Source organism: Actinomadura madurae (genome assembly GCF_047130825.1).
Taxonomy (GTDB): Bacteria; Actinomycetota; Actinomycetes; order Streptosporangiales; family Streptosporangiaceae; genus Spirillospora; species Spirillospora madurae.
Genome location: NZ_CP083237.1, coordinates 4823604 through 5052095, shown reverse-complemented (window position 1 = coordinate 5052095; position 228492 = coordinate 4823604). Strand labels below are relative to the sequence as shown.

The window sequence follows — 228492 nt, the reverse complement described above, 5'->3', positions numbered from 1 at the left end:
GGCCTTGGCGGACGCGGTACGGCAAGGCCTGACCGCAGTGAACGTGGCGAAGCTGACCAAGCTTCAAACAGGCAAGCGGCCCAAGGCACTGGTGTGGACCAGCGAACGCGTCACCGCATGGCAGACCGCCTACGAGCGGGAACTGGCGGCAGAGCGGGCCAGTGGCCGTACGGTCAATGCGTTCAAGGTCTGGATGTCGCTGCCGCGCCCTTCGCGGGTGATGGTGTGGACGCCCGAACAGACCGGGACATTCCTCGACCACGCCGCAGACCACTCGCTGTACCCGCTGTTGCATCTGATGGCTTTCCGGGGCCTGCGACGCGGGGAGGCCTGCGGACTGGCGTGGCCGGACCTCGACTTGGCCGGGGCGTCGCTGGCCGTCCGGGAGAACCGTGTGAAGATCACCTACCGGGAGATCGAGGACGGGTACCCCAAGTCCGACGCCGGAGAAGACACGATCCCGCTCGACTCCGGCACCGTCACCGTGCTCGAAGCCCACCACCGTCGGCAGGACGAGGCCAGGGCCGAGTGGGGCCAGGCGTGGCAGGAGTCGGGAAAGGTCTTCACCCGGGAGGACGGCTCGGCACTGCATCCCGACCACGTGACCGATACCTTCGCCCGGCTGGCCTACGGCGCCGGGCTACCGCCCATCCGCCTGCACGATCTTCGCCATGGCGCCGCGACGCTGATGCTCGCCGGTGGCGCAGACATGAAGCTGGTTCAGGCGCTGCTGCGGCACTCCTCACTCGCCATCACCGCCGACACCTACACCAGCGTCCTCCCCGAGGTCGCCCGCGAAGCCGCCGAAGCCGCCGCAGCACTGGTGCCAAGGAAGATCCCGACTCAGGAAGCCCGGCCTCCCGTCCTCCCCGCGTCCTCCCAAGACGAGGAAGAGTAGCCACTCACCCCGCGCACGCGACACGTCTGCGCAAGCCACACAGGCGAATGCGTGAGTGGGTCGCCTGGGACTCGAACCCAGAACCTACGGATTAAAAGTCCGGAGCTCTGCCAATTGAGCTAGCGACCCGTCCCGCAAGGGTACCGAGATCGGCGGGGGGTTTGCGACGGGGTTAGGGGGCGGGGGTCAGGTGGACGGGGAGGTGCTTCAGGCCGTTCTGGAAGTTGGAGGCCAGGCGGACGGGGGTGCCGGTGAGGGTGACGGTGTGGGGGAGGAGTTCGCGGAAGATGGCGCGCATCTGGGTGCGGGCCAGGTGGGCGCCCAGGCAGAAGTGGGGGCCGAAGCCGAAGCTGACGTGGTCGTTGGGGGTGCGGGTGATGTCGAAGCGGTCGGGGGTGGGGAAGACGGTCTCGTCGCGGTTGGCGGAGGCGTGGTAGACGACGACCTTGTCGCCGGGGGCGATCTCCTGGCCGGAGAGGGCGACGGCCTTCGTGGCGGTGCGGCGGAAGTCCATGACGGGGGGCCAGTAGCGCAGCATCTCCTCGACGGCGGACGGGAGGAGGGACGGGTCGGCGCGGAGGCGGGAGAGTTCGGCGGGGTGGTCGAGGAGGGTGAGGAGGCCGCCCGGGATGCCGTTGCGGAGGGTCTCGTTGCCCGCGACGGCGAAGAGGAAGAACATGTTCTCGAACTCGTGGGTGGTGAGGCCGCCCTCCAGCATGCGGGACATGATGTCGCCGGACGGGCGCAGCCGCTTCTCGGCGGCGAGCGCGTGGGCGTAGGCGAACATGTCGGCGAGGGCCGTGTAGGAGCGCGGGTTGACGGGGCGGCCGTCCGGGTGCACCCACGTGGTGGGCCGGTACTTCATGGCCTCCTGGGCCATGGGGGTCATGGCGGCGGCGTCGGCGGTGGAGAGGCCGGCGTACTCGTCGTCCTGGTAGCCGATGACGCGGGACGCCCAGTCGTAGAGGAGGCGCCGGTCGGAGTCGGGGACGCCCATGATGTGGGCGAGCGTCCAGACGGGGAGGTCCGCGGCGAGGTCCACGAAGTCGGTCTCCTCGCCCAGGGCGGAGGCGATGAGGCCGCGGGCGCGGTCGTTGATCGTTTCTTCCAGGGCGCGGACGGCGCGGGGGGTGAAGGCGGCGGCGACGATACGGCGCAGGCGGGAGTGGTCCGGCGGGTCCTGGTTGAGCATCATCGCGCGAACGAAGGCGAGATCCTCGGGCGTGTCGGGGTCGCGGATCTGGGTGGCGCCGAGGTTGGAGGAGAAGAGGTCCGGGGAGCGCAGGACGTGCTTCACGTCGGCGTGCCGGAAGACCGCCCAGTAGCCGGGGCCGGCGGGCCAGAGGCCGACGGCGGGTTCGGGGACCCAGGTGACGGGCGTTTCGGCGCGGAGCTTCCGGAACGTGCCGTAGGGGACCCCGGTGGCGTAGGTGGCGGGCAGGAAGATCTCCTCGTGCATGTCCTCAGCGTGCATCATGTCGGGGTGACGTTGAAGCCTGAGGAGATCCTCCGTGACAACTTCGCGCCCTGGGTGCTGGACCTGGGCCTGGTGCCGGAGGAGGTGGGGGACGGGTCCGCGGTGCTGCGGCTGCCCTGGTCGGACCGGCTGGCACGGGAGGGCGGCGCGCTGTCGGGGCAGGCGCTGATGGCGGCGGCGGACACGGCGGTCGTGCTGGCGGTGTCGGGGGCGAAGGGGGAGTTCGTGCCGATGACGACCGTCCAGCTGAGCACGTCGTTCCAGCGGCCGGTGGTGGGACGGGACGTGTTCGTCCAGGTGGAGCTGACGAAGCTGGGCCGGACGCTGGCGTTCGCGGAGATCGACATGACGGCGGACGGGAAGACCGTGGCGCACGCGAGCGCGGTTTACGCCATCATCGGCTGACATGAGTCGTATCGAGAAAGTCGTAGTTCCGGACGGCGAGTTCGACCTGCGGGTGTGGGCGCCCGAGAGCGGCGGGCCGGGTGTCCTGCTCGTGCAGGAGATCTTCGGTGTGGGCGACTACATGGAGGCGGTCGCGCAGGACCTGGTGGCGCTCGGATATGTCGTGGGGGCGCCCGACATGTTCTGGCGGATCGAGCCGAACTGGACCACCGAGCACAACGAGGAGGCCCTTCCCAAGGGGATGTCGATGGTCTCCCAGTTCGACTGGGAGAAGGGCGTGGAGGACGCGGCGGCGGCGCTGGGGATGCTGAAGGGGCTGCCGGAGGTGGGCAAGGTCGGTGTCCTCGGGTTCTGCTTCGGCGGGACGCTCGCGTACCTGCTGGCCGCTCGGGCCGAGGTCGACTCCCTGGTGTCGTTCTACGGGTCCGGTGTGCCGGGGATGCTGGAGCATCTGGACGCCGTGCAGGCGCCGACGCAGTTCCACTTCGGCGGCGACGACCCCTACATCCCCAGGGAGGACGTCGCCAAGGTGGAGCGGGCCGTGGACGGACGGGACGGCATGGAGATCCACGTCCAGGAGGACGGCGGGCACGCGTTCCACAACCGGAAGGCGCCGATGTTCTACCAGCCGGAGCCGGCGGCGCGCGCTTGGAGGCTCACGGAGGAGTTCCTCCAGCGGACGCTTTCATAGCGCCCAGGACGGCAGCGGCTCGCAGTGCTCCAGCCAGTCGGCGGGGGATGAGCCGAGGATGCCGCCGACGATGGCGCACGTGGTGTCGACGTCCCCGCCGGCCGCCGCGGTCGTCCAGAAGGCGGCCTTGTAGTCGCCGAGGTGGCGTGCGGCGGCCCAGAGGCTGAACGGCACGGTGTCGTGGGCGGCGACGTGCCGGCCGTTGCCGAGGACGGCGGACGCGGTGGACGGGTCGCCGATGGTCAGCAGCCGGCGGGCGTCGACGATGCCCTTGCGGACCGTCCCGGGCGGGACGAGCCGGAGGATCTCGTCGATGAACTTGCCGGGCGGCGGCCGGGAGGGTGCGATGGCGGCGGCGACGGCCACGGCGATCGCACCCGCCACCGCCTCGGGGTGCGGGTGCGTGACCTCGGCCGAGAGGGTGGCCTGGCGGGCCGCCTCGGCGGGGTCGTCCGCGAACCACGCGCCGAGGGGCGCGACCCGCATCGCGGCGCCGTTCCCCCATGAGCCCGCGCCGTCGAACGGTTCCCGGGCGAGGGTCCGCCAGTCGCCGCCTTCCCGGACGAGCCGCAGGAGCCGTCCGGTGGACGGTCCGTAGCCGCGGTCGAAGTCGTGCCGTTCGGCGAAGCTCGCGGCCAGGGCGTCCTGGTCGATGGCCCCGTGGCGGGTCAGGACGAGGTAGACGGACGCGGCCATCTCCGTGTCGTCCGTCCACTGCCAGGGGCCTGGGGGGAGGGTTCGCGCTTCGAACGCGGCACGGTTGGCCGGGACGAAGAACTGGGAGCCCAGGGCGTCCCCGACGGCGAGGGCCTGAAGCGAGGCGTACGCGCGGTCTTTCACACGGGCTCCAGGGTGAGGCGGGAGAGTTCCCTGCGCGACGAGATGCCGAGCTTCGGGTACGCCTTGTACAGGTGGTACTCGACGGTCCGCGGGCTCAGGAACAGCTGCGCGGCTATCTCGCGGCTGCTCGTCCCCGAAGCCGCCAGCCGGACGACCTGAAGCTCTTGCGGGGTGAGACGGTCGAGGAGGTCCGGCGCGGTGGGGACGGACGTCCCCGACTCGCCGGTCGCGCGGAGTTCGGCGCGTGCCCGGTCCAGCCAGGGGGCCGCGCGGAGGCGTTCGAAGATCGACACAGCGGACCGGAGCGGGCCGCGGGCGTCCGCGCGGCGGCGGGACCGGCGCAGGAACTCGCCGTAGAGGAGTTCCGTGCGGGCCCTCTCGAACGGCCGGCCTGACTGTTCATGCAACCGCACGGCCTGCACGAACGGTTCTTCACTGTCAGAGAGCAAAGCTTCGCAGTGCAATGACACGGCGAGCGCCCACGGTTGCTTCACCGCCTCGGCCCAGGCGCTGAAGCGTGAGTGGGCCTCGCGGGCGACGTCCATGGCCCCCGTGCGCACGGCGGCCTCGACCTGGTCGGCGGCGGAGAGAAGGCTCCCGTGCCGGTGATGCCCGCGGGAGATCTCTTCGAGGCGGCGCAGCGCGTCGTCATGCCGGCCGAGACCGAGGTCGAGCAGGGCGAGCGCGCTGTCGGCGATGCCGCCCGCCGAGGACGGGGCGTGCGCGATCAGCTCGCGCAGCCGGACCTCGTCGCCCTCGATCGCGGCGACCCGGGCCAGGACGGCGCGCAGCCGGCCCTCGCGGTGCGGGCGGCCGGTGTCGCGGGCGAGCGCGATGGCCTCGGCGACGGTGGCCTCGGCGTCCGCGTGCAGCCCGGCCGCGATCTGCGTCTGCGCCTGGACCTGCAGGACGTTCGGCAGCTCGCCGATCCGGCCGTGCCGGCGGCCGTCGGCGACCTCGGCGGCGGCCAGCTCCAGCGCGGCGGCGTCGTCCCCGACGATCAGCGCGAGCTGCGCGCCGCGGACGCGGTCGCCGGTGCCGTCCAGCGCCTCGGCGACCGGCCCGGCGAGCAGCGGCGCGCCGCCCGCGTGGTCGCCGCGGGCCAGCAGCGCCAGGCCGCACACGGCCGGGTCGTCCGGCAGCAGCTCGGCCGCCCGGAGCACGGCGGGAAGCTCGCCGGACGTCCACCCGTACATGGCGCCGGTCCGCAGCATCGCGGCGCGGTCGTCCCCGGCGGCGCGGTCGACCATCCGGCGGGCCGCGGCGCGGGGGTCGCCGCGCTCGTACTCGACGGCGGCGTGGACGCGGCCGAGCCGGGCGCGGTCGGCGGACGCGGGGCCGAGCCCTTCCGCCTGGACGGCGAGCTCCTCGGCCTCGTCGAGCCGTCCCGCCAGCAGGACGAGGTCGGCGGCGGCGCCGAGCCGCGCGGCCCGCGCCGGCGGGTCCGGGGTGAGGTCGGCGGCCTGCCGGTACAGGGCGGCCGCCGTCCCGTATCCGGTGCGGCAGCGGGCCCGGACGGCCGCGTCCTCCAACTCGGCGGCGACGTCCTCGTCCGGCCCGAGGGCGGCGGACGCGCGGTGCCGGGCGCGGCAGTCCATGTCGTCGGCGGACTCCGCGAGCGCCCGGTGGACGGCGAGGCGCCGCGCCGCGACGGCCCCCTGGTACGCGGCCGCCCTGATCAGCGGGTGCCGGAAGGCGATGGTGCGGCCGGAGACCTCCACCAGGCGGGCGCGTTCGGCCTCCTCCAGGTCGGCGAGGCCGACCCCGAAGGTGCTCGCCGCGCCCAGCAGGCTCGGCATGTGGCCGCGCCCCTCGGCCGCCGCGATCAGCAGCATCAGCCGGGTGCCCTCCGGCAGCCGGCCGATCTGCGCCTGGAACGCGCCGAGGACGCGGTCGGTGACGGGCAGCGGCCGCGCGTCGTCCCGCCGGCGCGCGTCGGCGGCGGCGAACTCGTGCAGCGCGAGGGGGTTCCCGGCCGCCTCCCGGACGATCCGGTCGCGGACGATCGGCGCCAGGTCGCGCGCGGCGAGGAGCCGTTCGGCGTCGGCGCGCGGCAGCCTGCCGAGGCGCAGTTCCGGCAGCCCGGTCGTGGCGAACGCGTCGTCCCGCGCGGCGAACAGCATCACCACGCCCTCGGCCGCGAGCCGCCGCGCCGCGAACAGCAGCGCCTCCGCGGTCGCGGTGTCCAGCCACTGCGCGTCGTCGACCACGGCCACGACGGGGCCGTCCGCGTCGGCGAGGTCGGCGAGCAGCGTGAGGACGGCGAGGCCGGTCGTGAAGCGGTCGTGGCCGGGGGAGGTCTCGCCGAGCGCGGACCGCAGCGCGGCGGCCTGCGGGGCCGGCAGGGCGTCCAGCCGGTCGCGGACGGGCCACAGCAGCTGGTTGAGTCCCGCGAACGCGATCCCGGACTCCGCCTCGATCCCGGTGACCCGCAGCGCGCGCGGCACCCGGTCCGCGGCCTGCGCGAGCAGCGCCGACTTGCCGATCCCCGCCTCTCCGCGCAGCACGAGGACGCCGCTGCGCCGGTGGTCGCGCGCCTTGTCGATCAGCGAGGAGATCCGCGCCTGTTCGTCGTTCCGCCCGTAGAGCACGCCTCCAAAACTACGGGGCCGAATACCGAAACCCTACGGATTCGCCCCCTAAGTGGTCGCTCGTAGCTTCATGGCCAGCGATGACGCCACTAGGAGGACATCATGCAGGAGCTGTTCGAGCCGCTGTCGGCCGGCAAGCTGGAGCTGTCCAACCGTCTGGTGATGGCGCCGATGACCCGGAGCCGAGCCACCGCGGACGGCGCGGTGACCGGGTTGACCGTCGAGTACTACCGGCAGCGCGCCGTCGCCGGGCTGATCATCACCGAGGGAACCCAGCCGAGCGTCCGGGGCCAGGGCTACATCCTCACGCCGGGACTGCACGACGACGGGCACGTGACGGCGTGGCGGGCGGTGACCGACGCCGTCCACGCCGAGGGCGGACGGATCTTCGCCCAGCTGATGCACGCGGGCCGCGTCGGGCACCCCGTCCTGTACCCGGACGGGGGCGCGCCGCTCGGGCCGTCGCCCCTCGCGTCCGGCGAGCGGCTGTTCACCCCCGACGGAATGCTCGACCACCCCGTCCCGCGCGAGATGACGGTGGACGACATCGCGCAGGCGGTCGAGGAGTTCGCCGCGTCCGCGCGCAACGCGATCGACGCCGGGTTCGACGGGGTCGAGCTGCACGGCGCGAACGGCTACCTGATCCAGCAGTTCCTCGCCGACGGCAGCAACACGCGGACCGACGCCTACGGCGGGACGATCGCGAACCGCATCCGCTTCGGCGTCGAGGTCGCGCGGGCGGTGTCGGAGGCGATCGGGCCCGACCGCGTCGGCTTCCGCGTGTCGCCCGGCGGCACCGCGAACGGCGTCAGCGAGAGCGACACGGCGGAGCTGTACGCGGCGCTGCTCGCCGCGCTCGCCCCGCTGGGGCTCGCGTACCTGCACATCATGGAGCTCGGCGACCGGGACATGACCCGGCGGCTGCGCGCCGCGTGGCCGGGGACGCTGATCCTCAACCCGCATCCGACGCCGGAGTCGTTCCCCGCGAGGCCCGAGTACGGCGCCGAGGCGCTGCGGGACGGGGTGGCCGACGCGGTCGCGTTCGCCGAGATGTGGCTCGCCAACCCGGACCTGCCCGCCCGCATCAGGGCCGGCGGCCCCTACAACGAGGCGGACCGGGCGACGTTCTACGGCGGCGACCACCGCGGCTACACCGACTACCCGGTCCTCGCGTGACCGGTGCCCCGGCCGGGACAGGGGGAGGCCCCGGCATCGGCCAAGGGGAGCCGGTGCCGGGGCCTCGCGGCGCCGCCGGGTCAGAGACCCGGGCGGACACCGCCGCTGAAGTTGCGCTTGTAGTACTTGGTCAGCTTGATCTTCTTGACGCGCTGGCCGGAACTCGGCGCGTGGATCATGTACCCGTGCCCGGCGTAGATGCCCATGTGCGTCCTGCCGCCGTAGAAGAACAGCAGGTCGCCCTTGACGGCGCCCTTCCAGGAGACCTTCTTCTTGACGGCGCGGTAGATCTGCTGCGTGGTCCGGGGCAGCTTCACCCCGGCCTTGCGCCAGGAGCCGCCGGCCAGTCCCGAGCAGTCCCACGAGCCGGGGCCCGTGCCGCCGTAGCGGTACGGGTCGCCGATCTGCTTCGCCGCGTACTTGACGGCGTAGGCGGCGCGCTTCCTCTGCTTCGCGGCCCGGGACTGCTTCGCCGTGGCCTTCGCCGTGGCGGCCTGCGCGGCCGGTGCCGCGGCGAGCGTCGCCCGCTGCGGGACCGCCGCCTGCGCCGGGCCCGCCGCGAGGACGGACGCGCCGAGCGCGGCGGTCGTGGTGAGGACGAGGCCGCCCACGGTGAATCCGGTCTTCAGGGTCGTTCGGGGGGTATGCAGAATGACTCCAGAGTTCGCGGTCGATGCCTACCGGGCAGCCGTCACCCACCGGTACTGATCATGGGATCGGGATGCCGCGGCCGTTTCCGAAAATGGCGGCCGCTTCCGGTTCCGTGCCTCATGGCTGCACGGATTCGGCTTCCGGCGGGCGGCTCTCGGGCGGGGTCCCTGGATGGGACGACCTGGGGGTCCGCGCCGGCCCTGGTTGGTGGCCGGGCGCGCCGCCGCCGTGCGCCGGGTTGCGTGTTCTGTTGTCCGGGCGGCCGATGTGCCGCATGAACCGGGCAGGAAGCTAGCCAGCGTCCGTGACGGCTGGCAAATCACGAAGCCATTTCTTCATCGGACGGCCGTCCGATTGAGACTGCGGTCTGCCGCCCGGCCAGCATGGATGATCGAGGGAATTAGCGAATTGTGAAGTGAGTCACATGCGGCCGTTAAGAGTGTGGTTCATTTATTGATCTGTGATGTGCGGCACAGCCGGGGCGCGGGGTGAGGTTGCCGGATCCGGCCATGTCCGGCCATTGACGGCGGCGGCGAGCCCCCCTGTAGTGCGAAGGAGATTCATGTCCTGTGACCGGAGGGAGCCCCGTGTTCGGCAGGCCCGGCAGAGCACGCCCCGTCCATCTCCTCCCAGCCTTCGCCCTCTCGGTCGCGCTGGCGCTGACCGCCACGTCCCCCGCCACCGCCGTGACTCCCACCGGCCAGCCGGCGGAGGCCAAGCCCACGACCGCCAAGTTCCCGCCCGGCTTCCTCTGGGGCGTCGCCACCAGCGGTTTCCAGAGCGAAGGGTCGTTCCCCGACAGCAACTGGACGAGATACGCCGAGAACGAGGCCCCCGGGGTCGAGGACCCCTACGGGAACTCCGTCGACTTCCGGAACCGCTACCCCAGCGACCTGAAGCTCGCCAAGGGGCTCGGCGTGAGCGTCTTCCGGACGTCCGTCGAGTGGTCCCGCGTCGAACCGCGCCGCGGCCACCGTGACCCCGGGGCGCTCGCGTACTACGACGACCTCGTCCGCCGGATCAAGGCGAACGGGATGCGTCCCATGCTCACGCTCGACCACTGGGTGTACCCCGGATGGGTCGCCGACCAGGGCGCCTGGGACAACCCGAAGACCCAGGAGGACTGGCTGCGCAACGCGCGCTACATCGTCGACAGGTACAAGGGCCAGGGCGTCATCTGGATCACCTTCAACGAGGCCAGCACCTACATCTACAAAGAGCTGACCACACGCCCGATGGACCTCGGGCAGATGATGAAGATGCGCGACGCCCTGATCAAGACGCACCGCGCGGCCTACGACATGATCCACCAGGTCGACCCGGGCGCCCCCGTGTCGAGTAACGTCGCCTACGGGTCGGCCCTCAACGGCATCTTCGACGCGGCGCTGTTCAACGACGTCACGGACAAGCTCGACTTCATCGGCCTCGACTACTACTACGGCGCCAACCTGGAGAACCTGACCGCGGTCCACTCGCTGACCGGGGAGTTCTGGAGGATCGACCCCGAACCCGAGGGCTTGTACTACGTCCTGAAGAACTACCAGCGCCGCGTGCCGAACCTGCCCGTCTACATCGTCGAGAACGGCATGCCGACCGACGACGGCAAGCCGCGCCCGGACGGCTACACACGCTCGAACCACCTGCGGGACCACATCTACTGGATCCAGCGGGCCATGGCCGAAGGCGTGAAGATGATGGGCTACAACTACTGGAGCCTCACCGACAACTACGAGTGGGGCAGCTACCGGCCGCGGTTCGGCCTGTACACGGTGGACGCGCTGACCGACCCGTCCCTGGAGCGCCGTCCGACCGACGCCGTTCCCACCTACCGGTCGCTCATCGCGAACCGGGGCGTTCCGTCCGGGTACGTGCCGGTGCGCAAGCCGGGATGGTGCTCGATCGAGGATCCCATCGCCACCTGCCTCGGCACCACCCCCACCCCGCCCGCCGCCTACCGCTCGGTCGGCTGACGAACGGGGCATGACCCGCGCGTCCCCGGGTAGTCCCACGGCACCGCCAAAGACCAGGGGTACACGTTGGGGGACGTGCGGACACACCCGCGGGCCGTCGCGCCGCGCGGGTCCGGCACCGCGGGACCGGGGCCGCCGGGCCTCGGCGGCGCGGCGGACGGCCTGATGCTCGCGCTGAAGCGCGCCGCCGCCGCGCTCCGGGACGCCGGGATCGGCTACGCGCTCGCGGGCGGGTTCGCCGCGTACGCGCACGGGGCCGCCGTGTCGACGCACGACGTCGACTTCGTGGTGCGGGAGCGAGACGTCCAGGCCGCCCTGGACGCCCTCGCCGCCGCCGGCATGACGCACCAGCGGAGCCCGGAGAACTGGCTGGAGAAGGCCTACGACGGCGATCAGCCGATCGACCTGATCCACACGCCGTCCGGCCGGCCGGTGGACGACGAGCTGCTCGGCCGGGCCGAGGAGATGGCGGTCGGCGCGGTGTTCATGCCCGTCCTCCCGGCCACCGACCTGATGATCATGCGGCTGCTGGCGTTCACCGAGACGGCCTGCGACTTCGGCGGGTTCCTGCACGTGGGCCGGGCGCTGCGGGAGCAGGTGGACTGGCGGCGGGTGGCCGCCGAGACCGCCGCGTCCCCCTACGCCTACGCGTTCCTGACCCTGCTGGCCCGGCTGGACGTCATCGGGGAGGACGTGCCGTGACCGAAGGGGGGACGACATGACCGACCAGGCGCAATACCTGTCCGCGCACATCCAGGAGAGGCTCGCGGCGGAGGCCTACGAGCTCGGCATCCGCGTGGACGTCCGCGGCGACGTCGTGCACCTGCACGGCGAGGTGGTGAGCGAGGAGCGGCGCCGCGACGTGGAGGACGCCGCCCGGGTCGCCGCCGAGGGCCGCGAGATCTGCAACGAGCTGCACGTCGTCGCGGTCCCCGCGCCCGAGGGGGAGGAGCGGATCTCATGATCCACGTGGCGGCGGCGGGCGACCTCCACATGGGGCCCGAGGCGGCCGGGGAGTACCGCGGGCACCTGTCGGCGCTGGCCGGCCGCGCCGACGTCCTCCTCGTCGCCGGGGACCTGACCCGGCACGGGACGGTCGAGGAGGGCCGCGTCGCGGCGGCCGAGCTGCGCGACCTCGGCGTCCCGGTGATCGCGGTCCTCGGCAACCACGACTACCACAGCGACGCCGAGGAGGAGATCGTCGGCATTCTGCGGGACGCGGGCGTGACCGTCCTCGAAGGGGAGGGGACCGTCCTGGACTGCGACGGGACGCGGCTCGGCGTGGCCGGCGGCAAGGGGTTCGGCGGCGGGTTCGAGGGCAGGTGCGCCGGCGACTTCGGCGAGCCGGAGATGAAGGCGTTCGTCCGCCACACCAAGGACTTCGCCGGGCGGCTCGGGGCGTCCCTGCTGGAACTGGACGCCGACGTCACGATCAGCCTGACGCACTACTCGCCCGCCGCGGACACCCTCGAAGGCGAGCCGCCGGAGATCTACCCCTTCCTCGGCAGCTACCTGCTGGGCGAGGCGATCGACGAGGCCGGCGCCGACCTGGCGATCCACGGCCACGCCCACAAGGGCACCGAGCGCGGCCTCACCTCCGGCGGCGTCCGAGTGCGCAACGTGGCCCTCCCAGTGATCCAGCACGCCTACGCGCTGTATCGCCTGGACCCCGCGGCACCCCCCGCCCACCGCCACACCGAGAACCACGTCTCCGCCTGGTAACCGCCCGCCGAACAGCCCTTGGCCGGGCGGGCGATCCTTTGGCGGGCTGGTTGTCGCCGGGTCGGGGCTGCCGAGCCGGCTCTCCGCCGGGCAGCCCCCGTGCCGGGTCAGGGGGCGGAGCGGAGGAGGTCCAGGACGGCCTCTTCTACCGGGCCCTGGGTCGCCAGTTCGCCTTCGGCGGCGTCCACGCCGAGGCGGTCAAGGGCGGGGGCGATCGTCTTGTCCTGCTCGTACAGCTCGATGATGCGGGGGTCGATGTAGGACGCCCGTGCGACGGCCGGAGTGTTCCCCAGGTAGGACGCGACCTCCTTGACCACGCGGACGATGGCGCGCCTGCGGGCGGCGTCGCCGTCGGGGGCGCGCACCGACACCGCGAGCCCGACCGCCGCGAGGACGGTCGCGTGCCAGGTCCGGAAGTCCTTGGCGGTGAAGTCGCCCTCGGTGACCTCCCGGACGAAGTCGTTGATGTCGGACGTGGTGACGTCGTGCCAGCCGTTCCGCGTGCGGTAGGCGAGCAGCTCGGGGCCGCCGTCGCCGCGCCGCTTGAGCCCGCTCACGACCTTGCACACGTTCTCTTCCGCGACGGCCTGGTAGCGCTCCTTGGAGCCCTTGGCCGGGTACTCGAACGTCACGTGGCCGCGCCGGCAGGTGACGTGCTCGCGCAGGACGGTCGCCAGCCCGTACGTCTGGTTCTCCGCCGCGTACGCCTCGCCGCCGATCCGGAAGAAGCCGAGGTCGATGAGCCGGACGGCCGCGGCGAGCACCCGCTCTCGCGAATATCCTCGTCCGGCGAGGAAATTGCTGAGCGTGTCGCGGACCTTCGGCAGCCGCTCGGCGAGTTCCAGGACGTGCTCGTGCTTCTCCCGGTCGCGCTGCTCGCGCCACGTCTCGTGGTAGAGGTACTGGCGCCGTCCGGCCGCGTCCGTCCCGATGGCCTGGATGTGCCCGTCGTCGTCAGGGCAGATCCACACGTCCTTCCAGGCGGGCGGGATGACCAGGGACCGGATCCGCTCCTTCTCGGCCGGATCGCCCAGGGGGCGCCCGTCGAGGCCGAGATACACCCATCCCCTGCCGTGCTTCCGCCGTCCGTACCCGGGCTCGTTCGGGTCGCTCTGCCGCATCAGCCCGGATGGATCTCTCCGCCGGCGGGCACCAGCGTCTGGCCGGTGTAGTAGGACGACAGGCGGTTCGCGGCGAAGAACACGTAGGACGGCGCGATCTCGTCGGGATCGGCCGCGCGTCCCATCGGCGCCTGCTGCCCGAAGCTCTCGACGCGTTCCTCGTCGAAGGTGGCCGGGATCAGGGGAGTCCAGACCGGGCCGGGGGCGACGCAGTTCACGCGGATGTCGCGGTCCATGAGGTTCTGGGCGAGGCAGGTGGTCAGCGCCATCGCGGCCGCCTTGCTGGCGGAGTAGTCGATGAGCGTCTTGTTGCCGCGGAGCCCGTTGATGGATCCGGTGATGATGATGTTCGATCCCGGCCCCAGGTGGTCGAGGGCCTCCTGGACGATCCAGAACAGCGCGAACACGTTCACGTCGAACGTCCGGCGCAGCTGCGCGTTGTCGATCTCCCGGACGTCCTTCACCGGCGTCTGCGTCCCGTGGTGGAGGACGAGCAGGTCGAGCCCGCCCAACCGGCGGACGGTGTGCTCGACGACTTCGCGGCAGTGCCGCTCCTCGGCGAGGTCGCCGCCGAACGTGACGCACCGCCGTCCGGCCGCCTCGACGAGGCTCGCGGTGTGCCGGGCGTCGTCCTCCTCCTCCAGGTAGGTGATCGCGACGTCGGCGCCCTCCTTGGCGAACGCGACGGCGGTGGCGCGGCCGATCCCGGAGTCGCCGCCGGTGATCAGCGCGCGCCGCCCGCGCAGCAGGTCGCGGCCGGTGTAGTCGAGCATCTCGTCGCGGGGTTCGGGTGCCATGTCCCCGGTCCGGCCGGGGTAGGACTGGCTCTGTGCCGGACGCTCACTCATGTGCTGCCGCATGCCCTGAGTCACGAGGAGCAAACGCCCGCCTATCGTACCGACGGGTAATATCGCGGCTCGGTGGTCCACGGGGGTGCGGGCGGGGCGTGCGAACGACGTCCGGCTACCATCATCCCGAACCACATTCGGTCCCTCACGTAAGGTGTCGCTGTATGGACCTGAACGGAGTTTCCGCCGTCGTATCCGGTGGCGCGAGCGGCCTCGGTGAGGCCACCGTCCGCGCGCTGGCCGCCGAAGGCGCCAAGGTGGTCGTCGCCGACCTGAACGAGGACAAGGGCAAGGCGCTCGCCGACGAGGTCGGCGGCGTCTTCGTCAAGACGGACGTGTCGAACGAGGAGCAGGTGCGGGCCGCCGTCCAGGCCGCCGTCGACACCGGCGCTCCGCTGCGCGTCATCGTCAACAGCGCCGGCATCGGCTGGGCCTCGCGCACCGTGAACCGGGACGGCAGCCCCCACGACCTCGCCTCCTACGAGACCGTGATCCGGGTCAACCTGATCGGCACCTTCAACCTGATGCGGATCGGCGCCGCCGCGATCTCCAAGACCGAGCCCGCCGACGAGGACGGCGCCCGCGGCGTGGTGATCAACACCGCGTCCATCGCCGGCATCGAAGGGCAGACCGGGCAGATCGCCTACTCGGCGTCCAAGGGCGGGATCATCGGCATGACGCTGCCGGCGGCGCGCGACCTCGCCGCGATCGGCGTCCGGGTCAACACCATCTGCCCCGGCATCATCGACACCCCGATCTACGGCCAGGGCGAGGCCGCGGAGGCGTTCAAGGCCAAGCTCGCCGCGCCCGTCCCGTTCCCGAAGCGGATGGGCAAGGCGTCGGAGTTCGCCCACCTCGTCAAGTCCCTGATCGAGAACGACTACATGAACGGCGAGACGATCCGTTTCGACGGCGGCATCCGCTTCCAGCCGAAGTGAGGCACCCATGACCGACGCTGTATCGCCCGAGGGGGGACGACCCCCCACGCCCCCCGGCAACGACGCGGTGCTAACCGAAGAAGACGGCGCAGTCCTCGTCATCACCATCAATCGCCCCGAGGCCCGCAACGCGGTCAACGGCGAGGTGGCGAAGGGGATCGCGGCGGCCGTCGACGAGCTCGACTCCCGCAAGGACCTGTCCATCGGCATCCTCACCGGCGCGGGCGGGACGTTCTGCGCCGGGATGGACCTCAAGGGCTTCCTGACCGGCGACAACCCCACCGTCGAGGGCCGCGGGTTCGCCGGCGTCACCGAGCGCCCGGCGGCCAAGCCGCTGATCGCCGCCGTCGAGGGCTACGCGCTCGCCGGCGGCTGCGAGGTGGCGCTGGCCTGCGACATGATCGTCGCGGCGCGGGACGCCCAGTTCGGGCTGCCGGAGCCCAAGCGCGGGCTGGTCGCCGCCGGCGGCGGGCTGCTGCGCCTGCCGCAGCGCATCCCGTTCCACATCGCCATGGAGATCGCCCTCACCGGCGACAAGTACCCGGCGGAGCGGATGGCCGAGCTCGGGTTCGTCAACCGGCTGGCCGAGTCCGGCGGCGCGCTCGCCGCGGCCAAGGAGCTGGCCCTCAAGGTCGCCGAGAACGCCCCGCTCGCGCTCGCGGCGACGAAGAAGGTCATCGTCGAGTCCGCCGACTGGACGTCCGCCGAGGCGTGGAAGAAGCAGCAGGACATCACGCTGCCCGTGTTCATGTCCAAGGACGCCCAGGAGGGCCCGGCGGCCTTCGCCGAGAAGCGCAAGCCGAACTGGAAGGGCGAGTAGAGCGGCACAGCCTCGCCCGGCTCCCGCAAGACGCCCGGAACCTCCCTGTTCCGGGCGTCTTGGCGTATAAGGCGTGGATCATCGGCTACAACCTCGGCGGAACCCTCGGCCTCTACTGGAACGGCACGGCGTGGAGCCAGGTCGCCTATCCGCTGGTCGGCTTCCCGACCGCCGTGTCCGCCGCCCCCCGACGGCACCGCCTACTCCATCGCCGGCATCGCCGCCGCGGACAGGAAGACGCCCTTCATCGAGTACTTCAGTTGACCCCCGCCGGCGCCCGTCCCGTTCCCTCCGCGGGACGGGCGCCGCGCGTGGGGACAGGGTGACGCCGGGTGAGATGACCTTGCCGCGGGTAGAGATCGACCGCGGGACGATCATCGGAGTCACAGGGAGAATCCATGGGCGTCACACGGGTCGTGGCATGCTGCGCGGTCGCGCTCGCCGCGCCGTTCGTCTTCGTTCCCCAGGTGTCCGCCAAGGAGAGTGCCGGACACGATCCATGCCAGGCGCTCAACCGGGGCGAGTCGCGCTACGACCCGGGCGCCGCCAGGCACGTGGTCTTCGCGGTGGCGGCCGCATACGGGACGACCGAGGTGACCGTCACCGAATGCGTCCGCAAAGGACGCTCGTGGAAAACGGTTCTGAGCACTCCAGGACATGTGGGCCGGAACGGCTACGCCGAGCCCGGCGCCAAACGCGAGGGCGACGGCACGTCACCGACCGGCTCCTACAGCCTGACCGAGGCGTTCGGAGAAGGCGACCCTGGCACCGCGCTCCTGTACCGGACCCTGCGCGACACCGGCGACTGCTGGGGCTCGACCATCGGGGACGAGCGCTACAACCGCTACTACCGCGGCACGTGCCTGCCCGCCGACGAGAACCTCTCGCAGATCATGAAGGACGGCCCCTACCGGCAGGCCGTGGTGGTCAACTACAACCGGCCGCCGGACTCCCCGATCGTCCAGGGGAACGGCTCGGCCATCTTCATGCACATCGGGACGGGTCCGACGGCCGGCTGCGTCGCCATGGCCCGTCCCGAGCTGGAGACCATCATGAGGACGCTGCGTCCCCACGACCGGATCATCATGGGGACGCGGCAGGCCCTCTTCCGCTGACCGCCCCTTCTCAAGCGGTCGTCGCCAGGTAGTGCTCCGCGATGTCGTCGCTGGTGGTCAGCCAGGCGTCGGGCTGGGAGGCGAGGAACTCCAGCGCCTGATCCAGGTACTTGTGCCGGTACGGCTGGCCGATCACGAACGGGTGCAGGGCCAGCGCCATCACCCGCCCGCTCGTTTCGGAGTCGGCGCGCAGCTGCTCGTACTGGTCCTTGACGGCCTGAAGGAACTCCGGCCCGGTGAACCCCCGGCCGAACAGCAGCAGGTCGTTGAGCTCCACCGTGTACGGGACGCTGATCATGCCGGGGACCTTCAGCCGGTACGGCTGGTCGTCGCTGGTCCAGTCCAGCACGTAGGAGAGGCCGAGTTCGGCGAGCAGCTCGGGGGTGTGGAAGGTCTCGGTGAGCCCCGGGCCCAACCACCCGCGCGGGCGCCGTCCGGTGGCGTCGGCGATGGTGCCGACGACCTCGTCGAGGAAGCGCCGCTCCTCGTCGCGGTCCATGCCGGTATGGAGGATCGAGTTCGTCCGGCCGTGCGCGAGCCAGGCCCAGTCCCGGTCGAGCCCGGCCTGGATGATCTGCGGGTAGTGCTCGGCGACCGCGGAGTTCAGCAGCACGCTCGGCCGGACGCCGTGCCGGTCCATGCTCTCGATCGTCCGCCAGATGCCGACGCGGGTCCCGTAGTCGCGCCAGCCGTGGTTGAGCGGGTCGGGGACGAGGTCCGCGGTGCCCGGCCAGATGCTGGTGGACGGCCGGTCGATCAGGAAGTGCTCGATGTTGAGCCCGACGTACACGGCGACCTTGGCGTCGGCGGGCCAGTGGAGGGGAGGGCGTTCGGTGATGGGACTGTAGTCGTAGAGCCGGTTCTCCGCTGTGTTCGTCATACCGACACGGTAAAAGCTAACATCGGTGTCAGATTCAACCCGCGGGAGGGCCACATGCGGATAGGGGAGCTCGCGAAGCGCACGGGAGTCAGCGAGCGGTCGCTGCGCTACTACGAGCAGCAGGGGCTGCTGGCGCCCGACCGCACCCCGGGCGGCCACCGCGACTACCCCGAGCGGGCGGTCGACCGGGTGATCCGCATCCAGGAACTGTTCGCCGCCGGCCTGTCCAGCAAGAAGATCGCGCGCCTGCTCCCGTGCATGCGGGACGCGGACGGCGGCCCGTCCGAGATCGCCACCCCCAAGCTGGTCACCGACCTCACCGCCGAGCGCGACCGCATCGACCGCATGATCACCGAGCTGGCGAACTCCCGCGACGTCCTCGACGAGGTGATCGACGCCGCCGCGGGCCACCCCGCCCAGTCATCCGCCTCATAAGGCGGAAGGTGCCGTCGTCAGTCCCAGCGGGTGGTGCGCTGGCGTTTGACGGCCGAGCGGCGCTTCTTGTTCTCCAGGCGGCGTTCGTTGATGCCCCGGGGGACCTTCTTCGGGATGCGCTTCTTCGGGGGCGGGGCCGTGGCCTCGGCGAGGAGGGTGGCGAGGCGGGTGCGGGCGGCGTCCCGGTTGCGCTGCTGGGAGCGGTACTCCTCGGCGCGGATGGTGAGGACGCCGCGGACGAGGCGGCCGGAGAGGCGGTCGAGGGCGCGGGCCCGCAGGTGCTCGGGCAGGGACGGGGAGTTCGCCACGTCGAAGGAGAGCTCGGCCGCGGTGGCGCTGGTGTTGACGTGTTGCCCGCCCGGGCCCGAGGAGCGGGAGAAACGCCAGCCGAGCTCGGACTCCGGGATGGAGACCGAGCCGCGGACATGGATCGGGGCGGACATGACCCCATTGTCGCAGGCCCCGGTGATCTTGTCGCTCGATTAACCCCCCGGCTGCGCGGGACGCAAGTGGTTACTTACACTGATCGCCATGACCGACGGACTGTTCCAGGACGACGACCTCATCCGCGTCATCACGAGGGAGGGGGCGCTGATCGCGGCGGGCGGGACCGCGTCGCTGCTCCAGACGGCGCATCCCAAGGTGGCGCAGGGCGTGTACGACCACAGCTACACCGCGGACGACCCGCTGCGCCGCCTGCGGAACACCATGGGATGGCTCTACGCGGTGCAGTTCGGGACGCGGGAGGAGGCCGAGACCTTCAGCGCCCTCGTCACCAGGGGGCACGACAAGGTCACCGGGCCCGACTATGAGGCGAACGACCCGGAGTTGCAGGTGTGGGTCGCGGCCACGCTGTTCGCGGTGGCCGCGCAGTTCTACCAGCTGCTCTTCCGGAGAACGCTCAGCGACGCGGAGCTGGAGGAGTTCTACGGCCAGACCAAGATCTACGCCACGATCCTCGGGTGCCCGGAGGAGCGGCTCCCGCGGACGTACCCGGAGTTCCGCCGGTACTACGCGGACATGCTCCAGAGCCTGGAGGTCAGCGACGTGTCGCGGGCGGTCGCGCACCAGGTGCTGAACCCGAGGCTGCCGGGCGGGCCGCTGAGCGCGCCCGGGATGGCGGCGATGCGGCTGCTCACCGCGGGGCTGATGCCGGCGCCGATCCGCGAGCAGTACGGGTGGAAGTGGGACGCCGGACGGGAGCGCCGCTTCCGGCTGCTGGTCGGCGCGCTGGCAGTGGTGTACCCGCGGCTTCCGCTGCGGATCCGCACCCTGCCGAGGGAGTACTCCATGGTCACCACGCGGCGGATGCTGGCGAAGGTGAAGCGGCGGCCCGCGGTGACGGTGCGGAGCTGAACGGCCGCGCGACCCCCAGAGTGGTCGCGCGGCCGTTCTCCCTTGCACGGTCCTCCCGAGCCCGGCCCGGCCGGAAGGACCCCCTGCCCCGGGACTCCGCCCGTCCGCCCGCTCCCCCCAGAGCCCGGAACGGACGGCGATCCCGGGTCAGCCCTTGGCGCCGGCGATGATCTGGCCGGCGGTCTCCTTCGCGGAGTTGATCGGGATGGCGAAGCCGACCCCGATGTTCCCCTCGCTGTTCCCGGCGGTGAGGATGGCGGTGTTGACGCCGATCACCTGACCGGAGGCGTTCACCAGCGCGCCACCCGAGTTGCCGGGGTTGATGGCGGCGTCGGTCTGGATGGCGTTCCTGATCACGGTCTGCTGCTGCTGGGACAGTTGCCCGCGCAGGCCCGGCGGCAGCTGCGGGTCGGAGTCGCCCTCCTGGATCTCGCGGCCGAGGGCGCTGACGATCCCGGACGTGACCGAGCCGTCCAGCCCGAGCGGGCTGCCCACGGCGAGGACCTGGTCGCCGACGGCCAGCGCGGAGCTGTCGCCGAGCGTCGCGGGCTTGAGGCCCGACACGCCCTCCGCCTTGATCACCGCGATGTCGTCGCGGGTCTCGGCGCCGAGGACGCGGGCGGACGCCGTCCTGCCGTCGCTGAACTTCACCGCGACCTGCCGGGCGCCCGACACCACGTGCGCGTTCGTCATGATGACGCCGTCCGAGCGCAGGATCACGCCCGACCCCCCGGAGGTGCCGCCCGGCACCTGCGCCTGGATCGACACCACGCTCGGCTGGACCGCCGCCGCGACCTGCGCGGTCGTCCCGCCCTTGGCGGAGGTGCCCGACACGGCCGTCGGGCTCGCGTAGACGGTGCTCTGGTGCGTCAGCGCCAGCGTCATCGCGGCGCCGGCGCCGCCCGCCCCGAGGGTCAGCGCCAGGGCGGCCCCCACCGCCGCGAGCTTGCGCCGCGCCGTGCCGAACGGGCCCGGGCGGGGCTCCGCCGGCGGCGGGACGCTCCCCGTCCACGGAGCGTGGGCGAAGCCCGGCTGGACGGGCTCCCAGGGCGGCTGCTGCGGCCGGTCGGCGTTCATGTGGATCCCCCTGTCGTTCTCTCACCATCGAGACTGCGGCAGGGGGCTGCAGGACGCCTGGAGCCAACCTGAAAGTGTGCTGAACGCCGATATGTCATGAAAAACCGCGGCCGAAGGGACGGGCGGCGCGCCGTCCCCCCGGCCGCGGTGCCTGCCCCCGGGCCTTCACGCTGGCCAGGGCGCGTACTCCCGGTCCCCGTCGAGACCGGGGCGCGCCCTGTGCGAGTTACCTAACAGCACCCGCCTGAACGTTCGCTGAACGCGCGCCGCGAGTTCCCACTAGTCGTCGGACAGCGGCAGGAGGACCCGGAACGTCGCGCCCTCGCCCGGCGCGGAGTCGGCCTCCACGGTGCCCTCGTGCGCGGCGACGAGCGCGGCGACGATGGCGAGGCCGAGGCCCGCGCCGCCGTGGTCGCGCGAGCGGGCGTCGTCGGCGCGGTAGAACCGCTCGAAGACGCGTTCCGCCTGCTCGGGGGAGAGGCCCGGCCCCTGGTCCGCGACGGCGACGACCGCGGCCGGCGACCCGCGCAGCGTCCCGGGGGAGAGCCGCACCTCGACCGGCGTGCCCTCCGGGGTGTGCGCGATCGCGTTGCCGAGCAGGTTCCCCAGCACCTGGCGCAGCCGCGGCTCGTCCCCGAGCACCTGGTACGCCAACCCTCCCTCGACGGACAGGTCGATGGTGCGCTCGGGTGCGAGGACTCTGGCCTCCTGGACGGAGTCGGCGGCGACGGCGAGCAGGTCCACCGGGCGCCGCTCGATCGGCCGCTGCCGGTCCAGGCGGGCGAGCAGCAGCAGGTCCTCCACGAGCAGGCCCATCCGGGACGCGGTCTCCTCGATCCGGCCGATCAGCCGGTCCAGCTCCGCCGGGCTGCGGGCCGCGCCCTGCCGGTAGAACTCGGCGAAGCCGCGGATCGCGGTCAGCGGCGTGCGCAGCTCGTGGCTCGCGTCCGCGACGAACCGCCGCATCCGCTCCTCCGACCGCAGCGCCGTCTCCTCCGAGCGCCGCGCCGCCGCCTCCGACTCCGCGCGGGCGCCGAACGCCGCCTCGATCTGCCCGAGCATGGTGTTCAGCGACCGGCCGAGCCGGCCCATCTCGGTCCGCGGATCGGCCTGCGGGACGCGCCGGGACAGGTCGCCCGCCGCGATCGCGCCCGCCGTCTCCTCCACCGCCGACAGCGGGCGCAGGCTCGCCCGGACGACCCACACGCCGAGCACGACCAGGACGGCCAGCACCAGCAGCCCCACGATCGCGTCGATCGCCACCAGCCGCCGGACCGTCCGGTCGATCTCGTCCAGGCTGAACGCGAGGACGATCAGGGCGCCGCCGGGGATCGGCTCGGCGAGGATCCGCCACGTGGAGCCGCCGGTCCCCGACACCGTGAACGGCCGGTCGATGCGCCCGTTCAGGTCCGCCGGGAGCCGCGGATGGCCGGACTCGCTCCACGCCTCGTTCTGCCCGAGCGGGCGCCCGTCGGTGGTGCGGACCTGCCCGTACATCTCGCTCGGGATCCGCACCGTGATCTGCGTCTGCCCCCTCCGCAGCTGCGGGACGACCTGGTCGATCGCCCGCCCGACCGAGCCGCGCAGCTGGTCGTCGGCGCGCCCGACGAGGTACTGCCGCAGCACCGACGCGCCCGCCGCGCTCATCACCGTCATCCCGAGCGTGACGAGGACGAGCATCCCGGCGATCAGCTTGACGCGCAGCGACGTCCGGCCCCACAGCCGCTCGATGCCCCGGAACGGGTGCCGCTCCCCGGCGAGGACGCCCGCCGGCGCCGGACCTGCCGCCGGTGCCGGGACCCGCGTGGCCATCAGCCCGTTCTCGACGGCTCGCGCAACACGTAGCCGACACCGCGGAGGGTGTGGATGAGGCGCGGCTCGGTGTTGTCCACCTTGCGGCGCAGCGCGGACACGTACGACTCGACGATGCCCGCGTCGCCGCGGAAGTCGTAGTTCCACACGTGGTCGAGGATCTGCGCCTTGGACACGACGCGGCCCGCGTTGGCCATGAAGTAGCGCAGCAGCTTGAACTCCGTCGGAGACAGCTGGATGGCCTTGCCGCCGCGCCACACCTCGTGGCTGTCCTCGTCCAGTTCGACGTCCGCGAACACCATCCGCGGCGGCGGCTCGGTCACGCCGCCGCGGAACCGCCGCAGGACGGCCCGGATGCGGGCGATGACCTCCTCCAGGCTGAACGGCTTGGTGACGTAGTCGTCGCCGCCGATCGTCAGCCCCTTGATGCGGTCCTGGACGGCGTCCCGCGCGGTGAGGAAGAGCACGGGGGTGTGGTCGCCGCCGGACCGCAGCCGCCGCGCGACGTCGAACCCGTCGATGTCGGGCAGCATCACGTCCAGGACGATGAGGTCGGGGCGGTGCCGCCGCGCCGCCTGCACCGCGTCCGCGCCGTTGGTGGCCGTGACCACGTCGAATCCGGTGAAGCGCAGGCTGCCGGCGAGGAGTTCCAGGATGTTGGGCTCGTCCTCGACGACGAGCAGCGTCGCTTCCGCCGCCTTGGTGCCGTTCACCGTACGTTCAACCACTGTGCACAGTCCCCCTCCACATCTTCGCAGAGGTTCCCATCTCAACCTGAATGTCCCCTGAATGCGGGCAGAGGATCGGTTGAGCGTCCGCGAGGGGGCGTCCTGGAAGGGGGCGTCCTACTCGCGGAGTGCGCGGATGGCCCGCATGGCCTCCTTGCGGGCCTCCCCGGACAGGACGTCGATGTAGACCTTCCCCTCCAGGTGGCCGCACTCGTGCTGGAGGCAGCGGGCGAAGTAGCCGGTGCCCTCGACGCGGACGGGCTTGCCCTTCATGTCCACGCCTTCGACGACGGCGTGCGAGTGGCGGGGGGTCTCGAAGCGCATTCCGGGGACCGACAGGCAGCCTTCCGACTCGACGAGGACGTCCCCGTCGGCGGCGACGAGCGTCGGGTTGACGACGTGGCCGATGTGCCGGCGTCCCTTGTCGTCCTCGCAGTCGTAGACGAAGATCCGCAGGCCCACGCCGATCTGGTTGCCGGCGAGCCCGGCGCCGTCCTCCTCGTACATGGTGACGAACATGTCGTCGATGAGGCGTTCCAGGGACTGGTCGAACGTCCGGACCGGATCGCACTCGGTGCGCAGGACCGGATCCCCGAGCAGCCTGACCGGACGTGCGGTTCCGCGGCGCGTGTGGGTCCTCTTGCTCACCCGGAAGATCCTATAGAACGCGTCAGGCGGTGCGTCCGGGCCGCTCGGGACCGGACGCACCGCCTGACGGCGCGCGAACGCCTTACAGCTCGATGGGGCCGCGGGGCTGCTGCGGGGGGATGGGGGCCGTGGCGGGACCGCCGGAGTCGTCGGCGGGACGCGCGGGCTTGGGCTGCTGCTGCGGCGGCGCGGGCTGCGCCGGGGCGTCGGCGGCGGGGGACGGCTCCGGCTTCTTGACCGGGGGCGCGGTCTGCGGCGGGCTCGCCGGGGCGGCGGGCGCGGCCGGGGCCGGGGTCGCCGGTGCGGGCTTGGCCGCGGCCGGCATCGGCTTCGGGCCGGTCGACGTCGAGGACGGAGCCGCGGACGGCGCCGCGGGCTTCGCCGCCGGGGCGGGCTGCGCGGGCGGCGCCTGCTTGGCCTGCGCGCGGGCCGGCGGGCTCTGCCGGACGGCGTCCTCGACCATCTTCTCCAGCGGGCCCGCCTCGTTCTCGGCGGTGAGCAGCCGGTGCAGGGTGTCGCTGATCTCGGTGAGCCGCTGCAGGGCCTGGGTGTGGTTCTTGGTGAGCGCCGTGAGCCGCTGCGTCGCGCCCTCGTTGATCACGCTGGCCCGGCGCTCGGACGCGGTGAGGGTGCGCTCGGCCTCCAGCCGCGCGCTGGTCACCGTCTGCTCGGCCTCCTGCTTGGCGGACGACAGGACGCTCTCCGACTCCTTCTTGGCCGCGGCCAGCATGGTGTCGGCCTTCTCCTGCGCCTGGCCGAGGTTCTTCTCGGCGTGCGACCGGGCGTCGTCGATGATGCGCTTGGACTCCTGCTCGGCGTCCTCGCGGATCTCGGTGCCCTTGGCCTCGGCCTCGGCGATCTTGTCCTGGGCCTCGTCCTCGGCGAGGTTGATGATCTGGCGGAGCCGGTCGCTCAGGTCGTCGCCGGTGGGCTTGCGGGCCTCCCGGACCTCGGCCATCTCGCGGCGGATCCGCTCGACCTCGTCCTGCGCGCGGGCGAGCCGCGCCTCGAGTTCGCGGTGCTTCTGCTGGGCGCGGGCGATGTAGTCGTCGACCTGGCGGCGGTTGTAGCCGCGCATGACGATCTCGAAGGACTCTTCTTGGAGGAGGTTCGGCAGGATTTCGGCTTCGTTGCTCATGATGCCTTGGGGGGTCGTTGGCGGGGATCACCCCGTCAGGGTCGGCCAGAATGCGATCCTCGCCCGCCGGTGAGCTGCCCACGGTGGGGAGACGTCGGAACCGACTCTTGTCCGGTCCACCCCATTCGCGCAACCGGAACACGCTTCTCGCTGCCGTTTCTTCATCTGGACGGTGGTGACAAAGCACCCGAACTCCGGCGAAAAGGTGCCAAGGGGCGGCGGCTACCATCGGCGCCATGAGCTACCTGGGAACGCTGGGCGAGGACACTCCGACGATCGATGCGACCGCGTGGGTCGCGCCCGGGGCGGTCGTCGTCGGGCGGGTGAGGCTGGGACGCGCGTCCAGCGTCTGGTACGGCTCGGTGCTGCGCGGCGACGACGAGGAGATCGTCGTCGGCGACGAGTGCAACATCCAGGACCTCAGCTGCCTGCACTCCGACCCCGGGCTGCCCGCCGTCCTGGAGGACCGCGTCAGCCTCGGCCACAAGGCGATGGTGCACGGCGCCCACATCGAGACGGGCTCGCTCATCGGGATCGGCGCCATCGTGCTGAACGGCGCCCGCGTCGGCTCCGGGACGCTCATCGCGGCGGGCGCCCTCGTCCCGCCCGGCAAGAAGATCCCCTCCGGGGTGCTGGTCGCCGGGACGCCCGGCAAGATCGTCCGGGAGCTGACCGACGACGACCGGGCGGTGCTGGAGTACACCCCCGATACGTACGTGAAGAAGGCCGAGCGGCACCGCACCGCGCGGTGGCGCTGACCCAGGGGCCGATTTGAGGCCCATCTGACCTGCGAGGACGCGGCTCCTCGGCCGGTGGGGGCCGCTCCGCCCGGTTTCTGCTGACTACGATGACCATCGTGGTGTGGGGACCGGGCTATGGCAGTGCTCCGCCGCCCAGCCCCCAAACGGGGCAGGATCCGTTCGCGGAGGCGGAGCGCGACACGAGGGCGATGGTGGCCGCCGCATGGTGGCCGTCGGCGCCTCCGCAGCAGCGCCATCACGCCATCGCCGGCCGCATGCTCGTCCTCCCGGACGGGACGTGGTGGCTGTTCGGGGCGTGGGCCCGCTGGTACCGGCTGCACCCGTCCGACGGACAGTGGTACCTCTGCCCGCCGCCCCGCATCCCCGCCGTCCGGATGGCCGCGCGGCCCGCGCAGCAGGGGCAGGCGCAGGTGCCCGCGCTGCCGCCGCACGTCATCCCCGCCGGGCCCGACTTCTCCTACGACCCGCCGTCCGGGCTGCCCTTCGTCGCGCACGGGTTCGCGACCGAGCTGACCTCCCGCGTCCGGTCGACCGTCGAGTCCGCCGCCACCCTGCCCGCCCCCGACTACCCGCACTGGTGGCGGGAGTTCACGAGCGAGACGCCGTCCACGGTCGCCGTCGCGTGGGGCGTGATGCTGTGGTGCTCGGCCGCGCCCGCCTTCGACTCGCGGCTGGACGCGCAGATGCTCGACCTCTGGAAGCCCTACCGCGCCCGGCCCCTCCCCGACGTCGACGGCCCGCGCTGGCTCACCCCGCCCGCCCTGGAGACCCTCGTCGCGCTGTACTCCGAGCGCCTGCGGGCCAGCCGGGTGGACGCGGCGGTCGTCGTCCTGCGGACGATGTGGGCCGTCGCCAGCGCGCTGCGCGACGACATCCGCTTCCAGGCCAGGGCCGACGCGCTGCTCGCCATCCTCGGCGCCACGCTCGCCAACCCGACCGTCGACTACGGGGCGCTGCCCTACGGCGACCAGGCGATCGTCCAGCAGTGGCTGACGCGGTGCCCGCCCAACCTGGTCCCCGCGCTGCGGAACGAGAGCTCGCCGGGCGACAACTTCCGGCACGCCTTCTACACGCTCAGCGAGCTGATCGCCGAGCTCTCGGGCGACCCCGCCGAACCGGCCTACATCGAGCCCCGGCTGGTCGCCGCCGCGTTGCTCGCCGCCGACCTGGACGTCGTCCGCAAGGACATGGTGGGCACCATCGTCCCCTGGCTCGACCCCCGAGATCCGCTACACCGTGCAGGCGGTGTCGGAGCAGAAGGGGCACCCGCTGCGCCGCCTGTGGCCGCAGGACATGCGCCTCCCGGAACCGCTGCGGTCCGCGGCCGGGTCCGGGCCGGGCGCCGAGTCGCTGCTCGCCGCGACGTACGAGGTCGACCTGGCGTGGTGCCGGCTCGGCGGCATGCCCGCCCGCCCGCGCGGCTTCCCCGTCCCGACCGCGGTCGTCGCCGGGATCATCGGCCGCAACCGGGCCCGCGCCACGGCCGCGGCCCCGACGTCCACGCCGCCGCCCAACCCCGCACCGCAGCCGTCCCCCGTTCAACATGCAGAGCCAGCCGGGCCTCGCGCCCGGCGCGGCACCCCAGGCGCAGGCGCCCGCCGGGCCGGACCGCCCGTTCGTCCAGCCGCCCGCCCAGCCCGGCCTGGAGAACGCGCCCGGACCGGCCGGGCAGCCCCCGGCGCCGCAGGCGGCGTTCGACTCCCCCGGGTTCGCGCCGCCGGACCCGATGATGGGCGGGGCCTCGCCCGCCGAGGAGGAGAAGGACGAGGGGAGCGCCGCGCCGCCCTACACCGAACTGGGCTTCCAGCGCGCCGCGCCGATGCAGAATCCGGCGCCCGCGCCGATGCAGAGCCCGGCGCCCGCGCCGATGCAGAGCCCGGCGCCCGCGCCGATGCAGGCCCCGCCGCCGGCGCCGCCCCAGCCCGCCGCGCCCGAGCCGGTGCAGGCGAGCCCCGCGCCCGCCGCCCAGCAGCAGGCCGGCGGCTTCTCCCCGCCCGAGGAGGAGAAGCAGGACGAGAACTTCGTGCCGCCGTACACGCAGCTGGGCTACCAGCCGGCGGGCTCCGCGCCCCCGTCCCCGCCGAACGTCCAGCCGCCGAGCCCCGTCCCGCCCCCGCCGGAGCCGCAGCAGCCGCAACCGCAGCAGCCGCAGCCGCAGGCGTTCGACCCGTACGCGACCCGGGTGGAGGACCAGGCGGGATCGCCGCAGGCCGGCGCGCCCGTCCCGCCCGTGCCGCCGCAACCCGGCCGGCCGCCCGGCACGCGCGTCCTCGGCCCCGGCGACCTCGAGGACGACCAGGCGCCCCCGCCGCAACCCGTCCCGGGAGCCGGTCCCGGGACGAAGGTCATGTCCAAGACGATGGTCGGCGACTTCGACTTCCTGGACGACACGCCGTCGCCCGAGCAGCCCGTCCACGAGATCCCGCCGCCGCGCGACCGCAGCACCCGCCGCGTCCTGGAGCGGTTCGGGTTCGGCTTCCTGTACGGCGAGCACGACGCCGCCGAGTTCCTCGGCGAGCTGCGCGCGCAGGCCGAGGAGTGGAACGCACCGGCGGGCGAGGAGATCGAGCGGACCCGGGTGGACGGCGCGCCCAGCTCGATCAAGTCCGGGGTCCCCGGGGTGCTGCTGGTCGGCGCCCCCCACTCCGGGCAGCGCCGGCTGTCCCGGATGATCGCGCTGACGCTGGCCAACGCCGGCCTCGGCGACGGGGCGATCCGCGCGCACGACGCCGAGGACGTCCGCAACGCGCCGCCGGAGCGGATCGGCCGGCTCCTCGGGCAGCCCGGCCCGGTGATCCTCTTCGAGCGGCTGGACGTGGCCATCTCCGGCGCGGCGGACCCGGCCGCGGTCGTCGGGGCGGTGCGCCGCGCCCGCCGCGACCCGGTGAACACGACGCCGGTGATCGCGACGTGCGAGCCGCGCGCCTACAAGCGCCTGCTCCAGGAGCACCCGAAGCTCGTGCAGGCGTTCCGCGTCCACCGGCTGCCCGACTTCGCCGACCTCGACAACCGGATGACGCTTTTGCACCTGCTGGCGGACGAGCGGCGCGTCACGATCGGGGCGGCGGCGCTGGAGGTCGCGCGCGCCGACCTGGAGCGGCTCCGCGGCCCGGGCGACCTGGTCAACGCCCGCCTGGTCGAGGCGTACCTGGACCAGGCCGCCCAGCGGAACATGGAGCGCGCGGGGGCGTCCCACGACCGGCTCGTGCTGACGCCGGACGACCTCGCGGGCGTGGCCGAGGGGATCGAGCCGGCGCTGCGCCCGCCCGGCGACATCGACGGCTACCTGCGGCAGCTCGACCAGCTCACCGGGCTGGACGAGGTCAAGGCGGCCGTGCTGGAACTGGCCGACGAGGCCGGCCTCGCGGCCGACCGGGCGCGGTACGGGGTGTCCGGCGGCGACGCGCGGCACCTGGTCTTCGTCGGGCCGCCGGGGACGGGCAAGACGACCGTGGCGGGCCTGGTCGGCGGCATCTACGCGGCGCTGGGGCTGCTGGAGTCGGGGCACGTGGTGGCGTGCCGTCCCGTCCATCTGGCGGGACGCGACCGCGTCGACACCGAGAACCGGGTCGCGGGCATGGTCGACCAGGCCCTCGGCGGCGTGCTGCTCATCCAGGAGGCGTACCGGCTCGACCGGTCCCCGGCCGTGGTGGCCGAGCTGCTGCGCCGCATGAACCAGGGGGCGTCCCGGTTCATCGTGGTCTGCACCAGCCCGGCGGCGGAGATGGAGGGCTTCCTCGCGGGCAACCCCGCCTTCCGCGCCGAGTTCGGCCGGGTCCTGGAGTTCACCCCGATGGGGGACCGCGAATTGGTCCAGCTGTTCCAGAGCTACGCCGAGCGCGACCTCTACATGCTGGACGAGGAACTGCGCGTCGAGTTGCTGAGCCGGTTCTCGCGGATGCGCGAGGACCAGCGGTTCGCCTACGCGCGCACGGTCAGGGCGCTGTTCGAGCAGACGGTCGCGCGGCAGGCGGCCCGGCTGGCCGGCGCCGACGTCAACGCGGCGACCGTGGCCCGCCTGACGGCCCGTGACCTGCCCGAATCGACGCTGGAGCAGATGCTCGGCGACTTCCGCCCGGGTGGCTGACCGGGCCCGTCCGGCCCGTCCGTCCCGGAATGAATAGGACATCTGCATCAGATGGGCATGACCCGGGAAGGCTACACAATCCGGGGTGCGTCCTTCCGGGGCCGCCGGGGAGCGGCGGCCGGGACGCCGGGGCGTCCCCCGGACGGACAGGGTCGGAGTGGCCCGCGAATGGCCCTCTTGGGTCATGTGCGCGCCGGGGTCGGACGCGTAGCCTCGACTCGGGTGTGGGGAACGAACGGAGGTGGACGCGGTGCGCCAGAATCTCGATCTGCGCGTCCACGACCGTGTTGCGCTGGACGAGATCGAACTCTATGCCGAGATGCTCAGTGCGGTGGCGGCGGCGGAACGGCCGCTGACCGTCGCGGAGATCGACATGGTGCTCGGAGTGCGGTCCGACGAAGCCGGTCGTCGTGAGCTGACGCCACAGGATTGATCACCGCCTGCCGGGGACGCCGATTGAGGGCGTCCCCGGTTCGTCTTTTCAGACACACCGAAGCCCCGGCTGGGGTTGTGCCGTAACCGGATGCTCTATGTAGCGGTAATGTAACGAATCTCACGCCTGATCAACATCGCCGCGCAGGTAGACCGCCCACCGGCCCCGCGCCCGAGGGCGTTCCGCCAGATAGGGGGGAGTCCGCGGGGTATGTACCTGGTGATCCAGGGCAATCATGTAGGTGAGAGGATGGCGGACACCAGCAGAAGCTGGGGCAAAGGTTCTTTTTACGGCTGGTAGCGCCTACGATCCTCTGCGGACTGTTCCGGCACATCAGGAGAACGACGTGCGCTTGCGTCTCACGCCGCGTGAGGACAGCTTCTACGACATGTTCGCCGACTCGGCGAACAACCTGGTCACCGGCGCCAGGCTGCTCGTGGAACTCATCAGCGACGGCTCCGACCGGGCCGCGATCGCCGAGAAGATGCGCGCCTGCGAGCATGCGGGCGACGAGTGCACTCACGCGATCATGCGGCGGCTCAACGAAACGTTCATCACCCCCTTCGACCGCGAGGACATCTACCGGCTGGCGTCCGACATCGACGACGTGATGGACGAGATGGAGGAGGCCGCCGACCTCGTCGCGCTCTACAAGATCGACGAGTTCCCCAAAGGCATCGTCAACATGGTGGAGGTGCTGGAGCGGGCCGCCGAGCTCACCGCGGAGGCCATGCCGAAGCTGCGCTCGATGAAGGAGCTCAACGAGTACTGGATCGAGATCAACCGGCTTGAGAACCAGGGCGACCAGGTCTACCGCAAGCTGCTGGCACAGCTGTTCAGCGGCGAGTACGACACCTTGACCGTGCTGAAGCTGAAGCAGGTCATCGACCGGCTGGAGGACGCCGCCGACGCGTTCGAGCACGTCGCCAACACGGTCGAGACCATCGCGGTCAAGGAATCATGAGCAAGGCCGAGGATTCCGGCGCGACCCTCACCCGCGAACCCTCGGCCGGCGCCGAGGAGACGCTGGGGGAGCAGGCCACCCGCCGGGTGACGGGGCGTGCGTGGATCCTGCTGCTGGCCGGCGTGCTGGTGGTCATGGTCGCGGGCGCGCTCGGCCTCCGCACCGACGCGCAGATGGCGGTGCTCGTCCTCGTCGTCGTCGTGGCCCTGGTGTTCGACTACACCAACGGGTTCCACGATGCGGCGAACGCGATCGCCACGGCGGTGTCCACCCGGGCGCTGACCCCGCGGGTCGCGCTCGGCATGGCCGCCGCCATGAACATGATCGGCGCCCTGCTCGGCGTCGGGGTGGCCAAGACCGTCAGCGAGGTCATCACCCCGCCGAGCGGCCTGCACGGCCTCACCGTGGTCGCCGCCGGCGTGCTCGGCGCGATCACCTGGAACCTGATCACCTGGTACTTCGGGCTGCCGTCGTCCTCCTCGCACGCCCTGATCGGCGGCGTCGTCGGCGCCGGGCTGGCCTCGCTGTCGTCGGTCAACTGGCAGAGCGTGATCGACAAGGTCGCCATCCCGATGGTGGTCTCGCCCGTGGTCGGGTTCTGCCTCGCCTACCTGACGATGGTGGCGATCCTGTGGATCTTCCGGCGCTCCAATCCGAGCCGGGTCGGCCGCCGCTTCCGGATCGCGCAGACGATGTCGGCGGCGTCCCTCGCGCTCGGCCACGGCCTCCAGGACGCCCAGAAGACGATGGGCATCATCGTCCTCGCGCTCGTCACGACCGGGCACGCGGACGGCAGCACGGTCCCCTGGTGGGTCGTCATCGTGTGCGCCGGGGCGCTGTCCGCGGGCACCTACGCGGGCGGCTGGCGCATCATGCGCACGCTGGGCCGCAAGGTCATCGAGGTCGATCCGCCGAAGGGCTTCGCCGCTGAAGCGACGGCCTCCGTGGTCCTCTACGCGACCGCGTTCATCTGGCACGCTCCAATCTCCACCACCCACACGATCACCTCGGCGATCATGGGGTCGGGCGCCACCAAGCGGCTCTCCGCGGTCCGCTGGGGCGTCGCCGGCAACATCCTCGTCGCCTGGGTGCTCACCATGCCGATGGCCGCGGCCGTGGCCGCCGTCGTCTACTGGCTCGTCCACCTCTTCGGGGCCTGAGCCTCTTCCGGGCCTGAGCGTGCCGACGGCCCGCCGCGTGGGGAGGGCGGCGGGCCGTCGCGGTGTCCTCCCGCCTACTGGCCGGAGATGCGGTCGAGGGGTGGGGGTGCGATGGTGCCCTGGGCCGCGAAGTAGGCGACGAAGGCGTCCAGGTCTATCTGGCCCAGGACCTGGTCCGTGCCTTCGGTGAAGACCGTGAAGCCGTCCCCGCCGCCGAGGAGGAAGTTGTTCGCCGCGACCTTGTAGGCGGCGGCCGGGTCGACGGGGGCGCCGCCGATGGTGATCGCGGAGACGCGGTCGCCGACCGGCTTCGAGCGGTCGATGGTGAAGTGCAGGTTCGCCGACGGCTGGAGGATCTTCTCGCCCGCGGACGTCCACTGCTGTTCGAGGAGGGCGTCGAGCTGGGCGCCGGTCAGCGACGTCACGCCCATCACGTTGCTGAAGGGCTGGACGGCGAACGCCTCGCCGTAGGTGACGACGCCGTCGCCCTCGGAGCCGCTCGCGGCGTAGGTGAGGTCGGTGCGGACGCCGCCGGGGTTCATCAGCGCGACCTGGGCGCCGAGGTCCTGGGTGCCGGCGAGCTGGGCGTCGGCGATGACGTCGCCGAGCGCGGTCTCGCCCGCCGCGGAGGGGGTGCGGGTCAGATCGGCGGTGATCTTGCCGATGGGCTTGTCGGCGATGACGGAGACCCGCTCCTTCCAGGTCTGGACGAACTTCTCCGTCGCCGGGTCCGGCGGGACGTCCCGCGTCACGACGTGGTTGTCGGCCTTCACCGAGGAGCGGACGATGTCGCCGGTCCGCCGGTTCACCTTGAGGTTCACCTCGGTGATCACGCGGCCGAAGGACGAGCCGGAGGAGAAGAGGCGGGGAGCGCCCTTGGGGTCCCTGACCGAGCAGACGTACTGCTGGTGCGTGTGGCCCGAGAGCACCATGTCGATCTCGGGGTCGGCCTCCTGGGCGATGCGGGAGCCGGCGCCCGGGACGATGCCGCACTCGTCCGGCCGCGCGTCCGGCTTGACCTGGTCTCCCTCGTGGACGAGCAGCACCATGGCGCGGACGTGGCGCTTCTTCAGCTCGCGGGCGGCCCGGTTCGCGGCCTGGACCTCGTCCTGGAACGTCAGGTCCTTGATGCCCTCGGCCGTGACGATGCTCGGGGTGGTCCTGGTGACGACGCCGATGAAGCCGACCCGGACGCCGTTGACGCGGCGGATCGTCCACGGCCTGATGGCGGGCCGGTCGTTCTTCTTGAGCAGGACGTTCGCGCCGAGGTAGTCGAACTTCGCGCCGCGCCACTTCCCGGCGGGCGAGCACCCGTCGGCGGGGTGGCAGCCGCCGTTCTGGATGCGCAGCAGCTCCCGGTAGCCCTCGTCGAACTCGTGGTTGCCGACCGCGGACGCGGTGACGCCGACGTCGCCGAGGAACTGGACGGACGGCTCGTCGTGGTAGGCGGCGGAGATCAGCGGTGAGGCGCCGATCAGGTCGCCCTGCGCGACCGTGAGGGTGTCGCGGTTCCGCAGCTGCTTGAGGTGGGTCGCGATGTAGGCGGCGCCACCGGCGAGGACGGTCTCCCCGTTCTCGTCGATGGCCCGGCCGGAGCTTCCGGACGGCGGTTCGAGGTTGCCGTGGAAGTCGTTGAGCGCGAGCAGGCGTACGGACGCGGTCGGTGCGGGATGCGCGGCGGCGGGTTGCGCGGCCACGCCCACGACCGTCAGCCCCGCCGCGGCGCAGGCCAGGAAGGTGCGTCGTCGAGTCATTCTGTGGACGGTAGATCCGTCCGGCATACGGTTCCCGGCGGCTCGATGACGTTTTTGTGACAACTTGATCAGGGGATATGTCGATCATCCTGTTCGTCCGGCCGCATAGGGTGGGCCCGTGGGTGAACTGCGGGCGCTGAGGGACGGTGAGGTCGCGCCGGCGCTGGCGCTGGCCGAGGCGGCGGAGAAGGCGGACGGCGTGGGGCCGCTGTCGGAGCACGCGCTGCTGGCGCTGCGCGGCGGGCGGTCGGGTCTGGCGATAGCCGAGGGCGGCGCGGTCGTGGCGTACGCGCATCTCGACCCGGCGACGGAGGAGGAGCCCGCGGCGGCCGAACTGGTCGTGCACCCTGATCATCGGCGCCGGGGCCACGGGCGGGCGCTCCTGCGCGCCCTGCTGGACGAGGCCGGCGGCCCGCTGCGGGTGTGGGCGCACGGCGACCTGCCGGCCGCCGCGGCGCTGGCGGAGTCGGAGGGGATGACGCGGGTCCGCGCGCTCTTCCAGATGCGGCGCCCGGCGTCCGATCCCCTGCCGGACGTGCGCGTCGCCGAGGGCGTCTCGATCCGCGCGTTCGAGCCGGGCCGGGACGAGCGGGCCTGGCTGGAGGTGAACGCCCGCGCGTTCGCCGACCATCCCGAGCAGGGCGCCTGGACGATGGACGACCTCCGCGAGCGGGAGGGCGAGGGCTGGTTCGACCCGGCGGGCTTCTTCCTCGCCGAGCGGGGCGGCCGGCTCGCCGGGTTCCACTGGACGAAGGTGCACCCGGGCGGGATCGGCGAGGTCTACGTCGTGGGCGTCGACCCGGACGCGCAGGGCCTCGGCCTCGGCCGCGCGCTGACCCTCGCGGGCCTGCACCATCTGCGCGACGCGGGGCTGGATCAGATCATGCTCTACGTGGACGAGTCGAACGTCGCGGCCGTCCGGCTGTACGAGTCGCTCGGGTTCACCCGCTACGCCGTCGACGTCATGTACGGGACCGGCCCCGCCTGATCGGCGGCACTTCCCTTACCTCTGGGGAGCCAAACCGTGATGGGTGTTCCTCGACCTGGATTTTGGACGTCTGAGCTGCGCTGTTAACCCGGCGTCCATGGCAAATCGGGACATTCTTCCCAACCGTGCACGATGGCGTTCATCCGCCGTTCACCTGGATCGGGGCGGCTGGTCACCTCGCCTGCCTAGCGTCGCTGTCGACGGCGAACCCGCCGTCCGGCCCACGGCCGGGGCGGCTCGGGGGACCCGCCCGACCAGACTCAGAGGAGACCCTCCGGTGAAGAACGGTTCCCGACTCGCCGCCCTCGGCGGCGTGGTCGTCGCGGGGGCGCTGGCCCTCTCCGCCTGTGGGAGCGACAACAACACGACGGCGAGTTCGAGCGGCGCGCCGGCCGGTGACATCGACTGCGCCAAGGCCAGCGTCAACGCGGCCGGGTCGAGCGCGCAGAAGAACGCGATCGAGGAGTGGACGAAGCTCTACGCGTCCAAGTGCGCGGGCGCCAACCTGAACTACAACCCGAGCGGCTCGGGCGCCGGCATCCAGGCGTTCACGAGCGGGCAGGTGGCGTTCGCCGGCTCGGACTCGGCGCTCAAGCCCGAGGAGGCGACCGCCGCGCAGAAGCGCTGCCAGGGGAGCAGCGCGCTGAACCTGCCGATGGTCGTCGGCCCCGTGGCCGTCGTCTACAACCTGCAGGGCGTGGACGGCCTGAAGCTGTCGCCCGAGACGATCGCGAGCATCTTCTCCGGCAAGATCAAGAACTGGAACGATCCGGCGATCGCCAAGGAGAACCAGGGCGCCGAACTGCCGGGCGACCCGATCAAGCCGGTCTACCGCTCGGACGAATCCGGCACCACCGACAACTTCACGGACTACCTGAACACCACCGCGCCGAAGATCTGGACGTGGGAGAAGGCCAAGAAGTGGCCGAACTCCACCGGCCAGGGCGCGCCCAAGTCCGACGGCGTCACCAGCCAGGTGAAGAGCACCGCGGGGGCCATCTCCTACGTGGAGATGTCGTACGCGACGAACAACAAGCTGCAGACCGCCCAGGTGAAGAACGGCGCCGGCGAGTTCACCGCGCTGTCCCCGGACAGCGCGTCCAAGGCCGTCGCCGGGGCGAAGGTCGTCGGCACCGGCAACGACGTCGCCCTGGAGATCGACTACGCGACCAAGGAACCGGGCGCCTACCCGATCGTCCTGGTCACCTACGAGATCGCGTGCGAGAAGGGGCTGCCGGCCGAGCAGGCCGGGTTCGTCAAGTCCTTCCTCACCTACACCTCCAGCGCGGACGGCCAGAAGGTGCTGACCGACCACGGCTACGCGCCGCTGCCGCAGAGCGTGCTGACCAAGGTCCAGGCATCCGTGAAGGCCCTGTCCTGACAGCGGACGACGGGACCAGCAGCCCCGCCGCCGAGCACCTCGGCGGCGGGGCCGCTCCGGGTTCCGCCGACATGATCGAAGGGGGACGTCCCGTGACGAGCGAGACCGGCGTCGAGACGGCCGCCGGCGTCGAACAGCGCGCCGGCGGGGTGCGGATGGGCACCGGCCGGGCCGGTGACCGGATCTTCGCCGCGGCGGCCCGCGGCTCCGGCATCACCGTGCTGCTGATCATGGCCGCGATCGCGGTCTTCCTCGTCTGGAAGGCCATCCCGGCGCTCCAGGACAACGAGGCGAACTTCCTGACCGCCGAGGAGTGGAACCCGAACGCGACGCCGCCGGAGTTCGGCATCGCGCAGCTCGCCTTCGGCACGATCGTGTCGTCGCTGCTGGCGATGCTCATCGCGACGCCGGTGGCGGTCGGCATCGCGCTGTTCATCTCCTTCTACTCGCCCCGGCGGCTCGCCTCCGGGCTCGGCTACATCGTCGACCTCCTCGCGGCGGTGCCCAGCATCGTCTACGGGCTCTGGGGGCTCGCCTTCCTGTCCCAGCACATGGAGGGCATCAGCGGGTTCCTCAACGGCGCGCTCGGCTGGATCCCGCTGTTCGGCGGCGACTCGCCCGGCAAGAACTCCATCTTCACCGCCTCCGTGGTGCTCGCCATCATGATCCTGCCGATCATCTCGTCGATCTCCCGCGAGGTGTTCCTGCAGGTCCCGCGGGCCAACGTGGAGGCCGCGCTCGCGATCGGCGCCACCCGCTGGGAGATGATCCGGATGGCCGTGCTGCCCTACGGCCGCTCCGGCATGATCGGCGGCGCGATGCTCGGCCTCGGCCGCGCGATGGGCGAGACGATCGCGGTCGCGATGGTGCTGACCTACGTGCCCGGCATCAACATCCACCTGCTGGAGGACGGCGGCGCCACGTTCGCCTCCAACATCGCCAACAGCTTCGCCGAGGCGTCCACCACCGGGCGCGGCGCGCTGATCGCCTCCGGCCTCGTGCTGTTCGTCATCACCCTGCTCGTCAACATGGCCGCCCGCGCGGTCGTCGCGCGCCGGAAGGAGTTCGTGTGACCACCGTCTCCACGCGCCCGTCCGCGCCGGACACCTCGCTCACCTCGGTGTCGGCCGGGCGCAGGTTCAAGGACCGGGCCGTCCAGGGGCTCGTCTACCTGGCGTTCGCGCTGGCGCTCGTACCGCTGGTGTCGGTGCTGTGGACGGTCGTCGTGAACGGCGCCAAGCGGCTCGACCTGACGTTCTTCCAGTTCTCGATGAACGCCGTCAGCGGCAGCGACCCGGGCGGCGGCGCCTACCACGCGATCATCGGCACCCTGGAGCAGGTCGCGATCACCAGCCTGATCGCCGTCCCGATCGCCGTGCTCACCGCGATCTACCTGGTGGAGTACGCCGGAAACGGCCGGCTCGGCAGGATCATCAGCTTCACCGTGGACGTCATGACCGGCATCCCGTCCATCGTCGCCGGCCTGTTCGTGCTGGCGCTGTGGCTGCTGACGTTCGGGTTCGACTTCTCCGGGCTCGCCGGGTCGCTCGCGCTGACCATCCTGATGATCCCGACCGTGGTGCGGGCCACGGAGGAGATGCTGAAGCTCGTCCCGAACGACCTGCGCGAGGCGTCCTACGCGCTGGGCGTGCCGCGCTGGCGGACGGTCTGCTTCGTCGTCCTGCCGACCGCGATGACCGGGATCGTCACCGGCGTGATGCTGGCCGTCGCGCGCGTGATGGGGGAGACCGCGCCGCTGCTGCTGACGATCTTCTTCACCAAGGCGATCAACAACGACCCGCTCAACGGCCCGCAGGCGTCGCTGCCGACCTTCATCTGGGAGCAGGCCGCCGACCCCAACCAGAACTCGATCGACCGGGCCTGGACGGGGGCGCTCGTGCTGATCGGGATCATCATGCTGCTCAACCTCGTCGCCCGGTTCGTCGCACGCCGCAAGGCCCCCGCGGGCCGCTGACACAGAGGAGAGGAAATGGCCAAGCGGATCGAGGTCTCCGGGCTTCACGCCTACTACGGCGGCGTCCACGCCATCGAGGACATCTCGATGTCGATCGAGCCGCGCTCGGTGACGGCGTTCATCGGGCCGTCGGGATGCGGCAAGTCCACCTTCCTGCGCACCCTCAACCGGATGCACGAGGTCATCCCGGGCGCCCGCGTCGAGGGCAAGGTCATGCTGGACGACGACGACCTGTACGACTCGTCCGTCGACCCGGTGGCGGTGCGCCGCGTCGTCGGCATGGTCTTCCAGCGGCCCAACCCGTTCCCCACCATGTCGATCTACGACAACGTGGCGGCGGGCCTGAAGCTGAACGGGGTGCGCCGCAAGGGCCGGCTGGACGAGGTCGTCGAGGAGTCGCTGCGCGGCGCCAACCTCTGGACCGAGGTCAAGGACCGGCTCGGCAAGCCCGGCGCGGGCCTGTCCGGCGGCCAGCAGCAGCGGCTCTGCATCGCCCGCGCGATCGCCGTCCGGCCGCAGGTCCTGCTGATGGACGAGCCCTGCTCGGCGCTCGACCCCATCTCCACGCTCGCGATCGAGGACCTGATCGAGAAGCTGAAGACGCAGTACACGATCGTCATCGTCACGCACAACATGCAGCAGGCCGCGCGGGTCAGCGACCGCACCGCGTTCTTCAACATCGCCGGGACGGGCAAGCCGGGCAAGCTCATCGAGATCGACGAGACCAGCAAGATCTTCGCGAACCCGGAGCAGAAGGCGACCGAGGACTACATCACGGGCCGCTTCGGCTGAGGCGGGCGTCAGGCGCGTGCGGGGGTCCTGTCCTCGGCTTCGCCGGGACGGTGGTCGGGCACGAACCGGTAGCCCACGTTGCGCACGGTGCCGATCAGCGACTCGTACTCGGCGCCGAGCTTGGCGCGCAGCCGCCGGACGTGCACGTCGACGGTCCGCGTGCCGCCGAAGTAGTCGTAGCCCCAGACCTCCTGGAGGAGCTGGGCGCGGGTGAAGACCCGGCCCGGATGCTGGGCCAGGTACTTCAGCAGCTCGAACTCCTTGAAGGTCAGGTCGAGGACCCGGCCCCGGAGCCGGGCGGTGTAGGTCGCCTCGTCGATGGTGAGGTCGCCGCTGCGGATCTCGCCGGGCACCTCGTCGGCGTCGGTGACGGCCGCGGCGCGCCCGACGGCGAGCCGGAGCCGCGCCTCGACCTCGGCGGGGCCGGCGCCCTGCAGCAGCACGTCGTCCAGGCCCCACTCCGGGCTCAGCGCGGCGAGCCCGCCCTCGGTGACGATGCCGAGCAGCGGGCAGTCGAGCCCGGTGGTGCGCAGCAGCCGGCACAGGCTCTTGGCCTGCACCAGGTCGCGGCGCGCGTCGACCAGCACGATGTCGGCGGGCGGCGCGTCGATGAGCGCGGACGCCTCGGCGGGCGCGACGCGCACGGAGTGCAGCAGGAGCCCGAGCGCGGGCAGGACCTCGTCCGAGGGCTCCAGCGCGTTGGTCAGCAAGAGCAAGCTGCTCAAGTGCCCGCCTCCCGTCCGAAAAAGACGTAGGACCCAGGCGGCTCACCCTCCAGCCCCGGCAACGGCCGGCGACTCGAGAACGAGGCGACCATGAAGGGCATTTAGATGAACTCCATGGCCTCGTCGCCCGGATCCCTCCCCAAGAGCATAACCGAGCCGCCCCGAACGGCAATGAGCGCCCGCCCACACACACCCCGGAGGTCGCTCCCTGGGAGACTGAAGCCATGGCTAAGGGCACGTTGCGGTTTTGGGCGGCCGCTAAGGCGGCCGCGGGGACGCATGAGGAGCCGTACGACGCGGTGACGCTGGCGGAGGCGGTGGCCGCGGCCGGGGACGGGCGCGGCGGGGAGTTCGCGCGGGTCGTCGGGCGGAGCTCGTTCCTCATCGACGGGCAGCCGGTGGGGACCCGTCCGCACGAGTCGGTGATGCTGCCGGAAGGCGGTGTGGTGGAGGTGCTGCCGCCGTTCGCGGGCGGCTGATCCCACCGGCAGGGTGATTTCTCCCGGTCGCACGGTCATTCCCCGGTGCGACGCCTTCCGGGTCGTTCGCCCATTATCGTGTGGCGATCGCATGCCGGAGCCCGAAGGAGAGACATGCGGAAGGTACTGCTGGTACTGCTGATCCTCGTGGCTGTGGCGCTGGTCGCCGCGGACCGGATCGGGGTCCGGGTCGCGCAGGACAAGATCGGTGAGCAGGTGGCCGCGCAGAACAACCTGCGGCAGCAGCCGGAGGTCACGATCCACGGCATCCCGTTCCTGACCCAGGCGGTCGGGGGCGAGTACGAGCGCATCGAGGTGGCCGTCGGCGACCTGACGGAGCAGGGCGTGACCGTCACCGGCGTCAAGGTCGACCTGCGGGGCGTGGAGGCGCCGCTGTCGGAGGTCACCAAGGGCAGCGCGGCGAACGTGACCGCGCGCACCGCGACCGCCTCCGCCGTCATCCCCTACGACATGATCCAGAAGGAGGCGCCGAAGGAGGTCAAGCGGATCGGGCCGAAGGGCGACGACCTGTCGGTCGACATGACCGGCGCCGTGCTCGGCGTCCCCGTGAACGGCACCGCGGTGGTGGAGGTCAAGCCGACCGCGAAGGGCATCGCGATCACGCCCGTGTCGGTGGGGTCGAACGGCGCCGCGCAGATCCCGCTGGCCCTCGTGAAGCGGCAGCTCACCTGGACCGTGCCGGTCGCCGACCTGCCCGTCGGGTCGCGGATCAGCGAGATCCAGCCGACCGAGGAGGGGCTGCGCGTCTCCGCGACCGCCCAGAACGTCCGGCTGAACGATCTGCGGGCGGAACAGAAATGACCCGTGTCCGGTGAACCGGGCCGCGAGGACGTACGTGTCAGTGGTGTGGGACCGACGGCGGATGAGGGGTTGCTTCGCGCCCTGTACAGCGAGCACGGGGGTCCCCTCCTCGGCTACGTCCTGCGGCTGACCGGCGGGGACCGGACCCAGGCCGAGGACGTCGTCCAGGAGACGCTGCTGCGCGCCTGGCGGCATCCGGAGGCGCTGGCGGGGCGCCCCGCGCGGCCGTGGCTGTTCACGGTCGCGCGGAACCTCGTCGTGGACGCCCATCGCGCCCGGCGCGCCCGGCCGCCGGAGACGGGCATCGACGAGCAGCTCATGATGACCGCGGCGGGCTCGGACGACATCGACCGGGCGCTGGAGTCCTGGACGGTCGCCGAGGCGCTCGCGGGGCTGAGCCCGTCGCACCGGGCGGTGCTGGTGGAGACCTACTACAAGGGCCGGTCGGTGGCGGAGGCGTCCAAGGCGCTCGGGATCCCGCCCGGCACGGTCAAGTCCCGCACCTATTACGCATTGCGGGCGCTCAAACTCGCATTGGAGGAGCGGGGGTTGGCGCCATGAACGACTGCGCGGACGTGCGCACCGCGCTCGGTGTGTACATGCTCGGCGCGCTCGACCCCGGGGAGCGGAGCCAGGTGGAGGCCCATCTGGAGGGCTGCCCCGCCTGCCGGGACGAGCTCGCCGGGATGGCCGGCCTGCCCGCGCTGCTCGGGCGGGTCGACGAGGCGCAGCTGGAGCAGATCGCCGGGCCGCCGCCCGAGCTGCTGGACGGGCTGCTGGCCAGGGCCGCCGAACGGCGGAGGGGATGGCTCGGCCCGCTGGGGCGCATGGCCGGCGGGCGCGCGCGGTGGGTCCCGCTCGCCGCGGCCGCGTGCCTGGTACTGGTCGTCGGGGTGCTGGCCGGCGCGCTGCTGTTCCCGTCCCGGGACGGCGGCACCGTCGCCGCGCCGCCGTCCGCCACGCCGACCGGGTCGGCGGTGCAGGGCGAGCGCATCAACGCGGCGGACCCGAAGACCAACATCAAGGGGTACGTGCTGCTGCACCGCAAGGCGTGGGGGACGGAGGTGGAGCTGCACCTCGCCGGGGTCCCCAAGGGCTCGCACTGCCGGCTGCTGGTGATCGCGCGGGACGGCCGCCGGGACGCGCTCGGCAGCTGGTACGTCCCGTACGACGAGGGCTACGGTGAGTACCGCGGGTCCACGATGTTCCCGCGCGGCCAGCTGTTCTCGTTCGAGGTCGTCGGCCTGGACGGGCAGCCGCTGCTCACGATCCCCACCTGAGGGGACGGCCCGGGGAAGAAGTCCCCGCTTCCGGGAGTTGTCCATGCCGATGACCGGACTATGGATCGCGGTGGCGGTCCTCATCGCGGCCACGGTGTTCGGCCTCGTGCGGCGGCACCGTGACGGGGTGCTGCGCGCCCGCGGGGAGAAGGGCGGCGAGGTGACCGAGACCATCGGGCCGGACGACGTGGGCGCCGAGCTCGGCGAGAAGGCGACCCTGCTGCAGTTCTCCAGCGCGTTCTGCGCGCCGTGCCGCGCCACCCGCCGCGTCCTCGGCGAGGTGAGCGGGATGGTCGACGGCGTGGCGCACGTCGAGCTCGACGCGGAGGCGCATCTCGATCTCGTCCGGAGGCTGAACGTCGTCCGGACGCCGACCGTCCTCGTCCTGGACGCCGCCGGGCGTGTCGTCCGCCGCGCCACGGGAGCGCCCCGCAAACCCGACGTCATCGCGGCATTGGGCGAGGTCATTCCGTGAGCCGTATCGGGATGACCTGGGATAAGACGAATATCACTGTCTCGCAAGGCGAGACGGAAGTGACAGCGCGTGGATTGCCGCTTAACATCGAGTCCGTGCGTTACTGGACAGAGCAGATGCTCACGAAGCGCCGCGCGGTCGACTTCTGCCGCGTGGCCGCCTCGCTCTGTCGCATGGTCTGAGGCATCGAGCCCGTCCGCCCCCGAGCACCTTTCCGCTTCTCAGCTCGTACGCACGCTTCCACTCCGCCAGGAGCACCCCGATGCAGGTTGATCCGCGTGGGCCGCGCTTCGGCGCATACGTCACCACCGTCGTCCTCATCGCGGTGCTGGTGAGCGGAAGCTGGGCACTGCTCGCCGCCCAGGCCGTCGTGTTCGCGCTCGCGACCTTCCTCGGCCTCCGGTACGCCCCGTACGGACTGGTGTTCACAGTGCTGATCCGTCCCCGGCTCGCTCCGCCCAGGGAACTGGAGGACGCGGCCCCGCCCCGCTTCGCGCAGGGTGTCGGCCTCGCCTTCGCCCTGGTGGGAACGGCCGGGTACGCGACGGGGATCACCTGGCTCGGCATCGGTGCCACCGCCCTCGCGCTGGCGGCGGCGTTCCTGAACGCGGTGTTCGGGTTCTGCCTCGGCTGCGAGATGTATCTGCTCCTCCGACGTACAACCGCGAAATTCCGCTCCGAGAGGGAGGTTCCCGCATGAGCCGCTCAGACGTCCTGGTGGACACCGACTGGGTCGAGGCACACCTGGACGACCCCGGTCTGGTGCTCGTCGAGGTCGACGAGGACGTGTCCGCCTACGACAAGGGCCACATCCGCGGCGCCGTGAAGATCGACTGGAAGACCGAGCTGCAGGACCCGGTCCGCCGCGACTTCGTCGACAAGACCGGGTTCGAGCAGCTGCTGTCCTCCAAGGGCATCGCCAACGACGACCTGGTGATCCTCTACGGCGGCAACAACAACTGGTTCGCCGCGTACGCGTACTGGTACTTCAAGCTGTACGGCCACGGCAAGGTGAAGCTGCTGGACGGCGGCCGCAAGAAGTGGGAGCTGGACTCCCGCGAGCTGGTCACCGACGTCCCGTCCCGTCCCGCGACCGACTACAAGGCCAAGGAGCAGGACCTGTCGATCCGCGCCTTCCGCGACGAGGTCGTGGACGCGATCGGCAAGCAGAACCTGATCGACGTCCGGTCGCCGGACGAGTTCAGCGGCAAGCTGCTCGCCCCGGCGCACCTGCCGCAGGAGCAGTCGCAGCGGGCCGGCCACGTGCCGACCGCGGCCAACATCCCGTGGTCGAAGGCGGCCAACGACGACGGCACGTTCAAGTCCGACGAGGAGCTCCGGGAGCTGTACACCGAGGCCGGCGTCGACCTGAACAAGGACACCATCGCCTACTGCCGCATCGGCGAGCGCTCCTCGCACACGTGGTTCGCCCTGCGCGAGCTGCTGGGCCTGGAGAACGTGAAGAACTACGACGGTTCCTGGACCGAGTACGGCTCGCTCGTCGGCGTGCCGATCGAGCTCGGCGCCGCCAAGTAAGCGACGAGTTCCCGTCACGATCCGTCACACGGAGATGGAGGAGCAATGACCCAGGGCTGCGCAGCGCCCGAGCAGACGGCGCACCTGCCTGCGACCGTCGACCTCACCAACGAGGCCGTCATCCAGGGGACCGTCACGCGTGACGGCACCCCCGTGTCCAGCGCCTACGCCCGCCTGCTCGACTCGTCCGGCGAGTTCACCGCCGAGGTGGTCACGGGCGAGGAGGGCGTGTTCCGGTTCTTCGCCGTCGACGGCGACTGGACCGTGCGCGTCCTGGCGGCGGGCGGCGTGAGCGTCGACAACACCGTCACCGCGAAGACCGGCGAGGTCGCCGGTCTCCAGGTCGCGATCTGACCGACGCCTCCGCGTCGCGAACCCCGCCGTCCCGCCCCACCTGGGACGGCGGGGTTCGTTACGATCGGCGCGATGTCCGGATTGCCCGCTCGCTCGCCGTTGATCCTGCCGTGGGCCACGCTGAAGCTCGCGGGACGCTTCGTCCTGCCGCTCGCCCTGTGGTTCACCGTGGGGGAGCTGCTGCGCTACGGGGCGATGTACGCGGGCTACCGGCTCGGCACGATGAAGGGCGTCGCGGCGACCCTCGCGCCGATCGTCACCGTCGGCCTGCTCGTGGTGATCACCCTGGCGGTGACGGTGCTGATGGTGCACTGCGTCCGCGAGGGCCTGGACGTGGTGCACGCCCGGGACGCCGGCGGCGGCCTGACGCCGTGGGCGGTCGGGAACGAGGAGTCGGTGATCGGCGCGATCGGCCGCGCCGCGCTCCCGTTCGTGATCTTCTACCTGGCGTGGGGGAGGCACGGCGAGGACGCCCGCGAGTTCGCCGGCCAGGCCGCGAGCCGCGGGTTCGCCGAGGGCGGCATCGAAGGGCAGATCCAGGGTGCCGGGCTGCTGCTGTCGATGGAGAAGCACCTCGGCCTGGCGATCGGCCTCACCGCGGGCCTGTTCGTGCTGAAGGTGCTCGCCGAGTGGCGGCTGGAGCCGCGGCTGCCCCGCGCGGTCGGCGCGCTCGTCGCCTTCCTTGAGATCAACTTCGCGCTGTTCGGCATCTTCACGATCGACCACCTGCGCGGGAAGGGCGTCGACTGGTTCACCGGGCGGCAGGTGTGGGCGTGGGTGAACGACGCCGCCGGGCCGGCGCTCGGGCTGTGGCCGCCGTTCAAGGACGCGGTGCTCGGCGCACTGATCCTGCTGGTGATCGCCGGGGTGGTCCTCGGGCTGGACGCGGGCGACGAGCGGGTCGTGCTGGGCGGGAGCCGGGCGGCGCGGCGGCTGGCCGCCGCCGGCGGGGTCGACCGGGCGGGCAGCCCGCGGGAGCTGCTCACCCGCGGGTTCCGCGAGATGTGGCTGCCGGCCTGGTACGGGCTGCGGCTCGTCCGCCGGTCCGGGCTGATGCCGTTCGCCGTGTTCTGCCTGCTGTTCACCGGCCTGCACGTGGCGGAGGGCGCGTCGCGCCGGCAGGTGTACGAGCTCATCGGCCCGCACGAGGTGACGTGGTGGATCCAGGCGCTCCCGTTCGTCGGGTACGGGACGGGCCTGGTGTTCGAGGTCCTGCGGATCTGCCTGCTCGCGGCGGCGTTCAACCTGGTGATGGCGCGGGTCAGCGCGAGAACCGCAGCGAAACCTGCGGCTCCCCCGGCTTCCGGGACGTCTTCGGTGCCCGGATCTCCAGTTCGAGCGAGTCCGCCATGGAGCGGGGCACGGTCCCCTTGACGGTGACGCCCATGGCGACGCCCGCTCTGGGTTCGCCCGTCCGCTGCCCGAGCGCGGACCATTCGCGGCCTCGGCCGTCCAGGAGCCGGTAGACGAGCCCGTAGGAACCGACCGCCTTCGCGCTGGCGGCGTCCCCCGGGCGGACGGCGAGCTGGACCCGCAGTTCGGTCACGTCGCCGGTCTTCTGGAGGGGTTCGGCCTTCTGCCGTCCGTAGATCCTCCACTTCGCGCCCGCCAGTTCACCGATCTGGCCTTCCGGGACGGTGGTGACCTTCTCGGGCGGCTTCAGGTTCTTCCGGACGCTGTTGGCCTCGTCCGCCCACTGCACGGCGAGCAGCGTCGCCACGGCGCACACGAGCGCGATCGCCTCGGCCACGCGCCTGTCCTTGGGACGGATCCGGGAGCGTTCGGGGGCGTCGGGGAGGGGGATCCCGTCGGGACGGGTCTCGGAGGCCGTCACGGGTCCTTCTCGATCTCGTACCGCTCGGCGGCGCCGCGGATCAGTTCGGCCGCCCGGCTTCCGGAGAGGCCCAGGTCGATGTCGGCGGCGGCCGACAGTTGCGGGAGCAGCCCGCCGGTGCCGACGACGAGGTGCGCCCCTTCGAGCCGTTCCTTGGGCAGCTCGAACAGGAACGCGGTGGGCGTCCAGATCAGCGGCTGGAAGGTCGGCTGCGCGTCGGCGGAGGCCGTCCCGGTGCGCGGGTCCTCCTTGAAGGTGTAGCCGCCGGGCGTCTCCAGCGTCGCGGCCCTGAGCTGGATCGGCTCCTCCCGGCTCATCGCCCGGAGCCGCACGACGAGGTAGACGCCGTCGGTGCCGACGGGCGGCGGGTCGCCCAGGCTGAGGCTCGGCGCCAGCGACCGCGCGACGTCCACCCGGTCGACCCGGAGGCTGAAGGACCGGGTGGTGATCTCCTCGCCGACCGTGCCGCCGGTCCGGATGGGGTCCAGCTCTGCCGCCTCGACCTTGGGGCGGAGGGTGTGCAGCCACATCGCGCCGGCGAGCAGCAGCGTCCCGCCGATGCCGGCGCCGGCCCGCAGCAGGATCTCGCGCGCGTTCACCGCGGGCTCACCGGGAGCGTGAGGCGGCCGGCGAGGTCGTCGCCCTCGGTCATGATCAGCCACTTGTAGCTGACGTCGGTGAACCCGTGCTCGTACTCCCACTTCTTCAGGCCGACGGTCAGCTTCGTCGGCGCGTCCGCCGGGCCCATCTTCCACATGGCGGACGCCTCCACGGGCAGTCCCGGCTGCGTCGTGTCGGTCTTGGCGCCGGCGGCGACGCCCTCCACCTGTTCCGGCTTGACCCACTTCCCGGCCCTGGTCAGCGCGACCACGCCGTTGCCCAGGCCGCCGATGCCCAGCGAGGCCGTCTCCTTGCCGTTGTTGAGCACCCGCATCCGGACGATGAGGAACCGCTCCCTGGCGCTGCCGAACCCCGCGTCCACGACGCCGATCCGGGCGTCGTGGACGGTGACGGTGAACAGCCCGAGGTCGAGCGGCTCGCCCGGCCGCTTCGCCGGCTGCTTCGGCGTCTCCTTGAAACCCCCCACCAGCCAGAGCGCCGGCACCAGGACGGCGAGCACGCCGAGGACCGCCACGGGCACGAGCCACCGCCGCGACCGCGGAGGCTGCCGATGTTCTGCCGGTGGAGGGGGAACCGGCGCGTGGGGGTGCACCTGCCAGATGGTAATACGCCGGGTATGTCCGGGCTGGACGTGATACCCGCTCCCGAGATCCCTTAGAGTCGTGGGGTTCGCACACGTCAGGAGAGACGAGGTATGCGCGGAGGGCGAATCGCGGCGGGCACCGCAAGCCTGGCCCTGACGTCCGGTCTGGCCTTCGCCCCGGCGGCGGCCGCGGCCCCGGCGGCCCCGGCGGACCGTCCACGGGCGGCGCCCACGCCGACCAAGAAGCCGGCGAAACCGAAGAAGACCCAGCAGCGGGCCCCGGCGCCCAAGTGCAACAAGCAGATCGGGCAGCCCGCGTCGGCGATCACCGTCGAGCCGTGGGCGCAGCGGCGGCTGGACTTCGAGCAGGCGTGGCCGATCACCCGCGGCGGGGGCGTGACCGTCGCCGTCGTCGACAGCGGCATCAACGCGGCCCACCCGCAGCTCAAGGGCAAGGTCGCCGCGAGCTTCGACGCGTCCGGGACGACGACCGACGACTGCCTCGGGCACGGCACCGAGGTCGCCGGCATCATCGCCGCCACCGACATGCGCAACCGCGACGTCCCGTTCGTGGGCGTCGCCCCGCAGGTCAAGCTGCTGAACGCCAAGTTCGCCAGCGGGGAGAGCACCCAGGACAACACGCTCCTGCCGAAGGCCATCACCTGGGCCGCCGAGCACGGCGCGAAGGTGATCAACGTGTCGTCGGCCGCCCCGGACACGCCCGCGCTGCGCGCCGCCGTCCAGGCCGCGCAGCGGCGCGACGTGCTGATCGTCGCCGCCGCCGGCAACGTCGCGCAGGACCAGCGCGGCAAGGAGAGCGCCGCCTACCCGGCCAGCTACAAGGGCGTCCTGTCCGTCGCCGCGGTGGACGAGGCGGGCACCATCACCGGGTTCTCCAACATCAAGACCCGCATCGACGTGTCGGCGCCGGGCCAGAACGTCATCTCCACGCTCGGCAACGGCTACGCCGGCGGCCTGCAGGGCACCAGTTTCGGCGCCCCCTACGCCACCGGGGTCGCGGCGCTCGTCCGCGCCAAGCACCCCGACCTGAACTACCAGCAGGTCATCAACCGGATCCTCATCACCGCGGAGGGCGGCAACGGGCAGGGCAGCGGGCACGGCATGATCAGCCCGCTGCAGGCGGTGTCCGGCCTCGTCGACCCGAACGCCCGGCCGGGCGCGGCCGACGCCCGCCCGCTGAGCGGCGCCGTCCCGATCGCCAAGCCCGAGCCCGTCGACCACCGCGCCCGCACCATCGGCCTCGTCGTGGCGGGCGGCGCCCTCGCCGCCGCCCTGCTCGTCGCGCTCGGCGGGGCGGTCATCCCGCTCGGCCGCAGACGCGGCTGGAGGCCGGGCCGCGCCGTCCTGCCCGCCGAGGAACGCGACTGAGAAACGCGGAAGCCCCGGGCCGCGACCGGCCCGGGGCTTCCGCGTGCGCCGCCTACAGTTGCTGGCCGTAGAAGGCCGTCTGGATGAGGCGCTTGCCGGTGCGGCGGTCCGACTGGGTGCCGCGCCCCTGCGGCAGCGGGCCGGGCCGGACGTCGAACAGGTTGCCCTCGTCCTTGTTGCCGGACATGATCAGCGCCGGGGTGGCCATGTCCTTCAGCCGCTGCAGGACCGGGTCGAACATGGCCCGCCCCGCGCCGCCCATGGTGCGGGCGATGATCATGTGCATGCCGATGTCGCGGGCCTGCGGCAGCAGCTCGGCGAGCTGCGCGAGCGGGTTCCCGGACGGGGTGGCGACCAGGTCGTAGTCGTCCACCACCAGGAACAGCTCCGACCCGCTCCACCACGACCGGTTGCGCAGCTGCTCCGGCGTCAGGTCGGACGGGGGCAGCCGGTTCACCAGGGCGCCGTGGACGTCCTTCATCAGCCCGCCCGCGGCCGTCGACGACGCCGCGAACCCTATGACGTGCTCGCTCTCCGCCGAGTCCAGCAGGGCCCGCCGGTAGTCGAGCATGATGATCCGGGCCTCGTCCGTCGTGTAGCGGGCCTTGACCGACTCGACGATCAGCCGCAGCAGGTTGGACTTGCCGCACTCGTTGTCGCCGAGGACGACGAAGTGCGGATCGTTGTCGAAGTCCAGCAGGACGGGCGACAGCGTGTCCTCGTCGATGCCGATCGGGATCCGCTTGCCCGTCTCGGTGACCGCGGGCAGGGAGGTGTGCGGCAGCACGTCCGGCAGCATCCGGACCGGCGGCGCGGGCGGCCGGCCCTGCCAGCCCGCCTGGACCGTCTGCACCAGCTGCCGGAGGCCGTCGGTGAGGTCGCCCGCCGAGGGGCGGGCGTCGATGCGGGGCAGCGCGTTGAGGAAGTGCAGGCCCTCGCGGGTGAGGCCGCGCCCCGGACGTCCCTCGGGGACGTTCGCGGCGAGCTTGCGGTCCATCTCCGACTCGTAGGGGTCGCCGAGCTTCAGCTCCAGCTTCGTGGTGAGCAGGTCGCGGATCGTGAGCCGGAACTCCGACCACTTGTTCGTCGCGGCGACGACGTGGATGCCGTAGCCGAGACCGCGCGCGGCGAGATCGGTGACGGTCGCCTCGACGGCCTCGAACTCCTGCCGGACGGTCAGCCAGTTGTCGACGACGAGGAACACGTCGCCGAAGCCGTCCCCGGCGATCTGCCCCTCGGCGCGCATCCGCCGGTACGCGGCGATCGAGTCGATGCCCCGCTCGGTGAAGAACCGCTCCCGCGACTCCAGCAGCCCGGACACCTCCGCGACCGTCCGCCGGACCCGGTCGGGGTCGAGGCGGCTGGCGACGCCGCCGACGTGCGGCAGGTCGGCCAGCGCCGCGAGCGCGCCGCCGCCGAAGTCGAGGCAGTAGAACTGCACCTCCTGCGGCGTGTGCATGAGCGCCAGCGACGTGATGAGGGTCCGCAGCACCGTCGACTTGCCGGACTGCGGGTTGCCCGCCACGCCGATGTGCCCGGCGGCGCCGGACAGGTCCAGCCACATCGGGTCGCGGCGCTGGTCGAACGGCTTGTCGACGATGCCCGCGAACGCGTGCAGCCGCCCCCGTCCGTCCCACCCGGCGGTGGTGAAGCCGAACTCCGGCGTCTGCTGCAGGTTCGGCAGGACCTGGTCCAGAGTGGCCGGCTCCTCCAGCGGCGGCAGCCAGATCTGGTGCGGCGGCGGGCCGTGCCCGGCGAGCTGCTTGACGACCAGGTCGAACAGGCTGATCTGCGGGCCCTTGTCCTCGTTCTGGCGCTGCTGCTCTTGCTGCGGCTGCTCCTGCATCTGGGGCTGCACGTACGCGGGGGTGAACGGGACGACCTGCGCGAGCTGCCGCGGTCCCTGCTGCGACGACTCCTGCGCCTGGTCCTCCTCCGGCTTGTACGCGCCCGACACGTACGCGGCCCGGAACCGCGTCATCGTCTCGGTGCCGATCTTCAGGTAGCCGTTGCCGGGCGCCTGCGGCAGCTCGTAGGCGTCGGGCACGCCGAGGACGACCCGCGACTCGGCCGAGGAGAACGTCCGCAGGCCGATCCGGTAGGACAGGTGCGTGTCCAGGCCCCGCAGCTTGCCCTCCTCCAGGCGCTGCGAGGCGAGCAGCAGGTGGACGCCCAGCGAGCGCCCCAGCCGCCCGATCATCACGAACAGCTCGGCGAAGTCGGGCTTGGCCGACAGCAGCTCGGAGAACTCGTCCAGCACCACGAACAGCGTCGGCATCGGCTTGAGCGCCGCGCCCTGCTCGCGGGCCTTCTCGTAGTCGCGCAGCGAGGCGTAGTTGCCGGCGGCGCGCAGCCACTCCTGCCGCCGCACCATCTCGCCGTGCAGCGCGTCGTACATGCGGTCGACGAGCGGCAGCTCGTCCTCAAGGTTCGTGATGATGGCCGAGACGTGCTGGAGGCCGTCCATGCCGAGGAACGTCGCGCCGCCCTTGAAGTCGACGAGGACGAAGTTCAGCACCTCCGACGAGTGCGTCATCGCCAGGCCGAGCACCAGCGTGCGCAGCAGCTCCGACTTGCCGGAGCCGGTGGCGCCGATGCACAGGCCGTGCGGGCCGTACCCGCCCTGCGCGGCCTCCTTGATGTCCAGCTCGATCGGGCGGCCGTCGGCGTCCAGGCCGATCGGCACCCGCAGCCGGTTGCGCGGCGCCCGCGGCTGCCACGCCTGCCGCGCGTCGATCCGCGCCGGGTCGGGGACGCCGAGCAGCGTCGTCAGCGTCGTCGCCGCGGACAGCGCGTCCATCTCCGGGCCGGTGGCGGCGCTCGCCCGCAGCGGGGCGAGCTGCCGGGCCAGGCCGTCCGCCTGGACGTAGCTGAACGCGTCGGGCCTGCCGAGCAGGCTCGGCACGTCCTTGCCGGTGCGGTCGCGGCGCAGCATCGCCATCTTGTCGGGCGCGACCCGCAGCCGCAGCATCGTGTTGTCGGCGGTCGGCGCGACATGGCCGGTCAGGTCGATGACGCAGACGCCCTCGATGCCGTCCGAGCCGATCTGCGAGTCGGGGGTGACGGCGCCGCCGTCCACGATGACCACGTGGTAGGGCAGGTCGCTCTGCTGGAGGCCGGGGGTGAACCGCGCCCGGTCCTTCACCTCGGTGCCGAACATCCGCTCCAGCTCGGCGAGGCTGCCCGCCATCAGCCGGACCGGGCCCGCCGCGTCGGTCACCTTCGGGTGCATCGAGTGCGGGAGCCACTTCACCCAGTCCCAGTGCGGCATCGCGTCCGGCGACGCGCACACGCTGACCCGCATGTCGTCGGGGGAGTGGAACGCGGTGAGCTGCGCGACCATCGCCCGCACCATGCCGCGCACCGCCTCCGGGTCGCCCATCGGCAGGATCCGCGCGAACGACGGCAGCGACACCGCCACCGGAAGGTTCGGCACCGTCGAGTGCGCCCGGACGAACCGGCGCAGCGCGCCCGCCGTCATCGGCTCCAGGTCCTCCACCGGGCGCGTCTCCGGCGGGATCAGCTGGACGGCGAGCTTCTGCGGGCCCGCGCCGATCCGCACGTTGCCGAAGTCGGGGTCGGTGGGGCGGCGCTCCCAGATCCGGGCGCTCATCACCAGCGACCACAGCGAGTCGGGGGACGGGCTGTTCCACTCCAGCGACTCGCGCTGCTGCTCGGCGGCACGGCGCACCTTCCGCCGCACCTGCGACAGGTAGCGGAAGTAGTCGCGGCGCGCCCCGTTCAGCTTGAACTTGCGCTCGCCGGAGCCGCGGCCGAGCTGGCCGAGCATCATGCCGCCCATCGCCAGCGCCATGCCGCCGCTGCTGACCATCATCAGCGGGCTGCGGGTGCCGCCGCCGAGGAACATCAGGCCCATCATCAGCGGCATCACGGCCATCGGCAGGTACATGAGCACGTTCTGCAGGCCGCCGCTCTGCAGCTCCGGGATCTCCGGCGGCGACTCCAGCAGCAGCTCGCCCTTGGGGGCCGGCGGCGGTTTGCGGCGCTCCTTGCGCCTGACGAGGGTGGTGCTCACCTCGGCGTTCCTCCGTGGGCTCGCACCCCGGGCGGCCGAGTTGTTCGGGGGAGCACGGCCGGCCCGGGGACTACGTGTGATGCTTGAGGTTGATTTAGCGTAGGCGGACGTCACATCCTAAGCTGCGCGTCGATCGGATCCGCCCCCTGATCTGACCTGGAGGACGGGAGCTCCCGTGAATTCGCCCGCCACAACCGAACTCTGCAGGGTCACCATCGTCGCGCCGAAGCGGCGCATCGACGTGTCCCTGCCCGCCGACGTGCCGCTCGCGCACATGCTTCCGACACTGCTGCGCGCGGCGGGCGAGGACATGGCGGACGCCGGGCTCGCCCACTCCGGCTGGGTCCTTCAGCGGCTCGACTCCGATCCGTTCGACGCCTCGCAGACGACCACCGCCCTCGGCGTCCGCGACGGCGAGATCCTCTACTTCCGGCCGCGCATGGCGCAGCTGCCGGAGATGTCGTTCGACGACGTCGCCGACGTGATCGCGTCCGGGATCCGGGAGCGCACCGACCGGTGGCGGCCCACCACGACGCGCTCCTTCGGGCTCGGCGCGGGCGGGATCGCGCTGGTCGTCGGCGCGATCGTCATCGCGCTGTCCGGCCCGCCGTGGATCGTGCCTGCCGCCGCTGCGGGGGTCATCACGCTGCTCACCCTGATCATGGCGACGGTCCTGTCGCGGGCGGTCGCCGACTCCGGCGCGGGCGTGATCCTCGGCTACGCGGCGCTCCCGTACGCGTTCCTCGCCGGGCTGGCCGCGCCCGCCCGCAAGGACCTGGAGCTGTTCGACCTCGGCGCGCCGCACCTGCTGGCCGCGTTCGGGGTGACGGCGCTCGCCGCGATCATCGCCGCGTTCGCCATCGCCGACGGCCTGCCCGTCTTCCTCGGCGTCGCGTTCGCCGCGTTCGTCGGCGCGATCGGCGCCGGGGTCGGCTTCGCGTTCGACGGCCTGCCCGCCGCGGGCATCGCCGCCGTCGCCGCGGTGGTGGTGATGATGTTCATCGCGGCGGTGCCGTCGCTGTCGTTCAAGCTGGCGCGGATGCCGCTGCCGCCCGTCCCGAGCAGCGCCGAGGACCTGCGCCGCGACACCGAGACGGTGGACGGCCGGCAGGTGCTCGCCCGCACCGCCGCCGCCGACCGGTTCTCCACCGGCCTGATCGCCTCGATCGCGCTCGTCGCGGCCGGGGCGATGCTGTTCCTGTTCGCCGAGGACGGCTGGGCCGGGCCCGCGACGTCCGCGACGATGTCGGTGTCGCTGCTGCTGCGCGCCCGGATCTTCCGCGGCGTGGCGCAGCGCTCCTGGATGCTCGTCATCGGGTTGTTCGGGCTGGTGCTGACGACGATCGGGATGGCGCTGCACGGCAGCCAGGTCGTGGCGCTCGCCGCGGCGCTCGTCCCGCTGCTGGTGCTCACCGGGATCGTCGTCGCGGTCACGCTGTGGCTGCCGGGCCACCGCCCGACCCCGGTCTGGGGCCGCTGGGGCGACATCCTCGACATGCTCGTGATGATCTCGCTGATTCCGCTCGCGCTCGCGGTGCTGGACGTCTACACCCGCGTCCGCGGGCTGGCCGGGTGACGCGCTGATGCAGAGCCGGCGCGATCTCTACCAGGCGCACCGCCTGATGACGCAGCGGGTCGGGCTCGCCCTGCTCCAGGGTGAACCGGACGTCGCCGAGTCCCCGATGCGGCGGCTGTCGGTCGGCGCGTTCGCCGGTGTGATGGTGGGGCTGCTGATCATCGCGGTGTTCGGCATCTGGGGGCTGCTGTCCCCGGGCGGGGCCAAGGGCCTGGACGAGCCCGGCAAGCTGATCATCGAGAAGGAGACCGGGACCAAGTACATCTACGACGCGGGCACCAAGAAGATGTTCCCGGTCGCGAACTACGCGTCCGCGCTGCTCGCGCTCGACTCCGACAGCGAGCCGGAGCGGCGCACCGTGTCGCGCAAGTCGCTGTCCGGCTTCGAGCGCGGCGCGATGATCGGCATCCCGGGCGCGCCCGACTCGCTGCCCGGCAAGGACCAGCTCATCCGCGGCCCCTGGTCGGTGTGCACCCGGCAGGCGTCCGGCCCGACGGGCGTGCCGCGGCAGATCAGCGCCCTCGCCGCCGGGCGCAAGGTGGGCGGGCGCCGGCTGAGCGACACCGAGGCCGTCGTCGTGCAGACCGGCGGCGCCCCGTGGGTGGTCTGGAAGGACCACCGGATGCAGATGACGATCCCGGCGAACCAGGTGACGTCGCTGACCGGCGGGCCCGGTGCCGTCGAGGTGCCGGCGACGTGGCTGAACGCGATCCCGGCCGCGGGCAACTTCGGCTCGCCGAACGTCCCGGACCGGGGCAAGTCGGTGCCGGGCCCGCGCGGCGGGACGTCCCGCGTCGGGCAGGTGTTCAAGGCCGAGACCGGCGCCGGCGGGCAGGCGCTCTGGTACGTGATGCTCCCCGACGGGCTCTCGCAGATCAACGAGACGCAGGCGCAGCTGCTGCTGCGCGACGTCAAGACCGCCGCGGCCTACCCCGGCGAGCAGGCGCGCCCGCTGCCGACGGACGTCCCGTCGGCGCAGCAGCTCGCCTCGAAGACGCGGCTGCTGGACAACAACCTTCCGCCGACGCTACCGAAGTTCGTCTCCTGGGATACCGCCACGCCGCTGTGCTCGGTGTTCCCCGTCGGTTCCGCGACGGCCCAGCTGACCATGGGCGGATCGCTCCCGGCTCCGTCCGCGGGGGTGCTCGGCTCGGGCACCGCGGGCTCGTCCGGGACGATCGACCAGATGGTCCTGCCGCCCGGCGGCGCGGCGCTGATGAGCCTGGTCCCCGCGGGCGGCGGCAACGCGCAGGGCGGCGGCTCGGGGTCGCTCTCGCTGGTCAACGACCAGGGCATCCGGTTCGCGCTCCCGTCGGCGGAGGTCGCCAAGAAGCTCGGCTACGACGCCAAGAAGGCGGCGCCCGTCCCGTCCAGCGTCATCCACCTCATCCCGCAGGGCCCGGCGCTCGATCCCACGCAGGCGCGCAAGCCGATGTCCACCTCAAAGGCCTGAACTATGACGTAGGTCACATGAACCGCTAGATCATCAGGCGCGTCGACATAGATGGCGCGTAACACCTATGATCGCTCACATTTCGTGTCGTCAGGAGTGCTCCCTTAGCAGGCCGGGCCCCGGTCACCGCTCCCTTTTCTCTTCTGAGGCACGTGAGAAAAATTCGCAAACGGAGGTGACACTGTGGGAAACACGTCCGCAGCCGACAGAGCAGCGATGCAGCAGGCCGCGACCCGGATCGAGGATTCCGCGGGCATCGTCAAGGGCCTGCAGAGCCAGCTCGAAGGGCACAAGTCGCAGCTGATGTCCGGTTGGTCCGGTAACGCCGCGGTGTCGTTCAACCGGGTCTTCACCGAGTTCCAGACCGAGATGGACAAGGTCCGGACGGCCCTGGAGGGCATGCACCAGAAGCTCGTGCACACGAAGATCACGTACGAGAGCACGGAGCAGGAGCAGCAGGACGCGGTCAACAAGATCAACCAGCTGCTCAACGGCGGCACCTGATCGGTCCCCCTCCCCGTCATCCCTCCGACCGCAAAGGACTCCTACGGTGAGTGACAGCTACACACGGGCGAATTTCGGCGCGATGCAGCAGGCCCAGGCCGACTTCACGCTGGCCTACCGCGCCCTGGTCGACGAGCTCGACGACCTGGAGAAGAACCTCGAACAGCACCTCAGCCAGTGGGAGGGCGGTGCGCAGACCGCCTACTGGGACGCCAAGCGCCAGTGGGACACCGCCGCCGCCCACATCGGCCAGGTCCTGAACCAGCTCGGTGTCGTCATCGGCGACGCGCACAGCAACTACAGCGGTGCCGAGCGCGCGAACCAGAACATCTGGTCCGGCTGACCACGGCGCATGGCTTGGTCTACGTCGTGCAGGACCGCTGCCGGGCCTGCACGGCGTAGGCATGCCGGGGGACGAAGTGTGATTCGCCGGGAGGGCGAGCGATGACCGATTACAACCTGACTCCTGAGCAACTCGCGAAGGTCGAGTACACCTACACCGTCGGGGCCAACCAGTACAGTCCCGGCCAGACGGTGGAGGTCCACGGGCTGACCCAGCAGGAGTGGGACGATCTCCCCGAGTGGCGCCAGCGCGACCTGTACTACGAGTACAGCGCGGGTGCCGACGCGGGGAAGTGGGACGACCCGAAGAACGCCCTCCCGCGGGGGGAGACGCCCGACCGCAGCGAGTGGAACCTGAAGGCCGAGAAGGGCTACGAGGTCGATCCGGGGGAGCTCCGCCAGCTCGCCAAGGACATGAAGTACAAGCTCGACATCTGGAAGCGCAAGCTGAACAAGGTCGGCGCGACCTCGATCACCACGGCCGACTTCGGCGGCATCAAGGGCTCCGACAAGTTCGTCGAGCTGACGACCGCCAGCAAGAACGGCTTTCAGGAGTACATCACGGCCATCGAGACCGCCTACAACGGTGTGATCGGCAAGCTCAACGCGACGGCGGACCAGTACGAGAACGCCCACGGCAACACCGAGAACCGGGTGAACGGCGTCGATCCGACCGGCAGCGGCAACCCGAACCTCTCGTGATCAGCGTCCTGGAAGGAGGGACAGATGGGTAAGCGGAATCCCGAGTCGTACCCGATCCGGGACGGGATGGAGTTCGGGGCCTACACGTTCGGCGACCAGGACTTCGGCCAGATCAAGGAGCAGCTCAAGAAGCTCCGGCCCGAAGCCGTCGGTGACGCGTCGACCGCCTACAAGGACGCCTCGGACGTCCTCGCGGAGATGACCGGCGAACTGCGCAACAACTTCGCCAAGCGGATCGTCCAGCACTGGCAGGGCGACGTGGCGCAGGAGGCGCTCGACCAGCTCGGGCAGGTCTACGAGACCTCCGGCAAGCTGTCCGACGACAGCCACAACAACGCGCAGCTCTACAACTGGTACAAGACCAACATCCTCGACTGGTACAAGACGACCGGCGAGTCGATGGAGGACGGCTACGTCCACACCGGCGGCGACGACGACCGCGCCCGCGAGCTGATCGAGAAGTTCAGCCGGCGGATGAAGGAGGCCTTCGACGGCCACCCGCTCAAGATCACCAAGGACCTGCCGACCACCCTCGGTGACGGGCACGACAAGCCCCCGGGCGGTCCCGGTCCCGGCGGCGGGCCCGGTGGCCTTCCCGGCGGCGGCCCCGGTGGCTTCTCCGGCTCCGGTTCCGGGCTGCCGACCTCCGACCCCGCGGGCGCGTTCAAGCCGGGCGGCGGCCCCAGTCCTTTCGCGCCCGGTGCCGACAGCCCGTTCAACCCGGGCGGCGACGGCGGTCCGCACCTGCCCGGCGGCGGCCCCGGAGCCGGCGGCGCCGGCTTCGGCAGCCCGGGCACCGACCTGTCGAGCTTCCCGGGCGGCGGTCCGCCCGGCGGTGGCCCCGGCCTCGGCGGAGGTGGCGGCGGCTTCGGCGCCGACCCCGGCGGCTTCGGCGGCGCGGGCTCGGGCGGCGGTGCCGCGGGCGGCCCCGGCGGCGCCTTCGGCGGCGGCGGTGCCGGGATGGGCGCGGCCGGACGCGGCGCCGCGGCGGGCATGCGCGGCATGGGCGGCATGCCGATGGCGCCCGGCGCGGGCCAGGGCGGCAAGGACGAGGAGCGCGAGCGCAACACCTGGCTGACCGAGGACGAGGACGTGTGGGGAGCCGACGACGACACCGCTCCCCCGGTGATCGGCTGAACCCGCGAAGCGGCGCGGGCGGGCGGCGGAGGCTCCGGCCTCCGCCGCCCGGACGTGCGACGGACTAGGGAGTGTGCGACAGATGCGGTGGCTGCTTCGGACGGCGGCGGCGACGGCGGCGATCGGGCTGGCGGCCGCGCCGGTCGTTCCCGCACAGGCCGCCCCGGGCCCCAGGCCGGACCAGTGGTGGTTCGATTCCTGGAGCATCCAGAAGGAGGTCTGGCCCGTCACCAAGGGCAAGGGGGTGACGGTCGCCGTCATCGACACCGGCGTCAACGCGCAGCTCCCCGACCTGAAGCCCGTCGTGCTCCCCGGCACCGACCTGACCGGCAAGGGCGGCGACGGCCGGCAGGACACCGACGCCTACAAGCACGGCCACGGCACCGGCATGGCCAGCCTCATCGCCTCGCAGGGCACCAAGACCGGGTTCGTGGGCGTCGCCCCCGAGGCCAAGATCCTCCCGATCGCCGCCTCGGTCAGCGGCACGACCACGGGCAAGGCCGTGCGTTACGCCGTGGACCACGGGGCCAAGGTCATCAACATCTCGGAGGGCAGCGAGTCCGCCGCCATCTACCCGAACCAGTGCCCGCCGCAGCTGCTCGAAGCCGTCCAGTACGCGGCGGCGAAGGACGTCGTGATCGTGGCCTCCGCCGGCAACACGGGCGACAACGGCAACAAGCCCTCCTACCCGGCGTCGTGTCCGGGCGTGCTCGCCGTCGGCGCGCTGGGGCACGACGGCAAGCCGTGGAAGTCGACGCAGCGGCAGCCCTACGTGACGGTGGCCGCCCCGGGCACCGACGTCGGGTGGATCAACAAGGAGGGCCACGCCTACAACGCCGGTGAGGGCACCAGCCAGGCGTCCGCGCTGGCCGCCGGTGCCGCCGCTCTCCTCCGCAGCCGCAACCCGCGGATGCCGGCGCGGCAGGTCGTCCAGCGCCTCACCGCGACCGCGAAGGACTTCGGCCCGCCCGGCCGGGACAACCTCGTCGGGTACGGCGTCATCAGCATCCCGCGCGCTCTCAAGCAGAACGTGCCGTCCAACGCGCCGAACCCGGTGTACGAGCGGCTCGACAAGGTCGCGGGCGCGAAGAAGGCCGGTGCCACGAAGCCGGCCGCGGCCGAAGAGGACTCCGGCGGCTTCCCGATCCTGATCGTGGGCGGCGTCGTGGTCGTGCTGCTCGTCCTCGGCGGCGGCGCGTTCCTGTTCCTGCGCGGCCGCAAGAAGCCCGCCGCCCCGTCCGGTCCGATGGGGACGGGGCCGATGGCGCCGCCGCAGCCGTTCGGGGCACCGCAGAACGGTGCCCAGCCGTCGCCGTACCAGCCGGGCCCGCAGCAGCCGCGGCCGCCGGCGGGCGGTCCGCAGAACCCGCCTCCCGGCCGCTGAGCCGATGCGCAGGCTGACCGCACCGACGTTCATCCTCTCGTCGGTGCGGACGGGTTCGACGCTGCTGCGCGCCGTCCTGGGCGGGCACCCGGAGCTGCACGCCCCGCACGAGACACACCTGGGCGACATCACGGTGGGTTTCGAGTCCCGCCAGGTCGCCGCCTCGATGGAGCGGCTGGGGCACACGGAGCGCGAGCTGCGCTTCCTCCTCTGGGACGCGGTGCTCGCCGAGGAGCTCGCCCGCAGCGGCAAGCGCCACCTGGTCAACAAGTCGCCCAACGACGTGTTCATCCGCGACGAGATCGTGGACTGCTGGCCGGACGCCCGGTTCATCTTCCTGCTGCGCCACCCGTCGGCGATACTGCGTTCCTGGCACACGGCGCGGCCGTACTACTCCGAGGCCGACCGCATCGCCGACATCGTCCGGTACTGCGAGGCGGTCGAGGCCGCCCGCCAGGAGCTGCCGGGCCCGGCCGTGCGGTACGAGGACCTGATCGGCGACCCCGCGGGCACCGTCCGGGGGCTCTGCGGGTTCCTGGGCGTCGAGTATCAGGAGGACATGCTCGACTACGGGAAGGCGGGCACGGACTCGTTCGTCCCCGGCCTCGGCGACTGGATGGGGAAGATCCACTCGGGCCGCATCCAGCCGGACCTGCTCGTCCCGAAGGCCCCGCCGCCCGAGCTGAAGGACGTCTGCGTCGCGTGGGGCTACCCGCCCGGCTAGCGGCTCACGCAGTCCTTGCACGCCGCGAGCGTGCCCGCGATGCCCCGCGCGACCGCCTCCGCGCCGGCCCGCGCCTCCGCCTCGTCCAGCGGCGCCGTCTTGCCGGCCTTGGGTGCGCCGTCCACGCCGGCCGGCGACGTCGTCCCGCGGTACCGCACGCTGATCACCGCGTTGCGGAGCCGGACGGTCGCCGCGACGCTCCCTGACCGCCCGAGGGAGCCGGACAGCGTCAGGTGCTGGGCGAACGCCTGGTCGCCGATGCCCATGGTGACGGGGGCCTCGGCGTGCAGGGCCCCGGCCGCACCGTCGGCCGTCCCGGCCATGGACCGGGCCCCGCCCCACGCCGCGTCGTACTCGGACTTCGCGGGTTCCGTCCCGTCCAGATGCAGCCGCACCGCGACGTTGAGCCGATGCGACGTGAGCGTCTCGGCGCTTCCCGCCGCCCCCATCGGCTCAGCCCACTCGCACGCCTCGTACCGGGCGTCCGCCGAGTTCCGGGCCTCGCTCGGGACGGGCGGCTCGGAGTTCGGCACGTACCGTTCGAGGGTCTCCCCGGGCACCAGCGAACACGGCTCCGGCATCGACGTGAACCGCCCCGCCTCCGACTCCCCGGACGGCCCGCCCAGGGCCCAGAAGGCCCCGCCGCCCGCGACCAGGGCCAGCGCGACGGCGCCGAGGATCCACCGCCTGTGCGTGAGCCGGGACCATCGGCGCGCATCCCGGGGAGGCGGCGCGGGCGCCTCGGCGGCCTGCTCCTCGACCGGCCGCTCCGACCCGTCCAACTGCTGCTCCGGAGCGACGAACTCCGGGCGCGACCCCTCAGACAAGCTGCAAGCCCCAACCACCACTGCCGGACATTCCGCCGCGAGGCTAACACCTCCCGTGACGCTCCCGGTTCGGTGTCAGCGCTTGGGAGGGCGGCTAGGTGCCGTTTCCGGTGCGGCGGAGGGTCTCGTCCATCACTATCACGAATGCGAGGAAAAGGCGGGCGTCCGTATCGGGGATTCCCGGACGCAGGTCGATTCGCCAGGCCATATCGGGGCGTTGCGCGCCGAGGGCGATCGAGTGGCGGTGCAGGTCGGTCATGACATGGGTGTTCCGGTCGAAACGGATGTCGCCGATCGGCACCGATAAGGAGTCCTCGACCGTGAAGTCGCGGCCGCGTTTCCGGATGGTGCCGATGAGGGTTCCGGACGCGTCCTCGACCGGGACGTCCCGGACCGGCGTCTCGCGGGGCAAGACCGTGGTCAGGATCGGTGCGCCGTCCGGGCGCGCGAGCCGGACGCGGTCGCCGGCACCGAGGAAGAGGGCGCGCCACGACCCCCGGGGCTGCCGGATCTCGGCCAGGACCTCGCCGTTCCAGCCTCGGCACATGCCTTGGGAATAGAGGAACTCGCCGGTGCCGAACAGCATGTCACCGACCGCACGCTTCGCCGATTTCGGTCATCACATTCCTCGGTATGGGCGGGGACAATACGAGAGGTATGCGTGATCAACGGCTATACGTTAGCGGATGCCGGACCAGTTCCGGAATTCCGCCCTTTACACGGGCGGCGGCACGAGGATTCGGTGAAGGCGCAGCGTGCGTTTGGCCCGTTCATGTGCGGCCGCGTCCAGGAGCGGGAGCTGGGCGTTGTGGGCCCGGACGTGCTGGAGGAGGTCGGGCTCCGGGGCGACGCCGTGGTGCTCCAGATGGTGGGGGACGCCGCCGAACCAGATCCAGGTGCCGTCGGTCTGGTAGGTGTCGGGGACGCTTGAGGGCCGTGCCGGGTCGAAGCCGTCCGTGAGGTGCCGGCCGCTGTCGTAGACGACCGGGGCCTCGCGGAGGTAGCGCAGCACCGCCTCGCGTTCGGCGGCGTCCAGCGCGGGACGCTTGAGGACGTCCGGGTCGCCCGGAACCGGGTTGCCGGCCAGGCGCAGCGACTGCTCGTGGACGTCCGCGCGGTCGCGGAGGGCCTGGAGGTTCGGGGCCTCCCGCACGGCCGCGTCCGCGGGCACGGCGCCGGCGACCGGGTCGGCGGGCATGGCGCGTGCGCGGTCGAGGACGTCCGCGACCGGGACGTTCTCCGCGTACAGGTCGCGGAGGCGCTGCACCCAGGCGCCCATGGCGTCGCCACCGGGGGCGGCCGCGTCGGCGCGGGGGAGGAACAGGGCCGCGGCGCCGCCGGCCCAGAGGTAGCCGAGGACGAGGTCGCCCTCGACGACCGGCAGGTACCGGACGGGGCCGTCGGTGGTGAGGTCGTAGCCGGGCGGCAGCTCGAAGTGGAGCGGGCCCCAGCCCTCCGACCGGTCCATCGGCGTGCCGTCCGGGAACTCGCCGTGCCGGAAGGAGTCCCAGGAGTGGCGCTCGCCGCCGGGGTTGGCGAGCTCGGACAGGGCCCGCGTCCCGTCCGCGGTCTCTTCGGGCGCGCCGGCGGGGACGCCGCCGCCGCGGGGGTCCTCGGGGCGGCCGGCCCACTGCCGGATCGCCTCGCGGGAGGGCAGCCCCTGGGCGTGGGCGTCGCGGAGCCGCCGCGACCACACGGCCGGCGCCTCGAACGCCTGCTCCAGGAACTCGTTGCGGCGCACGAAGCCGGCGGACCTGTCGTCCATCCCGGCCCAGAGGTAGCCGATGTGCAGGCCGTTCAGCATCACCGGGAGGTGGACGACGGGTGTGCGGGTCGTGTGCGCGTACGACTGCGGGCGCGACGCCGCGAACCCGGGCGCCGGGGGGGCGCCCGGCGCGGGCGGCCCCTGCGGCCCCTGGGGGCCGCTCGGCGGAGGAACGTTGCTCATGTCGACTCCAGCGATCAGGACGAGCCGGTGATGGTCGCGACCGCGGCGGAGCGGACGTCGTCGGCGACGTCGGGCACCTCGAAGCCGCCCCGCCGGATGTGCTCGGCGAACTCGGGCTCCGGCGGGACGCCGTGGGCGCGCAGGTAGTAGCCGACGGCGCCGGGCCAGATCCAGGTGCCGTCGGTGTGGTAGGTCAGCGGGACGTTCCGTGCCTGCTCAGGGTCGAGGACGTCGCTGTCGTAGCTGCGGGCGGCCAGCACGATCGGGGCCCGCTCCAGGTAGCGCACCATCGCCTCCCGCTCGCCGCCGGGGACGTCCGGCCGCCGGACCTCGGGACGCCCGTCGGGCGCGGTGCCGTCGAAGGGCCGGGCGACGCGCATCTCCTGCCCGGAGCCGGCGTCCAGCCAGGCGGGGGTGTGCTCGGCGTCGCGCGGGAACCTGCGCTGCTCCTCCGCGGCCGCGTCCGGCGGCGGCGGGCTCTGCCATCGCGGCTCGCCGTCGCGGTCGTAGCGGACGTCGTAGGAGAACGGGAACGTCAGCGTGAAGGTGGCGGTGAACCAGGTGCCGAGGCCGGGGGTGTGCATTCCGGCGCGCAGCCGCTCGAACAGCTCGCCGAGCGCGGCGGGCACGTCGAACGGGGCGGGCAGGCCGGGGCCGGTGACCATGCTGACCTGCCCCAGGGTCTCGCTGTGCGAGCCGAGCGAGCGGTGCACCACCGTGCATTCGCCCCACCCGGGGGGCAGGCTGTGCGTCAGTGCCAGGGTGATCTGCTGGAGCAGGTCGTTCTGCTCGACGGGGTTCAGCGACCCGTTCTCGCTCACGACGTACCTCTTTCCGTGCGTCCGGGGGGCTGGCCGGGCGTCATCGGCCGCCGGCGCCCGCGGTCTGGCCGAGCCGCTCGCGCAGCCAGCCGGGGATGTGCTCGTCCGCGCGCGGGAACACCGCGAGGTCCCCGGCCCAGGTCTCGGGCGGGACGGGCGGGTCCCACCCCGGGTCGAAGTCACCGTTGAAGCTGATCCAGTACGCGCTCGGCGGGTCCATCATGAACCGCAGCCCGAACCAGGTGCCCTCGTCCGGCCGGTACATCATCGACCGCAGTTCGGCGGCGACGGGCATGCACTCGCGGGGCGGGTCGACGGCGGGGGAGCTCCCGTCCGGCATGATCACGGTCAGCCGGAGGTCGCCGACCCCGGCCAGCAGGAGGACCGTCAGGTCGATCCGCCGCCAGCCCGCGGGCGCGACCTCCAGCAGGGCCCGGCCGAGCCGCTGCGTCAGCTCCTCGTACCGCTGCCGGTCGTACGGCCGCGGCCCCTGCTGCGGAACCGGGGCCTCGGCGGGGGGCTGGTTCATCGCGTCGGTGCTCCTCTCCTCGTCGCGCAAGTCTATGGCTCCTGCCGGCGCCGGATTCACGGCTCTTCCTCGGTGTCCCAGTAGTCCCTGGGCGGGACGGGGGCGCCGCCGGGACCGCTGATCTCGACCAGATCACCGGACTCCAGATGGTCGATGATCGGGCCGGGAAGGGAGAAGGCCTGCCCCTGCTCGTCGGGCAGCCGTTTCGGGCCGCTTTCCCCGGGCCGGTGGAAGGTCTTCGCGCCCAGGTCGACGGGGGTGGCGGTGATGGGCCGCTGCACCCGGTAGACGCGATAGGAGTAATGGTCCGGGTCGCCCGGCAGCCGCCGTCTCTCGAATGGCGTGCCGAGGGTGAACAGGAGGCCCGAGCTGACCGGTTCGGCGGTGTCCAATTCCATGCCGGCGTCCAGGACCACGTCCTCGGCGGGGGCCGGTGCCGGCGTTCTGGCTTCGGGAAGACCGCTCCGGACGTGCCATTCGAAGATCTGATGGGTGCTGACGAAGTCGCCCTGGGCGGGCACCGGGCCGGGATGGACGACGAAGTATCCGCCGTGCCTGTTGTCCAAGGGCGACAATGCGAGGTAGCGGCGGCCTCGGGTCGCGGCACCCTCGGGCCGTTCCGCGGCCATCGAACGCCGCACCTGACGGCTCCCGTTCTTGTCGTGCGCGGGAAGGGTCCAGGCGTCGACGCCCTTTTTCCGGTCGGTGACCCTGGAAAGGGCTCCGGCGCCCCTGAGAACCGAGGAGTTCACCTCCGCGCCGGCCTCGGCGAGCACCGCGCCCGCCGCGAACGCGACGGCGGCGACGGGGCCGGCGTAGGCGTGCTTCTCGACGCTTTCGCCGTTCTCCATCCGCACGGCCGCCCAGGCCGGGGGCGCGTGGACGATCGACCAGCATCCGTCGGCCAGGCGGCCCACCAGGAACCGGTCCGCGTCCTCGCGGGGCACGACGGCCAGCAGTCGCTCTCGCGCCGCCGTGAACAGCCCGTCGAGACCGTCGGGCAATGCCGATTCCAGGTCGTCCTGGGGAGAGAAGTCGTGGGGGTCGAAGCGGTCCACCGCGTCCTGGACGGAGGCCAGGGCCCCCATCCAGCGGGGGACGCGCCGCGCTTCCTGGGGGAACATCCGCAGCTCTTCGGAGGCGGCGAGCGGCGTGATCTCGTCCGCGAACGTGATCTCGTCGACGCTCCTGTAGCGGACCTCCCACGCGGGCGCGTCGTCGTCCGCGAGCGACGCCGCCTCTGGACGCGAGCGGACCGTGAGGTCCATCTCCAGCCACGTGCCGTCGCCGTCCTCGTACATGCGGGCGCGAAGGTGGCGCAGGAGGGGATAGATGCCCGACTGCGGGAGTCGCGCCTCGGCGGCGGTCATTCCGTCCGGGATGAAGGCCTGCTCGAACGACGAGCCCACGGCGCGGTAGGCGAATTTCAACGCCTTCGAGCCGTCGGGTGCGAGGCGGGCGAGAAGCGAGGCGATCTCGTTGAGCCGTTCGTCGTCCTGAGTCATGTGCGCCCCCGATAGATGCGCAGAGCCTCAGCCTTGGTGACCTGGATGATGTCCCCGGCGGCGACCAAGTCGGCGAGAGGACGCGGTAGAAGGTATCCCTGGCCCTTCGACGACGGCTCCTTTACACGCTGGAGCCCTTGCGGGGGAATGGTGGTCTCCTTGACGGGGAAACCCGGATACACAGTGATGGGGCGCTTGACGACGTAGAACCTGCGCTCGTTGTTGCGGCCCGTCCCGGAAAGCCCCCGGCGTTCGAAGGGCGTCTCCAGAGTGAACAGGTAGGGCTCGTCGGCCGGAGCGTAGCTGTCGAGGAGCGTGTTCTCCGGAAGCTCTTCACCGGTGCTCGCTCCGAAGTCACCCGGAAGGCGTGAATGGACGTGCGCCATGAAGAACTCGTGCCGGCCGATGAACAGCCCGCCATCTGGACGAGGCACCGGCCGAATCACCTGGTAGCCCTTGCGGTGCTCAAGCACCTGGTCGAGCACGATGCCGGAATCCCCGTAGCGGGCGCGCCCCTCGTCGAGCGACTTCTCTACGAGCCGCCGTCCGTCGTCTGTGAGCTGCCATTCAAGGCGCTTGCGGGCGTCGTCCCAGATGTCGCCGACAATGCCCTGCTCGCGTAGGAGATCCTCGTGCGTCGCGATGTTCTCGTCGACGGCCAGGCCCGCCGCCGCGTACGCGACCGCGTCCTGAGCCGACGCGAACGACGCCGTGTGGGACGCCGTTCCGTTCGCTCCGCGGGCGGCCACCCATTCCGCTTCCCCGCGCAACACCGACCAGCTTCCGGGTTCGAGCCGTCCGACCAGGAAACGCGACACCCGCCCGCCGACCAGGTCGCGCACGACCCGCCGGGCCCAGACGAACATCCAGGCGCTTTCCGGATAGAGCCGTCCGGTGAGTTCCCACTCGTCCTGCGGAAGCTCGGGAAGCGCTTCAGGGGCCATTACGATTCCCCGGGCGTTCCCTGGCGTCCCTGGGCGCGGAGTTCCGCCTCGAACAACTCGTGGGCGCGGAGGCGCAGCGTGTGGACGAGCGCCTTCTCGTCCGGCGTGAGGTCGCGCGCCTCCGCGCGGGACGCGTCCACCAGGCCGTTGATCGTCTCGTACAGCGCGTAGACCGGGCCGTCGCCGCGCAGCCTCCGGGCGCGGTACTCCTCGACCCGCTGGACGAACTCCGGCCGGTCGACCGTCTCGATGTCGGCGGTGGTGCCGAACCAGATCTTGTCCACGTACGACCGGTCGAGCTCGAACTCGCCGGTCCGCGGCGACAGCGCCCAGACGAACAACCCGCCGTCGGGCGCCTCGGCGAACGCGACAGGCTTTCCCTCGTACACGTAGTACTGCGGATACTTCTCAGCCACTTCGCTCCCTCACTGACGCGCGAGCTCGCGCAGCGCGTCGAGGCCCGGCAGCTCCTGCTCGGGCGCGTCCTGGCCGATGACCCCGGACAGCCTGTCCTCGGGCGCGAGCGCGCACCGGCGCAGCGCCTCCAGCGACGAGACGCCCTCCCGGTGGGCGTCGCTCAGCCGCATCTTCCACAGCCCGGCCGCGACCTCGCCCGCCGTTCCGGCCGGTTCCCTGCTCACGTATCCGGCGGCCTGGCCGTCCGCCGACGCCCACACGTAGCCGACGACCGTCCCCGCGAGGGTGACGGGCAGGGAGCGGACGGGCCCGGCGGCCTCCTCCGGGTAGGTCGGCGGCGGGGCGCTGAACAGCGGCCCGAACCCCTGCGACCGGTCGGCGGGCGTCCCGTCCTCGAACAGGCCGTCCTGGACGGACGGCCCCTCCGGCGCCGGGTACCCGGGCGCGACCACCTCGTGGAGGGCCTGCAGGCTCGGGGCCCGCCGCTCCTCCTCGTCCGCCGGGATGGCGCCGCCCACCTGGTCTTCGGCGGCGCCCTTCCACCGCCGGACGGCCTCGGCGGCCTGCATGTCCCGCGCGTACGCCTCGGCGAGCCGGTCCTCCCAGACGTCGGCGGCGTACATCTCCGCCTCGGAGACGTCGGGGACGAGGAGGAAACCGGCCGCCTGATGCCGGGGCGACCCCCACAGGCAGCCGATCCGGCGGCCGCGCAGCAGCACCCAGAAGTAGATCAGCGGCTCCCGCGTCCAGTGCGCGTACGACGGGGTCGACGGCGGCAGCTCGACGGCGTCCGGGAAGGCCGGAGGCGCCCCCGGCCTGCTCGGAGGAGCGCCCGGGTCCCACGGGGGAGGCAGGTCACTCATCTCGCGCGTCCCTTTCGCGTCGACGTCCGTCCCGTCATGGCGCTGACCTGGGCGGTCCTGGGGGAACGACCACCGCTTCTATATCGTAGGTCGGCCGCCGCCGCACGGTTCCGTCGCCGAGCGTGACCGTCTCGTAGCCGGTGTGGACGACGTTGGTGATCTGGTACCGGGTCCCGCGCGGCAGGATCAGCTCGCGCTGGTCGGGGAACGCGCTGCTCGACCCCATCCACAGGCCGCGGCTCCCCGGCGGCAGCACCAGGCGGACGCGGTTGCCGAACGACTGCCCGTCGACCTCGGCCGGGTCGCGTCCGAGCGACGTCGACATCGGCGCGCCCTCGGTCTGCACGGTGCCGAGCAGGTTGGCGACGGGGTCGCGGTCGCCCAGCGGCCGCCCGTCCCGTCCGAGCATGAAGTCCAGGCCGGACAGCCCGCGCACCGCCTGGACGGGCTCCGGCAGCGGCTGGTTCATCGCCTGGTCGATCTCGGCGATGCGCCGCCAGAACGCCTGCTCCGTCGGCTCCTCGCCGAGGTACTGGCGCAGCCACTGCCGCTCCTGGTGGTCGGCCCGGAGCTGTTCGAGCCGCGCCGTCACCGACGTCAGCGGCGGCGCGAGCAGCCGGTCGACGAGCTGCCGCTGGTGCGGGTCGAGGTCCGTCCGGCTCCGCAGCCGGACGATCTCCTCGATGCGCGTCGGCATCCGCCCGCCGTTCAGGTGGTGCAGCTGGTGGGCGGACCACTCCGACCACGCGAGCCGGTTGAGGTGGGCGCCGACGTCCGGGCCGCCCGGACGCAGGAACCGGTTGGGCATGGACTGCCGCGTGTACCACCACGCCGCCCGCCGCAGGTTCTCCGGCAGGTCGCGGAAGGCGTGCCCGAGCCGGCTCTCGCCGTACCGCTCGCCCTGCCGGTCGGTGTCGAACCGGTGGACGCCGTCGCGGTCCACCCGTCCCTCCGGCCGCAGCCAGTCCCGCAGCCCGCGGGCCTCGGCGTCCGGCGGCTCGGTGCCCGGGTCGCGCCGCCCGGCCCGTCCGGGCGCGTGGCCGTCGTCGCCGGCGAGGACGGTGCCGTCGGGACGGTGCACGTCCCAGCCGCCGTCCGGTGGCCAGGTGGGGCGCCGCCCGCCGTCCGGTCCGGGCCGCGCGGACGAGGCGAAGACGGTGCCGTCGGAGTCCGACCAGGCCAGGCCGCGCGGAGCCACCACCGGGACGCCGAGCCGCTGCGCGAGCCGGGCGGCGAAGTCGCCCTCGCCCGTCCGGCAGGACAGCAGCGTCACCTGGCGGCCGTTCCAGTCCGGGTCGTTGCGGATCAGCGCGGCCATGTCGTCCACGCTCAGCCGCCGCCCGTTCACCAGGACCCCGTCGCGGTCGCCGTGGCCGTCCACCGTGAACGTGTCCGGATCGGGCGTGACGCGCCGGGCGAGGTCGCGCATGGCGTGCTCGTCCGGCCCGAAGAACGACCGCCCGGCCGGGGTGCTCTCGCTGTCGCGGTAGATGTCGTGCAGGTGCGGCGGCAGGTCGGCGGGCACCGGGTCGGCGCCGTCGGCGTCGCTCCCGTCGTCGTGCACGGGGTCGGCCGCGTGCGGCTCCCGCACGTCGTGCGCGCCGCTCTCGGGCGTCGTCCCGTGCGGGGGCGCGTCGCCGGGCGAAGGCTCGGAGTACCAGCCGTACTTCGCCGCGACCTCCGGACGCGGAGCCGGCTCGGGACGGGGCGCGGGACCCTCCGCGGGCGCCTCCGCCGGGCTCGGCTCGGCGGTGCGGGCGCGCGGCGGCCCGCCGGCGAGCGCCTCGTCCAGGCCCTGCTGGAACCGGCCGACCACCTGCTGCTTGATCGACTCGTCGAGCGCGCGCTCCTCCGGGGTGAGGGCCCGGTTCTGGTCCTCCACCACGTTCGGCAGGTCCCGGCGCACCTCGTACAGGGAGTGCTCGTAGGCGGCCACGTCGTCGATCGACCGCAGGTGCAACCGCAGCTCGCCGATGTGCCCGTTCGGCATGCGGACCGTCATCTGGACGTCGCGGTAGCCGCTCGGCACCGGGTTCTGCATCCGGTCCTTGACGGACACGATTTCCACGCCGTGGTTCCGGGCGATCCGCTCGATGTCGCCGAGCGCCCGGTACAGGCCGTCCACGGAACGGAACTGGATGCGGGCGCCGAGCAGGTCGCTGAGCCGGCTCGGGTCCCCGTCGTAGTCGCCCATGATCTTGTCGAGGGCGCGGGTGCGGTCCTTGTCGCCGGGCCGCAGCTTGGGATCGGCGCCCATCTCCGCGAGCTCCGGATCGTGGACGAGGGCCCGCAGCGCCGCCTCGCTCTCGTGCTTGGCGTCGTAGAGGCCGTCCAGGTACTCGTTGAGGTACGGGTCGTCGCGGCCCAGCGCGGGATCGGCCCTGGACGGGTCGAAGCCGGGCTGATCCGGCGCCACCCGCGGGTCGCGGCTCTCGCCCTCGCGCCGGTTCTCCACCACCGAGCCGGCCAGCCGCTCGCTGGTCCGCTCCTGCTCCGGCGTGAGCGGGGTCGGCCGCGCCACCGGGCCGTCCTCGCCCAGGATCGCGTCCGCGCCGCGCTCGTTGACGTCGCGGACGGCCCCTTCGAGGATCCCGACCGCCTCGGGGTGGTTCAGCACGCTGTTCAGCGTCTTCGGGCGCGCGAGGAGCGAGTCGCGCAGGGACGACTCCACGTCGTTGAGGCCGTGCCCGGCGACGATCCGCGCCAGCTCGGGGTGGTGGGGCAGCGTGTCGCGCAGCTGCGTGCGCAGCTGGTCGCCGAGCGGCTCCCCGGCCCGGTCGAGCATGTCCCGGACCCGCGGGTCGTCGTGGACCTGCCGCATCACCTCGTCGGACGCCCGCCGCTCTGGCCCCGCGTCGTCCTGGCGGGGGCCGTCCTCCGGTCCGGGCCGGGACGCGGCGCCGTCCTCCGGCCCGGCCGAACGGGCCGCCGGAGCCGGGTCGTCCTGCGACCGCGCCGCCGGGTCCTGCCAGCCGAACGGGCGCACCGGGGTGCCGTCCGGCCTCGGGGGCGTCGCCGCCGGGGTGCCGAGCTGGTGCGGCGGCAGGTTGTAGAACGTCCGGTAGTGGACGGTCGTGGTCGGCGGGTCGGTGCCGAAGTCGGTCTGCGCCCACCGCGCGTGGATCACCTGCGGGGTGTACGCGATATCGCCGTCGGTGTTCCGGTTCGGCTCCGCGAAGAACTCGAACCGGTCGACCCGGATGTCGTTCGACGGATCCTGGTCGAGGAGCGCCAGGTGCTCCTCAAGCCCGTACCAGCTCTCCGGCCGCGTGACCTGGTGCTGGTTCTGGCCCTGGTTCTCCACCTCCCACTGCGGGAAGTAGTTGATGCGCTCCCGCGGGCCCTGCCCCTGGTGGCCGAAGATGTGCCCGCCGTTGAACGGCGTCCCGGGGTACTCCTTCCCCCCGATCTTCCCGACGTGCCCCTGCGCCCCGTAGCGGGCCCCGCCGCCCGTGTCGTAGTCGGGACGCCCGGTGGCCAGGTCCGTCTGGCCGTTGTCGTCGGTGTGGAAGAGGAACGTCCCGGGCGGGACCTCGTGATCCGGGCCCGGGGCGCGCTGCGGCGCGGTCGGGTCGGGGAGGCCGTCCCCGTCCTCGGGCGCCCGCTGGGCGCCGAGGTCGCCGCGGCGGACCGCGTCGACCGGGTCGAAGTCGGCCGGGTCAAGGCCGGCGAAACGGTCGCGGGGCTCGACCATGTAGCTGACGTTGGGCAGTGGGACCCCGTCGTTCTTGTGCTTGAGGACGCCGAGCTCGCTGTTGTAGTGGGCGGCGCCGTCCTCGTCGCCGAACCACGTCCGGACGTGCGTGATGTTGCCGTCGGCGTCCGTCCAGAAGATGCCGTGCAGGCGGGGCGGCGAGTGGTTGTCGTAGACCGCGATCCGCGCGTCGGGCTGCAGCGGCTGGTTCGCGCTGTAGGGCCCCTGCGCGGGGTCGTAGCCGTCCTGCGTCACGTGCTGCAGCGGCTCGCCGCCGGCGGTGTGGGTCGGCGGGTCGAACGGCGCCGCCGCCGGCGACCTGCCGTCGTCCCCGCCGACGAACACGTGCGGGTCGCCGTGACCGAAGTCGATCTGGTGGACGACGCCCGGCTCCGGCCGCGTCAGGTCGATGTTCTCGTTCGGGTTGCGCAGCGCGGCGGGCTCGCCCTCCGCCTGCGGGTTCGTGACGTGGGTGACCTGGCCGTCCGCGTTCGTGTAGACGACGGAACGGACGATCTGCCGCCCCTGCTCGTCCAGGACGGGATTGCCGTCGTCGTCCAGCGCCAGGATGCGGTGCCTGCCCTCGCGCGGCGGATAGCCCACCGTCGACGCGTGCTCGCCCGGCCTGAGCGCATGGTCCCGGGTGTCCGCGGGATCGACGCGCGGTGGATCCCACGGATGCTGCGTGGGGGAGCCGCGGGTCTCGTCACCGTCGCCCGCACGCGGCGCGTCCGACACCGGGTGCCCGGGTGCGTAGCCGTCGCGCCCCGCTGGGGCGACGTCGCCGTTCGGACGGTGGGTCTGCCACCCGCCGTTCGGCGGCAGGTCGGGCCGCGTCCGCCCGTCCTCGCCGGGACGGCCGGACGACGCGTACACGTTGCCGTCCGAGTCCGACCACGCCAGCCCGTTCGGCGCCGTGACCGGCACACCGAGCCGCTGCGCGAGCTGCGTGGCGAACTGCCCGTCGCCCGTCTCGCACGACAGCAGCATGACCTCGCGGCCGTTCCAGTTCGGGTCGTTGCGGATCAGGTCGGCGACGTCATCGACACTGAGCCGCCGCCCCCCGACCCGCATCCCGTCCGCGTCCCCGTGCCCATCGACGACGAACCGCTGCGGATCGGCCGGCACCCGCCCGGCAAGATCCCGCATGCCACCCTCGTCGGACCCATAGAAGGCGCGCCCTGCAGGAGTCTCCTGACTCCCCCGATAGACATCGTGCAGATGGTCGGGCAGCCCCGCGGGCGGCGCCTCCCCGGCGCCCTCCCCCTCGTGCGGCGCCGCCGGGTCATGAGGACCGCGCGCAGCAGGCTCATTCCCACCCCGAGCCGGGGTCTGACCGCTGGACACCGCGGCCTCGCCACCTCGCGCCGCAGGTTCGCCGCCGCTCCGCCCAGCACCCTCGTTGCCACCACGCGCCGCCGACTCGCCGCCCCCAAGGGCCGCGGTCTCGGTACGAGGTGCGACACCTCCGTCAGTACCGCGCGCAGCAGGGGCCGTCACCCCCGCGTGCACCGGACTCGCCGGGACCGGACGCCCCGTCGTCCGTACCGCGCATTGCAGGTTCACCACCACCACGCACACCAGACGCGGCCGGTTCGCTGGTGGTGCGCGCCGGGGTCGCACTGCCGTCACGCGCGCCAGGGTCGTTGCCAGGCGTTGGGTCAGTGCCGCCGTGCGCGGCGGGTTCGGTGCCGGGCGTGGCAGGTTCGTTGGTGGTGCGTGCCGCGGGTTGATCGTTGCCGGGGGCCGGGGTTTCGGTGCCGCCGCGTGCGGCCGGGTTGCCGCCGGGCGTGGCGGATTCGTCACCACGTGCGGCGGGGTCGGTGCCAGGTGTGGCGGGCTCGTTGCCGCCACGTGCGGCGGGGTCGTTTCCGTCGCGCGGCGGGGGCGACGGGTTGGTGCCCGTGCCTGGGTCCGGTGGTGGTGTGGATCGGAAGCGGGCCGGTGGGCCTGGGTGTGACGAGCCCGGGGTCGGGCGGGCCGGAGTGCGGTGGTGATGCCGGGGGAGTGCCGGATCCGGGTGCGGGGCCCGGGTTGGGCGGCGATCCGGCGTATCCGGTGTTGCCGGCGGGCGGGGTGGCGGACGTGCCGCTCGTGTTGAGCGGGCCGGGGTCCGGGGCGCCCGGCGGGATCACCGTGGCGCGGATCTCGACGATCGGGTTGCCGTCGGCGTCCCGGGCGCTGGTGTCCACACTCGTGATCTGGTACCTGGTGCCGCGCGGCAGGACCAGCTCTCGCTGATCCGGGTAGGCGCTGTTGCCGCCCATCCAGACGCCGTTGGAGCCCTCCGGCAGGTCCATGTGGATCCGGTAGCTGAACGGCTGGCCGTCGACGACGGCCGGATTCTGCCCGAGCGATGTCGACATGTACGCCGGCTCGGTCTGGATGGAGCCGATGAGCAGTTGAGCGTCGCGCGGACCGAGCGCCGTCCCGTCCGGGAGGCGCATGAAGCTCACGTCGTGCAGGCCGCGCTCGGTCTGCACCGGCTCCGGCAGGCGCTGGTTCAACGCCTGGTCGAGTTCGCCGATGCGGGCGTTGAACGCGTCCACCGTGGGCGTCCCGCCGAAGTAATCGTGCAGGAACGACCAGTAGCCCGCGTTCTGCCTGATCTGGTCGAGGCGGCCGTCCGGATCGCTGTCGTTCAGGACGTTGTTGATCAGGTCGCGCTGTTCCGGGCTGAGGTTCGGGTGGGACGACCAGCGCTGGAGGTCGTCCAGCGTCGGGAGGTTGGTCCCGTCGTTCATCCGGGCCAGCGCCCAGGCCCTGTTGAAATCGTTCTGGAAGTGGTTCAGGGCGCCGGGCAGGTCGGCGCCGGGCCGCAGGAACGCGTTCGGCATCGACTGGACCGTGTACTGGTACAGCGCGTTCTGCAGGTGCGGCGGCAGGTTGCGGAACGCCTCACCGAGCCGGTTGTCGCCGTACCACTGCCCTTCGGCGTCGCTGGTGAAGCGGCGCACCGGGTCGGGGTCCGCGGTGGTCCCGTCCGGGTTGGAGACCGTCCAGCCGGACGACTCGGGGTTGCCGCGCGCGTCGACGTCGACCGCACCCGTCGGCGCCGTGACGCGGACACCGAGGTTCTGCGCGAGGTCGGACGCGAACCGGCCGTCCCCGGTGTTGTTGGACAGCAGGAGCAGGTCGCGCCCGTTCCAGTTCGGGTCGCTGCGGATCAGCGCCGCGAGGTCCGTCGCGCTCATCGGCCGGTCACCGACGATCGGACCGTCGCTGTTGCCGTGCGCGTCTAGGACGAACCTGCCCGCGGGATCGGGCGGCACCATTCCCGCCGTGTTCCGCATGTGCGGCTCATCGGGACCGTAGAGGGCCCGCCCGGCCGGCGTGTCGGCACTGTTCCGCCAGGCGTCGTGCAGATGCCCCGGCAGTCCCGGCGGCGGCTCGTCACCACGCGTCGGCTGCCCGTCGGAGGACCGTCCGTCATCGCCTTCGCGAGGCTGCCCATCCCGCGCCCGAGGCTGCCCTTCGCCATCGCGCGACTGCCCGTCGTCCGTACGCGGCTGCTCTTCGTGGGGCCGCGGCCGGGTCTCGTCGGTGCGCGGACGACCGTCGTCTGCCCGTGGCTGGCCGTCGTCCGTGCGCGGGCGCTCTTCGCCGGGACGCGGCTGTCCCTCCTCCGTCCGCGACTGACCATTGTCCGTGCGCGGCTGGTCATCGCCGGGACGGGGTTGGCCGTCGTCCGTGCGAGGTTGGTCGTCGCCGGGGCGGGGCTGAGCTTCGTCCGTACGGGGTTGGCCCTCGTCTGTGCGGGGTTGGCCGTCGTCTGTGCGGGGTTGGGCGTTGTCCGTGCGGGGCTGTTCTTCGCCCGTGCGCGGTTGGCCGTCGTCTGTGCGGGGTTGGCCGTCGTCTGTGCGGGGCTGGTCTTCGCCGGGGCGGAGTTGGCCGTTGTCGGAGCGCGGCTGGTCGTCGCCTGGGCGTGGTTGGCTCTCGACCGAGGGTGGTGGGGTCTCGCCCGAGCTGGGCTGGTTCTCGTTGGGGGTCGGCTGGGAGGTGCCCTCGGGGGTGTTCCCACCGTCCGGGGTCTGGGACGGAGTGTTTCCGTCGCCGCTGGACGAGCCGTCCGGGGCGGGCGTGCTGGTACCGTTCGCGCCGAGGTGGCGGTCCATGACCTGGCCGATGGCCTGGGCCAGGGCGCGAGGGTTCTCGGCGAGGCGGTACTCGGTGAACGCCTCCGCCATCATCTCGTGCGAGTCGTTGGAGCCGTAGGTGGAGAGGGCGTTCTCGACGCGCTGCTGCGTTGCGGCGTCGTGCGGCTGGGTCGCGTCGTACGGGACGCCGATGGCGTTGGACACGGCGCGGTTCAGGTCCGCGAGCATCTGCGGGTTGTCGAGGAGCTGCTGGGCCAGGTGGTGCCCGAACTCGTGGGTGAAGACGCCTTCGGCGGAGCCGCCGCCGGGCACGGTGAACCCGGTCGCCTCCTCGTCCGCGCCGTCCTCGGCCCGCGCCGCGTTGTCGGAGAAGGCCTCCTCGCTGATGTAGATGCCCGGGCTGCTGTCCTGGGGGGTCGCGTAGGCGAGGACGTCGCCGTTGTTCGGTCCGAGCGACTGGTTGAAGTCCTGCGAGCCGATGTGGGAGAGCCCCTGCATCGTGCTCGGGTAGTCCGCGCCGAGCCGCTGGACGGCGTTGTTGATCTCCCCCACCGTGGCCGGGTCGATCGGGTTGGAGCTGAAGTCCACGGTGGGCGCGTCGTCGCCGAACGGGGCGAGGGCGTCCCGCGTCTGCTGCTCGGCGTCCGCGAGGTCCTGCGACTTGTCCGCCGAGCCGTCCTCGGGCGTGCCGTCGCCGGGCGTGCTGCCGTCGTCCGGCGTGCCGTCGTCGGCCGCCTCCTTCTTGTGCGGTCCGTCCTGGTCCTGCTGGGACGGGCCGTCCTGCGCCGGAGGCTGCTCGTTGCGGACGACGCCCTGGTCGTCCACGTTCTCGATCGGCGGCGGCTTCGGCTGCGCGCCGGGGTCCGCGGGCTTGTACGGCCGGGACTCCTGCCTGTGCTGGGACGTCTCCGGCCGGGGCCCGCTCCCGGAGGCCGGGGTCTCGGCCGGGCGGGACGGGGACGACGAAGACGTGGGCGTCCTGCCCGAGCCGCCGCCGGGGGACGTGCCACCGCCGGACGGCGGGCGGACTCCGCCCGCCGACGCCGTCCCCGCCGGGCCGCCCATCGTGCCCATCGGCATCATCGGAATGCCCGCGACGAAGCCCGTCGAGCCGCCCGAGTCGCTCTCGGGACTCGGCATGGCGTCCTGGGCCTCGGTGGAGCCGTCGGTACTGCGCGGGTTCGGGTCCGCGGCGGTGTTCGTCCCCTCGTCGCCCGGGGTGGGGCGGGAGGGGGTGCTGCCGGACGCCGGGTCGCCGCCTTCGGGTGTGCGCGAGCCGCCGCCGGACGCTGAGTCGCCGCCGTCAGGCGTGCGCGGGCCGCCGCCGGGCGTGGAGGAACCGCTGCCGCCTGGGGTGGCGGTGTTCCCGCCACCGGGCGGGGGTGCCGCAGCCCCGGTGGGCGTGGCCGTGCCGCCATCGGCGGTGTTGGAACCGCCATCGGGGGCCGTCCCGGAAGGTGGCGGCGCGGAGCTCGGGGTCTCGCTTCCCGGCGTCGACGTGCCGGGGGGAGGTGTCGACGAACCATCGCCTGGCGTGGGCGTGCTGCCGCCGGGTGTGGAGGTGCCGTCGCCTGGTGTGGACGTGCCGGGGTGAGGCGTTGAGGCGCCGTCGGACGAGCCCGAGTGCGGGGGCGTGCTGTGGGAGGCCGGGGATGAGCCTCCGCCTTGCTGGGAGCCGCCGTCGCCGGGTGTGCCCGAGCCGCCGCGCGTTCCGGAGCCGCCGCCGCTCGAACCGCCGCTGCCCGAAGACGAGGACGAGGAAGACGAGCCGCTTCCCGAGGACGATGAAGACGACGACGAGCCGCTTCCGCTACTCGAAGACGACGAGGACGATCCTCCGCTTGATGACGAGCCGCCGCCCGAGGACGAGCCTCCTCCGCCGGAAGGCGCGCCGCCGCCTGCTGGGGCACCGCCTCCCATCGGGGCGGCTCCACCCATGGGGGCCGCGCCGCCGGGGGCCATGGCGCCGCCCGAAGGCCCTCCGGTGGGGCCGGCGCCGGACGGGGAAGAACCGCCGAAACCGGACGGGTTGCCGCCGAGGCCGCCGCCCGAACCGCCCGGGGCCCCGCCTCCACCGCCGTCGCCGCCGGTGGAGGCCAGCGACGAACCGCCGCCGCCACCGCCCGTGTCGCCGAGCAGTGTGGCGATGCGGTTACCGCCGCCACCGCCGCCGTCTCCTCCGCCGCCGGAGTGGGAGCCGCCTCCGCCGCCTCCGCCCCCGCCACCGCCGGGGTTCGAGCCGCCTCCGCCGCCGCCTCCGCCGCCGCCGTCGTTCCCGCCGGGCGGCGTAGGAGACGGGGACGGGGACGGGGAGTTGCTCGGGCTCGGCGAGGGCGTCGGGTCGGTGGGACTGGGGGTCGGCGGGTCGCCGCCGGGGAGGGAGGAGCGGTAGTCGTTGAGCCCGTCCTTGCCGCCGCCGACGGCACCGCCGAACGCGCCCGACGTGGCGCCCTTGGCGATGGCGTCCCAGGTCAGCGGGTCGCCGTGGACGGCGGCGGTGGCGACGGTGCCGGCCACGCCGCTGACGGCCTCGGCCGCGCCGTCGCGCACCATGCCCCGGACCATGCCGCTCATCGCGCTGTCGGCCGGGCCGTTCAGGCCGGGGATCTTGCCGAAGCCGTGCCCGATGCCGCCGGAGATGGCGCCGCCGATCGCGCCGTCCAGGAGGGCCGAGCCGGTCTTCTTCCAGTCGACGCCGTCGCGGTTGCCCTGCGCGATCTGCACGCCCTGGACGAGCAGGTCGAGCCCGCCGCCCTCCAGGGCGCCGAACGCCGCGCCGCGCAGGATGGCGCCGAGGAGCCGCTGGCTGAGCCACTCCAGCAGCCGCTGGAAGATCGTTCTGGACGCGACCTGGGCCCCGGCCTCCACGGCGGGGATGGCGGCGGTGGAGGCGCCGAACGTCGCGAACGCGGCCGCGATCAGGTACGCGATCTCGATCGCCGTGACGATCAGCAGCGCGATGAACATGTACTTCGCGTACTCGATGTCCAGCGCGCCGCCGTCCAGCATCTCGGCGAGCTGCCCGCACGACTCGGCGAGCTTCGTCAGGATCTGCGGGTCGGTGGAGACCCACTGATCCCACTTCTGGCTGAACGCGTCCGCGGCGCCGCTGTCGAGCGCGGTGCGCACGTCGGACGCCGTCTGGTTGAGATCCTCGATCAGCTCGTTGATCTCGGTGCCGGCGGTGGTCCACGCCTCGGCGCAGCGGCGCATCGCCGTCTCGTCGCCCTCAGGCCAGTCGGACCCGATGATCCAGGACAGCCATTGGACCGGTTCTGGGATTTCAAGACCCACGGATCAGCTCACTTCAGCCTGGAGGCGTCCTCGGCCTGCTTGTAGGTCTTGGCCATCTGGTCGACGCCCTTCTTGATGCCCTCCAGGCCGTCCTTGAGCTTGGGGAACGACTCCAGGACGTTCTTGGCCGGGTCCGCGTAGCCCTCGGCGAACGTCTTGCCGGTCTCGTCCGAGCCCCAGCACTGTCCCTCGGCGGACAGCGCCGAGTTGAGCCGGTCGTAGATGGCCTTGAGCTGGGTGGCGCCGTCGTGGAACCCCTTGCCGGACCGCTTGAGCTCCTCTGTGTCGACCTCGAGGTATTCGTAGGTCATCGCGGCAGGATCCCGAGGCGCTCGCGGATGGCGTCGATGTCGTCCGGACGCTCGGGCAGCAGCTTGGCGATGTCGAAGCCGCTCTCCGCCGCCCCCTCCGGGGCCAGGCCCTGCATGGCGGCGCGCATCTGGTCGGTGACCTGCGTCTGCGCGTCCCGGGTCGCCTCCATGATCGCCTCGGCGAGCTGCTCGGAGCCGAGTTTGCGCTGGACGCGCGGGTCGAGTTCCAACGAGGTGAGCCGGCCCTGCCGGTCGACCTTCACCCGGACCATGCCGTCGGCGGCCTCCGCCTCGGCCTCGATCGCCTCCAGCTTGGACTGCATCTCCTGGATCTGCCGGCGCTTCTCCTGGTAGGTCTGCAGGAGCTCGTCGATATGCGCCTGCCATTCAGCGCGCACAGGGACCCCTCTGTTCGTCGGGAGCTTGAAAGAGCCCGCGACCGCGCACGATCACAGACACACACAGGGATTGATCATTTATAGGGGTTTCAAGGCCGTTGTCGCAACCTGTTCCGGACTGTCCGTGACGGCGGTCCACGTCACCGACGTGGTGCGACGCCCGCACCGGACGGCGCCGGCGTTGTGGAACACTGCGGGGATCGCGCGGTGCGCCGCGCGACCCGACAGGACGATCTGCGAAAGGTGTGGCGAACGATGCGCAGGAGACCGAACATCTGTGACGCCTGCGTGCGCCTGCAGAAGAGGTCCAACCCTGACGCGCAGACGTCGCTCGACCGCTGGATCCCCTACTGCGACGCCTTCCCAGAGGGAGTGCCGAACGAGATCTACCGGAACGGGTTCGACCACCGGAACCCGTTCGAGGGCGATCGGGGCATCCGGTTCGAGCTGCGTCCCGGCGGGGAGCGGGCGCTGGCGGCGTACGAGTCCGCCGCCGCGCGGAAGCAGAACGCGGCGTCCGGGCAGGGCACGGCCCCCGGACAGGGCCGGGGGACGGGGCAGGGCGGCTGACCGGCCGCCCCGCGCGCCATCAGTTGCTCCACAGCAGCGTGTTGGTGACCTCGACGCCCAGCTCGCCGGCGGTCGCGAAGACGCTGCCGGTGCGGCCGCCGGTCGGCCCGCCGGTCACCCAGTACGACTGGGCGTAGATCACGGTCGACCCCTGCGTCCAGGTCCGCGTCCAGTACGCCGGGTCGGCCTTCGGCTGCCGCAGCCCGCTGGCGTCCGACGGGGTCAGCAGCTTCGGCCAGCCCTCCTGGTTCGTGTACCCCTTGATGACGGACGCGTCCGACGAGGTGGCGAACTTCAGGATCGAGACCGACGTGATGATCTGCTTGGACGGGTTGGCGTAGACGGCCGAGTACATGTTGCCGACGCACGGGTGCCGGCGCAGCGCGGGCTGCAGCACCGAGTTGGCGCGGGTGGTGCACGACTCGACGCGCGTCCCCGCCTGCGTGAAGGTGTTGCCCTTCGCCGTCTCGATCGTCCGGGTCAGCACGCCGGACGGGTCGATGGCGCCCCCGCCGCCGGACCGGGTGGTCGGGCTCGGCGGCGGTGTCGCCTCGTAGGACGGGACGCGCGTCACCGACGGCAGCGAGGACGTCCGGTCCGGCGCGTCGTCGTCATCGCCGAGCAGGAGGAAGGCGCCCGAGCCGGCGATGGCCAGGACGAGGATGACGCCGATGATGAGGAAGAGGGCGAGGCCGCCTCCACCGCGCCGCGGTGGAGGCGGAGGCGGGAAACCGGGGCCGCCGATGCCGCCGGGGCCGCCGGGCAGCGGCGGCGGGCCGGCCGGCGCCGGGGGCGGTGCGGCAGGCACGGCCGGCGGCGGGAATCCCGGGCCGGGCTGCTGGCCGGGCCAAGGTGGGGGGTTCATGATCGCTCCGGGCGGTGTCACAGCGGGGTGCCGATGGGATCGGGCCAGACTAGCGGGCCGATCGTGGTGATTTAAGTGCAGGTGAGCCGTCTGTGCGGTCCGGATCCTAGGCTGGGGGGCGTGGGTCAGGCGCTCCGTCGCGGTGCGTGGGGGGACGAGTGTCTCGTAGGCTGGCCGGTGAGAGGGGAGGCAGGTGTCCGACTCCAGCTGGCAGCAGGCGGTCCTCCGCGAGATCGGCGTATCGCGGAGGGGACTCCAGAGGCTCGACGCGACGCCGAACGGCCCGGCGCAGGGCTCCTGGGGCGCGGAGGCGCCTCCCCTGCCCGCGCCTGAACAGCAGCCGTCCGCGACGCCCGTCCCGGCGCCCGTCCCGCAGCCCGCCGAGGCCGCGGCGTCTCCGGCGTCGCAGGCCGCGCCCGAGGTGCCGCCGTTCGCGGCGCCCGCCGAGCAGGCGCAGGCGGCGCCCGACGGCCCCGCGCCGCTGCTCCCGGAACCGCAGCCCCTGCTCCCGCCGCAGCCGGATCCGTCCCCGCAGCCGCCGTTCCCCGCGCCCGAGCCGCAGGTCGCCGCCCAGCAGGCGGCCGAGCAGGCCGCGGCGCAGCAGGCCGCCGCACAACAGCAGGCCGCCGCCCAGCAGGCCGCGGCCCAACAGCAGGCCGCCCAACAGCAGGTCGCGGCGCAGCAGGGAGCCGTGCAACAGCAGGCGGCCGCCCAGCAGGCCGCTGCCCAGCAGCAACCCCCGGCCCAGCAGCAGGCGCCGGACGGTCAGGGCGGGCCCGGCCACGTCGAGCCGCTCATCAGCTCCGACTTCGACTGGGAGGCGGCGGTCAACCCCGTCCTCGGCGCCGTGCCGACCGCCGGGAGCGGCACCGAGCAGAGCACGGAGGCGAGCGCCCCCGCGCCCGCGTCCCCCGCCCACCCCGTCCCGCCGGAGCAGGTCGGCTCCGGCCACCAGATCCCGGCCGGCGACCTCGTCCGCAAGAACCAGCACGGCGACCCGCTCGCCCGCCGCATGGGCCGCGGCGTCCGCAACGCGATGGGCGGCGGCGCCCGGGAGGCCAGGGAGCAGGCCGCGTTCGCCGAGCTGATGCAGCGGCCGGTGCCGAGCTCCCGGCAGATCGCGGTCGCGAGCGTGCGCGGCGGCGCGGGCAAGACGACGATGGCCGCGCTCGTCGCGACGGAGCTGGCCCGGCACCGCGCCGACCGGGTGCTGGCCGCCGACGCCGACGCCGAGCTGGGCTCGCTGCCGCTGCGGCTCGGCGTCTACGCGCAGCTGTCCCTGTTCGACCTGGCCGCGCAGAACCCGCACACGTTCGAGGAGGCGGAGCGCTTCCTGACCCGCACCCCCGACGGCCTCTACGTGCTCTCCTCCACGCGCGGCGGGCGCATCGCGGGGGAGTTCACGCTGGAGACGTTCCAGACCGCCCTCAGCGCGGTCAGCCGGTACGTCGCCGCGACCGTGGTCGACTGCGGCGCCGGCATCCTGACCGAGGTGAACCGCGGCGTCATCGCCGGCTCGCACGGCCTCGTCCTGGTCACCCCGGGCACGGTCGACGGCGCGCTGAGCGCGCGCGGGGCGCTGGAGTGGTTCTCGGCCAACAACCAGCAGGCGCTCCTGCCGCGCACCGTCATCGCGATGGTCTCGCACGCGCCGCAGGTGGGCGCCGACCTCCAGCGGGCGCACCAGATGCTCACCGCGTGGGGCCTGCCCGTCGTGTCCGTCCCGTACGACCGGCAGCTCGCGACCGGCAGCTCCCTCGACCTGTCCCGGGTCTCCGCCGCCGCCCGGACCGCCGTGACCCGCGTCGTCCACGAGGTGTTCTCGCGCTCGCTGACCGCGGGGGTGACGCGATGAGCACCGACCTGGTCGCGCTGGTGCGCCGCCGTCCCGACGTGCACGCCATCGCCGACGGCATGATCGCGATGGGCGAGCCGCTGGAGCTGCGCGGCGGCGAGCCCGACTCGACGCGGCTGCACGACGGCGAGGGCCGGCTGCTGGTGTCGATCGAGGACGCGGTGCAGGTGTCGGTGCAGGGCGAGATCGGCCGGCTGCTCGGCGCCGAGTTCGCCGCCCGGGTCATGACGCCGGTCTGGTGGGTGGACGTCCGCGCGGTCGCCGACGTGCCCGAGGCGCAGCGGGTCGCGCGCAAGTTCGCCGACTCGCTCGTCCACTGGCTCGGCGGCATGGTGTACCCGGAGGGCGCCGCCGACGCCCCGGCCCGCAGCTGGAGGGCGTCCGGCCAGGGCGGTCCCGGTGCGGAAGGCGGCACGGCGGGCGGCGCGCCGGGCGGTTTCCCCGGTCCGGCGGGCGACCCGGGCGGCGCCGCGTACCAGGGCGGCGTGATAGGCGGCTAGACCGGCCGCGTCAGCGCCGGCCAGGTGAGGGCCGGGTCAGGGCCAGTCGCGGGTGAGGTCCAGGTCCCACGGGACGAGGTTCCACGGGCTGCGCGGGTCGGTGGCGAGCTCCTCGATGAGCCGTTCGTACTCGGCCTGCGCCTTCCCGCCGCCGCCCGACCACAGCAGCCGTCCTTGCAGGTAGCAGGTGGCCATGTCCCGCCAGGACGTGTACCGCCGCTGGATGTCGAGCGCGAGCGGCAGCATCCGCTCCCAGCAGTACTCCTCGGTCAGCCACCCCACCATGTGGCCCCACCGGTAGAGCATCAGGGCGCGCCCGTAGTCCCAGATGAGGAACCGTCCCACGTTGGCGCGCAGCGCCGGGTCGGTGAGCGCCTTCAGCCGGTGCAGCTCCTCGGCCGCGTGGTTGCGGTCGTTGAAGAGCTGGTGGAGGAACTGGGCCAGCTCGGCGCCCTCCTCGCTGGCGTCCGCGCCGGGCTCGTCCCGCAGCAGCGGCGGGACGAGCCGCGCGTACGCGCCGCCCTCGTCGCCGTAGCGGACGCGGACCAGCTCGATCAGCCGCTCGACGAACGGCGGTTCGAGCCGGTCGCGGGCGATGAGGCCGTCGACCTCGCGCAGCAGCGTCCCGTACTCCTCCTGCGCGGCGGGGGACCGGGCGGCGAGCCGGGCGTCCTGCGTGAAGTCGGCGCGGTGCCCGTCCTGGACGAGCCAGTTGACGGCGCCGAGGAGCTGTTCGAGGTCGTAGGCGCCCCACGGCTGCTGGAGCAGCTCGTGCGCGGCGCGGCGATCGGCCGCGGCGGCGGCGCCGGGCGCGGTGCCGAGCCGGTCCACCCGGAAGCCGTTGACGGCGCCGTAGGGGGCGCCGGCCGCGATGATCCAGCGCTGCACGGGGGTGAGACCGGAGCCCGGGGCGAGGGCGCCGGGCGCGCGGATCAGCTCCCAGAGCCGCCGCTGGAACTCCGCGGCCTGCCGTTCCTCGCTGCCGAAGAACCCGGCGAGCTGCTTGCGGAGCGCCGGGTGCCGGACGTAGAGGCGCCGGAAGAACCGGCCGTTCTTCCACACCAGGTGTTCCGGGCGCAGCTCGCCGAACGGTATCCGCGTCCGCCGGTGGACCATCTGCCGCTCGGCGAACCGCAGCTCCAGGTCCGACCACAGCCCGGCGATCGGGGTGAAGCGCAGCAGCAGGACGAACGCGCAGACCAGGGTGACCAGGAGGGCACCGGGCGCGAGCGCCCACCGGGCCTCGTCCGGCATGCCGGTCAGGGAGAGCACGGCCCCGGCGAGCAGTAACGCCACCCCGCCCGCGCCGAACCCGAGGAACCAGCCGGTGGTGACGGCGAGCGACCCTTCGACGCGGAGCACGGCCTCGTCGCCGTCGAACTCCAGCGACGCCTCGGCGAGTGTCCCCTCGACGGCCCGCTCAAGCGCGTCGAGCCGACCGGCCTCTCCCATGGGCAGGACCGTACATCATCCCTTACGGGTAGATCATCACCCCTGTGTGCGATATGCGGTGGTTAGACCCTCGTCAGGCGGACTGGAGGTGCTGCATCAGCATGCTGTGCCGCTGCCAGCCGTCCTGCGAGCGGCCGTCGCCCAGCGGGAAGAACGTCAGCGGCGCGCGCGGCGGGCCGACCGGCTGGCCCGGCAGCCCGTTCGGGCCGGTCACCGCCCCCGCGACCGCCAGCGCGACCGGGGCGGGCGCGCCCGTCCAGCGGGGCTCGGTGGTGAGGTCGGCGCGGCCCGGGGTGAGCTGGACGAACAGCGACGCCACCGGCTGGTCGGCCGCGAGCGCCCCGACCAGGGTCGGCAGGTGCTGCAGCGGCGGCGGGTCCTCGGGCGCGTAGCCGACCGTGACGGTGCTGACCTCCGCGACGCCGCCGCCCTCGCTGGCGGTGTAGTCGCAGATCGCCTGGGCCGGGCGGGGCCCGTCGCCGCCGACGATGAGCCGCGCGGTGGACCGCCCGCGCGCGTACTCGGTGAGCCGGTCGCGGCGCCACGGGTGCTCCAGCGGCTCGGCGGGGCCGACGCCCGCCGGGTACTTGCCGGTGAGCAGCTGCAGGAGGCGCTCGACCGGCCCGCCGAGGTCGCCCTCGGCGCCGTGCCTGATCCGGTAGACGAGGGTGAGCTGCGAGCCGACCGGGGCCGTCGGGCGGGTGGTGAACCCGGGGGCGTAGTCGCGGGCCTCCGGGACGGGCACGAACGTCGTGCCGCTCCACTTCAGCGGCCGTCCGGTGAGGCCCTCGTAGTAGCCGTCGCCGTTGCGGACCACCCACTGCACGTCGTTCCCGGACGCGGCGGTGCGCAGGGGCAGCGACAGCCGCGAGTCCAGGGGCGTGACGACCTGCAGAGTGCGGCCGCTGCCGGTGCAGTCGCCGAGTGCCTTGTTCAGCCAGGCGCTCAGCGCTACCACGGGCCGGTCCTGGAGGACGACCATGGCCTGCTCGGTCAGCGCGTCTACGGTGCTCATCTCGACCGGGAGTCTAGTCACCGGCCGCCCGTCCCCGGGCCCGCCCCGCCTTCCGGCCGCGCCCGCCGGACGATCGCCATCCGACCGGCGTCTTCACCGTGACTCGCGTGGCGCATGTCCAATCTGTGCTGAAATGTTACGGATGCAGCGAGCCGCCGCGCCCTCCCCCGTGTACTACGCGGACGACGCCCCGACGCCACCGGAGCCGCCGGTGCGGGGGCGTCTCTGGCGCGCGCTCGGCTGGGTCTCGGTCGTGCTGTCGGTCGTGCTCGTCGCCGGCAGCCTCACCGCGTACGGGTTCTGGCGCCGGCTGGACGGCCAGATCGACCGCGAGGACGTCGACGGCAGGCTCGGCGATGACCGCCCCGAAAAGCTCAACAACTCGCTGAACATCCTGCTGATGGGCTCCGACAGCCGCGCGGGGGAGAACGCCCGCTACGGCGCCGAGGCCGGGCAGCGCTCCGACACCACGATCCTGCTGCACATCTCGCCCGGCGGCGAGAGCGCCATCGGGATCAGCTTCCCCCGCGACTCGATGGTGCAGATGCCGCCCTGCAAGAAGAAGAACGGCGCGTCCGTCCCGACCCGGTTCGGGATGATCAACACGGCGTTCTCCAACGGCGGCCCCGCCTGCACCTGGCGGACGATCGAGTCGCTCACCAGAATCCACATCGACCACTACATCGAGGTCGACTTCGCCGGGTTCAAGCGGGTCGTGGACGCGCTCGGCGGCGTGGAGATCTGCGTGCCGCGCCGCATCGACGACCCCAAGGCCGAACTGCACCTCCGGGCGGGCAGGCAGGTCGTCCGGGGCGACCAGGCGCTCGGCTACGTCCGCACCCGGTACGTCCTCGGCGACGGCTCCGACCTCGACCGGATCAAGCGGCAGCAGGCGTTCATGGCCTCGGTCGTCAAGAAGGCCACCGACAAGGGCATGCTCACCGACCCGGGACGCACCTACGGCTTCCTCTCCGCCGCCGCCAAGTCCATCAAGGCCGACGACGGGCTCACGCTGTCGGTGATGCAGAAGCTCGCCGGGTCGCTGCGGGGGATGAGCGCCGGGAAGGTGCGGTTCGTCACCGTGCCCGTCCAGGCGTACCCGCAGGACAAGAACCGCGTGCAGTTCGACCAGGCATTGGCCGAACCGCTGTTCAAGGCCGTCCGGGAGGACAACGAGCTCCCCGAGCAGACCCCGGCGCCGGTGGCCGGGCAGAACGGGGTCCAGCCCGTACCGCCCGCACAGGTCAGGATCGGCGTGTTCAACGCGTCCGGCACCGCGGGGCTCGCCCAGCGGACCGCCGACCAGCTCGGCGAGCGCGGCTTCCAGGTCGTCAAGGTCGGCACCAGCAGGAAGCAGTACCCCCGCACCCAGATCCTCTACGGCGCGGGCGCCGAGCGGCAGGCCGCCCGGACGGCGATCGCGGTCCCCGGGCCCCGGCCGCGCGCCTGGGCGTCCGCCCGGCCCGGCCACGTCTACCTGGTGATCGGCAGGGAGGGCGCCAAGCTGCGCGGGCTCTCCCCGACCGTGCCGAAACTCGCCGGCGAGATCAGGGCGGACCGCGATATCTGCGCCAAGACCTGATGCGGCCATGTCCCCCCGGTATGTTGGCCCGCGCCAACCATCGACCAGACCAAAGCGTCCCTTGTAGGACGCCCCACAACCGATCCCCCCGACCTCCTGGCCCGGAGTCACCCCCCGCACAGGGCTCCACGGCCGCCACGCTCCCCCCGGACGGACGCATGCAGCCCGAGCCCTTCACCCTCTTGATGACCGTCTACGGCGGTGATCGGGCGGAGCACGTCCGGGACGCGTTCCGCAGCGCCGTCCACGACCAGACGCTCCGCCCCGACCAGGTCGTCCTCGTCCAGGACGGCCCCGTGTCCGCCGACCTGGCCCGGTGCCTGCACGAACTCGCCGCCACCGGCGAGGTCGAGGTGTCGTTCGTCCGGCTGGAGCACAACCGCGGTCTCGGCCCCGCGCTGGACGCCGGCCTGCACGCCGCCCGCCACGACATCGTCGCCCGCATGGACGCCGACGACGTCGCGATGCCGCACCGCTTCCAGCTCCAGGTGCCGCTGGTCCGCGCGGGCGCCGACCTCGTCGGCGCGGGCCTGCTGGAGTTCGGCACCGACATCACCGACATCGTCGGCCGCCGCACCCCGCCGAGCGACCCCGCCGACATCGCCCGCTACTCCCGCCTGCACGACCCCTTCAACCACCCGACGGTCGTGTACCGGCGCAGCGCCGTCATCGCCGCCGGCGGCTACGGCGACCTCCCGCTGATGGAGGACTACTGGCTGTTCGTCCGCATGATCGCGGCCGGCGCCCGGATGGTGAACCTCGCCGAGCCCCTCGTCTACTACCGCGTCGGCGACGGCGCCTACGAGCGCCGCGGCGGCCGCGACCTGCTCCGCTCCGAGCTGCGCCTGCAGCGCGAGATGCTCCGCGAGGGCTTCATCTCCCAGCCCCAGTACTGGCGCAACGTGATGGTCCGCGGCGGCTACCGCCTCGTCCCCACCGTGATCCGCAAGCCTTTCTACCGCGCCGTCGTCGCCCCCTACGGCGCCCGCCGCAACCGCTCGCGCGACCGCGACGACGCCCGCGTCACGCCCCAACCCCCGGCCTACACGCCCCGGCACGCGCGGCCCGCGGCCGAGGGGCTGCCCGGCGTCGAGGCCGCCCCGCCGCACCTCGACCAGTGACGCGGCCCGCCGGGGCGGGACGCCGTCACGGCACCGGGCGGCTCCACAGGACGGGCTGACCGCCGCGGGAGTCGGCGCTGCGGCCCACCCCGAGCAGCGAGTCCCCGAAGACCGACAGCCCGGTGATCTGCTGGTCGCCGACGCCTCCGAGGCCGGTGCCGCCGGGCGCGGCCGCCTGCCAGGAGGCGCCGTCGGCGGACGTCCAGGACACGACGTCGGTCGCGCCGGCGCGCCCGGTGGTGCCGGTGGCGGCGAAGCCCTTCGGGGTCGCGGTCAGCGCGGTGATGGTCGCCTGGGTCTCGCCGCTCGGAGACTCCAGCGGACGCCACGTCTTGCCCGCGTCCGTGGAGACGTAGCCGAGCCAGTCGAGGCCTCTTTGCGTGGCCGCGATGCCCGCCGCCACGAGCGTGTCGCCCTTGGCCGCGACATGGGTCAGATGCCCCTCGGTCACGCCGGACGCCGGCAGCTCCAGAACCTGCAGCGTCCACTGCTTGCCGTCGGGCGACGCCCACACCGAGGGGTGGTTGCCCTTGCCGTCCCGGCTTCCGCCGACGGCGACGTACCCGGACGGACCGGCCGCGACGTCCAGCATCCAGCGCGTCGCGTTCTTGCTGCCCGTCATCGCCTTCGCGTCGGCGCCGGCGCCCTTGGACCAGCTCTTCAGGTCCGTGGAGGACCACGCTGCGGCCGAGTAGCCCTCCGTGCCGACGACGACGTATCCGGCGGAGCCGGCCGCGGCGGCGTAGGTCACGGGCGCGCCGCCCCGGCCCGCGCCGAACGCGGGCGCGGTGTCGGCGGCCTGCCACGTCGCGCCGTCCTTCGAGGTGACCACGAGGGGGCGGCGCGCCGGGGCCTGGTCGTAGCCGACCGCCAGCCAGCCCGCGCCGCCGGCGACGACGTCGTTCAGCTGCTGCGGCCCCGGCCGGGTGAACGCGGCGCCGAGGCCCTGCGCGGGCTTCCAGGAGGCGCCGTCGGCCGACGACCAGGCGGCGGCGTCGCCGCTCGCGCTGCCCACCGCGACGGCGAGGCTCCCGGTGGCGCCGACCGCCCGGACCGCGTGGTCCGGCCGGATGGCGCCGGGGATCTTCGTCAGGTCGACGGGGACGGCGGTGCCGGACGCGTCCCAGACGCCGAGCATCGGGTCGGTGTCGCCGCCGCCGGGCTCGCGGCCGACGAGGACCGTCTGGCCGCCCGCCGCCGCCGCGCCGAGCACCTCGCGTCCGGCCTTCGACTCGGCGGTCCCGGCGTCCTTCCAGGCGGTGCCGTTCGCGGAGCGCGACAGCAGCACGTCGCCGCCGCGGACGACGACGGCCGTGAAGCCCTGGCCGTCGGAGGCGATGCCGCTGGTCCGCCCGTAGCCGGACGGCGCCAGCTTCCCGGCCTTGGTCCACGACCGGCCGTCCTTGGACGCGTAGGCCTGGCCGAAGAGCTTGCCGGACGCCTTCATCTCGCGCATCGCCAGGAACCCGGCCTCGCCGCCGCCGATCATCAGGCCGCGGCTTCCCTTGGGCACCGGCACCTCGGACGTCGCCCACGTCCGGCCGCCGTCCTCGGAGCGCCAGACCTTCCGGTACGGGCCGGGCTTGCGGGAATCGGGCGTGATGAGCCCCTCCAGCAGGATCACGTCGCCCGCGGCGGCGGCCTCGACCAGCGCCAGGTCGCCCTTCTGCACCTGCAGGCCGATCTGATCGTCGACCCGTTCCTCCCAGCGGCGCCCGTCCGCCGACAGCCACGCGGCGGGCCGCGCGTCGCTGAAGTCGCCCTTCGGGGAGTTCTGCCCGATGGCCAGGAAGCCGCCGCCGGTGCCGACGATCCGGGTGACCCGGTCGTTCGCGCCGAAGACGTCGCCGACGGCGTCGGGCTGCCGGCGCCACTCCTTGCCGTCCTCGCTGGTCCACACCGCGCCGGCGCCTCCCGCGCGGTGGCCGATGGCGACCCATCCGCGGGACGAGGCGCCGACCGCCGCGGGCACGCCGCCGGGCGGTGCGACGCCGCCGTCGGTGCCCTGCTGGGCGACGGACTCGAAGGTGCGCCCGCCGTCGGTGGAGACGAGGAACAGGCCGCGGGAGTCCTGCGGGTCGGTCTCGCCGCCGACCGCGACCACCGTCGAACCGAGCGCCGCGACGCCGGTGACCTGCTGGTCGCGGCCGTCGGTGCGGGCCGCGCCGTCCACCGGGAACAGCGACCCGGCCAGCTTGGCGCCCGCCTCGCCGTCGCCGTCGTCACCCCCGAGCAGGCCGGGCACCACGAGGACGCCCGCGGCGGCCAGCGCCACCACGGCCAGCCCGGCCGCGCCGATGAGCAGCGGCTTCTTGACGCTTCTGCGGCGGCCCCCGCTCGGCCCTCCGGTCCGCCACGGCTCCTCGATCACCGGCGGCGGCGCGACCGGGTGGGCGGCCTCCTGCCCGGGGTGCGGCGTGCCCGGCATCTGCTGCGCCCACGGGAACTGCTCGGCGGGCGGAGGGGCGCTCTGCGCGCCCGGGATCTGCTGCGCGTACGGGAAGGGCTCCGCCGGCGGGCGCGGCGGCGTGCCGGGGATCTCCTGCGCGTACGGGAACGGCTCGTGGGCCGGCGGGCTCTGCGAGGGCGGGACGTTCTGCGGCGGCTGCGGCGGCTGCGGCGGTGCGGGGGGTGCCGGAGGCGGCGGGGCCAGGTGCTCGGCGCGGGTCACGTCGGGCATGTCCTGCCCGTACGGGAACGGCGGCGGTGCGATCGGCTCGACCCTCGTCACGTCGGGCATCTCCTGCCCGTACGGGAACGGCGGCGGCGCCGGGATGTCGGTGGACGTCGCCGGAGCCTCGGCCGCCGGAGCCGGAACGGCGGGCGAGGCCGCGTTCTCCGCGTCGGTCTCCGAGGCGGTCTCGGTTTCGGCGGCGGCCTTGCGGCCCTTCGGCAGGATCACCGTCTGCAGGGTCTCGTTGAGCTTGAAATCCACGACGGTGCGGTCGGCCGGCAGGGCGTCCGCGCCGTCCTCGGAGTCGTCGGAGGGGTCCTCGGGGGGAGCCTCCGGGGAGCGCGCCTGGACGTCCTCGGGGGCGTCGTCCGCGGGCTCCTCCGGGAGGTCGTCCTCTTCGGGGTCGTCCTCCGGGTCGTCCACGAGGTCGTCCTCGACGTCGTCCTCGACGTCGTCCTCCTGGTCGTCCTCGGGGAGCAGCGGTTCGGACGGGGCCCCCTGGTCGTCCAGCCAGCGCGGCGGGGGCGGGGTCTGAGCCGGCTGCCCGGGCTCGGGACGCTCACCCACGTGCTCGTCGTCCGGCTTTCCGGTTGCAGTCACACCCGCTCTCCCAGCATCCGTTCACTCTGCTCGACTCACCCTGGAAACCCGCGGCGGCACCTCGCGCTGCGATCCGGGGGTCGTCAGCGATGATAGCGGCGCATAAGGGACCGAACTTCCTCAGCGGCTGCGGCCCGCGGCGGTGCAGCCGCCGCCGGAGCAGTGCGTCAGCGCGTAGAGGAGGTCCGACAGGTGCCGCCGCCGCTGCTCGGTCAGCGTGCCGGCGATGTTGTTCAGCTCGTAGGGGTCGCGGGCTCTGTCGTAGTACTCGCGCTCGCCGTCCTCGTACTCCACGTACAGCATGTCGTCGTTGCGGATCGCGTTGTAGGTGGTCGGAGCGCCGGGCGCGGAGTCCTGCCGGTCGGGGTCCAGCGGGGACGGCGGCGGCTTCACGTGCTCGACCAGCGCCGACTCGCGCCAGTCCGGGGGAGCGGCGCCGCGCAGGAACGGGGCGAGCGACCGGCCGTCGGTCGCCGCGGGCGGGCGCACGCCGGCGAGGTCCTGGAAGGTGGGGGCCAGGTCGGTGTTCTGCGCGATCTCCCGGGCGCTCCGACCAGCGGGGACGGCCGGTCCGGTGACGACGAACGGCACCCGGACGTCGGTGTCGAACGCGGTCATCTTCCCGCCCGCCAGCCGGTGCTCGCCCATGTGGAAGCCGTTGTCGGACCCGAAGACGACGTAGGTGTCGCGGTCGAGGCCGAGGTCCTTCAAAGTCGTCCGGATCCGGCCGATCATCTCGTCCACCGACTGCACCATGCGGACGCGGTCCCGGTATCCCGCGTCGATGCGGGCGAGGCCCGGTCTCCGCAGCGCCGGATGCGACCGCAGCCAGGACGGCTTGTCGCGGATGTCGGCCTCGTTGAACGCGGGCGACCGGGGCGCCTTCAACCCGCCGAACTTCGCGGTGTGCCGGGGCGCGGGGACGAACGGCCCGTGCGGCGCGAACGTCGCGATCTGCATGAAGAACGGCTGCTCGGACCCGCCCGACCGCTTGAGGAACTCGACGCCCTTGTTCGCGAGCACGTCGGTCAGATAGTCCTCCGGCTTCGCGCCGTAGTGGACGAGGCGGCCGTTCTCGTTCAGGTTGTAGTTGTACTCGGGGTAGCCGTTGCCGCTGACGTACCACTCGCTCCAGCCCGGCGGCACGTAGGGTTTCGTCCCGCCCTGGGTGTCGTTGGGCTGGTAGCCGTTCATGTACTTGCCGAGCAGGGCCGTCCTGTACCCGGCCTTCTGCAGGGACGGGGCGAAGGACGCCTGCTCGCCGCCCTTGTCCTTGAACACCTCGTAGCCGCCCTGGGGCGGGAAGTTCGTGCGGACCCCGGTGTTGTGGGGGTACCGGCCGGTGAAGATCGTCGCGCGGGACGTGCAGCACAGCGAGTCCGCCATGATGAAGTTGCTGAACGTGAGCCCGTCCCGCTGCATCTGGAGCACCTGCGGCATGTGCGCGATGAGGTTCCAGGAGAGGTCGTCGGTGAGGACGAAGACGATGTTCGGCTTCTTCGGGGCCTTGCCGCCCTTGGAGCCGCCGGACCGTTCCTCACCCTGGAAGAGGCAACCGCTCAGGACGAGGGCGGTGGCCAGGCAGACCGCGGCCGCCAGCCGCCGATGTCGGATCAACGTCCGTGTCCCTTCCGTGATGCGATCGCCGGGCAAGCGTAACGATCCGGGCGGTGGCCGGTGTACCCGGCGGGGTTGGCCGTCGCGTGCGGGTTGTTGGCATGATGCGGGGTGCCATGAGAAGGACCGTCCGGGACCCGCAGGTGATCGCGCCGCTGATACCGCTGGTCGCGGGCGCCGCGATCAGCGCCCTGGTCGCGCTGGTCGTCGGGCTCGCCGTCTCCTGCGGGCCGTCGCGCGGCGGCCCGGACGCGGGGCCCTCCGGCCGGAACGGCACGGCCTCCGGGCCGCCGCCGAGCCCGGCGGGTTCGGCGGCGGCGATCGACCCGCCCGGCTACTCGCCCGCCGAGCCGGTGATCGACGGCTCGTTCGCGGACCCGACCGTGATCAAGGTGGCGGGCACGTACTTCGCGTACGGCACCAACAACGCCGACGCGACGATGCCCGTCGCGACGGCCCCGTCGCCGACCGGGCCCTGGAGGGTGTCGCCGGGTGACGGTCTCGCCCGCCTCCCCGCCTGGGCCGCCGCGGGGTGGACGTGGGCGCCCGAGGTCGTCCCGCCGCGCGGCGGGTCCCGGTCGTACCTGCTGTACTTCTCCGCGCGCCGCAAGGACGGCGACGAGCAGTGCGTCGGCGTCGCGACCGCCTCGTCGCCCGCCGGTCCGTTCGTCCCGCAGGAGGGCGGGCCGCTGGTGTGCCCGCTGGACCTCGGCGGGGCGATCGACCCGGCGTCCTACATCGAGGAGGACGGCACCCGCTACCTGCTGTACAAGACCGACGAGCGGAAGACGGCCGCGATCTACCTGGTCAGGCTCACCCCGGACGGACTCGGCCTGGCCGGGCCGCCGAAGCAGATCATGGGCCGCGCCGCCGACGAACCCGTCCTCGTCGAGGCGCCGGACCTCGTCCGAAGGGGCGGGCAGTACGTGCTGCTGTACTCGGCGGGCTGGTACTTCCAGTCGAACTACCAGACCCGTTACGCGGTGGCCTCGTCCATCGAGGGGCCCTACCAGAAGGGCGGCGCGGTCCAGTCCACCGGCCTGTACGGCGGGAAGGTCGAAGGCCCGGGGAGCGCGGACGTCCTCGGCGACGAGACCGGCGACTACCTGGTCTTCCACGGCATCCTCGACCACCACGGCGGCTCGAAGGTGACCCGCGGCATGTACGTCGCCCGGCTCGGCTGGGACGGCGCCCGGCCGGTCGTCCGGGGCGTGCCCGTCCGGTACGAGGCGGAGCGGGCACGGCTGAACGGCTGCGTGTCGGCGCTGGGCCGGCCCAACGCGTCCGGCGGCGGCGCCATCGGGCCGTTCACCCGCGACGACTGCCGGGTGGACGTGCCCGTGTTCGCTCCCGTCGCCGGCCGGTACTCGGTCCGGACGCAGTACGCCAACCGGTCGGGGAGCGCCTCGGACCTGGAGGTGTCGGTGAACGGCTACGCCGCGACGTCCGTGCGGCTGGACGCCACGAAGGGCGCCGACTGGACGTCCGTCACGGCGACGGTCGACCTCGCCGCCGGCTGGAGCACCCTCGGCCTCCGCCGCCTGAACGGCCAGGGGCAGATCGACTACCTGGAGCTGCGGTAGGGGGCCGTCCGCTCGAACAGGACGAGCCACCCGCCCCGGTACGCCCAGTTTCCGGCCGGGCGCCAAGGGCCGGCCGCCTGCACGGCCTGCTCCCGCCGATCGATGATCGGGTCGTGCGGGTCGAGGGACCGGTGGTTCATCACCCACACCCGGTTCACCCGGGCGAGCTTGCGGGGCAGGTCGCGCGGGTAGGTGTCACGGCCCTTGAGGTTCGCCGCCGTCACCGGGTCCGTCCGCACGCCGACGTCGCGGAGCCGTCCGAACACGCCGGGGTAGGTGGCGGCGCTCCAGCGCACGCTTCCCGCGAGGTAGACGACGGCGTCCCCCGGGCGGGCGTGGGAGCGGACGATGTCCGCGGCCTCGCGCATGTTCTCCGGGCGGCTGTCCTGCCGCCGCAGGTACTCGTGGTCCTGGACGGCCGGGGCGGTGAGCGCCGCGGCCGCCGCCACCGCCACGGCGGCCTGGACGGCGGGACGGCGCGCCGCCGTCAGCAGCCCCGCGATCCCTCCGCCGGCCAGCAGCGCCATCGCGGGCAGGCAGAAGACCGTGTACCTGAAGTAGAACATCGGGTCGCCGAGGGCGGAGACGGCGAGCAGGAGAACGGTCGGCAGGACGGCCCACGGCAGCGCGACGGCCGTGAGGGAGGCGGTCCCCGAGGGGCGGGCGTCATCGGAGCGGCGGGCGCGCCGCACGGCGTCCACCACGACGCAGGCCAGGACGAGCGCGACGACCGGCGCGACGAGGTCATGGCCCCCGGTGAGGAACTGCACCTGCGTCCAGGCGACCTTCCATGACGGGTCGGGAAGCCATGTCACCTGGCGTTTCTGGTCCTGCGCCGCGATCGCCAGGGCCGCGAGCGGCAGCGCGGCCACCACCGCGGAGACGAGCCAGCGCACCCATGTCCCGGCCCTGGGACGGGTGAGCAGCAATGTCACCCCGTGCGCCGCCAGCAGCAGTGCGCCGTGCAGATGCAGCAGACCCAGGACCGCGACGGCGGGCGCGTAGCCCGCGAACCATCGCCACGGCCGCCGCTCGTCCCGGTCCAGGGCGCGGACGAGCAGGTACGTCGCGAGCACCGCGACCGCGGCCGTCAGGGCGTAGGACCGCGCCTCCTGCGCCCACCTGCTGGTCTGCGGGCCGGCGGCCCACACCAGACCGGCGGCGAGCCCGGCCGCCGGTCCGGCGCAGCGCCGGCCGACGACCGCGACGCCCGCCGCGGCCGCCGCCATGGCGAGCGCGCTCGGCAGCCGCATCGCGGTCTCGCCGGTCCCGAACACCGCCACCCACGGCTTCATGACCAGGTAGTAGAGGGCGTGGACGAGGTCGAGATGCGGGAAGACGCGCAGCATGTCGCCGTAGGACCGGGTCGTCATGCTGATCGTGGCGGCCTCGTCCAGCCACAGCGACGGGGTGCCGATGCCGGCGAGCGCGACGGCGAGCGTCACCGCCGCCGGGACCAGCGGCATCCCCGGCCCGGCGAGCCGGCGCGCCCGCCGGCCGGCGCCGGTCCGCGGCCGGCTAGCCGTCTCGACCATGGGCGCGGCCATCGACGCGGCCGTCGTCGGGCGGCGGTTCGACCCCGGCCTCGCGCAGTACCGCGGCGGTCGGCCTCGGCCGGGTGAACAGGCCCTCCCGGACCCCGCGGACCGCGGCGCGCCGCAGCACCGCCCGGTCGCCGGAGGCCGCGAAGGTGCGGGCCCACCGCCGCAGCGTCGACCCGGCGTACAGGGCGCGCTCCGGCGGCGCGAGCCCGCGGCTGCCGGTGAACAGCCAGATCTTGTTGCGCACCTCGTAGAAGAAGCGGTCGCCCGGGTCGGCGTCCGTCCCGCCGAACGCCCTGGTCTTGTGCACCGCGACGCTGCCGGGGCACAGCAGGCCGCGGCGCCCGCGCAGGAGCCGCGTCGTGAACTCGAAGTCGTCGTTCCACAGGAAGTAGTCGGCGACCGGCAGCCCGCGCTCCCGCACCACGGCGGCGTCGACGAGCACGGACACGAACGACGCGGACCGGATCGGCACGCAGCCCGCCGCGCGGGCGATCCGCGTCTCGGCGGCCGTCGCGCGGGGCTTGGGGCGGGGCGTGTTCATCGGGTGGTCGCGGCCGTCGGTCCACACGACCCGGCTGGCCACGAGCGCGGGCGGGCCGTCCTCGCCGGTCGCGGCCCTCTCCCGGGCGGCGAGCAGCATCGCGAGGGCGTCGGGTTCCGGCACCGTGTCGTCGTCCAGCAGCCAGAGGAGCGCGGCGCCGCCGTCCAGGGCGCGTGCGATGCCCGCGCCGAACCCGCCCGCCCCGCCGATGTTGCGGGCCAGGACGAGGAGGTCCACGTCCGGGAACCGGTCGGCGACCAGTTCGGCGGTACCGTCGGCGGACGCGTTGTCGACCACGACGATCCGGTCCGGGGCGCGGGTCTGGGCGCCGAGCGCGGTCAGCGCCTCCTCCAGCAGGTCCCGCCGGTCGTGGGTGACGACGACCGCGGCGACGGGCGGCCCGCCCCGGGCTCCCGGCCCGGCGGTCACGGGGCGCGCCTGCCGGCGGCGCGCCGGGCGGCGCGCTGCAGGGCCGGTGACGGGGACGCGGCGGCCTCGGTGAGCCGCTCCAAATTCTCCCGGACGCCGGCCATCTCGCTCTGCAGATGGGCGAGCCCGACGCGCTCGCGCGCCAGGGTCAGCTCCTCCAGCAGGTGGGCCACCACCCCGACGGACGCGACCGCGATCAGCTCGTCCGGGACGTCGCCGGGAAGCATGCCGGCCTCCGGGGCCCGCGAGGTCGTCAGCTCCTCCAGGTCCCCGGCGACGTCGTAGCCGGACGCGCGGAGCGAGTCGGCGAGCTCGCGGGTCCGGCGCGCGGCCCACTCGGCGTGCCGCGCGGGCAGGCCCATCCGGTCCGAGCCGTCCCCGGCGAGGCCGTGCCCGACGAGATGCTCGTGGACCATCCGCTCGTAGTCGCCGCCGAGCGCCGGGCCGATCTTCTCGTTCAGCCGGCGGAGCAGCTCCGCCTCGGTCGCCGGCAGCGGCTCGTCGGCGGCGATGCCGCCGAGGTCGCACACCCCGTCGCCGATGCCGGTCAGCGCGCGGAACCGGTCCCACAGCGGCCCCGGGCCCCCGCCGGGCGCGGGCAGCGTGAGGACGTGGACGCGCTCCTTCGGGACGGCCGGCTCCCACGCCCGCAGGACCCGCACCGCGTCGTGCAGCCCCCAGAACATCTCCCCGTACGGCTCGGGCGCGTCGAAGCCGCGGGCGACGAGGTCGTCGACGAAGCGCTCGAAGGTGATGGTGTGCGCGTGCCGGATCTGCTCCTGCCAGTCGAGGATCAGCTGCCAGCCGAGGTCGCGGGTCGCGAAGACGACGTGCACCTCGGCCGGTTCCAGCGCCTCGACGGCCCGCCGGGCCTGCTGCTCGGTCGCCCCGCCGAGCAGGGCCTGGGAGAAGACGACCGTCGGGCCGTCCCAGTCGCGGGCGCGCCGGGCCATCCGGTCCCACGCGCCGTCCCAGCTCGGGTCGCGGTGGCCGCCCCAGCTCATCTCGCGCAGGTCCATGACCGCCGCGAAGTGCTCCTGCGGCCCCGCGACCGGGTAGCAGACGCCCGCGTCGCCGAGGCGCCGCCGGTTCGCCCACAGCACCCGGTGCAGGAAGGCCGCGCCCGCGGTCGGCGCCCCGACGTGCAGGTAGACGGACTTCCCGGCTGGCTGGTCCCCCATGCGCGCGCTCACTCCGCTCTCGTCCGGGCGCCGGCCCGTCCCGCCCTGCTCTGGATCCTGCGGTAGGCGCCGCGCAGGCGTCCGGCCGCCGGATAGCGTTCCGCCGCGGTCCGCACCGCCCGCTCGACCAGCGGCGCTGCGTCGTCGGCCAGCCGCCCCGTCCGTTCCAGCAGCTCGGCGGACTCGGCCCGCAGCATGTCGATCCGGTCGCGGACGGCGATCCCGGCGCCGGGCACCGCGTCGGCGCGTTCCCGCCTCTCCTGGACGCGCCGCAGCAGCGCGGCGATGGCATCGACGCCCACATCGGCCATCTCCCCCCAGCGCGGCTCGTCGGGAGGCGGGGCGACCGCGCGGCCGAGGGCCGGGCCGGACGCCGGGCCCGGCATCAGCTCGTACAGGTCGCCGACCACGTCGTACCCGGCCGCGCGCAGCTCCTCGACCGTCTCCACGGCCCGCTCCGTCGCCCACGGGACGTGCTCGCCCGGCAGCTCGATCCTGGCCGGATGCGGCCGCCCGGCGAGGACCTGCTGCGCGAGGAACAGCTTCACGTCCTCGTTGTAGGCGTGCCAGCCGACGCGCTCGGCGACCCGGCCGCCGAGCACCTCGTTGAGGCGCAGCAGGAACTGCGTCTCGGCCAGGCCGAGGGACGGGTTGGCGAACGTCCGGGACAGGTCGTAGTCGTCCGGGACGAGGCCGGTGGCCGCGCAGAAGCGCCGCCACAGCAGGTCGCGGGGCGCGCCGGGCGGCGGCAGCGTGACGACGTGGACCCGTTCCGGCGGCAGGTGCGCGCCCCAGCGCCGCAGGACCGCGACCGGGTCCTGGAGCCCCCAGAACAGCCGGGCGCTCTCGTACGCCCGCCAGTCCTGCCGCCGCAGGGCCGTCACGAACTCGGTGAACGAGGTCGTGAACCGGTTCTTGACGTCCTCCTGCCAGTGCGCGGGGATCTGCCGGCCGAGGTCGCGCACGGTGAAGACCACGTGAACGTCGGCGAAATCGAGGTCGTCCAAGGCCTGCCGGACCCATTTCGGCCGGGCGGGCGCGAACAGCTCCTGCGAGACGATGACCGTCCCGCCCCAGGCCGCGGCCTCGTCCACGAGCTCCCGCCACGCGCCCCGGGTCGCCGGATCGGACGCCTCGCGGAAGAACGTCCGGCGCAGGTCGAACGCGGCGCGCACGTGGGCGGCCGGGTCGCCGCCGGGGTAGAGGACGCCGCGCTCGCGCAGCCGCTCCCTGTTGTGCCACAGCACGTTCTGGAGGAACGTCGTGCCGCTCTTGGCGGCCCCGACGTGCAGGAAGATCGCAGGGCGGGCACTCCGTGCCGCGCTGCCAGGAGGGGGTGAGGCCACCGCGATCCTTGGGAGTCTTGCGCCGGTACCGATCGAACCCCGGGTATCTTAGCCGCAATCCCGACATGCGGACCGGTCGGCGGCACCCCGTGCGGCCAGGTCCTTCGCTCCCCGCACGAGACGGATGGGCACCGTCCAGTGAACGTTGATCTCGTGGTGGCCGGCTCCGGATTCTTCGGTCTCACGGTCGCCGAACGATGCGCGGCCGACCTCGGCCTGCGCGTCCTCGTGCTCGACCGGCGCGGCCACATCGGCGGGAACGCCTACAGCGAGGCCGAGCCGGAGACGGGCATCGAGGTGCACCGCTACGGCGCGCACCTCTTCCACACGTCCAACCGCAGGGTGTGGGACTACGCGAACCGGTTCACCTCCTTCACCGGCTACCGGCACCGCGTGTACTCCACGTACAAGGGCCGGGTCTACTCGATGCCGATCAACCTCGGCACGATCTGCGAGTACTTCGGCCGGGTGTTCACCCCGGACGAGGCGCGGGCGCTGATCGCCGCGCAGGCCGCCGAGGTGCGCGACCCGGCCAACCTGGAGGAGCAGGCGATCTCGCTGATCGGGCGGCCGTTGTACGAGGCGTTCATCCGCGGCTACACGGCCAAGCAGTGGCAGACCGACCCGCGCGACCTGCCCGCGGAGATCATCACCCGGCTGCCGGTGCGGTACACCTTCGACAACCGGTACTTCGCCGACACCTACGAGGGCCTCCCCGTCGACGGCTACACGGCCTGGCTGGAGCGGATGGCCGACCACCCGCGCATCGAGGTCCGGCTGAACACCGACTTCTTCGACCTGCGGGACGACGCCGTGGGCAACGTGCCGGTCGTCTACACCGGCCCGCTGGACCGCTACTTCGACCACGCCGAGGGCGAGCTCGGCTGGCGGACGCTGGACTTCGAGATGGAGGTCCTGCCGACCGGCGACTTCCAGGGCACCCCCGTCATGAACTACGCCGACGAGGACGTCCCGTACACGCGGATCCACGAGTTCCGGCACTTCCACCCCGAGCGCGAGCACTACCCCGCCGACAGGACGGTGATCATGCGGGAGTTCTCCCGCGCCGCGGCGCGCGGCGACGAGCCGTACTACCCCGTCAACACCCCCGCCGACCGGGCCCGGCTGCTCGCCTACCGCGAGCTGGCCGGGCGCGAGGGCGGCGTCCTGTTCGGCGGGCGGCTCGGCACCTACAAGTACCTCGACATGCACATGGCCATCGCGAGCGCGCTCAGCATGGTCGACAACAAACTGCGTCCCCATTTCGCCGGGGCTTCGCGTCTAAGTAACAGACCCGGCGGGTCTGGCGGGCCGTCCCCCCGGCCCCGACCGCGTGGAGGTGCGGACGAGTGACCGAACATGCCGAACCGTCCGGCGAGGTGAGGGCCGAAACCGAGGCCGAAACCGAGGCGGAGGCGTCCGCGCGGTTGCGGGTCCTGCAGCGCGTCGTGATGCCGGTGGACCGCGACCTGGACGTCCTCAAGCTCTACGTCGAGGGGGAGATCGGCCGGGGCGCCGAGGCGTTCGCCGCCGAGGCCGCCGCCGAGACCGGGACCGGTGCCGGGCCGGCCGAAGACGTGGGCCGCCGCAGCGTGGTCGTGCCCGTCGGGCGGCGGGTCTCGTTCGCCACCTACTTCAACGCCTTCCCGGCCTCCTACTGGCGGCGCTGGACGTCGGTCGACGAGGTCGTCCTGCGCGTCCGGATGCGCGGGCAGGCCACGGTGATCGTTTACCGGTCCAGCGCGAAGGGGCACGTCCAGCGCGTCGACTCCGTCCGGGTCGACTCGGGCACCGCCCGCGAGGTGGCGTTCCGGCTGACCCTCGCCCCGTTCATCGACGGCGGCTGGTACTGGATGGACGTCCTCGCCGGCGAGGAGGACGCCGTCCTCGAACGGGCCGACTGGTGCGCCGAGGTGGGCGCGTCCGCCCCCGTCCGGCAGGGGCGGGTCAGCCTCGGCATCACCACGTTCGACCGTCCGGGCTTCTGCGTCGACCAGCTCGTCGCGCTCGGCCGCGCACCCGAGGTGCTGGACGTGGTGGACGCCGTCTACGTCGTCGACCAGGGCACCCGGCGCGTCCGTGACGACGCGGACTTCGAGCGCGCCGCGGCGGCGCTCGGCCCCAAACTGCGCGTCATCGAGCAGGGCAACCTCGGCGGCTCCGGCGGCTTCTCCCGCGCGATGGACGAGACCGTCAAGGCCGGGACCAGCGACTACGTTCTGCTCCTCGACGACGACGTGGTCACCGAGACCGAGGGCGTCCTGCGCGCCGTCGCGTTCGGCGACTTCGCCCGCACGCCGACGATCGTGGGCGGGCACATGTTCAACCTGTTCGCCCGCTCCCAGCTGCACGCCTACGGCGAGACCATCGGACGGTACCGCTGGTGGTGGGAGGAGGCCCCGCACACCAAGCGCGAGCACGACTTCGCCCAGCCCCCCGACCCGAACCCGCGCGCCAAGACGAGCTCGGGCAGCCTGCGCAAGACCAAGTGGCTGCACCGCCGCGTCGACGTCGACTACAACGGCTGGTGGATGTGCCTCATCCCCACCGACGTCGTGCGCAAGGTCGGCCTGTCCATGCCGATGTTCATCAAGTGGGACGACGCGGAGTACTGCGTCCGGGCGGGCGAGGCCGGCTTCCCGACCGTGTCCCTGCCCGGGATGGCCGCCTGGCACGTCCCCTGGCAGGACAAGGACGACGGCATCGACTGGCAGGCGTACTTCCACGAGCGCAACCGCCTGGTCACCGCGCTGATGCACTCGCCGTACGAGCGGGGCGGCAACCTCGTCAAGGAGAGCTTCATCATCTCGGTGAAGCACGCGCTCGCCATGCAGTACTCCACCGCGGAGCTGATGCTCTCCGCGGTGGAGGACGTGCTGAGCGGCCCCGAGCACATGCACGCGGGCATCGCCACCAGGCTCCCCGAGATCCTGTCCTTCCGCGCCGCCTTCCCGGACGCGCGGAACCGCACCAGCCACGAGGAGTTCCCGCAGGTCCGCCGGGCCAAGCCGCCGAAGCGGGGGCGCGGGTTCAAGCCCCCGCGCGGCAAGGTGAACGTGCTCGCGAGCGCGATGCTCGGCACCGTCAGGCAGCTCCGCCCGGTCGACGCGGGCTCGCGCGGCAACCCGCAGGTCGTCGTCCCGCACATCGACCGGCACTGGAGCCTGCTGTCGCAGGTCGACAGCGCGCTCGTCTCGTCGGCCGACGGCACCCGGGTGGCGTGGTACCAGCGCGACCCGGAGCGCTTCCGCGCGCTGCTCAAACGGACGTCGGTCCTGCACGCCAGGCTCAGCCGCGAGTGGCCGGAGCTCAGCCGCCGCTACCGCGCGGCCATGGCCGAGATCGCCTCCGCCGAGGCGTGGCGCGCCACCTTCGACGCCGCGGACCCCGGCCGCGCCGGAGGCGAGCCGGAATGACGGCCGCGCCGGTCCGCGCGGACGGCGGGCTGCGGGCGCCGGGCGGCGACGGCGGCCTGCGGCAGACCCTGCGCGACAAGTACCTGCTGCGGCTGCTGGTGCGGCGGGAGCTCAGGGCCCGCTACAAGGGCTCGCTGCTCGGCCTCGGCTGGTCCTACGTGCGTCCGGCGGTGCACTTCGGCGTCTACTTCTACGTCATCGGCGTGTTCCTCGGCATGGACGACCGGATCGAGAGCTTCCCGATCTACCTGTTCGCGGGCATGGTGCTGATCAACCTGTTCACCGAGACGCTGCATTCGACGACCCGGTCGGTGACGGGCAACGCCGCGCTCGTCCGCAAGGTGTTCCTGCCGCGCGAACTGTTCCCGGCGGCGTCCGTCCTCGTGTCCCTCGTGCACTTCCTGCCCGGGTTCGCGATCCTGCTCGGCGGGGCCGTCGCCACCGGATGGCGTCCGGCGCCGCAGGAGCTGGGCGCGGCGCTGCTCGGCTTCACCATCATCGTCGTGCTCGGCTTCGGGCTCGGGCTGCTGTGCGCGGCCGTGAACGTGTTCTTCCGCGACCTGGAGCAGGTCGTGGACATCTCGATGATCGTCATCACCTGGTCGGTGCCGATGATCTATCCGTGGACCCACGTCCGGGAGCACGCGCCGGGCTGGGTGCTGGACGTCTACCTCGCCAACCCGCTCGTCAGCGCGGTGTCGCTGTTCCAGCGGGCCTTCTGGTTCCCCGGGACCGGCGGCGACTTCGCGTTCCCGCCCCACCTGTACCTCAGCGCCGGCGCCGCGCTGGCGGTGAGCGTGCTCGTGTCCATCGCCGGGCATGCGGCGTTCTCCCGCATGCAGGCGCGTTTCGCGCAGGAGCTGTAGCCGTGCCTCCCACCCCGTCGATCGTGATCGACCGCGTCACGAAGAACTTCACGCTGCGGCACGCGCGGTCGATCAAGGAGATGAGCGTCCGCGCGTTCCGCGGGCAGCGGCTGTCGGACCGGTTCCGGGCCCTGGACGAGGTGAGCCTCACCATCAACCAGGGCGAGACCGTCGCGCTGATGGGGCTGAACGGGTCCGGCAAGAGCACCCTGCTCAAGCTCATCTCCGGGGTGATGCGCCCGGACTCCGGGTCGGTGCTCGTCCGCGGCCGGATCGCCGGGCTGATCGACGTGGGCGCCGGCCTGCACCCCGAGCTGACCGGCCGGGAGAACGTCTACCTCAACGGCGCGATCCTCGGCATGACGCAGGCCGAGATCGCCCGCAAGTTCGACGCGATCGTCGAGTTCTCCGGGGTCGGGCGGTTCCTGGACGACCAGGTGAAGTTCTACTCGTCCGGCATGTTCATGCGGCTGGCGTTCTCGATCGCCGCGCACACCGAGCCGGACGTGTTCCTGATCGACGAGGTGCTGGCCGTCGGCGACCCGCCGTTCCGGGAGAAGTGCCTGGCCCGCATCCGCGAGCTGCGCGGCGAGGGCCGCACCATGGTCATCGTCGCGCACGACATCCGGATGCTCGTCGGCCTCTGCGACCGCGGCATCACCATGCGGCAGGGCCGGGTGATCTTCGACGGGCCGACGCGGGAGGCCGGCCGGCTTGTGCGCGAGGACCGCGCCGCCCGCCGCGCCGGCGGCATCCGGCTGGGCGCCGCACCGGGTGATCTCGGTGGATAAGGTGTCCCGGACCACGGCCGGGGGGCCGCCCCTCCGCCGGCGGCCGGTGCAGGACCAGGGGAAGGTGCGGCGTTGACCAAGCAGGTATCCGGCGGCCCGTTGCTCGACAACGTCCACCGCGTCATCGCCGACAAGGCGTGCGCCGTCCTGTCCCTGGACATCTTCGACACCGTCCTGTGGCGCCGCGTGCCGCGCCCGACCGACGTGTTCGGGCTGCTCGCGTCCCGGATGCGGGACGCCGGGCTCTGCCCGCCGTGGGTGACCGACGCGACCCTCCGCCGGATGCGCATCGCCGCCGAGGACGCCGCCCGCCGCGGCCGCGACGCCCTCGGCACGGAGGTCTCGCTGTTCGACATCTGGCGGGCCATGCCGGACGGCGTCTTCGGTGCCGCGCCCCTGGAGCAGCTCGTCGAGGCCGAGCTCCTCCTGGAGCGCGAGCTGACCGTCGTCGACCTGGACGTCGCCGAGGTCGTGATGGCCGCGCGCAAGCAGGACATCCAGGTCGTCCTGGTCTCCGACACCTACTTCACCGACGACCAGCTCGCCCGGCTCCTCGACCGGCCGGAGCTCGGCCCGATGGAGGGCGTGCGGATCTTCCGGTCGAACCAGCACGGCACCGCCAAGGCGTCCGGCCTCTGGGAGATCGTGCTGCGCGACCTCGGCCGCAGCCCGGAGCAGATCGTGCACATCGGCGACCACGAGGTCGCCGACCACGAGGTCCCGGGCGGCCTCGGCATCCGTACCGTGCACTACCGCAGGCTCGACGACGACTACCTCGACGTCCTGGAGCGGGAGAAGGAGCCCGTCCGGCCGTTCGGCGAGCACGCCCCCGACCTGGACGACCGGCACGGCGACTTCGGCCTCACCAGCCTGCGCGCCAAGGCCGTCCACTCGGGCGTGCCCTTCACCACCTCGGCGCTGGACGTCGCGTGGCGGTACGGGGCGGGCGTCCTCGGCCCGGTGCTGACCGGCTTCGCGGAGTGGGCGGCGTGGAAGGCGCACGAGTCCGGGACGCGCCGGCTCTGGTGCTCGATGCGCGAGGGCGAGCTGCTGTCCCGGCTGATCAACGAGGCCGCCGCCGCCCGCGGCTGGGACGTCCGCGCGGCGCCCGTGTGGCTGTCCCGCTTCGTCACCTCGCTCGCCGGGCTCGACCCGCACGACACGGCCGCGGTGCACGCCTTCGTCCGCACCGGGTACCGGCTGACCGTCCGGCAGGCCCTGTCCGTCCTGGAGCTCCAGCCCGGCGACGTGCCCGGCCTCGCGACGGAGCTGGACACCGTCATCGACAACGGCGACATCGCCGACCGGGTCGCGAGCGCCCTGACCGAGACGCCGCACCTGTGCAACCGGCTCGCGGTGACCGTCACCGCCGCCCGCGAACGCATGATCCGGTCGCTGCGGGACGCGGGCGCCCTCGACGGCGGCGAGCTGACCCTCGTCGACCTCGGCTGGGGCGGGACGATCCAGCGGCAGCTCGCCCGCGCCCTGGAGATCGCCCGCATCGACGTCCGGCCGGCCGGGCTGTACCTCGCCACCGACACCAGGTCCGAGCGCGTCTCCATGGCCGGGCTGCGCGCCGAGGGCTACCTGGCACAAGCAGGTCATCCGGCGCACGTCGCGGCGACCATCACCCGCAGCCCCGAGATCGTGGAGCAGTGCGTCAACGCGCTCTGCGGCTCCCTCATCGGCTACACCGAGGAGGGCGCGCCGGTCCTCGGCCAGACCGCCGACTCCCCGACCCAGAACGCCGAGCGCCGGACCGTCCAGGACGGCATCCTCGCGTTCCAGCACATGTGGAACAGGTACGTCACCGCCTCCGGCGGGGCATGGCCGGACCTCGCCCGCCCGCCTGCGGCCCGGGACCGGCTCGCCCGGATCCTGGTCGCCGCGCTGGAGTCGCCCACCCCCGAGGAGGCGGCGGTCTTCGGCAACTGGACCCACGAGGACAACTTCGGCTCCTCCCTCGTCACGACCCTGCTGCCGGCCGACCTCAAGCCCGCGATCCCCTACCTGTCGCCGGGCGACCTCGGCGACCTGGACATGCGCGACTCGTTCTGGCCCGCGCTGATCGCCGCGTCCGACACCGGGCTCGGCGCCATGGCGCGGGCCATCGCGGACGGCGCCATCGCCCCGGAGGCGTTCGACCCGGCGGGGGAGAGGTTCGAGACGCGGCTGCGCTACCGGACGGCCGACGACCGCTGGCACGAGCCCATCCGCCGGCGCGTCCGGATCAACCACAACGGGCTGTCGTTCTCCCGGCTGTCGTTCGAGCACCACGACACGATCGACATCTCGCTCGCCATCCCCGGCCGCCCCGCGATCGTGCGGGTCGACTGGATCGAGGCCAGGGTCATCGCCGGAGGGCGCCGCCGCGAGCAGGTGCTGCGCTGGGACAGGCCGGAGGACTTCGTCGGCCTCCACTACGCCGACTGCCGCTACCTCGGCGGCAACCTGATGGAGTTCGACACCTCCTACGCCGCGGTGTGGCTCCCGCTCGCCCGCCGCGCCGGCGTCCCGGCGGTGTCGTCGGGCCAGATCACCATCGCGTTCGCGATGCTCCCGCAGTCGATGACCGGCATGGCGCCGCGGATGCCCGTCGACCGGAGGGCCGAGCGGTCCGCGCGGGCCGCGCGGCTCACCGAACGAGTCCGCGAGGAGTACCGGACCGCGGGCGTCAAGGGCATCGCCGCCGGCGCCGGACGAGTGGCGAGGAGGAAGCTCGGTGACACGACGTGACTTCGGGGCGGCCGTCACCGGTACCCCCGCCGACCCGCACGCGCAGGCCCGCGCCGCCCGCGAGCAGCCGCTGCTCCTGCACTCCATGTCGGTGTTCCGGGAGCTCTTCCAGACGATCTTCGGCTGCCGCGAGATCGCCACGGTGGTCGAGGTCGGCGTGGAGTCGGGCCAGGTCAGCTCGGTGTACGCCGACCTCGGCGCCACCGTCCACTGCGTCGAGCCCGCCCCCGGCGACGACCTGCGCGCCTTCCTCGCCGAGGACCCGCGCCTGAACCTCGTGGAAGGCCTGTCCCCGGCGGTCCTGCCGGACCTGCCGGCGGCCGACCTCTACGTCCTGGACGGCGACCACAACCACGCCGTCGTCCGCGCCGAACTCGCCTGGATCATGGCGAACGCGCCGGACGCCGTCGTCGTCCTGCACGACGTCCTCTGGCCCTGCGGGCGCCGCGACTTCTACTACCAGCCGTCCCCGCTGGAGGAAACGCACCCGTCCACCACCGACGGCCCGACGGCATGGCACGACGACCTCACTCCCGCGGGCTTCGTCGGCGATGGCGCCTACACGGTGGCCGCGCACGCGGGCGGCCCGCGCAACGGCGTCCTCACGGCCGTCGAGGACGCCCTGGACGACGCCCCCGGCTGGCGCTTCGCGATCGTCCCGGCCGTCTTCGGCTTCGGCGTCCTGATCAGGACGGGCGCCCCCGGCGCGGACGCCGTCTTCGACGCGCTGCGCCCCTACACGTCCTCCACCTGCTCGCGGCGATGGAGAACAACCGCATCGCCCTCTACACCCGCATCCTGCAGCTCCAGTACGAGGCGGAGGCCCGCACCGCCGACACGAACCGCCTCACCGAGACCGTCGCCGCCCAGCAGCAGGAGATCACCCGCCTCCGCTCCGCCCTCGACCGCGCCAAAGCCGAAACCACCACCAAACACCACGAACTCCAACGCCTGCGTGACGAGCCCGCGAAACCGGCGGCACGGCCCGAGCCGGAATTAGGCGAGGCGGTGTCGGAGTTGGGGCGGGCACTGTCCGCACGCATCCGCAAGAATCCCGGACGACCGCGATGAGACCGGCGGTCCCGGCCCGCAGGCTGCGCCTGATCACACTGCTGGCCTTCCTCGGCTTCTTCGCGGCCGGGGCCGGGTGGGCGATCGCCATGCCATGGGACGGCGGGCCCGACGAGCAGTCCCACATCACCCGCGCGGCCGGTGTGGTGGACGGGCAGCTCACCCCCTCGCCCATCGACCTGCCCGTTCCGGATCTGCCGCGTCCCCTCGCCGGATCGAACCAGACCATCCCGGGCGGCGTGGCCAGGCCGTCCCCGCCCTGCTTCGCGTTCAAGGCGGAGCAGCCGGCGAACTGCGTCCACGAGGACTCGCGGCCACCGCACGAACCGGTGAAACAGTTCACCGCGGGTGCCGGACGCTACCAGCCCACGTACTACGCTCTCGTCGGCTGGCCGCTCAGGTGGTGGCCGGGCGAGGGCGGGCTGCTGGCCGCCCGGCTGCTGAGCGCGGCGCTCTCGGCGGCCTTCCTCGCCGCCGCGGTGTACAGCGTCCTCGCCTGGTCACGGCGCCCCTTCCTGCTCGTCGGGCTGCTCGTCGCCGCGACGCCCATGGCGCTGCACCTCGCCGGCGTGATCAACGCGAACGGCCTGCAGATCAGCGCGGCGATCGCGATGTGGACGGCGCTGATCCCCCTCGTGCTCGGCGGGGCCCCACTCGACCGGCGGCTGTTGATCCTCGCCGGAGTCTCGGCCGTGACGCTCGCCTGGACCCGGCCGGACGGCCCGATGACCGTCGCATTGGCGTTCACGATCCTCACCGCCACCGCGGGCCGGGCCCGCCTGGCGGTTCTGGCACGTTCACGGGGCGCGTGGATTCTGGGGTCGGCCGCGATCGTCGCGTGCGTCCTCTCAGGCATCTGGACGCTCGCCATGAAGGCCACCGAGCTCGTTCCCGTCCCCGGCGGGGCCGGTCTCGGCCCCCGCGACGCGCTCCAGTTGGTAGTCGTCGATCGGACGTCCTTCTACCTCAAGTCGATGATCGGGCATTTCGGCTGGGTGGACGTCGAGATGCCCGACGCCTACTACGCGATCTGGTTCGCCGCGACCGGGTTCCTCGTCGTGGCAGCCCTGGCCGCGGGGCGGCGCGGCGACCGGTGGCGGCTGGCGCTCGTGATCGCCGGAGCCTTCGCGCTGCCGCTGTGGATGGACGTCATGGGCGCCGAGGAGAACGGGATGATGGCGCAGGGCCGCTACATCCTGCCCACCGCGGCCGGCGCCGCGATCCTCGCCGCGTACGTCGTCGACGACCGCGGGCCCTTCCCCGTGCGGTTCGCGCGTTCGGTGGCCCGCTGGCTGACCGCGTCCCTGCTGCTCGCGCATCTCATCGGCCTGGCGTACACGATGATCCGCTACCAGCACGGTCTCCACGGCCGCGTCCCGGCCGTGAACCCGCTTTCCGGCGAGTGGTCGCCGCCCCTGGGCTCGGCCACCGCGCTGAGCGTCGCGGCGGCGGGACTCGTATCACTGGGCGCGATGGTCTGGCTGGCCACCACCGGGAAGAGCACGGCGACCGAGGACGCCCCGACACCGAGAGAAGGATCAGGCAATGCCGGACTACGTCTCGACAGTGGCGATGCACCAGGACACGTGGGGAACGTTCCTCGAACCTGACCCGGGACTGGCGGACGTCGAGCATCCGCACGAGGCGCTCGACATCTCGATCCAGGGCGGCCATCACGCCGATCTGAAGCACTTCGCCGGCAGGAGCACGGTCTTCGACCGCACGGCGGCTCGCATCGACAGCGTGGGCCTCGCCTATGAGGACCAATGCAGCGCCTACCACTACTTCGACCTGTTCGGCTGCGTCGAACGCTGCCACGGAGAACTGACCAGGCTCGTCGATGTCGGCGTGTTCATGGGAGGTTCCTCGGCCATCCTCGCCGGCTGCGTCGAGCCGATGGGACTCGAACTCGACCTCGTCGACGCCAACACCGCCTACCTGCAATTCACCCATGAGCGGTTGCGGCGCATCTTCCCGCGCGCAATGACACGCGTCCGCATGTTCCATGGCGACCTGCCGACCTACGTGGCGAACGTGCTCAGTGCCGAGCATGGGACGCGCGCCCTGGTTCACCATGACGGCGCACACGGCTTCGACCAGGTCGTCAAGGATCTGAGTTCGCTGTTCTTCGTCCGCGACCGTGTCCACGGCCTGGCGATACAGGCCACCCATCTGCGGGGCGACATCCGGTATCTCAACTTCGTGGACGCCGCCGTCTACGCGATGTTCGGCGTCGGCGTGAAGTACGAGCCGCTCGGGGCGAACTTCCCCGCAGGCGCGCCGGTGACCGAACCGAACGCATGGAACGGCAACTACTTCCTCGCCGGGCAGCCCGAGGGGATGTACGTGCCGTTCGACGGGGTGGAGTGGAAGTACCCGCACTCTTCGATGGAGTTGGAGGCGTTCATGCCCGTGAAGGCGGCGCCCGCCGGTTGAGTGTGGCCGGGTGTGGCCAGGGGTGCGGGAGGGGTGTCCGTTCTTCGGCGCAGGTGGGCGTGGTGACCGAAATGGGGTCCGATGCGAGGTTGGTTCGGGGCTCTTCTCAGGAACGTGGCGCGAACGCGCTGGAAGGTCTTTACCCTGGGCTGTGTAGGAAACCGACCGTAAGCTAAGCGAAACCGGCAACCCCCAGGCGTTTCACACCTTCCCGCGACTCCCAGGGGTCTCTCGACGTGACGGACATGGCGAGCGAGTCCGCGAAGGCGCGGCTCACACAGGCCGACCGCGTCCACGTGGGCTGGCGTTACGCGCAGGTGCACCCCGATCCCGGACCGCCCCCCGGACGGCCCGAGGAGCCCGAGCGGGCCCCGCTGCCGCCGCCCGCGCGGCGGCTCGGCGAGGACATGGCCGGCCGCCCGCTGCGGATCGCGTTCATCGGCACGCTCGCGTTCGTCGCTCTGTTCCTCTTGTGCGGCATCGCCGGGGTCATCCCGTGGGCGTTCGTCGCGGTGGCACTGCTGGCCTGCGCGGTCGTCCTCGCCATCACCGGCGGCGGGCTCTGGCGGGACGAGCGGGGCGTCCGCGAAAGGCTCGCGCAGGAACGGCGCGAAGAGGAGCGCCGCCGCGCCGCCCGGGAGCGGGAACGGGAGACGGCCGAGAAGGACTACGCGAAGGCCAGGGCCGAGTGGGAGCGCCGCCACTCGGCGTACGAGAGCCAGCGCGAGTGGTACCCGGTCGCCGTCCCGCCCGGGGTCGACCGGGTGGACGTCGTGGGCGGCACGCTCGCCGGATGGTCCGCGGCCGTCACGACGATGGGCGCGGCCAGGCTCGCCGTGGGCGCCCGCCTCACCGTCATCGACCTGTCCGAAGGCGCGGTCGCGCACGACCTGCTGCGCCTCGCCGCCGACCGCGGCGACGACCCGCTCGTCTGGGTGCTCCCGGCCGACCTGCCCCGCCTGGACGTCACCCGCGGCCTCAACCCCGAGGCGCTCGCCGACGTCCTCTCCCTGGTCGTGAGCGCGGGCGAGGAGGAAGGCGGCACGCGCGACCTCTCGTTCGACAACTCGATCCTGGAACGCCTCATCGAGGTCCTCGGGCCCGACACCACGATCCCGCGGATCACCGCCGCCCTGCGCGTTCTCGCCCAGGTCGGCGACCCCCGCGACGACCTCCGCAAGGGCCTGCTCACCGAGGAGCAGCACGAGCGCATCGCCACGCTCTTCGGACGGGACGCCACCGACCGCATCGTCGTCCGCCGCGCCTGGGCCCTGGAGGCGCAGCTCCGCAAACTGGAGAAGCTCGCCACCGAGCCGGTGCGGCTGCCGCCGTCCCGGCTCCACGTCGTGTCGATGGACCGGCGCGCCGGCGTCCTCACGAACAAGATCCTCGGCACCTACGTGACGACCGCGCTCACGCACCGCATCCGCGAGGCGCCGCCCGGCGGCCGATGGGACCACACCCTGTTCCTGTGCGGCGCCGAGAAGCTGCGCGGGGACGTCCTCGACCGCCTCATCGACGCCTGCGAGGCGACCGGCACCGGCCTCGTCCTGATGTACCGGTCGATCCCGGGCCACGTCCGCGAGCGCCTCGGCCGCCGCGGCCACGCCGCCGTCGGCTTCATGCGGCTCGGCAACCCCGAGGACGCCCGGGTCGCCGCCGAGCACATCGGCGCCGGCCAGCCCCTCCTCGTCGCCGAGATCACCGACGCCGCCGGCGAGACCCTGTTCGACGTCGCGGGGGAGAGCTACGCCAGCACGGTCGCCTTCGCCCGCCCGCGCGGCGACGGCCTCACCGACCCCGTCTGGTCGCCGCTGCCCGCCCCGGCCGCCGACGACTCCGTCCTGGTCGAGGGCATCAGCTCCGCGACCGCCTGGGGCCGCACGGTCGCCGACCGCCGCGCCGACAAGCAGCGCTTCCGCGAACTGCTGGTCGAGCCCCCGCAGCTCCAGGAGCTGCCGCCGACCGCGATGGTCTTCACCCACTCCGGCGCGACGGGCCGCCGCACCCTCCTCGTGGACGCCAACCCCGGCATCATCACCCTGCCGACCGCGCACTCCATGGAGTTCGAGGAGTACCTCCGCGAACAGCAGCAAGCAACCCTCGTCGAACCCCCCGACGAAGAGCCCCCGGCGCCGTCCGAGCCTCCAGCGGAACCCGCCACTCCACGCGTCCCGCGAGCCCGCCACGCCCTCCCCCGAGGCGCCGCCCCCCGCCCGGCCCGCATCGTCCCCACCCTGAAACCCAACGGCCGCCACAAAGCCGACCCCCCAACCTGACCCCCGACCCATTCGGGGTCGCCCACCGGCGCAAATGGGCCGCAATCCACCATCCGAAAAGCCTTATCAAGCGAACCTTTTCCGGCGCCTTATGCCAGTTCTCGTGCCGAGTCAAGACAGTCACACCTGTCGTCGGCGATCGGGCGGTATGGCCGCCTATTGTCGCGCGAGCGTCCATGTTTCCCCGGCTTTGCCGGCGGTAAACGTCGAGAATTGCGAACGCCAAGTCACTCAGAGTCATGCAGATGCTGATGGCGAAAGAAAGAAGACGTTCGACGCGGGTTGGCGGGTTACTGAAATGAGTGTGACCTGCATCACAAAATGAAGATCAACCAGAGGTCTTCCCATCGGTTGATCGCCGGGTTAACTTAAGGCGGCTTTAACAACCCTTTACTCCTTGGGGTTCATATGGGTCGTCATGCGGCATGTCGTTGTGCGTCCGTTCTTCGCTTCATGTTGTGGCGGCGTTCGGCTGCGGCGGCCGCATTTGTGGCCCTGGTAATGGTCACCGGCCTGCTCCAGGTTCCCTTGGTATCGGTGCTGCCGCAGACGGCGGCTCACGCCGATGAGCCGAAGACGGCGGCGACCGAGCAGCAGGCGGTCGCGCAGGCGAAGCGGTCCGGAGCGCCGGTGGAGATCACGTCAAGGCGTGGAGAGACCCACACGGTGCGTGCGCTGCCGAACGGCCGGATCGAGATCGAGCAGCATATGCAGCCCATCCGCACTCGCCAAGGCGCCAAGTGGGTGGACATCGACACCGCGCTCCGCCGTTCCGGCGACGGGATCGTCCCCACCGCGACGACGGTCGGACTTCGGTTCTCGTCCGGTGGCGACGGTCCGCTGGTGCAGATGACCCGGTCGGGCCGCAAGCTGTCGCTGTCGTGGCCGCAGCGGCTGCCGGAGCCGGTTCTGGATGGTGACACGGCGGTGTACAAGGGCGTCGCGGGCCCTGAGGTGGATCTGCGTTTGCAGGCGCGGCCGGGCGGGTTCGCGCATGTCCTGGTGGTCAAGACCCCGCAGGCGGCCAAGGATCCGCGGGTGGCGAAGGTGGCGATGGCGCTGTCGACCAGTCGCCTGTCGGTGCGCCAGGGCCAGGGCGGAGTCCTGACGGCGGCCGATACCGGCTCGGGCGCGGGAGTGTTCGAGGCGCCCACCCCGCGGATGTGGGACTCCTCGCAAGCCGAGCCGGCGACGGCGCAGGCTCGCGCACGTGCGGCGGATACCGATCCGGCGGCCGGCCCCCCGCAGGGCGCCAAGACCGCACGGATCGGGGTCGCGGTGGGGGACGGACGCATCACACTGACGCCGGACCAGGGCCTGCTTTCGGCGTCCGACACGGTGTTCCCCGTGTACATCGACCCGGTATGGGAGACGAAGAAGGCGACCAGTTGGGGGATGGTCTCATCGGGCTGGCCGGATGAGTCCTACTACAAGTTCGCCGGCAATTCGACCGAGGGGGTCGGCCGCTGTGAGGTCGCCAAGGATCCCAACTGTGTGAAGAACCAGACCAAGCGCCTGTTCTTCCGGATGCCACTCCCCGCGGTGAAGGGCCGCTACATCCAGAACGTCGAGTTCGCGGCGTATGAGACCAGCGCCTACAACTGCGATAATCCCACGTCGGTCCAGCTGTGGCGGACCGCCACCCTCCAGTCCTACGCCACCTGGAACAACACGAACAACTCGTCCGTGTGGATGGAGCAACTGGCCGCGAGGGATGTGGCGTACTGCTCCAGAGCTCCGGTGGAGTTCGGCGGCGCGAAGCTGCGGTCGCACGTCCAGGACGCGGTGAACAAGGGCTACGGGACGATCACGCTCGGACTGAAGGCCTACAGCGAGTCATCGATGGACTGGTGGAAGCGGTTCGCCGACGACGCGTATCTAAAGGTGCAGTACAACAATCCACCCAGGCAGCCTGACACCGACACGATGTTCGCCGACCCGGGAACCAAGTGCGTCGACAGCGGCCAGGCCAAACCGGTCAACGACATTTCCACGGTGTACGCCTACCTGAAGGATCCCGATACCGAGGACAAGAACAAGGTGCAGGGACAGTTCACACTGCACTGGGCCAACAACGCCGATGGGTCGGACTGGGGGCCGAAATGGACATCGTCGCTCACACCGGCGAAGACGTCCGGCAGCCGGTTCTCGGTAAAACTGCCGTCCACGATCCCGCAGAAGACGAAGATCGGCTGGGGTGTACGCGCCTGGGACGGTGAGCAGTGGGGACCCTGGAGCTACGTCGGTGCCCAAACCGGCTGCTACTTCTACTACGACCCGGCGGTGCCGGCCAAACCCACCGTCACCTCGACCGACTACCCCGCCGATGACGCTTGGCACGGCGGCGCCGGACAGCCTGGTACCTTCACCATCGCCGACTCCGAAGGCGTCGCCGACCGGTACGTCATCACACTCAACGACGAACCCGCGCGAACGGTGACCACGGCCGCCGGCGCACCGCGACAAGTGCAGATCGCGCCTACCCGTTCCGGCCCCAACATCCTCACCGTGCAGGCTTTCGCCCCCTCCAACCAGAACGGACCGGCGGTCTCCTACGAATTCCGGGCGAACACCGGATCCGATCCGGTGGCTCGATTCAGCATGGACGAAGGCGCCGGAGCGACTGCGGTGGCGTCCACAGGTCCGGGACGACCGGCACACGTGCTGGGCTCGGCAACGCTCGGAGCCGAAGGCAAGATCGGAACGGCGCTGAGCCTGGACGGCGTCAGCGGTTCTGCGGAGAGCAGCCTGCCGATAGTCGACACCACCGAGAGCTATACGGTCTCGGCCTGGGCGAAGCCCACTCAGCACAAGCAGGGCGAGCTCCTTGCGCAGTCTGGGACATACCAAAGCGGCTTCGTCTTGGGCATGCACGCCGACGGTGCGGCCATATTCGAGTGGCCGACCGTCGACAACAACACGGACGGCACACCCTGGCAGTGGGCCGTGGACGATGCGCCGCTCCCGCTCGGAGAGTGGAGCCACCTGATCGGCGTGTACGACAAGAGCGCCGCACAGATGCGGCTTTACGTGAACGGCGAGCTCCAGGCGACCACGAACGGGGTGACGCCGCTGAAGACCAATGGCCCGATCCAGATTGGTCGGAGTCTCTACAACGGCTTCTTCGTCAACAACTGGCCGGGCTTGATCGATGACGTAAAGGTGTTCGGCCGCCCCCTGTCGGACGCACAGGCACAGCAACTCGCCACGGGAACCACGCCCACAGGAACCGATCTGGTCGCGCACTGGAACTTGGACGAGGCGCAGGGCGCACCCCGCGTGTACAGCCCTATAGCTCCGTGGAGGGCGACCCTTTACAACGGAGCCACCCTCGGTAGGCCAGGTCAAGTGAAGACTGCGCTGGACCTCGACAATACCGCCCATCAGTACGCTGCCACTGATCGTCCTGTGGTCAACACTCTGCGCAGTTTCGCAGTATCAGCTTGGGTGAAGGTCGACGGAGCGGCTCCCTCACCCACGAGCAATTTCACTGCGGTCTCGGCCCGTGGCAACTACCACAGCGGCTTCTATCTCAAGTACGTCGAGGCCACCCACCGATGGGTGTTCGCACGAACAGGCGAGGATGGCGACGATCCTGACTGGTATCAGGCCACGTCGAAGGATCCCGCCCAGACCGACGAGTGGACCCACCTGGTCGGGGTCTATGACGACACATCCAAGCGGCTGCAGATCTACGTCAACGGTCAGCGGGGCATCGACAGCCCTGAGGTGACCTCGCGCTGGCTCGCCACCGGCGGCCTGGAGATTGGGCGCGCCCAATGGGCCGCCACCCCGGTCGACGACTGGGCCGGCCTGATCGACGACGTTCGCGTCTACGACCGGGTGGTGGGCCGGCAAGAAGCCGAAGAGATGGTCACCCAGCAGCCAGTGCTCAGAGCCCGATGGATCCTCAACACGGACGGATCGGGTGAGCCCGCGGGTGCACCATCGCTGGTGATGCACAACGGTGCGGCCATCGACCCCACGGCGGGCTTCGGCGGATGGGTGTCACCGGCGGGCTTGAGGCTCAACCCGGCGCAGAAGGCATTCGCGGAAACACCCGAACCCGTCGTGGACACCGACAAGAGCTTCACGATCACCGGCTGGGTCCGCAACGATGGCCGGCCCCAGCAGCCGACGACGGTCTTCTCCCAGCCGGGAGCCAATATCAATTCCTTCGCGCTTCGGTACGTCCCCGGCGAGGATCCGGCCGAGCAGGGCGGCTGGCAGGTCGTGATGCGTAACTCCGATGACGGAGCCGCCCCGGCGTTGACGGCGTCGCACTCGGGTTTCGTCCCGCAGGACTGGTCGCATGTGGCAGTGGTGTACGACGCGCTACGCGACCGCGTCAGCCTGTACGTCGACGGACAGTTGGAGGAAACCGCCGACGGGGTCTCCCAAGAAGACCAGATCACCGGATTCAAAGCCGCGGGCAACGGTGGCCTTCAGGTGGGCCGCACCAAATTCGGCGCCGCCGACGGAACCGAGTACTGGACCGATGCCGTGGATGACGTGTGGGCCTACCAGGGTGCTTTGACGACGGAGCAAATCCAGTCCTTGGCCGGCGATATCGAGCTCCCCACCGAGGACGGCCCCTAGCCCCATCCGGGCCCGCCGTTCCCGTCATGGTCGGCAGCGGCGGGCAAGCCGAGTCCCACCCCTTCTCTTCGTGATCTCTGAAGCGCCCCATGCCCTGGGGTGGTAGCGATGGAGGATGTCGTGAACGCAGGCCGGAGAATGTCTGGTCGCACCCGGCGCACAAGGCTAGTGCTGGGATCACGTCGGGCTGTGGCTGCTGTTGCGGCGGTGCTCGCCGTCGCCATGCCCGCCGGGTTGCTGTCGGTCCCGCCGGCGTTGGCCGATTCGCCGAACTCCCACCGCCCCAAGGTTGGGAACCATGAGACGCCGGTGCCGGGACACGACCTGAAGGTCCGCCCACGCAAGACCGATCCGGTCGAAGCCGGGCCCGCCGCGAAGGCGGCATGGCCGCAGGTAGGTTCGGCCGAGGTCGCAGTCCCGCCCAGCACGAAGACCGCCGGTGTGCGCGCGGGCGAACTGCCGGTGCGAGTGTTGCCGCCCGCTGAACAGCCACGTTCGGCGAGGGCCGTCCCCACGGCGGGTCGTGTGCGGGTGCAGGTCCTTGACCAGCACACCAGCCGAGGGCTCGGTGTGGACGGTCTTGCTCTCACAGTGGCGCGCACAGACGCGGGGACGCCCGGCCGGGTAAGGGTACGACTGGACTACTCGACGTTCGCGCAGGCGTTCGGCGGCGCCTACGGTGCGCGTTTGCGACTCCTCCAGTTGCCGCAATGCGCCCTGAGCACGCCGGACAAGCAGGAATGCCGAACGCCCAAGCCGGTGACGGCACGCAACGACACGGCCGCCAAGACACTGACCGCCGATGTCGAGGCCGTCCCGTCCGCCGTCTCGGGCTCACCGGCGGTGGCGTCGGGACAGAACGCGACCCTGCTGGTCGCGGCCGCCGATTCCGGCAGCTCACAAGGCGACTACAAGGCGACATCCCTAGAGGCATCGGCGACGTGGGGCGCCGGCGGCAACTCCGGGGACTTCGGCTGGTCATATCCGATGCGCGTCCCGCCCGTTCCCGGCGGGCTGACACCGAAGGTACAGCTGACCTATTCCTCCGGCAGCGTGGACGGCAAGACCGCCAACACCAACGGGCAGCCCTCATGGGCCGGTGAGGGATTCGACCTGTGGCCCGGCTTCATCGAACGGCGCTACAAGTCGTGCGAGGACGACGATGCTCCCAAGGACGAATTCGGGAACTCTCCCGGTGACCAATGCTGGGGGTATGACAACGCGACGGTCACCTGGAACGGCAAGGGCGGGGAGCTGATCAAAGCCGCCGACGGCAGCTGGCGGATGAAGAACGACGACGGCACCAAATTCGAGAAGCTCACCGGCTCTGCCACCGAAAATGGTGACGACAACGGCGAGTATTGGAAGGTCACGACCACTGACGGCACCCAGTACTTCTTCGGGTTGAACAGGCTGCCGAACTGGACGAGCGGCAAGCCGGAAACCAACTCGACCTGGACGGCGCCCGTCTTCGGCGACGACTCCGGTGAGCCCTGTCATGACTCCACCTTCGCGAGCTCGTGGTGCCAGCAGGCTTACCGCTGGAATCTGGACTATGTCGTCGACCCGTCCGGTAACGCGATCACCTACACCTACGGCCAGGAGACCAATCACTACGGCCGCAATATCGAACCCGAGGACGAGACCCCGTACGTCCGCGGTGGCTACCTGAAGACGATCTCCTATGGCCTGCGCAAGGACGCCCTGTTCGCCAAGGCTCCCGCCCAGGTCTCGTTCGCCACCTCCGAACGCTGCATCCCGGACGAGGACTTCGACTGTGACCCGGCGAAGATCGGCGACAAGCCGGACCACTGGTGGGACGTCCCGTGGGACCTGAACTGCAACTCCGGACAGCAATGCAAGGACACCCACGGCTCTCTGTCGCCGACGTTCTGGTCTCGTAAGCGGCTGACCAAGGTCACCACCCAGATCCTCAAGCCGGACGGGTCGGACTACCGACCGGTGGATTCATGGTCGATGGATCATCAGTGGGGACTGGCGGACGTCGAGCGCGACCTGCTGCTCAAGGAGATCACGCACACCGGGCACGCCGCGACCGACGGCGGCGGTGCGGTCTCGCTCCCGAAGGTGACCTTCAACCACGTCCAATTGCCGAACCGGCTGGACAGGACCGGCGACGACATCCTGCCCTACATCCGCTACCGGCTCGGCGCCATCTATGACGAGTCGGGCGGCCAGATCGACATCGCCTACTCCGAGCCGGACTGTTCGCTGTCGGATCTGCCGACCCCGGAGACGAACACGACACGTTGCATGCCGGTGATCTGGACACCGCCCGGACGGGAAGACCCGATCACCGACTGGTTCCACAAATATGTGGTGACCTCGGTCATCCAGACCGACCGCACCGGCCTGGCCCCGGACATGGGCACCAAGTACGAATACGTGGGCGATGCCGCCTGGCATTACGACAACGATGACGGCCTGACCAAGGAGAAGGAGAAGACCTGGTCACAATGGCGCGGCTACGGCCAGGTCCGCACCTTCACCGGCGACCCGGCCGCTCCCGCCACGCGGTCGGACACGCTGTACCTGCGCGGGATGGACGGGGACCGCAAGAACAAGGACGGCGGCACCAAATCCGTCACAGTTGCGGACGGTGAGGGCGGCACCCACACCGACCACGACGCGCTCGCCGGGTTCTCGCTGAAGACCGCCCAATACACCAAACCCGACGGCAGCGTTCACGCGAAGACGGTCAACGCTCCGTGGCGGGTCCAGACCGCGTCCCGCACCCGGCCCTGGGGCACCACCACCGCGAATGTGGTGGCGGTCGGCAGCACCCGCACATGGACGGCCAAGGACGGCGGCGGCTGGACCGAGACCAGGACCGACAACACCTACACCGGTTCCGGCCCGGGCATCGGCCGGATCACCGCGGTCAACGACCTCGGCGACACGGGCACGTCGAGCGACGACAAATGCACGCGCACCGACTACGCCGACAACACCGATGCCTGGATGGTGTCTTTTCCCTCCAAGGTGGAAACCGTCTCGGTCTCCTGTGCCACCACTCCGAACCGGCCCGCCCAGGTCGTTTCCGACACGCGGACCTACTACGACAACGGCGGGTTCGGCGCCGCCCCGTCCAAGGGCGACATCACCAAGGCCGAGAAGCTCGCCGACTACGAGGGAACGACTCCCAAATACGTGACCCAGGCCACCAATGTCTACGACTCGTTCGGCCGCGTCACAGAGGTCAAGGACGCGCTCGGTGCCGCCACGACCACCGTCTACACCGACACCCAGGGGCTGACCACCGCCAAACGGATCACAACCCCACCGGCCGAGCCGGGCGAAGCCGGTACGGCGTTGACCACCACGGAGGAACTGGACCCGGCGTTCGGGCAGCCGGTACGCACCACCGACGCCAACGGGCTGAACACGGACCTGGTGTACGACGGGCTGGGCCGCTTGCGGAAGGTGTGGCTGCCCGACCGCTCCAAGGCCAACAACCAGAACCCCAACCGCGAGTTCGAGTACCGGGTCGCCGAGGGGCAGATCGTCGCGATCACCGACAAGGCCCTTACGGCGACCGGCGGGCAGCGTGTCGAGAAGGTCGAGCTGCTGGACGGGTGGCTGCGCTCCCGGCAGATCCAGGTGCCCGGCCCGACCGGACGTCTGGTCTCCGACACCTTCTACGACGACCGAGGCCAGGTCATCAAGGCGTATGCCGCCTATCCGGCCTCCGGCGCCCCTGAACCCGCCCTGTTCGGCGTCGGCACCCCCGGCGACGTGGAGACCCAGACCCGCACCGAGTACGACGGCCTGGGCCGTAAGACCGTCGAGAAGCTCACCACGGGCAACGGTTCCCAACCGGATCAGGAACTATGGCGTACCACCTACTCCTACGGCGGCGGCAACCGCGTCTCCGTGACCCCGCCCGCCGGCGGCACACCCACCGCAGAGATCACCAACGCCCGCGGCCAGGTGACCGAGCGTCGCCAGTACAAGGCCGCGACACCGTCCGGTGAGTTCGACGCCACTAACTACACCTACACCCCTGCCGGGGAGATCGCATCGATCACCGACCCCTCCGGCAACACCTTCACCACCACCTACGACCTACGTGGACGCAAGACCCAGACGACCGACCCCGACAAAGGCACCAGCACTTTCACCTACGACGACCTGGATCGGCTGACCTCTACCACCGACGCCCGCGGCAAAAAGGTCTTCACCGAATACGACGGCCTGGGACGTAAGACAGCCACCCACGACGGCGCCGCCGACGGGCCGCTTCTGACCTCGTTCACCTATGACACCGTCACCCGCGGCAAGGGCGCCCTCGCCACTGCCAGCCGTCACGCGGACGACGCTGAATACACCAGCCAGATTCGCCAGTACGACACCCTCGGCAGGCCAGAGGCCATCACCATCACGATTCCGTCCCAGCAGGGGGCACTTGCCGGCGCCTACACGTTCTCCAGCAAGTACAACCTGGACGGCACCGTTCAAAGCAACTCTCTGCCCGCTAAAGGCGGCCTGCCTGTCGAGACTTTGGTCAACAGCTATGACACCTGGCTGCGGCCGACCCGTATGGCGACCACCGGCACGACTTACGTCGCTGACACCGTCTACACACCGACCGGTAAACCGTCCATCGTCGAACTGGGCACAACTCCCAAGCGCGCCTGGCAGACCTTCACCTACCAGCACGGGACGCAACGCCTCGATACCGCGAAGACGCTGCGCGAGGGCATCGACGGCAACGACCGGAATGCCACCTACCAGTACACCGACGCCGGCAGCGTCACGTCGATAACTGACAACTCCCGCGACGGCATCGACAACCAGTGCTTCGCCTACGACCACCTGCAACGCCTGACCGAAGCCTGGACCCAGGGAACCGCCGACGCCTGCGCCAGCGAGCCGACCAGCTCAGTGATAGGCGGCCCAGCCCCGTACTGGCAGAGCTTCGGGTACGACAAGGCCGGTAACCGCACCAACGAGACCCGCCACGGTATCGGCGGTGCGGCCGACACCGTCCGCACCTACACCTACGCCCCCACCGGACAAGGCAACCGCCTCACCCAGGTCACCCAGACCGGACCCGCCGGAAACCGCACCGACATCTACGGCTACGACGCCACCGGCAACACCATTACCCGTGCCGTCGACTCCGGCACCCCGGGCACCGGGCAGACCCTGGAATGGGACACCGAGGGTGAACTGGCGAAGGTCACCGAGAACGGCAATGACGAGACCTTCATCTCCGACGCCACCGGCAACCGCCTCATCCGCAAGGACCCGACCGGCGCCACCCTCTACCTCCCCGGCGGCACCGAACTGCGCGCGTTGAACGGCGCCACCACCCCAACCGGCACTCGCTATTACGACTTCGCCGGCCAGACCGTCGCGATGCGCACATCCGATGGCACCTTGACTTACCTCACCGGCGACCACCAGGGCACCGACCAGATCGCCATCAACGCCGCCACCCAATCCAGCACCATTCGTCGCTTCACCCCGTTCGGCGGGATCCGTGGAATGGACGACGACGCGACCTGGCCGGGCGACAAGGGCTTCCTCGGTGGCACGCAAGACCCCACCGGCTTCACCCACCTCGGCGCCCGCGAATACGACCCGGACACCGGCCGCTTCATCTCCGTCGACCCTGTGATGGACCAGGCCGACCCCCAGCAGATGAACGGCTACACCTACGCCAACAACAACCCGGTGACGCACGCCGACCCCGACGGCCAATGCCCACCGGACATCTGCGGCGCCGGCGTCATCAACGTAGGCCACAGCAAACCAGCCAAAACCGGCGGCTGCGGCCACGATATGTGCGGCCCCCCAGAATACACGCCGCAAATAGTTCAAGGCTATCGGATGCCGCGACGGACGACCATTGGTGCCACCATTGTCAACGCGCCTTCGGCAGCTGCCTACCGCGCTGCATTCTTGAGCGCAATGCTCCTGAGGAGCAAGAGCGACAACTGGTACGACAGGCACTACTCACTTCCTGCCTGCACACCAGGCGCCGTGGGCGCGGTCAACGGTGCCTGTTCGGTCGGCGAGATCGATATTCTCACAAGGTTCGGCGACCTGCTCTGCAAGGTCGGCGGATTCAAGTGCAGCCATCTGTCGCCTCTCCAATACTTCAACCTGGGCCTTAAGGGCTTCGAGCCCGGCCAGGAAGGCGGCGTAGGCCACCCGGGCGGGCTTGGCGGCGGTGGACGCTCGAAGCCGGGAAAGTCAAAGAATCTCCGTTCCTGTAGCAGCTTCGTACCGGGAACGACGGTCCTCATGGCCGATGGCAGCCGCAAACCCATCGAAGATGTCAAGGTCGGCGACAAGGTGCTCGCCACGGACCCCGAAAGCGGTGAAACCCGAGCCCAGCCCGTCCTGGGCACGATCACCAGCAAGGGCGAAAAGAACCTCGTCCAGATCACAGTGGACGGCGACGCTCCCAGCTTCACCGGATCAACGAGCAACACAGCCAAACCCCGGAACTCAAAGGGCGGCGTGGTCATCGCCACCGACAACCACCCCTTCTGGGTTGCTGGCGACATCAGCCAGTGGGTCGAGGCCGCCGACCTCCAGCCCGGCATGTGGCTCCGCACCAGCGCCGGCACCTACGTCCAGATCACCGCCACGCAGCACTGGACCACCCACCACCAAAGCGTCCACAACCTCACCGTCGCCAACACCCACACGTACTATGTGCAGGCGGGAGCCACGCCGGTCCTGGCGCACAATACAAATACGCCGATCGATTGCGGAGTGAATGGTGAGCCGATCTATGACATCCCCGCTGGATCAAGTGGAGGACCTGGAGCGGGCCAAAGGATTCCCGCCAGTATGCTTCGTGAATACAATATCGGAGTTAACGCGGATCCAAATCTTCCCACGCCATTGTGTTCATACTGCAGGATGAATCCCGCGCAAGCGGTGGATCATGTTGAGCCGCGCGTTCGTGATGGTGATCTGACCGACGCTAATACGACGCCTGTATGTCGGCACTGCAATAGCTCAAAGAGGGATCACGGAGCCCCCCTGAATCCACCGGTCGGTTATACTGGCCCCTGGCCGCCTTCTCATTGGCCACCTCACATCAGGAGATAGTCGCGGTCCTGAGCGTTGATCTACCCCGGCGCAGATTGTGTGCCGGGATAGATCTATCTTCACCCGAGAGGGGTATTTTATGAGTTCAAAAGTCAGCTTCATTGTTCATGAAGAGCCTGTCATCAGGCCCGATCAGGCGCATATCGCCGTGGTCGATCTAGAACCCTTCGGGTTTCCTCGGCAGATGGAGCAAATTTGGCTGCGCCCTCTGAGTGATCGAAATTATGAGGTTTGCTGCTTGCCTTTCCGGGTTTACGGGTTGGCGATGGGTGACGTTGTCTCGCTCGACGAGGAAGCTAGAAGTGTTAATAAGATCATTCGACATTCCGGAAATCGAGTATTTCGAATTTTCTTCCCCTCTTCCCCTTCTTTGAAGGACTTTTTGTCGGCTAAAGATAGTGTTATTTCCGCCATTCGTGATGCCGATTTGCAGGCAGAGTGGAGCGGAGATCGTCATGTGGCAATCAATATTCCGCTGGGTGGATCGGTAGCTCCCGTATGGGAGGTGGTTCGACAACTTGAAGGTATCGCTGTTTGGGAGTGGTCCGATGTGGAGGAATTTCGCACCAGTTGAGTGCGAAGCGTTCTCATCCCGCGCAAGACGGACAGGTTGATCCGTGCACCGCGAAAATGAGGAAAACCCTCTTCGAGTTGCCGTAGCGCCAGTGTCGAAGATCGTGGAAGCGGATGCGCTGGCGGTCGGCCCTCTCGAGGAAGCTGCTGAAGCGGCGGGTGAGGTTGGCCGGGTTGAGAGGTCGTCCAGTCGGCGTGGCGAAGATGAGGACGCTGTTTTGCCAGGCTAACCCCGCGGTTCGCGCTCCTTCAGTGACTCTGTGAGGAATCTTCGGGCTCGTCGGCGCGTCCCACGGGGACGGTCGATGAGTGACCGAGAAACTGCCGTGGGTTCATGATGACTCTCATTTCCCCCGAGGTGGCTACGTGTGGTTCGTCCCCGGTCTGATGCCGAGATCCCAGAGCTGACCGCGCGGGTGACCCGCGCCAGCGATCCGAAGGGGACCCCGCGATTGTCGGCGGGGGAGACTATGAAACCCAACGGCCGCCACAAAGCCGACCCCACCAACCTGACCCCGCCCTTTCGGGATTGCCTAACGCGAAATGGCCTGCCGCCGCGGACACGCCGTACCTGCGCGAATGCCAGCCAACCACCGGGGCTTGAAGCGCGACGGGAGCGGTTTTTTCTCAGGGAGCGGTTGGTGTAGCCGGGATGGTTTGTGCGTTACCTTCATGAGATCGCTAGCCTCGTGGCATGGCGGTGGCCGACCAGCTTGCGATCGTGGATGACTTGCTCACTGCGCCTTTCCGTGACCAGGACGAGTGGACACATGGCGGCTTCAGCGGCCCTGGCCACCACGTGGTAGTCCTGCAGGCCAGCCAAGACTTCTGGGAATCTCGCGACAGCGATGTCGTCGAGGCTGCCGAGGCACAGATCGAAACTGCGCTCCAGGCGCTGGTGGAGGTGCTCACCGCGCGCTGGGGCACGCCGGACCGGGTCGATCTGGGACCGTATCTGTGGAGTGAGGATCCGGCACCTGAGCCGATGGGGCAGCTCAGCCAGCTCGGCCCGGACATGCTGGTCTGGCGGCCGCCCGAAACCGGGCGATGGGTCGGGCTCTCGGTAGGGCAGGCCGATCCAGAGTTCCCCATCGAGCTGCGGGCGGTCGTCGCAGACGCATCACTTCTCGCCTAACGGTTGCCGACCACCCTTTCTTGTCGCAGAGGCCCTGTTCGTCGCGCTCGTCGTGACTGGCGGGACGTTAGAGCTGTGAAGCCTGGTCGAGGAAGTAGGGCTTCATGGCGGGGTAGTAGTCGGCGAAGTCTGGTTTGGGGGAGCCTTCACGGGCGGCTACGAGCATGTCCAGGTAGTACTCCCAACCGGGGCCGACCTCGCCGATCTCCTTGGTGGAGTCCAGGTGCTGCACGAACCGCAACTGTGTCGTGCCGTCCGCTTCCTCTAGATGCAGTTCGAGGAGCCAGTCGCCGTAGTCGTCGGACGCCGACAGTGCCAGCCGCTTCGGCGGCTCGCATGCGTCGATGTGCATGTCCATCCATGGCTCTTCTTCTTCGAAGGCCATCTGGACCTGGATGGTCTTGCCGGGGGCGGCGTCGCCTTTCCAGGGGCCGAACCAGCGGGCCGTGCGGTCGGGGTCGGTGACGCTGGCCCACACGTCCGTGATGGGCGCGCGGAACGTCCGGGTGAGGACGAGGTCGCTTCCGGTGCCGGTACGCAGAAGTTGAGCGGTCGGTTTCATGCCGTGTCCTCCTTTGGCTGGGCGGGAGCCCGGCCGGACCGGTTCTCGCGCCTGGTTCGGTAGACCTCTGTCTCCAGTGCGTCGAAGCGGTGCTCCCAGCCGGACGGCTCGGCGAACTGGGCGAGCCACGTGGACAGCTCGGAGAACCGTCCGGCGTCGAGCTCGTAGAGCCGATTTCTGCCGACCGCCTCGCCGCGCACCAGACCGCTCTGCCGCAACACGCGCAGGTGGCGGCTCACGGCCGGCCGGCTGATCTGGAAATGCGCGGCGATCTGACCCGCGGAGAGCCTGCCCCGGCGCAGCATGACCAGGATCTCCCGGCGTACCGGGTCCGCGATCGCCCCGACGACGTCGTCCACGGAGAAAGCGTAACGTATAGGTTACGCATCTGGCCATACCGGGATTGAAGGCGGGGACGGGCGTAGTGCCAGGAAGGTTCGGGTCTAGCCCGGGCCGGAGGTGTTGCGGATCATTCGGCCCAGGACCTTGAGTGCGGCGACGTAGTCGGCGTCGTCGATGCCCTCGTGGATCCGTGCGGTGATCTCCGGCGCCAGTTGCTTGATGGCTCGTCGGCCCTCCTCGCCTTCGGGGGTGATCCACAGGCGGCCGTCGTCGTCGCGCCGGAGCCAGCCGCGGGCGAGGAGTGCCTCGGCCTCGGCTTCCAGATCGTCCTCGGGGCGGAGGTAGGTGCGCATCGCGTGGGCCAGTTCGGGGATCGTCATGCCCTGGCCGTCGGGCGAGATGTCGTGGGGGGAGAGGTTGCGCAGCAGCCAGAACTGCGGCTGGGTGGAGCCGTGCCGTGCCTGCTCCGCGCGGATGAAGCCGATCACCGACTCGTAGGCGACGCCGGTCCAGTAGGCGGCGGGCTGGCGGGCAAGCTCCTCATCGCTCATCTGGTCGATGCTCGGGATCTCGGTCGTGGTCATCAGGCGTGTCTCCTCACCAGTGGGACCACATCACGCTAGAACCTCGACTTTTGTTGAGGTCAAGTGCTCCTTTCCGGGGCATGGTCGGCTTCTTAGGTCTTCCTGGGTGGGCATTGGCTTGGGGGGCTGTGGGCGTCAGGATGCTGGGGTGGGGTTGTCTTCTGGGTCGTTGCCGCCGTTTCCTCGGGTGCCGGGTGCTCTGGGTGGGGGGTCGGTGGTGTTGCCGGGGCCCTGGTATCGGATTCAGGCTGTGCCGGCGCCTCAGCGAGGGGCCTCGGCCGAGTGGGACTTCGTGAGTGTGCTGCCTGCGGCCTTGTCGGCGGCTCGGCTGGGGCGGCCGTTCGTGGTGGGGTGGTTGTCGGCGGGGAGTGGGGCGCCGCTTCAGCTGATCACTAGCGCGGGGCCCATCGGGACGCCGGAGGCCGGGGCCGAGACGCATGGGTTGCTGTTCCCGAGTGGGGCGCGTGGGGTGCCCATCGGGGACGGATGGTTGCGGCAGGCCGAGCGGATGACGTGGACGCGGTGTCCCGGGCGGCTGGCACCGCCGGGGGGTGGCGTCGAGGGCGGGCCCGGGCTGTTCGAGGCGACGCTCGTCACGTTGATGGAGCGGCCGTTCGGGTGGTTCGTGGTGGCCGATCCGTGTGACGAGCGGTTGATCGATACCGAGATGCGCGAGTTGCACCACGAGCTGCGGATGCTGCGGCGGGGTGAGGACGAGCACGCGCGGCTGGCGGTGGCCAGGGCTGATCAGCGGCTGGCGGAGTTGGACGCGTTCCGCGAGGCCGGGCTCTGGCAGGTGCGCGTCCTCGCGGGGGCCGCGTCGCAGGACGAGCTGGGGCAGATCGCGCCCGTGCTGGTCGGGTCGATGGAGCTCGGGCATCATCCGTACCGGCTCAGGTCGGGGCAGGGGAGCGGGACGTTCGCGGAGATGCTGAGCCCCGGGGCGGCGCCCGCGCCGGTTCGTCCCGCGGCGGAGGAGCAGCGGTTCCCGTTCGTCGCGACGGCGGGGGCGCTGGCGGCGCTGGCCGGGCTGCCGCGGCGGGAGGTCCCCGGGCTGCGGGTGCTGGACGCCGGGTACTTCGACGTCACGTCCGAGACCACCCCGCAGGGCGGCGAGCCGCAGATCGAGCTGGGCGCCATCCTGGACGGGCAGGACCGGGAGGTCGGACGGTTCACCGTGCCCCGGTCGACCATCAACCGGCACGTGTTCGTGACGGGCGCGACGGGCGCGGGCAAGTCGCAGACCGTCCGGCATCTGCTGGAGCAGCTGACCAGGGCGGGCGTCCCGTGGCTGGCGATCGAGCCGGCGAAGTCGGAGTACGCGGCGATGGCGGGCCGGATCCGGGACCTCGGCGGGCCGGTGACCGTGGTCAACCCGTCCGACCCGGGTGCCGTGCCGCTGTCGGTGAACCCGCTGGCGCCCGAGCCCGGCTATCCCGTCCAGGCGCACATCGACATGGTGCGGGCGCTGTTCCAGGCCGCGTTCGACGCCGAGGAGCCGTTCCCGCAGATCATGGCGCAGGCGCTCCAGCGCGTCTACGAGAACAACGGGTGGGACGTGGTGACGGGCGCGGGCGTGCCCGGGTCGCTGATCGAGCCGGCGGTCCCAACGCTGGAGCAGCTGCAGAACGCGGCGCTCCAGGTCATCCAGGACGTCGGGTACGGGCGCGAGCTGATGGCCGACGTGCAGGGGTTCGTCGACGTGCGGTTGAGGTCGCTGCGCATCGGGTCGGCGGGACGGTTCTTCGAGGGCGGTCACCCGGCCGACATCGGCGGCATGCTGCGCGACAACATCGTCCTCGCCATCGAGGACGTCGCGAACGACGAGGACAAGGCGTTCCTCATGGGGACGCTCATCATCCGCATCGTCGAGCACCTGCGGATGCGCGAGCGCAGGCGCGACCGCGCGGCCGGGCCGGCGCTGCGGCATGTGATCGTCATCGAGGAGGCGCACCGGCTGCTGCGCAACCGCGGCCCGGAGCGCGGCAGCTCGCACGCGGTGGAGCTGTTCGCCGGGATGCTCGCGGAGATCCGCGCGTACGGCGAGGGCATCATCGTGGCGGAGCAGATCCCGACCAAGCTCGTCCCGGACGTGATCAAGAACACGGCGCTGAAGGTCGTGCACCGGCTGCCCGCCTACGACGACCGGCACCAGGTCGGCGCGGCGATGAACCTGGACGGCGACCAGTCCCGCGAGGTGGTGTCGCTACGGCCTGGCGTCGCCGCGGTGTTCGCGGACGGCATGGACCGACCCCTGCGCGTGCGCGTCCCGCTGGGCGAGGGACGCGAGGCCGAACTGCCGGGCCCGCCCCCGCCGGTCGACGGGCGACGCTCGGCGGCCTGCGGCTGCGAGTGCCGGTCGGGCCGCGCCTGCACCCTGTGGGAGCTCCGCGAGGCCGACCTGATCGCGGGCCACGCGGACTGGGCGTGGCTGCGGCTGTGGGCCGACACGCTCGTCCTCGCGCATGTCGTGAACCGTCCGATGCCGGCCGTTCCGCCCGAACTCGGGCGCGCCTGGTCGCGCCTCGCGCCGAGGCTCCGCGAGTGCGCGCTCGCGACCGTCCTGGAACGGGCGGTGACGCGCCGGTCCCGGTCGCTGCGGACCGCCTACCCGCCGTCCGACCTGACGGCCGCCGCCGCCGAGGTCGCGCAACGCCTGCTGGGCGGCGGCGCATCCGGTGCCGCCCCCGGCCCGCAATGGCTGATCCCGCAGGTCAAATGGCTGCACGAGCTGGACCGCCTCTTCCCCTACGGTGGCGCCGTCCCCGACAAGCACGCTCTCGCGCCGCCCCTCGACTACCCGCTGCCCGGCCTCAAGCAGCCGCCGGACGCGAAACTGGGCCACCGCCTGCGCGCCCTGCGCCGCCATCCGCTGTCGATGGAGCTGGAACGCAACCGTCCGATCGCCCTGACGGCCCTCTACGGCGACGACGACCAGTCGGGCTTCTTCCAGGACCTCGCCGTCGTCGCGATCGGGTTCGACGAGGACGACCAGATCGACCACGTGGCCGAGACGATGCGCGTCACCGGATGGCTGGAGCCGGTGCTGAGCTGGTTCGACCGTTTCGTCACGCCCTTCGAGGACCCCTCGAAGGGGCTGCCGTTCCTCGACCCGCCCCGCGAGGACGGCTGACTCAGATGTCGGACTCGGTGCGGGCGGGAAGGCCGGCCTTCTCCGCGACCGGCGCCCAGTAGCCGATGAACTCGGTCTTGGCGTCGCTGGCGCGCCGGTTGATGTCCGACACCTCGCCCTCGGACGGGCAGCCGGGCGCGACGTCCAGGTAGCGCTGGTTCGACTCGGTCGACGCCTCCAGCGCCCGGACGAGCGCGTCCTTCAGCTGCTCGCCGCTGTCGAGCGCGTTCACCTGCAGATTGCGCGCCTCGTCCAGCTGCCCCTGGCGCGCGTTGAGGATGCGCTGCAGACCGCCCCTCGAGCAGCCGCCGACCACCACCGTGCCGAGGTCGGAGCGGGTGGAGCCCATCTCGTCCAGAAGCGTGTCCACGGCCTTGGCCTGCGCGTCGAAGTCGCCCTCGGTGCTCCCGGTCTCGGACGGGGCGCTCTGGCTCTGCTGGGCGGACGGCTCGGACGCGGCCGGAGGCGTCGTCTCGGACCCGCTCGGCCAGAACACGATGGCCAGCGCCAGCCCGATCAGCAGGACGACCCCCGCCGCGCCCAGGAAGTACGGAAGCCTGCTGCGCTTCGGCGGCGCCGGCGGCTGCCAGATCGCGGGCTCCGCCCACGGTTCGGGCGAGAGATGGGTCGTCCGCTCCTCCGACGGCGGCATCGGGGTGGTGTGGTCGGCCTGCGCGCCCCACTGCAGCGTCCAGGGCGGCGGCACCGGCACGCCGCCGCCTTGCGGGTCGCGTACCGTCGCGTCCCCGCCGCCGGACGGCGGAAGCGGCGCGTTGCAGCGCGTGCACATGGGCGACCCTGACGAGGTGTCGGTCCCGCAGTTTGGACACCGCATGACGGCCCCCTGCCCCGTGAGTACGAACGGTCCGACAATACTGCGCTACGGGCCGTTATACGCGCTTCCAGCTACGCTGCGGCTGGCCCGTCTTCTTCGCGACCGGGTTCCACAGGACGACGAACTGCTTCTTCGCCGTCGTCGCGCGCTGCTCGATGGCCGCGCGTCCGGGAACCCGCGCCGCGCTCGGACGCGGCTTGCCCTTGCAGCGCGGCTGGTTCGCCTGCGCCCACCGCAGCAGCACCTGGTCGACCTGGAGCGACGCCGTCAGGGCCTGCGACAGGGAGGTGCGCAGCCGCTCGCCGTTGGCCAGCTTGTCGACTTTGAGGGCCTTGGTGCGGTTCAGCTGGTTCGTCCGGCGCTGCGCGACCGTCTGGAACCCCTGGATCGCCTGCGGCAGCGTCTTGCACTTGCCGGCCCGGCCGAGCGCCCCGGCGAGGACCCGGCGCGTGTCGACGCTGTCGTTCAAGATCTTGTTCAGCACCGCGGCCTGCTGCCTGGTCTCCGCCGGGATCGCGTTCTTCTGGGCGACCTGCGTCTGGGACGCGGCCGGAGACGGGTTCGTGCCCGCCGAGGGGTCGTCGCCGCCGGACGGCCACGCGACGAACGCCACCGCGCCGACCGCGACCGTGACCAGCGCGGCGACGGCGGCGACGAGCGGCTTGCTCGTCCCGCCCTTGCCCTGGCCCGGCTGCAGAGGGCCGGGCTGCATCTGGCCCGGCGGGAAGCCGCCGTAACCCGGGCCGCCCGGCCCCATCGGCTGCACCCCCGGACCCATCGCCCCCATGGGCATGGGTGAGCCCGGGTCCATCCGCGTCTGGTCCATGCCGCCGCCGAAGCCCGGGTCGCCGAAGCCCGGGTCGCCGAAGCCCTGGCCCGGGCCGGGCATGCCGGGGTTCATGGGCGCGGGGGCGAGCTGCGTCGCGTCGGCGTCCAGCATCGTCTGCGGCGCGCCCGCGGGTTGCTGCTGCCCCCACACCTGCGTCGCCTCGGCCTCCGGCGCCTCGGGCTTGCGGGGCTGCGCGAACCACGACTCCGGGACGATCGACTGCGCGCCGCTCGGCTGCTCGTCGACGCCGAAGGCGCCGGCCGGCGCGCCCCCGGGCGGCGGCTCGCTCGCGGGCTGCTCGTTCGCCCACGCGGGCGGAGGCGGCGGGGTGCTGAACCCGCCGGACTCGTCGTAGTCGTTCGGGTCGAACGTCCAGGCCGCGGTGTCCTCGGGATCGGCGGCCGGCAGCGGGGACGCGGCGGCCGGCGTCGGCCCCGTCGGCTCCACCGACAGCTGGAGCGGCGGCTGGGCGGGAGGCTCCGGCGACGTCTGCTGCGGCGAGGCGCCCCCCAACGGCACGGCCGGATCGGGCGCCGACGACGAGGCCCAGGACGGCGTGGGTGGCGGCACCATCATCGTCCGGTCGCCGAGCGCGTCGGCGCCGCCGGCCGGCGGCGCCTCCGCGACCGGTGCGCCCAGCGGAACGGCGGGCCCGACCGAGTACACGTCGATCGGCGCCGCGCAGTGCGAACACTTCCCGAGCGTCCCAGGCGTGTCATTCCCGCACGTCGGACACTGCATCGCTCAGACCTCGCCTTTTAGCCGCTTGCCCACGCTTGCGCTCCAGGCCCGCCGGCCGGGGCGGGCACCGCCTCCCCGCGTACCAGCAGGGCTCCCGACAAAAGTAGTGGGTGACGCCGTTCTCGGACGCGTGGTTGGGAATCTGGCACACCGCAGTCGGAGGTCGCACCGAATCACGACATGTCGGTATCGGTCAAGAAACTCATCACTGGTTTACCTGGAATCCTGTGATGCTGCTCACATCGCGTCCGCACGGCACCGGGGACGTCCGCGAACCCCGCCGCCACGCCGCGAGCGGCGCGCTCAGCGGCTAGGCTCGGAGCGGTTTCCCGGCGCATCCAGAGAAGACGGAGTCCATGAGCGATCTTCCGCTGCGTTCGCAGCTGGCCGTCGCGCTCGGTCGTACGGCCGCCAAGATGTCCCGTATGGCGGGCCGCGGGGACGGCTCGGTGATCGGCGGAAAGGTCGGTCTCCGGCTCGACCCCGAACTGCTGACCAGGCTCGCCAAGGACCGCAAGCTCGTCCTCGTCAGCGCCACCAACGGCAAGACGACGACGACCCGGCTGATCACCTCGGCGATGACGCCGCTGGGGGAGGTCGCCACCAACGCGTTCGGCGCGAACATGCCGACCGGGCACGTGTCCGCGCTCGCGTCCGCGCCGTCCGCCCGCTACGGCGTGCTGGAGTGTGACGAGAAATACGTCCCGATGGTCCTGAAGGAGACCGGGGCGAACGTCGTCGCGCTGATGAACCTGAGCCGCGACCAGATGGACCGCGCCGCCGAGATCTGGCTGCTGGCCGGCAAGTGGCGGCGCGCGCTGGAGGCGTCCCCGACCAGCCACGTCATCGCCAACTGCGACGACCCGCTGGTCACCTGGGGCGCGTCCACCGCCAAGAGCGTCACGTGGGTCGCCGCGGGCCAGCACTGGCGCGAGGACTCGTGGTGCTGTCCCGAGTGCGGCGGCCCCCTCGACCGGCAGGACACCGACGAGGACAGCGACTGGCGCTGCCGGCAGTGCCACTTCGCCCGTCCCCGCCCCGACTGGGCGCTGAAGGGCGACCTGGTCACGGGGCCGGACGGCCGGACGTACTCGCTCACCGGGCTGTCCCTGCCGGGCCGCGCGAACCGGTCGAACGCCCTGATCGCGCTGGCCGTGGTCGCGCAGTTCGGCGTCGCGCCCGAGCAGGCGCTGCCGCTGCTGTCGCAGGTCACGTCGGTCGCCGGCCGCTACACGACGGTCGAGCACGAGGGCCGCTCGATCCGGCTGCTGCTGTCGAAGAACCCGGCCGGGTGGCTGGAGGCGTTCGACGTCCTGCAGCCCGTGCCCGGCCCGGTCGCCCTGTCGATCAACGCGCAGGGGCCCGACGGGCGCGACACGTCCTGGCTGTGGGACGTCGACTACCGCATCCTGCGGGGGCGTCCCGTGTGGGTGACCGGCGAGCGCCGCATCGACCTCGCCGCCCGGCTGGAGGCCGCGGAGGTGTCGTTCACGATCGTGGACGACATCGACCAGGCGGTCATGGCCGTCCCGCCGGGCCACCTGGACGTGATCGCCAACTACACCGCCTTCCAGAGCATCCGAACGAGGTACGGCCGTGTCGTCTAACGCTTCCGACCGGGTCAAGATCGTCTGGATCTACCCGGACCTGCTCAGCACCTACGGCGACCAGGGCAACACGATCGTCCTGGAACGCCGGGCGGCGCTGCGCGGCATCCCGACCGAGACCGTGAGCCTGCGGTCGGACGAGCCCGTCCCCGCCGACGGCGACATCTACCTGCTCGGCGGCGGCGAGGACCGTCCGCAGATCCTCGCCGCGCAGCGCCTGCGCGGTGACGGCGGGCTGGCGCGGGCCGTCCAGTCCGGGGCGGTGGTGTTCGCCGTGTGCGCCGGATACCAGCTTCTCGGGCACGAGTTCGGCGGCGAGGAGGGGCAGCCCGTGCAGGGCCTCGGCCTCCTCGACATCCGCTCGGGACGCGGCGAGCAGCGCGCCGTCGGCGAGATCGTCGGGGACGTCGCGGGCGAGCTGAACGTCCCGCGCATCACCGGGTTCGAGAACCACCAGGGCGTCACGCAGCTCGGGCCGAACGCCCGGCCGTTCGCGAAGGTCCTGCACGGCGTCGGCAACGGCGACGGGTTCGAGGGCGCTTACAGCGGGCGCGTGCTCGGCACGTACATGCACGGGCCGGCGCTCGTCCGCAACCCGGGCCTGGCCGACCTGCTGCTCCGCTGGGCCGTCGGCCGCGACCTCCCGCCGCTGGACGCGTCCTGGGCCGAGCGGCTCCGCGAGGAGCGCCTCAACGCCGTCACGGTCTGACCGGGACCGCCTCTTTGGGTCTGGTGCGGGGGCCGGGCCGGTGCGACGGTAGCGATCATGATCTGCTGCCGTCCGAGCCGCCGGGCCCTGCTGCGCTGGAGCGCCGTCGTCGCGGGCGCCTCCCTCCTGCCCGACACCGCCTGGGCGGCGGGCGGCGTCCGGCCGGTGAACCTGGAGCTGGTCACCGTCACCGAGACGACGGCCGTCCTCACCTGGTACACGGGCGTCCCGGGGACGGACGACGGCCTTGGCCGCATGCGGCCCGCCCCGTCCGACGCTGAGGTGCTGTACGGGACGCACCCGTCCCGCCTGACGCGGACCGCCCACGGCGCGCCGGGCACCCCGTACCACTACGTCGAGCTGACCGACCTGGAGCCGGGCCGGACGTACTACTACAAGGCCCGTTCTGAAGGGCGTGCGGCGACGCCGACCTGGCTGGCGGCGGGCCAGGCGGCCGGTACACCGCACGGGGACGTGTTCTCCTTCACGACCCCGCAGCCGCCGCCGGGCCGCCACCTGTTCTCCGTCGCCCTCTGCAACGACCTCCACCTGGGCGAGACGGTCGCCGGGCTGGTCGGCCGGCTGCCGTGGATCAAGGGCATCGAGCAGGTCCCCGGCCATCCGCCGTATCCGGAGGTGATGGCCAGGGCCCTGATGGCGGACGCCCGCAGCCGGGGCGCCGACTACCTCCTCGCCGCCGGGGACGTGTCGAGCGAGGCGGCCCCGGCCGACCTCGCGAGCGCCAAGAGCATCCTCGACACGTTCGGCGCGCTGGGCGGCGACTATCTGATCGCCCGCGGCAACCACGACCGGGCCCACGCTGGTGGGGCATACAGCGCGTGCAGTCCCGGCGAGCACCAGGGGAACGACTGCTTCAAGGACGCGTTCTTCCCGTCCGGCCGGACCTATTTCTCCCACGACCTCCAAGGCCTTCGCGTCATCGGCCTGGACACCTACGACAAGCCCGGTGACGGCGGCGACTCGGGCGGTCTTTCCGCGGCCCAGCACGCGTGGTTCGAAGCGGAGTTGAAGAAAGACCCCGACCGTCCCACCATCGTCTTCGGCCACCACCCGCTGTTCACCGAGAACGACCCGCTCGCCATAACCGGAACCCATTCCCTGGACGCGGGCCAATCTTTGAGAATCCTCGCCGCCTACAACCGGGCTCCCGGCGTCTTCCTCCACCATGCGGGCCACACGCACCGCAACCAGCGTTCGGTCTTCCCTCTCGCGCCCAGGGTCGTCCAGCAGGAGGTGGGGGCCGTCAAGGAATACCCGGGCGGTTTCACGCTGCTCCGCGTGCACTCAGGCGGTTACGCGCTCAACTTCTACAAGACGCGCAGTGACGAGGCGCGGGCGTGGAGCGAGCGCAGCCGGCAGGAACTGTCCGGGCAATGGCCGCAGCTGTCCTTGGGAAACCGTTCTATCGACCGGAACACGGTCGTCGCCCGAGACCTGTCCGGCCTTTCCGGGCGTAAAAGCCACTGACGCTTTCCCCGCGCCGCGTCCCACCTCGGCAGGCGTCCTACACTTCGTGATCGGCACACCGGCATCATCACCCCGCTGACGGAGAGTCGGACATGCGCATCGAGGTCAACGGGCGGCCGGCGACCGCCGAGGCTCTCGCCCACCCGGCCCCTGGTCAACTACGGCCACTTCACCGCCATGCAGGTACGGGGGCCCGTGCCGCACATCAGGCACGTCGGCGGCTTCGGCCAGATCCACTTCGGACTCCAGGCCCAGCCCGCCGGCTTCGACGACGCGCTCCTCGTCCTGCGGTCCGGGCGCGTCGCCGAAGGCGGCATCACCAACATCGGCTTCTTCCGGGACGGCGGCGTCGTCACCAACTCACTGGGAATCGCGCCGGTCACCCGCATCGGCGACGTGACCTACCCGGTGAGCGACCTGATGGCCTCGGTGGACAAGGCGTACGCGTCCGTCCCCTGGGACCGGATCTGATCTCACTGCAGGGCGGAGAGGCCCTTCTCCAGGTCGTCCCGCGTCATCACCGGCTGGATCTCGATCTTCGCGCCCAGCTCCTGGAAGAGCGGCTCGGCGATGACCGGCAGCGTCGAGCTGTCCTGCATGTCGAACACGAAGGTGCAGGCCCGGCCGCCCTCGCTGGGACCGAAGTAGGCCGCCTCCGGCTGGAGCTGCTCCATCATCGCCTTCAAGATCTCGGGCAGCCGGCCCTTCCTGAGCGTCTCGTTCGAGACCTGGGTGTCCATCTGCGCTCTCAGCATGACTCGCATAGCGGTGCCCCCTACCGCACCGGAGCCGGCGCGACCCCCGTCCACGCTCCCTGCGACCCGGTGCTGTCCTGGTCAATCTCCCGCGGTGCCCGGGGCAAACCTCCGGCCTCAGCCGTCGTAGGGCACGTGCGGCGTCCAGTCGCCGTCCGGGCGGCCGACGGCCCGCCACATGGCGTCGGCGATCGGGGGCGGGGAGAACGGCCCCTCCTTGGCGAGCACGCCGTTGATCTGCACCGCGACCGCGCGGATGCCGTCGGGCGCCAGGGTGGCGTCGAGGCTGGTGACGAGGTTCCGCACCGCGGCCTTCTGGACGCCGAGCGACGCGGCGATGTGCGACGGGTGGTCCGCCGCCGCCGATCCGGTGACCAGCACGCGGGCGCCGGCCCGCATGAACGGCCGCGCGGCCTGGACGGCGGGGAGCAGCGCGCCGGCCCCGAACGCCACGTCCTCCAGGAGTTCGGCGACGCTGAGGTGCAGCGGGTCCTTCTCCCGCCACGCGCTGGGGTTGAAGTGCAGGACGTCGATCCGGCCGTGGCGCTCGCCCGTCCCGCCGATCACGTTGCCGACGTCGACGGGATCGGTCAGGTTCACCCCGGCGCCCTCGGCCTCGTGCCCCTCGTCCCGGAGGGTCGAGGCCAGGGAGTCGGCATGGTCGGCCGCGTGGGTGGTCAGCACCGCGGCATGCCCCTCGCGGGCGAAACGGCGGGCGACGGACAGCCCCAGGCCGGGACCGGCACCGAGAACGACAAGGACAGGCTTGGTCATGCCGACGATTCTCCACCACGCAGAAGAACGACGGATGAGCGGCCTGCCCCCGGTCACGCGGCCCAAGGCCGGGCGCCATGCCGGAATCAGGGTTCTTTCCGGACGAACGAGTCCAGGTAGGGGGCGAGTTCTCTGGCGACGGTACGCAGCGGGCGGACGCTCTGCTCCGCCCTGGCCAGCAGGATGGCGCCCTCCAGAGAGCTGATCATGAGCGTCGCGAGGGCGGGGGCCTTCCCGGACGGAACGCCCATCGCGGTCAGTTCGCGGGCGACGGGCCGGCGCCAGGTGTCGAACGCGGCGGCCGCGGCGGCCCGGGTGGACGCCACCGACTCGGCGCAGTCGACGGTGGCCGCGGCGACGGGACAGCCGCGGTCGAAGCCGGTCCGTCCGAACTCCTCGGTCCACTGCCGCACCATCGCCGCGAAGAGCCTGCCCGGGGTGGGACGTCTCATGGCGGTCACGAACCGGGCGACACGTGCGCTCGCGTAGCGTCCGGCCCACTCCACGGCCTCGTTGACCAGTTGCTCCTTGCCGCCGGGAAAGTAGTGCTGGAGCGAACCGCGCGGTGCCCCGGCGTGGGCGGCGACGTCCCGCAGACCCGTGGCGGTGACGCCGTCGCGCCGGATGAGCTGCGCCGCGCTGAACACCATTCGCTCGCGCGGGTCCCGCTCACCGCTCGCCATGGCCGAGACTCCTAATGAATTCTCACTGGCTATTGCGTTGTCTACCTGCGTCATTATCATGACCAGTGTCATAACTCGCAAGGCCGTCCCGCCGGGGAGCGGCCCGAGGAGGGGCGATGGTGGACATGGACGCCGGCTTCATCGGCCTCGGCGTCATGGGACGGCCCATGGCGCTCAACCTCGCCCGCGCCGGAACCCGCCTCGTCGTCTGGAACCGCACCGCCGCCAAGAGCGAGAACCTGCGCGCGGCCGGCGCGGCGGTGGCGGAAAGACCGTCCGAGGTGTTCCGCCGGACGAGCACGGTGCTCCTCATGCTGGCCGACGGCCCCGCCATCGATGCCGCCTTGGGACGCGGAACCCCTTCCTTCGCCGAGAACGTCAGGGGGCATGTCGTCGTCCACATGGGAACGACGTCCCCCGGGTATTCGCAGGGGCTGGAAGCCGACATCCGGGCCGCGGGCGGCCGCTACGTCGAGGCTCCGGTGTCCGGCTCACGCGGTCCCGCCGAGGCCGGCGAGCTGGTCGCGCTGCTGGCCGGCGAACCGTCGGCGGTGGACGCCGTCCGGCCGCTGCTGCGCCCGATGTGCCGCGAGGCGTTCGCCTGCGGGCCGGTCCCCCAGGCGCTGCTGACGAAGCTGTCGGTCAATCTGTTCCTGATCACCATGGTCACCGGGCTGGCCGAGGCGTTCCACTTCGCCGATCGGCACGGCCTCGACCGGCGGCGCCTGCTGGACGTCCTCGACGCCGGCCCGATGGCGAGCACCGTGTCGCGCGCCAAGGGCCGCAAGCTCGTGGAGCGCGACTTCACCGTCCAGGCGTCCATCGCGAACGTCCTGGACAACAACCGCCTGATCGCCGAGGCCGCCCGCTCCGCCCAGGTCGCCTCGCCCCTGCTGGACGCCTGCCACGCCCTCTACGGCGAAACCCTCAAGCTGGGAGACGGCCGGTCCGACATGGCCGCGGTGGTCAAGGCCCTGGAGGCCCGAACCGGCATGCCGATAGCGTCCACCCACCCGTAGGGCCTCGAAGAAGGCGCCGTCGGCTGGCGGTTCCGTGGGGGTTATTGTTCGGGCGCGCCCAGAAGATGTATCGGACCAGGGCTCGCCGGGGGTGAGCTTGTGTGGCCGGTCGGCGTGCGGGGCGTTAGGAGAACATTCTCGGCCCTCGGCGGGGCAGCGCTCGGGGCGGCTTCGGAGGGGTTAGCGGGTGCTCCGCTCGGTGCCGTCGTCGCTGGTCGCGGCGTCGGGTGGGTTGGCGGCGGTGGTGAAGATCTCGCGGGCCTGGGTGGCCCAGGTTTGGGCTGGGGACGTGGTGTCGTCCCACTCTTCGATCTGCTTCAGTGCCCACTCGGACCAGGCGGTCATCTGGTCGAGGTAGGCGGTCATGAACTGCATTCCCAGGGCGTTGACGTGGGCGCGGTGGGGGTACTCGCCGCCCGTTTCGAGGATGCCGCCGGCCATCTCGGCGAAGTGGGCGCGGCGTGCGGCGGCGTCGGCGGCGACGGCCCGGAGTGACCTGCGGAGCTGGTCGATGTCGCCTTGATCGGCGAACAGGACGCGCAGCATGCCCTCGAACTCCATGGCGGGCGGTGCCGGCTCGGTGCCGAGCCAGCGGGCGAGGGCCTCCCGCCCGGCGGGGGTGATGGAGTAGGTGGTGCGGCGCCGCCGTCCGACCAGATCCTGGACCGCCTCGGCGTATCCGGCGGCGACCAGGCGCTTCGGCTCGTCGTAGAGCTTGCGTTCCGCCCTGGGCCAGATGTAGCCGACGGTGCGCTGCATCTGCTTGGTCAGCTCGTAGGTGGTGTGGTCGCGCAGCGCGAGCAGCCCGAGGATCGCGTACGAGGTCGTCGTCAGTTCTGCCACGCCGGCTCCTTGACATACTGCCTTTGGCGGGATCACGCTCGGACGGAGGGTTTACTGCAGAGGGCAGTATATGAGGGGGGCCGTACCGCCATGACGCACGGGGCCACCGCCCGCACGGGCGAGACGATCTGGATGCTCAACAGCTGGATGAGGTACGTCGCGACCGGCGAGGACACCGGGGGCGGGCTCGCGGTCCTCGAACAGCGCCTCACCCCGGCCGGTGAACCGCCCCCGCACGTGCACGCGAACGAGGACGAGGCCTTCTACGTCCTCGATGGGCACCTGGGAGCCACCCTCGGCGATGACACGGCCGTCAGCGCCGGGCCGGGCGAGATGATGTTCCTACCCCGGGGGATCCCCCACAGCGTGCATGTGCAGACCGATGAGGTCCGCTGCCTGGTGCTGGTCACCCCGGCCGGGTTCGAGCGCTTCTTCGCCGCCATCGGCGAGCCCGCCCCGACCGACGACATCCCCGAGCCGACCACCCCTGACGTGGCGGCAGTCGCCGCCGAAGCGGCTCGCTACGGCGTCACCCTCCTCCCTCCCGCCTGAGTTGGACGCTGCGGTCGGGGCTGGGCAGCCGATGGACGGCGTCCGTGGTTCGCGTTCGGTTCCGAGTACTTCCGCGTGATTCGTCCAGTCAGAAGGCGTCGTGGGGTGGTCAGCAGGAGCGCTCGTACTCGACCTGCTGGATGGGAATGCCGTCGCCGTAGTCGAAGCCGCGCGTGGCGCCGGATTCGGTGAAGCCGCATTTGGTGTAGAAGCGGCGGGATTGTGCGGTGTCGCGGAGCGTCCACAGGTGGACGTGGGTGAACCCGTCGTCGTGGAGGCGGCGCAGCGTCCCCGTCATCAGTGCCGCGGCGACGCCCTTGCCCCAGCCGTCGGGGTGGCAGTAGAAGCCGAAGATCTCTGGGAGGCCTGGCTGGGTCGGGGACGGCCGCGAGAAGGACAGGGCCAGGGGACGGCCGTCCAGTTCGGCGAGCAGGATCGTCCCGGCGCCCTCCGCGATCCGGTCGTGCCATCTTGTGCGCCTGCTCTCGACGGCTCGCGCGGCGAACTCCGGTTGGAAGAAGGGGGCGTGGGACGCCTCCCACGACACGGCGTGGATCTCGCCGAGCGCGTCACCGTCCTCTGGGCGGGCGTGACGTATCTCGATCATCCGATCACCGTACACACCGTGCTCGGCACGGCCGCTCGGTAAATTCCTGTCGTCCAGTGCCGGAGTTTCTCGGGGTTGCGCACCACCCAGATGTGTTTGATCCGATCGCCTGCGACCTCGAAAGCGAACACCGTGACGGTGACGCCGTCTTGCTGGGCCTCCAGGCCGGGCTGGCCGTTGACCGTGCACTCCAGGAAGGTCATGTCGCCTTGCCTCCGGTGGGCGAGTTCGGCCCAGGCGTGTGCGACCTCCTCCCTGCCTTCGATGGGGTGCAGGAAAGCGGTGGCGAGGCCGCCTCCGTCGGCGGTCGCCGTGGCGTCGGGGTCGAGCAGGCCGATGAGGGCGTCGATGTCCTTGGCCTCCCACGCCCGCTTGAAGTCCCGGACGACTCCGGCGCGCGGGGCCGCCGGAGTCGCGGAGGGCCGCGCGGCCCGGATGCGGCGGCGGGCCGAGGAGGCCAGCTGGCGGCAGGCCGCCGGGGTGCGGCCGACGATCTCGGCGACTTCGGCGAACGGGTGGCAGAAGACGTCGTGCAGGATGAACGCGACGCGCTGGGCCGGGGTCATCGATTCGAGCACGACCAGGAAGGCCATGCCGACCGACTCGTCCAGGGTGACCCGGTCGGCCGGGTCGGCGGTCGCGCCGCCCGGCCGCCCGTCGATCCACTCCGTGCGCCCGGGGAGCGGCTCGGGGAGCCATTCGCCCACGTAGGTCTCGCGCCGGGCCCGTGCCGAGCCGAGCAGGTTGAGGCAGATGCGGCTGGTGACCGTCGTCAGCCAGGCGCCGGGCGACTCGATGGCGTCCTGCTGCCGCCGGGACATGCCGTACCAGCGGGCGAACGTCTCCTGGACGGCGTCCTCGGCCTCGGACAGCGACCCGAGCAGGCGGTACGCGAGGCCGATCAGCCGGCGCCGCTCGCTCATGATCGCGTCCAGGCCCGGATCGTGCCGGTCCCGCCCCGGCCCGGATCGGGTGGTCATGGTGCAGACGGCTCCCTTGGTCGCGACTTCCCTCACAAGTTCGACAAGCCGGCGCCCCGGAATGTGAGGCCGGCGAGCCGCCTCACATTCCGGACGGCTGCGTTGTCGAACCGCTGAGACGGACGCATCGTCCAGCGAGCAGGAGGCTCAGAGACATCATGACCACCCGTATCCCGGAAATGTCGTTCACCGAACCGGCGTCCGTGCAGCGCCTCGCTCGGGCGGCGGCCGCGCTCACCGCACACGGTTTCACCGTCGAGCTCCTCGATGACGCCGCCGCCGCGCGCACCCGCGTCCGAGAGCTGATACCGGACGGCGCCAGCGTGTTCACCGGGGCCAGCGAGACCCTCCGCCTGTCCGGCATCGATGAGGACATCAACGCCGGCGGGCGGTACAAGGCCGTCAAGCCGCGCGTTCTGGCCATGGACCGCGCGACCCGGATGGACGAGATCCGGCGCATGCTCGCCGTCCCCGACGTCGCCGTGGGCAGCGTCGCCGCCGTCACCGAGACCGGCTCCGTCGTGGTCGCGTCCGGAAGCGGAAGCCAGATACCCGGCTACGCCGGCGGCGCCGCCCGCGCGATCTGGATCGTCGGGGCGCAGAAGGTGGTGCCCGACCTGGAGACCGCACTGCGCCGCGTCGAAGACCACTGCCTTCCGCTGGAGAGCGCCCGCACCCAGGCGGTCCACGGGTGGCCCAGCGCCGTCAACCGCCTCCTCATCCTCAACGCGGAACCGTCCCCGGGGCGCGGGACCGTTCTCTTGCTCCGCGAAGCGATCGGCTTCTGACCCCCGCAGCGGCCTTGGGGGAAACGGTGGGGAAACCGCCGGGGGTGCATAACGGACCGTGAGGCCACGGGGCTCGGCACTGCCGGAATGGGGTCCCGGGCGACCCGTGAGGAAGGGAACCGGAGTAGTGAGTCCTGCGAAGAGCGGGCCCTTTGCGGTCCTTGGGACGTTGCTGGTGGGCCTTTTCGCGATCGGGGCACCGGCCGTCGTGCCGCGCGCCGAGGCCGTCCAGGCGAAGCCGCAGGCCATTGAATGGCAGACGTGCCCGCAATACACCGACGAGGAACTGCGGGCTCAGGGCGTCCGAGATAACGAACTGGCGGAATACAGGCGTCTTCTAGGACGGCTGGAATGCGGCACGCTCAGCGTCCCGCAGAACTATGCCGACCCGCGCGGAGAGCAGATCAGCATCGGTGTGACCAGGTTGAAGGCCACCGATCAGGCGCATCGCCTGGGCAGCCTGGCGCTCAACCCGGGGGGTCCGGGCGGCAGCGGTTACCTGATGCCCATCGAGGTCGTCAGGAAAGGCGCGGAGCTGGACCGGCGGTACGACCTGATCGGATTCGATCCGCGAGGCGTGGGCCACAGCACGAAGGTCGTCTGCCCTGTAGGGGAAGGCCGCCCGCAGCCAGGGCCGGTGACCGAGAAAGAGGCCCGGAAGCTCTACGACGACATGGTCAAGCGGACCCGGGAATGCGCCCGATCGGACCCCGCCTTCCTCAGCCGGCTCACGACCGCGAACGTGGCGCGTGACGTCGACCGGATCCGCGCCGCGCTGGACGAACCGAAGATCAGCTTCTACGGGGTCTCCTGGGGGACCGGGCTGGGCGTCGTCCTGCGGAGCCTCTTCCCCGGCAAGGTCGGCCGGATGTGGCTGGACAGCGTGATGCACCCCGACTTCTGGTCGGACGCCATCTCGGAGGACCGTCCCGAAGCCGCCGCCCGCGACTTCCAGCGGATGGCGGCCTGGATCGCCGAGCGGAACGCCGTCTACGGGCTCGGGACGTCCCGGCGCCAGGTGGTGGCCACGCTGGAGAGGATGCGCCGGTCCTACGACGCCGACCCGCTGACCTTCACCGACATCGATCTCACCGTCGACGGTCACCTGATCTCCCAGGCGGCGGGGTCCGCGAGCCCCATGTGGCCGAGAGTCGCCCAGGTCTTCGCGGAGCTGCTGGACGCCGAAGGCCCGACCGCGCCGCCGGCGGTCAAGGAGATGTTCGGCGGCGGTCCGCCGGGCGGCAAGGACGTGACCGCGGGCCTGGCGATCCACTGCAACGAGGACCCGTCGGCCACCTCCTTCGAGGCAGGCTGGCGCGCCTACCAGGAGCGCTTGAAGCGCTACCCGGTGACCGCCCAGGCCACGCCCTTCCTGCCCAAGTGCGCGGGGTGGCCGTTCCGCACGGAGAAGCCGCGCCTGCGGCCCGTCGGCGGCTCGCTGATGCTCTCGGCCCACCGCCATGAGAGCGCCACCCCGTACGCGTGGGCGCCACGCATGCAGGCGGCCGTCGGCGGCACCTTGGCGACCATCGACGACGACGTGCACGGCTCCGCCCTCCGGGTCCCCGGCTGCGCCGCCAAGATCGTCGCCTACTTCGAAACCGGCCGCCGCACCACCACCTGCCCCGGCGTCCCAACACCGACCTGACCGCATTCCGCGCCCCGGCGCCGTTCGCGGGACGGCGGAAGCCGCCCTAGGAATCGATGAAGGTGTAGGAGACCATGTGGGTAACCATCCACCGGCCGTGCTTGTTGATGCAGACACAGGTGAATTTGGCGGACAACGGTGGGTAGACCGTCCCGTCGCTTCCTCTCAGATTGCTGACCACCGCATCACCGTCGACCACCGCGTGATCTCTTGCCGTCCACTGGATATTGGTGGCGGTGAGTTCGTGGGTGGTTCCCTTCATGGGGCCGGCGAAGGCGGCGGCCTGTTCTTCGCGGATCTTGCTGCGACCTTCGGTGCGCCTGCCTTGCGGGCTGATGACCGTGCCATCACTTGTCCAGTGGGCCGCGAAAGCGGCCGCATCGCCGATGTTCCATGACCGATCGATGGACTTCAGCAAGGCAGTGATCGCACGAGTCTGGTCACGCGACGCAGGCGCCGGCCGGCTGCTCCCGTCGGTCTTCGCCACGGTGACGGCTTGTTCGTCGGCAGCCGCACACCCGGTCGCCAGAGCGGCAGTCATCACGGCAGCGGCCACCATGGCGTGAATTCGCGTCATGGTGGCCCGGCCCGCTCGCCAACCGAGGAAGAGGGCGGCGGGGACGATGAGAAGTTCCATCGCCGTGTTGCCGACGATGTAGTACGGAAGTGTGGGGGCCATCATCGCCGAGAGCGTTTGATGCGTCGTCGAGGATTCGTCCAGGGCCGCGCCCATGAGCAGGATCATCATGACGCCGCCGCAGCACAAGAAGGCCGCGCAGATCACGCCGCAGAAGACGAATACATCCTCCGCTTTCGACCTGCGTTCCGACGTGGTGCCGATCCGGCCGGTGACCCAGCCCACCAGCAGCGCCCACACCAGACCCGCGAGGCCGCCGACCGCCAGCCCGGCCGAGCCCATGCCGGTCGAGCGGAACGACAGTGCCTGGGCGATGACCAGAGACGGCACCATCACGGCGTACGGGCCGGTACCCCAACCTCGCAGTAAGCCGACCAAGTGGGAAGTCATGGCGCGACCATAACATGGCTATCCATAATATGGATAACGTCCGGATAGTCGCCGGGCTGGGAAGATGAGGGCCATGGCCGAACGCCCACGCCACCAGTCGCCTCTGGCCCTCGTCCTCCTGGCGTCCCTGAGCGAAGAACCGATGCACGCCTACCGGATGCGCCGGCTCATCAAGGAGCGGGGCAAGGACAGGATCGTCAACGTGGCGCGCAGCAACAGCGTCTACCAGACGATCAACTGGCTGCGGCAGCGTGAGCTGGTCCAGGTGCGCGAGACCTCGCACGGCCAGGGGCGGCCGGACCGGACGATCTACGAGATCACCGAGAAGGGCCGGGACGCCCTCCAGCAGTGGCTCGCCACGACCCTGTCCACCCCGGCCCGCGAGTTCCCCGAGTTTCCCGCCGCCCTGGCCAGCATGGCCGCGACGACACCCGAAGAGGTGACGCGTCACCTCGAAGAACGTGCGGCCGCCCTGACCCGCCGCCTGGCCGAGACGGAAGCCAGACGGGACAACGACGCGCAGGACGTCCCACGCCTCTTCCTGATCGAAGACGAGTACCTCATGGCCATGACCAAGGCCGAGCTGCGCTGGGTCGAATCCCTGATCGCCGAGATCACCCAGAAAGAGCTGACCTGGACAAGAGAGTGGCTCGACACCATCCGATCCACCAGCGGCGAGTGACATTCACCGGCGTGCCGCTGCGACAGCGGCTTGCTACAGGTGCGCCTTTCGTTCGTCGGGCTTTATGGCACGGAGTGTCCAGAGGCCGTACAGGGCCAGCAGTGGTTTGACGGCTGTCCACTCGCCGGGGCGGTAGTCGTCCGCCCGCACGAGCCTCTTGGCAAGATCGGGGCGCTGCCGTCGCAGGTACGCGCGGGCCTTGAGGGCGTGAGCCGGCTGGGAGGCGATCTTGATGCGGTCGACGTCCTCAAGCAGCGGGATCACGTTCGTGACGTTCTGCCACGTCGTCGCGCTCTTGTCTTCGAGCAGCACTGTGCCGTCGAACGCGAGGGCCGATTTCGCGTAGTCGGCCATCAACCGGGCTTCCGCGATGTCACTGCCGGTCGAACCGCCACTGAAGATCATGAGAGTGCCGCGCGCGTCAGCGGCGACGGAGCGGATTCCGGCACGGACCCGCCAGCGGTTGATGAAGTTCGCCGTCGCTTGGGGGTTGCGGAAGCCCAGCACGACCACGGCCTCGGAATCGCCTCCGGCGCTTCCCGTGAGCGTTCGAGACCAGCGCCAGTTCAACCACTCGCCCCAGGCCAGGGTCGCGGTCGCGGCGATCACCAATCCTGTCCGTCGTCGCATGCGGCGACTCTAGACGCCCTCACATGTCCGAGAAGTTCTTGGCGAGGGTGCGGTGGGCGGCGGCTGCTTGCTCGGCGTCAGCGGGGGTGATGGGGGAGCCGGGCATGGTGCCCAGGTTTTCGACCATGTCCGCTAGGCGGCGGTGCTCGTTGCTCGCGTATTCGCGGCAGGGGAGGCAGGTAACGCTTTTCGGGTGGGGAGAGGTCATCGCGTACGGGACTTGCAGGCCGCATCCAGTGGTCACCGTGGACGGGAGGTCGCCGGCCAGGCCGAAAGTGGAGGCCATGAGGTCGCGGGTGGCGGCCCCGCCGCGGGCCATCTTCGAGTCGACGTGGATGTGTGGATCGTCGGCCATGTTCAGCTCCTGGGCGTTCAGCCGTCGATGAGGTGGCCTATGGCGGATTTGAGCTGGTCGGCCGTCAGTTCGGTGTGAACGGAGCTGGTGTCGAGGGCGACCGTCTGCGGGCAGACTGCTCTGTCGCCCGTGACCTCGACGTGGTGCAGGCGGCGGGCGGTGCGGACCTCGATGACGGTGACGGTGAAGTAGCCGCGGAACATGGAGATCTGTGTCGGCAGGCTGGTCCGGATCAGGTCTCGTGAATGGCGGTAATTGCATACCTGGACCAGATCGGATTGGCGGACCAGATCGACGCACGCCACGGCCTGGACGGTGCGGGCTTCGTCGGGCCGCCACGCTCGCGAGAACTTCATGACGTCCATGCCGGACTGGACGGTGTCGAGCAACGCCCATTTCTGCGAGGTGGGCAGGTGGTCGTCGTCCGCAGCCGTCAGGACGACCGTGTTGTGCGGTGCCGCGCCGGCGTACGCGGGAGCGGCCGGGAAGGCCTTGCCGTCGCAGGCGGGTGCGTAGTCGGACATGGAGTACGGCAGGGAAGGGGGTTCCGGGTCGCCGCCGGAGCGGGCGATCAGCCAGACCACGAGGGCCACCGGTAGCGCCAGGGAGACGCCGATGATGGTGAGGCGCCTCGTGCGATTGACGGGTTTGCCGGGGAGGTGCCCTGACTCGCGGCCGAGCCGGAGCCATTCCTTTGCTTCGTCCCACTTGCCCTGCGATTGGAATTCGAGCGCCACGCGTAGGGCGGTCAGCGCGTAGACCTGTCCGTCCAGGGCGTCGAGCGAATCGGCGACGAGGCCGCCCTGGGCTTGGAGTTCGTCCTCGACTTCGTCGCGTATCTCGGCGAGCGCGGCGGGTAACGGGCGGGCGGAGAGCATCGCGGTGTGAATCGGCCAGGCCCACTCGGCCAGAATGTCGACGCGATGCGTTGGCGCGAGGTCTGGCATGTCGAGCCGCTCGCGTGTCTTCTCCACGAGGGAGGCGGTGATATCGGCAAATGCCATCGCATCGGCGAGAACCGTGCCGTCCGCGGTGTTCTCGTCCGGACTCGCGTCGCGTCCTACGGCCGCTACGCATCGTCGAGCGATGGTCACCGCCGTCGCAAGCCGCCGCGCATTGTCCATCGCCAACTCCCCGGGGGAATCGAAGCAGCGAGGACAAGATTATCAACTTCGATTCGGCGCGGGGAGTTTTCTTTCGGGGGGCGCGGCGGCCGGTGGCCGCCGCGCCGGATAGTGGTTCCGCGCCGGGTCAGCCTGCGCTGCAGGAGACCGTCGGCCAGGTCCAGTTCCCGTTGTGGGCGATGGTGACGCCCCAGTTGTCGCCGTTGCCGTTGGGCCTGGCGGTCAGCACCTGCGCGCTGGGGTAGCTCGCGCTGACGTTCCAGGTCGAGCTGATCTTGGCCGGGGACGGGACGTTCATCGTCACCGTCCAGTTGCTGGAGCCGGACACCGAGACATTGAGGTTGTACCGGTCGTCCCATTTCTGGCCCGCGGAGAGGGTCGCGGTGCAGCCACCGCCGCCTCCACCTCCACCGCCGCCACCGCCGCCGCCTCCACCGGAGCCGCCGATCGTGATGTTGGAATTGCCACTGCTCTGGTAGCCCTCGGTCGCGAGGATCTGGTAGTCGTGACTGCCGAGGTTCATTCCGTGACCGGCCCAGGCGTCGAAATGGTTGCCCGCGGAGATGGTCCCGCCCGTCCGCTTCGACTGCCGGACGCTCCAGTACTGCTGGAAAGTCCTGGTGCCCTCGATGGAAGGCGCGTTGTACCTGGTCGTCTCGTAGATGTCGTAGGTGCCGCCGTCGCTGGTGACGGTGCCCTTGTACGTTCCCGTGGGCCGGTAGGTGCCCCAGTTGTCGACGATGTAGTACTCGATGAGCGGGTTTCTCGTCCACCCGTAGAGGGTCAGATAGGCATTGCCGGACGGGTTGAAGCTGCCCGAATAGTTCACGCTTCTGCGTCCGCCGGTGCTCCAGCCCTTTCCGGCGACGAAGTTCCCGGTGTTCCTCCAGGACGTGCTGTAGTTGCCGCCGGACCCGAGCTCCATGGAGACCGTTCCGGAACTGTCGGTCCAGAACGAGTAGAAGTAGCCGTCGTGGGTGCCGGTCTGGTTGCTGGTGATGGCCGCGTGCGCGGTGGCGGGCATCAGCGCCATGGCCGCGGTCAGGATGATGGCGCCGATGGCGCCGATCAGCGGTCTCGCGCGTCTGCGCCTCATCGACGGGGCGGTTCTCATGGGCGTGTTCCTCCTCGTGGACGCCGGCAGGGGGTGGGCGGTCGTCCTCGGATGGGTGACCCGGGTCGGCGGGGGAGCCGTTGCTGCCGTCAGTGTTGATTCGCCCTCAAGGGAAGTCAACAGTTTTCGAAAGATTTCGAGAATGCGCGCCGCGTTTAGGTCTGTTTCGCCTGGCTGGTGAAGTGGGCGATCAGTCGATTTCGAAAGTCTTCGGCCGCACGCGATCTTCAAGGGTGTGGGTCGCCAAGATTCTCGAAAGTTTCGGAGTCGATCGTGATCAGCGGGTCAGTTCGAGTTCCAGTTGCTCGTTGACCGGTTCCGGCGGCGGGGGAGGCGGCGGGGTGGGGCGGCCGCGGCCCGGCCACCACCAGTTGGCGTGGCCCAGGAGGCTCATCAGCGCCGGCACCAGGACGAGGCGGACGATCGTGGCGTCCATGGCGACGGCCACGGCCAGGCCCAGGGCCATCATCTTGATCGTCGGGTCCGGCTGCGGGACGAAGCTGGCGAACACGAAGATCATGATGAGCGCGGCCGACGTGATGAGGCGGGCGGTGACCCCGATGCCGGTCACGACGGACTCGTGCGGGTCGCCCGTCCTGTCGTACTCCTCCTTGATCCGGGACAGCAGGAAGACCTCGTAGTCCATGGACAGCCCGAAGATCAGGGCGAACATGAACAGCGGGATGAACGACATGATGGGGATGGCCTGGTCGACGCCCAGCAGCTGGACGCCCCAGCCCCACTGGAAGACGGCGGTGACGACGCCGAACGACGCGCCGATCGACAGCAGGTTCATCAGCGCGGCCTTGAGCGGGACGACGATCGACCGGAACGCGATGACCAGGAGCAGCAGGGCGACGGCCACCACGGCGACCACGACGGTGAGCATGCGGTCCCCGACCGTCGACGCGACGTCGATGATCGCGGGGTTCTCGCCGCCCAGGTAGATCTCCGTGCCCGGATGGGCGGCCCGCACGGCGCCGATCTCCACGGTCCGCAGCCGGTGGACGAGGTCGGTGGTCGACTCGGCGTGCGGGGCGTCCCGCGGGACGACCTGGACGATCGCGGTGGTCCCGGTGACGACGGGCTCGTCCACGAAGACGACGCCGGGCACCTCGGAGATCCGCTGCCGGAGTTCCTGGCCGACGAGCACCGCGCGCTTGTCGGGCTTCTTGCTCGGGTCCGGCGCGCCCTTGGGGCGGGCGGGCGACGGCGACGGGGACGGACGGGCCGCCGCGGGGCCGGTCAGACCGCTCAACCCCGCACGGCCGTCGACCGTGGGCACCACGCGCTTCGGCTTGGTGTGCTTCTCCTCGCCCGGCACCTTCGCGACCACCACGAAGGGGCTGTAGTGCCCGGCGCCGAACTCCTCGGCGACGATGTCGTAGGCCTGCCGCGCCTCCATCCGCGGGGACGACATGCTGTCCGCCATCACGCCGAAACGCAGGCTGAGGGTCGGGATGGAGAGCGCCAGCAAGACGAGGGTCGCGACGATGGCGTAAGGCCAGGCGTGCCGGTCGACGTGGCGTCCCCAGGCCGTCCAGCGTCGGGAACTGCGGTCGGGCCGCACCCTGGGCAGTTCGTACCGGTCGATGCGCGGCCCGAGCGAGCCGAGCACGGCGGGGAGCAGCGTCAGGGCGGCCACCACCATGATGGCCACGGTGAGCGCGGCGGCGATCCCGATCCGCCCGATGAAGGCGATCCCGGAGAGGAAGAGCCCGCAGATCGCGAACACGACGGTCCCGCCGGCGAAGACCACCGCGTGGCCCGAGTGCTCCATGGCGCGCCCGACCGCGGTCTCGGTGTCGTCGCCCTCGGCGAGCTGCTGCCGGTAGCGCGTGACGATGAACAGCGCGTAGTCGATCCCGGCGCCGATCCCGAGCATCGCCGCGACCATCGGCGCGGTCGGCGCGATCTGGAACATCGACGCCGCGACATGGATGAGCGAGTACGCGACGACCATCCCGCACAGCGACACCACGATCGGGATCCCCGCGGCGAGGAACGACCCGAACGCCAGCAGCAGGACGACCAGGGCCAGCAGGATCCCGACGCCCTCCTGCGGCCCGCCCTTCGGCTGGTTGAGGATCATCGCGACGATGCCGCCGAACCTCACCTCCAGGCCGGCCATCCGCGCGGGCTCGACGGCCCGGTTCAGCGCGTCGAGGTCGGCGTGCCCGACGTCGCTCATGGTGCCGGTGAAGTTCAGCCGGACGACGACGGCGTTGTCGTCCTTCAGGCCGCCCATGCCGCGCACGTAGGGGTTCTCGACGAACGCGACCCGGTCCATCCTGCCGACGTTGTCGATCGCCCGGCCGATCGTGAGCGCGACCCGCCAGTCGGCGGGGTCGGCCTGCGCCGTCTCGTGGAACACGATGGTCGCGGTCGGCCCGGTCATGGCGGGGAAGTCCTGGCCGAGGGTGTCGATCGCGCGCTGGGTCTCGGTGCCGGGCAGCGTGCTCTGCTGGACGAACATGCCGCCGTGCGTGATCCCGAGGACGCCGGCGCCGAGCATGAGCACGGCCCAGAGCTCGAAGACCGTGCGCCGCCTCCGCACGCAGAAGCGGCCCAGTGCCCCCAGGAATCGCGCCATGCAGGCAGAGAACACCCACGCATGCAGTTTTGCAATAGATGCAACTTTGCAGTCATGGTAACGTCCGTCACATGGACGACGCGCCGGGACGTCCCGCCGAGCGGGCGGGCCTGCGGGAGCGCAAGAAGCAGCGCACCCGGCAGGCCCTCGCGACCGCCGCGTTGCGCCTGTTCGCCGAGCGCGGCTACGAGGAGACGACGATCGCCGACATCGCCGCCGCCGCGGACGTGTCCCCCCGGACGTTCTTCAGCTACTTCCCGTCCAAGGAGGACGTGGTCTTCGCCGAGATCGACGACCGGCTCGCCGAGGTCTCCGAGCGGCTGCGCCGGACTTCCGGCGAGGCGCCGATGGAAACGATCCGGCGCAGCATCGTGGACGTCCTGGAGGCCGTGGTCGCCGAGCACCGCGACTACGGGGCCGTCCAGGTCGCCCTGGTCCTGGAGCGCCCCGGCCTGCGGGCCCGCGCGCTCCAGCGGCTGCTGGACGCGCAGGAGGCGATCGAGGCGCTGCTGCGCGAGCTGTGCCCCGGCATCTCGGAGATCGACGCGGTCGCCGCCTCCGGCATCGCGGTCGGCGGCATGCAGGCGGTCGTCGCGCACTGCCGCCGCGAGGGCTACGACCCGGTCTCGATGCGCACCGCCCTCGACCGCGCCGTCGACCTCGTCGAGAACGGGCTGGTCTCGGTGGACGCGCTGTCGCGCCCGTCCCCCTAGAGCACCGGGCACCGGCGGGACGGAGGCGCCCGGACCGCCGGTGCCCGGCCCGGCGGTGACAGTCGGCCCGGCGGCGCCGGCTCAGTCGGCGATCACGATGCGCAGGCGCCGGAAGCCGCGGCCCTTGTTCTCTACCTTGGCGACCCGGATGCGGCCGATCTGCTTGGTGGACGCGACGTGGGTGCCGCCGTCCGCCTGCGTGTCGAGGCCGACGATGTCGACGATCCGGACGTCCTGCACCTCGGGCGGGACCAGGTTCGTCGCGGTGCGGATGATGTCGGGGATCTCGAACGCCTCGGCGCGCGGGAGCGTCCGGACGTCGATGCGCCGGTCGGCCTCGACCTCGGCGTTGCACGCGTCCTCGACGGCCTGCTTGAACCCGGGCGGGACCTCGCGCAGGTCGAAGTCCATCCGCGCGCTCAGCGGCTCCATGTTCCCGCCCGTCACGAGGCAGCCGTAGTCGCGGAACACCACCCCGCACAGCAGGTGCAGGCCGGAGTGGGTGCGCATCAGCGCGGTGCGGCGCTCGTCCTCGACGGCGCCCTGGACCACGGTGCCGGCGGGCGGCAGCGGGTCGCCCTCGACCGGGATCAGTACCGGGTCGTCGCCCTTGCGGACGCCGCCGATCCGGGTCTGCACGCCCTGCCAGAGGAGGACCCCGTGGTCCGGCGGCTGGCCCCCGCCGCCCGGGTAGAACGCGGACCGGTCCAGGACGATCCCGTCCGGGCCCGCGTCGAGGACGACGGCCTCCCACTCGCGTAGTCCCTGGTCGTCCAGTTCGAGCCGTGTGGTGCGCGTCATGCCTTCACCGTACGGGTCACCAGGGACCGTAGGGGCCCGATCGGGAGCCGCCGCGCCCGCCGTTCTTCTTCTTGTACGGCCCGACGGCCGGCCGGACGTCGGCCAGGTAGATGGCCGCGCCGATGAACGCGGCGACCGGGAGGATGCCGAGCAGCAGGGCGATCGGGCTGGCTCCGAGCGCCGCGGGCGCGACCGCGTACGCGGCGCCCACCACCGTCGCGACGATCAGGATGATCATCCAGAGTTTCTTGCTCTGCTTGCTCGCCGCCGAGAACGCGCCGGTGGGCACGGTCAGCGAGTCGATCAGCGCCCATGCCTCCATCGCGAACGCGATGATCAGCAGCAGCCAGAAGAAGTAGTCCAGCACGTTGAAGCCCGACATCGGCGATCAGCGCTCCTGCTCGTCTCGGACGGCGACTCCTCGTCGCGCACACGGCTCTTCCCGCTCAACCCTATGCGCACCGTCCAGCGGGCGTCGGCAGCCCGCCTGCTGGTGAAGACGAAGAAGCCCGGCCGGGTGTTCCCGGCCGGGCCCTCGCATCCGGCGCGCGCACGCGCCGTCACCTTCCGGCGGTGTCACTTCTTGGTGGTGGTCCGCGTCTGCCCCGCGGCCTTGGCGCGCGGCTGCGCGGTGCGGGCCTGCGCGGTTCGGGGCTTCGGGGCCGGCTTGGCGTCGGCCTCGGCGATCTCGGCGACCTCGACGGCCTCGCGGTGCACGACCTTCTTGCCGCGCTCGGCGAGCTCGTCGATGAACTCGACGGCGCGGGTGCCGAAGTGCGTGGCGTACGCGACGGCCGCGCCCGGCAGGTCCTTGGCGTCCACCCGGTCCTGGTACTTGGAGAACTCGCCGCGGTAGCGGTCCACGGTCTCGCGGACCTGGTAGCGGTAGCGGTCGACGGTCTCGCGGACCTCGCCCTGGTACTTGCCGACGGTCTCGCGGGCGCGGCCCTGGTACCGGGTCACCTGCTCGGGGACCTCGCGGATCTTCTCCACCGCGAAGTCGCCGGCGCCGGCCACCGTGTAGACGGCCTTGTTCTCGCGGAAGTTGCTGGCCAGCGTCATCCGACCTCTTCCTTTCCGTTCTGCTCTGCTCTGGTTTGCCGTGGCATGTCTTGCTCTGGCGTGTCTTGCTCTGGCACGTCCTGCTCCGGCGCGTCCTGGTCCGGCGCGGTGCTCTCGGCGCTGTCCGCGCCGAGGACGCCGGTGGCCTCGTTCTCCTTGAGGAACGACGCGTAGATGTCCAGGAGGACCTGCTTCTGCCGCTCCGTGAGGAGGGCGTCCGCCCGGACCGCGGCCTGCACGTCGGTGTCGGACTCGCGGTCTTCAAGGATCCCGGCCTGCACGTACAGTGCCTCGGCGGAGATCCGCAGCCCCTTGGCGATCTGCTGCAGGATCTCGGCGCTCGGCTTGCGCAGGCCGCGCTCGATCTGGCTCAGGTACGGGTTGGAGATGCCCGAGACGTCCGCGAGCTGCCGCAGCGAGATCTTCGCCCGCGTGCGCTGCTCCCGGATGTACTCCCCGATCGAGCCGACCTTCGAACCTGCCATGTCTCCACCCTGCGTCATGGTGCTTGCAATTGCAAGCAGTCTAGCTAGCACTTCGCGGTGAAACGCCTCACATGCCGGAGAAGCCGGGAAACAGAGACGGCGCCGCCGCCCCTGAACGGGGGACGGCGGCGCCGGTGCGGACGCGGATCACAGGTTCGGGGCGGCGTACGGGTCGTGCTCGGCGAGCAGCTTGTCCAGGCGCGCCTGGTCGACGCGGCTGGTGATGGCCTGCGTCTCCTGCCGGTCGCGCACGCACTTGGCCAGCGTGAACGTGGACGTGATCACGTACAGCAGGCCGAGCCCGAGGAAGGCGCGGACCCAGCCGCTGATCGGCAGGTAGGCGACGCCGATGCCCACGGCGACGCTGGAGACGGCGAAGGAGATCGCGGCCTGGACGAAGAACGCGGTGCTGCCGGCGGGGGCCGGCGGGGTCGAGGTCGTCATGGCACGAGTGTGCGGGCCGCCCGCGTCCCGGTCATGAGTACGCGTGCTCAGCCGCCCCTGCGCGAAGAACTCAGCTCACCTTGGAGGACGGAGCGGTCCACGTGTTGCAGACGGTCAGGTCGCGCCCGTTGTAGCCGGTGATCACCCAGCCCGCGTAGTGGCGGCCCGAGCCGTGGTCGCGCTTCTCCGGCGGCTGGTCCTCGTCGCCGCGCCCCCGGACGTCCACGACCATGGCGACGTACTGCTCGCGCGTCATCGGCAGCGTGCCGCGCTCGCTGCCGAGGAACGCGCCGGCGAAGCACTGCGCCTGCAGCTCGATGCGGCGGCTCGCCTCCGTCCGGGTGGCGATGTCGCCGGACTCCATCTGCCGGTCCCCGTAGAGCAGGATCCCGGCCCGGTCCTGGACGTGGTGGCCGTACTCGTGCGCGATCACCCGCGCGTAGACGGCGTAGTGGGACAGCGGCTCGCCGCCCGACGTCTCCACGACGTTCTGGAGCCCGACGTACATCGTGTTGTTCGCCGGGCAGTAGAACGCGGACGCGCCAGGGGCCGGGTACGTGCCGCACGGGCTGCGGCCCGGCTCCAGCCAGAACACGCGGTTCGGCTTGTCGAACGGGAGGCCGGCCTTCGCGAACTGCCGAGTCCAGGCGCTGTCCAGGCAGTCGCTCAGGGTGTCCATGAAGTGCCGCATCGACTCGGCGGACGGCAGGATCCGCGGCAGCCGGCAGTTCACGGGCGTCAGCACGCCCGTCCTGTACAGCTTGCTGTTCGTCGCCTTCTCGCGCGGGGTGGACGCGCCGCCGGACGAGGTCGACGGCCGGATGCCGCCCGTCCCGTCCTGCCCGGCGCCGACCGCCGACAGCGCGAGGATCGCGATGACGACCAGGGAGGTGAGCCCGCCGAAGATGCCCGCGATCGTCCCGCCGGCACTGCGGCGCGGCGGCGGACGCATCGGGACGTACCGGTACTGCTGCGGTCCGTAGGCAGGGGGAGGACCGTAGCCGGGCCGGCCGTGCGGAGGCCCGGGAGGCCCGGGAGGCCCACCCGGAGGACCGCCGTACGGGGGGCCGCCATGGGGAGGCCGGCCGTACGGCGGAGCCGGTGGCCGCGGCGGTGGTGGCGGCGGGGGGTAATGACCTGCCATAGCGCAGAATCATCGCACGCGTTCCCGATACCATTTGCGGCCATGTCTGCTCTTGCGCGGTTGTTCCGGTCGCGTCCGGTCCTTCTGACGGTGTCGGCGGCGCTCTCCCTGCCTCTCGCGACCGCCTCGCCCGCCTCGGCGGCCGGGTTCCGCGCGTCCGAGCGGGTGCTGAAGGACGAGGTCGTCATCACCGCCGTCAAGGGCGGGACCGCCAGGGTGAAGGAGACGATCGTCTACCGGTTCGACGGGCGCGACGGCTTCCAGCGGACGTACCCGACCCGGACGCACGAGAGCCTGACCGAGGACCGCGTCTACAAGCTGGACAACCTGCGCGCCAGCAGCCCGGACGGCGGCCCGGCCGAGGTCACCGCGACCAGCGGGGACACCACCACGACGGTCAAGGTGAGCGGCGGCCAGAAGCTGACCGGCGACCGCACGGTCGTCCTGGAGTACGACCTGCGCGGCGCGATCACCCCGATGGGCGCGGCGGAGGAGCTGCGCTGGCCGGTGATCGGCGGCTGGAAGGTGCCGCTGGACGAGGCGAAGGTCACCGTCGAGGGCGGCGCGGTGATCCGGAACGTCAACTGCTTCACCGGCCCGATCGGCAGCACGATCGGCTGCACGCAGTACTACACGAACCACACCAAGACGCAGGGCGTCTACGCGCAGCAGGGGATGCTGCCGGGCGAGTACCTGACCGTGGTCGCGGGGCTGCCCGCGGGCACGACGGGCGGGAAGGCCCTCTACGAGCGGCGGCACACGGTCGCGACCGCGTTCTCGGTCAACGCGGTGACCGGCGCCGCGCTGGCGGGCCTGCTCGTGCTGCTCGTCGGCGGGGTCGCCGTCCTCTACCTGCTGCGCGGGCGGGACGCGCGGGTCGTCGGGAAGAAGGCGGCCGAGGGCGACCACGCGCCGCTCGCCGGGGCCGAGTTCGAGCCGCCGGACGGGGTGCGCCCCGGCCAGATCGGCACGCTGATCGACGAGCAGGCGGACGTGATCGACGTGACCGCGACGATCGTCGACCTCGCCGTCCGCGGCTACCTGCTGATCGAGGAGGAGGACCGCGCCCGGACCGGCCGCCTCGACTGGACGCTGCGCCGCCTCGACCGCCCGCAGGCCGACCTGCTGCCCTACGAGCGGATCCTGCTGGACGCCCTGCTGACCGCGCCGGACGGCTCCGGCCGCGACGCCGTGAAGCTGTCGGAGCTCGGCGGGACGTTCGCGACCAAGCTCGCGCAGGTCAGGTCGGCGATGTACGACGACGTGGTGAAGCAGGGCTGGTTCGCGCGGTGCCCCGACACCGTCCGGTCCCGATGGACGGTCACCGGCATCCTGGTGACGCTGCTCGGCATCGCCGGGACGGTCGCGCTCGCGTTCACCACCGAGTGGGCGCTGGCCGGGCTCGCGCTGATCATCGCGGGCGCGGCGCTGGCGTACGGCGGCCAGTACATGCCGGCGAAGACCGCGCGCGGCGCGACGGTGCTCGCGCACACGATCGGCTTCCGCGCGTTCTTGGAGCGCGGTGTCATCCCCGAGGGCGAAGGGACGGCGTCGCGGCAGCGGATCGCGCTGTTCTCCCGCCTCCTGCCGTACGCGGTCGTCTTCGACGCCGTCCCGAAGTGGACGGAGACGGTGAAGGACGCGGGGGAGCGGGCCGAGGGCGCCGACAACCTGTACTGGTACGAGGGCCCGGCCGAATGGGACCTGTCGAAGTTCGCCGAGTCGATGCGCACGTTCCTGCTGGCCACGTCGGGATCGATCTCGCAGTCGCGCGGGCTCTGAGGCGGCGGGCGGCCACCGGACGGTTAACCGCCTGACGCCGGGTATCGGCGGAGGCGAGGAGGTGTGCGCCGATGCCAGCCGCCGCCGTGCTCGCCGACGACCCCGCCAGGCTCGGGGACGCCTTGTTCCTGGCCATCGGCCCGGCCGTCATCTTCGTGACGCTCATCGCGTGGATCCTGGTGGTGCTGATGACGTCCCGGAAAGCACGCCGGCGCCGGCCCCGCTGATCCGGCGCGTCCCGCGCGGGGACGCGACGCCCTCCGGTGCCGTCGACGCCCGTGGTGGCCGCCGAGACCCCTCCCGGCGGCCATCACGGGTCATATCGGACCGTTCCATCCCTTCCCGTAAGATGTCTGACGTCTTACAGGGAGGTTCGTGTGGGTTTGAGGCCGGTAGCGGGCGGGTCGACGGTGGACGCCGTCCTCGACCAGCTCCAGGCGCAGGTCAGCGGCGGCGCGTGGGCGGTCGGCGCGCGCATCCCGGCGGAGACGGACCTCGCCGCGCAGCTCGGCGTGAGCCGCCCGGCCGTCCGGGAGGCGATCCGGGCGCTGTCGCACGTCGGCGTGCTGGAGGTGCGCCGCGGCGACGGGACGTACGTGCGCAGCAGCGCCGACCCCCGCCCGCTCCTGCGCCGGGTCTCGCGCGCCTCCGCCCGGGACGTCTTCGAGGTGCAGCTCGCCTACGACGTCCAGGCGGCCCGTCTCGCGGCGCGCCGCCGCACGGACGCCGACCTCGCGCGGCTGGAGGACCTGCTCCGCGCCCGCGACGAGGCCACCGAGCCGGACGCGTTCGGCGCCGCCGACGCGCGCTTCCACCTCGGCGTGGCGGAGGCGACCCGGAACCCGGTGCTGATCGAGGCGATGCGGTTCTTCATCGACCGGCTGCACGAGTCGATGCGCATGATCAGGCTGGACCGCGAGGTGCCGGAGGCCGGGCCGGCCCGGCACCGCGCGGTGCTGGACGCGATCGCCGCGGGCGACCCGGAGGCCGCCGCGGCGGCCGCGGCGGCCGTCGTCGAGCCGACCCTGGCGGTCCTCGCGGCCCTGCTCGGCGAGGAGGCCGGACGGTGACGGGACGGCGCGCCCTCGCCGGCTCCCTCCTCATGATCGTCCTGGTGGCGGTCAACCTGCGCCCGGCGGTCGCGGCGGTCGGCCCGCTGCTCACCGAGATCAGCGACGCGTTCCACCTGTCCGGGACGGCGGCGGGCGCGCTGACCACCCTCCCGCTGGCGTTCTTCGGCTCCTACGGCCTCGCCGCGGCGTTCCTGCGGCGCGCGCCGCGCGGCGAGACGCTGCTGGTCACCGCGATGGCGCTGCTCGTCACCGCGCTGGTGGTGCGGCTGCTGGACGGCGCGTTCGCGCTGTTCGCCGGGTCCCTCGCCGCCGGCATCGCGATCAGCGTCGGCAACATCGCGATGCCGGGGATCATCAAGCGGGACCACCCGGACCGGATCACGACGGTGACGTCGGTCTACACGGTCGCGCTCACCGCCGGCGCCTGCCTGGCGTCCGGCCTCGCCGTCCCCGTGGAGGACCTCTTCGACGCCACCTGGAAGCTGCCGCTCGGCCTGCTCGCGATCCCGGCGGCCCTCGCCGGGCTGCTGTGGACGCCGCGGGCGCGGCGGGCGGCGCACGCGGCCCGGTCGGCACCGCCCGCGGTCCACCGGCAGGGGGTCGCGGCGCTGGTGTGGCGGTCCGGGCTGGCCTGGAACGTCACCGTGTTCATGGGCCTGCAGTCGCTGCTGGCTTACGTCCTGCTCGCGTGGGTGCCCACGATCTGCCAGGACCGCGGGATGGGCGAGGCGGCCGCCGGGTACGTCCTCGCGCTGTCGGCGGCGATGCAGGCGGCCGGGTCGCTGGCCGTCCCGGCGATCGCCCGCCGGACCCGCGACCAGCGCCCGCTGGTGATCGCCACGGCGGTGCTGTCGGCGATCGGGTTCGCCGGCATCGCCTGGGCACCGATCGCGACGGTGTGGGGCTGGACGGTGGTCCTCGGCATCGGCGGGGGCTTCGGCTTCGCGACCGCGCTGTCGTTCATCGGGCTCCGCGCGCACGACGCCCAGGTCGCGACGCAGCTGTCCGGGATGGCGCAGGGCGTCGGCTACGTGATCGCGGCGCTCGGCCCCCTCGCCGTCGGGGCACTGCACGACGCCACCGGTGGATGGACCGTTCCGATGGTCGCCGTGCTCGCCGTGTGCGCCGTCATGGCCGCGCCCGGCGCGGCGGCGGGCCGGCTCCGCACGGTCGGCGCACCCGCCGGCACGGCCCAGGAGGAGATTAATTCCGGCATTAGCGGACACATCCCAAGCTGACCCCGCCAGGGGTCGTTCGCGCCATCGGAGGTGGACCGCAATGCTCGCCCAGGAGGTATTGGCCGACACATCCCCCACCGTCGCGCTCCGGTGGGTGTGGATCATCGTTGTGGTGGCCGCCGTGCTGACGATCGCCCGGCTGTACATGCTGAGGGCGGCCTCGTCCAGGAAGATCCATCCCGACCGCAGGAACGACCAGGACAACCACCGCGGCATGGAGCAGGGCGGGGTGTACACCTACACGCCCGGGATGTTCTCCCACAGCTACCCGCCCAGCAAGGAGACGCAGCCGGAGGAGTTCCGGCGCGACAACCCGCAGCCGGGCCGGGAACCGAAGAAGCCGTGGCCGGACGGGATCCTGTACGAGCAGACGGTCTTCAAGCAGGAGTTCGAGGAGCTCAAGAAGTCCACGAACCCCGACACCCACTAGACGGCTGGTCGAAGGCTCCTGGGGAGGGGCGGATGGCGCCGACGACGCCGTCGCCGCCGCGGACCTCGACGACCGCCAGCTCGTCCAGGGCGGCCTTGTCGGCGCCGTCGTGGACGCCGAGCGCCCGCAGCAGCGCCACGGTGACGGGCGTCCGCGCCCGCATCGCCCCGTCGTCGATCTTGACGGCGCCGGCGCGGCCGTCGCCGAACGCGAACGCGTCCACCCCCTCGGCGCCGCACTTGACGAGCAGGCCCGGCACGGCTTCCATGAGCCGCAGCTCCTCGCGCCGGGTGCCGGACGTCCACTGCGGATGGGTCCGCATCGCGTCCGCGACGCGGCGCTCGGGCGTGCCGGGCCCGGCGAGGACGAGCGCGCGGAACGCCCGCGCGACCCCGGCGATCGACACGGCGAACAGGGGCGCGCCGCAGCCGTCGACGCCGACCGCCGTGACGTCCTCGCCGGCCATCTCCTCGACCACGTCGCGGACGGCGCGCTGGAGCGGATGGCCGGGGTCGAGGTAGGTGCCGGTCGGCCAGCCGGCGGTGACGCACGTGGCGAGCATCGCGGCGTGCTTGCCCGAGCAGTTCATCCGCGGGCGGGACGGGCCGCGGCCCGTGCGGGCGATGTCGTGCTGGGTGGCGGGGTCGAGCGGCCAGCTTTCCGGGCAGCGCAGGTCGGCGGCGACGAGCCCGGCGGCGGAGAGGATCTTCTCGACCCCCTCCATGTGGAAGTCCTCGCCGGAGTGGCTGCCCGCGGCGAGCGCGAGCAGCTCGTCGTCGAGTTCGAGCCCGGACCGGAGCATCGCGACCGCCTGCAGCGGCTTGTTCGCCGACCGCGGGAACACCGGCGCCGCCGGGTCGCCGGCCCGCACGGCGACCGCCCCGCCGGCGTCGATCCCGATCGCGGCCCCGCGGTGCCGCGACTCCACGAACCCGGACCGCTCGACCTCGACCAGCACGGGATTGATCGTCATCAGGCCCACCTCGTCACACCGGCACCGACCAGCGGAACACCGAACTCCCGAAAAGCAGGCCCCACCCACCCGGGGGCGGACCTGCTACCTCCATGGTCAAGTACCCGACCCACCCCACGGGAGGGAAATCACGACCTGTGGAAAACCCCAAGTTCAGTGCCGCTTGACACCGAGGAGGGCGCGGGCGTCCGCGGCGGGCATCGGCGGGCGCTGCGCCAGGTGGGCGGCCTGGGCGGCGCGCTCCACCAGCTGGACGTTCGCCGTCACCGGACGACCCTTCGCCAGCGTGAGCGTGTCCTCCATCCCGACCCGCAGATGCCCGCCCGCCGACAACGCGGCGAACAGGACGGGCAGGGACGTCCGCCCGATGCCGGTGGCCGACCACGTCGCCCCGTCCGGCAGCGCCTCGACGGCCGCCACCAGCGACCGCGCGTCGCCCGGCATGCCGCCCGGGACGCCCATCACCAGATCGCAGTGGACGTGCCCGCCGTACGGAGGCCCGTGCTTGTCCAGCAGCCGCCGCAGCGCCGCCACCTGCCCCAGGTCGAACAGCTCGAACTCCGGGACGACCTCCAGCTCCTGCGTGCGCCGGTACAGCTCCACCATGAACGGCCACGGGTTCATGAACACGTCGTCGCCGAAGTTGACCGTCCCGCAGGTGAGCGAGCACATGTCGGGTTCCGCGTCCAGCACGCGCAGCCTGTCCTCGTACGGGTCGGTGACCGCGCCTCCGGTGGACAGTTGGACGATCAGCCCCGTGCTCTCCCGCAGCGCCGTCACCGTGTCCCGCAGCCGGGACGGGTCGAGCGTGGGTCGCGCGTCGTCGTCGCGGATGTGCACGTGGATCACGGCCGCCCCGGCGGCCTCGCACTCCTTGGCCGTCTGGACGAGTTCCTCCAGGGTGACGGGCAGGGCCGGAACGTCCGCCTTGGCGGACTCCGCGCCCGTGGGCGCCACCGTGATGAGCGTCGTTGCTCCCATAGGCGGCAGAATGCATGGTCATGCGTGCGGTAGTCCAGAGGGTGAGCCAGGCCGGCGTGTCCGTGGACGGGCGCGTCACCGGCGCGATCGAGGGGCCGGGACTGCTCGTCCTGGTCGGCGTGACGCACGACGACGGCCCGGAGAAGGCCCGCAGGCTGGCCGCGAAGCTGTGGGGGCTGCGCATCCTGCGGGACGAGAAGTCGTGCTCGGACGTGAACGCGCCGCTCCTCGTCGTGAGCCAGTTCACCCTCTACGGGGACGCGCGGAAGGGCCGCCGCCCATCCTGGACGGCCGCCGCGCCCGGCCCGGTCGCCGAGCCCCTGGTGGACGCGGTCGTCCGCGAGCTGCGGAGCATGGGGGCGAAGGTCGAGACGGGCGAGTTCGGCGCCGACATGAAGGTCGCGCTCGTCAACGACGGCCCTATCACCCTCGTCCTGGACGTCTGACCCACCCGCCGGGTAGCGCGCCGGGGCTACCGGGTTCGTCCGCAGTGCTGCGGCCTTCAGGCCCTGGGTGAAGCGGACCCTTCCGCGTAGCGGGGCAAGGAAAGCTGGATCGCCCTCGGGCGATCCAGCGTCTGCCCGGTTCAGACCGGGCGGTTCTGCTGTTGGAGGTACCGGCGCAGGACGCTGATCGGAGCGCCGACCACACTCCCGGCGAAGTAGAAACCCGACCACAACTTGTTCGCCCGATAGTAGTGGCGGGCCAGCACACGTCGCATGATCTGCTCCATGCGCTCAAGGGGGGCCGGTGAACACCCGATTCCGGAACTTGGTGACGAAAACAAAATGGGCATGCAGGGCAAAACACAGTGTCTACCAGCTCTGATGTTCTCCATTCTCGGCCATTAACCAAAGGTAGGATCATGGTGTGCAGCTTCGGTACAAGTTCCGCCTCTACCCGGCCCCGGGCCAGCGCGCCGCGCTGGGCCGCGCGTTCGGGTGCGCGCGGACGGTGTTCAACGACGGGCTGCGCGCACGGCAGGAAGCCCACGCGGCCGGTCTGCCGCACCTGCCGGACGGCGAGCTGTCCAAGCGGGTCATCACCGAGGCGAAGAAGACGCCCGAACGCGCCTGGCTGGGCGAGGTGTCGGCGGTGGTACTACAGCAGGCGCTGGCCGATCTGAACACCGCCTACCGCAACTTCTTCGCTTCGCTGTCCGGCAAGCGCAAGGGCCCGAGCATCGCCGCGCCCCGGTTCCGGTCCCGCAAGGACAACCGGCAGGCGATCCGCTTCACCCGCAACGCCCGATTCTCGATCACAGCGGGCGGGAAACTGCGCCTGCCGAAGATCGGCGACGTCACGGTGAAATGGTCCCGCCGCCTGCCGTCCGAGCCGTCGAGCGTGACCGTGGTCAAGGACGCGGCCGGGCGGTACTTCGCCTCGTTCGTGGTCGAGGCGGGCATCGAGCCGTTGCCGGAGACGGCCGCCGAGGTCGGCATCGACCTGGGCCTGACGCACTTGGCGGTGCTGTCGGACGGCCGAAAGATCGACAACCCCCCGGTTCCTGCGTCGCGCCGAACGCCGCCTGCGCAAGGCGCAGCAGGCCCTGTCCCGGAAGGCGAAAGGGTCTGGCAACCGCGCCAAGGCTCGCGCCCGCGTCGCCAAGGCGCATGTGAAGGTGGCCGACGCGCGCCGGGACTTCACGCACAAGCTCTCCACCCAGATCATCCGCGAGAACCAAGCGGTGGTCGTGGAGGACTTGGCCGTGAAGGGCCTGGCCCGCACCCGGCTGGCCAAAAGTGTGCACGACGCCGGATGGTCGGCGTTGGTGAACATGCTGGAGTACAAGGCCGCCCGGCACGGCCGCGCCCTGGTGAAGATCGACCGCTGGTTCCCCAGCAGCAAGCTGTGCTCGGCCTGCGGCGCGCTCGCCGAGTCCATGCCGCTGACCGTCCGGGCCTGGGCCTGCCCGTGCGGAGCGGCTCACGACCGGGACGTCAACGCCGCGCTCAACATCCTCGCCGCCGGACGGGTGGAGAGACTAAACGCCTGCGGAGGGACCGCAAGACCCGCCGCCTAGCGGAGGGCAGGACCCGGTGAAACAGGAAGCCACAGAGGTGCCACACGCGCGGCACGGGCTGAACCCCCGACCTTCTAGCCGGGGAGCGCGTCAACGGAATCCGTAGACCATGCCGACGAGCGCCCCGACCGTGCCGGCGGTGGCGAGCAGGATGAGGGCCCGGTCCTGCGGGACGAGGCGTCCGCGCAGGTTCGGGGAGACGACCACGACGCCGGTGTCGCGGTCGGGTTCCTCGGCCGGCAGCGGCTTCTGGAAGGGGTTGCGGAGGCCCGCGAGGCGCCACAGCGCGTCGTTGCGGAGCCGCTGGTGGCCGGGGCGGGCGCAGGCGAACAGCCGTTCCCGCGTCCGCTCCGTGCAGGCGGCGCCCTGCTGGGTGAGGATCCGGCACATCGTCGGGACCAGCATGAACTCGTACAGGCACCAGCCGAGCAGCCCGAGCAGCGCGACGCGCCACGACTGGAACCAGTACGCCGCTCCGAAGACGGCCGCGAACAGGGCCCACCAGACCAGCGCGGACTCCCGGCCCGGACGGCGCCGGGTCCCTCTCCTGGCCGCCGGCGGCTCCTCTTTCCCCAGGTTCGGGACCATCGGTAGGAATCCACCTTCCCTGGGCGCCGGCCGGTCAGAAATCGTCTATGTCAGACGATATTCGTCCGGGGGGCCGCCTGCTACCCGTGTTTCGCCGCGCGGCGGCGGAGGGCGATCTGCGCGTTCGCGCCGGTCTCCGGGGAGACGACGACCTCCTGGGCCGCCGCGACGCCGCCGGCGAGCAGCTCGGCGTCCACCGGGACGTTGCGCTTGACCAGCGCGAGCGCGATCGGGCCGAGCTCGTGGTGGCGGGCGGCCGAGCCGACGGTGCCCACCGTGCGCCCGCCCGGGATCTCGACCGGGTCGCCGTGCGCGGGGAGCCGGTCGACGCTGCCGTCCAGGTGCAGGAACACCAGGCGGCGCGGGGGACGCCCCAGGTTGTGGACGCGGGCGACGGTCTCCTGCCCCCGGTAGCAGCCCTTGTTCAGGTGGACGGCGGTCTCCACGTACCCCGCCTCGTGCGGGATCGTCCGGTGGTCGGTGTCGAGCCCGAACCGGGGACGGTGCTCGGCGATGCGCAGCGCCTCGTACGCCCAGATCCCCGCCGGCCGCAGGCCGTCGGGGAAGGAGCCGCGCGGGACGATCCGCGTCGCGGTCCCCGCCACGTCCGGCCAGGAAGGGCCGGCATCGGACGACGGCGGCCCGGTGATCACCATGTACTCGTCCGACACGTCGGCGACCTCGACGCGCAGCATGAACCGCATCCGGTCGAGGAACTCCACCAGCGAGGGCGCCGTCCCGGGCTCGACGTGCGCCCAGACGGCCTCGCCGTCGTCGACGAGGAAGAGGTGGTGCTCGATGTGCCCGTTCGGGCTGAGCAGCAGCGCCTCGGTCGGCTCGAACGGCTTCAGACCGTCCAGGTGCTGGCTCAGGAGGCTGTGCAGCCAGCTCAGCCGGTCCGGCCCGGACACGCGGACGACGCCCCGGTTGCTCCGGTCGGCGAACGCCGCCCCCTCTTCGAGGGCGCGTTGCTCGCGCGCCGGGTCCCCGTAGTGCGCGGCGACCTCCTGGTCGGGCGCGTCGGCGGCGACGGCTCCGGGCGACTGCAGCAGAGGGCTTCCCATGCGTCCAGACTATGTGGCGCGGCACTCCTTGCACCGCCCGTAGACGGTGAGGTGGTGCACGTCGGTCTCGAACCCGAAGTCGCGCCGCAGGACGTCGGCCAGGCCGGACGCGGCGCGCGGGTCGACGTCCTCCACGGTGTGGCAGCCGCGGCACACGAGGTGGATGTGCTCGGCCTCGGCGGCGAGGTGGTAGTTCGGCGGACCGTGCCCGAGGTGGGCGTGCTTGACGAGGCCGAGCTCCTCCAGGAGTTCGAGCGTCCGGTACACGGTGGAGATGTTCACGCCGCGGGCCGTGCGCTGCACCTCGGTGCAGATCTCCTCGGGCGTCCCGTGCTCCAGGTTGGTGACCGCCTCAAGGACCAGCTGGCGCTGGGGCGTCACCCGGTACCCCTTCGCCCGCAGCTCCTCCTGCCACGACTCGACCATGCACCGAGTCTAGAACCCGGCGGCGCCGGTCCGGCCCGGCGTTTCAGCCGTCGGAAAACTCGCTTGCCCCATCGGACGGCGCTCGCATACGTTCGGGGTACGCGCGAAAGGAGGTGGTCCAAGAAATGGTTGATTCTAGGACTCGCGAGGTGGCTGTCCGCTAGTCGCCGTTCCGCCTCGGCGCCGCCGCCCCCGGTGGTGGCAACCGGTCGCGACGGTGACCGGCGAATCCCAGGCAGTTACCCGGTCCCCGGACCGATGGACCCGTCCTGTCCGTCGCCCCGCCTCCCGGCGGGAAGGTCCGGGGACCGTTCATTTTCCGGGGGAGTTCAGGAGACCTTCTTGAGCTGCGCCGACAGGTGCGACTGGAGTTTCTGGCCCATCGCCGCCATGTCGTAGGCCCAGCCGAGGTCCTCCCCGATCAGCCCGTACAGGCGGTGGCCGCCGGTGACCTCCTTGGCCGACTCCGTGCGCGCGACGACGTCGGTCCGCAGCTCCACCCGGTTGAACGCCGCGTTCCCGACGTAGATCTCGACGATCCCGGTCGGGTGGGCCAGCGTCACCTCGACCTGGTGGCCGGGCCGCGGCCGCCAGTACCCCGTCTCCACGGCGAGCGGACGGCCGAGGGTGCCGTCCTCCTCGATCATCCAGGTCCGGCTCGAATAGATGAGGAAGGGCTTGCCGACGTGGGTGAAGGAGATCTCCTGGCCGAAGTTGAACGACTCGATCGTGGGGTAGCCGCCCACCCCGGCGCCCTCCCAGGTGCCGAGGAGGAACGCCAGGGGCTCTAGGTCCGGGTGCAGCTCAGGATCCATGGACACCGAGCGTAGCGGCGCCCGCGGCCCGGCGCGTCCCGGCCGCCGGCCCGGCTTGAGAGGGACCGCCGTCCCTGTCCGTGCGCCGTCCCCGTCCCGATCATTGGACCGTGTCCGATCTCTCCCCGGCGATCGTCTTCCTGCTGATCCTCGCCGCGGTGCTGCTGGCCGCCGGCTGGGTCTGGCGGCTGCGCTTCCGCAGCCTGCGCCGCGCCGTCGCGACGAGTTGCGCGGGGGTGGCGGGGCTGCCCGGCGGCGTGCCCTGCCAGGTGAGCGGGACGGCCCAGGCCGTCCAGCCGGCGCCGTTCTCCGGGACGCCGTGCGCCTGGTACCGCGTCCGCGCCACGGCGAAGACCCGGAGCGGCAAGCGGGTCTTCATGGACGAGAAGTCGGCGGCGCCGTTCCCGCTCCAGGACGAGTCCGGGCGCTTCACCGTCGACCCGGGGACGGCGGCCGTCGACGGGGCCGTCCGGACGATGGACGAGCGCCGTCCCGAGCACGGGTCCCTGCCGGGCCTGACGACCGAGGAGGTCTCCGAGTACCGCTACGAGGAGTGGATCCTGCCGGCCGGGCGGCCGCTCTACATCCTCGGCACCGCGACGGGCGGGTCGATCGGCAAGGACGAGAAGACCGGCCAGTACAGCATCACCACGCGGACGCGCCGCGAGTTCGGGCGGCGGGCCGTGATGTTCATGGGGATCGGGTACGGCGGCGGCGCGTGCCTGGTCCTGGCCTCCGCCCTGATCGTCGCCCTCGACCATCTGGACTGAATCCCCTATTTCAGGCGGCTCAGGCGGATGACGAGGAGCACGGCGGCCACCGCCATGAGTCCGAGCACGGCGATGAGGATCGCCGCGTTCACCATTCCGCCCACGCGCAGGATGCTACGCGGTATCCCGGGACTAGAGTGCGACTATGGCCCGACCACTGGTGATCAAGGTGACGGCGGGCGCCGACGCCCCGGAGCGCTGCAACCAGGCGTTCACGGTGGCGGCGGCCGCCGCCGCGAGCGGCGTGCCGGTCTCGCTGTGGCTGACCGGCGAGTCGGCCTGGTTCGCGCTGCCGGGGCGGGCGAAGGAGTTCTCACTGCCGCACGCCACTCCGCTGGACGACCTTCTCGCCGTCGTCCTCTCCGCGGGGCGCGTCACCCTCTGCACCCAGTGCGCGGCCCGCCGCGAGATCGGCCCGGACGACGTCCTGCCGGGCGTCCGCATCGCCGGCGCCCCGACCTTCGTCGAGGAGATCACCACGGACGACGTCCAGGCCCTGGTGTACTGACCCGGGCAGCAGCCGCAGGTGGACCGTGGTGTCCAGGCTGAGGCCCGGCCGCCGCCCGGCAGGGAGCGGACGTGCCGGCGGCAGGCCCCCGCGACCCCCGGTACGGGCGACGGCGAGGCCGCCGATCACGGAGCCGGCCAGGCCGAGCATGAGGTCCCCGATGGTGTCCCGGTAGATCGTGACGGCCTCGGGGGTGTCGAGGATGAAGACGCCGTACTCGAAGAACTCCCAGAGGATCGCCGCGGCGGCGCCCAGTCCGGCGCAGGTCAGGGCCAGCGTCCAGGCGGGCGGGCCGCCCCGGCGGCGCAGGGCGACGCCGGCGGCGGCGCTGAGCAGGGCCCAGTTCCCGAAGTGGCAGGCGTCGTCGAACCAGCCGACCGTGTCGTAGAGGTCGGCGGCGTTCCCGGCGACGTCCACGAGGAAGGGCAGCGTCACGAGGAGGTCGACGTCCCACGGGAAGGGCCGGCCCCGCCCGCGCAGCGCCCAGACGAGCGTGACGAGCATGACGGCCGCGGGGTAGGCGGCGACGCGGACGCCCATGGCCTTGTCCGCGAACCGGTCCCATTCCGGGAACACGACGACGAGTGCGAGGAGCGCGGCGAGCGCCGCCTTGGCTGCGAGGGCGAACGGGCGCCAGCGGGTGGTTTCCATGCCCGCAGCCTCGCCGCGGGCGGGGTGCCGCCGCATGGGCGCGAATACTCAGATTCGCCTGAGTGAGCCTGAGTGCGGATGACGGCGCCCAGAACGGATATAGATCAGCCGACACTCGTTCCGACGTGGGAGCCCCCGGATGGTCGACATACCCGCATGGGCCTGGGTCGCGACGATCGCGCTGATCACCATGCTGTTCGTCTTCGACCTGCTGGTCGCGGTCCGGCGGCCGCACGCGGTCGGGATCCGCGAGGCCACCTTCTGGTCGGTGTTCTACATCGCCGCCGCGCTGCTGTTCGGCCTCGCCGTGTGGGTCCTCGGCGGGTCGACGGCGGGCACCGAGTACTTCTCCGGCTGGATCGTCGAGAAGAGCCTGTCGGTCGACAACCTCTTCGTCTTCGTGATCATCATGGCGCGGTTCGCGGTGCCCCAGGAGTTCCAGCAGAAGGCGCTGCTGTTCGGGATCGCCGCCGCGCTCGTCCTGCGGGCCGTCCTCATCGCGGTCGGCGCCGCCGCGATCAGCCTGTTCTCCTTCACCTTCCTGCTGTTCGGGCTGATCCTCATCTGGACGGCCGTGCAGCTGATCCGGCACCGCAACGAGGAGCCCGACGTGGAGGACACCTTCCTCGTCCGCCGGGCGCGCAAGATCCTCCCGGTGAGCCAGGACTTCCACGGCGGGCGGATGCTGGCCCACGAGGACGGGCAGCGCGTCATGACACCGCTGCTCCTGGTGTTCATCGCCATCGGCAGCACCGACATCCTCTTCGCGCTGGACTCCATCCCGGCCGTCTTCGGCGTGACGAAGGAGCCGTTCCTCGTCTTCACCGCGAACGCGTTCGCCCTGCTCGGCCTGCGCGCCCTCTACTTCCTCATCGAGGGCCTGCTGGAACGCCTGGTCTACCTGTCGATCGGCCTGTCGGTCATCCTCGCGTTCATCGGCGTGAAGCTGATCATGCAGTTCCTGCACGAGGACGTCACCACGTCGGTTCCCGAGATACCGACGCCGCTCTCGCTCGGCACCATCCTGGTGATCCTGCTGGTCACGACCGGGGCCAGCCTGGTCCGCGTCCGGCACCACCCGGAGGAGAAGGCCAAGCCGGGCGCTCTCCGCAAGCGCCGCCAGAGGGAGACCCGCGAGGAACAGCCCGCCGAGCACTGACGGGCGGACGGTCACGGGCCGGCGCCGTCCGGTGCCCCGTGCGCGCCCGGGGTGTGCCCGAAGGCCCGGCGGAAGACGTCGATGAACGCGCTGGCCGACGACCAGCCGCACTGGTGGGCCACGGCGGTCACGGGCGTGTTCTCGGCGAGCAGGACCAGCGCGTGGTGGAGGCGCAGCTGGGTGCGCCACTGCGGGAACGTCATGCCGAGGTCGGCCCTGAAGAGCCGGGACAGCGTGCGGTCGCTCGCGCCGACCTCCCGCCCCAGCTCCGCCAGGGTGCGCCTGTCGGCGGGGTCGGCGTGCAGGATGCCGCACAGCGCCGTGAGCTGCGGGACGGTGGGAGCGGGCAGGTGCAGGGGCTGCTGCGCCGACGTGCGCAGCCGGTCGAGCAGCACCGCGCGAAGCCGTGCGCGCGCGGGGTCGCCGGCGCGGTCGGGCTCGCGGGTGTAGGCGAGGATCAGCTCCCGCAGCAGCGGGCCCACGGTGAGCACGGACGGCTCGTCCAGGCGGAGGGGGTTGTCGGTGGCGGGGAGGCCGACCAGGTGCAGCTCGACCTCGCCGTGGGCCTGGTGGGCGTGCGCGGCGCCGGCGGGGATCCAGATGGCGCGGTTGGCGGGCGCCACCCACGTCCCGGCGTCGGTGGTGACGGACACGACGCCCCGTCCGGCATAGGCGATGTGGTGGTCGTCGTGCCGGTGGGCGTCGATCTCGGCCCCCGGGGCCAGCCAGCGGGTGCGGGTGGGGGCGGCCGGCTGGTGGCGGATTTCCTGCATCGGTTGGCAGATTATCGGAAGCCCGACATTTCGTCCCGGCGCGAGCATGAACGGCGTGTCATCGCGAAAGCAGGTCCTCCTCCTGTCGGCCGGGCACGCCTGTGTGGACGTCTACCAGGGGTCCGTGACGGCGCTCGTACCGTTCTTCGTCGCCGAGCGCCACTACACCTACGCCGCCGCCTCCGGGATCGTCCTCGCCGCGTCGCTGCTCTCGTCGGTGGCGCAGCCCCTGTTCGGCGCGCTCACCGACCGGTGGCCGATGCCCTGGCTGCTGCCCCTGAGCACGTTCCTCGGCGGGGCCGGGATCGCGCTGAGCGGTCTCGGCGGCGACTACGCGCTCACGCTGGTGTTCGTGGCGGTCTCCGGGGTCGGGGTCGCCGCGTACCACCCCGAGTCGGCCCGGGTCGCCCGCAAGGCCGGCGGGGCGAGCCACACGGCGATGAGCTGGTTCTCGGTCGGCGGCAACGTCGGATTCGCGCTGGCCCCGCTCCTGGTCGCCGCCGTGATCGCCCCGCACGACCTGCGGTTCACACCGTTCCTCGCCGTCCCGGCCCTCGTCGGCAGCGTCCTGTGCCTGCCCGTCCTGCGCGCGCTGGAGACGAGCACGCCCGGTGGCTCCGGCCCCTCCGCCGAGCATGGCGTGGACGACAGGAGCTCCTTCGTGAAGCTGTCGCTGGCCGTGGTCTGCCGATCCGTCGTGTTCATGGGGATGGCCACGTTCATCTCGTTCTACGCGCGGCAGCGCACGGGAGGCGGCATGGCCGCGGGCACCGCGGCCCTGTTCGTGCTGTACCTCGGCGGCGCGGTGGGCACCGTGCTGGGCGGCTCCCTGGCCGCCCGCTGGGACCGGGTCACCGCCGTGCGCAGGTCGTACCTCGTGACGGCCGTCGCCGTCGCGGGCATCGTGTTCGTCCCCGGCCCGGCGATCTACCTGTTCATCGCCCTGACCTCGGCCGGGCTCTACATCCCGTTCTCCCTCCAGGTCACCCTCGGCCAGGACTACCTGCCCACCCGGGTCGGGACCGCGAGCGGCGTCACGCTCGGGCTGACCGTCAGTATCGGCGGGCTCGCCGGCCCGGTCCTCGGGAGCGTCGCGGACGCGACGTCCCTGCGGACGGCGCTGACCCCGCTCATCGCGATGCCCGCCCTGGCCTGGCTGCTGATCCGCACCCTCCCCGAACCCGCCCTCCCGGCGCCCGCCGCGCCCGCGCCGCGGGCGGCGGAGGACGTGGCGCCGGGACGGTGACCCGCGCCCAGGGCGTGTCTCATGAGCCGGCGTCGCGGCGGCGCAGCAGGTTCATCGGGAGGGTGTGCAGGACGACCTGGTCGTCCTGGTTGAGGAGTTCGGCCCGGGTGCGGACGATGCCGCGGTCCGGCTTGGAGCGGGACGGGCGCGCCTCCAGCACGGCCACGCGGAGGCGCAGCGAGTCGCCGGGACGGACCGGCGCGGGCCAGCGCAGCTCGTCCACGCCGGGGGAGGCGAGGCTCGCGACGCGGGACAGGAAGTGGTCGGCGAACAGCCGCATCATGATCGAGCCGCTGTGCCAGCCGCTCGCGATGATCCCCTTGAAGGGGCCGGACGCGGCGAAGTCCGGGTCGACGTGGATGGGCTGCGGGTCGAACCGGCGGGCGAACTCGATGATCTCCGCCTCGTCCAGGGTGACGTGGCCGTACTCGTAGACGGCGCCGGCGGTGTAGTCCTCGAAGTAGCGGTCGTCGATGGGGGAGCCGAAGTCGTCACCGAGGGGGCGCGTGCTGATCGTCATGGCACCAGGATGGCCCAGCGGCGGATCGCTCCACCGGGCGGGCCTCAGCGGGGCGCGGGGGCGGGGACGTGGCGCCGCCATTCCTCCCAGAGCTCGGCGTGGAGCTTGTAGAGCCCGTAGGGGGTGTCGCCGGAGGGCTCCTGCAGGTGGGTGCCCTGGTCCACCTTCATCCCCGCCAGGCGGACGGGGAAGAAGGCCGCCACGCGCTCGTGGTCCTCGGTCCGCACGTGGAGCATCCAGGCGCCGTGGTGGGCGTCCGCGGAGATCTCGACGATGTCCGTCCAGGCGAGGCGGTGGCGGCCGTAGCCCCAGACCAGGGTGAGGGCGTCGCCGCGGAGGATCATGCGCGTGCGCAGCATCGGGAGGGCCCCGAGCGCGAGGAGGAAGCACACGGCTCCGGCGGCATAGGCCGGGAGGCCGGCGCCGCCGCGGGCCTTGTCGATCGCCACGACGCCGAAGAGCGCGGCGACGGCGGCTCCGGCGAGGAACATGCCGAGATGGCGGGGGCAGCGCAGCGTGCGCGATTCGATCATCGGGGCATTATGGGCCCGGCCGGGCGAGGGACGCGAGGAAGACGTCCAGCATCGCGGTCTGGCGGTCCGGGGGGTACGCGCCGGGGTCCAGGAGGGCGTGGACGACCAGGCCGTGCGCGAACGCGGCGGCCGCCGCGACGACGGCGTCCACGTCGGCCGAGGCGGGCAGCTCGCCCCGGGCGGCCGCGGCGGCCGCGTGCGGGCGGAGCCGGGCGCGCCAGTTCCGGTAGCGGAGCCGCTGGCGTTCGCCGAGGCCGGGGTCGGCGAGGGCGACGTCCCACGAGCCGACCCAGATCCGGTTCATGTCCGCCGCCGCGGGGGTGAGCGGCAGGACGTCGAGCAGGGCGGCGCGCAGGGAGCGCAGGCCGGGCGGGGCCTCGCGGAGGGGACGGTTCGCGGTGCGCTCGTCGGCGAGGTCGAGGGCGTGCGCGACCAGGGCCCTCTTGTTCGGGAAGTAGTGCGTGAGCAGGCCCGTCGAGGCGCCCATCTCGGCGGCGACGGCGCGCAGGGTCAGGCCGCCGAAGCCGCGGGCGGCGAGGACGCGCCAGACGGCCTCGGACACGTCCCGGCGGCGGGCGTCGTGGTCACCTCGGGCGGGCATTCCCGTAGAGTACATAACAAACGTTTGGCACGTACCCCCTGGAGGCCCCCATGTTCGCCCGCACGCTCGCCGACGGTGCCGAACTGCGCCCGTTCGAGCCCTGGCAGGCCGCCGAGTTCGCCGCGCACGCGGACAGGGTCCGCGCGGACATCGAGCAGTACATCCCGTGGGCGCGGACGGTGGTGGACGAGGAGTCGGCCCGGAAGGTGCTCCAGTCCTACGCCGACAGGCAGGCCGAGGACACGGGCCGCATGTACGGCATCTGGGTGGACGGCGTCCTCCAGGGCGGGACGGTCTTCCGGACGTTCGACGCCGCGCAGGGCGTCTGCGAGGCCGGTGTCTGGCTCGCGGCGGAGGCGCGGGGCCGCGGCCTGATCACCGAGGCCGTCCGCGTCATGATCGACTGGGCGGTCGGCACGCGGGGGATGCACCGCGTCGAGTGGCTCTGCGACCCGCGCAACACCGCGAGCGCCGCGGTGGCGAAGCGGCTGGGCATGACCTGCGAGGGCGTCCACCGGCAGGCGTTCGTGCTGGACGGCGAGCGCCGCGACGTCCAGGTGTGGGCCGTCCTCGCCGAGGAGTGGGCGGGCTGACCGGGCGCGGCTAGGGGATGGGGAGCGGACGCTCCAGCGCCGACAGGCTGAGCAGGACGAGCGACGCCGTCCAGCCGAGCGGTGCCGGGCCGGCCGGCTTGCCGGTCACGCCGACCTTCTCCGGCAGGACGCCCAGCGACGTGCGGTGCGCGGACAGCCAGGCGAGGCGGCTCAGCGCGTCGCCGGTCCGCCCCGAGGCGGCGGCGTTCAGCCCGAACAGCGCCGTCTCCGGCGTCCAGGCGACGTCCGGGTCGCCGGACCAGCGCTCGCCCGGCAGGACGCCCCCGTTCGGCAGCGCCTGCTTGCGCGCGGCGTCCCCGATCGCGACGGTCACGCCCGGGTCGGGATGCGCGAAGGGGGGCGCGAGGAAGGTCACCGAGGTGTCCATCAGCCCGCCGGGGATGGGCGAGCGCGGGTATCCGTAGGGCGCGAACTGCCGGTCCACCGCGTCCGACACCCGCCGCGCCGCGTGCCGCCACTCGGCGGCCTTGCCGCCCTCGCCGCGCATCCCCGCGAGGTCGGCGGCCGCGCGCAGCCCGGCCAGCGCGGGCCCGACGACGCCGAGCGTGGGGCGCCGCGGGTCCTGCTCGCGGCGGTGGTCGCGTTCCCAGTAGTCGGACGACGCGGGCGGCAGCCCCTCGGCGTCCAGCGAGCGCGCCAGATGGTCGGCGGCGCGCTGCACCATCGGCCAGAGCGCGGGCAGCTCGTCGGCGTCCCTGCTCTGGACGCGGTAGAACCAGGCGGCCCACAGCACCCAGCCGAGCGAGTCGAGCTGCGGCGCGCGGCCGTCCGCGACCGCCGTCCCGTCGGCGTTGTAGCGCGCGGCCCACATGCCGTTCTCGTTCTGGGCGCGGGCGAGGAACCGCAGCACGCGGCGCGCCTCGGACGTGTGCCCCGTCACCGTGAACGCGGCGACGGTGAACGCGGAGTCGCGGGGCCAGCAGTACCGCCACTTGGAGTACCAGGACGCGAGGGACGCCCCGTTCGGGCGGGTGAGGAGGCGCAGGTCGAGGAGCGCGCGGGCCGCCATGTCGCGGTGGCTCCCGTCCGGCCCGCCGGGGATCGTTCCCTGGGCCAGCCACGCGCTGTCGGACCGGACGGCCCGTGCCACCCGCGGATCGGACGCCCCCACGGTGACCGGGGTGTCGCCGCCGGACGGGATGAGCCGGATCCGCCCGTCCGCGAGCTTGATCACCGAGCTGTCCGGCAGGTAGGACGCCCCGTCGGCCTGGTCGGGCGGGAGCGGGACGCCGGCGAAGGGCCATCCGCCGCCGCCGACGAGCCCCGGGCTCGCCCAGCCCGGCCCCGGCGGCTCGGGGACGGTGACGCCGCCGGTCGCGACGAGCGCGGCCACGACGAGCATCGCCGCCGTGCGGCGGACCGTGCGGACGCGCGACCGCCGGCGCGAGGCGGGCCGCCGCCGGGCGGGCCCGCGGCGCGGGGGCGGCGGGACCGGCAGGACCGGGGTGGCGGGAACGGGTGCGGCGAGGGATGTGTCCCGTTCTTCCGCCATCGCCATGCGTTCGCCCCCTTTGCCGCATCAGCCGCCCGGCCGAAATAAGTACATCAAACTACGTCAATTGGTTCATCCTCCTCACGTGCCACTCGTGCCCTCCCTTGAGGATGAGCACACCTGACGCCCCGCGGTACTCGCCGCGGGAGGGAACTCTCGGTGACATATGGACCCGGCGGCATCACCACGAAGACTGGTTGACTAGGCTGCATCGACGGAGCGGACCGCAGAGTGCCGGCCGCACGGACACCCGTGTAACCCCCACTCGTGTGGTCACATTCGGCTGTCGATCCGTAAAAAGGACGCCTCGTGGACCTGTTCGAACATCAGGCGAAGGAACTCTTCGCCGAGTACGGGGTACCGGTGCCCACCGGCAAGGTCGCCCATACTCCCCAGGAAGCCCGGGCCATCGCGGCGGAGCTGTTCGCCGCGGGAAGCTCGAAGGTCGTCGTCAAGGCCCAGGTGAAGACCGGGGGCCGCGGCAAGGCCGGCGGCGTGAAGCTGGCCGACTCCGCCGACGAGGCCCAGGAACTCGCCACCCGGATCCTCGGCATGGACATCAAGGGCCACACGGTCCACAAGGTCCTGATCGAGGAGGGCAGCGCGATCGCCCAGGAGTACTACTTCTCCTTCCTGCTCGACCGGGCGAACCGCACCTTCCTGTCCATCTGCTCCGTCGAGGGCGGCGTGGAGATCGAGGAGGTGCCGCACGACCGGCTGGCGATGGTGCCGATCTCCCCGCTGGACGGCGTCGACCGGGCCAAGGCCCGCGAGATCGCCGAGCAGGGCCGGCTGCCGCAGGAGGCGGTCGAGGGCGCCGCCGAGCTCATCGAGCGGCTGTGGGCCGTGTTCACCGACGAGGACGCCTCCCTCGTCGAGGTGAACCCGATGATCCTCACCGCCGACGGCCAGGTGAAGGCGCTCGACGGCAAGGTCTCCCTGGACGACAACGCCGCCTTCCGCCAGGACGACCACGAGGAGCTGGAGGACAAGGCCGCGGCCGACCCCCTGGAGGCCGCGGCCAAGGCCAAGGACCTCAACTACGTCAAGCTGGACGGCAGCGTCGGCATCATCGGCAACGGCGCCGGCCTGGTCATGTCCACCCTCGACGTGGTCGCCTACGCGGGCGAGCAGTTCGACAGGCAGAAGCCGGCGAACTTCCTCGACATCGGCGGCGGGGCGTCCGCCGAGGTGATGGCGAACGGGCTGGAGATCGTCCTGTCCGACACCGACGTCAAGTCCGTCTTCGTCAACGTCTTCGGCGGCATCACCGCGTGCGACGCCGTCGCCAACGGCATCGTCGCGGCCTACAAGCTGCTGGCCGACCGCGGCGAGGCCGTCGACCGCCCGCTCGTCGTCCGGCTGGACGGCAACAACGCCGAGCTCGGGCGCACGATCCTCAACGACGCGGCGCTGCCCGGCGTCCAGCAGGTCGACACCATGGACGACGCGGCCAAGCGCGCCGCCGAACTCGCAGCGGCAGGTGCATGACAATGGCGATCTGGCTCACCGAGAACAGCAAGATCATCGTGCAGGGCATCACGGGCTCCGAGGGCACCAAGCACGGCCGCCGGATGCTCGCCTCCGGCGCCCAGGTCGTCGGCGGCGTGAACGCCCGCAAGGCCGGCCAGTCCGTCGACTTCGACGGCACCGTCCTCCCGGTGTTCGGCACCGTCAAGGAGGCCATGGCCGAGACCGGCGCGGACGTCTCCGTCGTGTTCGTCCCGCCGAAGTTCACCAAGGACGCCGTCGTCGAGGCGGTCGACGCCGAGATCCCGCTCTGCGTCGTCATCACCGAGGGCATCCCGGTGCACGACACCGCCTACTTCTGGGCCTACGCCGAGAAGGCCGGCAACAAGACGCGGATCATCGGGCCGAACTGCCCCGGCATCGCGTCCCCCGGCAAGTCCAACGCGGGCATCATCCCGGCCGACATCACCACCCCCGGCCGCATCGGCCTGGTGTCCAAGTCGGGCACGCTGACCTACCAGATGATGTACGAGCTGCGCGACATCGGCTTCTCCACCTGCGTCGGCATCGGCGGCGACCCCGTCATCGGGACGACCCACATCGATGCCCTCCAGGCGTTCCAGGACGACCCGGACACCGACGGCATCGTCATGATCGGTGAGATCGGGGGCGACGCCGAGGAGCGCGCCGCCGCCTACATCGAGAAGAACGTGACCAAGCCGGTCGTCGGCTACGTCGCCGGGTTCACCGCCCCCGAGGGCAAGACCATGGGCCACGCCGGCGCCATCGTGTCCGGCTCCGCCGGCACCGCGCAGGCGAAGAAGGAGGCCCTGGAGAAGGTCGGCGTCCGCGTCGGCAAGACCCCGAGCGAGACCGCCGTCCTCATGCGGGAGATCATGAAGAACCGCTGACCGGCGGTACCGAGAAGACGCCCGAGCCGCTCCGCGCGGTCCGGGCGTCTTCTCGCGTGCGCGCCCGCGGGACGGCGGGACGGGACGACGGCACGACGGCACGACGGCACGACAAAGGCGACACGCCGGGCCGGGCGGGGCCCGGCGGGGCGGGGGCGGTGCCAGCATGGAGCCCGTGAGCGACAAGACCCCCGGGCGGCGTGCGGAGCGGGACCCGGCGAAGGGCGGGCCGCCGCGCGCGGACTCCGGCCGAGAGCGCCCGGCCCCCGCGGCCAGGCCGCTGTACGTGACGGGGCTCGTCGCGGCGCTGTGGTGCATCGGCATCGGGCTCGCCGTGCTGACCACGATCACGCTGATCGGGTGGATCGCCGCGCCGAAGACCGCGCTGGGGCACGGCATGGCCGGGGTGTTCCGGACCGCCGTGAACTTCTGGCTCGTCTCCCACCACGCGGGCTTCTCCTACGGGCAGGGGCGGTTCGGGCTGCTGCCGCTGGGCGTCCTCGTCCTGCCGGGGGTGCTGCTGCACCGGGGCGGCGGCTGGATGATCCGGGTGGTCGGGCTCCAGCACCGGCAGCGGATCGCGGTCGTGCACGTGGCGGTCGCGCTGGCCGCGCCGTACGCCGGCCTGGCCGGGCTGCTGGCGCTCGCGGCCTCGTCGGAGACCGTCCGGCCGTCGGCCTGGCAGGCGCTCGTCGGGTGCTTCCTCGTCGCCGCCGTCGCGGGCGGGCTCGGCGCCGCGCGGGCGGTCGTGGCGGCCGAGGCGCGGGAGGGCCGGGTCCGGTCCGGGCTGGGCGCGCTGCTGAAGCTGCTGCCGGAACGGCCGCGGTCCCTCGTGATCGGCGTGGCGGGGTCGCTGAGCGTGCTGCTGGCGTCGGGCGCGATCCTCGTCGGCGCGTCCCTCGCCCTGCACCTGTCGGACGCCGCCGACCTCTACGACATGCTCGCGCCCGGTGTCGTCGGCGGCGTCCTGCTGCTGCTGGTCGAGCTGGCGTTCCTGCCGAACGCGGCGATCTGGGGGATGGCCTACGCGGTCGGGCCCGGTTTCTCGGTCGGCGCCGGGACGAGCGTCTCCCCGACGGGGGTGTTCCTGGACGCCGTCCCCGCGTTCCCGCCGCTCGCCGCGCTTCCCCAGCCCGGCCCCGCCCCCGCGATCTCCCTGCTGGCGCTGGCCGCGCCGTTCGTCGCGGGCGCGGTCGGCGGCGTCCTCACGATCCGGTCGCTGCCGAGCCCGGTGTCGGAGGGCGCCCCGCTGTGGGGCTTCGTGTCCGGCGCGCTGACCGGGGCCGTCGCGGCGCTGCTGACCGCGCTGTCCGGCGGGCCGCTCGGCGGCGGGCGGATGGCGACCGTGGGCCCCTCCGCCTGGCAGGTCGGGCTGCTGGCCGCCCTGGAGGTGGGCATCTCGGCGGCGATCGCGGCGTGGGTGGCGAACTGGATGGTGCTGCGCCGCCCGGAGCGCGACACCCGGAAGAAGAAGCGGGCCGCCGGGAAACCGGCTTCCAAGAAACGGGCACCGAAGCCCGCACCGAAACCGAAGAAGCGGGCGCGGGTCGCGCCGGAGCCGGCGATGCCGCTGTCCGCGCCCATCCCCGGCGACTACGACCCGCGGCCGGGGACGGCGCCCGAGCCGCCGCCGAGGGCTCCGCACGCGCCCGGACGGCTGGAGTTCGAGGAGGCCGAGCCCGTCCTCGCGCCGCGCCGGGCCCGCCGCCGTGCCGACCCCCTGCCCGACCTGGCCGCGGAACCGTCCCCGCCGCCGCCTCCGCCGCCGAGCGACGGCACGGTCGTCGTGGAGGGCCACGTGGTGGACGAGCAGATCGTGGACGAGCACGTGGTCGACGAGCACGCGGAGCCGGAGCCCGAGGAGCCGCCCCGGCCCGTCCCGCCCCCGCGCGAGGACCCGGGGCGCACCGAGAACCGCGGCGGCGCCATCTACGTCCTGCGGGAGGACCCCGACCAGGACGGCTAGAGCAGGTCGCCGTACTTGTCCATGCTCCCCGCGGGCAGGCCGAGCTTCTTCTCGATCTTCGGGTAGTACTCGTCGCGGCACGCCTGCTTGTCGGTGGTCGTGTTCGACGCGCTGACGCAGTTCTGGTAGCCGCTCAGCTCCGACCACAGGAACGCCGTGAGCGACACCGACATCAGCGAGAACGCGAGCCCGATCGCGCCGAGCACGATGCCGGGGACGGCGCCGGGCGCGGTGTCCCGCGCGCGGCGCGCGAAGCGGCGGGCCCGGATGCCGACGACCAGCGCGGCGACGCCCAGCACCAGGCCGAGCGGGTAGAAGAAGACCGCGGTCAGCAGCGCGATGCCGCCGAGCCACAGGGCCCGCCAGCCGGTGCGCCGGGCGTCCTGCCGCGGTCCCGCGGGCGGCTGACCCGCCGGGTGCCCGCCGGGGCGGTCCTCGGGCGGGGCCGGCGGGCCCTGCTGCTCGCTCACGTTCGTCTCCTCCTGGCCCGTGGGGTCCGACTGGGATCAAGCGGCACCGAGCTCGCCCGATAGGCTTCGTGGTGTCCCAGCAACGTCCACCGGGGAGTCATGTGTCCGCCCGGCTCGTCGTCCTCGTCTCCGGCGCGGGGACCAACCTACAAGCGCTGCTCGACGCGTGCGCGGATCCAGCCTACGGGGCGCAGGTCGTGGCCGTGGGTGCGGACCGTCCCGATATCGGGGGAACCGAGCGCGCCGAACGCTCCGGTGTGCCCACTTTCACCCTGCGTGTCCCCGATTTTCCGTCTCGCTCCGACTGGGACGCCGCCCTCACCGGGGCGGTCGGCGCCTACGAGCCAGACCTGGTCGTCTCCGCCGGCTTCATGAAGATCCTCGGCCCCCGGTTCCTCGCCCGGTTCGGCGGCCGGACGGTCAACACCCACCCCGCGCTGCTCCCGTCCTTCCCCGGCGCCCACCCCGTACGGGACGCCCTGGCGTACGGGGTCAAGGTCACGGGCTGTACGGTTCACTTCGTCGACGAAGGCGTGGACACCGGACCCGTCATAGCCCAGGAGACCGTCCCCGTGGGCTGGCATGACGACGAGGACTCCCTGCACGAGCGCATCAAGCGGGTGGAGCGCCGCCTCCTCGTCGACGTCGTCGGACGCCTCGCCCGCGACGGCTGGACCGCGCACGGCAGGCGGGTCTCGATGAAGTGCAGGACCTGTGGTGATTCGTCCGATCAAGAGGGGAGCTCGGCCGGTGAGTCGGGTGGCGATTAAGCGCGCGCTGATCAGCGTGTACGACAAGTCCGGGCTGGAGGAACTGGCCCGGGGCCTGCACGAGGCGGGTGTGGAGATCGTCTCGACCGGGTCCACGGCGGGCCGGATCTCCGCCGCCGGGGTGCCGGTGATGAAGGTGGAGAAGCTCACCGGGTTCCCCGAGTGCCTGGACGGGCGGGTCAAGACCCTGCACCCCCGCGTGCACGCCGGCCTGCTCGCCGACCGCCGCAAGGACGACCACCTCCAGCAGCTCGACGACCTCGGCGTCGAGCCGTTCGACCTGGTCGTCGCCAACCTGTACCCGTTCGCCGACACGGTGGACTCCGGCGCCGGGCCGGACGAGTGCGTCGAGCAGATCGACATCGGCGGGCCCACGATGGTCCGCGCCGCCGCGAAGAACCACGCGAGCGTCTCCGTCGTCGTCGACCCGTCCGCATACGCGACGGTCCTCGCCGCTGTGACGGCGGGCGGCTTCACCCTGGACGAGCGCCGCCGCCTCGCCGCGCGCGCGTTCGCCCACACGGCGTCCTACGACGTCGCCGTCGCGTCCTGGTTCGCGAGCGCCTACGCGCCCGACGAGACCGCCGCCGAGACGCGGTGGCCGGACTTCCTCGGCGCCACCTGGGAGCGGTCGAACACCCTGCGGTACGGCGAGAACCCGCACCAGCGGGCCGCGCTGTACCGGTCGCCGGGCGAGACCGGCCTGGCCGGGGCGGAGCAGCTGTACGGCAAGGAGATGTCGTACAACAACTACGTCGACACCGACGCCGCCCGCCGCGCCGCCTACGACTTCACCGAGCCGTGCGTCGCGATCATCAAGCACGCCAACCCGTGCGGCATCGCCGTCGGCGCCGACATCGCCGCGGCGCACCGCAAGGCGCACGCCTGCGACCCCGTCTCGGCGTACGGCGGCGTGATCGCGGCGAACCGCCCGGTCACCGCCGCGATGGCCCGGCAGGTCACCGAGAGCTTCGCCGAGGTGCTGGTGGCCCCGTCCTTCGAGGACGAGGCCGTGACCGTCCTCAAGGACCGGTTCAAGAACATCCGGCTGCTGGTCTGCCCGGACGCCCCGGCGGGCGCGGCCGAGTACCGGCGCATCGACGGCGGCGTCCTGCTGCAGGGCGTCGACCGCGTGGACGCGCCCGGCGACGACCCGGCCGCCTGGGAGCTCAAGGCCGGCGAGGCCGCGGACGAGGCCGCCCTCCGCGACCTGGCGTTCGCGTGGCGGGCGATCCGGTCGGTGAAGTCCAACGCGATCCTGCTGGCCGCCGACGGCGCCACCGTCGGCGTCGGCATGGGCCAGGTCAACCGGGTCGACTCCGCCAAGCTCGCCGTCGCGCGGGCCGGCGCGGAGCGGGCGGCGTCGGCGGTGGGCGCCTCCGACGCCTTCTTCCCCTTCCCGGACGGCCTGGAGGTGCTCACCGAGGCGGGCGTGAAGGCGATCGTCCAACCGGGCGGCTCCGTCAACGACGGCAAGGTCATCGAAGCCGCCGAGAAGGCCGGAATCACCCTCTACTTCACGGGAGTACGGCACTTTTTTCATTGAGTCTTTCTCCTCCTTCGGGCCTGGCGGCCCTCCATCGTCGAAAAACTCGGGCGATCGCTGGCATCGCTCCGGCTCGCCTGGCGGCTCGCTGCGCGATCAGGGTCTCGCTTCGCTCGCCCCTGCCTTCGGACGCGATCGCAACCATTGAGGTTGTTGCGTGGTTGCAGTGGTGGCCGAGGTCGGCGGCCAGGTGTGGCGAGGAACACGGGCGAGATGGGTTTGGGTGGGGTGGGGGCACGGCGGCGAGGCGGGTAGCCTCGGGCGCACCGCGCCCCGTAATCCTCCCTTGACCCTGGCGCGGGCGTTCCGTTATGGAGGCGGGATGGATGTCGTGGTGTCCCTCATGCTGGGCGTCGTGTACCGGGCCGACTCGCTGCTCATGGAGTCCCGGCAGGTGATCGGGCTGGTCGCCGCCTTCCTGGCCGCGGTGCTGGCCGCGCAACTGGGCTGGCACGGCACCGACCGCCTCATCGCCTGGCGGCAGGGCTCCGAGGACTGACCCGCCGCGATCAGCGCAGCCGGGCGCGCAGGCGCGCCGCGGCGGCGGGCCAGTCGTCGTCCGTCATGGCGTAGGCGGCCGTGTCGCGGACCGAGCCGTCCGCCAGGATCCGGTGCTTGCGGTGCACGCCCTCGAACGACGCGCCGAGGCGCTCGATGGCCGCCCGCGACCGCGCGTTCCGGACGTGCGTGTGCCACCCGACCCGCATCGCCCCGAGGTCGTCGAACGCGCGCCCCATCAGCAGCAGCTTCGCCTCGGTGTTGACGGCCGTGCGGTGCCACCGCGACCCGAGCCAGGTGTAGCCGATGCAGAGGCCGCGGTGGGACGGGACGATCTCGTAGTACGACGTCGTCCCGGCGACCTCCCCCGTCGAGACGTCGATCTGGGCCCAGGGGAGGCGCAGGCCGCGCTCGCAGGCCGCGAGCGCCTTGCCGACGAGCACCCGCATCTGCGCGACCGTCGTCGGCCGCCGCTCGCTCAGCCACGTCCACACGGCCGGGTCCCCGGACGCCGCGAAGAGGCCCTCGGCGTGCTCGTCCGACAGCGGCTCCAACCGCACGTACCGCCCGGTCAGCACGGGCCGCTCGAACCATTCGTCGCTCATGCGGACCACGCTAGGAGCCGCCGGCCGGCACCCGGCAGGGCCACTCGGCGCCGATTTCCACAAGCCACCGCGGTACCGTGCCGCCGCCGGCCGGCCGGTTAGCATGGATGGCCAACGCGACTGGCGCGGTCAAGGTGGATCACCACCGGGGAGCGAACGACGGTCCGGACACCGCGCGCCTGGGTGGACGGGGCCCCTGCCGCGGCCGTGCTGCGAGCCGGTCCCGGTCCAGGTGAGATCCACGCGGAGGTACGCATGACGGCACAGACTCTGGACGGCAAGGCCACGGCCGCCGAGATCCGCTCCGACCTCAAGGTCCGCGTCGAGGCGCTGCGCGACCGCGGCGTATCGGTCGGGCTCGGCACGGTGCTGGTCGGCGACGATCCCGGCAGCCGCTCCTACGTCAACATGAAGCACCGCGACTGCGCCGAGGTCGGCATCGAGAGCATCCGCCGCGACCTGCCCGCCACCGCCGCCCAGGACGACGTGGAACGCGCCGTCGCCGAGCTGAACGCCGACCCCGCCTGCACCGGCTACATCGTCCAGCTGCCCCTCCCGAAGGGCCTCGACGAGCAGCGCGTGCTGGAGCGCATCGACCCGTCCAAGGACGCCGACGGCCTGCACCCCGTCAATCTCGGCCGGCTCGTCCTGATGCAGCCGGGCCCGCTGCCCTGCACGCCGAAGGGCATCGTCGAGCTGCTGCGCCGGTTCGACGTCCCGATCAAGGGCGCCGAGGTCACCGTCGTCGGCCGCGGCATCACCGTCGGGCGCGCCCTCGGCCTGCTGCTGACCCGCCGCTCCGAGAACGCGACCGTCACCCTCTGCCACACCGCGACCCGCGACCTGGCGGCGCACACCCGGGCGGCCGACATCGTCGTGGCCGCCGCCGGCGTCCCCGGCCTGATCACCGCGGACATGGTCAAGCCCGGCGCCGCCGTCCTCGACGTCGGCGTGTCCCGGGTGGACGGCAAGCTCGCCGGCGACGTCGCCGCCGACGTCCGCGACGTGGCCGGCTGGGTCGCGCCCAACCCCGGCGGCGTCGGCCCGATGACCCGCGCGATGCTCCTCGCCAACGTCGTCGAGGCCGCCGAGCGGGCCGCCTGACCGCACACGTACGGAGACCGCCACCCAGCACCAGGGTGGCGGCCTCCGCCTACGTCTCCCCGAGCCGCGCCGTCACGTACGCGGGACGGGGGTCTGAGCGATCGCCCTCGCAAGTGCGCTGCCGCGGAGGGCGACCGCGGTTCACATCAGCTGGCCCTCCGCCCGGCCGTGCTGTGAGCCGGACGTCCCGGCCCATGTGCTGCGTGGCCCGGCGCCCCGGGCCTGCGCGTCTCGCCCGTGGTCCGCACCCCGGACACCCGGCCGTCCATCGGCGGGCGGCCCTGGGGCACGTGCACCGGCGGCAGCGGCCGGACGAGGCCCATCGCGATGACCTCGTTGGCGAGCCGCGTGCGCCGGTTGGCGCCCTCGGGGATGCGGAACTTCTGGTAGAGACGCAGCAGGTGCTGCTTGACGGCCGCCTCGGTGACGACCAGCTCGCCGGCGATGTCGCGTGCCGTGGCGGGGGCCACGAACGCCTCGTCGGACAGGGCGGGCCGGCACAGCGAGGTCAGCACGTCGACCTCGCGGCGGGTAAGCTCGGGCGCGACGGCGCGCCGCAGTTCGACGTCCGGGTCGACCTCCTCACGGGGGATTCCCCCCAAGCGGCAGCGCGCCGTGCCGAAGCTCACGACGTCGCCATCCTCCAGGACTCGGCGGGCGATCGGCCGCCCGTTGACGCGCGTCCCGTTGCGGGACAGGCCCATGTCCACCACGTAGACGTACGGACCGCGTCGGACGATCTCTGCGTGCAAACGGGACACACTCGGGTCGTCGAGGCGTACGTCGACTCCTCTCCCTCTCCCGACCGTCGTAACGTCGGGGCGCAGCGGCATCACCAGCCCGCTGTCCTCGATCCGCATGAACGGCCCCTCCACGGCAGTCCTCCCAGCTAGTTAGCGACCCCTGTCTGCCGGGTTACCCGGGCGCCGTACTGTCACACCCTCCTACTGACGAGTAGGTCCGATGCCGCAAGGGATTCGGGTCTCCCGGGCCCCTCCGCGGCCCCACCCGTCCCACCCTCATTCCCGGCCCCGGGTGACAAGCCGGACCGTTCCACCGCCCCCCTCGCGCCCGCGATGTCGTCCGGCGGACCGATTGGCTATACCGTGAGGGCCATGAGCACCCAGGTGCACCGGCGCAGGCGCAGGGCGCCGCGCCGCAGAGGCGCCGCGCCGCACTGGCTCGCCCAGCTGCCGTACCTCCTCGTGCTCAGCGGCGTCGGCGCCGGGCTCACGCTGTGCGCCTTCAACTACTTCCGCAAGGGCTCCGGCCTGATGGCCGCCGCGCTGCTCATCGGCGCGCTCGCCCGGCTGCTGCTGCCCGAGTCGCAGCTCGGCCCGCTCGCCGTCCGGAGCCGCTCGGTCGACTGCTGGACGCTCGTGATCCTCGGCGAGATGGTCGCGTTCGTGTCCCTGAGCGTCCCGCCGATGAACAAGACCGGGCTCGTCCTCGCCGGCGCGTTCGGCGTGCTGATCGCGCTGACGGCGCTGGCGCGCGGCGTGCGGCTGCTCATCGCCGGACGCTCCGCCAGGCCGGGCGGCGGCCCGCCGGGCTAGCGCGCCGTCCCCGGGGGAGGCCTGCCCCGCCGGCCACGGGCCGAGGGCAGGTCTAGACCTCATGACCGCCTCGGCTAGCCTAGCCAGTTGAGCCTTACAAGGACTGCTGGCCAGGTGTAGGAAAGGGACAGCAACAGCATGCCCAAGATCAAAGTAGCGGGCCCGGTCGTCGAACTCGACGGCGACGAAATGACGCGGATCATCTGGAAATTCATCAAGGACCAGCTGATCCTGCCTTACCTCGATGTGGACCTGAAGTACTACGACCTGGGAATCGAGCACCGTGACGCCACGGACGACCAGGTCACCGTCGACGCCGCCAACGCCATCAAGCAGTACGGCGTGGGCGTCAAGTGCGCGACCATCACCCCCGACGAGGCGCGCGTCGAGGAGTTCGGCCTGAAGAAGATGTGGCGGTCCCCGAACGGGACGATCCGCAACATCCTGGGCGGCGTGATCTTCCGTGAGCCGATCGTTGCGTCCAACATCCCCCGCCTGGTGCCCGGCTGGACGAAGCCGATCATCATCGGCCGCCACGCCCACGGCGACCAGTACAAGGCCACCGACTTCGTCGTCCCGGGCCCGGGCAAGGTGACGATCACCTACACCCCGCAGGACGGCTCCGAGCCGATGGAGCTGGAGATCGCCGAATTCCCCGGCGGCGGCGTCGCGATGGGCATGTACAACTTCGACGACTCGATCCGCGACTTCGCCCGGACGAGCATGCGGTACGCGCTCAACCGCGAGATGCCGCTGTACATGTCCACGAAGAACACGATCCTCAAGGCCTACGACGGCCGGTTCAAGGACCTCTTCCAGGAGATCTACGAGACCGAGTTCAAGGCCGAGTTCGAGGCCAAGGGCCTCACCTACGAGCACCGCCTCATCGACGACATGGTCGCCGCGGCGCTCAAGTGGGAGGGCGGGTTCGTCTGGGCGGCCAAGAACTACGACGGCGACGTCCAGTCCGACACCCTCGCGCAGGGCTTCGGCTCGCTCGGCCTCATGACGTCGGTCCTCATGACCCCGGACGGCAAGACCGTCGAGGCCGAGGCCGCGCACGGCACGGTGACCCGGCACTACCGGCAGCACCAGCAGGGCAAGCCGACGTCGACCAACCCGATCGCGTCGATCTTCGCCTGGACCCGCGGCCTCGAGCACCGCGGCAAGCTCGACAACAACCCGGAGCTGATCGGCTTCGCCCGCAACCTCGAAGAGGTCTGCGTCAAGACGGTCGAAGGCGGCCAGATGACCAAGGACCTGGCTCTCCTTGTCGGCAAGGACACGCCTTTCCTGACGACGCAGGAATTCCTGGAGGCTCTCGACACCAACCTCCAGAAGAAGATCAACGGATAGTATTCAAGGGATTGCTCCCCGCACATGCGGGGATGGTCCCGGCTTCGCCCCGCTGGTCGGGCGTGACACACCGTGGTCCCCGCGCACGCGGGGTTGAAGGCCGTCTCGGATTCGTTCCGGGGCGGCCTTCCGCGTGTCCGGGGACCGGCGGCATGCCGGGTGGTGAACCTGGCCGGTGGCGGGTAGGGGGCGCGCGATAGCCTGATCCCCGGAACTATCTCGACGGCGAGAGAACCCGCGCGGGCGGACTCTCCGGCGGTCGGGTTCGAAGGATGGCCGCCTGAGCCCCGTCAGGTCACAGCAGGAGAAGAAGGCAATGACGCGCACCCCAGTCACCGTCACCGTTACCGGCGCCGCGGGCCAGATCGGCTACGCGCTGCTGTTCCGCATCGCGTCCGGGCAGCTCCTCGGCGCGGACGTACCCGTCCGCCTGCGGCTGCTGGAGATCCCGCAGGCGGTGAAGGCCGCCGAGGGCACCGCGATGGAACTGGACGACTGCGCGTTCCCGCTGCTGTCCGGCGTCGACATCTTCGACGACGCGACGAAGGCGTTCGAGGGCGCGAACGTGGCGCTGCTCGTCGGCGCCCGCCCGCGCACCAAGGGCATGGAGCGCGGTGACCTGCTGGAGGCCAACGGCGGCATCTTCAAGCCGCAGGGCGAGGCGATCAACGCCGGCGCCGCCGACGACATCAAGGTCCTCGTCGTCGGCAACCCGGCGAACACCAATGCCCTGATCGCGAAGTCGCACGCGCCGGACGTCCCGGCCGACCGGTTCACCGCGATGACGCGCCTCGACCACAACCGCGCGCTCGCGCAGCTCTCGAAGAAGGCGGGCGTCTCGGTCGCCGACCTCCGGAGGCTGACGATCTGGGGCAACCACTCCGCCACCCAGTACCCGGACATCTTCCACGCCGAGATCGCCGGCAAGAACGCCGCCGAGACGGTGAACGACCAGGCCTGGCTGGAGAACGACTTCATCCCGACCGTCGCCAAGCGCGGCGCCGCGATCATCGAGGCGCGCGGCGCGTCGTCGGCGGCGTCGGCCGCGTCCGCCGCGATCGACCACGTGCACACCTGGGTGAACGGCACCGCCGACAACGACTGGACGTCCATGGCGGTCGTGTCGGACGGCTCCTACGGCGTCCCGGAGGGCCTGATCTCGTCCTTCCCGGTCACCACCAAGGACGGCGACTGGGAGATCGTCCAGGGCCTGGAGATCAACGACTTCTCCCGCGCCCGCATCGACGCCTCGGTGAACGAGCTGTCGGAGGAGCGCGACGCGGTCCGCAAGCTCGGCCTCATCTGACCCTTGTGCGGACGAGCCCCGGACCCGCCTCGGGTCCGGGGCTCGCCCATATCCGCTTCGTCACATCTCCTCTTCGAGGAGGGCGCGGAAGGCGCGCGGGGGCCGGCCGGTGACGTGCTGGACGGTGCCGGTGACGCGGTCCTCGGCTCCCTCGGCGATGGCCTGGTCCATGCCGGCGAGCATCGCGGCGAATTCCGGCGACATCTGGCCGGTGAGGCGGTCGCGCATCTCCTCGTAGGACAGGGGGCGGTGGGTCACCGACCGGCCGGAGACCTCGGTGATGCATGTAGCGATGTCGTCGTAGCTCAGCGCCTCCGGCCCGGTGAGAACGAGCTCGGTGTTCGGGGCCTGTTCGTCGGTCAGGGCGTGGACTGCGACGGCTGCGATGTCTCCGGCGTCGATGAAGCCGACCCGGCCGCTTCCGGCGGCGGTCCAGATGGTGCCGTCTTCGCGGATGCTGAGGGCGTGGACGTGCGTGCCGGTGAAGTTCTGCATGAACCAGGAGGGACGCAGCACCGCCCACTGCTCGAACAGGCCGGGCAGGGCCCGATGCACCATTCCCACCGCCGGGCCGCCCTCGGGAATGGCCGAGGAGCTGAGGAGCACCGCGCGGTGGACGCCGGCGGCGCGAGCCTGTTCGAGGAAGGGCAGCATGATCGCCGCCGGATCGACGTCGCCCGGGGGTGGCACGAGGTAGAGGCGGTCGACCCCGTCGAGGGCGGCGGCGTGGGTGGCGGGGCCGTACCAGTCGAAGGGGACCGGCTCCGCGCCGGGGACGGCGGTGGCGTGACGGCCGGCGGCCTTGACGTGGTGACCGCCGGCCGTCAGCCGCGCGGCGGTGCGGCTGCCGGTGGTCCCGGTGGCGCCGATGATCAACGTGGTGCCGGCGGTGGTCATCGGCTGCTCCCGGCGAAGTCGGTGCCGGGTTCTTGCACGACGAGCGGGTTCCGGCAGTCCGGACATGGGCATCCTCCATATCGTAGAATCTGGACCCCAGGTCCACTTTTTACGATATGGACTCGGGGTCCGGTTTGCAAATGGAGGAGCCGCGTGCCCGAGCGCAAGCCCCGCAAGGACGCCGCCCGGAACAGGAAGGCCGTCCTTGAGGCCGCCGACCACCTGTTCGCCCACTGCGAGAGCCCAGAGGACGTCACCATGGCCGACATCGCGACGGCGGCCGGTGTGGGTAAGGGAACGGCCTTCCGTGCCTTCGGCGACCGCGCCGGCCTGCTCCGCGCACTGTACGAGGCACGGCTCGAACCGATCAGGAAGGCCGTCGAAGCCGGCCCGCCACCTCTGGGGCCCACCACCCCTCCGGATCAGCGCGTGGCCGCTCTGCTCGACGCCGTCCTGTGCTTCAAGCTCGACAACCGCCCTCTCGCGCTGGCCTTGGAGGAGAGCGGAAGCAACAGCCCTTACCAGGCAGAGCATTACGAGCGGTGGCACAGCCTGCTCCAGTCCATGCTGGAGCAGATCCCCGGCCTGACCGGCATCGACTTCACGGCCCATGTGCTGCTCGCCGCCACCCGGGCCGACCTCGTCGAACGCCTGGCCGGACTAGAGGGCGTGCCGCGCGAGGAGATGCGGGTGCAACTGGCGGGCTTCGTCGCCAGAGTCATCGACTCACGCCCTCTGCCTGAAGGTGTATGAGATGCGCCGAGATCTACGGCCGGCCGTCGGTCAGGCGGGGGTGGTCCTCGCCACGTAGTAGATGTTCAGCGGGTCCCCCTCGATCGAGTGGACCTGGACGTCGGTGAAGCCCGCCTCCTTGAGCATCCGCCGGGCGGTCTGCTCTCCCCAGACGGTGCCGAGGCCGGCGCCGCCGGTGCTCAGCGAGGTGGTCATGCAGTAGAAGACCGAGAAGCTGTAGATCGCGGGCCCGAAAGGATGGTCCAGGTTCTCCTCCAGGTTGCTGGACGCGGCGATGTCGCCCATCAGGAAGACGCCGCCGTCGCGGAGGGACGCGGCGATGGCGTCGAGGGTCTCCTGCGGCCGGGCCAGGTCGTGGATGACGTCGAAGGCGGTGACCAGGTCGTACCGTCCGGTGATCCGCGTCGCGTCGCCGATCGTGTAGCCGACGTTGTCCAGGGACAGCCGGTCGGCCTCCCTGCGCGCGGCGGCGATGCCCTCCTCCGACTGGTCGAGGCCCTGGAAGCGGCTGTTCGGGAAGGCGCGGGCCAGGACGATGGGCGCGTGCCCCTGGCCGGTGCCCACGTCCAGGACGTCGATGCCCTCGCTCAGCCGCTCGGTCAGGCCCGGGACCATCGGGACGATCGTGTCGACGAGGGCCGCGTCGTACACGCGGGCCGTCTCCTTCGCCTGGAGGGCCTGGAAGCGGGGGTAGGCGGAGTAGGGGACGCCGCCGCCTTCGCGGAACGACGCGACGACCCGCTGCTCGACCTCGCCCATCAGCGCGATGTACGGCATCAGCCCGGCGAGGTTGTCGGGGCCGGCGGCGGTGGTGAGCGAGGCGGCGTGTTCGGGAGGCAGCGTGTACGTCGCGCCGTCCGGCTCGTACTCCAGGATGCCGCCGACGACCATGCCGCCCAGCCATTCGCGCACGTACCGCTCGTCGAGCCGTGCCGCCTTGGCGATGTCGGAGCTCGTGGACGGGGGCAGCGTGCTCATGGTGTCGAACAGGCCGGTCTGGTGGCCGACGCTCACGAGGAGGGCCAGCGCTCCCTTGTTGAGGACGTCGACCATGAGGCCGCTGAACTCCTCCTGTCGCGTGGCGTCCGGTGACACGGCCCCTCCTCGGGATCAGAACGGCATCGTTTCTCCTCTTCGTCCCTATCGCGGCCGGGACGGCGGAGGGGAGCCGGGCGCCGAAGTATTTGCCGGATCTGGGCGAAGCCATCACTCTCCGCCCGTCGAGGTCCGCGGCACCGGATCCGCTCACGGGCGGCGCCCGGGCGAGCGGCGGGGGTGACAAAAGATCTGAAGGCGTCGGAATCGGTCGCTAGGGTGTGTGATCGCTCGGATGGTGATCGGGGGAGGCGTACCGGTGGCGGAACAGGCGTTTCAGGTCGACCTGCGCGGTGTGGTGGATCTGCTGAGCCGCCATCTGTACGCGACCCCGCGGGTGTACCTGCGGGAGCTGCTGCAGAACGCGGTGGACGCGATCACGGCGCGCGGCGAGGGCGGCCGGGTCGAGATCGAGACCGGCGGCGGGACGCTGCGGGTCCACGACGACGGGGTCGGCCTCACCGAGGACGAGGTGCACACGCTGCTCGCGACGATCGGCCGGTCGTCCAAGCGGGACGAGCTGGGGTTCGCGCGGCACGACTTCCTCGGGCAGTTCGGGATCGGGCTGCTGTCCGCCTTCCTCGTCGCGGACGAGATCGAGGTCGTGACCAGGTCCGCGAAGGGCGGCGGCGCCGTCCGCTGGACGGGACGGTCCGAGGGCAGCTACCGGGTCGAGCCCGGCGAGCGGGACGAGCCCGGCACGACGGTCACGCTCCGGGCCCGGCCGGGGGCGGCGGAGCTGCTGAGCCCGCCGGTCGTCGCCGAGCTGGCCCGCACGTACGGATCGCTGCTGCCGGTGGAGCTGACCGTCGACGGGGCGCCGGTCACCGGGGACGGGCCGCCGTGGCGGGCGCAGTACCCCGACCCGGCCGCGCGCCGCCGGGCGCTGGAACGTTACTGCGAGGAGCTTTACGGGTTCGTCCCGTTCGACGTCGTCGACCTCGACGTGCCGGAGGCGGGCCTCACCGGGGTCGCGTTCGTGCTGCCGGAGCCGGTCTCGCCGACCGCCCGGTCCGCGCACCGCGTCTACCTGAAGCGGATGCTGCTGGCCGAGGGCGTCGAGGGGCTGCTGCCCGAGTGGGCGTTCTTCGCTCGGTGCGTCGTGGACGCGGGCGAGCTGCGCCCGACCGCCAGCCGCGAGGCGCTGTACGAGGACGAGCTGCTCGACGCGACCAGGCACGGGCTCGGCGACGTCCTGCGGCAGTGGCTGGTGGCGCTGGCCGAGACCGATCCGGCGAGGCTGCGCGCCTTCCTGCGGCTCCACCAGCTCGGGGTGAAGGCGATGGCCCTGCACGACGACGACATGCTGCGCATCGTGGACCGCTGGCTGGAGTACGAGACGTCCGCCGGGCCGATGACGCTGCACGAGTTCCGCCGCCGGCACCCGGACGGCCGGTTCACCGCGAGCGTGGACGAGTTCCGGCGGCTGTCGGCGGTGGCGGGCGCGCAGGGCGTCGGCCTCGTCAACGGCGGCTACGTGCACGACACCGAGATCATCGAGCGGCTGCCCGAGGTGGACCCCGACATCCGGCTCGCCCGGCTGGACGCGGCGGAGCTGACCACCACGTTCGGCGTCCTCGACCCGGCGGCCGAGCTGGCGCTGCGCCCGTTCCTGGCGGCGGCGCAGCGGGCCGTGGAGCGGCTCGGGTGCGAGGTGGTCGTCCGCGACTTCGATCCCGCGTCGTTGCCCGCGCTGTACCTCACGAGCCGCGACGCGCAGTTCCGCGAGGAGCTGACGCGGGCGCAGGAGGAGGCCGGCGAGCTGTGGGCGGACGTGCTCGGCGCCGTCGGCGCCACGGCCGGCGCCGACCGCCCGCAGCTGGTGCTGAACCACCGCAACCCGCTGGCCCGTCGCATCACGGCGCTGGGGGATGGCGGGCCGGTCGAGCCGGCCGTCCAGGCCCTGTACGGGCAGGCGCTGCTGCTCGGCCACCATCCGCTGCGGCCCGCCGACACGGCGGTGCTGAACCGTTCCTTCATCGGCCTGCTGGAGTGGGCCGTCCACTCCCCGGAGGCTCCCGAATGACCGCTGAGGACGTCTACGCGCTGATGACGCGATCGCAGGAGCTGCCCTACGGGGAGGCCAGGACCGTCCTGGTGGAGGACGCGCTGCGCCGCGCCGAGGCGGCCGGCGACGAGGTGCTGGCGTACCGGGTGCGGGTCCGGCTGACCGACGCCTACCAGTTCGGCGGCGAGCCGGCGAAGGCGTTCGCGACGTTCAGCCGGTCGCTGGCCGAGCACGACCGCGACCCCGGCCGGTTCGACGAGGAGCACTTCCTGCTGTGGCAGATGAAGGGCATGGTGGGCGCCCTCACGCTGTTCCCGGAGATCCCGCTCGACCGGACGTACGCGGTGCTGGACGACATGGAGCGCCGCTACCTCGCCGGCGGCCACAGCCCGCAGGCGGTCTACCGGCGCCGCCACCTCGTGGCCCGCCACATCGGCGACGGGACGGCCGACGACTGGTACGCGAAGTGGCGCGCGGCCCGGCGGGACGAGCTGTCGGACTGCGAGGGCTGCGACCCGACCGGCATGGTCAACCACCTCGTCGAGACCGGCCGCCACGAGGAGGCGGCCGAGATCGCCGCGCCCGTGCTGGCCGCCCGGCTGACCTGCAACGAGCAGCCGCAGTCGATCCGGACCGCGATGATGCCGGTGTTCCTGCGGACGGGCCGTCCCGAGCAGGCCGCCGACGCGCACCGCCGCGCCTACCGGGTGCACCGGTCGCGGCTCGCCGACCTGTCCGACATCGCCGACCACCTGGAGTTCTGCGCGGTGACGGGCAACGAGGCGCGCGGGCTGGAGATCGTCCAGCGGCATCTCGGGTGGCTGGACCGGGCGCCGAGCGCGCACGCGGAGATGCGGTTCGCCGCCGCGGCGGCGCTGGTCCTGGACCGGGTCGCCGCCGCCGGACACGGCGCGGCGACCGTCCGCCGCCCCGCCGCCGACGGCCGCCCGGCCGCCGACGTGCCGCTCCCGGACCTCCGCGAGGAGCTGCGGACCCGCGCCACGGATCTCGCGGACCGGTTCGACGCCCGCAACGGGACGTCCCGCCAGGGCGACCTGGTGCGCGCGACGCTGGCGGCCGAGCCGTTCGCCGACTTCGTCCCGCTGGCCGCGCACCACCGGCGTGCCGCGCCCGCCCCGGCCCCGGCGCCCCGGCCCGTCCCGCAGGAGGACTTCACGGGCGTGGACGACCTGGACGCCCTCCTCGACATCGCGGACGAGCGCCGCACACGCCAGGACATCGCACGCACCCTGGCCGCGTGGCGGCGTTTCGACGCCCTCGCGGAGACGACGGAGCCGACGCCGCTCCAGAAGGCCCGCCGCCTGGACGCGCAAGGCGTCGAGCACGCCGTCGAGGGCGACCACGAGGAGGCCGTCGCGTGCTGGCACGAGGCCGCCCGCCGGTTCGCCGAGCTGGGCGACGAGACCCGCCGGCACCGCGTGCTCAGCCGCCTCGGCGGGATGCGCGTGCAGACGGGCGACAAGGACGGCCTCCAGGACGTGGCCGCGGCCGCCGAGTACTTCGCGCACCACCCGGACGACGACGGCGCGGCCACGGGCTCGCTCATCCGGCTGGCCACCGCGCACGTCGACCTCGGGAACCCGGAGGACGCCGTCGCCGCCCTCGACCGGATCGCCGAGGACGACGCGCCGGATCGGGCCGGTCTCCTGTGGGGGGACGACCCCCCACGCCCCCCGGAAGAGCCGGCCGGCCCGGCTCCCTCCGCTCCGCTGGAGCTCCGCTCCGGGAACCGGGCCGGCGAGGCGTGGTTCGTCCGCGGGCAGGCGCTGCTCAAGCTCGGCGACGCCGACGGTGCCGCCGAAGCGCTGCGCCGCTCCGCCGGCGCCGCGCGGACCTCCGCGGACCCCGAGGAGGTGGCCGCGCCCGCGCTGCTGCTCGCCCGGATCCTGGCCGCGCGGGAGAGCGGCCCGGACGAGGAGACCTTCGCCCTGCTGGACGAGGCGATCGCCGCGCTGCCGGGCTCCGCGCCGATGCGCGCGGCGGCGCACTGCGACCGCGGCCTGGCGCTGCTGGCCGCCGACCGCGCGGCCGACGCCGTCCCCGACCTCGTGGAGGCCATCGCCGCCTGGACGGCCGGGGGTTCGCACGAGCAGGCCGTCCATCTCCGCGTGGACCTCGCCGCCGCCTACCTGGCCGCGGACCGCCACCTGGAGGCCGCCGAGGCCGCCGAGGAGGCGCTGCCCGGCCTCGACGGTGACGTCGTGCGGCGCTGCCGCCTGATCCTGGCGCACGCCCAGAAACGCCTCGGCGAGGAGGACGCCGCCACGACGTTCCAGGCCCTCGCCGAGGAGGCCGCGCAGGAGGGCCGCCACGACGCCGTCGCGCACTTCCTCGACGAGGCCGCCGACGTCCTGAGCGACCTCGACAAGGACGCCCTGGCCGCCGAGCGGTTCGCCGAGGCCGCCGAGGCGTTCGAGAAGGCCGGCGACCCGTACGGCGTGGTCCACGCCCGCCGCCGCGCGGCGATGTCCCGGCTGTGGAGCGGTGAAGGCGAGAAGGCCGTCACCATCATGGAGACGGCCCGCGCGGCCCTGGCGGGCCTGCCCCCCGACAACGAGCCGGCCCGGATCTGGGAGACCGCCCTGGTCTCCTACGACCAGGCCCGTGTCCTGGCCCGGACGGGCGCCCTCGCGGAGGCCGCGTCCCACGCCTCCGCGGCCGTGGACGGCTTCACCGCCCTCGGCGAGACCGGGCCCGCCGAGGAGGCGACCCGCCTCCACGACGACATCACCTCGGCCCTGAACACCTGACCGGCCGGAGCGGTCAGTGGAGGCGGCGGGCGCCCGCCGAGGGGGTGGCCTCCAGGAACGCGGGGAGCGTCCAGGAACGCTTCTCGTAGGCCGCGGTGATCGCGTCCCGCACCGCGGCGGCGCGGGACGCGGGGGCCAGCACGATGATCGAGCCGCCGAAGCCGCCGCCCACCATGCGGCCGCCGCGGGCGCCGGCGCGCAGCGCGGCGTCGACGGCCGTGTCGGCCTCGGGCCAGGAGATCTCGAACTGGTCGCGCAGGGAGAGGTGCGAGGCGTTGAGCATCGCGCCGAGCTCGGGGAGGGCGCCCGCGTGCAGCAGGCCGACGGTGGCCTCGACGCGGTGGTTCTCGGTGACGACGTGCTGGACGCGGCGCCGCAGGACGGGGTCGGGCAGCGTCCCGAGGGCGGTGGCCAGGTCCTTGACGTCACGGAGGGCGTCCACGCCGAGAAGCGACGCGGCCTCCTCGCATTCGGTGCGGCGGCGGCCGTAGTCTCCTTCGGAGAGGGCGTGCGAGGCGCGCGTGTCGACCACCAGCAGGGCCATGTCCGATGCGGCCGGGTCGAACGGGACCTGCGACGACAGCTCGCTGCGGCAGTCCAGCATCAGCGCGTGGCCGGCGGTGCACAGCAGGGACGCCGACTGGTCCATCAGCCCGCACGGCACGCCGACCTGCTCGTTCTCGGCGCGCTGCGCGAGCCGGGCCAGGGCCGGGCGGTCGATCCGCACGCCGTGCAGGTCGCACAGCGCGAGCGCCGTCGCGCACTCCAGGGCGGCGGACGAGGACAGCCCCGCGCCCTGCGGCAGGTCGGAGTCGATCAGCAGGGACGCGCCGCCGGTGCCGTGCTCGCGCAGCACGCGGGCGACGCCGACCGGGTAGGCCGCCCAGGCCCGCTCGGGCGGCCAGTTCTCGGAGACGACCGGCCCGCCCGCCACCGGAGCGGTGACGGCGGTGGCGGCCTGCCGCGACCGGACCTCGACCATGCCGTCGTCGCGCCGCGCCGCGGCCACCGAGACGCCCAGGGACATGGCGAACGGCAGCACGAAACCGTCGTTGTAGTCGGTGTGCTCACCGATCAGGTTGACCCGGCCGGGCGCGTGCCAGACGCCCTCGGGGGCGCGCCCGAACGCCTCGCGGAACGCCTCGATCATCGCGAGCGCAGGAAGGTCCACGCGTCATCGATCATGGTGCGCAGGTCGCGTTCGGGCTTCCAGCCGAGCTCGGCCTGGATCTTCTCCGACGAGGCGACCAGCACGGCCGGGTCCCCGGCGCGGCGCGGCGCCACCTCGGCCGGGATCTCGCGGCCGGTGACCTCGCGGCAGGCCTCGACGACCTCCCGGACGGAGTTGCCGGTGCCGCTGCCCAGGTTGAAGACCTGGTGCGTGCCCGGCGCGCACGCGTCCAGCGCGAGCAGGTGCGCGCGGCCGAGGTCGGTGACGTGGATGTAGTCGCGGATGCAGGTGCCGTCCGGCGTCGGGTAGTCGTCGCCGAACATCCGCACCGTGTCGCCCTCGCCCTGCGCGATCTTCAGCACGTTCGGGATCAGGTGGGTCTCGACCGTGTGCCGCTCGCCGTGCCGCCCGTGGGCGCCCGCGACGTTGAAGTACCGCAGCGACACCCCGCCGATGCCGTGCAGCCGCGCGTACTCGGCCAGCGCCGTGTCGATCGCCAGCTTGGACGCGCCGTAGGGGTTGGTGGGGCGGGTCGGGTCCGTCTCCAGGATCGGCGTCGACTCCGGCTCGCCGTAGGTCGCGGCCGTCGAGGAGAACACGATCCGGGGGACGCCCGCGGCGCGCATCGCCTCCAGCAGGGCCAGCGACTCGCCGAGGTTCTTGTCCCAGTACAGGCCGGGCTTCTCGACGGACTCGCCGACGAGCGACTTGGCGGCGAAGTGCAGCACCGCCTCGAACCCGGCGCCGCCGAGGACGTCCGCCGCGGTGTCGCGCAGCGTGCCGCGGACGAGCCGGGCGCCGTCCGGCACCGCGTCCTCGTGGCCGGTGGACAGGTCGTCCAGCACGACGACCTCGTGTCCCGCCTCCAGGAGCAGGGCGGAGACGACGCTGCCGACGTAGCCGGCGCCTCCGGTGACGAGCAGCTTCACTGACGGACCTCCTTGAGGAGACTCTCGGACGGCGGGGTGCGTCCAGGCTATCCGGAACGCCGAACGGGGAAGGCTGAACCCATGGACCGGACGCCGCCCCGGCCGCCCGCGAGGCCCGCGCGCACCCTGGCGCGGCCCCTGGTGTGGCTGCTGTCGAGTTCGACCGATCTCGTCGTGCGGCTGTCGGGCGGTGACCCGCACGCGCTGCGGGAGGAGCTCACGGCGGAGCGGATGCGCGCCCTCGTGGCGGAGAACACCCAGCTCACCGCGGACGAGCGGGCGCTGATCGGGGAGGTGTTCGCGGCGGGGGAGCGGCCGCTGCGGGAGGTCCTCGTGCCGCGCACCGAGGTGGTGTTCCTGGACGCGGCGCTGCCGCTGACGGCCGCCGCGCGCGCCGCGTCGGGCAGCCCGCACTCCCGGTTCCCCGTCTGCCGCGACTCCCACGACGAGGTGATCGGCTTCGTGCACATCCGCGACCTGCTGGCCCCCGACGCGCCGGACGGGGACCCGCCGGACGGGGACGCGCCGGTGGGCGACCTGGTGCGGCCGGTGAAGTTCCTGCCGTCCTCCAAGCGGGTGCTGCCGGCCCTGACCGAGATGCGCCGCGAGGGCTGCCACCTGGCGATCGTCATGGACGAGTACGGCGGCGTCGCCGGGATCGTCACGCTGGAGGACCTGCTGGAGGAGCTGATCGGCGACATCCGCGACGAATATGATGTGCAGGACGCGCAGGCGCGCCGCCTGCACGGCGGGGTGGTCGAGGTCGACGGCCTGCTCAACCTGGACGACTTCGCCGCCGAGACCGGCATCCGGCTGCCGGCCGGGCCGTACGAGACGGTCGCCGGGCACATCATGGCGGTGCTGCGCCGGGTGCCCGCCGAGGGCGACTCGGTGGAGGCCGGGGGCCGCCGTCTCGCGGTGGCCCGGATGGACGGCCGGCGGGTGGCCCGCGTGCGCGTCATGCCGCGCGTGGCGCCGAAGGCCGCGGTCACCGGAGGGGCCACCGGCGGCGGAACCGCAAGCGACACCTGAGAGAATCGGTCCGTGCACATGCCCGAAGCGTCCCGCCCCGAAGCGTCCGCCGGAACGGCCGCGGCCAAGCCGCGCGTGCTGTCCGGCATCCAGCCCACCGCCGACTCGTTCCACCTCGGCAACTATCTGGGCGCGCTGCGGCAGTGGGTCTCGATGCAGGACACGCACGACGCGTTCTACTGCGTGGTCGACCTGCACGCCATCACCGTCGAGCACGACCCCGCGCTGCTGCGCCGCCGGACGAAGGTCGCCGTCGCGCAGCTCCTCGCGATGGGCCTCGACCCCGAGCGCGCCACCGTGTTCGTGCAGAGCCACGTCCCCGAGCACGCGGAGCTGGCGTGGGTGCTCAGCTGCCTCACCGGGTTCGGCGAGGCGGGCCGGATGACGCAGTTCAAGGACAAGTCGTCCAGGCAGGGCACCGGCGGGACGAGCGTCGGCCTGTTCACCTACCCGATCCTGCAGGCCGCCGACATCCTGCTGTACTCGCCCGACCCCACCCGGGGGAAGCGGGCGCTGCGCGTCCCGGTCGGCGAGGACCAGCGGCAGCACCTGGAGCTGACCCGCACGCTCGCGCAGCGGTTCAACCACCGGTTCGGCGACACCTTCGTGCCGCCGGAGGCGCACATCCCCGAGGGCGCCGCGAAGATCACCGACCTGCAGGAGCCGGACGCGAAGATGAGCAAGTCCGCGTCCTCCCCGCAGGGGATCATCGACGTGCTGGAGGAGCCCGGCCCGATGCGCAAGAAGATCATGCGCGCGGTCACCGACACCGGCACCGAGATCGTCTACGACGAGGAGAAGAAGGCCGGCGTCACCAACCTGCTGCGGATCTTCTCCGCGCTGGAGGGTACGCCCATCCCCGACCTGGAGCGCCGGTACGAGGGCTCCGGGTACGGGCGGTTCAAGAAGGACCTCGCACAGGTCGTCCTCGACACGTTCACGCCGATCAGGGAGCGCACGCTGAAACTGCTGGACGACGAGGAGCAGCTGGACCGGCTCCTCGCCCAGGGCGCCCGGCGCGCCTCCGACGTCGCCGCCGGGACGATGGAGACCGTGCGCGAACGGGTGGGATTCGTGGGACGTGGTCGCTGACCGTCCCCCGCGCGACGCCGCCGCGGAGGGCCCCGCCGGGGCGCCCTCCGCGACGGGCGGCGCGGTCGCGGGCGCCGGCGAGGGGACGCGCACGATCGGCGTCGCCATCCCCATCCCCGACCCGCACGGCTCCTTCCTGCAGGCCAGGCGCGCCTCGTTCGGCGATCCGCTCGCCCACGCGATCCCGACGCACATCACGCTGCTGCCGCCGACCGTCGTGCGCGAGGCCGACCTGGACGCCATCGAGGAGCATCTGCGCGGCGTCGCGCGCACCGAGACCCCGTTCCCGATCAGGTTGCGCGGCAGCGGAACGTTCCGGCCGGTGTCGCCGGTGGTGTTCGTGGCGCTCGCCGAGGGGATCGGCGGCTGCGAGCGCGTCCAGACGAAGGTTCTGTCGGGCCCGCTCGCCCGGCCGCTGCCGTTCCCGTACCACCCGCACGTCACCATCGCCCACCACCTGCCCGACGACGTCATGGACCGGGCGTTCAAGCAGCTCGCCGGGTACAGCGCCGACTTCGAGGCGTGGGGGTTCTCCCTCTACGAGCACGGGCCGGACGGCGTGTGGCGTCCGGAGTGCGACTTCATCTTCGGGAACGGCGTCATCCGGTCGCCCAGGCGCTGACGGACGCCTCCCCAGCGCCGCGCGGACGGCGCGCGGCCGGCACGCCGAAAAACGCTGTGTTCAACGGATGATTACGGTCTGCCGCATCGACGGGGCTCCCCCGGGTACGTTGCGTGCATGCGGCAGGTGATCGGCAAGGTCCAGCGGCAGAGCGAGTCTCTGTTCGGCAAGGGAAAGGACCTGCTGCGCAAGACGCGGGAGCGCCGCCCGTGGTTCGACCACCAGGTCCGCGCGCTGGAGCGGTACCAGGACCGCCGCGGCGACCGGCTCGCCGCCGCCCTCACGTGCTACGCGTTCCTGTCGTTCTTCCCGCTGCTGGCGCTGGCCTACGCGCTGCTCGGCTACCTCGTCGGGGTCAGCGACGAGGCCCGCGACTACTTCGTCCAAGCGATCAGCTCGCAGCTGCCGGGGCTCGCCGACCAGCTGGACGTCGAGCAGATCGCCCGGTCCAAGACCACCGTCGGGGTCGTCGGCCTGATAGCGCTGCTGATCACCGGGCAGGGGTGGGTGCAGGTGCTGCGCGAGTCCCTGCGCGACATCTGGGGCAACGAGCCGGGCGGCGGCGGCAACTTCTTCCTCAAACGGCTGTGGGACCTCGGCGTGCTGGGCTTCCTCGGCCTGATCCTCGTCTGCGGCATGGCGGTCACGACCGTCACGACGTCCGCCACCCACACCGTCCTCGACTGGTGGGGGCTGCAGGACGTCCCCGGCGCCGGCACCGGGCTGCGGCTGCTGTCGCTGACCTGCGCGATCTTCTTCGACACCGTGGTCTTCCTGGTGCTGTTCACCCGGCTCTCGGGGACGCGGGCGCCGTGGCGGCGGATCATCCGCGGCGCGGTGTTCGGCGCGGTCGGCTTCGAGGTCCTCAAGCAGATCGCGGCGCTGCTGCTCGGCCGGACGACCGGGAACCCCGTCTACGGCACGTTCGCCGTGCTGGTCGGGCTGATGGTGTGGATCAACGTGGCGTCCCGGTTCGCGCTGTTCGTCGCCGCCTGGACGGCGACCCGCCGCGTCGTCCTCACCGCCGACGCCGCCGACCCGGAGAACCGGACCGACCGCGCCGAGGCCGAGGCGCTTCAGGAGCAGAAGGCGTCTCAGGACCAGAAGGCCTCTCAGGACCAGAAGGCCTCTCAGGACCAGAAGGCGTCGTCGGCGTACTGATCCTCCGCCAGCGTCCGGATCTCGGTGATCTTCCCGTCCCGGATGCGGAACAGGTCGACCGCGCGGCCGTCCAGCACCCGTCCCGGCCGTTCGGCGTAGGTCTGCACGAGGGCCGCGCCGTACTCGTCATCGGCCATCACCGAGTAGGGCTCGGCACGGAACGTCCCGCCGGACAGCTCGAACAGCCGGACGTAGAAGCCGAGGACCTCCTCGGGCGTCCGGTACTCCCCGCAGATCGGCCCGCGCCCCGGGACGCGGTGGACGACGTCGTCGGCGAGCAGCCCGCGGATGAGCTCCATGTCGCCCTTGGCGAAGGCCGTGTAGCCGTCCTTCAGTAGCGTCACGTTCGGATGCTCAAGGGCGGACACGCCGGGCGCGGTGACGTACAAGTCGGACATGGCGCCGTTTCCTCCCGCGGCACCGGTCCGCCGTCTCGCGGCAGCGGCGAGGTCACCGGCGCCACCGCGAGCGTAAGCCCGCCGGGCCCGCCCCGACCATACCCGGGGCGGGCGGTGAGGGAAGCTTTACCGGCCGGTTCCCTGGCGGGCCGCCTCCAGCCGGCGCCGCCGCCGCAGCACCACGAACAGCGCGGTGATCGCGAGCAGGGCGCCGACCGCGCCGCCGCCGACGAGCAGCCACCGGCGGGACGAGTCGTCCGAGGCGAGCGGGGCGTCCGGCAGGACGCCGGAGTCCCGCTCGCCGGTCTTCTCGGCCTGCTCCGGCGGCACCAGCGTGCCCACCGGCTGGACCTTGCCGCGGGCGGCGAAGCCCCAGTCGAGGAGCTTGGCGGCGTACGCCGACGGCGGCCGGTCCGCCCGCATCAGCGAGATCACGATCGTGTGGCCGCCGCGCCGCGCCTCCGCGACGAAGGTCTGCTGCGCGGCGATCGTGTAGCCGTTCTTGCCGCCGAGCATTCCCTGGTAGGCGTTCCGCTCGCCCGGCAGCATGCGGTTGTGCGTGTGGATCGGGTACCCGCCGACCTTCTTGCCCTTCTTGCGCTCCTTCTTGGTCGGCGGCGCGGGGAACTTGTGGTCGATGGCCTGCATGTAGGCGCGGTACTGCGGGTTCTTCATCCCCTCGCGCAGGATGAGCGCGAGGTCGTAGGCGGAGGTGTGCTGCGTCCGGACGCTGAGCCCGAGGTCCTTGTCCAGCCCGTTCGGCGACCCGGCGAGGGTGTCGTGGGCGTTGATCCGCTTGGCCTCGGCGTTCATGGCGGCGAGGGTCTGCTTCATCCCGCCGGCCGCCTCGGCCAGCGACACCGCCGCGTCGTTGGCCGACATCATCAGCAGCGCGTGGAACAGGTCGGAGACCTTGTAGCGCATCTTGGGCGTGAGCCCGACCTTGGTGCCCTCGACGTCGCACGCCTTCTGCGACGGCCGGACGAGCCGGTTCGGGTCCAGCCTGGGGACGAGCGCGAGCGCGGTGAGCGTCTTCAGCGTGCTCGCCGGCAGGTACTGCCCGTGCGGGTCCTTGGCGGCCAGGACCTGGCCGGTGTCGGCGTCCGCGATCAGGTACGAGGCCGCCTTGATCCGCGGCGGCGCGGGCACGCCCGGGGCCTTCCCGGCGACGATGCCGCGGGTGGCGAGCTGCGGCCCGCCGACCGGCTCGGGCGCGGTGGCCCGCGCGTGCGGTGCCGCCGCGGCGGGCGCGGCGGCGAAGGCCGGTGCGGCCGCGAGCGAGGCGGCGGCGATCGGTACCGTGAACACCGTCAGGGCGCGGCGGACGCCGGCCGGCCCTCGTCGCTGTGGTCGCAAGCTCCCGACGCTCCTCACTCCCACGGAAGCTCCATCGCTCCCGGCGCGCATGCGCCCAACGCCCATGACTCCCCCGAAGACTAGGCGACGTATCCGGCGAAGGGGTACCCGGACGTGAAGACGGCAAGCACGGGACAGAACGCGACCCAGGGTGCACAGGTGATCTCACGGTACGTAAGGGGCGCCCGCTCTTGGTCACGGCGAGTCATGGAAGGTATTTTGGGACGGGCTGACTAGTTCGATCTAGTGGTGCCATCGGCAAGATCGATGACCGAAAAGTAGGACCCCCACCCGCCCGCCGACCGTCCGCATGAGTCAATTGATCCGCAAAGGGCATGGACACCCGGCAGGGTGGCGGGCACGGACGCCATCATGGAGTGAACACGTGACCTGGACCGGCGTTTGTCCAGGCTTAGGGACCCGCTGGCTGAATAGCGCCACGTGCCACGCAACGACCTGCAAGGATTGTGGACGGAGGTTGGCCGTGGCCATTGACTTCACCGCATCGAACGGCGCGACGCTCGGCGTCGAGTGGGAGATCCAGCTCGTCGATGCGGAGACCAGGCACCTGCGGCAGGACGCACGCGAGGTGCTCGCCGCCCTGCCCGCGCTCAGCGAGGACGGCGACAACCCGCGCGTCCGCCACGAGCTGATGGAGTCGACGGTCGAGGTCGTGACCGGCATTTGCGACACCGTGGGCGCGGCCAAGGCCGACCTCTCCGGGACGCTGTCCACCCTCCGCGGCGCCGCCGCCGAGCGCGGTCTCGCGCTCGCCTGCACCGGCACCCACCCGATCAGCGACTGGCGGGACGCGGTGATGGCGCCGATGCGGCGCTACGCCCAGCTGATCGAGGAGATGCAGTGGCTGGCGCGGCGCATCCAGACGTTCGGCGTTCACGTCCACGTCGGCGTCTCCGACGGCGCCAAGGCGATCCCGATCGTCAACGCGCTCTCGTCCTACCTTCCGCACTTCCTCGCGCTCACCGCGTCCAGCCCGTTCTGGACCGGCAGCGACACCGGCCTCGCGTCCTGCCGGGCGGTGGTCTTCGGCCAGCTCCCGACGGCCGGGCCGCCCCACCTGCTAGACGACTGGGCGGCCTTCGAGGATTACATGGACACGCTGATGCGTTCGGGAACCATACGGAGCATCAAAGAGGTCTGGTGGGACATCCGCCCGCATCCCGACTTCGGCACGGTCGAGATCAGGATGTTCGACGGGATTCCCACCCTGCGAGAGGTGGGCATGGCGGCCGCGCTGTGCCAGAGTCTCGTCACGCTCTTCGAGCAGCAGCTCGACCGCGGCTACACCCTCCCGCGGCCGGCGGCCTGGGTGGTGCGCGACAACAAGTGGCGCGCCACCAGGTACGGGCTCGACGCCATCGTGATCACCGATGACGCCGGGAACACCGCGCCGCTCCGCGACGACCTGTACGAGCTGATCAGGGAGCTCGAACCGGTGGCCGACCGGCTCGGCTGCGCCGAGGAGCTGAAGGTCGCCGGGGAGGTACTGGAGCACGGCGCCCCGTACGAGCGGCAGCGCGCGATCCGCGCCGAGGGCGGGACGCTGGAGAACATCGTCGACGCGGCGATCACCGAGCTCGCGGAGGACAGGTTCGTCACACTGGGGGAGGTCGTACATGCCGGAGCCTGATGAGGAGCCGGAACGCACGGCCGACCCCGCGAACGCCGGTCCCGCGGACGCGGGCCCCGGCAACGCCGGTCCCGCCGGCCGCGGTCCGGCGGACAACGAGAAGGTTTCCGAGAACACGCGGATCACCGGGCGGACGCCGTTCGGCTCCGCCGTCGCGCAGGGGGCGCACATGACCCAACCGGGACCCGGGGTGATGCCCGGCCTTGAACCACCCACCGCCCCGGGGCCCGCGGGCCCCGAGGGCCGCGACCTGCCCGGCGAGGCCGGATCGCGGGCCGCAGTGACACCGGGCGCCCCGCCCCGGGACGCTCTCCCGCAGAACGCCCTCCCGCAGAGCACGGCGCCGCAGGGCGCGGTGTCGGAGGGCGCCGAGGAGGAGCAGGGCCGGCCCGCCGCCGCGGGCGTTCCGCGCATCCCCTCCGTGCTGGGCGGCGCCGTGCTGCAGCCGCAGCTCGACGCGTTCCTCGCCGAGCACGAGGACGAGCTGATCGCGTTCCGCCGCGACCTGCACATGCACCCCGAGCTGGGCTACGCCGAGCACCGCACGACCAAGAAGCTCGCCGACCGCCTCCGCGCGGCCGGCCTGGAGCCGGTGATCCTGCCGAAGGGCACCGGCCTGTTCTGCGACATCGGCCCCGCCGAGGGCACGACCGTGGCGCTGCGGGCCGACATCGACGCGCTCCCGCTGCAGGACGAGAAGGAGGGCGTGGAGTACCGGTCCACGGTCCCGGGCGTCGCGCACGCGTGCGGCCACGACGTCCACACCGCGATGGTGCTGGGCGCGGGCCTGTTCCTGGCGCAGCAGGCCGAGGCCGGGCTGCTGCCGGGCCGGGTCCGGCTGCTGTTCCAGCCCGCCGAGGAGACCCCGGGCGGCGCGCTGGACGTGATGGCCGCCGGCGGCATCGCGGGCGTCGACCGCGCGTTCGCGCTGCACTGCGACCCCCGCATCGAGGTCGGCCAGCTCGGGCTGCGCACCGGCCCGATCACCGCGGCCTGCGACAAGGTGTACGTGAAGGTCACCGGCCCCGGCGGGCACACCGCCCGGCCGCACCTGACCGCCGACCTCGTCTACGCCCTCGCCAAGATCGTCACCGAGCTGCCGTCCGCGCTGTCCCGGCGCGTCGACCCCCGCTCCAGCCTGTCGCTGGTGTGGGGGCGGGTCTCGGCCGGGTCCGTCGCCAACGCCATCCCGGACGACGGGATCGCCGAGGGCACCGTGCGCTGCCTGGACGACGAGGCGTGGCACCGGGCGCCGGAGATGATGAAGGCGCTGCTGCAGTCGGTCGCCGCCGCCTACGACGTCGAGGCGTCGCTGGAGTACGTCCGGGGCGTCCCGCCGACCGTGAACGAGGCGGCCAGCGTGCAGATGTTCCGGGACGCCGCCGCGCAGGTGATGGACGAGGACGGCGTCGTCCCGACCCCGCAGAGCCTCGGCGGCGAGGACTTCGGCTGGTACCTGGAGTCGATCCCCGGGGCGCTGGCCCGGCTCGGCGTCCGCACCCCCGGTTCCCCCGGCGAGTACGACCTGCACCGCGGCGACTTCGACGTGGACGAGCGATGCGTCGCTGTGGGCGTCCGGGTGCTGAGCGCCACCGCGCTGACCGCGCTGTGGGAGGGCGGCCGTCCCGGCGACGCCGAGCCGATCGAGGGCGCCGCGCTCGCCTGACCCCCCGTCCCCGCGCCTCCTGCCTGGTCCCGGCTTGATCACACCCCATCGATCACCGGGAGTAGCGGCCCGGTGCGGCTCCCCGCCCCCTCGGTTACCCTCTGGTCTGGCGGTCCGGCACCCCGGACCGCGTGCCCGATCGGCGCGCTGACCTGTGGCGATATGCGTACGCATTGGTAACGGACCTGTTGCGAATCCGTGCAGGCGGGAAGTTTGCCCGCATTCGCGAGGTAGCGTCCGATCGATTTCGGTGACCGGACCGGTCGCCGGACCGTGGGTGGGGAACGGAAGGAGCGCTACCTTGCGCCGTGGACTGAAGATAACGCTCGTCACCGTGACGGGTGCGGCGCTGACGTTCAGCGCATCCGCGTGCGGAGGCAAGAAGGCGGACACCGGTGGTGGCGGCGAGGGCGACAAGAAGACCCTCAAGATCGGCCTGGCCTTCGACATCGGCGGCCGCGGTGACCAGTCCTTCAACGACTCGGCCGCCGCGGGCCTCGACAAGGCCAAGAAGGACCTGAACGTCCAGACCGAGGAGATCTCGGCCAAGCCCGACGAGCCGGACTCCGACAAGGAGTCCCGCCTGCGGCTGCTGGCGAACAAGGGCTACAACGTGGTGATCGGCGTCGGCTTCGCCTACACCGCCTCGATCAACAAGGTCGCCAAGGACTTCCCGGACACCAAGTTCCTGGTCGTGGACGCCGACCAGTGCAAGGTCGAGGGCGCGAACGTCAGCGGCGCCTGCTTCTCCGAGGAGCAGGGGTCCTACCTCGTCGGCGCCGCCGCGGCGCTGAAGTCCAAGACCGGCACGATCGGGTTCATCGGCGGCGTCAACGTGCCGCTGATCAACAAGTTCTTCGCCGGGTACCAGGCCGGCGCGAAGAAGGCCAAGCCGGGGATCAAGGTGCTGCCGGCCAAGTACCTGACCCAGCCGCCGAACTTCAACGGCTTCAAGGACGCCGGCCTCGGCAACGAGGCCGCCAAGGGCCAGCTCGACCAGAACGCCGACGTGATCTACCACGCGGCGGGCGGCGCGGGCATCGGCGTCATCAAGACCGTCGGCGCGAAGAAGAAGTGGGCGATCGGGGTCGACTCCGACCAGTACAACCAGCCCGCGGTCGCCGGCGTGAAGGACTACATCCTCACGTCCATGGAGAAGCACGTGGACGTCGCGGTGTTCGACTTCGTCGAGAGCGTCGCCAACGGGTCCTTCAAGGGCGGCACCAAGCAGTACAACCTGAGCAACGACGGCATCGGCTACGCCACGTCCGGCGGCCACGTGGACGACATCAAGGCCAAGCTGGACGAGTTGAAGGCCGACATCGTCAGCGGCAAGATCACGGTCCCGACCAAGGCCTGACACCGCGGCCGGGGCGCGGGTCCTCCCGCGCGGTGACGTGACGGGCCGGTTTCGCCCGGCCGTAATCGCGCACCGGGCGTCACCCTCGCGGGTGGCGCCCGGTGCGACGGTACGTCCCGGCCGTTTCGCAGCAGGCCCGTTCCACGGCACGTCCGGACGGCGGACGCGTCCGCAGACAGCACGTTCGAGGCAGGAGGAGGGGCACTCGTGCCTGACCAGGTGCCGGCCGTGCGGCTGACATCGATCACCAAGCGGTTCCCCGGAGTGGTGGCCAACCGCGACATCAACCTCACCATCGAGCGCGGCGAGGTGCACGCGCTCTGCGGGGAGAACGGCGCCGGCAAGTCCACGCTGATGAAGATCCTCTACGGGATGCAGAAGCCGGACGAGGGCACCATCGAGGTCGGCGGCGAGCAGGTCCACTTCCGGACCCCGGCGGACGCGATCGGCCGCGGCATCGGCATGGTGCACCAGCACTTCAAGCTGGCCGACAACCTGACCGTGCTGGAGAACGTGGTCCTCGGCGCCGAGCCCCGCGTCCGCGGCCGCGTCCTGGACCTCCTGAACTGGACGATCCAGATCATCTGGCGGATCCTGCCGCTGCGCGGCGAGGCGCCCCGCGTCGGCCCCATCGACTTCGCCGCCGCCCGCGCCGAGATCACCCGGATGTCGGAGGCCTACGGGCTGCGCGTCGACCCCGACGTGCTGGTCGAGACGCTCGGCGTCGGCGACCGGCAGCGCGTGGAGATCCTCAAGGTGCTGTACCGGGGCGCCCGCGTGCTGATCCTGGACGAGCCGACCGCGGTGCTCGTCCCGCAGGAGGTCGACGAGCTGTTCGGCAACCTGCGGGAGCTGCGCGCCGAGGGCCTCACCGTGCTGTTCATCTCGCACAAGCTGGACGAGGTGCTGACCGTCGCCGACACCATCTCGGTGATCCGGCGCGGCACGACGGTCGCGACGCGGCTCGACCCGCGGGAGGTCACGTCCCGGCGGCTGGCCGAGCTGATGGTCGGGTCGGAGCTGCCCACCCCCGAGCTGCGCGAGTCGACCGTCACCGAGGACGTCCAGCTGGACGTCGCCGGGCTGACCGTGCTCACCCCCGAGGGCCGTCCCGTGGTGGACGACGTGTCGCTGCGCATCCGCCGCGGCGAGATCGTCGGGCTGGCCGGGGTCGAGGGCAACGGGCAGACCGAGCTCATCGAGGCGATCATGGGCATCCGCCACGCGGACGCCGGGACGATCCGGTACGGAAGCGACGACATCACGTCGTGGCCGACGCGGCGGCGCCGGGAGGGCGGCATCGCCTACATCCCGGAGGACCGGCACCGGCACGGGCTCGTCCTGGAGGGGACGCTCTGGGAGAACCGCATGCTGGGCCACCAGACCCAGCGGCCCAACGTCCGCGGCCCGTGGGTCGACCGGCGCGGCGCCCGCCGCGACACCACCCGGATCGTCCAGGCCTACGACGTGCGGACGCCCGGGATCGACGTGCCCGCCGCCGCGCTGTCGGGCGGCAACCAGCAGAAGCTGATCGTCGGGCGGGAGATGTCCGGCGACCCGCACCTGCTCATCGCCGCGCACCCGACGCGCGGCATCGACGTCGGTGCCCAGGCCGCCATCTGGGAGTACCTGCGGCAGGCCCGCGCGGACGGGCTGGCCGTGCTGCTGATCAGCGCCGATCTTGAGGAACTCATCGGTATGTCCGACACCCTGCACGTGATCCTGCGGGGGCGGCTGGTCGCGGAGGTCGATCCGCGGACCGTCACCCCCGAGGAGCTCGGCTCCGCCATGACCGGCGCCGGAGCACCCTCATGAGCGACGACCCGAAGGACACGCCGCCGCCCGGCGACGACGAGCCCACGGACAAGCCCGCCGACAAGCCGACGGACGAGCCCGCCGCCGGGTCGTCCGGCGGCGACGGCGGCGGGGTCGACATGGCGAAGGCGGGGCCGCCGGCGGGCGCCCCGGAGCCCGTGCCGTCCTGGAAGGCGATGCTGCGCGGGCTCGGCCCGCAGGGGCTCGGCCTGAAGGTCGGCGCGCCGGTGCTGGCGCTGCTCATCTCCCTCGGCATCACGATGATCCTGCTGCGGATCACCGGCGCGGACCCGGTCAGCTCGATCCAGAGCATGGTCGAGTACGGCACCACCGAGAACTCGATCGTCGACATCCTCAACCGCGCCACCCGCTACTACCTGTCGGCGGTCGCGGTGGCGATCGGCTTCCGGATGGCGCTGCTGAACATCGGCGTGGACGGCCAGTACCGGCTCGCCGCGTTCCTCGCCGCCGCGCTCGGCGGGGCGCTGGCGCTGCCCGCCCCGTTCGGCCAGCTGCTGGTGATCGTCGCGGCGATGGTGGTCGGCGGGCTGTGGGCCGCGATCGCGGGCGTGCTGAAGGTCACCCGCGGGGTCAGCGAGGTGCTGTCCACGATCATGCTGAACGCGATCGCGACCGGGCTGATCGCCTACCTGCTGAACGACAAGCGGCTCGCGGACGTCCGCCCGGGGAGCAACAACGTCGCGACGCCGCAGATCCCCGAGTCGGGACGCGTCGGGGGCCTCAACGGCTTCCTGGCCTCGATCGGGATCGACCTGCCCGGGGACGTGTACGGCCTGCTGCCGCTCGCGATCCTCGTCGGCATCGTGTTCTGGGTCGTCATCAACCACACCCGGTTCGGGTTCGACCTGAAGGTGTCGGGGCTGTCGGCCTCGGCCGCGCAGGCCAGCGGCGTCAACGCCCGCCGCATGATCGTCTACACGATGGTGGCGTCCGGCGTGGTGGCCGGGCTGATCGGCATGCCGGAGCTGCTCGGCGCGTCCTACGAGTACTCGCTGAACTTCCCGGCCGGGCTCGGCTTCACCGGCATCACGGTCGCGCTGCTCGGCCGCAACCATCCGGCCGGCATCGCGCTCGCGGCGCTGCTGTTCGCGTTCCTCGACCAGACCTCCGACGTGCTCCAGGAGGTGGACGTGCCGAAGGAGATCGTCGGCGTGATGCAGGGCGTGGTCGTGCTGACCGTCGTCATCGTGTACGAGCTGGTCCGGCGCTGGGAGATCCGGCTGCAGCAGCGGGCCGTCGCCGCCGAGCTGGCGACCGGCCACGACCTGGCCCGCGAGGCCGCTGGGAGTGCCTCATGAGCGCCGCGACCGAGACCGTGCAGGTCAAGAAGGCCGCGAACGGCAAGCGCCGGCTGCGCTGGCCGCACTACCTGCTGATCTCCTCCGGGCTGCTGGTGCTGCTGTCGCTGGTCCGGGTGATCGACGACGCCGACCCGGTGACGTCCAGCGGGACGGTCAGCGCCGCGCTCCGCCTCGCCGTGCCGATCTTCCTCGCCGGGCTCGGCGGGCTGTGGTCGGAGCGGTCCGGCGTGATCAACATCGGCCTTGAGGGCATGATGATCCTCGGGACGTGGACGGGCGCGTGGGCCGGCTACCAATGGGGGCCGTGGATCGGCGTCCTCGCCGGGATCATCGGCGGCGCGCTCGGCGGCCTGCTGCACGCGATCGCGACCGTGTCGTTCGGCGTCGACCACATCGTGTCCGGCGTCGCGATCAACATCCTCGGGCTCGGCCTCACCCAGTTCCTCGCCGGGCTGATCTTCGACAAGGGGGAGGCGAAGGCGCTCGGCGGCGGGCCCCGGCAGTCGCCGCCGGTCGACTCGATCCAGACGCTGACGCTGCCGGTGCTGTCCGGCGGCAGGATCGGCGGCTGGCAGAGCCCCGACTGGCTCGGCTCGCTGGAGGACCGGCACTGGTTCCTGCTGTCCGACATCGCGGGCATCCTGCGCGGCCTGACCAGCGACATGTCGCTGCTGACGCTGGTGTCGCTGCTGCTCGTCCCGCTGACGTTCCTGGTGCTGTGGCGGACGCCGTTCGGGCTCCGGGTCCGGTCGTGCGGCGAGGACCCGTACGCCGCCGAGTCGCTCGGCGTGCAGGTGTACCGGATGAAGTACGCGGCCGTGATGATCTCGGGCGGGTTCGCCGGCCTGGGCGGCGCGTTCCTGGTCACCGTGGCGGCCCCGTTCTACCAGGACGGCCAGACCAACGGGCGCGGGTTCATCGGCCTCGCCGCCATGATCTTCGGCAACTGGCGCCCCGGCGGGCTCACCGCGGGCTCGCTGCTGTTCGGCTACACCGACGCGATGAACGTGCGCGGCGGCGGGCAGGCCGTCCACGCGCTGCTGCTGTTCGTGGCGATCCTGCTGATCGGCGTCGCGGTATGGCAGGCGCTCCGGGCGGGCCGGCTGGGCCCGCAGGCGGCGACGGACGTGGCGCAGCGCCGCGACATGCGCAACGCCTACATCGGCTCCGCGCTGTCGCTGGTCGCGGCGGTCGCGCTGCTCGCCTGGTTCCTGCTGAGCGACATCGTCCCGGGCGAGCTGGTCTCGTTCACGCCGCACCTGACGACGCTGCTCGTCCTGGCCCTGGCCAGCCAGCGGCTCCGCATGCCCGCCGCCAACGGGTTCCGGTACCGCCGCGGTGAGGCACGTTGACCGGGGGGTCTGGGGGGTCGTCCCCCCAGAAAGGTGAGGCACGATAACCCGTATGAGTGTCGACTGGCCCGTCCTGCGCGATGCCGCGCGGGAGGCGATGACGCGTGCGTACTGCCCGTACTCCGGTTTCCCGGTCGGCGCCGCCGCCCTGGTGGACGACGGCCGGGTCATCACCGGCTGCAACATCGAGAACGCCTCGTACGGGGTCGGCCTGTGCGCGGAGTGCTCGCTCGTGTCGGCGCTGCACGGCCCGGGGAAGGCGGACCGGCCCCGGTTGGTCGCCGTGGCGGTCGTCGACCGGCACGGCGACCCGCTGATGCCGTGCGGGCGCTGCCGTCAGCTGCTGTGGGAGCACGGCGGCGCCGCGATGCTGCTGGAGACGACCCGCGGCATCCTGCCCATGTCGGACGTCCTGCCGGACGCGTTCGGCCCCGACGACCTTGTTGAGCGAGCCTGAGAGGACGGCCGTGGACGCCATCGATGTCATTCGCGCCAAGCGGGACGGCGGGACGCTGACCCCCGAGCAGATCGACTGGGCGGTCGACGCCTACACGCGGGGCGCGATCGCCGAGGAGCAGATGTCGGCGCTGGCGATGGCGATCCTGCTGAACGGGATGTCCCGGCCCGAGGTGGCCCGCTGGACCGAGGCGATGATCCGGTCCGGGGAGCGGATGGACTGGTCCGCGCTGGACCGCCCGACCACCGACAAGCACTCCACCGGCGGCGTCGGCGACAAGATCACCCTGCCGCTGGCGCCGGTGGTGGCGGCGTGCGGGGCGGCCGTCCCGCAGCTGTCGGGGCGCGGCCTCGGCCACACCGGAGGGACGCTCGACAAGCTGGAGTCGATCCCGGGGTGGCGGGCGTCGCTGTCGAACGCCGAGATGCTGGACGTGCTGCGCTCGGCGGGCGCGGTGGTCTGCGCGGCGGGGAGCGGGCTCGCGCCCGCCGACCGCAAGCTCTACGCGCTCCGGGACGTGACCGGGACGGTCGAGTCGATCCCGCTGATCGCGTCCTCGATCATGTCCAAGAAGATCGCCGAGGGCACGGGCGCGCTGGTGCTGGACGTGAAGGTCGGCTCGGGCGCGTTCATGAAGACGGCCGCGGACGCCCGCGAGCTGGCCGAGACGATGGTCGCGATCGGCACCGACCACGGCCTGCGCACGGTGGCGCTGCTCACCGCGATGGACCGTCCGCTTGGCAACGCCGTCGGCAACGCGGTCGAGGTCGCCGAGTCCGTCGAGGTGCTCGCCGGGGGAGGGCCGTCCGACGTGGTCGAGCTGACCCTGACGCTGGCGCGGGAGATGCTGGAGGCCGCCGGGCTCTCGGGCAAGGACCCGGCCGACGCGCTGCGGGACGGCTCGGCCATGGACGTCTGGCGGCGCATGATCACCGCGCAGGGCGGGGACCCGGACGCGCCGCTGCCGTCCGCCCGCGAGACCCACGTGGTCAACGCCCCGTCCTCCGGGGTGCTCACGCGGCTGGACGCCTACGGGGTCGGGGTCGCGGCGTGGCGCCTCGGCGCCGGCCGGGCCCGCAAGGAGGACCCGGTGTCGTTCGGCGCGGGCGTCGTCTGCCACGCCAAGCCGGGCGACGCGGTCAAGGAGGGGCGGCCGCTGCTGACCCTGCACACCGACGACGAGACCAGAATCAGCCGCGCCCTCGAAGCGCTGGGCGACGCGTACGAGATCACAGAGACGGGGAAGCCGTCCCTGCACCCCCTGGTCATCGACCGGGTCTCCTGACGGATCAGCTCCCGTACCTTGCGAAGCACCTCAGCGACGGGTCGTCGTCCTTGGTGCCCCGCTCGTCGCACTTTCCGCCTATCCCGACAGTGGGAGAGACCTCGTAGCCGTCCGGGTCGGCATCGAGCTCGCCGTCCGGGTTCTTCGGCGTCCGCTCGGCCGTCCGCACCCACATGACCGTCGTAGACGACCATTCAGGCGACATGGCGAAGCTGCTGAGGGAGGTCTTCGCGTCGTTCATATCCTGCCCGTCGTAGCAGGTGACCGCGCGGTCCCAGTATTGGTTCTCATTGCCATCGCTGAAGGAGACCGGCATCTTCTGTTCCTGCGGCCAGGAGAATCCGCCGGTCTCCGGAAATTCCATGCTGACGTCCGCCGTAGCGACGTAGTACACCTTTCGGTCGGACGTGGTCGCCCCGCCATTAGAGAGGGTCTCGTTGGACCTGATGATCGCGTCGCACGGCTCAAGAATGGCGCTGCGTTCCACGATCTGCTGCTTGTGCCAACGGACGGTCATCGTGGCCTTGTAGCCGTCTTCGGTGGTGATGTCGAAGACGGTGGTCTTTGTGACCGGCCCGAAAGCCGGCGACGGCGTGGGCGTCGGTGTCGGCGTCTCGCTCGCGACGACCTCCGCCGTGGCGGAGGTCGTCGGGGCCGCCGCGTCCGGCTCGTCCGCACCCGACCCGCATCCGGTGAGTAGGAGCGGTGCCGCCGAGCAGACGGCCACCAATCCTCCGCGCCAGGTCGACATCCGTCCGAAAACCCGATCCCCGCCCATGCGAATACCCCCGTGCCGCCGTCTGTGCCCCGTCCGTGAGAACAGACGCCGGTAAACAAACGACTGTCCCCCGAAATGCAATATTCGCATAGCGGACTGTGTGTACTCCACGGGGTGCGCGCCGTTTCACTGACCGTCTCTGGACGGCGTTTGCCGTGTTTTCCCGGTGCCCGAAACGACAACTTTCCGCTTCGACGGCCGCCTATGGTCGAACCCGCTGAGCGACCGGCCCCGCCGCTCCGGCGGCGGGGCCGCCGCCCTCACCGGCTCCCGCTGAGGTAGCCGAAGAACCATCCGGCCACCATGCAGGAGCCGCCGAACAGGAGGAGTTGCAGCGTCACAGAGCCCACCCAGGCGATGCTCACGCGACCCCCAGCTCACGGACAAGCCGACCGACGACGCTCTGGACATTCCCCACCGGCGCGATCGGGCGCCCGTCCGACCAGGTGAACCACCACCCGGACCGGACGTAGTCGCACCCGAGCTCGACCGTCCGCCGGGACCCGCCGACCCGGACGACGCTCACCCACGCGACGCCCCGCCGCTCCACGACCCCGCACGCCAGCTCCGGCCGCAACTCCACGGCGGCCCGCAGTGCGCCAAGGTGGATACGCCGGTCGTTGCGCGTCGCGGTGAGGACGCCGGTGTGCTCTCCCGAAGACATGTGTTCCTCCTCTGTAAGACGGCGCGGCCGGGGGGACGCGCCGTGCTCGAAGGCGGCGTCAGAGCTTCCGGGCCCGCGCTTCCTCGGCCTGCCGCAGCAGTGCCTTCCGCAACAGGGGCGCGCTGGGGAACATCAGCGTCGGCTCGACGCCGGCCCGGGGGTCGTGCAGGCTGGCGACCCATTCGCCCAGCCGGCCGTCCCGCTTCACGGCCCGCCAGATCCGCCACCCGCCGAAGTCGTCCCGCAGCCGCCCCAGCTCCCGCTCGTCCCGCTCCCGCGCATCCATGAGGAACCTCTGATCACTCACCCGACCGATTTCGTGTGACCACCCTCACAGGTTCGACTACTCTTAGGAATCGACCGAGCACTACCTGCGATGCACCACAGGCAAGATCGATCGCACCCGCCCCCCGGGTGCAGCCCCCGGAGGTCGAGATGCCCGCAAGATCCGAGCCTTACGAAGCCCCTGCCATCGTCACCTTCGCGAGAGAACTCGAATGGCGCCGGAAGCGGGCCGCCCACACCAAGAAGGAACTCGCCGAGAAGCTCGGCTTCGCCGACTCCTACGTCGGCCAGGTCGAACTGTGCAAGAACCTGCCGTCCGACGACTTCGCCGCCGCCTTAGACACCTTCTTCAAGTCGGACGGCCTGTTCCTGCGCCTCCTGGACCGCATCAACGAAACCCGCCACCTCACCACCCTGCCCCCGGGTTTCCCCGAATATCTCGGCTATGAAGAGCGAGCGGACTTCATCAGAAACTTCAGCCCCACCCTGGTGCCTGGAGTGCTGCAGACGGAAGGTTATGCACGTGCTGTACTCGGTGCCAGTCAACGACCTGATGTTGCAGATCGGCTTGTTCGAGAACGGTTGAAGCGCCAAGAGATTTTCGGCAATGAGAAGCCGCCGCGCACATGGTTCATCATGGACGAGATGGTTGTGCGGCGGATTGTAGGAAACCAAGAGGTCATGCGTGAGCAGCTCGCTCACATACTTGAGTTTTCCGCTCGCCCCACCAATCTAATTCATATAGTTCCGTTCAAAGTAGGTTTCCATGACGGGCTTGGTGGGATGTTCACGATCCTCGGTTTCGAGGACGGTGCCAGCGTTGTCTACACAGAGTCGGGTGGAGAGGGCATCCTCATTAACGATCCGTCCCGTGTCATGAGGCACGTCGTACGATATGACTTGGTTCGAGGGCATGTGCTGGACGCCGAGGAGTCGCGAGCCATGATCGCGGCTGTGATGGAGGAGCTATGAAGAAGAACGACTTGTCGATGGCTCACTGGCGTAAGAGCAGCCACAGCGATCAGCACGGTGGCGAGTGCGTGGAGGTTGCGGCTCTCGCTTCGGCGGTCGGGGTCCGTGATTCCAAGGATCCGGATGGTGCTCGGCTTGCGTTCGGGGTAGCCGAGTGGCGCGTGTTTGCGCGCCGGGTGAAGGAGGGGGAACTCGACCTGGAGCCTCAGCCGTGAACCAGTCGGACATCCGGTGGCGGAAGAGCAGCCGCAGTGCGCATCAGGGCGGCGAGTGTGTGGAGGTCGCTGCCCTCACCCCTGCGGTCGGGGTACGAGATTCGAAGGACCCGGACGGTCCTCGGCTCACGTTCGGCGCGGCGGAGTGGCGCCTGTTCGCTGAGCAGGTGAAGGCGAGCGCGTTCGACTTGGCGCCACCGCGTTACTGACTTCCGCGTCTTGGTGTCTGGATCTGTGCCGGGCCTGGAGCGGGGCTGGTGCGCCGGAGGGATGCGGTATCCGGGGGGGGCGGGTTGACCGCCGAGCAGCGCAAGCGCCGGGAAGAGGTACGGATGAGCGCCGTCGCCCTCTTGCATCCGCAACCGGTCCCGGCGTTGCGACTCCCGGCCGTCAGACCGTTTTGATGACCCCGCCGTCGACGAGGACGTCGCTTCCGGTGATGGCACCCGCCTGCGGAGAGGCGAGGAACGCGATCGCCGACGCCACCTCCTCCGGCTCGATGATCCGACCGATGCTGATGCCCGCGTCCTCCGGGAGATCGGCGAGCAATTCGTCCTGTCCGATCCCGCGCGACCGCGAAAGGGCACCGGCGAGACTGTCCGGGTCCGTCCAGTTCCTGGTGCGCGTCGGTCCGGGGCTGATGGTCACCGCGCGCATCCCGCGTGGGGCGTACTCCTCGGAGAGCGCCTTGGTGAGATTGGTCAGCGCGGCTTTGGCGACGCCGTAGTCGATCGGCGGGTGGGCGATGCGGGCCCCGATCGAGGAGACGTTGACGATCACCCCGCCGCGGAGCAGCAAGGACGGCACGAGGGACCGGGTGACACGGACGGCGCTGAGCAGGTTGAGCTCAAGGGTACGGACCCAGGCGGCGTCGTCGATCGTGGCGAATCCGCCGAGGTGGCTCGGATCGTCGTCCCCGGGCGCGAGGCCCCCGGCGTTGTTCACGAGCAGGTCCAGACCCTCCGGCGCCCAGGACTCGGCCGCAGAGGCGACAGCGGTCACCCCGGAGGGCGTCGTGAGGTCCGCGCTGACCGCGAGGGATACGACCTCCTTCATCTCGGGGGTGGGGAAGCGCGCCACGCCGAGAACCCGTACGCCTTCGTCGGCGAGCAGGCGCGCTGTCGCCAGACCGATCCCCTTGCTCGCGCCGGTGACGACCGCCGAGCGGTCTTTCAGTTGCAGGTCCATCACGGTCTCCCTGTCTCCCAGCCTGTTCACCGAGGTGTTGTCATGCACTGCTGTCAGGCCCTGATGACCAGCTAAGCTCGCGCCCGTCTTTACGTCTACTGCAAAGATCGCAAGCATTATTCTCGCCAGGTGAAAACGACGGGAGTGGAGCGCGGTGACCGACGACCTCGACCTCAATCTGCTGCGCGTCTTCGACGCGCTCATGGACACCGGCAGCGTGTCCGCAGCGGCGGAGCGCCTGCACATGTCGGTGCCGGCGACCAGCCGCGCTCTGGGGCGTCTGCGGCGGGCCCTGGACGATCCGCTCCTGGTGCGGGCCGGCCGGGGGCTCGTGCCGACGCCCTTCGCGCTGGGGAGCGCCGGGCGGGTCAGAAAACTGCTCGAAGACGCGGCCGAACTATTCACCGACAGGGCCGACGACGAGCCACGGAAATGGCGACGGTCCTTCGCAGTACGCCTTAACGACGGTCTATCCCCTGTGCTGGCTCCGCGATTGATCAGCCGGATCGCCGGTGAGGCACCGGACGTGACTCTCCGGTTCGTGACCGACGACTCCGATCATCCGGACGCCCTGCGCAACGGCTCGGTCGATCTCGACATCGGTCTGACGCGCACGTTCGCTCCCGATGTGCGCGTGCGACGGCTCTACGTGGACCGGTTCGTCGTCGTGGTGTCCTCACGGTCGGTGCTGGGGCGAGTCGACCGGCTCACGGTCGACCAGCTGTGCCACTACCCACACGTCTCTTCCCAGGGGCAGCCCATGAGCCTGCTCGACACCGCGTTGGAGCGGATCGGACGCTCGCGTCGAGTCGTTGCCGCCCTGCCGACCTACGCGGTTTCGTCCCTGCTCGCCCTGGAAGACGACATCATCGTCGTTGTCCCCCATATCCTCGCGCGGCACTTGGTCGAGCGCCACGTCCCGGTGCGATGGCATGAGCTTCCGCTCGCGTTGCCGAGCCTAGGGGTCGACCAACGGTGGCACGCACGCCTGGACGGTAGCTACCCGTCACAGTGGCTCCGAAGCCACGTCGCGGCAGCCCTCGAAAGTCTTGTCGCCGACGACGAGCCGCTGAGTTCCAACATCGACGGAGTGCCCTTCGAAGAACGGCCGGACGCGTAACTCACCAGCCCATGCGGTCGCACTCCTCCTGCCACCAGTCGGCGGCGCGGGTGATGTCGAAGCCGGTGGTCCACAGGTCGGCGGGGTCGTCGGGCAGCAGCCTTTCCCGGATGAGCCCCAGGCGGCCCGTGTCACGGCCGAACGCGAAGCGGTGGTTCCACTCCGACCTCTCGTGCTTCGTGGCTTCGAGCAGGTCGACGATCTCGGGGGGAAGGTCTAGGTCCTCAGTCCGTGGCATGAATGGCGAGCGGAGGCTTTCCTCCTCGGACCCGTACAGGAGGTTGACCGCTGTCGCCGTGGTGAGGCCGGTCCGTACGGTCAGTTCCCGCGCGGTCTCCGCGCGGACCGGGGGCGGTCCCTTCTCTGCCAGCAGGCGCTCCAGCCGCAGCAGTCTCTCCTGGGAGAGCCATCCCTGCGGCACGGGGTCGGCGATGAGGTCGCGCTCCGGGAGCCGGATCGGGACGAATCGCCCGTCCGGCGAGTACTCGACCGCCGCGAACCCCCGCCGGTGCCACCCGCGGAACGACAGCAGCGATCCGTTCCGCGTGCGCCATACCTGGGTCCCCCGCTCCGACGGCTTGGGCGGTTGCTTGAACCAGAGCAGCCGGTAGCGTCCGCTTCCGTCGCCCCACCCGGTGTTGGCCCAGGCGCGCAGCTTGTCCAGGCTCCAGGCGGCACGGGGCCGCTGCCACGGCCACAGGACGGGGATCACGTGGCGCGCCAGCCCGCCGAAGTCCTCGATCAGCTCGTCGACCACCTCCGGCTGGTCGCGGATGTACAGCAGCCGGGGCTCCGCCGACTCCGGCTCCTCCGCTGCCGCCAGAGCGTGCTTTTCGAAGGCCCGCAGCGACACCAGCCGCCGCAGGCCCATCACCGGCAGCTCGGGGTGGTGCTCCAGCAGCGGGGAGTACGGCGGGCGGGGCGCCACGCCGTCCTTCACCCGGAACCAGTGCTCGGTCAGAAGGCAGCTCGCCGCGTCACGCACGCGTTGGGCCACCGTGTCGATCAGCGAAGGTTCGGTGAGCTCGGGCACCAGGCGAGCGAGTTCCTCCCGTGCGGGGCCCGTGCCGCGGGCGAGCAGCGCGGCTGACACCAGGCGCTCGACCGTGTCCTTGTCCAGGGTGCGCAGCGCGGCCGAACCGGCGGCGTCCACGGGGCTCCGCCTGCTCCACACGGCGGGCGGCGGCACGGACGGGTCCCTCGGGGTGTAGTCCAGCCGGACGCTCTGCGAGCCGTCGGGCGCGGTGACGGTGATCCGGCCCTGGTGGAGCCGGACCCGGCTCGGCGCGGCGGCCCCCGGAAAGGTGACCTCGCCGTCCCCGGGCGCCTCCGGACGCGCCGTGCAGGTCTCCGGCTCGAACGTCAGCGCGAGCTTGTCGTCCTCCGTCAGGCCCTCCGCCCGGAACGTCTGCCAGCGGCCGTCCGGCCGCACCCGGGACACGCGCACGGCCTCGCCGTCGTACCAGGGCATCAGCTTCTCCGGGAAGATGCCGAGACGGACCGTCCACGGAGACCCGCCGCCGTCGTCGACCTCGACCTCCTGGCCGGTCCGCACGGACAGGTACTCGCGATGCTGGACGACGGACCGTGCGGCGCGGCCCGGGTAAGGGATGGGGATCCCGAACTCCTCCGGGATGCCGGCGCGCAGTTCCGACAGCAGCGCGTCCAGGGGATCGTGGAACTCCAGCTCGCGCGCGAATCCGGGATTGCGTCGGATGAATCCGTGCCCCTTGGACCTCAGCCACGACAGCGCCCGATGGACGCGGGACAGGTGGCCCGACGCGACATCGGCTTTGAGCTGGGCCCTCATCTCGGCGTCGGACATGTCGCCCCAGGGCGCGCGCTTGGGCGGGATGGCCGCCGGATCGGTGGCGGGGTCGCCGCCCGGCCCGGTGCCGCTCGGGAAGAGCCGCCTGCCGGCCTGCTCGACGAGGGTCAGCAGCGTGTCGGCGGCGCAGCGGCGGCCCGCGGTGGCGAACCAGACCGCCGTCAGCCGGGCACCCGCTCCCGCGCCGGCCAGCGTCGCCAGCCAGGTCTGCCGCATCCTCTCGGCGTGCTCGGCGCCGCCCTCCTTCTCGTGCCGCGCCCGGTCGGGCTCGGCCACGATCAGCAGGTCCATCAGGTCGTCGTCGCGTCCGGCGGCCGTCACCAGGGCCTTCTGCGCGGCGGCCCAGATCGTCTGGGACGCGCCGGGCAGCAGCCCGTCGCGCAGCAGCCGCGCGGCGAGGAACCCGTCCTCGTCGTCCTTGGCGATCCCCGCCGCGACGGCCAGCTTCCGCAGGTCGGGGAAGACCCTCGCGTACGGGATGAGCCCGGCGTCGAAGCCCGCGCAGATCACCTCGCGGAACCGGGCGTGCGCCTCCTCCGGCGGAAAGTGCCCGCCGAGCGCCTTGGCGTGATCGCGCAGGATGGTCGGAGCGACCGCTCCCAACGGGACGAACTCCAGGAGCGTCGCGTGCAGCCGCTCCACGTCGGGCGGGTTCGCGCCGTCCTTCTCGGCCTTGCGGGCCTGGGTGAACGACCACGTCGCGAGTTCCGCCGCCGTCTCCGACACGCCCGCGGCCGCGAACGCGCGGCACGCGTCCTCGAAGAAGGAGATCCGGTCGGCCGCGGACAGCGGCCGGGCCAGCTTGGTCAAGGCCGACTTGAGCTTGCGCGGATGGTCGGTTCCGGCGGCCGCCGCCAGGGCCGCAAGTTCCGGGGCGTGGGGGGAGGTGCTCACAACAAGTGGATCTTACGGCTCATGACGCGGGGCCGTCCGGATATGCCTTTCGGTGCTGTCCGCCGGGACGTTCATGACCGCGGCCACTCGTCCCAGCCCACTCCTGCCATTCCGTGGTCGCTTGATTTGCCCGCTATCTCCGCGGCGCCGCGGACGGAGATTCTCCTTGCCGAAGGACA

203 protein-coding genes, 1 tRNA gene and 1 pseudogene (1 of these 205 cut by a window edge) are annotated in these 228492 nt (G+C 71.9%); 114 read left to right on the top strand and 91 right to left on the bottom strand.

The genetic code is table 11. The annotated features are described in order from the left end of the window. Positions 1-898 carry the 3' portion of a tyrosine recombinase XerC gene (gene xerC, locus K8Z49_RS22755; RefSeq protein ID WP_412520702.1) on the top strand. It extends 626 nt beyond the left edge of the window, so the window shows 898 of its 1524 coding nt (coding positions 627-1524); its start codon lies off the left edge, out of view; its stop codon occupies positions 896-898. Between the two features lie 56 nt (positions 899-954). Here the strand turns inward: xerC and K8Z49_RS22750 are convergent. Together K8Z49_RS22750 and K8Z49_RS22745 are read right to left on the bottom strand one after the other, a co-directional pair. Then, positions 955-1027: transfer RNA gene (locus K8Z49_RS22750), tRNA-Lys, on the bottom strand. A gap of 43 nt (positions 1028-1070) precedes the next feature. Further along, positions 1071-2375, bottom strand: a complete 1305-nt coding sequence (locus K8Z49_RS22745) for a cytochrome P450 (RefSeq protein WP_412520700.1) — start codon at positions 2373-2375, stop codon at positions 1071-1073. A 6-nt stretch (positions 2376-2381) separates the two neighbouring features. On the opposite strand from K8Z49_RS22745, the gene K8Z49_RS22740 reads away from it, so the two are divergent. Both K8Z49_RS22740 and K8Z49_RS22735 read left to right on the top strand, forming a co-directional pair. Next, positions 2382-2780: a PaaI family thioesterase gene (locus K8Z49_RS22740; protein WP_024934585.1), complete on the top strand. Its 399-nt coding sequence runs from the start codon at positions 2382-2384 to the stop codon at positions 2778-2780. A 1-nt stretch (position 2781) separates the two neighbouring features. Then, positions 2782-3471 (top strand): dienelactone hydrolase family protein, encoded by a 690-nt coding sequence (locus tag K8Z49_RS22735; RefSeq protein WP_412520698.1) that lies wholly within the window; start codon positions 2782-2784, stop codon positions 3469-3471. Here K8Z49_RS22735 and K8Z49_RS22730 read toward each other — a convergent pair. Together K8Z49_RS22730 and K8Z49_RS22725 are read right to left on the bottom strand one after the other, a co-directional pair. Further along, positions 3466-4311 (bottom strand): ADP-ribosylglycohydrolase family protein, encoded by an 846-nt coding sequence (locus K8Z49_RS22730; RefSeq protein WP_412520696.1) that lies wholly within the window; start codon positions 4309-4311, stop codon positions 3466-3468. The two genes, K8Z49_RS22735 and K8Z49_RS22730, sit on opposite strands and share 6 nt — an antisense overlap. Then, positions 4308-6902 (bottom strand): ATP-binding protein, encoded by a 2595-nt coding sequence (locus K8Z49_RS22725; RefSeq protein WP_412520694.1) that lies wholly within the window; start codon positions 6900-6902, stop codon positions 4308-4310. Before K8Z49_RS22725 ends, K8Z49_RS22730 begins: the two co-directional genes overlap by 4 nt. Positions 6903-7004: 102 nt before the next feature. On the opposite strand from K8Z49_RS22725, the gene K8Z49_RS22720 reads away from it, so the two are divergent. Then, positions 7005-8078 carry an alkene reductase gene (locus tag K8Z49_RS22720; protein WP_412520692.1) on the top strand — a complete coding sequence of 358 codons (1074 nt, stop codon included), beginning with the start codon at positions 7005-7007 and terminating at the stop codon, positions 8076-8078. Positions 8079-8158: 80 nt separating this feature from the next. Here K8Z49_RS22720 and K8Z49_RS22715 read toward each other — a convergent pair whose 3' ends face one another. Continuing rightward, on the bottom strand, positions 8159-8689 hold the full coding sequence (locus K8Z49_RS22715; RefSeq protein WP_412520690.1) for a C40 family peptidase: 531 nt from the start codon (positions 8687-8689) through the stop codon (positions 8159-8161). Positions 8690-9298: 609 nt separating this feature from the next. On the opposite strand from K8Z49_RS22715, the gene K8Z49_RS22710 reads away from it, so the two are divergent. The 4 genes from K8Z49_RS22710 (at position 9299) to K8Z49_RS22695 (ending at position 12421) form a co-directional block, all read left to right on the top strand. Continuing rightward, on the top strand, positions 9299-10699 hold the full coding sequence (locus tag K8Z49_RS22710; RefSeq protein ID WP_412520688.1) for a glycoside hydrolase family 1 protein: 1401 nt from the start codon (positions 9299-9301) through the stop codon (positions 10697-10699). 75 nt (positions 10700-10774) lie between these two features. Further along, positions 10775-11401 (top strand): nucleotidyltransferase, encoded by a 627-nt coding sequence (locus tag K8Z49_RS22705; RefSeq protein ID WP_024934588.1) that lies wholly within the window; start codon positions 10775-10777, stop codon positions 11399-11401. Between the two features lie 16 nt (positions 11402-11417). Next, positions 11418-11663, top strand: coding sequence for a BON domain-containing protein (locus tag K8Z49_RS22700; protein WP_250358148.1), 246 nt, complete (start codon positions 11418-11420; stop codon positions 11661-11663). Next, on the top strand, positions 11660-12421 hold the full coding sequence (locus K8Z49_RS22695) for a metallophosphoesterase family protein (protein ID WP_412520685.1): 762 nt from the start codon (positions 11660-11662) through the stop codon (positions 12419-12421). The genes K8Z49_RS22700 and K8Z49_RS22695 overlap by 4 nt, the downstream gene beginning before the upstream one ends. A 107-nt stretch (positions 12422-12528) precedes the next feature. Here K8Z49_RS22695 and K8Z49_RS22690 read toward each other — a convergent pair whose 3' ends face one another. Both K8Z49_RS22690 and K8Z49_RS22685 read right to left on the bottom strand, forming a co-directional pair. Further along, positions 12529-13542, bottom strand: a complete 1014-nt coding sequence (locus K8Z49_RS22690) for a DNA topoisomerase IB (RefSeq protein WP_021598100.1) — start codon at positions 13540-13542, stop codon at positions 12529-12531. Next, a complete protein-coding gene (locus K8Z49_RS22685) occupies positions 13542-14390 on the bottom strand; it encodes an SDR family oxidoreductase (protein WP_024934589.1) in 849 nt (282 codons plus the stop codon). Before K8Z49_RS22685 ends, K8Z49_RS22690 begins: the two co-directional genes overlap by 1 nt. Positions 14391-14554: 164 nt before the next feature. On the opposite strand from K8Z49_RS22685, the gene K8Z49_RS22680 reads away from it, so the two are divergent. The 3 genes from K8Z49_RS22680 to K8Z49_RS22670 all read left to right on the top strand — a co-directional run bounded on the left by K8Z49_RS22680 (position 14555) and on the right by K8Z49_RS22670 (position 17263). After that, the gene (locus tag K8Z49_RS22680) at positions 14555-15328 is read left to right on the top strand and encodes an SDR family NAD(P)-dependent oxidoreductase (RefSeq protein ID WP_021598102.1); all 774 of its coding nucleotides are present in this window, start codon (positions 14555-14557) and stop codon (positions 15326-15328) included. 7 nt (positions 15329-15335) lie between these two features. Then, the gene (locus tag K8Z49_RS22675; protein WP_200871769.1) at positions 15336-16148 is read left to right on the top strand and encodes a crotonase/enoyl-CoA hydratase family protein; all 813 of its coding nucleotides are present in this window, start codon (positions 15336-15338) and stop codon (positions 16146-16148) included. Between the two features lie 398 nt (positions 16149-16546). Beyond that, on the top strand, positions 16547-17263 hold the full coding sequence (locus tag K8Z49_RS22670) for a L,D-transpeptidase family protein (protein ID WP_412520682.1): 717 nt from the start codon (positions 16547-16549) through the stop codon (positions 17261-17263). 10 nt (positions 17264-17273) lie between these two features. Here K8Z49_RS22670 and K8Z49_RS22665 read toward each other — a convergent pair whose 3' ends face one another. Beyond that, entirely contained in the window at positions 17274-18143 is an 870-nt protein-coding gene (locus K8Z49_RS22665; RefSeq protein ID WP_412520680.1) for a polysaccharide deacetylase family protein, read from the bottom strand. Positions 18144-18197: 54 nt separating this feature from the next. On the opposite strand from K8Z49_RS22665, the gene K8Z49_RS22660 reads away from it, so the two are divergent. Beyond that, positions 18198-18578 carry a MerR family transcriptional regulator gene (locus K8Z49_RS22660; protein WP_412520678.1) on the top strand — a complete coding sequence of 127 codons (381 nt, stop codon included), beginning with the start codon at positions 18198-18200 and terminating at the stop codon, positions 18576-18578. 17 nt (positions 18579-18595) lie between these two features. Here the strand turns inward: K8Z49_RS22660 and arfB are convergent, their stop codons facing one another. Then, positions 18596-19021 carry an alternative ribosome rescue aminoacyl-tRNA hydrolase ArfB gene (gene arfB / locus K8Z49_RS22655; RefSeq protein ID WP_021598108.1) on the bottom strand — a complete coding sequence of 142 codons (426 nt, stop codon included), beginning with the start codon at positions 19019-19021 and terminating at the stop codon, positions 18596-18598. An 88-nt stretch (positions 19022-19109) separates the two neighbouring features. Between arfB and K8Z49_RS22650 the strand changes: the two genes are divergently transcribed. Then, entirely contained in the window at positions 19110-19934 is an 825-nt protein-coding gene (locus tag K8Z49_RS22650; RefSeq protein WP_412520676.1) for an oxygenase MpaB family protein, read from the top strand. 147 nt (positions 19935-20081) lie between these two features. Here the strand turns inward: K8Z49_RS22650 and K8Z49_RS22645 are convergent, their stop codons facing one another. The 5 genes from K8Z49_RS22645 to K8Z49_RS22625 all read right to left on the bottom strand — a co-directional run bounded on the left by K8Z49_RS22645 (position 20082) and on the right by K8Z49_RS22625 (position 25337). After that, positions 20082-21011 (bottom strand): S1C family serine protease, encoded by a 930-nt coding sequence (locus K8Z49_RS22645; RefSeq protein ID WP_024934591.1) that lies wholly within the window; start codon positions 21009-21011, stop codon positions 20082-20084. A 279-nt stretch (positions 21012-21290) separates the two neighbouring features. Further along, entirely contained in the window at positions 21291-22823 is a 1533-nt protein-coding gene (locus tag K8Z49_RS22640; RefSeq protein WP_021600069.1) for a sensor histidine kinase, read from the bottom strand. Next, positions 22823-23536, bottom strand: a complete 714-nt coding sequence (locus K8Z49_RS22635; protein WP_021600070.1) for a response regulator transcription factor — start codon at positions 23534-23536, stop codon at positions 22823-22825. Before K8Z49_RS22635 ends, K8Z49_RS22640 begins: the two co-directional genes overlap by 1 nt. Before the next feature lie 132 nt (positions 23537-23668). Next, a complete protein-coding gene (def, locus tag K8Z49_RS22630; protein ID WP_024934592.1) occupies positions 23669-24199 on the bottom strand; it encodes a peptide deformylase in 531 nt (176 codons plus the stop codon). 82 nt (positions 24200-24281) lie between these two features. Further along, entirely contained in the window at positions 24282-25337 is a 1056-nt protein-coding gene (locus K8Z49_RS22625) for a DivIVA domain-containing protein (protein ID WP_412520673.1), read from the bottom strand. A 236-nt stretch (positions 25338-25573) separates the two neighbouring features. On the opposite strand from K8Z49_RS22625, the gene K8Z49_RS22620 reads away from it, so the two are divergent. The 6 genes from K8Z49_RS22620 (at position 25574) to K8Z49_RS22595 (ending at position 32742) form a co-directional block, all read left to right on the top strand. Next, on the top strand, positions 25574-26095 hold the full coding sequence (locus K8Z49_RS22620; protein WP_412520671.1) for a gamma carbonic anhydrase family protein: 522 nt from the start codon (positions 25574-25576) through the stop codon (positions 26093-26095). An 89-nt stretch (positions 26096-26184) separates the two neighbouring features. After that, positions 26185-27828 carry a hypothetical protein gene (locus tag K8Z49_RS22615; protein ID WP_412520669.1) on the top strand — a complete coding sequence of 548 codons (1644 nt, stop codon included), beginning with the start codon at positions 26185-26187 and terminating at the stop codon, positions 27826-27828. Next, complete coding sequence (locus K8Z49_RS22610) at positions 27825-30185, top strand: AAA family ATPase (protein ID WP_412521126.1); 2361 nt, start codon at positions 27825-27827, stop codon at positions 30183-30185. Before K8Z49_RS22615 ends, K8Z49_RS22610 begins: the two co-directional genes overlap by 4 nt. 241 nt (positions 30186-30426) lie before the next feature. Then, positions 30427-30618 carry a hypothetical protein gene (locus K8Z49_RS22605; RefSeq protein WP_021597037.1) on the top strand — a complete coding sequence of 64 codons (192 nt, stop codon included), beginning with the start codon at positions 30427-30429 and terminating at the stop codon, positions 30616-30618. Positions 30619-30964: 346 nt separating this feature from the next. Then, entirely contained in the window at positions 30965-31582 is a 618-nt protein-coding gene (locus K8Z49_RS22600) for a DUF47 domain-containing protein (protein ID WP_075021450.1), read from the top strand. A 134-nt stretch (positions 31583-31716) separates the two neighbouring features. Then, entirely contained in the window at positions 31717-32742 is a 1026-nt protein-coding gene (locus K8Z49_RS22595; RefSeq protein ID WP_412521124.1) for an inorganic phosphate transporter, read from the top strand. A gap of 74 nt (positions 32743-32816) precedes the next feature. Here the strand turns inward: K8Z49_RS22595 and K8Z49_RS22590 are convergent, their stop codons facing one another. Further along, positions 32817-34496: a bifunctional metallophosphatase/5'-nucleotidase gene (locus tag K8Z49_RS22590; RefSeq protein ID WP_021597034.1), complete on the bottom strand. Its 1680-nt coding sequence runs from the start codon at positions 34494-34496 to the stop codon at positions 32817-32819. A 127-nt stretch (positions 34497-34623) separates the two neighbouring features. Here K8Z49_RS22590 and mshD point away from each other — a divergent pair, with 127 nt between their 5' ends. The 5 genes from mshD (at position 34624) to pstB (ending at position 39632) form a co-directional block, all read left to right on the top strand. Beyond that, the gene (gene mshD / locus K8Z49_RS22585; protein ID WP_412521122.1) at positions 34624-35484 is read left to right on the top strand and encodes a mycothiol synthase; all 861 of its coding nucleotides are present in this window, start codon (positions 34624-34626) and stop codon (positions 35482-35484) included. 277 nt (positions 35485-35761) lie between these two features. Continuing rightward, positions 35762-36865 (top strand): phosphate ABC transporter substrate-binding protein PstS, encoded by a 1104-nt coding sequence (pstS, locus tag K8Z49_RS22580; RefSeq protein ID WP_021597032.1) that lies wholly within the window; start codon positions 35762-35764, stop codon positions 36863-36865. Between the two features lie 92 nt (positions 36866-36957). Next, positions 36958-37938, top strand: coding sequence for a phosphate ABC transporter permease subunit PstC (gene pstC, locus K8Z49_RS22575; RefSeq protein ID WP_021597031.1), 981 nt, complete (start codon positions 36958-36960; stop codon positions 37936-37938). Further along, complete coding sequence (pstA, locus tag K8Z49_RS22570; RefSeq protein ID WP_021597030.1) at positions 37935-38840, top strand: phosphate ABC transporter permease PstA; 906 nt, start codon at positions 37935-37937, stop codon at positions 38838-38840. Before pstC ends, pstA begins: the two co-directional genes overlap by 4 nt. 15 nt (positions 38841-38855) lie before the next feature. After that, positions 38856-39632, top strand: a complete 777-nt coding sequence (gene pstB, locus K8Z49_RS22565) for a phosphate ABC transporter ATP-binding protein PstB (protein ID WP_075021445.1) — start codon at positions 38856-38858, stop codon at positions 39630-39632. An 8-nt stretch (positions 39633-39640) separates the two neighbouring features. Here the strand turns inward: pstB and K8Z49_RS22560 are convergent, their stop codons facing one another. Continuing rightward, complete coding sequence (locus K8Z49_RS22560; RefSeq protein WP_024936309.1) at positions 39641-40357, bottom strand: winged helix-turn-helix transcriptional regulator; 717 nt, start codon at positions 40355-40357, stop codon at positions 39641-39643. A 224-nt stretch (positions 40358-40581) separates the two neighbouring features. On the opposite strand from K8Z49_RS22560, the gene K8Z49_RS22555 reads away from it, so the two are divergent. The 10 genes from K8Z49_RS22555 (at position 40582) to K8Z49_RS22510 (ending at position 46677) form a co-directional block, all read left to right on the top strand. After that, positions 40582-40836, top strand: a complete 255-nt coding sequence (locus K8Z49_RS22555; RefSeq protein WP_021597027.1) for a MoaD/ThiS family protein — start codon at positions 40582-40584, stop codon at positions 40834-40836. 114 nt (positions 40837-40950) lie between these two features. Further along, positions 40951-41658: a DUF2993 domain-containing protein gene (locus K8Z49_RS22550; protein WP_021597026.1), complete on the top strand. Its 708-nt coding sequence runs from the start codon at positions 40951-40953 to the stop codon at positions 41656-41658. A gap of 45 nt (positions 41659-41703) precedes the next feature. Next, entirely contained in the window at positions 41704-42219 is a 516-nt protein-coding gene (locus tag K8Z49_RS22545; RefSeq protein WP_021597025.1) for a sigma-70 family RNA polymerase sigma factor, read from the top strand. Continuing rightward, the gene (locus K8Z49_RS22540) at positions 42216-42938 is read left to right on the top strand and encodes a zf-HC2 domain-containing protein (protein ID WP_075021443.1); all 723 of its coding nucleotides are present in this window, start codon (positions 42216-42218) and stop codon (positions 42936-42938) included. Before K8Z49_RS22545 ends, K8Z49_RS22540 begins: the two co-directional genes overlap by 4 nt. A 49-nt stretch (positions 42939-42987) precedes the next feature. Further along, positions 42988-43413: a TlpA family protein disulfide reductase gene (locus K8Z49_RS22535; RefSeq protein WP_075021627.1), complete on the top strand. Its 426-nt coding sequence runs from the start codon at positions 42988-42990 to the stop codon at positions 43411-43413. Further along, positions 43410-43595, top strand: a complete 186-nt coding sequence (locus K8Z49_RS22530) for an Ms5788A family Cys-rich leader peptide (protein WP_021596473.1) — start codon at positions 43410-43412, stop codon at positions 43593-43595. Before K8Z49_RS22535 ends, K8Z49_RS22530 begins: the two co-directional genes overlap by 4 nt. An 80-nt stretch (positions 43596-43675) precedes the next feature. Continuing rightward, on the top strand, positions 43676-44113 hold the full coding sequence (locus tag K8Z49_RS22525) for a DUF4395 domain-containing protein (protein WP_021596472.1): 438 nt from the start codon (positions 43676-43678) through the stop codon (positions 44111-44113). After that, positions 44110-44949 (top strand): sulfurtransferase, encoded by an 840-nt coding sequence (locus K8Z49_RS22520; RefSeq protein ID WP_021596471.1) that lies wholly within the window; start codon positions 44110-44112, stop codon positions 44947-44949. The genes K8Z49_RS22525 and K8Z49_RS22520 overlap by 4 nt, the downstream gene beginning before the upstream one ends. Before the next feature lie 45 nt (positions 44950-44994). Beyond that, positions 44995-45303: a DUF1416 domain-containing protein gene (locus K8Z49_RS22515; protein ID WP_412520663.1), complete on the top strand. Its 309-nt coding sequence runs from the start codon at positions 44995-44997 to the stop codon at positions 45301-45303. Between the two features lie 72 nt (positions 45304-45375). Next, a complete protein-coding gene (locus tag K8Z49_RS22510; protein ID WP_146877324.1) occupies positions 45376-46677 on the top strand; it encodes a hypothetical protein in 1302 nt (433 codons plus the stop codon). Here K8Z49_RS22510 and K8Z49_RS22505 read toward each other — a convergent pair. The 3 genes from K8Z49_RS22505 to K8Z49_RS22495 are packed head-to-tail and all read right to left on the bottom strand — an operon-like array spanning position 46565 to position 48278. Next, the gene (locus K8Z49_RS22505) at positions 46565-47137 is read right to left on the bottom strand and encodes a hypothetical protein (protein ID WP_021596468.1); all 573 of its coding nucleotides are present in this window, start codon (positions 47135-47137) and stop codon (positions 46565-46567) included. The two genes, K8Z49_RS22510 and K8Z49_RS22505, sit on opposite strands and share 113 nt — an antisense overlap. Then, positions 47134-47736, bottom strand: a complete 603-nt coding sequence (locus tag K8Z49_RS22500) for a hypothetical protein (RefSeq protein ID WP_412520660.1) — start codon at positions 47734-47736, stop codon at positions 47134-47136. The genes K8Z49_RS22505 and K8Z49_RS22500 overlap by 4 nt, the downstream gene beginning before the upstream one ends. Then, positions 47733-48278, bottom strand: a complete 546-nt coding sequence (locus tag K8Z49_RS22495; RefSeq protein ID WP_412520659.1) for a hypothetical protein — start codon at positions 48276-48278, stop codon at positions 47733-47735. The genes K8Z49_RS22500 and K8Z49_RS22495 overlap by 4 nt, the downstream gene beginning before the upstream one ends. A 174-nt stretch (positions 48279-48452) precedes the next feature. Between K8Z49_RS22495 and K8Z49_RS22490 the strand changes: the two genes are divergently transcribed. Beyond that, positions 48453-49730: a S8 family peptidase gene (locus K8Z49_RS22490; protein WP_021596465.1), complete on the top strand. Its 1278-nt coding sequence runs from the start codon at positions 48453-48455 to the stop codon at positions 49728-49730. Between the two features lie 52 nt (positions 49731-49782). On the opposite strand, the gene eccCa is transcribed toward K8Z49_RS22490, so the two are convergent. Continuing rightward, positions 49783-53766 carry a type VII secretion protein EccCa gene (gene eccCa / locus K8Z49_RS22485; protein WP_111830322.1) on the bottom strand — a complete coding sequence of 1328 codons (3984 nt, stop codon included), beginning with the start codon at positions 53764-53766 and terminating at the stop codon, positions 49783-49785. 175 nt (positions 53767-53941) lie between these two features. On the opposite strand from eccCa, the gene eccD reads away from it, so the two are divergent. From eccD to K8Z49_RS22445, 8 genes are all read left to right on the top strand, one after another. Next, entirely contained in the window at positions 53942-55342 is a 1401-nt protein-coding gene (eccD, locus tag K8Z49_RS22480) for a type VII secretion integral membrane protein EccD (protein ID WP_075021437.1), read from the top strand. Between the two features lie 7 nt (positions 55343-55349). Next, the gene (gene eccB, locus K8Z49_RS22475) at positions 55350-56795 is read left to right on the top strand and encodes a type VII secretion protein EccB (protein ID WP_021596462.1); all 1446 of its coding nucleotides are present in this window, start codon (positions 55350-55352) and stop codon (positions 56793-56795) included. Between the two features lie 216 nt (positions 56796-57011). After that, positions 57012-57299, top strand: a complete 288-nt coding sequence (locus K8Z49_RS22470) for a WXG100 family type VII secretion target (protein WP_021596461.1) — start codon at positions 57012-57014, stop codon at positions 57297-57299. A 46-nt stretch (positions 57300-57345) separates the two neighbouring features. Beyond that, a complete protein-coding gene (locus K8Z49_RS22465; protein WP_021596460.1) occupies positions 57346-57642 on the top strand; it encodes a WXG100 family type VII secretion target in 297 nt (98 codons plus the stop codon). A 101-nt stretch (positions 57643-57743) separates the two neighbouring features. Further along, positions 57744-58343, top strand: a complete 600-nt coding sequence (locus tag K8Z49_RS22460) for a hypothetical protein (RefSeq protein ID WP_021596459.1) — start codon at positions 57744-57746, stop codon at positions 58341-58343. Between the two features lie 24 nt (positions 58344-58367). Then, on the top strand, positions 58368-59480 hold the full coding sequence (locus tag K8Z49_RS22455; protein WP_024936305.1) for a hypothetical protein: 1113 nt from the start codon (positions 58368-58370) through the stop codon (positions 59478-59480). A gap of 82 nt (positions 59481-59562) precedes the next feature. Then, complete coding sequence (gene mycP, locus K8Z49_RS22450) at positions 59563-60864, top strand: type VII secretion-associated serine protease mycosin (RefSeq protein ID WP_412520654.1); 1302 nt, start codon at positions 59563-59565, stop codon at positions 60862-60864. Positions 60865-60868: 4 nt separating this feature from the next. Beyond that, a complete protein-coding gene (locus K8Z49_RS22445; protein WP_412520652.1) occupies positions 60869-61588 on the top strand; it encodes a sulfotransferase family protein in 720 nt (239 codons plus the stop codon). Here the strand turns inward: K8Z49_RS22445 and K8Z49_RS22440 are convergent. From K8Z49_RS22440 to K8Z49_RS22380, 13 genes are all read right to left on the bottom strand, one after another. After that, on the bottom strand, positions 61585-62415 hold the full coding sequence (locus K8Z49_RS22440; protein WP_412520650.1) for a hypothetical protein: 831 nt from the start codon (positions 62413-62415) through the stop codon (positions 61585-61587). The genes K8Z49_RS22445 and K8Z49_RS22440 overlap by 4 nt on opposite strands. Before the next feature lie 94 nt (positions 62416-62509). Continuing rightward, positions 62510-63001, bottom strand: coding sequence for a hypothetical protein (locus tag K8Z49_RS22435; protein WP_021598004.1), 492 nt, complete (start codon positions 62999-63001; stop codon positions 62510-62512). 129 nt (positions 63002-63130) lie between these two features. Beyond that, positions 63131-64363, bottom strand: coding sequence for a hypothetical protein (locus tag K8Z49_RS22430; RefSeq protein ID WP_021598003.1), 1233 nt, complete (start codon positions 64361-64363; stop codon positions 63131-63133). 14 nt (positions 64364-64377) lie between these two features. Beyond that, positions 64378-65184, bottom strand: coding sequence for a hypothetical protein (locus K8Z49_RS22425; protein WP_412520648.1), 807 nt, complete (start codon positions 65182-65184; stop codon positions 64378-64380). 40 nt (positions 65185-65224) lie between these two features. Further along, positions 65225-65743 carry a hypothetical protein gene (locus tag K8Z49_RS22420; RefSeq protein WP_024936303.1) on the bottom strand — a complete coding sequence of 173 codons (519 nt, stop codon included), beginning with the start codon at positions 65741-65743 and terminating at the stop codon, positions 65225-65227. Between the two features lie 26 nt (positions 65744-65769). Next, complete coding sequence (locus K8Z49_RS22415) at positions 65770-67218, bottom strand: glycohydrolase toxin TNT-related protein (RefSeq protein ID WP_412520645.1); 1449 nt, start codon at positions 67216-67218, stop codon at positions 65770-65772. Next, positions 67215-68162 (bottom strand): hypothetical protein, encoded by a 948-nt coding sequence (locus tag K8Z49_RS22410; protein ID WP_075021430.1) that lies wholly within the window; start codon positions 68160-68162, stop codon positions 67215-67217. Before K8Z49_RS22410 ends, K8Z49_RS22415 begins: the two co-directional genes overlap by 4 nt. Next, positions 68162-68578 carry a hypothetical protein gene (locus tag K8Z49_RS22405; RefSeq protein ID WP_075021429.1) on the bottom strand — a complete coding sequence of 139 codons (417 nt, stop codon included), beginning with the start codon at positions 68576-68578 and terminating at the stop codon, positions 68162-68164. The genes K8Z49_RS22410 and K8Z49_RS22405 overlap by 1 nt, the downstream gene beginning before the upstream one ends. 9 nt (positions 68579-68587) lie before the next feature. Beyond that, complete coding sequence (locus K8Z49_RS22400) at positions 68588-69442, bottom strand: hypothetical protein (protein ID WP_075021428.1); 855 nt, start codon at positions 69440-69442, stop codon at positions 68588-68590. Positions 69443-69476: 34 nt separating this feature from the next. Then, positions 69477-74285 carry an ADP-ribosyltransferase gene (locus tag K8Z49_RS22395; RefSeq protein ID WP_412520642.1) on the bottom strand — a complete coding sequence of 1603 codons (4809 nt, stop codon included), beginning with the start codon at positions 74283-74285 and terminating at the stop codon, positions 69477-69479. Positions 74286-74938: 653 nt separating this feature from the next. Further along, positions 74939-80527 (bottom strand): ADP-ribosyltransferase, encoded by a 5589-nt coding sequence (locus K8Z49_RS22390; RefSeq protein ID WP_412520640.1) that lies wholly within the window; start codon positions 80525-80527, stop codon positions 74939-74941. Between the two features lie 8 nt (positions 80528-80535). Continuing rightward, positions 80536-80838, bottom strand: coding sequence for a WXG100 family type VII secretion target (locus K8Z49_RS22385; protein WP_021600113.1), 303 nt, complete (start codon positions 80836-80838; stop codon positions 80536-80538). Next, positions 80835-81236, bottom strand: a complete 402-nt coding sequence (locus K8Z49_RS22380) for a YbaB/EbfC family nucleoid-associated protein (RefSeq protein ID WP_021600114.1) — start codon at positions 81234-81236, stop codon at positions 80835-80837. The genes K8Z49_RS22385 and K8Z49_RS22380 overlap by 4 nt, the downstream gene beginning before the upstream one ends. A gap of 255 nt (positions 81237-81491) precedes the next feature. On the opposite strand from K8Z49_RS22380, the gene K8Z49_RS22375 reads away from it, so the two are divergent. Continuing rightward, on the top strand, positions 81492-81806 hold the full coding sequence (locus K8Z49_RS22375; RefSeq protein WP_143118460.1) for a hypothetical protein: 315 nt from the start codon (positions 81492-81494) through the stop codon (positions 81804-81806). 19 nt (positions 81807-81825) lie between these two features. Here the strand turns inward: K8Z49_RS22375 and K8Z49_RS22370 are convergent, their stop codons facing one another. Continuing rightward, on the bottom strand, positions 81826-82671 hold the full coding sequence (locus tag K8Z49_RS22370) for a hypothetical protein (RefSeq protein ID WP_143118459.1): 846 nt from the start codon (positions 82669-82671) through the stop codon (positions 81826-81828). Between the two features lie 193 nt (positions 82672-82864). On the opposite strand from K8Z49_RS22370, the gene K8Z49_RS22365 reads away from it, so the two are divergent. Beyond that, positions 82865-84526, top strand: coding sequence for an AAA family ATPase (locus tag K8Z49_RS22365; RefSeq protein ID WP_111830310.1), 1662 nt, complete (start codon positions 82865-82867; stop codon positions 84524-84526). Then, positions 84523-85026: a hypothetical protein gene (locus K8Z49_RS22360; RefSeq protein WP_412520637.1), complete on the top strand. Its 504-nt coding sequence runs from the start codon at positions 84523-84525 to the stop codon at positions 85024-85026. Before K8Z49_RS22365 ends, K8Z49_RS22360 begins: the two co-directional genes overlap by 4 nt. 36 nt (positions 85027-85062) lie before the next feature. Here K8Z49_RS22360 and K8Z49_RS22355 read toward each other — a convergent pair whose 3' ends face one another. Continuing rightward, the gene (locus tag K8Z49_RS22355; RefSeq protein WP_021600049.1) at positions 85063-86478 is read right to left on the bottom strand and encodes a DUF1266 domain-containing protein; all 1416 of its coding nucleotides are present in this window, start codon (positions 86476-86478) and stop codon (positions 85063-85065) included. A gap of 73 nt (positions 86479-86551) precedes the next feature. After that, the gene (locus K8Z49_RS22350) at positions 86552-87493 is read right to left on the bottom strand and encodes a DUF6177 family protein (RefSeq protein WP_220126541.1); all 942 of its coding nucleotides are present in this window, start codon (positions 87491-87493) and stop codon (positions 86552-86554) included. A gap of 142 nt (positions 87494-87635) precedes the next feature. Here K8Z49_RS22350 and K8Z49_RS22345 point away from each other — a divergent pair, with 142 nt between their 5' ends. Continuing rightward, positions 87636-89075 (top strand): LCP family protein, encoded by a 1440-nt coding sequence (locus K8Z49_RS22345; RefSeq protein WP_412520634.1) that lies wholly within the window; start codon positions 87636-87638, stop codon positions 89073-89075. Between the two features lie 158 nt (positions 89076-89233). Then, positions 89234-90196, top strand: a complete 963-nt coding sequence (locus K8Z49_RS22340; RefSeq protein ID WP_021599827.1) for a glycosyltransferase — start codon at positions 89234-89236, stop codon at positions 90194-90196. 25 nt (positions 90197-90221) lie between these two features. Here the strand turns inward: K8Z49_RS22340 and K8Z49_RS22335 are convergent, their stop codons facing one another. Beyond that, a complete protein-coding gene (locus K8Z49_RS22335; RefSeq protein WP_412520632.1) occupies positions 90222-93470 on the bottom strand; it encodes a hypothetical protein in 3249 nt (1082 codons plus the stop codon). A gap of 120 nt (positions 93471-93590) precedes the next feature. After that, the gene (locus tag K8Z49_RS22330) at positions 93591-95087 is read right to left on the bottom strand and encodes a sulfatase family protein (protein WP_075021419.1); all 1497 of its coding nucleotides are present in this window, start codon (positions 95085-95087) and stop codon (positions 93591-93593) included. 116 nt (positions 95088-95203) lie between these two features. Here K8Z49_RS22330 and K8Z49_RS22325 point away from each other — a divergent pair, with 116 nt between their 5' ends. Further along, entirely contained in the window at positions 95204-96670 is a 1467-nt protein-coding gene (locus tag K8Z49_RS22325; protein ID WP_024935593.1) for a family 43 glycosylhydrolase, read from the top strand. Here the strand turns inward: K8Z49_RS22325 and K8Z49_RS22320 are convergent. The 4 genes from K8Z49_RS22320 to K8Z49_RS22305 are packed head-to-tail and all read right to left on the bottom strand — an operon-like array spanning position 96652 to position 101711. Next, positions 96652-98205, bottom strand: coding sequence for a glycosyltransferase family 39 protein (locus tag K8Z49_RS22320; RefSeq protein WP_412520629.1), 1554 nt, complete (start codon positions 98203-98205; stop codon positions 96652-96654). The two genes, K8Z49_RS22325 and K8Z49_RS22320, sit on opposite strands and share 19 nt — an antisense overlap. Next, on the bottom strand, positions 98189-99184 hold the full coding sequence (locus tag K8Z49_RS22315) for a glycosyltransferase (RefSeq protein WP_412520627.1): 996 nt from the start codon (positions 99182-99184) through the stop codon (positions 98189-98191). The genes K8Z49_RS22320 and K8Z49_RS22315 overlap by 17 nt, the downstream gene beginning before the upstream one ends. Further along, a complete protein-coding gene (locus K8Z49_RS22310; RefSeq protein WP_412520625.1) occupies positions 99181-100365 on the bottom strand; it encodes a hypothetical protein in 1185 nt (394 codons plus the stop codon). Before K8Z49_RS22310 ends, K8Z49_RS22315 begins: the two co-directional genes overlap by 4 nt. An 8-nt stretch (positions 100366-100373) precedes the next feature. Beyond that, positions 100374-101711: a hypothetical protein gene (locus tag K8Z49_RS22305; RefSeq protein WP_412520623.1), complete on the bottom strand. Its 1338-nt coding sequence runs from the start codon at positions 101709-101711 to the stop codon at positions 100374-100376. A gap of 138 nt (positions 101712-101849) precedes the next feature. Between K8Z49_RS22305 and glf the strand changes: the two genes are divergently transcribed. From glf to K8Z49_RS22240, 13 genes are all read left to right on the top strand, one after another. Further along, a complete protein-coding gene (glf, locus tag K8Z49_RS22300) occupies positions 101850-103064 on the top strand; it encodes a UDP-galactopyranose mutase (protein ID WP_412520621.1) in 1215 nt (404 codons plus the stop codon). Next, positions 103061-105127, top strand: a complete 2067-nt coding sequence (locus K8Z49_RS22295; RefSeq protein ID WP_412520619.1) for a glycosyltransferase — start codon at positions 103061-103063, stop codon at positions 105125-105127. Before glf ends, K8Z49_RS22295 begins: the two co-directional genes overlap by 4 nt. After that, positions 105124-105993 (top strand): ABC transporter permease, encoded by an 870-nt coding sequence (locus K8Z49_RS22290; protein ID WP_075021415.1) that lies wholly within the window; start codon positions 105124-105126, stop codon positions 105991-105993. Before K8Z49_RS22295 ends, K8Z49_RS22290 begins: the two co-directional genes overlap by 4 nt. A gap of 2 nt (positions 105994-105995) precedes the next feature. Beyond that, on the top strand, positions 105996-106784 hold the full coding sequence (locus K8Z49_RS22285; protein WP_021595201.1) for an ABC transporter ATP-binding protein: 789 nt from the start codon (positions 105996-105998) through the stop codon (positions 106782-106784). Between the two features lie 72 nt (positions 106785-106856). Then, entirely contained in the window at positions 106857-109520 is a 2664-nt protein-coding gene (locus K8Z49_RS22280; RefSeq protein ID WP_412520616.1) for an HAD family hydrolase, read from the top strand. Next, positions 109507-110520 (top strand): class I SAM-dependent methyltransferase, encoded by a 1014-nt coding sequence (locus K8Z49_RS22275; protein WP_412520614.1) that lies wholly within the window; start codon positions 109507-109509, stop codon positions 110518-110520. The genes K8Z49_RS22280 and K8Z49_RS22275 overlap by 14 nt, the downstream gene beginning before the upstream one ends. Before the next feature lie 67 nt (positions 110521-110587). Next, the gene (locus tag K8Z49_RS22270) at positions 110588-112201 is read left to right on the top strand and encodes a DUF2142 domain-containing protein (protein WP_412520612.1); all 1614 of its coding nucleotides are present in this window, start codon (positions 110588-110590) and stop codon (positions 112199-112201) included. Continuing rightward, a complete protein-coding gene (locus tag K8Z49_RS22265; protein ID WP_143118456.1) occupies positions 112137-113027 on the top strand; it encodes a class I SAM-dependent methyltransferase in 891 nt (296 codons plus the stop codon). The genes K8Z49_RS22270 and K8Z49_RS22265 overlap by 65 nt, the downstream gene beginning before the upstream one ends. 245 nt (positions 113028-113272) lie before the next feature. Beyond that, positions 113273-115306, top strand: coding sequence for a hypothetical protein (locus K8Z49_RS22260; RefSeq protein WP_024935597.1), 2034 nt, complete (start codon positions 113273-113275; stop codon positions 115304-115306). A gap of 453 nt (positions 115307-115759) precedes the next feature. Continuing rightward, the gene (locus tag K8Z49_RS22255) at positions 115760-119905 is read left to right on the top strand and encodes a LamG domain-containing protein (protein WP_412520610.1); all 4146 of its coding nucleotides are present in this window, start codon (positions 115760-115762) and stop codon (positions 119903-119905) included. Positions 119906-120094: 189 nt separating this feature from the next. Then, entirely contained in the window at positions 120095-126997 is a 6903-nt protein-coding gene (locus tag K8Z49_RS22250; protein WP_412520608.1) for an RHS repeat-associated core domain-containing protein, read from the top strand. A 79-nt stretch (positions 126998-127076) separates the two neighbouring features. Continuing rightward, positions 127077-127571, top strand: coding sequence for a DUF4265 domain-containing protein (locus K8Z49_RS22245; protein WP_412520606.1), 495 nt, complete (start codon positions 127077-127079; stop codon positions 127569-127571). Between the two features lie 693 nt (positions 127572-128264). Next, entirely contained in the window at positions 128265-128705 is a 441-nt protein-coding gene (locus K8Z49_RS22240) for a hypothetical protein (RefSeq protein ID WP_412520604.1), read from the top strand. 67 nt (positions 128706-128772) lie between these two features. On the opposite strand, the gene K8Z49_RS22235 is transcribed toward K8Z49_RS22240, so the two are convergent. The 3 genes from K8Z49_RS22235 to K8Z49_RS22225 form a co-directional block, all read right to left on the bottom strand. Continuing rightward, positions 128773-129267, bottom strand: a complete 495-nt coding sequence (locus K8Z49_RS22235; protein ID WP_412520602.1) for an SRPBCC family protein — start codon at positions 129265-129267, stop codon at positions 128773-128775. Further along, positions 129264-129626, bottom strand: a complete 363-nt coding sequence (locus K8Z49_RS22230) for a metalloregulator ArsR/SmtB family transcription factor (protein ID WP_083597669.1) — start codon at positions 129624-129626, stop codon at positions 129264-129266. Before K8Z49_RS22230 ends, K8Z49_RS22235 begins: the two co-directional genes overlap by 4 nt. Before the next feature lie 84 nt (positions 129627-129710). Beyond that, the gene (locus K8Z49_RS22225; protein ID WP_075021405.1) at positions 129711-130193 is read right to left on the bottom strand and encodes a transposase; all 483 of its coding nucleotides are present in this window, start codon (positions 130191-130193) and stop codon (positions 129711-129713) included. A 469-nt stretch (positions 130194-130662) separates the two neighbouring features. On the opposite strand from K8Z49_RS22225, the gene K8Z49_RS22220 reads away from it, so the two are divergent. Next, entirely contained in the window at positions 130663-133326 is a 2664-nt protein-coding gene (locus tag K8Z49_RS22220) for an ATP-binding protein (protein WP_412520599.1), read from the top strand. Position 133327: 1 nt separating this feature from the next. On the opposite strand, the gene K8Z49_RS22215 is transcribed toward K8Z49_RS22220, so the two are convergent. Together K8Z49_RS22215 and K8Z49_RS22210 are read right to left on the bottom strand one after the other, a co-directional pair. Further along, positions 133328-134116, bottom strand: coding sequence for a hypothetical protein (locus tag K8Z49_RS22215; protein WP_412520597.1), 789 nt, complete (start codon positions 134114-134116; stop codon positions 133328-133330). Positions 134117-134216: 100 nt separating this feature from the next. Beyond that, the gene (locus K8Z49_RS22210; RefSeq protein ID WP_412520595.1) at positions 134217-135731 is read right to left on the bottom strand and encodes a hypothetical protein; all 1515 of its coding nucleotides are present in this window, start codon (positions 135729-135731) and stop codon (positions 134217-134219) included. Between the two features lie 356 nt (positions 135732-136087). Between K8Z49_RS22210 and K8Z49_RS22205 the strand changes: the two genes are divergently transcribed. From K8Z49_RS22205 to K8Z49_RS22190, 4 genes are all read left to right on the top strand, one after another. Continuing rightward, positions 136088-137338 carry a Mur ligase family protein gene (locus tag K8Z49_RS22205; protein WP_111830296.1) on the top strand — a complete coding sequence of 417 codons (1251 nt, stop codon included), beginning with the start codon at positions 136088-136090 and terminating at the stop codon, positions 137336-137338. Beyond that, a complete protein-coding gene (locus tag K8Z49_RS22200) occupies positions 137328-138047 on the top strand; it encodes a type 1 glutamine amidotransferase (RefSeq protein ID WP_021594544.1) in 720 nt (239 codons plus the stop codon). The genes K8Z49_RS22205 and K8Z49_RS22200 overlap by 11 nt, the downstream gene beginning before the upstream one ends. Positions 138048-138104: 57 nt before the next feature. Continuing rightward, the gene (locus K8Z49_RS22195) at positions 138105-139535 is read left to right on the top strand and encodes a metallophosphoesterase (RefSeq protein WP_412520592.1); all 1431 of its coding nucleotides are present in this window, start codon (positions 138105-138107) and stop codon (positions 139533-139535) included. 177 nt (positions 139536-139712) lie between these two features. Continuing rightward, the gene (locus tag K8Z49_RS22190) at positions 139713-140006 is read left to right on the top strand and encodes an aminotransferase class IV (RefSeq protein WP_412520590.1); all 294 of its coding nucleotides are present in this window, start codon (positions 139713-139715) and stop codon (positions 140004-140006) included. A 2-nt stretch (positions 140007-140008) separates the two neighbouring features. On the opposite strand, the gene K8Z49_RS22185 is transcribed toward K8Z49_RS22190, so the two are convergent. The 3 genes from K8Z49_RS22185 to K8Z49_RS22175 all read right to left on the bottom strand — a co-directional run bounded on the left by K8Z49_RS22185 (position 140009) and on the right by K8Z49_RS22175 (position 141747). Then, entirely contained in the window at positions 140009-140290 is a 282-nt protein-coding gene (locus K8Z49_RS22185; RefSeq protein ID WP_081842682.1) for a hypothetical protein, read from the bottom strand. A gap of 117 nt (positions 140291-140407) precedes the next feature. Next, positions 140408-141064, bottom strand: coding sequence for an SDR family oxidoreductase (locus K8Z49_RS22180; RefSeq protein ID WP_412520588.1), 657 nt, complete (start codon positions 141062-141064; stop codon positions 140408-140410). An 86-nt stretch (positions 141065-141150) separates the two neighbouring features. Next, positions 141151-141747 carry a TetR/AcrR family transcriptional regulator gene (locus tag K8Z49_RS22175; protein ID WP_075021398.1) on the bottom strand — a complete coding sequence of 199 codons (597 nt, stop codon included), beginning with the start codon at positions 141745-141747 and terminating at the stop codon, positions 141151-141153. A gap of 116 nt (positions 141748-141863) precedes the next feature. On the opposite strand from K8Z49_RS22175, the gene K8Z49_RS22170 reads away from it, so the two are divergent. Continuing rightward, a complete protein-coding gene (locus tag K8Z49_RS22170; RefSeq protein WP_412520585.1) occupies positions 141864-142766 on the top strand; it encodes an NAD(P)-dependent oxidoreductase in 903 nt (300 codons plus the stop codon). Positions 142767-142946: 180 nt separating this feature from the next. Here K8Z49_RS22170 and K8Z49_RS22165 read toward each other — a convergent pair whose 3' ends face one another. Beyond that, positions 142947-143609, bottom strand: a complete 663-nt coding sequence (locus tag K8Z49_RS22165) for a PadR family transcriptional regulator (protein WP_412520583.1) — start codon at positions 143607-143609, stop codon at positions 142947-142949. A gap of 90 nt (positions 143610-143699) precedes the next feature. Here K8Z49_RS22165 and K8Z49_RS22160 point away from each other — a divergent pair, with 90 nt between their 5' ends. After that, entirely contained in the window at positions 143700-144161 is a 462-nt protein-coding gene (locus tag K8Z49_RS22160) for a cupin domain-containing protein (RefSeq protein ID WP_075021396.1), read from the top strand. Between the two features lie 109 nt (positions 144162-144270). Here the strand turns inward: K8Z49_RS22160 and K8Z49_RS22155 are convergent, their stop codons facing one another. Both K8Z49_RS22155 and sigJ read right to left on the bottom strand, forming a co-directional pair. Then, positions 144271-144768 (bottom strand): N-acetyltransferase family protein, encoded by a 498-nt coding sequence (locus tag K8Z49_RS22155; protein WP_412520581.1) that lies wholly within the window; start codon positions 144766-144768, stop codon positions 144271-144273. Further along, the gene (sigJ, locus tag K8Z49_RS22150; protein WP_111830291.1) at positions 144765-145748 is read right to left on the bottom strand and encodes an RNA polymerase sigma factor SigJ; all 984 of its coding nucleotides are present in this window, start codon (positions 145746-145748) and stop codon (positions 144765-144767) included. Before sigJ ends, K8Z49_RS22155 begins: the two co-directional genes overlap by 4 nt. A gap of 158 nt (positions 145749-145906) precedes the next feature. On the opposite strand from sigJ, the gene K8Z49_RS22145 reads away from it, so the two are divergent. Beyond that, on the top strand, positions 145907-146536 hold the full coding sequence (locus tag K8Z49_RS22145; protein WP_075021393.1) for an LUD domain-containing protein: 630 nt from the start codon (positions 145907-145909) through the stop codon (positions 146534-146536). Between the two features lie 175 nt (positions 146537-146711). After that, positions 146712-148184, top strand: coding sequence for an alpha/beta fold hydrolase (locus K8Z49_RS22140; RefSeq protein ID WP_412520578.1), 1473 nt, complete (start codon positions 146712-146714; stop codon positions 148182-148184). 46 nt (positions 148185-148230) lie between these two features. On the opposite strand, the gene K8Z49_RS22135 is transcribed toward K8Z49_RS22140, so the two are convergent. Then, positions 148231-149211: an SgcJ/EcaC family oxidoreductase gene (locus K8Z49_RS22135; protein WP_111830289.1), complete on the bottom strand. Its 981-nt coding sequence runs from the start codon at positions 149209-149211 to the stop codon at positions 148231-148233. 73 nt (positions 149212-149284) lie between these two features. Between K8Z49_RS22135 and K8Z49_RS22130 the strand changes: the two genes are divergently transcribed. Continuing rightward, positions 149285-149893, top strand: coding sequence for a PadR family transcriptional regulator (locus K8Z49_RS22130; RefSeq protein WP_021594559.1), 609 nt, complete (start codon positions 149285-149287; stop codon positions 149891-149893). 33 nt (positions 149894-149926) lie between these two features. Here the strand turns inward: K8Z49_RS22130 and K8Z49_RS22125 are convergent, their stop codons facing one another. From K8Z49_RS22125 to K8Z49_RS22105, 5 genes are all read right to left on the bottom strand, one after another. Then, a complete protein-coding gene (locus K8Z49_RS22125; RefSeq protein WP_412520575.1) occupies positions 149927-150523 on the bottom strand; it encodes a YdcF family protein in 597 nt (198 codons plus the stop codon). Positions 150524-150542: 19 nt separating this feature from the next. Then, positions 150543-150878: a hypothetical protein gene (locus K8Z49_RS22120; RefSeq protein WP_412520573.1), complete on the bottom strand. Its 336-nt coding sequence runs from the start codon at positions 150876-150878 to the stop codon at positions 150543-150545. A 17-nt stretch (positions 150879-150895) separates the two neighbouring features. Then, positions 150896-152002, bottom strand: a complete 1107-nt coding sequence (locus tag K8Z49_RS22115; RefSeq protein ID WP_412520571.1) for a hypothetical protein — start codon at positions 152000-152002, stop codon at positions 150896-150898. Between the two features lie 127 nt (positions 152003-152129). Further along, entirely contained in the window at positions 152130-153098 is a 969-nt protein-coding gene (locus tag K8Z49_RS22110) for a glycoside hydrolase family 11 protein (protein WP_152564018.1), read from the bottom strand. Between the two features lie 295 nt (positions 153099-153393). Beyond that, positions 153394-155709: an MMPL family transporter gene (locus tag K8Z49_RS22105; RefSeq protein WP_412520569.1), complete on the bottom strand. Its 2316-nt coding sequence runs from the start codon at positions 155707-155709 to the stop codon at positions 153394-153396. 71 nt (positions 155710-155780) lie between these two features. On the opposite strand from K8Z49_RS22105, the gene K8Z49_RS22100 reads away from it, so the two are divergent. Further along, positions 155781-156422 carry a TetR family transcriptional regulator gene (locus K8Z49_RS22100; RefSeq protein ID WP_075021387.1) on the top strand — a complete coding sequence of 214 codons (642 nt, stop codon included), beginning with the start codon at positions 155781-155783 and terminating at the stop codon, positions 156420-156422. A gap of 81 nt (positions 156423-156503) precedes the next feature. On the opposite strand, the gene K8Z49_RS22095 is transcribed toward K8Z49_RS22100, so the two are convergent. From K8Z49_RS22095 to K8Z49_RS22070, 6 genes are all read right to left on the bottom strand, one after another. Continuing rightward, positions 156504-157223 (bottom strand): alanyl-tRNA editing protein, encoded by a 720-nt coding sequence (locus tag K8Z49_RS22095; RefSeq protein ID WP_021594569.1) that lies wholly within the window; start codon positions 157221-157223, stop codon positions 156504-156506. Between the two features lie 16 nt (positions 157224-157239). Further along, positions 157240-157605 (bottom strand): DUF2516 family protein, encoded by a 366-nt coding sequence (locus K8Z49_RS22090; RefSeq protein WP_021594570.1) that lies wholly within the window; start codon positions 157603-157605, stop codon positions 157240-157242. A gap of 194 nt (positions 157606-157799) precedes the next feature. Then, on the bottom strand, positions 157800-158285 hold the full coding sequence (locus K8Z49_RS22085; RefSeq protein ID WP_021594571.1) for a hypothetical protein: 486 nt from the start codon (positions 158283-158285) through the stop codon (positions 157800-157802). Next, entirely contained in the window at positions 158282-158770 is a 489-nt protein-coding gene (locus K8Z49_RS22080) for a helix-turn-helix domain-containing protein (RefSeq protein ID WP_244938451.1), read from the bottom strand. The genes K8Z49_RS22085 and K8Z49_RS22080 overlap by 4 nt, the downstream gene beginning before the upstream one ends. A 147-nt stretch (positions 158771-158917) precedes the next feature. Further along, entirely contained in the window at positions 158918-159214 is a 297-nt protein-coding gene (locus K8Z49_RS22075) for a YiaA/YiaB family inner membrane protein (RefSeq protein ID WP_021594573.1), read from the bottom strand. Between the two features lie 70 nt (positions 159215-159284). After that, positions 159285-160166: a neutral zinc metallopeptidase gene (locus K8Z49_RS22070; RefSeq protein ID WP_021594574.1), complete on the bottom strand. Its 882-nt coding sequence runs from the start codon at positions 160164-160166 to the stop codon at positions 159285-159287. A 234-nt stretch (positions 160167-160400) separates the two neighbouring features. Here K8Z49_RS22070 and K8Z49_RS22065 point away from each other — a divergent pair, with 234 nt between their 5' ends. The 5 genes from K8Z49_RS22065 to K8Z49_RS22045 all read left to right on the top strand — a co-directional run bounded on the left by K8Z49_RS22065 (position 160401) and on the right by K8Z49_RS22045 (position 164881). Continuing rightward, positions 160401-162140: a DUF2207 domain-containing protein gene (locus tag K8Z49_RS22065; RefSeq protein WP_412520565.1), complete on the top strand. Its 1740-nt coding sequence runs from the start codon at positions 160401-160403 to the stop codon at positions 162138-162140. A gap of 71 nt (positions 162141-162211) precedes the next feature. Next, complete coding sequence (locus K8Z49_RS22060) at positions 162212-162367, top strand: hypothetical protein (protein WP_021594576.1); 156 nt, start codon at positions 162212-162214, stop codon at positions 162365-162367. A gap of 150 nt (positions 162368-162517) precedes the next feature. Continuing rightward, a complete protein-coding gene (locus K8Z49_RS22055) occupies positions 162518-163210 on the top strand; it encodes a FadR/GntR family transcriptional regulator (protein WP_220126537.1) in 693 nt (230 codons plus the stop codon). Beyond that, the gene (locus K8Z49_RS22050) at positions 163207-164451 is read left to right on the top strand and encodes a CynX/NimT family MFS transporter (RefSeq protein ID WP_075021383.1); all 1245 of its coding nucleotides are present in this window, start codon (positions 163207-163209) and stop codon (positions 164449-164451) included. The genes K8Z49_RS22055 and K8Z49_RS22050 overlap by 4 nt, the downstream gene beginning before the upstream one ends. A 40-nt stretch (positions 164452-164491) precedes the next feature. Beyond that, positions 164492-164881: a hypothetical protein gene (locus K8Z49_RS22045; protein WP_021597952.1), complete on the top strand. Its 390-nt coding sequence runs from the start codon at positions 164492-164494 to the stop codon at positions 164879-164881. Here the strand turns inward: K8Z49_RS22045 and K8Z49_RS22040 are convergent. Both K8Z49_RS22040 and K8Z49_RS22035 read right to left on the bottom strand, forming a co-directional pair. After that, entirely contained in the window at positions 164850-165854 is a 1005-nt protein-coding gene (locus K8Z49_RS22040) for an asparaginase (protein ID WP_024935611.1), read from the bottom strand. The two genes, K8Z49_RS22045 and K8Z49_RS22040, sit on opposite strands and share 32 nt — an antisense overlap. Before the next feature lie 153 nt (positions 165855-166007). Then, positions 166008-166835 (bottom strand): 3-keto-5-aminohexanoate cleavage protein, encoded by an 828-nt coding sequence (locus K8Z49_RS22035; protein ID WP_075021382.1) that lies wholly within the window; start codon positions 166833-166835, stop codon positions 166008-166010. Between the two features lie 20 nt (positions 166836-166855). On the opposite strand from K8Z49_RS22035, the gene dtd reads away from it, so the two are divergent. Beyond that, a complete protein-coding gene (gene dtd, locus K8Z49_RS22030; RefSeq protein ID WP_024935613.1) occupies positions 166856-167281 on the top strand; it encodes a D-aminoacyl-tRNA deacylase in 426 nt (141 codons plus the stop codon). Positions 167282-167421: 140 nt separating this feature from the next. On the opposite strand, the gene K8Z49_RS22025 is transcribed toward dtd, so the two are convergent. Further along, positions 167422-167556: a transposase gene (locus K8Z49_RS22025; RefSeq protein WP_220126536.1), complete on the bottom strand. Its 135-nt coding sequence runs from the start codon at positions 167554-167556 to the stop codon at positions 167422-167424. Positions 167557-167705: 149 nt separating this feature from the next. On the opposite strand from K8Z49_RS22025, the pseudogene K8Z49_RS22020 reads away from it, so the two are divergent. Then, a pseudogene (locus K8Z49_RS22020) lies at positions 167706-168858 on the top strand (RNA-guided endonuclease InsQ/TnpB family protein). A 90-nt stretch (positions 168859-168948) separates the two neighbouring features. On the opposite strand, the gene K8Z49_RS22015 reads toward K8Z49_RS22020, so the two are convergent. The 4 genes from K8Z49_RS22015 to K8Z49_RS22000 form a co-directional block, all read right to left on the bottom strand. Next, positions 168949-169446, bottom strand: coding sequence for a hypothetical protein (locus K8Z49_RS22015; protein WP_412520561.1), 498 nt, complete (start codon positions 169444-169446; stop codon positions 168949-168951). 80 nt (positions 169447-169526) lie between these two features. Further along, complete coding sequence (locus K8Z49_RS22010; protein ID WP_021597959.1) at positions 169527-170510, bottom strand: YgfZ/GcvT domain-containing protein; 984 nt, start codon at positions 170508-170510, stop codon at positions 169527-169529. A gap of 9 nt (positions 170511-170519) precedes the next feature. After that, positions 170520-170936 carry a Fur family transcriptional regulator gene (locus K8Z49_RS22005; RefSeq protein ID WP_021597960.1) on the bottom strand — a complete coding sequence of 139 codons (417 nt, stop codon included), beginning with the start codon at positions 170934-170936 and terminating at the stop codon, positions 170520-170522. A gap of 329 nt (positions 170937-171265) precedes the next feature. Beyond that, positions 171266-171751, bottom strand: coding sequence for an FABP family protein (locus K8Z49_RS22000; protein WP_111830992.1), 486 nt, complete (start codon positions 171749-171751; stop codon positions 171266-171268). Between the two features lie 110 nt (positions 171752-171861). Here K8Z49_RS22000 and K8Z49_RS21995 point away from each other — a divergent pair, with 110 nt between their 5' ends. The 3 genes from K8Z49_RS21995 (at position 171862) to K8Z49_RS21985 (ending at position 174839) form a co-directional block, all read left to right on the top strand. Continuing rightward, positions 171862-172521: a GIDE domain-containing protein gene (locus tag K8Z49_RS21995; protein ID WP_021597962.1), complete on the top strand. Its 660-nt coding sequence runs from the start codon at positions 171862-171864 to the stop codon at positions 172519-172521. A gap of 145 nt (positions 172522-172666) precedes the next feature. Next, positions 172667-173029 carry a DsrE family protein gene (locus K8Z49_RS21990; protein ID WP_075021380.1) on the top strand — a complete coding sequence of 121 codons (363 nt, stop codon included), beginning with the start codon at positions 172667-172669 and terminating at the stop codon, positions 173027-173029. Positions 173030-173819: 790 nt separating this feature from the next. Beyond that, positions 173820-174839, top strand: coding sequence for a TerC family protein (locus K8Z49_RS21985; protein WP_021597966.1), 1020 nt, complete (start codon positions 173820-173822; stop codon positions 174837-174839). Positions 174840-174850: 11 nt separating this feature from the next. Here K8Z49_RS21985 and K8Z49_RS21980 read toward each other — a convergent pair whose 3' ends face one another. Then, the gene (locus K8Z49_RS21980; RefSeq protein ID WP_075021379.1) at positions 174851-175612 is read right to left on the bottom strand and encodes a helix-turn-helix transcriptional regulator; all 762 of its coding nucleotides are present in this window, start codon (positions 175610-175612) and stop codon (positions 174851-174853) included. Between the two features lie 55 nt (positions 175613-175667). Between K8Z49_RS21980 and K8Z49_RS21975 the strand changes: the two genes are divergently transcribed. Then, complete coding sequence (locus tag K8Z49_RS21975; RefSeq protein ID WP_412520557.1) at positions 175668-176858, top strand: MFS transporter; 1191 nt, start codon at positions 175668-175670, stop codon at positions 176856-176858. A gap of 19 nt (positions 176859-176877) precedes the next feature. Here the strand turns inward: K8Z49_RS21975 and K8Z49_RS21970 are convergent, their stop codons facing one another. Genes K8Z49_RS21970 through K8Z49_RS21960 form a run of 3 tightly spaced genes read right to left on the bottom strand, consistent with a single transcriptional unit; the run spans position 176878 to position 178512 of the window. Then, entirely contained in the window at positions 176878-177378 is a 501-nt protein-coding gene (locus K8Z49_RS21970) for a MaoC family dehydratase (RefSeq protein WP_021599622.1), read from the bottom strand. A gap of 44 nt (positions 177379-177422) precedes the next feature. Continuing rightward, entirely contained in the window at positions 177423-177911 is a 489-nt protein-coding gene (locus K8Z49_RS21965) for a PH domain-containing protein (protein WP_024935616.1), read from the bottom strand. A 7-nt stretch (positions 177912-177918) separates the two neighbouring features. Beyond that, positions 177919-178512, bottom strand: a complete 594-nt coding sequence (locus K8Z49_RS21960; RefSeq protein ID WP_143118448.1) for a TetR/AcrR family transcriptional regulator — start codon at positions 178510-178512, stop codon at positions 177919-177921. 50 nt (positions 178513-178562) lie between these two features. Between K8Z49_RS21960 and K8Z49_RS21955 the strand changes: the two genes are divergently transcribed. Next, the gene (locus tag K8Z49_RS21955; protein ID WP_021599625.1) at positions 178563-179105 is read left to right on the top strand and encodes a GNAT family N-acetyltransferase; all 543 of its coding nucleotides are present in this window, start codon (positions 178563-178565) and stop codon (positions 179103-179105) included. Positions 179106-179115: 10 nt separating this feature from the next. On the opposite strand, the gene K8Z49_RS21950 is transcribed toward K8Z49_RS21955, so the two are convergent. Then, positions 179116-180624 (bottom strand): glycoside hydrolase family 15 protein, encoded by a 1509-nt coding sequence (locus K8Z49_RS21950; protein WP_024935617.1) that lies wholly within the window; start codon positions 180622-180624, stop codon positions 179116-179118. Between the two features lie 303 nt (positions 180625-180927). On the opposite strand from K8Z49_RS21950, the gene sucC reads away from it, so the two are divergent. From sucC to K8Z49_RS21935, 3 genes are all read left to right on the top strand, one after another. Further along, positions 180928-182109, top strand: a complete 1182-nt coding sequence (gene sucC, locus K8Z49_RS21945; RefSeq protein WP_021600243.1) for an ADP-forming succinate--CoA ligase subunit beta — start codon at positions 180928-180930, stop codon at positions 182107-182109. A 2-nt stretch (positions 182110-182111) separates the two neighbouring features. Next, positions 182112-182999 (top strand): succinate--CoA ligase subunit alpha, encoded by an 888-nt coding sequence (gene sucD, locus K8Z49_RS21940; protein ID WP_021600242.1) that lies wholly within the window; start codon positions 182112-182114, stop codon positions 182997-182999. A 175-nt stretch (positions 183000-183174) separates the two neighbouring features. Continuing rightward, complete coding sequence (locus tag K8Z49_RS21935) at positions 183175-184965, top strand: DUF6350 family protein (RefSeq protein ID WP_256255370.1); 1791 nt, start codon at positions 183175-183177, stop codon at positions 184963-184965. Here K8Z49_RS21935 and K8Z49_RS21930 read toward each other — a convergent pair. Then, a complete protein-coding gene (locus K8Z49_RS21930) occupies positions 184962-185435 on the bottom strand; it encodes a hypothetical protein (protein WP_075021374.1) in 474 nt (157 codons plus the stop codon). The two genes, K8Z49_RS21935 and K8Z49_RS21930, sit on opposite strands and share 4 nt — an antisense overlap. A 101-nt stretch (positions 185436-185536) precedes the next feature. Between K8Z49_RS21930 and purN the strand changes: the two genes are divergently transcribed. The 3 genes from purN (at position 185537) to K8Z49_RS21915 (ending at position 188250) form a co-directional block, all read left to right on the top strand. Beyond that, on the top strand, positions 185537-186205 hold the full coding sequence (gene purN, locus K8Z49_RS21925) for a phosphoribosylglycinamide formyltransferase (RefSeq protein ID WP_412520552.1): 669 nt from the start codon (positions 185537-185539) through the stop codon (positions 186203-186205). Then, a complete protein-coding gene (gene purH, locus K8Z49_RS21920) occupies positions 186186-187751 on the top strand; it encodes a bifunctional phosphoribosylaminoimidazolecarboxamide formyltransferase/IMP cyclohydrolase (protein ID WP_412520550.1) in 1566 nt (521 codons plus the stop codon). The genes purN and purH overlap by 20 nt, the downstream gene beginning before the upstream one ends. 322 nt (positions 187752-188073) lie before the next feature. Continuing rightward, positions 188074-188250 carry a hypothetical protein gene (locus K8Z49_RS21915; protein WP_021596499.1) on the top strand — a complete coding sequence of 59 codons (177 nt, stop codon included), beginning with the start codon at positions 188074-188076 and terminating at the stop codon, positions 188248-188250. A 10-nt stretch (positions 188251-188260) separates the two neighbouring features. Here K8Z49_RS21915 and K8Z49_RS21910 read toward each other — a convergent pair whose 3' ends face one another. Beyond that, the gene (locus tag K8Z49_RS21910; RefSeq protein WP_021596500.1) at positions 188261-188854 is read right to left on the bottom strand and encodes a GNAT family N-acetyltransferase; all 594 of its coding nucleotides are present in this window, start codon (positions 188852-188854) and stop codon (positions 188261-188263) included. Positions 188855-189109: 255 nt separating this feature from the next. On the opposite strand from K8Z49_RS21910, the gene K8Z49_RS21905 reads away from it, so the two are divergent. Next, complete coding sequence (locus K8Z49_RS21905; protein ID WP_412520547.1) at positions 189110-189958, top strand: bifunctional methylenetetrahydrofolate dehydrogenase/methenyltetrahydrofolate cyclohydrolase; 849 nt, start codon at positions 189110-189112, stop codon at positions 189956-189958. Between the two features lie 146 nt (positions 189959-190104). Here K8Z49_RS21905 and K8Z49_RS21900 read toward each other — a convergent pair whose 3' ends face one another. Beyond that, complete coding sequence (locus tag K8Z49_RS21900) at positions 190105-190818, bottom strand: FHA domain-containing protein (RefSeq protein ID WP_412520545.1); 714 nt, start codon at positions 190816-190818, stop codon at positions 190105-190107. 255 nt (positions 190819-191073) lie between these two features. Here K8Z49_RS21900 and K8Z49_RS21895 point away from each other — a divergent pair, with 255 nt between their 5' ends. The 3 genes from K8Z49_RS21895 to K8Z49_RS21885 all read left to right on the top strand — a co-directional run bounded on the left by K8Z49_RS21895 (position 191074) and on the right by K8Z49_RS21885 (position 194176). After that, complete coding sequence (locus tag K8Z49_RS21895; RefSeq protein ID WP_021596503.1) at positions 191074-191514, top strand: DUF3017 domain-containing protein; 441 nt, start codon at positions 191074-191076, stop codon at positions 191512-191514. Between the two features lie 138 nt (positions 191515-191652). Beyond that, on the top strand, positions 191653-192870 hold the full coding sequence (locus K8Z49_RS21890; RefSeq protein WP_111830280.1) for an NADP-dependent isocitrate dehydrogenase: 1218 nt from the start codon (positions 191653-191655) through the stop codon (positions 192868-192870). Positions 192871-193186: 316 nt separating this feature from the next. After that, entirely contained in the window at positions 193187-194176 is a 990-nt protein-coding gene (locus K8Z49_RS21885; protein ID WP_021596505.1) for a malate dehydrogenase, read from the top strand. A gap of 60 nt (positions 194177-194236) precedes the next feature. Here the strand turns inward: K8Z49_RS21885 and K8Z49_RS21880 are convergent, their stop codons facing one another. Next, a complete protein-coding gene (locus tag K8Z49_RS21880; protein ID WP_412520542.1) occupies positions 194237-195073 on the bottom strand; it encodes an NAD(P)H-binding protein in 837 nt (278 codons plus the stop codon). Between the two features lie 153 nt (positions 195074-195226). Between K8Z49_RS21880 and K8Z49_RS21875 the strand changes: the two genes are divergently transcribed. Further along, positions 195227-195826 (top strand): TetR/AcrR family transcriptional regulator, encoded by a 600-nt coding sequence (locus K8Z49_RS21875; protein WP_412520540.1) that lies wholly within the window; start codon positions 195227-195229, stop codon positions 195824-195826. A gap of 30 nt (positions 195827-195856) precedes the next feature. Here K8Z49_RS21875 and K8Z49_RS21870 read toward each other — a convergent pair whose 3' ends face one another. Further along, complete coding sequence (locus K8Z49_RS21870; RefSeq protein ID WP_412520538.1) at positions 195857-196921, bottom strand: class I SAM-dependent methyltransferase; 1065 nt, start codon at positions 196919-196921, stop codon at positions 195857-195859. Positions 196922-197180: 259 nt separating this feature from the next. Between K8Z49_RS21870 and K8Z49_RS21865 the strand changes: the two genes are divergently transcribed. Both K8Z49_RS21865 and K8Z49_RS21860 read left to right on the top strand, forming a co-directional pair. Next, positions 197181-198947, top strand: coding sequence for an HSP90 family protein (locus K8Z49_RS21865; protein WP_412520536.1), 1767 nt, complete (start codon positions 197181-197183; stop codon positions 198945-198947). Beyond that, the gene (locus K8Z49_RS21860) at positions 198944-201700 is read left to right on the top strand and encodes a hypothetical protein (protein ID WP_412520534.1); all 2757 of its coding nucleotides are present in this window, start codon (positions 198944-198946) and stop codon (positions 201698-201700) included. Before K8Z49_RS21865 ends, K8Z49_RS21860 begins: the two co-directional genes overlap by 4 nt. Positions 201701-201713: 13 nt before the next feature. Here K8Z49_RS21860 and galK read toward each other — a convergent pair whose 3' ends face one another. Then, complete coding sequence (galK, locus tag K8Z49_RS21855; RefSeq protein ID WP_412521119.1) at positions 201714-202850, bottom strand: galactokinase; 1137 nt, start codon at positions 202848-202850, stop codon at positions 201714-201716. Beyond that, on the bottom strand, positions 202847-203800 hold the full coding sequence (gene galE, locus K8Z49_RS21850; RefSeq protein WP_021598679.1) for a UDP-glucose 4-epimerase GalE: 954 nt from the start codon (positions 203798-203800) through the stop codon (positions 202847-202849). Before galE ends, galK begins: the two co-directional genes overlap by 4 nt. A gap of 81 nt (positions 203801-203881) precedes the next feature. Here galE and K8Z49_RS21845 point away from each other — a divergent pair, with 81 nt between their 5' ends. The 4 genes from K8Z49_RS21845 (at position 203882) to K8Z49_RS21830 (ending at position 207707) form a co-directional block, all read left to right on the top strand. Continuing rightward, positions 203882-204832 (top strand): hemolysin family protein, encoded by a 951-nt coding sequence (locus K8Z49_RS21845; protein ID WP_412520532.1) that lies wholly within the window; start codon positions 203882-203884, stop codon positions 204830-204832. Between the two features lie 18 nt (positions 204833-204850). Continuing rightward, positions 204851-205924: a tryptophan--tRNA ligase gene (gene trpS, locus K8Z49_RS21840; protein ID WP_021598681.1), complete on the top strand. Its 1074-nt coding sequence runs from the start codon at positions 204851-204853 to the stop codon at positions 205922-205924. Further along, complete coding sequence (locus K8Z49_RS21835; protein WP_412520530.1) at positions 205914-206546, top strand: 2'-5' RNA ligase family protein; 633 nt, start codon at positions 205914-205916, stop codon at positions 206544-206546. The genes trpS and K8Z49_RS21835 overlap by 11 nt, the downstream gene beginning before the upstream one ends. 117 nt (positions 206547-206663) lie before the next feature. Continuing rightward, positions 206664-207707 carry a YihY/virulence factor BrkB family protein gene (locus tag K8Z49_RS21830; protein ID WP_412520528.1) on the top strand — a complete coding sequence of 348 codons (1044 nt, stop codon included), beginning with the start codon at positions 206664-206666 and terminating at the stop codon, positions 207705-207707. Here K8Z49_RS21830 and K8Z49_RS21825 read toward each other — a convergent pair. Both K8Z49_RS21825 and K8Z49_RS21820 read right to left on the bottom strand, forming a co-directional pair. Further along, entirely contained in the window at positions 207677-208105 is a 429-nt protein-coding gene (locus K8Z49_RS21825) for a nuclear transport factor 2 family protein (RefSeq protein WP_021598684.1), read from the bottom strand. The genes K8Z49_RS21830 and K8Z49_RS21825 overlap by 31 nt on opposite strands. Positions 208106-208231: 126 nt before the next feature. Continuing rightward, positions 208232-209461 carry a D-alanyl-D-alanine carboxypeptidase family protein gene (locus tag K8Z49_RS21820; RefSeq protein ID WP_412520526.1) on the bottom strand — a complete coding sequence of 410 codons (1230 nt, stop codon included), beginning with the start codon at positions 209459-209461 and terminating at the stop codon, positions 208232-208234. A 484-nt stretch (positions 209462-209945) separates the two neighbouring features. Between K8Z49_RS21820 and K8Z49_RS21815 the strand changes: the two genes are divergently transcribed. The 8 genes from K8Z49_RS21815 to K8Z49_RS21780 all read left to right on the top strand — a co-directional run bounded on the left by K8Z49_RS21815 (position 209946) and on the right by K8Z49_RS21780 (position 220369). Further along, positions 209946-211112 carry a glutamate--cysteine ligase gene (locus K8Z49_RS21815; RefSeq protein WP_021598473.1) on the top strand — a complete coding sequence of 389 codons (1167 nt, stop codon included), beginning with the start codon at positions 209946-209948 and terminating at the stop codon, positions 211110-211112. A 424-nt stretch (positions 211113-211536) separates the two neighbouring features. Beyond that, positions 211537-212778, top strand: coding sequence for an amidohydrolase (locus K8Z49_RS21810; RefSeq protein WP_024936145.1), 1242 nt, complete (start codon positions 211537-211539; stop codon positions 212776-212778). 301 nt (positions 212779-213079) lie between these two features. Beyond that, positions 213080-214138 (top strand): BMP family lipoprotein, encoded by a 1059-nt coding sequence (locus tag K8Z49_RS21805; protein ID WP_412520524.1) that lies wholly within the window; start codon positions 213080-213082, stop codon positions 214136-214138. A gap of 207 nt (positions 214139-214345) precedes the next feature. Then, complete coding sequence (locus K8Z49_RS21800; protein ID WP_021598476.1) at positions 214346-215953, top strand: ABC transporter ATP-binding protein; 1608 nt, start codon at positions 214346-214348, stop codon at positions 215951-215953. Continuing rightward, entirely contained in the window at positions 215950-217272 is a 1323-nt protein-coding gene (locus tag K8Z49_RS21795; RefSeq protein WP_244938445.1) for an ABC transporter permease, read from the top strand. The genes K8Z49_RS21800 and K8Z49_RS21795 overlap by 4 nt, the downstream gene beginning before the upstream one ends. Beyond that, positions 217269-218627: an ABC transporter permease gene (locus K8Z49_RS21790; RefSeq protein WP_412520521.1), complete on the top strand. Its 1359-nt coding sequence runs from the start codon at positions 217269-217271 to the stop codon at positions 218625-218627. Before K8Z49_RS21795 ends, K8Z49_RS21790 begins: the two co-directional genes overlap by 4 nt. 52 nt (positions 218628-218679) lie before the next feature. Beyond that, positions 218680-219084 carry a cytidine deaminase gene (locus K8Z49_RS21785; RefSeq protein WP_021595207.1) on the top strand — a complete coding sequence of 135 codons (405 nt, stop codon included), beginning with the start codon at positions 218680-218682 and terminating at the stop codon, positions 219082-219084. Between the two features lie 10 nt (positions 219085-219094). Beyond that, positions 219095-220369, top strand: coding sequence for a thymidine phosphorylase (locus K8Z49_RS21780; RefSeq protein WP_412520519.1), 1275 nt, complete (start codon positions 219095-219097; stop codon positions 220367-220369). Positions 220370-220373: 4 nt separating this feature from the next. On the opposite strand, the gene K8Z49_RS21775 is transcribed toward K8Z49_RS21780, so the two are convergent. The 3 genes from K8Z49_RS21775 to K8Z49_RS21765 all read right to left on the bottom strand — a co-directional run bounded on the left by K8Z49_RS21775 (position 220374) and on the right by K8Z49_RS21765 (position 222118). Beyond that, positions 220374-221096, bottom strand: a complete 723-nt coding sequence (locus K8Z49_RS21775) for a hypothetical protein (RefSeq protein WP_412520517.1) — start codon at positions 221094-221096, stop codon at positions 220374-220376. 412 nt (positions 221097-221508) lie between these two features. After that, positions 221509-221811: a hypothetical protein gene (locus K8Z49_RS21770; protein ID WP_412520515.1), complete on the bottom strand. Its 303-nt coding sequence runs from the start codon at positions 221809-221811 to the stop codon at positions 221509-221511. Positions 221812-221869: 58 nt separating this feature from the next. After that, positions 221870-222118 (bottom strand): hypothetical protein, encoded by a 249-nt coding sequence (locus K8Z49_RS21765; protein ID WP_412520513.1) that lies wholly within the window; start codon positions 222116-222118, stop codon positions 221870-221872. 128 nt (positions 222119-222246) lie between these two features. Between K8Z49_RS21765 and K8Z49_RS21760 the strand changes: the two genes are divergently transcribed. From K8Z49_RS21760 to K8Z49_RS21750, 3 genes are read left to right on the top strand one after another with little or no spacing between them, the layout of a single operon-like run. Then, complete coding sequence (locus K8Z49_RS21760; RefSeq protein WP_412520511.1) at positions 222247-223068, top strand: helix-turn-helix domain-containing protein; 822 nt, start codon at positions 222247-222249, stop codon at positions 223066-223068. Further along, positions 223065-223283, top strand: coding sequence for a DUF397 domain-containing protein (locus K8Z49_RS21755; RefSeq protein ID WP_412520509.1), 219 nt, complete (start codon positions 223065-223067; stop codon positions 223281-223283). Before K8Z49_RS21760 ends, K8Z49_RS21755 begins: the two co-directional genes overlap by 4 nt. Continuing rightward, the gene (locus K8Z49_RS21750; protein ID WP_412520507.1) at positions 223223-223492 is read left to right on the top strand and encodes a DUF397 domain-containing protein; all 270 of its coding nucleotides are present in this window, start codon (positions 223223-223225) and stop codon (positions 223490-223492) included. The genes K8Z49_RS21755 and K8Z49_RS21750 overlap by 61 nt, the downstream gene beginning before the upstream one ends. A 181-nt stretch (positions 223493-223673) precedes the next feature. On the opposite strand, the gene K8Z49_RS21745 is transcribed toward K8Z49_RS21750, so the two are convergent. Further along, positions 223674-224471, bottom strand: coding sequence for an SDR family oxidoreductase (locus tag K8Z49_RS21745; RefSeq protein ID WP_075020653.1), 798 nt, complete (start codon positions 224469-224471; stop codon positions 223674-223676). 154 nt (positions 224472-224625) lie between these two features. Here K8Z49_RS21745 and K8Z49_RS21740 point away from each other — a divergent pair, with 154 nt between their 5' ends. Next, a complete protein-coding gene (locus K8Z49_RS21740) occupies positions 224626-225591 on the top strand; it encodes a LysR family transcriptional regulator (protein WP_075020654.1) in 966 nt (321 codons plus the stop codon). 1 nt (position 225592) lies between these two features. Here the strand turns inward: K8Z49_RS21740 and K8Z49_RS21735 are convergent, their stop codons facing one another. Further along, positions 225593-228313, bottom strand: coding sequence for a hypothetical protein (locus K8Z49_RS21735; protein WP_412520504.1), 2721 nt, complete (start codon positions 228311-228313; stop codon positions 225593-225595). Between the last annotated feature and the right edge of the window lie 179 nt (positions 228314-228492).

Excerpts from the sequence above, each read along its gene's own strand:
- K8Z49_RS22745 (WP_412520700.1), bottom strand. The coding sequence starts at position 2,375 with ATGATGCACGCTGAGGACATGCACGAGGAGATCTTCCTGCCCGCCACC.
- K8Z49_RS22735 (WP_412520698.1), top strand. The coding sequence starts at position 2,782 with ATGAGTCGTATCGAGAAAGTCGTAGTTCCGGACGGCGAGTTCGACCTG.
- K8Z49_RS22720 (WP_412520692.1), top strand. The coding sequence starts at position 7,005 with ATGCAGGAGCTGTTCGAGCCGCTGTCGGCCGGCAAGCTGGAGCTGTCC.
- K8Z49_RS22700 (WP_250358148.1), top strand. The coding sequence starts at position 11,418 with ATGACCGACCAGGCGCAATACCTGTCCGCGCACATCCAGGAGAGGCTC.
- K8Z49_RS22695 (WP_412520685.1), top strand. The coding sequence starts at position 11,660 with ATGATCCACGTGGCGGCGGCGGGCGACCTCCACATGGGGCCCGAGGCG.
- K8Z49_RS22690 (WP_021598100.1), bottom strand. The coding sequence starts at position 13,542 with ATGCGGCAGAGCGACCCGAACGAGCCCGGGTACGGACGGCGGAAGCAC.
- K8Z49_RS22685 (WP_024934589.1), bottom strand. The coding sequence starts at position 14,390 with ATGAGTGAGCGTCCGGCACAGAGCCAGTCCTACCCCGGCCGGACCGGG.
- K8Z49_RS22680 (WP_021598102.1), top strand. The coding sequence starts at position 14,555 with ATGGACCTGAACGGAGTTTCCGCCGTCGTATCCGGTGGCGCGAGCGGC.
- K8Z49_RS22675 (WP_200871769.1), top strand. The coding sequence starts at position 15,336 with ATGACCGACGCTGTATCGCCCGAGGGGGGACGACCCCCCACGCCCCCC.
- K8Z49_RS22670 (WP_412520682.1), top strand. The coding sequence starts at position 16,547 with ATGGGCGTCACACGGGTCGTGGCATGCTGCGCGGTCGCGCTCGCCGCG.
- K8Z49_RS22665 (WP_412520680.1), bottom strand. The coding sequence starts at position 18,143 with ATGACGAACACAGCGGAGAACCGGCTCTACGACTACAGTCCCATCACC.
- K8Z49_RS22660 (WP_412520678.1), top strand. The coding sequence starts at position 18,198 with ATGCGGATAGGGGAGCTCGCGAAGCGCACGGGAGTCAGCGAGCGGTCG.
- arfB (WP_021598108.1), bottom strand. The coding sequence starts at position 19,021 with ATGTCCGCCCCGATCCATGTCCGCGGCTCGGTCTCCATCCCGGAGTCC.
- K8Z49_RS22650 (WP_412520676.1), top strand. The coding sequence starts at position 19,110 with ATGACCGACGGACTGTTCCAGGACGACGACCTCATCCGCGTCATCACG.
- K8Z49_RS22645 (WP_024934591.1), bottom strand. The coding sequence starts at position 21,011 with ATGAACGCCGACCGGCCGCAGCAGCCGCCCTGGGAGCCCGTCCAGCCG.
- K8Z49_RS22640 (WP_021600069.1), bottom strand. The coding sequence starts at position 22,823 with ATGGCCACGCGGGTCCCGGCACCGGCGGCAGGTCCGGCGCCGGCGGGC.
- K8Z49_RS22625 (WP_412520673.1), bottom strand. The coding sequence starts at position 25,337 with ATGAGCAACGAAGCCGAAATCCTGCCGAACCTCCTCCAAGAAGAGTCC.
- K8Z49_RS22620 (WP_412520671.1), top strand. The coding sequence starts at position 25,574 with ATGAGCTACCTGGGAACGCTGGGCGAGGACACTCCGACGATCGATGCG.
- K8Z49_RS22615 (WP_412520669.1), top strand. The coding sequence starts at position 26,185 with ATGACCATCGTGGTGTGGGGACCGGGCTATGGCAGTGCTCCGCCGCCC.
- K8Z49_RS22610 (WP_412521126.1), top strand. The coding sequence starts at position 27,825 with ATGATGGGCGGGGCCTCGCCCGCCGAGGAGGAGAAGGACGAGGGGAGC.
- K8Z49_RS22595 (WP_412521124.1), top strand. The coding sequence starts at position 31,717 with ATGGTCGCGGGCGCGCTCGGCCTCCGCACCGACGCGCAGATGGCGGTG.
- K8Z49_RS22590 (WP_021597034.1), bottom strand. The coding sequence starts at position 34,496 with ATGACTCGACGACGCACCTTCCTGGCCTGCGCCGCGGCGGGGCTGACG.
- pstB (WP_075021445.1), top strand. The coding sequence starts at position 38,856 with ATGGCCAAGCGGATCGAGGTCTCCGGGCTTCACGCCTACTACGGCGGC.
- K8Z49_RS22555 (WP_021597027.1), top strand. The coding sequence starts at position 40,582 with ATGGCTAAGGGCACGTTGCGGTTTTGGGCGGCCGCTAAGGCGGCCGCG.
- K8Z49_RS22550 (WP_021597026.1), top strand. The coding sequence starts at position 40,951 with ATGCGGAAGGTACTGCTGGTACTGCTGATCCTCGTGGCTGTGGCGCTG.
- K8Z49_RS22540 (WP_075021443.1), top strand. The coding sequence starts at position 42,216 with ATGAACGACTGCGCGGACGTGCGCACCGCGCTCGGTGTGTACATGCTC.
- K8Z49_RS22535 (WP_075021627.1), top strand. The coding sequence starts at position 42,988 with ATGACCGGACTATGGATCGCGGTGGCGGTCCTCATCGCGGCCACGGTG.
- K8Z49_RS22525 (WP_021596472.1), top strand. The coding sequence starts at position 43,676 with ATGCAGGTTGATCCGCGTGGGCCGCGCTTCGGCGCATACGTCACCACC.
- K8Z49_RS22520 (WP_021596471.1), top strand. The coding sequence starts at position 44,110 with ATGAGCCGCTCAGACGTCCTGGTGGACACCGACTGGGTCGAGGCACAC.
- K8Z49_RS22515 (WP_412520663.1), top strand. The coding sequence starts at position 44,995 with ATGACCCAGGGCTGCGCAGCGCCCGAGCAGACGGCGCACCTGCCTGCG.
- K8Z49_RS22510 (WP_146877324.1), top strand. The coding sequence starts at position 45,376 with ATGTCCGGATTGCCCGCTCGCTCGCCGTTGATCCTGCCGTGGGCCACG.
- K8Z49_RS22490 (WP_021596465.1), top strand. The coding sequence starts at position 48,453 with ATGCGCGGAGGGCGAATCGCGGCGGGCACCGCAAGCCTGGCCCTGACG.
- eccB (WP_021596462.1), top strand. The coding sequence starts at position 55,350 with ATGCAGAGCCGGCGCGATCTCTACCAGGCGCACCGCCTGATGACGCAG.
- K8Z49_RS22470 (WP_021596461.1), top strand. The coding sequence starts at position 57,012 with ATGCAGCAGGCCGCGACCCGGATCGAGGATTCCGCGGGCATCGTCAAG.
- K8Z49_RS22460 (WP_021596459.1), top strand. The coding sequence starts at position 57,744 with ATGACCGATTACAACCTGACTCCTGAGCAACTCGCGAAGGTCGAGTAC.
- K8Z49_RS22455 (WP_024936305.1), top strand. The coding sequence starts at position 58,368 with ATGGGTAAGCGGAATCCCGAGTCGTACCCGATCCGGGACGGGATGGAG.
- mycP (WP_412520654.1), top strand. The coding sequence starts at position 59,563 with ATGCGGTGGCTGCTTCGGACGGCGGCGGCGACGGCGGCGATCGGGCTG.
- K8Z49_RS22445 (WP_412520652.1), top strand. The coding sequence starts at position 60,869 with ATGCGCAGGCTGACCGCACCGACGTTCATCCTCTCGTCGGTGCGGACG.
- K8Z49_RS22435 (WP_021598004.1), bottom strand. The coding sequence starts at position 63,001 with ATGCTGTTCGGCACCGGCGAGTTCCTCTATTCCCAAGGCATGTGCCGA.
- K8Z49_RS22430 (WP_021598003.1), bottom strand. The coding sequence starts at position 64,363 with ATGAGCAACGTTCCTCCGCCGAGCGGCCCCCAGGGGCCGCAGGGGCCG.
- K8Z49_RS22415 (WP_412520645.1), bottom strand. The coding sequence starts at position 67,218 with ATGACTCAGGACGACGAACGGCTCAACGAGATCGCCTCGCTTCTCGCC.
- K8Z49_RS22410 (WP_075021430.1), bottom strand. The coding sequence starts at position 68,162 with ATGGCCCCTGAAGCGCTTCCCGAGCTTCCGCAGGACGAGTGGGAACTC.
- K8Z49_RS22400 (WP_075021428.1), bottom strand. The coding sequence starts at position 69,442 with ATGAGTGACCTGCCTCCCCCGTGGGACCCGGGCGCTCCTCCGAGCAGG.
- K8Z49_RS22395 (WP_412520642.1), bottom strand. The coding sequence starts at position 74,285 with ATGCGGGATCTTGCCGGGCGGGTGCCGGCCGATCCGCAGCGGTTCGTC.
- K8Z49_RS22385 (WP_021600113.1), bottom strand. The coding sequence starts at position 80,838 with ATGACCTACGAATACCTCGAGGTCGACACAGAGGAGCTCAAGCGGTCC.
- K8Z49_RS22375 (WP_143118460.1), top strand. The coding sequence starts at position 81,492 with ATGCGCAGGAGACCGAACATCTGTGACGCCTGCGTGCGCCTGCAGAAG.
- K8Z49_RS22370 (WP_143118459.1), bottom strand. The coding sequence starts at position 82,671 with ATGAACCCCCCACCTTGGCCCGGCCAGCAGCCCGGCCCGGGATTCCCG.
- K8Z49_RS22360 (WP_412520637.1), top strand. The coding sequence starts at position 84,523 with ATGAGCACCGACCTGGTCGCGCTGGTGCGCCGCCGTCCCGACGTGCAC.
- K8Z49_RS22355 (WP_021600049.1), bottom strand. The coding sequence starts at position 86,478 with ATGGGAGAGGCCGGTCGGCTCGACGCGCTTGAGCGGGCCGTCGAGGGG.
- K8Z49_RS22350 (WP_220126541.1), bottom strand. The coding sequence starts at position 87,493 with ATGAGCACCGTAGACGCGCTGACCGAGCAGGCCATGGTCGTCCTCCAG.
- K8Z49_RS22345 (WP_412520634.1), top strand. The coding sequence starts at position 87,636 with ATGCAGCGAGCCGCCGCGCCCTCCCCCGTGTACTACGCGGACGACGCC.
- K8Z49_RS22340 (WP_021599827.1), top strand. The coding sequence starts at position 89,234 with ATGCAGCCCGAGCCCTTCACCCTCTTGATGACCGTCTACGGCGGTGAT.
- K8Z49_RS22325 (WP_024935593.1), top strand. The coding sequence starts at position 95,204 with ATGAGAAGGACCGTCCGGGACCCGCAGGTGATCGCGCCGCTGATACCG.
- K8Z49_RS22320 (WP_412520629.1), bottom strand. The coding sequence starts at position 98,205 with ATGGTCGAGACGGCTAGCCGGCCGCGGACCGGCGCCGGCCGGCGGGCG.
- K8Z49_RS22310 (WP_412520625.1), bottom strand. The coding sequence starts at position 100,365 with ATGGGGGACCAGCCAGCCGGGAAGTCCGTCTACCTGCACGTCGGGGCG.
- K8Z49_RS22290 (WP_075021415.1), top strand. The coding sequence starts at position 105,124 with ATGACGGCCGCGCCGGTCCGCGCGGACGGCGGGCTGCGGGCGCCGGGC.
- K8Z49_RS22270 (WP_412520612.1), top strand. The coding sequence starts at position 110,588 with ATGAGACCGGCGGTCCCGGCCCGCAGGCTGCGCCTGATCACACTGCTG.
- K8Z49_RS22265 (WP_143118456.1), top strand. The coding sequence starts at position 112,137 with ATGCCGGACTACGTCTCGACAGTGGCGATGCACCAGGACACGTGGGGA.
- K8Z49_RS22260 (WP_024935597.1), top strand. The coding sequence starts at position 113,273 with ATGGCGAGCGAGTCCGCGAAGGCGCGGCTCACACAGGCCGACCGCGTC.
- K8Z49_RS22255 (WP_412520610.1), top strand. The coding sequence starts at position 115,760 with ATGTTGTGGCGGCGTTCGGCTGCGGCGGCCGCATTTGTGGCCCTGGTA.
- K8Z49_RS22245 (WP_412520606.1), top strand. The coding sequence starts at position 127,077 with ATGAGTTCAAAAGTCAGCTTCATTGTTCATGAAGAGCCTGTCATCAGG.
- K8Z49_RS22240 (WP_412520604.1), top strand. The coding sequence starts at position 128,265 with ATGGCGGTGGCCGACCAGCTTGCGATCGTGGATGACTTGCTCACTGCG.
- K8Z49_RS22235 (WP_412520602.1), bottom strand. The coding sequence starts at position 129,267 with ATGAAACCGACCGCTCAACTTCTGCGTACCGGCACCGGAAGCGACCTC.
- K8Z49_RS22225 (WP_075021405.1), bottom strand. The coding sequence starts at position 130,193 with ATGACCACGACCGAGATCCCGAGCATCGACCAGATGAGCGATGAGGAG.
- K8Z49_RS22215 (WP_412520597.1), bottom strand. The coding sequence starts at position 134,116 with ATGTGCACGCGCTGCAACGCGCCGCTTCCGCCGTCCGGCGGCGGGGAC.
- K8Z49_RS22210 (WP_412520595.1), bottom strand. The coding sequence starts at position 135,731 with ATGCAGTGTCCGACGTGCGGGAATGACACGCCTGGGACGCTCGGGAAG.
- K8Z49_RS22205 (WP_111830296.1), top strand. The coding sequence starts at position 136,088 with ATGAGCGATCTTCCGCTGCGTTCGCAGCTGGCCGTCGCGCTCGGTCGT.
- K8Z49_RS22195 (WP_412520592.1), top strand. The coding sequence starts at position 138,105 with ATGATCTGCTGCCGTCCGAGCCGCCGGGCCCTGCTGCGCTGGAGCGCC.
- K8Z49_RS22190 (WP_412520590.1), top strand. The coding sequence starts at position 139,713 with ATGCAGGTACGGGGGCCCGTGCCGCACATCAGGCACGTCGGCGGCTTC.
- K8Z49_RS22185 (WP_081842682.1), bottom strand. The coding sequence starts at position 140,290 with ATGCTGAGAGCGCAGATGGACACCCAGGTCTCGAACGAGACGCTCAGG.
- K8Z49_RS22180 (WP_412520588.1), bottom strand. The coding sequence starts at position 141,064 with ATGACCAAGCCTGTCCTTGTCGTTCTCGGTGCCGGTCCCGGCCTGGGG.
- K8Z49_RS22175 (WP_075021398.1), bottom strand. The coding sequence starts at position 141,747 with ATGGCGAGCGGTGAGCGGGACCCGCGCGAGCGAATGGTGTTCAGCGCG.
- K8Z49_RS22170 (WP_412520585.1), top strand. The coding sequence starts at position 141,864 with ATGGTGGACATGGACGCCGGCTTCATCGGCCTCGGCGTCATGGGACGG.
- K8Z49_RS22160 (WP_075021396.1), top strand. The coding sequence starts at position 143,700 with ATGACGCACGGGGCCACCGCCCGCACGGGCGAGACGATCTGGATGCTC.
- K8Z49_RS22155 (WP_412520581.1), bottom strand. The coding sequence starts at position 144,768 with ATGATCGAGATACGTCACGCCCGCCCAGAGGACGGTGACGCGCTCGGC.
- sigJ (WP_111830291.1), bottom strand. The coding sequence starts at position 145,748 with ATGACCACCCGATCCGGGCCGGGGCGGGACCGGCACGATCCGGGCCTG.
- K8Z49_RS22145 (WP_075021393.1), top strand. The coding sequence starts at position 145,907 with ATGACCACCCGTATCCCGGAAATGTCGTTCACCGAACCGGCGTCCGTG.
- K8Z49_RS22135 (WP_111830289.1), bottom strand. The coding sequence starts at position 149,211 with ATGACTTCCCACTTGGTCGGCTTACTGCGAGGTTGGGGTACCGGCCCG.
- K8Z49_RS22130 (WP_021594559.1), top strand. The coding sequence starts at position 149,285 with ATGGCCGAACGCCCACGCCACCAGTCGCCTCTGGCCCTCGTCCTCCTG.
- K8Z49_RS22125 (WP_412520575.1), bottom strand. The coding sequence starts at position 150,523 with ATGCGACGACGGACAGGATTGGTGATCGCCGCGACCGCGACCCTGGCC.
- K8Z49_RS22120 (WP_412520573.1), bottom strand. The coding sequence starts at position 150,878 with ATGGCCGACGATCCACACATCCACGTCGACTCGAAGATGGCCCGCGGC.
- K8Z49_RS22115 (WP_412520571.1), bottom strand. The coding sequence starts at position 152,002 with ATGGACAATGCGCGGCGGCTTGCGACGGCGGTGACCATCGCTCGACGA.
- K8Z49_RS22110 (WP_152564018.1), bottom strand. The coding sequence starts at position 153,098 with ATGAGGCGCAGACGCGCGAGACCGCTGATCGGCGCCATCGGCGCCATC.
- K8Z49_RS22105 (WP_412520569.1), bottom strand. The coding sequence starts at position 155,709 with ATGGCGCGATTCCTGGGGGCACTGGGCCGCTTCTGCGTGCGGAGGCGG.
- K8Z49_RS22100 (WP_075021387.1), top strand. The coding sequence starts at position 155,781 with ATGGACGACGCGCCGGGACGTCCCGCCGAGCGGGCGGGCCTGCGGGAG.
- K8Z49_RS22095 (WP_021594569.1), bottom strand. The coding sequence starts at position 157,223 with ATGACGCGCACCACACGGCTCGAACTGGACGACCAGGGACTACGCGAG.
- K8Z49_RS22090 (WP_021594570.1), bottom strand. The coding sequence starts at position 157,605 with ATGTCGGGCTTCAACGTGCTGGACTACTTCTTCTGGCTGCTGCTGATC.
- K8Z49_RS22085 (WP_021594571.1), bottom strand. The coding sequence starts at position 158,285 with ATGACGCTGGCCAGCAACTTCCGCGAGAACAAGGCCGTCTACACGGTG.
- K8Z49_RS22080 (WP_244938451.1), bottom strand. The coding sequence starts at position 158,770 with ATGGCAGGTTCGAAGGTCGGCTCGATCGGGGAGTACATCCGGGAGCAG.
- K8Z49_RS22075 (WP_021594573.1), bottom strand. The coding sequence starts at position 159,214 with ATGACGACCTCGACCCCGCCGGCCCCCGCCGGCAGCACCGCGTTCTTC.
- K8Z49_RS22070 (WP_021594574.1), bottom strand. The coding sequence starts at position 160,166 with ATGCGTCCGCCGCCGCGCCGCAGTGCCGGCGGGACGATCGCGGGCATC.
- K8Z49_RS22065 (WP_412520565.1), top strand. The coding sequence starts at position 160,401 with ATGTCTGCTCTTGCGCGGTTGTTCCGGTCGCGTCCGGTCCTTCTGACG.
- K8Z49_RS22060 (WP_021594576.1), top strand. The coding sequence starts at position 162,212 with ATGCCAGCCGCCGCCGTGCTCGCCGACGACCCCGCCAGGCTCGGGGAC.
- K8Z49_RS22045 (WP_021597952.1), top strand. The coding sequence starts at position 164,492 with ATGCTCGCCCAGGAGGTATTGGCCGACACATCCCCCACCGTCGCGCTC.
- K8Z49_RS22040 (WP_024935611.1), bottom strand. The coding sequence starts at position 165,854 with ATGACGATCAATCCCGTGCTGGTCGAGGTCGAGCGGTCCGGGTTCGTG.
- K8Z49_RS22035 (WP_075021382.1), bottom strand. The coding sequence starts at position 166,835 with ATGGGAGCAACGACGCTCATCACGGTGGCGCCCACGGGCGCGGAGTCC.
- dtd (WP_024935613.1), top strand. The coding sequence starts at position 166,856 with ATGCGTGCGGTAGTCCAGAGGGTGAGCCAGGCCGGCGTGTCCGTGGAC.
- K8Z49_RS22025 (WP_220126536.1), bottom strand. The coding sequence starts at position 167,556 with ATGCGACGTGTGCTGGCCCGCCACTACTATCGGGCGAACAAGTTGTGG.
- K8Z49_RS22015 (WP_412520561.1), bottom strand. The coding sequence starts at position 169,446 with ATGGTCCCGAACCTGGGGAAAGAGGAGCCGCCGGCGGCCAGGAGAGGG.
- K8Z49_RS22010 (WP_021597959.1), bottom strand. The coding sequence starts at position 170,510 with ATGGGAAGCCCTCTGCTGCAGTCGCCCGGAGCCGTCGCCGCCGACGCG.
- K8Z49_RS22005 (WP_021597960.1), bottom strand. The coding sequence starts at position 170,936 with ATGGTCGAGTCGTGGCAGGAGGAGCTGCGGGCGAAGGGGTACCGGGTG.
- K8Z49_RS22000 (WP_111830992.1), bottom strand. The coding sequence starts at position 171,751 with ATGGATCCTGAGCTGCACCCGGACCTAGAGCCCCTGGCGTTCCTCCTC.
- K8Z49_RS21990 (WP_075021380.1), top strand. The coding sequence starts at position 172,667 with ATGGCCCGACCACTGGTGATCAAGGTGACGGCGGGCGCCGACGCCCCG.
- K8Z49_RS21985 (WP_021597966.1), top strand. The coding sequence starts at position 173,820 with ATGGTCGACATACCCGCATGGGCCTGGGTCGCGACGATCGCGCTGATC.
- K8Z49_RS21980 (WP_075021379.1), bottom strand. The coding sequence starts at position 175,612 with ATGCAGGAAATCCGCCACCAGCCGGCCGCCCCCACCCGCACCCGCTGG.
- K8Z49_RS21970 (WP_021599622.1), bottom strand. The coding sequence starts at position 177,378 with ATGACGATCAGCACGCGCCCCCTCGGTGACGACTTCGGCTCCCCCATC.
- K8Z49_RS21965 (WP_024935616.1), bottom strand. The coding sequence starts at position 177,911 with ATGATCGAATCGCGCACGCTGCGCTGCCCCCGCCATCTCGGCATGTTC.
- K8Z49_RS21960 (WP_143118448.1), bottom strand. The coding sequence starts at position 178,512 with ATGCCCGCCCGAGGTGACCACGACGCCCGCCGCCGGGACGTGTCCGAG.
- K8Z49_RS21955 (WP_021599625.1), top strand. The coding sequence starts at position 178,563 with ATGTTCGCCCGCACGCTCGCCGACGGTGCCGAACTGCGCCCGTTCGAG.
- K8Z49_RS21950 (WP_024935617.1), bottom strand. The coding sequence starts at position 180,624 with ATGGCGATGGCGGAAGAACGGGACACATCCCTCGCCGCACCCGTTCCC.
- sucD (WP_021600242.1), top strand. The coding sequence starts at position 182,112 with ATGGCGATCTGGCTCACCGAGAACAGCAAGATCATCGTGCAGGGCATC.
- K8Z49_RS21915 (WP_021596499.1), top strand. The coding sequence starts at position 188,074 with ATGGATGTCGTGGTGTCCCTCATGCTGGGCGTCGTGTACCGGGCCGAC.
- K8Z49_RS21910 (WP_021596500.1), bottom strand. The coding sequence starts at position 188,854 with ATGAGCGACGAATGGTTCGAGCGGCCCGTGCTGACCGGGCGGTACGTG.
- K8Z49_RS21905 (WP_412520547.1), top strand. The coding sequence starts at position 189,110 with ATGACGGCACAGACTCTGGACGGCAAGGCCACGGCCGCCGAGATCCGC.
- K8Z49_RS21900 (WP_412520545.1), bottom strand. The coding sequence starts at position 190,818 with ATGCGGATCGAGGACAGCGGGCTGGTGATGCCGCTGCGCCCCGACGTT.
- K8Z49_RS21895 (WP_021596503.1), top strand. The coding sequence starts at position 191,074 with ATGAGCACCCAGGTGCACCGGCGCAGGCGCAGGGCGCCGCGCCGCAGA.
- K8Z49_RS21890 (WP_111830280.1), top strand. The coding sequence starts at position 191,653 with ATGCCCAAGATCAAAGTAGCGGGCCCGGTCGTCGAACTCGACGGCGAC.
- K8Z49_RS21885 (WP_021596505.1), top strand. The coding sequence starts at position 193,187 with ATGACGCGCACCCCAGTCACCGTCACCGTTACCGGCGCCGCGGGCCAG.
- K8Z49_RS21880 (WP_412520542.1), bottom strand. The coding sequence starts at position 195,073 with ATGACCACCGCCGGCACCACGTTGATCATCGGCGCCACCGGGACCACC.
- K8Z49_RS21860 (WP_412520534.1), top strand. The coding sequence starts at position 198,944 with ATGACCGCTGAGGACGTCTACGCGCTGATGACGCGATCGCAGGAGCTG.
- galK (WP_412521119.1), bottom strand. The coding sequence starts at position 202,850 with ATGATCGAGGCGTTCCGCGAGGCGTTCGGGCGCGCCCCCGAGGGCGTC.
- K8Z49_RS21845 (WP_412520532.1), top strand. The coding sequence starts at position 203,882 with ATGGACCGGACGCCGCCCCGGCCGCCCGCGAGGCCCGCGCGCACCCTG.
- trpS (WP_021598681.1), top strand. The coding sequence starts at position 204,851 with ATGCCCGAAGCGTCCCGCCCCGAAGCGTCCGCCGGAACGGCCGCGGCC.
- K8Z49_RS21830 (WP_412520528.1), top strand. The coding sequence starts at position 206,664 with ATGCGGCAGGTGATCGGCAAGGTCCAGCGGCAGAGCGAGTCTCTGTTC.
- K8Z49_RS21825 (WP_021598684.1), bottom strand. The coding sequence starts at position 208,105 with ATGTCCGACTTGTACGTCACCGCGCCCGGCGTGTCCGCCCTTGAGCAT.
- K8Z49_RS21795 (WP_244938445.1), top strand. The coding sequence starts at position 215,950 with ATGAGCGACGACCCGAAGGACACGCCGCCGCCCGGCGACGACGAGCCC.
- K8Z49_RS21790 (WP_412520521.1), top strand. The coding sequence starts at position 217,269 with ATGAGCGCCGCGACCGAGACCGTGCAGGTCAAGAAGGCCGCGAACGGC.
- K8Z49_RS21785 (WP_021595207.1), top strand. The coding sequence starts at position 218,680 with ATGAGTGTCGACTGGCCCGTCCTGCGCGATGCCGCGCGGGAGGCGATG.
- K8Z49_RS21770 (WP_412520515.1), bottom strand. The coding sequence starts at position 221,811 with ATGTCTTCGGGAGAGCACACCGGCGTCCTCACCGCGACGCGCAACGAC.
- K8Z49_RS21760 (WP_412520511.1), top strand. The coding sequence starts at position 222,247 with ATGCCCGCAAGATCCGAGCCTTACGAAGCCCCTGCCATCGTCACCTTC.
- K8Z49_RS21755 (WP_412520509.1), top strand. The coding sequence starts at position 223,065 with ATGAAGAAGAACGACTTGTCGATGGCTCACTGGCGTAAGAGCAGCCAC.
- K8Z49_RS21745 (WP_075020653.1), bottom strand. The coding sequence starts at position 224,471 with ATGGACCTGCAACTGAAAGACCGCTCGGCGGTCGTCACCGGCGCGAGC.